The sequence below is a fragment of the Kribbella sp. NPDC003505 genome, from assembly GCF_040610875.1.
Taxonomy (GTDB): Bacteria; Actinomycetota; Actinomycetes; order Propionibacteriales; family Kribbellaceae; genus Kribbella.
In genome coordinates, this window is the sequence record NZ_JBEXNA010000003.1 from 640,604 (window position 1) to 866,222 (window position 225,619).

A 225,619-nucleotide genomic window follows, 5' to 3' on the forward strand; every position below is an offset into this window, starting at 1 on the left:
CAGTGTCGGGAACCGACGCCGCCAGGTACACCAGCGCCTTGACGTCGGGATCGCCGGCCGCCGCGTTGCTGATCACCGCACGTACGAGCGGCCCACCAACACGATGGGGCCATCGATGCTGTTCAGCCCGTCCTTGGTAGCAGCGTTATCGGTAGGCAGGCCCCGCAACGGGTTCGCCACTGCGCGCACCGGATAGCCGTCTCGGATCAGCTCGGTGATCACGTCGTTGAAGCCAGACGAATCGGCAAAGGCGCCGTGCACCAGCACGACTGTCGGCTTGGACGGCTTGGTGGCGGTCTCGGACACCGGGGTCTGCGCCGCGTATTGGATCGCAGTTCTGTGCCGAACAGGTCAAGGCAGAACGTTCTACCCTATAGTGATCATTCCCTCACACTCGTTGGATGGGACGTGGTACGTCGGACCCGGCCAGGCGAAACGCCGTACTCGCGGCTGGTCCGCGGAGACGTAGGCGGCGAGGGGGTCGACGAGAGGCCGCGTCGTCGGGTGGCGGTCGTAGTCCGGCGACACCAAGACGCCACGCGACGTGGAGATCCTGGCCGAGCTGCCCAGGACCTCCACGAGAAGGGTGCGCAAGCACGAGCTGCGCGAATACCTACGGGAAGGTGGCGCCGAGTAGGACGTGACCTCCTCACCATGGGTGCGCTGCACCCACGCGTCCGGCGCCGGCCCGCATTAGTGTCGTGAACGTGGACAGTGAGAACAAGCTCGGTGACTACCTGCGGGCCCGGCGGGCTCTGGTCCGGGTGCAGGACGTCGGTCTGCCCGACGTCGGCCCGCGGCGGGTCCCGGGGCTTCGTCGCGATGAAGTGGCGCTGCTCGCCGGGGTGAGTACGGATTACTACATGCGGCTGGAGCAGGGCCGGGAACGGCATCCGTCCGATCAGGTGCTGCGGTCGATCGCCAGTGCACTGCGGCTGGACGACGCCGAGGCGGCGCACCTGTTCCGGATCGGCCTGCCGGTGTTCGGGGCGGTTGCGGCAGCGCCGCTGATCGTTGCTCCCGAGCTGGTGCGGCTGCTGGACAGCATGCCGGACGTGCCTGCCTTCCTGGTCGGTGCGGCGCAGGACATCCTGGGGGCGAACGCGCTGGCCCGGGAGCTCTACCGCGGGTTCGCCCGATACGACAACCTGCTGCGGATGATCTTCCTGGACCCACACGCCAGGTCGTTCTACGGTGACTGGGACGCCGCGTCGCGGCTCGCGGTCAGCAACCTGCGGGCCTCGTCCTCGCAGTTCCCAGCTGACGAGCACATCGAGCGGGTCGTCGGTGAGCTGAGCTTGCGCAGTCCGGCCTTCGCAAACCTGTGGGCCCGCTACGAGGTGCGTCCACGCACACGCGAGCTGAAGCACTTCGTGCACCCGAAGGTGGGGGAGCTGCGGCTGCACTTCGAGACGCTGGCTGTCGCCAGCGCCCCCGGGCAGCACCTGTCCGTCTACAGTGCCGAGCCCGGCAGTGCCAGCCACGACGGCCTGGTCCTCCTGCGCCGGCTGGCCGAGCAGTCGGTCGCCGAATCCGAGAACCACGGCCAGGAGTCTGCTCTGGAGAAGGGCGACACCTGATCATGAACTCGCCCCTGGCCGACGACGCGGGTACGTACCAGATCGCCGGAAAGAAGATCGCCCGCCGCGGCTTCGGCGCCATCCGTCTCACCGGGCTCGGGGTCTGTGGCGAGCCCGAGAACCGCGCCGAGTGCATGCGCGTCGTACGGCGCGCCGTCGAGCTCGGCGTACAGCTCATCGACACGGCCGACTCCTACGGCCCGCACACCGAAGCTCCGCCGACGTACTGGACCACTGCACCCGGCACGGCATCGGCTTCATCCGTGGGCGCCGGTGACCGCGGGGGAGCTGGCTCGCCCCCGGGGGACTGGCCGACAACCTAGCGGCGGCGCACGACTCAACTCCGTCGGCTGTCGCGCCTTCGTGGCTGCTGCACCGCTCCGAGGTCGTCCTGCCCATTCCCGGTACGTCGAAGACTGCCTACCCAGAAGAGAACTTGAGCGCGGCCCGACTTCGCCTCAGCGAAGTGGAGCTGGCGGAGCTCGACGCGGCGGCGTAGTCGGCCTCCGCTCAACGACAAAGGAAGATCGACAACAATGACATCGGCCCGGACCTGGTTGGGCGTGGGCACCCTGCTCGGCGGCACACTGCTGCCGCCGCTGGATTTCTTCATCGTCAACCTCGCCATCCCAGCTATCCAGGACGACCTCGGTGGAGGTGACATCCTCGGCCAGCAGGTGGTGGCCAGTTACGCTGCCACCTACGCGGTGATGCTCACCCTCGGAGGACGGCTCGGCGATCTGTACGGACGACGGCGGGCTTTCGTCGTCGGACTCGTCGGATTCGCCCTGGCCTCACTGCTGTGCGGGGCAGCCGGCGAACCCTGGCTGCTCCTCATCGGGCGCGTGCTGCAGGGCTTCAGTGCCGCGCTGCTGGCACCACAGTCGCTGGCCCTCATCCGCGCAGGTCTCGACGGCCGCGACCAGACGATCGCGCTCGGCTTGCACGGTGCGACCTTCGGGCTGGCCGCGGTCATCGGCCAATCGCTGGGCGGGCTCCTCGTCACCGCCGACCTCTGGGGCTTGGGCTGGCGGGCGATCTTCCTCATCAACCTGCCCGTCGCCGCGCTGGCCCTACTGGGCAGCCTGTTCCTGCCCGACCCTCGAACCCGGGGCGAGGCGAAACTCGACTGGCGCGGCGCGATCCTGCTCTTCGCCGGCCTCGCCGGGGTCGTCGTACCGCTGGTCGAGGGGCGCGCGCTGGGTTGGCCCTGGTGGTGTTTCGCCGTCCTGGTTGCCGCGGCAGGTTTGCTGCACGGGTTCTGGCGCTATGAGACGGCGCTCGACGGCCACCGGCGCCGCGGCCGCGTGATGCCCCTGGTACCACCCGGCGCGCTCACCGCGCCTGGAGTTCGGATCGCGCTCGCGGCGGTTGCCCTGTTCTACTCGATCGCCTCGTTCTTCCTCGTCTTCTCCGAACACGAGCAGGCCGCCGGGCGTACGCCGCTGCAGGCCAGTATGGACATCCTGCCGCTGGGCATCGGGTTCCTGATCGGCCCGCTGACCGTGCCGCACCTCGTACGGATACTGCCGCGCCGGATCGCCGCGATCGGCTTGGGGCTGGAAACCCTCGGCTTCCTGGTTTTCGCTGGACTCGTCGCCGGGTTCGGCCAAACGCCCTGGAGCGCCGCACCGCTGGCCCTCATCGGTTTCGGCCAAGGCCTCGCACTGCCTTCGCTGATCCGCATCACGGTCATCCACATCCCGCGGGCGTTCGCCGGCCTGGCCAGCGGTCTGGTCAACGCGACTCTGCAGATCAGCGCCGCGTTGTCGGTCGCGGTCATCGGTGGCGTCTACTACACCGCCACCGGCGCGTTCGGTTCGGCTCATGCCATCACCGCGGTGTCGGTCTTTATCGCCACACTGCTGCTCGGCTCCGCTGTGCTGTCCCTACGAGCCGAACGCGTCCCGCAGTTGGAGATGGACGGCACACCTGAACTTCGAATGCAGGCAAGCCATTCCTTGCGGTGAGTCGGACATCGGCGGGCGGGTCGGACCCCGCCTCGGCGGCAGGTCGCTACTTTGCAGGCTGCAAGGACGTGGTTGTCGACGACGAGGAATCTCGTGGTGGCGATGAATTCCGCCAGGTTTGGGCGGCCCTGGCGGACTCAGCGCAGCGCTTTGGCGGTTCCACATTCCGGTGCCGGTCGTGGACACCGATGGGTGGCCGAGCAGTGTCTCCACCACCTCGGCCTTCACCTCGCCGCGGAGCATCGCTTTACGGCGCTGCGGATTCGAAGGTGGACGAGGCCTGGCAGGTGCTGCTGTGCACCGCCTACGGGCCCTGACGCCACGACGGACAGGGCGGCCTATCCGCCGAGACGATGCGTGCGTTGGCCGGTGTCCCGGTCGATGCTGCCGACGTAGAGGAGGTACCCGAGGTCGCAGCTGTGCTAAGCCTGCTGGGCAACGCGATGCCCGAATGGCCGTTGCCCTATGCAAGCACCGACTCGGTGATCGTAGCTGTGCCGAGTTTGGATGCGAACCAGGCCGGCCTCAACGCCCCGCGGGTTGCGGCATGTCCGGATGGCGCTCTCGTTCCGGCGCTGGGCCTTGCTCGACGCCGCTGTGAGCCGGGAGGTCGCGGACTCTGTCGCGCGTACGGCGTACGCACGATTGCGGCCGCCGCTAGAGCGCACGAGGTCGATGCCCTACGAGGCAGCCATTCGACTGCTTCTTGATTTGATCGACGCTCAGGATGCTTTGCTCGCGACGAACGAAAGTTCCTGCTCGGCAAATGGCTTGCAGAGGCCCAGACCTGGGGACGTGGCGAGGGGGAGGAGGGCTCGGCGAGGTGCGCGCCACCCTCGTTGGCGGTACGACGAAGCCCTTCGCTGGTACGTCCATGCTGACCGCCGGAGCCGGGCGCGCGTGACGGACGCAGACAAGCCGAGCGGTGACCCTCGCGCGGCGGCCACTGTCCTTGAGCTGGCCGAGCGAGTCTCACAGTGACGTCGCCCGGCCAGTGACCCGCGGATGCTAGAAGCGCAGCCGGCACCCTGCAGTTCGCCGAACAACTGCACCAGCAGTTGCTCCCGCCTCCTGGCGAGCCGCGAGTATGAAGCAGGGATGTCCTACGCCTGCTCGATGTCCGAGAACAGACCCTTGAACGGGACCTCCGTGCCGATGAGCGTGCCGAACAGATCGGCGGCGGCGGGTGTCGTGACCGCGGCGGAGGCGTCGGCATAGTTGTCGAAGTAGAGGTCGAGCGTGCGGTACGCCGGGGTGGCGGTGCCGTCTTCCTTCGGCCACACCTTGGCGGACTCCAGCCGCTGGAGCTTCGGGAGCTTCTCAGCGGCCTGCTTGAGGTCAGCGTAGGCGCGCTCGAACTCGTCGGGGTTCGCGGGGTTGTCGATGACCAGCGTGATCTTGGTTGGCATGAGGTTCTCCTTGCCGGGTGGACGTCCGAGCCACCATGGTGGAACGAACGTTCTGTCACATCGACAGTAAGGGAGATGGCTGGCCGCGGTCAAGACCGATCGTTCTATCTCTTTGTGTGGTGTTGCGCGGTGCTAGAGGGTTGACTCGTTCGACCGGCGCTCCGCATTGATGCGCAGGAGTCCTTCGATGCCACGGAGAAAGGTGTCGGCCACCAGGTCGGGGTCGAACAGGCAGCCGGCTGCCATCGCGCCGTCGCGCAGCATCACGAAGTGGCGCGCGGCCGAGTCTGCCGTTTCCTGGTGAACCTTGGCCATCATCGTGGTCAGTGTGTCCAGGAACCACTGCCGGTGGGCAATGATCTCCTGGTGGACGGGGTCATCGGTGGCGGGATACTCCGCCGCAGCGTTCAGGAACGCGCAGCCGCGGAACCCGGGGGATTGGATGCCTTGGGCGATCGAGCCTGCGATGGCCAGGAGCGCGTCGACGGGTGACGCGTTGTCAGCGATCGCTGCATCGACCGTGGTGCGCTCCATCGCGTGGACCTGGCGCAGGTAGCTGAGGACGAGGTCCTCCTTGCCCGGGAAGTGCCGGTAGAAGGTGGCCCGGGTCACCTGCGCCTCGGCGATGAGTCGATCGACGCCGACTGAATGGATGCCCTCGGTGTAGAAGATCTTGGTCGCCGCGGCGAGCAGTCGCTGCCTCGCCTCGGAGGGCCGGGTTCCCTTTTCGGCTGTGGTCATACCCGCCATCCTAGCGATAGAACGTTCGGTCTTCTAGAGCAGCGATCAGCAGCGCCTGCGAAGGTAGAACGTTCTGTCTTGACAGGCTATGGAGCTCGCGACATGCTGTGTGTACGGAACGTTCGGTCTACTTCGTCCGATGGTTCCGTCCCACATCACTCGAGAGGATCATCGTGAGCACCGTTGAATCACCTGCCGTCGGAGGCGTCGCAGCGGCACTGCGCCGGCTGTACTTCGTCAGGTTCGCCTTCGCTGTCGTCTGGGCGATCCTGCTGTTCACCACCAAGTCGGACCTGGGGCCGCTCGGCGTCGTTCTGGTCGTCCTGTACCCGCTGTTCGACGTCGCCGCCGCGGTCGTCGACGCCCGGTCGTCCCAGGGCGCTCGCTCGGTCCGCGGCCTGTACGTGAACATCGCGATCAGCCTGATCGCCACCATCGGCCTGGCGATCGCCAGCGGCTCCGGTGTGCCGGCGGTCCTGCGGGTCTGGGGCGCCTGGGCGATCGCCGCCGGGCTGGTCCAGTTGATCGTGGCCCTCGGCCGTCGCTCGATGGGCGGGCAGTGGCCGATGATCCTGAGCGGTGGCTTGTCCGTGCTCGCCGGCGCGTCGTTTGTCGCCGGTGCCTCCGCGGAGGACCCGAAGCTGACCAACATCGCCGGCTACGCGACTCTCGGCGGCATCTTCTTCCTCGTCTCGGCGATCCGGCTCGGCCGCGCCGCGAAGGGGAACTGACATGACCACCACCTACGACGTCGTCATCATCGGCGCGGGACCCGTCGGGGAGAATGTCGCCGACCGTCTCGTGCAGGGCGGCCTGACCGCCGCCATCGTGGAGCGAGAACTGGTCGGAGGCGAGTGCTCCTACTGGGCCTGCATGCCCACCAAGGCGTTGTTGCGCAGCGCGGCGGCGCTCCGGGCGGCCCGGCAGGTGCCCGGCGCGCGGGAAGCCGTGACTGGTGACCTGGACGTGGCCGCGGTGCTCGGCCGTCGCGACTCCTTCGCGTCGAACTGGCAGGACGACGGACAGGCGTCGTGGCTGGAGTCGGTGGGTGTTCCGCTGTACCGCGGTCACGGCCGGATCAGCTCCGGCCGCGTCGTCGAGGTGACGGCGGGCGACGGTTCGACGACGACGCTGACCGCGCGGCACGCCGTGGTCGTCTCGACCGGGAGCAGTGCGCTGGTCCCGGACATCGAAGGGCTCCGCGCGGCGGCGCCGTGGACCAGCCGGGAAGCGGTTGCGGCCAAGGAGGTTCCGGGCCGGCTCGCCATCATCGGTGGCGGGGTGGTGGCCTCGGAGATGGCAACCGCCTTCGGTGATCTGGGGTCGTCGGTGACGATGCTGGCGCGTGACGGCGTACTGCACCTCGCTGAGCCGTTCGTGGGGGAGCGGGTGGCGGGTTCGCTGCGGGACAAGGGTGTCTCGGTGCGGATCGGGGCCGAGGCCGGTTCGGTGAAACGCAACGACGACGGCACGGTCTCCATCACGCTGGTCGACGGCGAGCAGATCGACGCCGACGAATTGCTGGTCGCGATCGGCCGCACCCCGAACACCCAGGACCTCGGCTTGGAGACCGTCGGCCTGACCCCGGGTTCGTGGCTGACTGTCGACGACACGATGCGGGTCGTCGGGCCGGACGCCGCACCGCTTGGCGACGGATGGCTGTACGCCGCCGGTGACGTCAACCGCCGGGTCCTGCTCACGCACCAAGGCAAGTACCAGGCCCGCGCCGTAGGCGATGTCATCGTGGCGCGCGTGAAGGGCGAGCCGGTCGAAGACGAGCGGTGGGGCCGGCACGCGGCGACCGCCGACGAGCGCGCGGTGCCGCAGGTGGTGTTCACCGATCCGGAGGTCGCCTCGGTCGGACTGACCGTGGCTGCCGCCGAGGCGGCGGGGCTTCGGATCCGGGCCGTCGACTACGACCTGGGCGCCACCGCCGGATCCTCGCTGCACGCCGAGGGGTACCAGGGCCACGCCCGGATGGTCGTCGACGAGGACCGCAAGGTGATCGTCGGCTTCACGCTGGTCGGGCCGGACGTCGGGGAAATGGTGCATGCGGCAACGATCGCCATCGTCGGCGAGGTCCCGCTGGACCGGCTCTGGCACGCGGTCCCGGCGTTCCCCACCGTCAGCGAGGTCTGGCTGCGGCTGCTGGAAGCCTACGGCCGCTGACCCGTCCCCACTGGAGTCCGTCCCGCGCGAATCGCACGCGGGACGGGACACCGGGCAACTCTCTTCTTCTTCCTCGAAAGGGTTTGATCGTCATGCGTTCTCGCTTCTCCCGTCTCGCGGGGGTGGCTGTTACCGCACTCGCACTGCTCGCCGCCGCAGTGCCGTCCCTGGCATGGGCGGCCGGCACGTCGGACAGGTCTTCTAAGCCGACCATCGTGCTCGTCCACGGAGCGTGGGCGGACTCCTCGAGCTGGATGCCCGTCATCGACCGGCTGCGCCGCGACGGCTATCCCGTCCGCGCCATCGCCAATCCGCTGCAGGGACTGACCTCCGACACCGCCTACGTCACCAGCTACCTGTCCACCATCGCCGGTCCGAAGGTCCTGGTCGGTCACTCGTACGGCGGCGCCGTCATCACCAACGCGGCCACCGCCGTCCCCGACGTCAAGTCGCTCGTCTACATCGCCGGATTCATCCCGGCCGCGGGCGAGACCGTCGGCGAACTCGCGGCGAGATCGACCCCGCCGCTGCCGCTGATCTCGACCCAGGTCCCCGATGGTACGGAAGTCAGCCTCGACCCGGCGCAGTTCCGTTCGGCGTTCGCCGCCGACCTCGACGCGACCGTCGCGGCCGACCTCGCCGTCATTCAGCGGCCCGCCAACACCAAGGCGGTGACCGACGCCAGTGTCACCGAGGGCTTCCGAACGATTCCCAGCTGGGATCTGGTGACACGTCAGGACCACGCCATTTCCCCTGACCTGCAACGCTTCATGGCCACCCGCGCGCACGCCCGCGTCACCGAGGTGGACGCGTCCCACGCGGTCATGCTCAGCCGCCCGGGCGACGTTACGAAGATCATCGAGCAAGCCGCGCGGTGAGCTGGTCTCCGAACTGGGCATGCTGATCGCGGCGCGGACCGTGCAGGGTCCGCGCCCGCGGTCTGCTCGCGCTGATCGAGGTGATCACCGCGACGATGTAATCACTGACGGATCAATCGGTGGATTGGCTCGCTGTTCGATCCTCTCCACCGTGACGCGACGATCGCCAGGCTGCCGATGAGCTGTTGGACGGCACCGGTCTCGGCCAGCGACAGGCGCGACCACGAGCGTTGCGAGGCCACGCTCCGCGAGCCGATCCCCGCCGCTCTCTTCTTGCCCGCTGCGTGAGAAGGCGGGGACGTCACGGACCGACTCGACTTGGTTTGCCGCTGAGGAGGTGGGCGATCAGGGCTGCGGTGATGGGCTGGCCGGAGGAGCGTTCGACGTAGAGGAACTGGCCCGCTGGGTTGACCTCGAAGAACACGTACTGGCCGCCTGGAGTGAGTCGTAGGTCGATGGCGCCGTACTCCAGGCCGAGCGCCCGCATGAGGCGGAAGATCGCGATGACCACCTCGTCGGGCAGTGTGTGCGGCTGATAGCCGATTCCTGGGTTGAAGCGGATGTCGACGGCGTACCCCGCCTCGTCCAGCACAGCGGCTGCCGCGAACAGTTCATCGCCGATCACCGTGACGCGCAGGTCGGCGACGCCTTCGATCAACTCCTGGAAGAGGACCGGGGCCAGGTGGACGGCCTCAATGCCCGAGACGTCCTCGGGCAGGAGCATCCGGGTTTCGCGCCAGGCGGTACGAGTCTGGCGGAACGGCTTGTAGACGACGTTTCCCGAGTGGGCGTCCCAGAACGAGCGAGCCTCTTCGGGGTCGTTCGTGATCAAGGTGTCGGGGATGGTGAGTCCCGCGGATCGCGCGGTGGCCAGCTGCCAGGGTTTGTGAGCGGCCGCGGCGTCGTTGACCGGATGGTTGACCCACAGGCAGGTGGTCGCCTGCCAGATGCCGGCCGCCGCGGTCGCGGTTTCACTCGCGGCGAAGTGGCGCATGGCGGCGTCGGTGATCTCGGCAGCGATCCGGTACGGCTGCGGACGTCGCCACCAGACGGCGCGGACCTCTGCGAGATCGACGATCGCGCCGTCCGGAAACCGCAGCTCGAACCGAGGATTGCGGTTCCGGGGATAGCGGGCGGTCAGCGCGAGGTGCTGCGGAAACGACGACAGGTCGAGAAGGCGGCACGGAGCGCCCTGCTCGGCCAGCTTGGCCAGGACCTCTTCGGCATGGCCGTCGCCGGGCGCCGAGCTGACGAGGATCATCGAACCGCCGCGGCCGGCCCGCAGTTCGGCTCAGAACGGGAGCGTCTGGTCGATCGGCGCGTCGAAAAACGCATCCGTGTCCCCGTCTCCCCACACGTCCTTGATGAACGCCGTCTCCACGTCGAGGATCGCGGCGCTCAGCTCGGCCTTCCGGAGTTGGGCCCGGATCGAAGCCGCCGACGCGCGGTGCGGAGTCGCCATCACGAAGGGCACCGCGCCGGACGTACGCGCCCGGCGTGCGGCGGCGTCGCGCAGCCGCGTGGCGTCCAGGGTGATCCGGGTCAGGCCGCCGTCCAGCGGCTCGAACTCGAGGACTGCTTCGACGTCCAACTCGGCGGTCCCGGACTCCGGGGACCTGAAGACGAACTTGCTGTCGTCCGTCGATCGCCGTACTTCGCCGGTCAGGACGATCTTCGCCGACGCATCCTGTGCCGGCGGCGCGTCCTTGAGGTAGTCGGCGAACGACTGACCGGAACTGTCCGTGCTCATCGCTCCATCCCCTCCCGCCAGAGCCATGACCTCGACTTGACTACAGCGTGCACCGGCGTACGGCGCTTGTCCACGGGTGGGGCTACGCGTCGGTGTCCTTGGAGCAGAGGACCGGCGAGGTTGCTCCAGTTGACGAAGATTTGATGTCAAGGACTGGGTCCTGGTCATCGCGGGGAACATTTTCATCGCCATCCCCGTGCTGCGCGCCATCGGTCACTACTTCAAGCGCGGGTGGGGCGAACTGTGCGGCGATATCGCGGCCGGGGTGCTGGTCGGTGGGCTGATCTACGCCAACAACCAGACGATCACGTGCCGCCGTTCGTCATCACCCGCGTTCGGCTGGCGGTATTTCCACACGCCGTCACTGGCCTTTGCGCCCTGTGGCGCGCGATCCGGGAAAACACCACCCCATTCCGACGCCGCACCTCACGAGGCCGGTCGCGGGTCGAGCTTGAGGGTGGAGCGGAACGTGTTGGAGTTGCGGGCGCTCATGCCGGACGCGACCGAGACGGACAGGTTCTGTCGAGGACGTGTGGTCGCCGCAGGAGCGGCAGCACGGCGTTCTGCTCGATGCGGTCGAGGCGGGTATGGGGATGGCGCCGGCGTCTACCGATTTGGCGGGGGTAAGTGCGAGGACCCGGCTGGTCGGGGTTCTGTCGCATATGCCTGGCATGCTCGACGTCATCCGGTTGCTGTACTACCTGACCGGTGCGGCGACCGCGAGGTCGGCGGTGGTCGCGTACTCGCGGCTGCTGGATGGCCTGCGTGCCATGGGGGAGCACGCGATCGCGGATACGGTGATCGCGCCGATCCAGCGGCAGGATCCGAGCCACTTCGCGTTCAATCGCATGTCCGCGGAGGCGCTGGTGGGAGAGGAGCAGCTCAGAGACTGGCAGCTCCGGCTTGCGCGGATTCTGCGCCGCCGGTCGTTCGAGCTGGTCGGAGTGAGCACTCGGCGGCAGCGAATGGAGGTTCCCGCCTACATCCTCGCGGCGCTGGAGGATGCGATCGCGCTGAGCTTGGCTCGCGAAGGCCGGTCGCGACTGAGCGACGGCAAGGGGTTTCTCGTCGCGCGCGCAACGATCCGACGAGTACGTCAATGACGACATCTGTCACGCTCGGCGGGCGTTCTCGGTCCTAGAGTCGGAGGACCAGAAGATTCTGTCCCTGTTGGTGGCTGGAAGGGAACGAGCAATGGTTGATTCGATCGCACCGCATGGGCTCCACCACGTCACTGCGATTGCGGAGGACCCGCAGCGCAATGTCGACTTCTACACCACGGTACTGGGGCTGCGCTTGGTCAAACGGACGGTCAATTTCGACGCCCCGGACACCTACCATCTGTACTACGGCGACTCGTCGGGCCGGCCGTCCACCCTGTTGACGTTCTTCCCGTGGCCGGGGGCGCCGAAGGGCCGGCAGGGCACCGGCCTCACGACGGCCACGGCGTTCAGCGTGCCGCCGGAGTCCCTCGGCTGGTGGCAACAGCGCCTGCAAACCCTCGGCGTCGACGCGGACGCGCCGGTGGCCCACTCCGACCACGAGGTGCTGAGGTTGCGGGATCCCGACGGCCTTGTGATCGAGCTGATCGCGTCGGAGGGCGACAGCCGGTCGGGCTGGGACGGCGTTGCCGCCATATCGTCCGACGACGCGATCCGCGGCCTGTTCTCGGTGACTATGACCGAGCAGGCACTCGACCCGACGGCTGAAATGCTCGCCGGCATGTTAGGGATGCAGCACGGGCAGGACACGACCGACGGGACACGCTTCGTGATGTCCGGCGGTGCCGACGGTACGGCTGTCGACGTCCGTCCGAGCACGGCGTCACGCGGACTCCAGGCGGCGGGAACGGTTCACCACATCGCTTTCCGCGCACCTGACGGCGAGACCCAGGCGAAGTGGCGACTCGAGCTGATCGATGCCGGAGTACAGGTCACCGAGATCATCGATCGCCAGTACTTCACGTCGATCTACTTCCGCGAACCCGGCGGGGTCCTGCTGGAGATCGCGACAGATCAGCCGGGCTTCACCGTCGACGAACCGTTGCTGGAACTCGGCCAGCATCTGAAACTTCCGCCCTGGCTCGAACCGAACCGGGAGCAGATCCAGGCCTCCCTGCCGGCTCTGCGCGTACCACCGCCCCCGGAGTCGGCAGCATGAGCGCGGATCTGCTCGCGCGACCGCACGTATGGCAGCCGGGTTCCGGCAGTCCGCCGCTCCTCTTCCTGCACGGCACCGGCGGCGACGAGCACGACCTCCTGGTACTGCGGCAGCACCTTGCCCCCGACGCACCGGCGCTGTCGCCTCGCGGGACTGTGTCGGAGCACGGCATGGCTCGGTTCTTCCGCAGGCTCCAGGAGGGCGTCTTCGACGAGGAGGACCTCCGGCTGCGGACCGACGAGCTCGCCGCATTCCTTGCGGCCGCCGAGCAGGAGTACCACGTTCTCCCTGGCTCCTGGCTGGCGGTCGGTTTTTCCAATGGCGCCAACATGGCATCCGCGTTGCTGCTACGCCATCCAGAGTCGCTGGCAGGCGCCGTACTGCTCGCCGCGATGGTGCCCTTCGCCGCCGACGAGCCCACGGACAACACTCTGGCCGGGAAGCGGGTGCTGATCGTGAACGGCAAACAGGATCCGATGGCCACGCCCGCGCAAACCACCAGACTGACCGAGCAACTCCGCCGCCGCGGCGCCGACGTGGCACTCCTGCCGTTCCCCGGCGGCCACACCATCGACCCTGACCAGCTGCCCCACATCAAGCGGTTCGTCGACGCCGCGCGCCGGAGTTGACGGCCGGGGCCCAGTTGCGAGCCCGTTGCGGAAGCGTTGGATCCCGGCTGGGGTCCTGTGGAGTTGCGCGAACAGTACAACGCGCCTGTGCCCGATAGCGGCTGGCCGAGTCGGCGCTCGCTGAGCTGTACGCATCGCTCGGGCTGTCGCAGACGCGCCACATAGCGAGCAGATCGTCGATATAGAGGTCGACCCGAGAGGGGACCGTGTGGATAAGTTGCGTGTCCGAGGGGGGACTTGAACCCCCACGCCCTAAAACGGGCACTAGCACCTCAAGCTAGCGCGTCTGCCTATTCCGCCACCCGGACGAGTGGTCGTACCGCCTGGGCGGTGCCGACCGGAGAACAGTAGCAAACTCCAGGGGTGGAATTCACATCGGGGCTCCGGGGTGGTGACGGTGGCGTGTCGGGGGCGTAGTTTGAAATTCAAACAGTGGCCTCTGGGGTGGAGGTGAGGGCGTCGTGGACGAGTGGAACGGCATGGCGTACGCGGGTAAGGAGACGATGCTCCGGGTCGTGCGGCAGGAGGCGGAGCTGTTCTTCGGGATGGTGGAGCGGGACGGGATCTGGGAGGCACCGACCGGGGCGGGGCACTGGGAGGTGCGGGACGTGGTGGCGCATCTCACGGACACGACCGAGTCGTACTTCGTGGCGTTCGACGCGGCCCGGTCGCACGCCGAGGTGCCGGCGGCGTACGGGATGCCGGGGATGGCCGAGCGGGTCGACAGGCAGGCGCTCGCGCTGCGCAGTGTGCCGCAGGACGAACTGGTGGAGCGGTTGCGGACCGACTTCGACAAGATGATGGGGATGTTCGACGCGCTCGGGCCGGACGACTGGGGCGGGTTCACGGTGCCGCACTTCTACATGGGTCCGCTGCCGGCGTTCTTCTACCCGGCGTTCCAGTTGATGGACTACGGCGTCCACTCCTGGGACATCCGGCAGGGCACCGGCCGCGCGCACGGACTGTCCGGCGAGGCCGCCGATCTGCTGGTGCCGTTCATGTTCGTGCTGTGGAAGTACACCACCGGGGCGAAGGATCCGTGCCAGCTCGGCGTCCGGATCACCAGCGGCCCGAACGCGGGCGACACGCGCGTGACGGTCGGCCCGGACGGTATGGACTACGCGGCCGGCGACGTCGGTGATCTGCCGGCGGTGATCGAGTTCGATCCGGGCAGTTTCGTCCTGACCGCGTTCGGTCGCAGCAACGCCGGTACGATCCGGGGCGACCGGGCCGTCGCCGACCGGTACCTGAACGTGTTCTTCCGGATCTGAGGGGGAGTGGATGACCGAGATCGACCTGTCCACGATCGAGGCCGAGCGGGACCGGATCAGGTCGGCGTACCTGAAGCCAGGGGGCACGTCCACGGCGCGCGGCCTGCATCACACGGCACTGCTGAGTTCGGACGTCGAGCGGACGGTGCGGTTCTACCAGGACGTGCTCGGGTTTCCGCTGACCGAGATGGTCGGCAACCGGGACTACGAGGGGTCGACGCACTTCTTCTTCGACATCGGGAACGGCAACCTGCTCGCGTTCTTCGACTTCCCCGGGCTGGACCTCGGGCCGTACGCCGAAGTGCTCGGCGGACTGCACCACCTGGCGATCTCGGTCGAGCCGACGCAGTGGGAGCGGCTGAAGCAGAACCTGGACGAGGCGGGCGTGGAGTACCTGGAGGAGAGCGGTACGTCGATCTACTTCCGCGACCCCGACGGCGCCCGGATCGAACTGATCTCGGACCCGCTCGGCGAGATGTACGGCCTCAAGGTCCTCTGAGCAACCGAGCCGCCTGCCGGGCGTGCCGCAGCGGTTCGGGCGTCCGACGGCCGGCGTTGCACAGGTTGACGACCCGTACGGCGGTGGCGAGGTCGGTCCGCCAGCCCGTATGGACGACAAGCGGACGAGCGCCCCGCTTCGTCCGGAGCCAGGTGGCGACCTGCTCGCCGTCGATCGCGAGCGCCGAGGTCGCGCCGGGCTCGTCGGCCGGCCATGGTCCGGTCGCGGTCAACGGCCGGTGGGTGACGCCGATGGTGGGCAGATCCAGTACGGCGCCCAGGTGCGTGGCGAAACCGGCCCGGCGCGGGTGATCCGCCCCGGTGGCGTCCAGCAGCAGGACATCGGGTGCGGGCACGAGGCGGCGCACGACGTACTCGCACAGCGGCCCGAGACGCAGCGCCAGCAGCCCCGGCAGATACGGGCCCGACGCACGGCCGCGGCGCAACTCCTGCCCGACAACCTGGTGCCTGCGACGCAAGTCCTGGCCGACAACCTCGTCGCCGTCCTGAACCACCGCGGCCACCCAAGCGCGATCGCCCGCAGCTCCAGAACCCGTCAGGCCGCGCGGGAAGCAGATCCAGACGGCGCCGATCAGCAAGTGCTCCGGCGGATTCCACAGCGCTGGTCGGAGCGCGGCCAACTCGAGTTGCCGCGCGATCAGCTCGTCCTGTTCGGTCGGCCAGGTCATCCGCGCAGGTGGGTCTGGAACCAGTCGCGGGCCAGGTCTGCCACTCGTTCGAGGGTGCCTGGTTCGGTGAAGAGGTGGGTGGCGTTGGGAACGACCTCCAGCTGGTTCGGGCAGTGGAGTTGTTGCTGGGCGTCGCGGTTGTGGCGTAGCACGTCGAAGTCGAGTTCGCCGACGATCAGTAGCGTCGGGGCCGTGACGTCGGCCAGGTGCGCGGCGGCGAGGTCCACGCGTCCGCCGCGGGAGACGACGGCGTGTACGTCGGAGGCGCTGCCCGCCGACCAGAGAGCCGCAGCACCGCCCGTGCTTGCGCCGAAGTAGCCGACCGCGAGGTCGAGCCGCCGCCCGGCCCATTCGTGCGCCGCCCGCAACCGATCGGCCAGCGCGGGAATGTCGAACACGTTGCGCCGGTCCTGAGCCTCCGTCGGCGTCAGAAGGTCGAACAGCAGCGTGGCGACACGAGCCCGGTTGAGGACGTGCGCGACGTACTTGTTCCGCGGGCTGTGGCGACTGCTGTCGCTGCCGTGCGCGAAGATCACCAGACCGGCGGCCGGTGCCGGCACCGCCAGCTCACCAGGCAGCTGTACGCCGCGGGCATCGACGACGACCTGTTCAACGTTCATCACGCGATCCGTCGGGCGAGGGGTCGCCGGCAGGGTGCTCCACGAGGGCGATCACGCGGGCGGAGAGGAAGCGCGCCGTGCGGATCGGCGTGCCCGAGCGGGTCACCTCGGCCACCTCGGTGACGCTGCGGTTGGTGCTGATCTCGACGCGGCGGCCGGCCTTGGTGGCGGTGATCTCGTACGACGAGGTGCCGTTGCCGGTGTCGACGACGATCTCGACCCGATCGCCCTTCATGAATCCAACGTACTCGTCCCAGCCGTTGACCGGGCTGCCGCACGGGCGGGATCCTCGTGTCGGGGGCGACATGGGGCAGCGAAGTCCACTGGTGACACTGGCGGCGACCGCCGCGGGGCTGGTCGTCCTGCTCGTCGTGAACAGCACCCAGACGAGCACCCCGACGAGCGCTCGAACCGAAGCCATCAGCCCAACGAGTACGAGCCCCACGAGCACGAGCCCACCGCAGACGACCGCCCCGCCGACCACAAAGGCACCGGCAACCACAAAACCATCCGCCGCACGCACAGTCGTGTACGCCGGACGCACCCCGACCCGAGAAGCCGTAGCCCTGGCCGTCAAAGGCACCCGCGCCGTCAGCTACGTCTGCGACGGCCGCACCCTGGAAGCCTGGCTGACCGGAACCGTCGCGAACGACCGAGCCGTCCTCCGTTCGCGCACCGGCGACCAGCTCACTGCCACCCTGAGCCCAACAGAGGCGACCGGAACGCTCAGTCTGAACGGCCGCACGCTCCGCCTCACGATCCCCGCGGCCGGCCCGCCGGCCGGGCTGTACCGAGCCCGCAACAGCACGAGAACGATCGGCTGGATCGTCCTCCCCGACGGCCGGCAGGTCGGCGTCGACGACGACGGTACGCCGGCACCCGCCCCGCCACTCGATCCAGCCGACCGCACAGCGACGGTCGACGGCGTGTCCGTCACAGCCCTGACGATCACCGGCGACGAGACGTTCTGATATGACCACAGCCACGGGCCCCAAGGCGAGCACAGTCGTCGTACCGTTCGCGGCCGGCGCCGCGGCCGCCGTCGCGCTGGGCGTCTACGGCCGCCTGCACAACCCGACCGGTGTCGCGATCGACATCGCCGGCTTCTCGAGCTTCCAGTCGGTGAAGTCCTGGCTGGCAACAGCCGCAGCCGTACTCGGCATCGTCCAGCTCCTGTCGGCGATCGCCCTGTACCGCGGCCGACCCGGCCTTGCACCCCTGCACCGCTGGTCCGGCCGGGCCGCTGTCGCCGTCACCCTGCCGGTCGTCGCCCATTGCCTTTATGCGTTGGGCTTCCAGTACGGCGAGCCGCGGGTCCTGATCCACTCGCTGCTCGGCTGCTTCTTCTACGGCGCCTTCGTCGTGAAGATGCTGTCGCTCACCCGCACCGACGCACCGCGCTGGTTGCTGCCCGTCGCCGGCGGCGCGGTCTTCACGGGACTCGTCGGCCTGTGGCTGACGTCCTCGCTGTGGTTCTTCACCACGTTCGGCATCATCCGCTGAAGGGAGCAGTCGTGGACGCACCAAGCCGCCGTACGATCCTGGCCGGAGCCGCCGCGGGACTCGCGGGCCTCACCGGGTGCCAGAAGTACGGCGAACCGAAGGCGACCCCAGCGCCCGCGCCGGCCAACACCGTGCTCGGCAAGATCGCCGACATCCCGGTCGGCGGCGGCAAGATCTTCGCGCCGAACCAGGTCGTGGTGACGCAGCCGGTCAAGGGCACGTTCAAGGCGTTCAGCTCGATCTGCACCCACCAGAGCTGCCCCGTCGCGAGCGTCTCCGGCGGCACCATCAACTGCGACTGCCACGGCAGCAAGTACGCCGTCGCGACCGGCGCCGTCGTCGCCGGACCGGCGCCACGCCCGCTGCCGACGAAACAGATCACGATCACCGGCGACACGATCACGCTGACCTGACGCCCGACCTCACTCTGCGCACGAACCAGGCGTGGGGGAGGATGGAGCGCATGACGACCTCCAGTGACCGTACGTCGTACGCCGCCGACGCCGAGGTGGTGGAGCTCTGCAGCGAGCTGATCCGGATCGACACCACGAACTACGGCAACGGCAAGAGCAACGGCGAGCGGGTGGCCGCGGAGTACGTCGCGGCCAAGCTGGACGAGGTCGGGATCGAGTCGACGATCTACGAGTCGGAGCCGGGCCGCGCGACGCTGGTCGCGCACTGGGACGGTGAGGACGAGAGTGCGGACCCGCTGCTCGTGCACGGGCACCTCGACGTCGTGCCGGCGGACCCGAAGGACTGGAAGGTGGACCCGTTCGCCGGGGAGATCTTCGACGGGTGCGTGTGGGGCCGCGGCGCGGTCGACATGAAGGACTTCGACGCGATGGTGCTGTCCGTCGTGCGGGCGCGCCAGCGGGCCGGGGTGAAGCCGCGGCGGCCGGTCCGGCTCGTGTTCACGGCCGACGAAGAGGCCGGCGGCGTGTACGGCGCGCAGTGGCTGATCAACAACCACCCGGACACGATCGCCGACTGCACCGAGGGTATCGGCGAGGTCGGCGGCTTCTCGATCACGGTCAAGGACGACCTGCGGCTGTACCTGATCGAGACCGCCGAGAAGGGCATGAACTGGATGCGGCTCAAGGCCCGCGGCACGGCCGGCCACGGGTCGATGGTGAACACCGACAACGCCGTCACCAACCTGGTCGAGGCGGTCACCCGGATCGGCTCCCACGAGTGGCCGCTGCGCGTGACGCCGACCGTCCGCGAGTTCCTGAAGACGCTCGAGGACGTGCTCCAGGTCGAGCTCGACGCCGACGACATGACCGCGACGCTGGCCAAGCTCGGCAGCTTCAGCCGGATGTTCGGCGCCACGATCCGCAACACCGCGAACCCGACGATGCTGAACGCGGGCTACAAGGTGAACGTGATCCCGGGCGACGCCGAGGCGCACATCGACGGGCGGTTCCTGCCCGGGTACGAGGACGAGTTCTACGCCACCATCGACGAGCTGCTCGGCGACAAGGTGCAGCGCGAGACCGTCGTCACCGACATCGCGCTGGAGACCGAGTTCAGCGGCGGTCTGGTCGAGGCGATGCAGGCGTGCATCCAGGCCGAGGACGCGCAGAGCCGGTTCGCGCCGCTGCTGATGTCGGGCGGCACCGACGCCAAGTCGTGGAGCCGGCTGGGCGTGCGCTGCTTCGGGTTCGTGCCGCTGCAGCTGCCGCCGGACCTGGACTTCATGGGCATGTTCCACGGCATCGACGAGCGGGTGCCGACGTCTGCGCTGGAGTTCGGCTCGCGGGTCCTCGACCGCTTCCTCGATCAGGCCTGAGGCGTCACCCCTGCAGGTGACTCGGCCGATGGGTCACCTGCTCGATGTTCTCGGCCGCCAGTACGACGAGCTGGTGCGAGAGTTCGGACAGCGCCCGCGCGGTCGCGAGCTCGTCGCCGATCTGCGGCACCTCCCGGTCCTGCGGGTGGCGGTACGCCGTACCTCGCGCCGAGAACTGCTCCTCGCGATGGGTTCGCAGCCGCGCCTCGGCCCGCGTCACCCGCTCCTCGTCCTGCTCGTCGATCTCGATGTCCACGACCCAGTGCCGCACCGCTGACATCTCACTCACCTTCGTTCGCTCTGGTCCTCCTTCGAGCGTCGTACGACCACCGGCTTGTTGAGAAGACCTGAGTTCAAGAAGTCCGCTGCGTGCTCGATGTGTTGCAGATCGAAGCGGCGGCCGAACTCGGCTGTCACGTCGGCGGCCGCCTGCAGAAGGTGCCGGTCCGCCGAGAGTGCGTTGGCTGCGGTGTTGTGTACGTCGATGCGCAGGTCGTTCGTGCCCGGGCGCGCGGCGGCGGTGAGGTCGACCTCGTACGGCGGGGCCCAGAGCGAACCGCAGTGGACCTCGTTGAGCCAGATCTCGGCGGCGACGCCGATGGGCGGGGTGATGAGGGCGCGGTACGAGTTGGCCGGCAGGTACGGCTCGCTGTCCGGAGCGACCGGCTCACCCGGCCCGAAGTCGAGGAGCAGGTGGTCGGTGGTGTCCGGGAGTTCGAGCTCGGTGCGATAGGTGGCCGAGCCTGAGTACGTCGCCAGCGCCGGGTCGTCCTCCCACCGGTGCGGGAGCGAAACCGGACGTGTCTCACCACCGAAGGCCACCGACCAGTCGCCCTGCACCGCGTTGTCGAGGCGCTCACGCCGCTCCGGCACGTCGTCCTCGAGCCCGCCCGGCGTCAGGAAGGCCGACTCGTACGGAGCGAGGGTGGTCGTGCGGGTGACGGTCACCTCGCCGGAGAGCGGGTTCCAGCGTTCCATTGACTGCGGGAAGGTGAGGGTGCGGCGCTGAGTGCCAGTGTTGGCCAGGAAGTAGAGGTCGCCGTCGGCCAGGCGGCGGTGGACGACGCCGATGTCCTGCTGCGGCTGGATCGGTGGCGGGGGAAGGTGACTGGCGAGCGTGCTGATGTCGGTGACCACCTGTCCGCCGGACGCCTCGACGGCGGCGAGCCACCGGCTGGTCTCCGGCGGGGTCGTGGTTCCTTCGGGTACGACGACCAGCGGCGCGTCGGACGGCTTCAGCACCGCCAGCGCGTCGTCGTCGATCAGGTCGAAGTCGAGCCCGGCCTCGCGGATGATCCGGGGAACGCTCTCGGGGATCAGCCGCCGCACGACGCGGTACAGGTTGAGCGGCTCGGCATGCCCGGCGCGTGCGGCGTACGCGTCGTACGTCGGGACGTAGATCTTCACCGGCCGGACCGGTTCGCCCTGCTGGAGCACCCAGGAGAGGCGGTGCAGGGAACCGAACAAGGCAGTTGCCGTCGGCCACCAAGGGTTCCGGTCGTCGAGCGCGCCCGCGGCGTAGAAGATCCAGCCCAGCCCCGGTCCGCCGGACGGCGAGTACGGCCATCCGTGGCCGATCAGCTGGTTGACGCCGGAGAGGAAATGCTCGTGGGCCTCGCCCTGCAGATCCAGCGGTGTGGCGCGGAACGACGGCGAGTGGACCCACGTCCAGACCTCGGCGGACACCACCGGCCGGCCGTGGATGTTCGCGGCCGACGACGCCCAGCGGGTCTCCGGAATGCCCGTCCACCCCCAGCCTTCGCCCTCGAACAGGTCCGCGTGGCGATAGCTGCTCATCGTCGCGGGCGGCTCGCCGTAGCTCTGGATCCGGAACGGCACGCCGTGCCCGGCCGCCCAGTGCTGGAAGACCTTCAGGAAGTTGTCCTCGTACAGCTCCGACAGCGTCCGCCCGAAATCGATGCGCAGTTGCTGCGAGCCCTCGGTGTCGACGAGCAGTTCGTACAGCCGCGGCCGCAGGTCGTACCCGCGCCGCTTCGCGAACTCGTCGAGCATCGCCGGCGTCCAGTCGCCGCCGTACACCTCGAGGCTGTCGCAGAACACCGACCCGAGCAGCTCCGGCGTCGCCGCCTGTACCAGCGGCTCCGCCACCCGCCGGATGTGCTCCTCGGCCGCGGCCGCCGAGTAGTGGTCGAGCGTCAGCCCCTCGGCGCCCGCGGCGGCTCGCTTCACGTTCTGGCCGGTCACGCGGGAGGTCGCGATCAGCACCTCGCGCGGCTGGCCGCCTGCCGGGACGCGGATGATCCCGTCCCGCACCGGCACCTCGACGTACGACGACGGCGCGCCCGCCGACCCGTCACCGACGTACGCGGCCACGAACTCGTCACCGGGCCAGGCATCCACGATCGGGACGTCGTACGCCGCGGCGCCGATCTCGCGCCGGTCCCAGTGCAGATGCCGCGCAGCCGACGAGGGGCCGACGTGCGGGCCGCCGTACGACCATCCGCTCCCGAGCGTCACGTCGAACCGCAGGCCGAGGCGGCGCGCCGTCCGGGCCGCGTGCCCGACGAGCTCGAGGAACTCCGGCGATCCGAACGGCGTGGTCACCGGCCCCATCGGGTAGACGAACGCGACCTCCGCGCCGCCGAGCCCCGCCGCGGCCATGGCCTCCAGCTCGCGGTCGATCTCGTCTCGCTCGACGGACGGACCGAACCACCACCAGCGCATCATCGGCCGCGCCTCGGGCGGCGGGTTCCGGAACTGTCGTCGGACGTCGTCGACGGTCGCCATGCTCTTCACCCCACCGCCGCGGGCGGCGCGGGGTCAACGACGCTGACCAGTACCGGTCAGATCGTCCTGCGCAGTGGTGAGTTCATGACAGGTTCAACGTGGCGCGGAGTCGGGGGAGGTGCGTCATCAGAGGTTTCGGGGGTGTGGGAGTGGTGACCACTGAGAGCGTGAGGCGGTAGTGGAACGGCGCGGGGGTGAGGTGCTCGCCGGCGCGGAGTTCGGTGGCGAGGGCGCTGCGGGGGACCAGGGCCAGGTGGGAGCTGCGACGGGCCATGGCGACGGTGGTGCTGAGGGTGACGCCGCGGCGCGGGATCGCGCCCAGCGCCGCGAGCCGGGAATGGATGTCCTCGGCTCCGCGGTCGTACGTCGAGAACGCGATCCGGCGATCGTTCAACGGTCGTCGGCCCCGGCCGGGTGGGCGGGCGCCGGGCGGGACGAACAGGACCAGTTCGTCGCGGCCCACGCGGCGGGACACAGTGCCGCGCGGCAGCGTCATCTGGTCGGCGATGGCGATGAACGCGGCGTCCATGGTGCCCTCGGCGACGCGCTCGACCAGGAAGTGACCGTGGTCGACCTGCTGCTGGATCTCCAGGTCGGGGAGGTCGGCGTCGAGGACCGGGAACAGGATCGGCGCGAGGCTGGCGAAGGTGCCGATCACGAGGCGCTCGGTGACCGCGGCCGCGCGCGTGGCGTCGTACACCTCCTCGAGGTGGCCGAGGATGTGGTCGGCGCGGCGGCTGAGCTCGGCCCCGGCCCGCGTGGGGCGGGCGCCGCGGGTGTCGCGCTCGAAGAGCTTGGTGCCGCAGAGCCGTTCGAGTCGGGCGAGGCGCTGGGAGGCGGACGGTTGGGAGATGCGCAGCTCGCGTGCGGCGGTCCCCACGGCGCCGGTGCGAGAGACGGCCTGGACCAGCCGGAGGTCCTCGACCGAGGGTAATGAGGCCATAGGCTGAGCCTATGGCAAGCGGGCAAGAGCCGCCGGGTACCTGGGCGTCGCCGGGACGCCAAGAATTCAAGGGTGAAGGCGCGATCCGAGGCATTGGTCCTGCTGGCCGGCAGTGGTACGGCGGACTTCGCGTTCCGGATTGCCCAGGTCGCGCTGCCGTTGGTGATCCTGCGTGAGACCGGGTCCGTCGCGGCGACCGGACTGGTCGCGGGCGCGGCCGGCGTACCCGTGCTGCTGTCGCCGTGGTGGGCAAGGAGGGCGCGGCAGTGGGTCGACTCGGGACCGCGGCTGGCGGTCGTGGCGCTCGTGTCCGCGATTGCGTTGGCGTCGGTTCCCGCGGCCGCCGGATCGGGTATCTTGTCGCCGGAGTGGCTGATCCTGAGCGGGCTGCTGCTCGGGTGCGGCGACGCCTTGTCGAACCCGGGCCGGTCGGCGCTGCTCGCCGACACCGGTGATCGGTGGGGCGACGGCCGGGCGGTCCAGTTGCTGACCTGGCAGGACGGACTACGGCGGTTCGGGATGCTGATCGGTCCGACCGTCGGAGCGCTCGCGATCTCCACCGGCTTGACGAACGGGTTGCTCTGGATCGAAGCCGCAAGCGTCGCCGGCGGCGGACTCCTGGCCTGCGCCGCCCGGTCCGACCGGGCTCCCGAAGGACTGGTGACGCCGTCGATCCGCGGGAGTCTGCGCGGGCGCACCGAGGTCGCCTACGGATGGGTGGTCCGCGGCACCGGATGCGTCACGTGGTTCGCGTTCACGCTCGGACTGTCGGTCGTCGGTGAGGAACGCGGGCAGCCCGGCGTCTACCTGGCCGCGGGCATGACCGGCTACGGCGTGGGGTCGCTCGTCGGGACCGCGGTGTCGCTGGCCGTGGTCCGACGCACCAGGCCGACAGTGGCCGCGTCGCTCGCGTGGGCCTGGAGCGGGTTGTGTTGGGTCGGGATGGGCGTGTGGACGACGCCGCCGGTGGTCGCCGTGATGGGCGCGTTGTCGGGAGTGACCGTGGTGATCGGAATCGCCGCGATCTCCGTCCTCATCACGCGGACGTCCGCCGGCGCCGAACGGCGCGCGTTGCTGTCCGGGCAGAGCGTCGTCGTGAGCGCCGGCAGCGCGGCCGGGATGCTCGTCGGCGGGCCGATCATCGGCGCGGTCGGCGCCGAGCTCGCGCTGATCGGGTCCGGTCTCGTCACCGCGGCCGTCGCCCTGCTAATTCTGGTTCGGTGCCGGACCGCGACGCATGCCCGAGACCACCACGTTGGCCGAGCGGGCTGAGTACCTGAAGCGGAGGTACGAACCCAACGTCTGGGTCCGGCACGACCGTCAGCGCGCGAGCCTTCCGAGCAGCGCCGCGGCCGCGCAGATGCCCGCGACGGCCGCGGCGATGAGGACGGTGAAGTCGAGCAGGTAGTTGGTGGGCTGGCCGATCAGGAGGCCGCGGAGGGCGCTGACCTCGTACGTGAGCGGATTGGCGTGCGAGAGCGCGCGGAGCCAGCCCGGCATGATGGCGACCGGGTAGAGGGCGTTGGACGCGAAGAAGAGCGGCATCGTGATCGCCTGGCCGATGCCCATCAGCCGGTCGCGGCGCAGCACCAGGCCGGCGATCGTCATCGACAGGCACGAGAAGAAGGCGGCCCCGAGCACCACGACCGCGAGCACCGCGAGCAGCTTCAGCGGGTTCCAGGTGAGGCTGACACCGAGCAGCGCCGCGACGACGAGGACGACGATCGCCTGGGAGATCGTCCGGACTCCGGCCGCGAACGCCTTCCCGGCGACCAGCGCCGAGCGCGGCGACGGCGTGACCAGGAGCTTCGTGAGGATCCCGGCGTCGCGCTCCCAGATGATCTGGATCCCGTAGAAGATCGCGACGAACAGCGCCGACTGCGCGATGATGCCGGGCGCCAGGTAGTCGAGGTACGGGACGTCGCCGGTCGGGATCGCCCGGATCCGGCTGAACGTCTGGCCGAAGATGACCAGCCAGAGGACCGGCTGGATCGCGCGGGTGATCAGCTCGGTCCGGTCGTGCCGCAGCTTCTGCAGCTCGACCAGGCAGAACGTCCCGATCCGGGAGAACAGCCGGAGCGCCGCGCGCGGGCGCGAATCAGCCGAGGCGCTGGGCGGTGCGGCGGGTGCCACGGACATCGCGCAGACCTCCCTTCCCGGCGCCGTCGGCACCCTCCAAGCTTTCCCCGGTGTGATGCCGGAACACATCCTCGAGGCTCGCGCCGGGACCGAGCGCCGCCTTCAGCTCTTCCGGCGTACCGACCGCGCGGAGCCGGCCGAGGTGCAGCAGGGCGACCCGGTCGCAGAGGATGTCCGCCTCCTCCATGTAGTGCGTGGTCAGCAGCACGGTCATCCCGTACCGCTCCTGCATCTCCTGCACCCGCGCCCACACCGAGTCCCTGGCCACCGGGTCCAGCCCGACCGTCGGCTCGTCCAGCACGAGCAGCGCGGGCCGGTTCACCAGGGCCTGCGCGAGTTCGAGCCGGCGCACCATCCCGCCGGAGTACGTCGACGCGAGCCGGTCGGCCGGATCGGCGAGATCGACGATCTCCAGGACCTCGGCCACCCGCGCGGCCCGCTCCCGCCGCGGTACGTCGAACAGGCGCGCGAACCAGGAGACGTTCTCGCGGCCGGTGAGCGCGCCCTCGATGGACAGCTGCTGCGGGACGTACCCGAGCATCCGGCGGACCCGCATCGCGTCGGTGCGGACGTCGAGGCCGAAGACCCGGACCGTTCCGGTCTGCGGCGGGTAGAGCGTGTTCAGCACGCGCAGCGTCGTCGTCTTGCCGGCGCCGTTGGGACCGAGCAGGCCGAAGCATTCGCCGGGTGAGACGGTCAGGTCGAGGTCGTCGACGGCGAGCTGGTCGCCGAACCGGTGGCTCAGACCCGCCACCGACACCGCGAGTTCCGCACTCATACGCGCTCCTTCCTGAGCTGCTCCTCGGGATGCAGGCGCTCCGCGAGCCCGGTCAGCACCGGCAGCACGGCGACCAGCGCGTCGCGCTCGTCCGGCGTCAGGTCGTCGAGCACGCCGGACACCAGCGCCGTACGGCGGTCGCGCCAGGCCTCGACCTGTTCCCGGGCCGGCTCGGTGAGCGTCAACCGGGCGACGCGCCGATCGGACGCGTCGGGCGTGCGCTGCAGCAGGCCGCGCTCGGTGAGCTGCCCGACGAGGGTCGACACCGTGTTCGCGACCAGGCCGAGGTCGGCGGCGGCCTCGGCGACCGAGATGCCGGGGTTGCGGCGCACGGTGCGGACCAGCTCGGCCTGCGAATCGGTGAGCGCGGACAACGGGAACGGGCGTCCCGCGGAGCGACGCAGCCGCCGCCGGACGAGCCCGATCGCGGCGATCAGTTCCTCGGCCAGGAGTTCGGTCACGCTGTCCAGAATAGCTCTGGGGCAGAGATATTGCGCCGCGAGAACGGCCCGGACATTCCGGGCCGGTCAGAGGGTCCGCATCACGCGGATGATGCGGCGGCGCAGCCAGACGCGCCGCGATCCGTCCGGGTAGCGCCGGAGCCTGGCCAGCTCCCACCCGCCGTACTCCGCGTGCTCGGTGAGCAGCTTGCGCACCGCACCGCGGGACTCCGTCCTGGACACCTCGAACTGCTGCAGTTCGTATTCGGCCATCCGCACCTCCAGTACTACGCCCTCAGGAAACATCCTCCAGTGCCGCGACGATGGCGGGCGGCAATGTGAGCTCCTCCACACCCAGAACCGACTTCAGTTGCAGTGCCGTCCGGGCCCCGACGATCGCCGCCGACACCCCCGGCCGGTCCCGCACCCAGGTGAGTGCCACCTCGAGCGGGGTCCAGCCGAGCCCGTCGGCGGCTCGTGCGACCGCTTCCACGATGCCCGAAGCCCGGGCGTCGAGATAGGGGTCGACGAATCTGGACAGATGTTGAGACGCCGCGCGGGAGTCCGCCGGGATGCCCGTCCGGTACTTCCCGGTCAGCACACCGCGGCCGAGCGGAGACCAGGCGAGGACCCCGATCCCGAGCCCGGCGGCGGCGCGCAGGGCGTCCACCTCGGCGTCCCGGGCGAGCAACGAGTACTCGACCTGGTTGCTGACCGGCACCGCGCGCCCCGGCCAAGCCTGCTGCCAGGTGACTGCGCGGGCCGACTTCCAGCCGGCGTAGTTCGAGACGCCGACATACCGCACCTTGCCGGAGCTGACGGCGTGGTCGAGCGCCGACAGCGTCTCCTCCAGCGGCACGTCGTCGGACCAGGTGTGCAACTGCCAGAGGTCGATGTGGTCGACCTTCATCCGCCGCAGCGAGCCCTCGAGATCGCGCAGCAGCGCGCCCCGGGAGGTGTCGGTGATCCGCTCGCCCCGGCGGACGCTGAACCCGGCCTTGGTCGCGATCACCAGGTCGTCGCGGTCCACCACGTCGCCGAGCAGCGACCCGATCAGCAGCTCGCTGTCGCCGTCGCCGTACGCCGCCGCGGTGTCGATCAGCGTGCCGCCCGCGGACACGAACGCGGCGAGCTGCTCGCGCGCCTCGTGCTCGTCGGTGTCCCGGCCCCACGACATGGTGCCCAGGCCGAGCCTGCTCACCGCCAGGCCACTGTGACCGAGATAGCGCTGCTGCATGCACCGAGCCTATTGCGAGCCACCGACAACGGCTCGCTAGGCTCGCCAGTCATGCGACTCGGACTGAACATCGGCTTCGTCTACGGCGGCGACGACCATCTGGACCACCTGAGGCTGGTGAAGGAGGCCGAGGCACTCGGATTCTCGGTCACCTGGGCCGCGGAGGCGTACGGCTCGGACGCCGCCACGCTGCTCAGCTGGATCGCCGCCCAGACCACCACGATCGACGTCGGCGCGGCCGTGTTCCAGATCCCGGCCCGGACGCCGGCGATGACCGCGATGACCGCGGCCACCCTCGACCGGCTGTCGAACGGCCGGTTCCGGCTCGGCCTCGGCGTGTCCGGGCCGCAGGTGTCGGAGGGCTGGCACGGCGTCCGGTTTTCTCAGCCTCTGCTCAGGACCCGTGAGTACGTTGACATCGTGAACGCGGCCCTGCGGCGCGAGACGGTCGCGTACGAGGGGAAGTACTTCACCTTGCCGCTGCCCGACGGGCCGGGCAAGGCGCTGAAACTGACCGTGCGGCCGATCCGTGACCACGTGCCGGTGTACCTGGCCGCGGTCGGCCCGAAGAACCTCGAGCTGGCCGGCGAGATCGCCGACGGCTGGCTCGGGATCCTCAACGACCCAGGCTTCCTTGGAGAGCAGTTGGCGCACATCAGGACGGGCCGTGCCGCCCGTCAGAATCGTCAGGACGACCTCGACGGGTTCGACGTCGTGGTCACCACCCCGCTGATGACCGGGGACGACATCCAGGCCGCGGCCGACCCGGTCCGCGGGTACGCCGCGCTGTACGTCGGCGGCATGGGCAGCCGGGAGAAGAACTTCTACAACGCGCTCGCGGTGCGGATGGGGTTCGCCGACGAGGCGAAGGAGATCCAGGACCTGTACCTGGCCAAGAAGCACCGCGAGGCGATGGCCGCCGTACCGTTCGGCTTCCTCGACGCGATCTCACTGCTCGGCGGCAAGGAGCGGATCGCCGAGAAGCTCACGGCGTACGCCGAGGCGGGCGCGACGACCGTCTCGCTGACGCCGTTCGCGCCGACCGTCGAGCAGCGGATCGCCGACCTGCGGACCGCCGCGGAGGCGCTGGAACTGTCCGGAGCCGGCCACTGATGACGATCTGGGACTCCATCATCCTCGGCATCGTCGAGGGGCTGACCGAATTCCTGCCGGTCTCCAGCACCGGGCACCTGACCATCGTCGCGAAGATGCTCGGGCTGAAGATCGACGACCCGTCGATCACCGGGTTCACCGCGGTCATCCAGATCGGCGCGATCGCAGCCGTGGTGCTGTACTTCTGGAAGGACATCCGGCGGATCGCCGTCGCCTGGGTCCGCGGCCTGGTCAAGCCCGAACACCGCGGCGAGTTCGATCACCGGATGGGCTGGTACGTGATCGTCGGCTCCGTGCCGATCGTGATCGTCGGCTTCCTCGCCCGGGACCTCATCTCCGGGCCGCTGCGCAGCCTGTGGTGGGTCGCCGCGGCGCTGATCGGCTGGTCGTTCGTGATCGTCGCGGCGGAGCGCCTGGGCAGCAAGTCCCGGCCGCTGACCCGGATCACGTTCGTCGACGCGCTGGTGATGGGGCTGGTCCAGTGCCTCGCGCTGATCCCGGGCATCTCGCGGTCGGGCGCGACGATCACGGCCGGTCTGTTCCGCGGCCTCGATCGGGTCGCCGCCACCAGGATCTCGTTCCTGCTCGGGATCCCGGCCCTGGTCGGCGCGGGGATCTACGAGCTGAAGGACGCCCTCACCGGCGACGTCGGCGCCGTCCCGCTGCTCGTCGGAACCGTGGTGAGCTTCGTCGTCGCCTACATCTCCATCGCCTGGCTGCTGCGGTTCGTCGCCAAGCACACCATGGAGGTCTTCGCCTTCTACCGCGTCCTGCTCGGCATCGTCCTGATCATCCTCCTGGCCACCAGCACGATCACCGCGACCTAGAACCGATTTCGCTTACGTCCGAACAACGGGAGCGACGTCTCTCCAGTTGTTCGGACGTAACGGGGTGATCGGGGTCAGAGCCAGCCGACCTTGCGGAAGAAGCGGTACATGGTGAAGCAGACGAGGGCCATCAGGAGGAGGACGGCGTAGTAGCCGAAGTGCCAGCGGAGTTCGGGCATGTTGTCGAAGTTCATGCCGTAGATGCCGGCCAGCATCGTCGGTACGGCGGCGATCGCGACCCAGGCGGAGATCTTGCGCATGTCGTCGTTCTGCTGGACCGAGACGCGGGCGAGGTGCGCGTTGAGGGCGGACGTGAGCAGGGTGTCGATCGCCTCGGCCTGGTCGGAGACCCGGCTGAGGTGGTCGGCGACGTCGCGGAAGAACGGGCCGGCCTTCGGGCCGAGTCCGCCGCCGCCGTGCGCGAACTGCTCCATCGGCTCCCGCAGCGGGTCGATCGCGCGGCGCATCTCGAGCACCTCGCGCTTCAGCCGGTAGATCCGCTCCGCGTCGCTGGTGCGCTCGGGGGAGAACACCGAGCTCTCGATCTCGTCGACGTCGATCTCGACCTGCTCGGCGACCCGCTCGTAGTCGTCGACGATCGCGTCCGAGACCGCCCAGAGCACCGCGGCCGGGCCGTGCCCGAGCATCGAAGCCCGCTCCTCGAGCGCGTGCCGGGTGGTGGCCAGTTCCCCGCCTTCCCCGTGCCGCACGGTCACGACGTACCGCGGCCCGACGAAGGCGGTCACCTGGCCGGTCTCGACCGCGTCGCCCTCGTCGACGTACCAGAGGGTCCGCAGGACGACGAGAAGCGTGTCGCCGAACCGCTCGACCTTCGGGCGCTGGTGCAGCTGCAGCGCGTCCTCGACCGCGAGATCGTGCAGGCCGAACAGCCGCTGGACCCGCTCCATCTCGGCGTCCGACGGCTCGTGCAGACCGATCCAGCCGAAGCTGCCGGCGCGGCCGTCGGTGTCCTTGATGGCATCGGCAACGGTCTCGGGGTCCTTGGGCAGGTCCTGCCGTTCCCCCTCGGCGTACACCCCGCAGTCCACGATCACGTGACCATCATGGCACCGCGACTTGTGCGGACGGGATAACGTGCAGTCCATGCCCACCGTGATCCTGGTTCGCCACGGTCGTAGCTCCGCGAACACCTCCGGCACGCTGGCTGGCCGAACGCCCGGCGTGAAGCTGGACGACACCGGCGTCCAGCAGGCCGCGGCGGTCGCGCAGCGGCTCGCCGAGCTGCCGCTGGCCGCGATCGTCACCTCCCCGCTCGAGCGCTGCAAGCAGACCGCGGCCGCGATCGCCAAGCAGCACGACGGGTTGCGTCCGGCAACGGATCGCCGGCTGACCGAGTGCGGGTACGGCGACTGGACCGGACAGAAGATCGCGACGCTGGCGAAGGACCCGCTGTGGGCGGTCGTGCAGCAGCACCCGTCGGCGGTCACGTTCCCGGGCGGCGAGTCGATGCGGGCGATGCAGCAGCGCGCGGTCGACGCTGTCCGCGGGCACGACGCGGAGCTGGCGCAAAGCCACGGTGACAACGCGATCTGGGTCGCGGTCTCGCACGGCGACGTGATCAAGGCGATCGTCGCGGACGCGCTCGGTCAGCACCTGGACACGTTCCAGCGGATCGTCGTGGACACCGCGTCGACGACGATCATCACCTACACCAAGACCCGCCCGTTCCTGGTCCGGCTGAACGACTCCGGCAGCGAACTGGCCTCGCTGGTCCCTAAGCCGTCAGCGAAAGGCAAGCCCAAGAAGCAGTCCTCGGACGCCGTGGTCGGTGGACGGTAATAGGGTCTGGGTATGGCGCGAGTTGTGCACTCCTACGACGACCCCGAGCGGTTCGTCGCCGGCACCGTGGGCGAACCCGGTGCGAGGACGTTCTTCCTGCAGGCCCGGGCCGGGCACCGGCTCACCTCGGTGGCGTGCGAGAAGGAACAGGTGATGGCCCTCGCCGAGCGGCTGGACGTGATGCTGGACGAGGTCGCGCGGCGGTTCGACCGCGACCCGGTCACGCAGACCGCGGTCGACGACACCGCGCCGCTCGAGCAGCCGATCGAGGAGGAGTTCCGGGCCGGCACCATGACGCTGGCCTGGGAGGCCGACGCCGAGCGGGTCGTGATCGAGGTCTTCGCGGTGGTCACCGGCGACCAGGCGGACCTGGAGGAGACGGACCCGGTGGCCGCGGCGATGGAGTCCGAGGACGCCGAGGTGTTCATCGTCCGGATCACCGAGGAGCAGGCCCGGGCGTTCGCCCGCCGGGCCGTCGCGCTGGTCGCGTCCGGGCGGCCGAGCTGCCCGTTCTGCGGGCGGCCGATCGACGCCGACGGGCACATCTGCCCGCGGGCCAACGGCTACCGCAGGCACCTGCCGGAATGACGCCACGATGACCGCCGCTCCGGAGCTGCTCGCCCTCGGCGAGCTGTCGTTGCACGGCCGCCTGGTCGCGGCCTCGAACGGCACCTACCAGGGCTCGGTCAGCCTGGCCGGCGACACCGCCACGGTGGTCTACAAGCCGGTCGAGGGGGAGCGGCCGCTGTGGGACTTCCCGGACGGCACGCTCGCCCAGCGCGAGTTCGCGGCGTACGTCGTGTCCGAGGCGCTCGGCTGGTCGATCGTGCCGCCGACGCTGCTGCGCGACGGGCCGCTCGGCGAAGGCATGGTCCAGCTGTGGATCGACGAGGCCGAGCTCGGTGCGGGCGAGACCGAGCTGGTGGACATCGTGCCGCAGGGCCGCGTTCCCGACGGCTGGGTGGGTGTCCTGGACGCGCTCGACGGCCGCCACAACCCGGTCACGCTCGTGCACGCCGACACCGACGCGCTGCGGCGGATGGCGGTGTTCGATGCCGTGGTCAACAATGCCGACCGCAAGGGCGGTCACGTGCTGAACCCGGGCGACGGGCGCGTGTTCGGCGTGGACCACGGCGTCACGTTCAACGCCGACGACAAGCTCCGTACGGTTCTGTGGGGCTGGGCCGGCGAGCCGATCCCGGCGGACCTGCTGGACGACGTCCGGCGGCTCGCGGATCAGCTGGCCGGCGGGCTCGGGCAGCAACTGTGCGAGCTCGTCACCGCCGTCGAGCTGACCGCGACCCGGGAACGCTGCTCGGCCCTGCTCAAGACCGGAACCTTCCCGTACCCGAGCGAGGACTGGCCCGCGATCCCCTGGCCGGCCTTCTAGGACCTAGGCCCTAGGTCTGGGGCCGCGGCTGCACGCTGATGTTGCCGATCCGGCCGAGGTCGTCGAACTCGACCACGACCGGCCCGCCGTCCGGCGCCGTACCGCGGATCGCGTCGGCGCTCTCGTCGTACCGCAGGCCGAAGTGCTGCAGGTAGCCGCGGACGACCTGGCGGTGGTCGGCGGGGAAGATGCTGGCCGCGGTCATCAGCAGCCGCGGCGTGGCGATCGCGTCGAAGCCGGCCAGCGGCAGCTGCTCGTCGGCGACGTGCAGGTACACGTGCCCGCGACCCTCGTTGATCGCCGTCGACCAGACGCCGCGGCCGCCGAGCACCGATCCGGCGGCGATCGCCAGCGTGATCGCCGCCTGTGCGGGCTGCTCGAATCCGCCGAGGTCCGGGTTGTCGGTGGTGAACTCGGCGATCCCGTGCCGCTCGCCGAACTCGCGGATCGCGAGCGTCGGCGCGACCGCGGACGCGTCCGGGCCGAACCCCGGGTTCGCCCAGCCCCACAGCCAGGTCCGGTCGAGCTCCGAGAAGCTCCCGAGCAGGGAGATCCCGCCCAGTACGCCGCGCTCGCTGCTGAGCGTGCGTGCGTCCAGGTCGGCCTCCAGCGAGTCCGGTCCGACCACGTCGTTGAACAGGTCCTGCTGCTGGATCGCGGCGGCGGCGATCCAGCCGCCGTACGCCTGGAGTTCGGGACTGAAGTCTGCACTCATCGTTCGGCGAGATTAGCGGCCGCCGGGGTGCACGTCGCCGTCCGGACCACGGAATGGAACCGTGTCGCGTCATTGAAAATCGGACTGGCATAAGCTCCGACACATGCAGGCGTGGACGAAACCAGACATCCCGGTCGTACCGGGCCCGGCCCGGCGGCTACGCCTCTACGACACCGCGTCGCGCGGCCTGGTCGAGGTCCCGCCGGGCGACGGCGGGACGGCCCGGATGTACGTGTGCGGCATCACGCCGTACGACGCGACGCACATGGGCCACGCGGCGACGTACGTCACCTTCGACCTGATCAACCGCCTGTGGCGCGACGCCGGGTACGACGTGTCGTACACGCAGAACATCACCGACGTCGACGACCCGCTGCTGGAGCGCGCGACCGCGACCGGCGTCGAGTGGACCGACCTCGCCGCGCAGGAGATCCAGCTGTTCCGCGACGACATGACCGCGCTGCGGGTGATCCCGCCGCAGCACTACATCGGCGTTGTCGAGTCGATCGACCTGGTCGCGAGCGCGGTCGAGGACCTGCGCCGCGCGGACGCGGTCTACTCCGTCGACGGCGACCTGTACTTCGCGGTGAAGGCGGATCCGGCGTTCGGCGCTGTGTCGAACTACGACCGCGAGACGATGCGCGAGCTGTTCGCGGAGCGCGGCGGCGACCCGGACCGCGAGGGCAAGCAGGACCCGCTCGACAGCCTGCTGTGGCGGCACGAGCGGCCGGGGGAGCCGGCGTGGGACTCCGCCCTCGGTCGCGGCCGGCCGGGGTGGCACGTCGAGTGCTCGGCGATCGCGCTGAAGTACCTCGGCATGACGTTCGACGTCCAGGGCGGTGGGTCGGACCTGATCTTCCCGCACCACGAGATGTCCGCGAGCGGGGCGCAGGTCGCGACGCGGGAGTACCCGTTCGCGCGGGCCTACGTGCACCAGGCGATGGTCGGGCTGGACGGCGAGAAGATGTCGAAGTCCAAGGGCAATCTGGTGCTGGTGTCGAAGGAGCGGCTCGCGGGGGCGGACCCGATGGCGATCCGGCTCGCGCTGCTGACGCATCACTACCGCACGGACTGGTTCTGGACGGCGTCGGACCTGACCGATGCGCAGGCACGGCTCGACGTGTGGCGTGGGGCTGTCGGGCGCGGTTCCGGCCCGGACGGCGCGGCTGCGGTCGACGCCGTACGGGCGGCGCTGACCAACGACTTGGACACCGCCGGTGCGTTGGCAGCTGTCGACGCATGGGCCGAGAGCGAGGGCGAGGACCATGAGGCCCCCGCCCTCATCGCTCAGGCCTGTGACGCCTTGCTGGGCGTGAAGCTCTAGCCAGGGGCTTCGGTCAGCCGGTGACCGGGTGGTGGGTCTTGACCGGGGTCGGGACGGGCGCCGCCGGCGGCGTGTCGACCTGGGCGGGGGCCTCGACCGGCGGGCTCGGCTTCGGCGTGGGCTTGGGCTTCGCGGCGGGCTTGGCGCAGGTGGCCGAGGCGAGCGTGATGACCTCGGTCCCGCCGCCGAGGTCGATGCTCAGGCCCGTCACCGTGAACGCGCCGTCGGAGTGCTTGCCCTGACTGTTGACCTTGATGGTCGCCAGCGGGTTCGACGGCAGCGACGCGCCCTGCTTGGTGCTCGGCGCCTTGATCGTCCGGCCGAGCAGCGTCAGCGAGCCGATGTCGACGCCGCCGGTGTCACCCGAGCACCAGACGTTCAGCGAGTCGATGCCGAGCAGCGACTTCGGCGGGTTCAGCAGCAGGTTGCACAGGTCCGGCAGGTTCTTGACCGGCAGGTCCTTGGTGCTCAGCTGCGGCAGCGGCAGGCCGAGGTCGGGCAGCGCGATGTCCGGGATCGGCAGGTTGTCGGCGCCGGTCGTCGGTAGCGAAGTGCACTGGTTCTTCAGCTCCGCCGGGATCGTCACCTGGCTGAGGATGTCCGGGCCGACGACGATGTCGAACAGCTCGACCGAGGCCGAGTCGTTGCCCGCGGTCGCCGTGCCGGCCCGGACCGAGAGCAGCGGGTTCTTCGGGAGCTCGAGCGCGGACGTCGTGTGCCGCTTGCCGTCGAGCGACTCGGCGTACGGCGTCTTCGGGATCGGCACCTGGCCTTCGGCGCTCACGGCGTACGCCGAGGACGGGCGGGCCGCGGCGTTGCCGACGGGGGCGCTCGCGACCAGGCTGAACGTCACGACGCCCGCCACGGCCGCGGCCGTCAGCACGGTCGGCGTCAGACGCCTCCTCGATGGTCGTCGCATCGGATCTCCTCTATTTGCTGTCGATCAGGACGAGCGTCCCGAGCGGAACCTTCTGCAGGTGGGCGAGCGCGGTCCGCGGCACCCGGACGCAGCCGGCGCTGATCGCCGCTCCGAACACGTGCGGATTCGGCCAGCCGTGGATCGCGACCGTACCAGGCCCGCCACCGAACGTGTCCAAGGTGGGACTGTGCGCACCCAGCGGCAGCACGATCGGCGAAGCGGAGCGTTTGTGGTCGATGATCGAGCCGAGCAGGAACGTCCGGCCGGGCGGGGTCGGCGTCTTCTGCGCGCCGACCCCGGCCTTCCAGCTGCCGAGGCTCTTGGTGTTCAGGAACAGCTCCAGCGTCCGCGAGCTGGTGTGCACGCGGATCAGGTACGGCGAGGTGGCGCGGTCGAGGTCCTCGTCCCGGAGCCAGCCGGTGGACCGGTTCGGCTTGGAGGGGAGCAGGACGCGGACCCAGCCGTCGGTCTGCTCCACCACGGGCAGCCAGGTCGGCCCGAACTGGGTCGGGCCGATCTTGCCGAACGCGTCGGGGGCGTCGGGGTCCGGGGCGCTGTAGAGCGCGGCCTCGGTCCGCGGGTGCACGACCAGACCGCTGGTGACGGCATACGGCTCGCCGTCCAGGGGTGCGGTGGTGATGGTCGTGGCGGTCGTCGAGGCGGTCAGCGCGGTGAGGTCGACCGTCTCGTGCTTCTTGTTGCCGAGGATGCCGACCGTGGCGACCACGCCGAGGAGCACGAGCACGGCCAGCGCCGGGACCGAGCTACCGCCCCGCTCGTCGCGCCTGCGCATGTCGTTGCTCCCCGTGCTTGCGGTGACGGCGGACCGTCACCCCCCAGTTGTCCGGTCGAGAATAAACCCGTTGGTAACAACGGTCCACACCCCGCGGTGGTTACGCCGCCGCGTAGTGCGCGGCGATGTCCTCGCTGGTGGTCATCCAGACGTCCGGCTGCGCGGCGATGTACCGGAGCGCGAGGTCCAGGTACTTCGCCCGGAACGGCTGCCCGATGACGAACGGGTGCAGCGCGAGCGCCATCACCCGCCCGCTGTCCGCGGACTCGTCGCGCAGGACGTCGTACTGGTCCTTCACCATCTGCAGGAAGTCCGGGCCGCTGAGGCCGCGGAGGAACAGGCCGAGGTCGTTGAGCTCCACGGTGTACGGGACGCTGAGCATGCCGGGGACGGTGAGCCGGTACGGCTGGTCGTCGTTGGTCCAGTCGAGGACGTACTGGTAGCCCAACTCGGACAGCAGTTGCGGCGTGTTGTGCGTCTCGGTCAGGGCGGGTCCCATCCAGCCTTTGGGGCGTTTGCCGGTCGCGGTCTCGATGGTGTCGGTGATCTGGGTGAGGACGCGCCGCTCCTCGTCGGGCTCGTACCCGGTGTGCAGGACCGAGTTGGTGCGGCCGTGGGCGAGCCAGGCCCAGTCGCGTTCGACGCCGGCCTTGACGATCTGCGGATTGTGCTCCGCGACGTCGGAGTTGAGCAGGGCGCTCGCGCGGACGCCGTACCGGTCGAGGATGTCGATGGTGCGCCAGATCCCGACCCGGGCGCCGTACTCCCGCCAGCCGTGGTTGAGCGGATCGGGATCGAGGTCGAGCGGCCAGATGCTCGTGGACGGCTTACCGGGGAGGAAGTGCTCGATGTTGAGGCCGACGTAGAACGCGACGCGCTTGCCGTCGGGCCAGGTCAGGCGGGGCCGGGAGGGGAGCGGGCTGTAGTCGTAAAGGGAGTCGTAGAGCGTCATACCGGGACGGTAGAGTCTGACATCAGTGTCAGGTTCAAGTCCCGGAGGTGGCCGTGCGGATCGGGGAGCTGGCCGATCGGACCGGGGTGAGCGTGCGGTCGCTGCGGTACTACGAGGCGCAGGGGCTGCTGGTCTCGGAGCGGACGGCGGGCGGACAGCGTGAGTACGCCGAGCGCGCCGTCGACCGGGTGATCCTGATCCAGGAGCTGTTCGCGGCCGGGCTGCACAGCAAGAAGATCGCGCAGCTGCTGCCGTGCATGCGCGACCCCGACGGCGGCCCGAACGAGCGGGCCACGCCGGAGCTGGTCGTCGAGCTGACCGCCGAGCGGGATCGCATCGACCGGATGATCGCCGACCTGGCCACGTCCAGGGCCGTGCTCGACGACGTGATCGCCACCGCGGCCCGGGAACTCTAGGTCTACTCGCCCGGCCGGTTCTTGTTGCGGCGCTTCAGGTAGCGCTCGAACTCGGCGGCGATGGCTTCGCCGGTCGCCTCCGGGAGGTCGGCGGTGTCGCGCTGCTCCTCGAGCGAGTGGACGTACTCCGCGACCTCGGGGTCCTCCTCGCTGAGCTCGTCCGCGCCGCGCTGCCAAGCCCGCGCGAGCTCGGGCAGCTCACCTTCGGGGATGGCCAGGTCGAGGAGCTCCTCGATCTTGCTAAGCAGCGCCAGCGACGCCTTCGGGCACGGCGTCCCCGCGATGTAGTGCGGGATCGCGGACCAGATCGACACCGCCGGGACGCCGAGCGTCGTACACAGGTCGGCGAACACGCCGGTGATCCCGGTCGGGCCTTCGTACGTCGACGGCTCCAGGCTCCAGGCCGCGTTCAGCTCCTCGTCGGACGAGGTCGCCGAGACCGGGATCGGCCGGGTGTGCGGGGAGTCGGCGAGCAGGGCGCCGAGCACGACGACGAGCTGCGCGTTCGAGTCGTCGACGATCTCCAGCAGCTCCCGGGAGAACGCCCGCCAGCGCATGTTCGGCTCGACGCCGCGAATCAGCAGCACGTCGCGGCCGGTGTCCTCCGGACGGGCCAGGTAGATCCGGGTGGTCGGCCAGGTGAGCTGCCGGCTGCCGTCCTCGTCGATGCTGACCCGGGGCCGGTTCACCTGGTAGTCGTAGTAGTCCTCGGGGTCGATCGCCGTGACCAGCTCCGCGTCCCACTCGTCGATCAGGTGGTCGACCGCTCCGGTGGCCGCCTCGGCCGCGTCGTTCCAGCCCTCGAACGCGGCGATCACGACCGGGTCCCTCAGGTTCGCGAGGTCAACCACTCGCAGGCCCCCTGTCGTCTCTGTAGCCAATCGGACTGCCAGCCTACGTGCTCGGCCGCTCCGGTGTGCCCGGTTTCACCCCAGGCGGAACGTGTCGTGCCCGACCAGGGAGAATGGAGGAGACCTGATCGTGGAGACGACGTAGAGGAGCGGTAGTTGCCGGCCCTGCAAGCGGTGCTGTGGGACATGGACGGGACGTTGGTCGACTCCGAGAAGGTCTGGGCGGAGGTGCAGCTCGAGCTGCTGGCCGGGCTCGGCGCGACCTGGACGATCGAGGACTGCATGACCTTGATCGGCAGCGACCTGCGGGACGCCGTGCAGGTGTGGATGGCGCGGATCCCGGAAGGGGTGATCACCGCCGGGGAGCTGGCCGACCGGATGTTCTCGGAGGTGGTCGAGGCGCTCCGCCGGGAGGTCAGCTTCCAGCCGGGGGCCCTGGAGTTGCTGCAGGCGCTGCGCAAGGAAGAGGTGCCGTGCGCGCTCGTTTCGGCGTCGTACCGGAGCATGATCGACGCGGTCCTCGGCCACCTGCCGCCGGACCCGTTCGACGTGATCGTCGCGGGTGACGAGGTGACGCTGGGCAAGCCGCACCCGGAGCCGTACCTGACCGGCGCCGCCAGGCTCGGCGTGGACCCGGCGAACTGCGTGGTCATCGAGGACTCGATGACCGGCACGCAGGCCGGGACGGCGGCCGGCATGTACGTGGTCGCCGTACCGCAGTGGGTGACGATTCCGGACGCGCCGCGCCGGCTGGTGGTCAAGTCGCTGGAGCCGCTGACTCCGGAATCCTTGCGAGCGCTGCTCCGTTGACCAGCTAACGTCACTTGAGCCCATCGGGGGCGTTGTTTCGGGTAACGGGCTGGGGAAAGGTGAGACGGTGAGCGAGTGGGTGCGCCGAGTGTCGGCGGCCGTGGCAGTGGGTGCCCTCGGGGTGTCCCTTGCTGCCTGCGGTGAGCCGGACGACAACGCCCCGCACCCGGGGGAGCCGACCCCGAAGCTGATGCTGCTCCGGCTCGCGACCACCGACACGATCGCGTCCCTGGACCCGGCGGGCCGGTACGACGTCGGCTCGCGAACGGTCCAGGCGAACCTGTACCAGACACTGCTGACCATCCTGCCGGACAAGCCGACCCCGGTCCCGGACGCCGCCGACTGCCAGTTCGACTCGCCGACGACGTACACGTGCAGCCTGAAGGAGCACCTGACCTTCCCGAACGGCCACGAGCTGACGTCGTCGGACGTGAAGTTCAGCTTCGACCGGCTGGTCCGGCTGAGGACGCCCGGGGGAGCGGCCGCGCTGTTCTCCTCGGTGAAGTCGGTGAGTACGCCGGACGAGCTGACCGCGGTCTTCAACCTGACGTCCCCGGACGCCCGCCTGCCGTACCTGCTGACCACCACCGCCGCGTCGATCGTGGACGAGGAGACCTACCCGGCGAACAAGCTGCTCGACACCAAGGCGATGGGCAGCGGACCGTACCAGCTGTCGAAGTACGCGCCGGGCACCGAGGTCACGCTGACGAAGTTCGCCGGCTACCGCGGACCGCGGGCGGCGCAGAACGACGGCGTCACGATCAGCCTGCTGAAGGACTCGAACGCGCTGTACCAGGCGGTGACCACCGGGAAGACGGACCTCGCGTTCCACGGTTTCGGCCCCGGCCTGCTGGACAAGCTGCGCAAGTCCGACCAGGTGCAGATCGCGGACAAGGGCTCGGCGGAGATCCGGCTGTACGCGTTCCAGATGAAGTCGCTGGTGGCCCGCAAGCCGGCGGTCCGGCGGGCGGTCGCGCAGCTGGTCGACCGCCAGGCGATCGCGAAGAAGGTGTACGGCGATCACGTGTCGCCGCTGTACTCGGTGGTGCCGCCGGGTTACGGCGGGCAGGCCGACGCGTTCAGGACGCAGTACAAGCAGCCGAACAAGGCGGCCGCCGCGACGATCCTCAGAGAGGCGAACATCGCGGCGCCGGTGCCGCTGACCGTCGGCTGGACGCCGTCGCAGTACGGCGTCGGCGCGAAGGCGGAGGTGCTCGAGCTGAAGCGGCAGCTCGAGGCGTCGGGGCTGTTCCGGGTGACGTTGCGCGGTGCAGAGTGGCCGCAGTACCAGCAGGCGACGAAGGCCGGGGCGTACGACCTGTACCAGACCGGGTGGACCCCGGCCTACCCGGACGCGGACGACTACCTGGCGCCGTTCGTCACCGACGTTCCGTTGCAGAACGGCTACCGTTCGGCGGCGGCCACGAAGCTGCTGCAGCAGGAACGCACCGAACAGAACGGACTGAAGCGCGACGATCTGATCGGGCAGCTACAAGGAGTGATCGCGCAGGACGCGCCGGTGATCCCGAGCTGGCAGGGGCGCGTCACGGTGGTCGCCGGCAAGGGCGTGGAGAACCTCACAAAGGCTGTCGATCCGTTGTCGTTCCTGTATCTCTCCGGTCTCCGGAAGTGACACAAAAATGCCATGGCAGTAACGGTTCGCGAGGTCCTGGCGACCGTGGGTGCGACGCCGTGGTTTACTGCGGAAAGTCCACGATACGGGACGATTTCCTGACGATCACGATCGGGCAACGCAGCACTTTCCGCGTTTGACTCCGGGCTGTAATGGCGGCAGGTTAAGGCGGCAGCCATTCCGGATTTCGTTCCGGTTCATCCGAGCCAGGCAGGGGAACTCATCGCGTGAGCACGCCACTCGAGGTCGAGCCGGGGTCGTCGGCCGCGCAGCCGGAGGCCGTACTCGAAGGTGTCGGCAAGATCGAGGGCCGGTCGCTGTGGCAGATCTCGTGGATGCGACTGAAGCGCGACAAGGTCGCGCTGGCCGGTGGCGCCTTCGTGCTGTTGCTCGTCCTGGTCGGCATCTTCGCCCCGCTGATCTGCAAGCTGGTCGGCGTCACGCCGAACGACTTCCACCAGGACCTCGTGGACCCGTCGCTCCAGACGCCGATCGGCAAGCTCGGCGGCGTCAGCTGGGACCACCCGTTCGGCATCGAGCCGGTGAACGGCCGCGACATTTTCGCGCGGATCGTGTACGGCGCCCGTATCTCGTTGCTGATCGCGTTCCTGGCGACCCTGGTGTCGGTCGTGATCGGCGTCGTGATGGGCGTCGTCGCGGGGTACTTCGGCGGCTGGGTGGACACGGTGATCAGCCGGCTGATGGACATCTTCCTGGCCTTCCCGCTGGTGCTGTTCGCGCTGGCGCTGGTCGGCGCCATCCCGGACCAGATGTTCGGGCTGAAGGGTGACACCCTGCGGGTCGCGCTGATCGTGTTCATCATCGGCTTCTTCAGCTGGCCGTACATCGGCCGGATCATCCGCGGCCAGACCCTGTCGCTGCGGGAGCGGGAGTTCGTCGACGCCGCCCGCAGCCTCGGTGCGCGGCGTCCGTACATTCTGTTCACCGAGCTGCTGCCGAACCTGATCGCGCCGATCCTGGTCTACGCGACGCTGCTGATCCCGACCAACGTGCTGTTCGAGGCCGCGCTGTCCTACCTGGGCGTCGGCGTCCGCCCGCCGACGGCGAGCTGGGGCGACATGCTCTCCGGTGCGGCGAACTGGTACCAGGTCGATCCGATGTACATGATCCCGCCCGGTTTGGCGATCTTCGTCACCGTACTGGCGTTCAACCTGTTCGGCGACGGATTGCGAGACGCGCTCGACCCGCGGTCCCGGTAGGCGTTTCGCATCAACCAGGGAGCCTGGCTCTCGACAAATTAAGGGGTGCAACAAGAGATGAGATGGAATCGCATCACGACGGTCACCGCCGTCAGTGCGGCCGTCGCCTTGAGCCTGGTGGCCTGTGGGGGACCCAAGGCCTCCTCCGGAGGGTCGGGCGGCGGCAACAGCGCGGCGGCGCCCGAGTTCGACGCGGCCAACGGCAAGATCTTCAATCCGAGCGACAAAAAGGGCGGCACGCTCCGGATGGCGATCACCGAGCGGTGGGACTCCACCGACCCCGGTGACACCTACTACGGCCTGTCCTGGAACCTTGTCCGCAACTACGTCCGGCCGCTGATGGTCTTCAAGTCGGCCCCGGGCAAGGAGGGCGGCAAGGTCGTTCCGGACCTCGCCGAAGGACCGGGCGTGCCGAGCGACGACGCGAAGACCTGGACCTACAAGCTCCGCAAGGGCGTCAAGTACGAGGACGGCACCGAGGTCAAGGCGCAGGACGTCAAGTACGCGGTCGCGCGCTCGCTGGACAAGACGACGCTGCCGAACGGCCCGACGTACTTCAACGACTTCCTGCTGGACATCCCCAAGGACTACAGCGTCTACAAGGACAAGACGATGTCCCAGATCTCGAAGGCTATCGAGACTCCGGACGACTACACCATCGTCTTCCACCTGAACAAGACGTTCGCCGGCTTCGACTACTTCGCGCAGCTGCCGTCGACGGCGCCGGTGCCGCAGGCCAAGGACACCGGTTCGAAGTACCAACTGCACCCGATCTCGACCGGCCCCTACAAGTTCGAGAGCAACGACGCGAACAAGGGCTTCACGCTGGTCCGCAACGACCAGTACGACGCGTCGACCGACCCGAACTCGGGCCGTAAGGCGCTGCCGGACAAGATCAACGTCGCCTACAACGTCAACGGCGCCGACATCGACAACCGGCTGATCGCCAACGACCTCGACGTCGACATCGCCGGTACCGGCGTCCAGGCCGAGACCCAGGCCAAGGTGCTGGCCGACCCGAAGCTGAAGGCGCACACCGACAGCGTGCTGTCCACCCGCCTGAACTTCACGGTCTTCAACAGCGAGGTCAAGCCGTTCGACAACGTCAACTGCCGCAAGGCGGTCCTGTACGCGGCTGACCACGAGGGCTACCAGCGCGCGTACGGCGGTCCGTTCGGTGGCGACATCGCGACGAACCTGATGCCGCCGTCGGTCGCCGGCGCGGAGAAGTTCGACGACTACGGCTTCGAGCAGGACAAGAACGGCAACCCCACCAAGGCAAAGGAAGCGCTGACGGCGTGCGGCATGCCGAACGGCTTCAGCACCAACATCGCCTACCGTGCGGACCGGCCGAAGGAGAAGGCGGTCGCCGAGTCGCTGCAGCAGTCGCTGGCCAAGGTCGGCATCAAGCTGACCCCGAAGGGCTTCCCGACCGGTGACTACACCAAGCTGTACGCCGGCAAGCCGGACTACGCGAAGGCCAACGGCCTGGGCATGATCGTCTACAGCTGGGGTGCGGACTGGCCGGACGGCTTCGGCTTCCTCAGCCAGATCGTGGACAGCCGGGTGATCCGGGCCGCCGGTGGTAACACCAACCTGGGTATCCGGATCCCGGAGGTCGACCAGCTGATCGACAAGGCGCTGTCCACCACCGACGACGCCGCGCGCAACAAGATCTGGGTGGATGTCGACAAGAAGGTCATGGAACAGGCCGGCGTGCTGCCGGGTATCTGGGCCAAGGGCCTGCTGTACCGCCCGGACACGCTCGCGAACGTGTTCAGCAACGACGGTCAGAACATGTACGACTACGCCAGCATCGGACTCGCCCAGAAGTAAGCCGGCAGTTCGTTGCCCTGACCAACAATCACCAGTAGAGGTAGGTGAAGGCTGAGGGTGGTCGGTGATCGTCGATGATCACCGGCCACCACGCCGCGTACGGTGTTCGCATATCTAGTCCGCCGGGTGATCGGAGCAGTGATCCTGCTCTTCATCGTCACGGCCGTCACGTTCGCGATCTTCTTCCTGGTCCCGAGGCTCGGCGGCGCCGACGCCGACGATCTGGCGTCCCGCTACGTCGGGAAGAGCGCCGGGCAGGAGCAGATCCACAACACGGCGGTCCGGCTCGGCTTCACCGACCCTCTCTACGAGCAGTACGGCCGGTTCGTCAAAGGCCTGGTCGTCGGCTCGGAGTACAACTACGGCGCCGGGGTCGAGCGCTGCCCGGCGCCCTGCTTCGGGTATTCGTTCCTGACCCAGCAACCGGTCTGGCCGGATCTGGTTGCGCGAATACCGGTGACGGCTTCGCTCGCGTTCGGCGCGGCCTTCATCTGGCTCGTCACCGGCGTCGGCACCGGCATCATCTCCGCCCTCAAACGGGGGTCGGTGCTGGACCGATCATTGATGTCGGTGGCGCTGGCCGGTGTGTCGCTGCCGATCTTCTTCACCGGTCTCCTGTCGCTGTCGATCTTCAGCTACGGCCTGGGCTGGACCCAGCAGGGCGGTGTCAATCCACTCGACGAGACAAACCCGTTGTGGTGGGCGTACGACCTGATCCTCCCGTGGGTGACACTGGCGTTCCTGTACGCCGCGGCGTACGCGCGACTCACCCGGGCCGGCATGCTCGAGACGATGAACGAGGACTTCGTCCGGACCGCCCGGGCCAAGGGTCTGACCGAACGCGACGTGGTGATGAAGCACGGCCTGCGGTCCGCGCTGACGCCGATCCTGACGATCTTCGGTCTGGACCTCGGACTGTTGATGGGTGGTGCGATCCTCACCGAGACCACCTTCTCGCTACCCGGTATCGGTCAGTACGCCGTCATCGCACTGCGCGCCAACGACCTGCCGAAGGTGCTCGGCGTGACGCTGGTCGCCGCGTTCTTCATCGTGCTGGCGAACCTGGTCGTTGACCTCCTGTACGCCGTCGTCGACCCGAGGGTGCGGATCTCGTGACCGAGCCGATCGAAGAAGTTCAAGAGACCAGCCAGCGGGTGGAGCGCGGCGAGGCGTTCCTGGACGTCCGGGACCTGAAGGTGCACTTCCCGACCGACGACGGTGTGGTGAAGTCCGTGGACGGGATCTCGTTCAAGCTGGAGCGCGGCAAGACGCTCGGCATCGTCGGCGAGTCCGGCTCCGGCAAGAGCGTCACCAGCCTGTCGATCATGGGCCTGCACAAGCCCGGCGTGGCCAAGATCAGCGGGGAGATCTTCCTCGACGGCCAGGACCTGGTGTCGTCGAGTCGCGAAGAGGTCCGGTTGCTGCGCGGCAAGCGGATGGCGATGATCTTCCAAGACCCGCTGTCGGCGATGCACCCGTTCTACACGGTCGGCCACCAGATCGTGGAGGCCTACCAGGTACACAACAAGGTCAGCAAGCAGGTCGCGCGCAAGCACGCGATCGAGATGCTCGACCGAGTCGGTATCCCGCAGCCCGACCGGCGCGTGGACGCGTACCCGCACCAGTTCTCCGGGGGCATGCGGCAGCGCGCGATGATCGCGATGGCGCTGTCCTGCGACCCGGACCTGCTGATCGCCGACGAGCCGACGACGGCGCTCGACGTCACCGTGCAGGCGCAGATCCTGGACCTGATCCGGGACCTGCAGCGCGAGTTCAACTCCGCCGTCATCATCATCACCCACGACCTCGGCGTGGTCGCCGAGCTCGCCGACGACATCCAGGTGATGTACGCCGGCCGCGCGATCGAGTACGGCACCGCGGAGGACATCTTCGACCGGCCGCAGCATCCGTACACCTGGGGGCTGCTCGGCTCGATGCCGCGCATCGACCGGGAGCGCACCGAGCGGCTGATCCCGATCAAGGGCACGCCGCCGAGCCTGATCAACGTGCCGAAGGGCTGCCCGTTCAACCCGCGGTGCAACTACGCGCACCTGAACGGTGGCCTCAGCGAGACCGAGCGCCCGGAGCTGCTCGACATCGGCGACGGCCACATGGTCGCCTGCCACCTCTCCCCGCAGAACCGCCAGAAGGCGTGGGAGACCGACATCAAGCCGAAGCTGTGAACGGGACGACTGTGACTACTTCTGACACCGAATCGACTCCTGCCGTCCCCAAGATGGGCGAGGAGCTGCTGTCGGTCGACGGCCTCGTCAAGCACTTCCCGATCCGCAAGGGGATCCTGCAGCGCCAGGTCGGCGCCGTGCAGGCGGTCGACGGCCTGAGCTTCACCGTGACCCGCGGCGAGACGCTGTCGCTGGTGGGGGAGTCCGGCTGCGGCAAGACCACGACCGGTCGGCTGCTCACCCGGCTGGAGACGCCGACCTCGGGCAAGATCGTGTTCGAGGGGCGGGACATCAGCAACCTCGGCGAGGGGCGGATGCGTCCGCTGCGTCGCGACGTCCAGATGATCTTCCAGGACCCGTACGGTTCGCTGAACCCGCGGCACACGGTCGGCAAGATCGTCGGCGCGCCGTTCCGGCTGCAGCACGTGAAGACCGAGCACGGCGTGAAGAAGGCCGTGCAGGAGCTGCTCGAGCTGGTCGGTCTGAGCCCGGAGCACTACAACCGGTACCCGCACGAGTTCTCCGGCGGCCAGCGGCAGCGCATCGGGATCGCGCGCACGCTGGCGCTGCGGCCGAAGCTGATCGTCGCCGACGAGCCGGTGTCCGCGCTCGACGTGTCGATCCAGGCGCAGGTGGTGAACCTGCTGGAGGACCTGCAGGACGAGTTCGACCTGACGTACGTGATGATCGCGCACGACCTGTCCGTCGTCCGGCACGTGTCGGACCGGGTCGCGGTCATGTACCTCGGCAAGATCGTCGAGCTGGCCGACCGGGTCAGCCTGTACGAGAAGCCGATGCACCCGTACACGGTCGCGCTGCTGTCCGCCGTGCCGGTGCCGGACACCAAGCGGAAGGGCAAGCAGGAGCGGATCCGGCTGCAGGGCGACGTGCCGAGCCCGATCAACCCGCCGCCGGCGTGCCGCTTCCACACCCGCTGCTGGAAGGCCCAGGAGATCTGCAAGACCATCGAGCCGCCGCTGATCCAGCTCGGCCCGGGCCACCAGACCGCCTGCCACTTCCCGGAGAACGCCACCCCGGAGCAGGAGAAGACAGCCCAGGACGCCGCGAAGAGCTGACCATCGAAGCACCCGGCGACGTGGCGGTCAGCTGGGCTGCTGGGCACTCTTCAGCAGTTGCTCGGCGCGCTCCGCCTGGCCGGGATGGTGCTCACGGTAGAAGTCGAGCGCGAACTGCAGGTTCGGGAGCGCGTCGTCGTACTCGCGGATGTCAGTGAGCAGTTCGCCAAGGGTCAGTCGGCCTTGGGCCTCGCGACGGCTGTCCCCGACCGTCTTCGCGATCTCCAGCGCGGACTCGACCTGCTCGATGGCGCGATCGTAGTCGTGCAGTTCCTTGTAGGTCAGGGCGAGAACCTGGTAGGCGTCGCTGACGCCCTTGTGCTGCCCGAGTGCTTCCAGCTCGGCCAGCGACAGCTGGATGTCCTCTACCGCTAGCTCCGGCCGGCCCGACCGCGTTCGAGCCCAGGCGCTCTCGATCCTGGCGTTGGCGACCCCGTCCGCGTCGCCGGTGGCCAGGTATCGCTGCATCGCGGCGGTCGCGTCCGCCTCTGCGGCCCAAGGGTCGCCGAGCTCGAGCTGGATCTCGAAGCGGGTCAGGTACGCGGCCGCGACTCCGCGGACGTCGCCGAGTTGCTGGTTGACCGCGAGCGCGGACTCGACGAGCGGCAACGCCTCCCGGTGCCGGTGCATCCTGATCAGCAGGCGGGCCTTGTTGTTCGCCGCGAGTGCCATGCCCCGCAGGCTGCCCGCAGCCTCGAAGCTTCGGTGAGCGACGCCGAACCGTTCCGCGGATTCGTCGTAACGGGCAAGCTCGGCCAGTGCGATGGCGGCATCGGCCTGCAGTTGCCCGCGCGTCCAGTCCGTGATGTCGCCGCCGACCACCCGTTCGATCGACGGCAACCAGTCCACCAGGTTGCCGCGTTTGACGAAGTAGTCGAAGAGCCCGATCACCAGCCCACCGACGTGCTCGTCGCGGCCGCTGAGCGCGGCGAACTGCTCGATCAGGGCGAGGTAGTTGTGCAGTTCGCTGTCGATCCAACCCAGCGCGACGTCGGTGGCCGTGAAGTCGAGGCCTGCCGGAACTGGTGGCCGGTGGGGCCACGCCAGGCGCGCTGCGGTCGGGCCGTTCAGGAAGACCGTACGCCACGCGACGCCCGAGTAGACGGCCAGCAGGCGGTCGAGGGCCGCGTCCCGAACGACAGGCGGGAGCCCCTCGGCCAACTCGCGGACGTACGCACGGACGAGATCATGGACGTGGTAGCGGCCAGGGACCTGCGGTATGACGAGGTGCAGATCGGCCAGTCGCTCGAGGAGCCGCCCCGCCTCGGCCGGCGTCCCGCAGATCAGCGGCGCGGACGTTTCCGCGGTGAAGTCCTCGGCGTCGCTCAGGCCGAGGAGGACGAAGGCGTCGGCCGCCGCCGGATCGACGTCGCGAAGCTGGTCCACGGACGACGACAGACTTGCCCGAACGCCCCGGTCGCCGGCATGCAAGAGGTCGAGCCGCCGCGACTCGTCGGTGAGCCGATGGACGAGTTCGGCCTCCGAGATGTCGGGGTGGGCCGAGGTCCAGGCAGCCGCGATGGACAGTGCGAGCGGGAGGTGGCCGCACAGCTCGGCGATTTGGGCAGTTGCGCCGGCCAGCCGGTCCGGTCCGGCGATGCGCGCCAACAGGTCGGCAGAGTCGCTCGCGGGCAGTGGGTCGACCTGTAGGTGCAGATCCGCCGGCAGCAGCGTGAGGGTGTTGCGGCTGGTGATCAGTACGGCTGCGGCGGCGGACGCCGGAATCAGGTTCGTCACCTGCTCGACGTCGCGGGCGTTGTCGAGGATCACCAGTACGCGACGGCCGCTCAGCCGCGAGCGAAGTGTCGCGACGGCCTCGGTCAATTCGCCGGGTACCGCGTCGGGTGGTGTGCCCGTGGCCCGAAGGAGCTGGCCGACGGCCTGCAACTGGCTCAGCGGGGTGCCGAACCCGCGCAGATTGACGAACAGGGTGCCGTCCGGGAACCGGTCGGCACATGCCTGCGCTGCTTCGATCGCGAGCGCCGTCTTACCGACACCCGCCATCCCGCGCACGGTGACAGTTGTCGGCGATCCGGCGCGTTCCGGCGATTTCGTCAGGACGTCGATCAAGTGGTCGAGTTCGCGCCGTCGGCCGGCGAAGATCTGCCGGCCCGCGGGTACCTGCCGAGCCACGGTCCAGGACGGGCCCTGTGCCGGTGCCGGTGTGATCGGGCCGCTGACCGCGCCACGTGCGGCCAGTCGGCGGAAGTGTTCCCGCTCCTCCTCGGAGAGGTTGAGCGCACGATGGAGCTTGTCGAGGGTAGTGAGCTGCGGAAAGCGCCGTACACCCCGTTCCAGCAGGCCGATGGCCTGAGCGCTGAGGCCGGCACGCTCCGCGAGTCCTTCCTGCGTCAGCCCTCGGCCGACTCGAGCCGCGCGCAACGCCGCGGCGAATGACTGCTCCACGGCGGTCAGCGTAGATGACTCGCTTGATGCGGTCAGTTCGCGAGGTCGATGATCGGTCGTCCGGTCGGCAGCGCGAACTCGGCTGTGCGCGGTGGGGTCGTTCGGAAGCCCTGCTCGGCGAAGCGGGGGGCCACGACCTGCGTCGCGCCGGTTCGTGCGTTGACGACGAGCAGGTCCACTGTGCCCATCCGCTCGCTGTGTTCGGCTGCGACGGTGCAGGTTTCGTTGTCGATCCATTGGCCGAAGTAGTAGCTGAAGTAGTTCGTGCTCGGCAGCTTGACCGGCTTGCCGGACGTGGTGTCGACCAGGTTGAGGCCGGCCCACAAGGGCTGGATGCCTGGTCGTGCGTCATCCGGCTGGGTGGCCAGGTACGCCGCTGTGGGCGACAGGTACGCCTGCTGCCCGGTGAATCGGGCCGGTGCCTCGGCTGACACTGTCTCGGCGATCGCGAGGTTCACGGCGGGTGGCCGCTGGTCGATCGGTTGCTGGAACACGATCTGCCCAGCGACCACGTCGCGGACGACGTTCGTCGGCACGGTCGCGAGCAGCTCGCCTCGGTTCGCGCGGACGTCCCAGCGGTACGGGCCGTCGACCGTGTCGAAGTACGCCGTGGTGCCGTCGATCGCGATGACGCGCGAGCGGTGGACAAGGCTGGCCAACGCGGGGATCTTGTTGCCGATCGGCGTGCGGACGAGTTCGCGGCCCGCGGCGACGTCGTACACGACCGTCTCGTTGTGGTCGTTGAAGCCCTCGACCCAGCCGACCAGGCCGCCCTGGAAGTCCGCGGTGAGCTCCCAGCTGCTCTTGCCCAGACTCCGCACGCCGGCCCTGTCAGCCACATGGATCGCGTTGGACGCGTTCAGGAAGACGAAACCGGCGTCGGTCTGCACGAACGCGGTGACCTTGTGCGGTGCCACCAAGATGGTCTCGTCGCCGTAGTGGATGCTGTCGCCCAGAGCGTACGTCGCCCGCCGCTGGGTGAACGGCGCGGGCTTGGCCGGTTGGGGTCGGGGGTCGCGAGGACGGACGACGGTCGCGGTGCCGATCGTGACGGCGGCCGCGGCGACCGCGCCGCCAAGGACGCCGAGTGCGCGCCGGCGGGTGATCCGATGGTTGCCGGCCGCCACGATGCCGTCCAGATCGAGCGGCGGCGGCTGACTGGCGTCGGCCCGTTCGTGGAGGGTGTCCCTGAGGAGGTCGTTCATTCCGTCATCCCTGCCTTCAGCACGACGTCGGAGCCCAGGCGGGTCCGGAGTTTCTTGAGCGCGTCGGAGACCTGGCTCTTCACGGTCCCGACACTGCAGCCGAGGATCTCGGCGGTCTGTGGTTCGGTGAGGTCCTCGTAGTACCGCAGGACCAGGGCGGCTCGTTGCCGTGGCGGGAGTTTCAGCAGCTCCTGCCACAACCAGATCCGGGCGGTCACGTCGTCGCCGGCCGCGGGGCGATCGGGTACGTCGTCGTTCGGCCGTTCCGCGCGCCAGGACTTCCGGCGCCACCAGCCGATCGCGGTGGTGGTGATCGCGCGGCGGGTGTAGGCCTCGGCGTTGTTCGGGTCGCGCAGGCGGCGCCAGCCGACGTACGTCTTGACCAGCGCTTCCTGGACGAGATCCTCGGCCAGACCGCGGTCGCCGGTCAGCAGGTACGCATACCGGAACAGCGCGCCATGCCTACTGGTCGCGAACTCGGCGAACGCGTCGGCCATCTGGATTCCCCCTCGGTCTCTCTAACCTCCCTGACGTGGGGACGCGGGCAAAGGGTTGGGCGTTGCGGCCAGCAGAACCCGCGCGATCAGCGCATGACCGGCCGCGTTCGGATGATCGCCGTCGGAGGCGAGCAGCGCGGTCACGTCGGGGTTGTCCTCGAAGGGCGTGTAGATGTCGGCGTACGTCGCGTCGCCGGCGCGGGCCGCGGCGGCGATCGCGGAGTTCGTCCGAACGGTGAGCTGGTCGCTGGCGACCCGGCCGCCCGGGGTGTACTGCCGTTCGGCCACCTCGCCGTCCTTGAAGACGTTCCAGTAGCCGGTCATCACAACGGTCGTCGGCCGGCCGCCCCGCAGCGCGTGCACCCGGCTCAGGATCCGGCCGAGGTCGGCGGTCAGCTGCTCGAACTCGTCCGCGACGCAGTCGCCCGCGCACTCTCCGCTGGTGACGTCGTCGTGGTGGTCGCCGAAGTCGTTCGCGCCGATCGTGAGGAGAACGACGTTCGCCGCGGCGACGGCCTGCGCGACGCCGCGCTGACCCAGTTGCTGCAGCAGCCCGGTGGAGTCGAGGCCGCCGACGCCGAGGTTGTCGACGGTCACCGCCGCGCCGGAGCGGTCCTCGAGCAGGTCGCCGTACAGCTGGGGGAACGGCGTGCAGTCGCAGTTGGAGCCGGACGTGACCGAGTCACCGAGGGCAACCACCCGGACGTCGCCGTCGGTTCGCATCTCGCCGACCGTGTCCGCGCCGGAGATCACGCTGAGGAGCGCGACCACCAGCAGGCCGGCGGCGAGCCGTCGCAGATTCTCGATCACGCCGGCCTCGGGTGGCTCCCTGAGTGCTGGGGGAGGGCGAGCTGGTTGACCAGCCACGGGTAGGCCGACGCGAAGGCGGGCGCGGCGAACTGCCACACGTGCGTGCCGGGGGAGATCTCGACCCGCGACCAGATGCCGGCCTTGCCCGCGGCCGTGGACAGTTCCTCGGCCTCGTGCTGGTGGCGCAGCTCCTGGGTGCTGGTCAGGAACAGGCCGTCGACGTTCGTGTACTTGCCGTGGGCGCGCATCACGAGCAGCGGTTCGTTGGCCTTCTCGAGGGCCACGTTGCCGCCGTACAGGTCGTGCAGGCTGGCGGCCGGCGTGCTCGTGTACGGCGCGAGGTCGCCGGAGATGTCGACGAAGTGGTCGAAGACGTCCGGGTGCTCGACGACCAGGTCGATGGCGCAGGTGCCGCCCATCGAGAACCCGGCGACCGCCCACTGCCGCGGATCCCGGGACGCGCCGAACGTCTTCTCGACGTACCGCGGGATGTCCTGGTCGAGGTGGTCGGCGGAGTTCCCGCGCGGGCCGTCCACGCATTCGGTGTCGTTGTCGAACCGCTCGGTCGCGTCGGCGAACACCAGGATCGGCGCGTACCCGTGGTGGCGGTGCGCGTACGCGTCGGACACCTGGACGGCGTCGCCGAGCCGGACCCAGTCACCCGGGCCGCCCCGCTCGCCCCCGATCAGCTCGACGACCGGCAGCGCGGGCCGGTGCGCGCCGTGGAACCAGATCGGCGGCAGGTAGACGAGCTCCTGGCGGTGCTTGAAATGGCTGTACGTCGCCGGAATGTCCACCGCGACCAGCCGCCCCGCCGGCGGCAGCTTCGTCGTACCTGCGTCCCGCGCGATGCCGGACATCGACACCTGACCCGGCAGCGGCGTGTTCGTCCAGTCGTTCACGGCGGAGTCGATCGTCGGGTAGTAGCCCACGAACTGGTTGATCCCGTTCGCACACACCACCCCCGCCAGGACCGCCGCCACCACCGCGGCCCCCCGCCGCCACCACCGCGCCGACCGCCACCCGGCCCCCAGCACAATCAAGGCCCCGACCGCGACCCCGAACCACAACCACACGACGAACGGCAACGGATCCGTGAGCCCCACCAGCTTCGCCCCCGGATAGGCCGCCACCAACGTCACCAGCACCGCCCCCACCGCCACCAACGGCACCACCCGCCGCCACTGCGAATCCCGCCACCCCACCGCAGCCAGCACGGCACCGCCGGCCACGACCTCCAGCACCACGGGAAACCATCCCCCGAGCAGCGACACACTCATCCGACCCTCCAACCGAGCAGACCCATCCCCCAGACGCCCGACCCAGGCGAATGGTTGGCACGCCCACCGCCCGCTCCCTCAGCGATTGCGTCGTACGGTCGTCTTATGCCGGGGCACTGCTCGGTGGCACCTGTCGGTGTCATTGAGTAGTCACAAGATCACCGAGTGTCGCAGCGGGACGGCTCGGGATCGGCGTTCGACAATGTCGAACGGCGGGCGTTGTACGGAGGGGGGTTGGCTCTTACATTCCAGCCAGCCGTGGTCGTCACGGCTCGAAGGGAGGCCAAGCATGGCTACGACCGAAGCGGTCAAACAAAGAACCCTTCTGGGGGAGTGCTCGGCGGAATTCGCCGGAACGTTCATCCTGATCCTGTTCGGCGTCGGGGTGGTCGCCCAGGTGGTGGCGGGCGGCATCGGGGATCACGACTCGATCGCGTGGGCCTGGGGTATCGGCGTGACGATGGGTGTGTACGTGTCCGCCCGGATCAGCGGAGCCCACATCAATCCCGCGGTGACGATCGCGCTGGCGGCCTTCCGCGGATTCGCGTGGCGGAAGGTGCTGCCCTACATCGGGGCACAGTTCCTGGGCGCGTTCGCGGCGGCGCTGGTGGTCCGCTGGAACTACTCCAAGGTGCTGCACCACTTCGACCCCGGACTGACGATCAAGAGCCAGGGCGTGTTCTCCACCCTGCCGGGCAACGGCAGCACGGAGCTCGGAGCCGGCATGTGGAGCGGCTTCCTGGACCAGATCATCGGCACGGCGATTCTGATGATGGTCATCCTGGCCATCGTCGACCTGCGCAACACCGCGCCCGCGGCGAACCTGGGACCGTTCATCATCGGCCTGCTCGTCGTCGGCATCGGGATGGCGTGGGGGACCCTGGCCGGCTACGCGATCAACCCGGCGCGTGACTTCGGTCCGCGGCTGGCCTCCTACCTGACCGGGTACGGAGGAGCGTTCAAGGACCAGTTCGGGGATCCCTATTTCTGGGTCCCGATCGTGGGACCGATCATCGGTGCGCTCATCGGCGGCCTGCTCTACGACCTGCTGGTCGGCCGGCACCTGCCGGTCTCCGACGTGGACGAGGAACCCGGCCGGGTTCCCGAACCGGAGGAGTCGGTATGACGTACCGCATCACTGCGCACTGTGAGGAGAGGACTTTCCATGGCTGACTTCGTCGGCGCCGTCGACCAGGGCACCACGAGCACCCGGTTCATGATCTTCGACCATTCGGGCAACGAGGTGGGCATCCACCAGTTGGAGCACGAGCAGATCCTGCCGCAGGCGGGCTGGGTCGAGCACAACCCGGTGGAGATCTGGGAGCGCACCAGCTCGGTGATCCGGACCGCGATGAACGCACAAGGCCTGCAGTCGAGCGACCTGGCCGCGCTCGGCATCACCAACCAGCGCGAGACCGCGGTGGTCTGGAACCGCCGGACCGGACGGCCGTACTACAACGCGATCGTCTGGCAGGACACCCGGACCGACCGGATCGCGTCCGCCCTCGAGCGCGAGGGCAAGGGCGACGTGATCCGCCAGAAGGCCGGTCTGCCGCCGGCGACGTACTTCTCGGCCGGCAAGGTGCAGTGGATCCTGGAGAACGTCGACGGGGTCCGGGAAGCGGCCGAGGCCGGGGACGCGGTGTTCGGCAACACCGACACCTGGCTGCTGTGGAACCTGACCGGCGGGACGGACGGCGGCGTGCACGTCACCGACGTCACGAACGCCAGCCGCACGATGCTGATGAATCTCGAGACCCTCGACTGGGACGACGAGCTGATCAGCTTCTTCAACATCCCGCGGCAGATGCTGCCGGAGATCCGTCCGTCGTCGGACCCGAACAAGTACGGCGAGACGCTCGCCAACGGTCCGCTCGGCGGCGTCGTACCGCTCACCGGCGACCTCGGTGACCAGCAGGCCGCGACCGTCGGCCAGGTCTGCTTCAACCCGGGCGAGGCGAAGAACACCTACGGCACCGGCAACTTCATGCTGCTGAACACCGGCACCGAGCTGGTTCGCTCGAAGGCGGGCCTGCTCAGCACGATGTGCTACAAGTTCGGCGACGAGGCCCCGGTGTACGCGCTCGAGGGCTCGATCGCGGTCACCGGCTCGGCGGTGCAGTGGCTGCGCGACCAGCTCGGCATCATCTCCGGCGCGAGCGAGACCGAGACGCTGGCCCGTCAGGTCGAGGACAACGGCGGGGTGTACTTCGTCCCGGCGTTCTCCGGCCTGTTCGCGCCGTACTGGCGCTCGGACGCCCGCGGCGCGATCGTCGGCCTGTCGCGCTTCAACACCAACGCACATCTGGCGCGCGCAACACTGGAAGCGATCTGCTACCAGAGCAAGGACGTCGCGGACGCGATGGAGAAGGACTCCGGCGTGAAGCTCGACGTGCTGAAGGTGGACGGCGGCGTCACGGCGAACGAGCTCTGCATGCAGATGCAGGCCGACATCCTCGGCGTACCGGTGAGCAAGCCGGTCGTCGCGGAGACCACCGCGCTCGGCGCGGCGTACGCGGCCGGGCTCGCCGTGGGCTTCTGGAAGTCCAAGGACGAGCTGGTGCAGAACTGGAACGAGGCCAAGCGGTGGGAGCCGCAGTGGAACGACGAGCAGCGCACTCAGGGGTACGCCGGCTGGCAGAAGGCCGTCCAGCGCACCCTCGACTGGGTCGACGTCGACTGATTGAGCACGACCAACGAAATCGGAAGGACGAACACAGTGGCTGTAGTGGCTCTGTCACCGCAAGCAAGGGCCGACGCGATCGACGCGCTGGCCGACGGACGGGAACTGGACGTCCTGGTGATCGGTGGCGGGGTGGTCGGCACCGGCTCGGCGCTCGACGCCGCCACCCGCGGCCTGACCACCGGACTGCTGGAGGCCCGCGACTTCGCGAGCGGCACCTCCAGCAGGTCCAGCAAGCTGATCCACGGCGGCCTGCGCTACCTGGAGATGCTCGACTTCCGGCTCGTGCACGAGGCGCTGCAGGAGCGCGGTCTGCTCCTGCAGCGCCTGGCGCCGCACCTGGTGAAGCCGGTTCCGTTCCTGTACCCGCTGCAGCACCGCTGGTGGGAGCGGTTCTACGCCGGCGCCGGCGTCGCGCTGTACGACGGGATGGCGGTCAGCTCCGGCCTCGGCGCCGGGCTGCCCATCCACCGGCACCTGACCCGGCGCGGCGCGATGCGGCTGGTCCCGTCGCTGAAGAAGTCCGCGCTGGTCGGCGCGTTGCAGTACTACGACGCGCAGGTCGACGACGCGCGACACACGATGGAACTCGCCCGGACCGCGGCGTCGTACGGCGCGCTGGTCGCGAACCGGGTGAAGGTGACCGGTTTCCTGCGGCAGGGCGAGCGGGTGACCGGCGTCCAGGCGAAGGACCTGGAGAGCGGCCGTGAGTTCGAGGTCCGGGCGAAGCAGGTCGTGAACGCGACCGGCGTCTGGACCGACGACACGCAGGCGCTGGTGGGGGAGCGCGGGCAGTACCACGTCCGCGCGTCGAAGGGCATCCACCTCGTCGTACCCAAGGACCGGATCCAGTCCAGCACCGGGATGATCCTGCGCACCGAGAAGTCCGTGCTGTTCATCATCCCGTGGGGCCGGCACTGGCTGATCGGCACCACGGACACCGACTGGCACCTGGACAAGGCGCACCCGGCCGCGACCAGCAAGGACATCGAGTACCTGCTGGACCACGTGAACGCCGTGCTCACCACGCCGTTGACCCGCGAGGACGTGGAGGGCGTGTACGCCGGTCTGCGGCCGCTGCTCGCGGGCGAGTCGGAGAGCACGTCGAAGCTGTCCCGCGAGCACGTCGTCGCGCACGCGGCGCCGGGCCTCGTGGTGGTTGCCGGCGGCAAGTACACGACGTACCGGGTGATGGCCAAGGACGCGATCGACGCGGCCGCGGACGCGCTCGACGGGCGGGTGCCGCGCAGTGTCACGAAGAACATCCCGCTGGTCGGCGCCGACGGTTACCAGGCGCTGTGGAACCAGCGGCAGCTGATCGCGCAGCGGTCCGGGTTGCACGTGGCCCGGATCGAGCACCTGCTGAACCGCTACGGCGCCCTGATCGACGAGGTGCTCGAACTCGTCGCCGAGGACCCGTCGCTCGGCGAGCAGCTGCCGGGCACGCAGGACTACCTGAAGGCCGAGATCGTGTACGGCGCCAAGGCCGAGGGGGCGCGTCATCTGGACGACATCCTGGCCCGGCGGACCCGGATCTCGATCGAGGCCTGGGACCGTGGGGTCGGCGCCGCCGAGGCCGCCGCCCGGCTGGTCGCGCCGATCCTCGGCTGGGACGAGGCGACGATCGACCGCGAGGTGTCGTTCTACCTCAAGCGCGTCCAGTCCGAGCGCGACTCCCAGGACCAGCCCGACGACGAGTCCGCCGACAAGGTCCGCCTCGAGGCCCCGGACATCGTCTCACCCGCCTGACGTCTGGACGCCGCCGTCCCTCCCGTGCCTTACTCGGACCGGGAGGGACGACACAGCAGCTACCTGTTCCGCGGCCGGAGTCAGCCCACCGTCACGGTGTAGTGGGCGCCGTCGTCGGTGAACTCGTAGTTGCCGGGGCCGGTGATCTGGCGCTGGCCCAGGTTGTCGTCGTCGTCCGGGAAGTCGCCCTCGCGCATCACCAGCACCTTGCCCTGCTCGACGGTCACGTTGGCGATGTCCTTGCTGTCGCCCTTGACGAACTGGATCGACTCCATCACGGTGCCGCCGTCCACCTGCAGGTAGATGTCGTCGGCTCCGGTGTTGTCCTCCTGCTCGTGGCAGGTGATGTGCGTGACGTGCAGCGTCTGCGCGTTCGCGGTGAGCGGTGCGACGGCGAGCGTCGACACCCCGAGGGCGGCCGCGGCGAAGATCCGGCGAGCTGTGGACATGAGACTTTCTCCTCCCGAGTTCGGTACTGCTTCCGACACCAGGAAGGTAGGCGCGGGGTATATCAAGCGTTTGACAGCGACATCACGGCTGCCGCTCTTCGGCCGTGCCCGAAAGGCTTGCTACAGCTCGTGTTCCTCGGTGCGGATCCAGTTGAAGGTGCGCTGGACGGCGGCCTGCCAGTTCGCGTACTCCGTCGCGCGGCGGGCCGGATCCATGTGCGGCACCCACTGGCCGGCGCGGTGCCAGTTGCTGCGCAGCCCCTCCAGATCGGGCCAGTACCCGACCGCGAGCCCGGCGGCGTACGCAGCACCGAGCGACACCGTCTCGGTCACCATCGGCCGGACCACACGGACGTCGAGCAGGTCGGCCAGGAACTGCATCAGCAGGTTGTTGGCCGTCATCCCGCCGTCGACCTTCAACGCGGTCAGCGCGATCCCGGAATCCGCGTTCATCGCGTCGACCACCTCGAGCGTCTGGAACCCGGTCGCCTCGAGGACCGCCCGGGCCAGATGACCCTTGGTGATGTAGCCGGTCAGCCCGGCGATCACCCCGCGCGCCTCGCTGCGCCAGTGCGGTGCGAACAGCCCGGAGAACGCGGGCACGATGTACGCGCCGCCGTTGTCCTCGACCGTCCGCGCCAGCGTCTCGATCTCGGCCGCGGTATGGATCATGCCGAGCCCGTCGCGGAACCACTGCACGAGCGACCCGGTGACCGCCATCGAGCCTTCGAGCGCGTACGACGCGGGCTGGTCGCCGATCCGGTACGCCACGGTCGTCAGCATCCCGTGCTTGGACCGGACGATCTCCGGCCCGGTGTTCATCAGCAGGAAGGACCCCGTGCCGTACGTGCACTTCGCCTCGCCGGCGCTGAAGCAGGTCTGGCCGAACAGCGCCGCCTGCTGGTCGCCGAGCGCGGCGCCGATCCGGACCCCGGGCAGGACTTCGGTCGCGGTCGCGAGCACCCCGGACGACGGGCGGATCTCGGGCAGGATCGCCCGCGGTACGTCGAACGCCTCGAGCAGTTGGTCGTCCCAGTCGAGGGCCTCGATGTTCATCAGCATCGTCCGGCTGGCGTTGGTGACGTCGGTGACGTGCTGGGCGTCCCCGCCCGGACCGCCGGTGAAGTTCCAGATCAGCCAGGTCTCCATGGTGCCGAACAGGATCTCGCCGCGCTCGGCCCGCTGCCGCAGCCCGGGAGTGTGGTCGAGCATCCACCGGATCCGCGGCGCGGAGAAGTACGTCGTCAACGGCAGGCCGCACAGATCCGCGAACCGGTCCGGGCCCTCCTCGCCCGCCAGTTCGGTGACGAGCCGGTCGGTCCGGGTGTCCTGCCAGACCACGGCGTGACCGATCGGCCGCCCGGTCCGGCGGTCCCACAGCAGGCTGGTCTCGCGCTGGTTGGTGATGCCGATGGCAACGACCTGGGACGGCGCCGCGCCGATCTGCCGGATCGCCGCCGGCACCACGCGGGTCACGTTCCGCCAGATCTCCTCGGCGTCGTGCTCGACCCATCCCGGCCGCGGGAACAGCTGCCGATGCTCCCGCTGCGCCACCGACACCAACCGCCCGCGCCGGTCGAACAGGATGCACCGGCTCGAGTTCGTCCCCTGGTCCACTGCCGCCACGTACTGCTCAGCCATCCCCCCACCCCTCATTCACCCGGCCGCCCCCGGTCATGTGTCGTCGCGGAGATCGCGGGCGATCGCGTCGGCGGTGGCGCGGACCATGCTGATCAGGTCGCCGCGGTGCCGCAGCCGGCTGTCGCAGATCCGTTCCACCCGGCCGGCCAGGCCGACCGCTCCGACGACCAGCCCGCCGAGACCCCGGATCGGCGCCGCGATACTCGCCAGCTCGACGGTGTGCTCCTCGAACTCGGTCGCCCAGCCACGCGCCCGGACCGCCGCGAGCTCCTCGGCCAGCCGCGCCGGGTCGGTGATCGTCCGGGTGGTGAACGCCTCGAGTTTCCGCGGCCGTGCCGCGCCGCTCGCGTCGAACGCGAGCACCGCCTTGCCGAGCGCGGTCGCGTGCGGCGGCAGCGTCGTACCGACGTCGAGGTCCTGGTCGCTGTCATCGGGGCGGAACACATGGTGCACGACCTCGACCTTGCCCTCGACGAGGCGGCCCACCCGGACCACCTCACCGCTGCGCGACGCCAGCGAATCGGCCCAGTTGATCGCGCGGCTGCGCAGCTCGTTCGGGTCCAGGTAGCTCTCACCGAGACGCCCGAAGGCGTCGCTCAGGTGGTAGTGCGCGCCGCTGTGGTCCTGGTCGACGAAGCCGACCTGGTGCAGCGTGCGGAGGATCCCGTGCACGGTCGGCTTCGCGAGCCCGAGCGCGTTGCCCAGATCGGCGACCCCCAGCCCGTCAGGCGCGGCGGCGAGCAGTCGCAGCACCGCCGCGGCCCGCTCGATCGACTGTACGGTCCCCGGCACACCGGCAGGCTACCTGTGAATCACTGGTCTGGCTCCACCTCGAGCGTCACGCCACGTGTCATCCCGCGGTCATTCCGACGCGATGGCCCGCAGCACGTCGAGGCGCGCAGCACGGCGTGACGGCCAGACAGCGGCGAGTACGCCGAACACCATCGCGACCGCGGCCGCGAGCACGAGCTGCAGCACCGGGATGTCGCGGACGGCGAGCCCGTCGTCGACCATCGCCGCCTGCACCGAGGCCGCGAACGTCACGCCGATCGCCAGCCCGAGCAGCGCCCCGAACAGCGTGATCGCGATCGACTCGACCCGGAGCATCCGGCCGAGCTGCGGCCGGTCCATCCCGATCGCGCGCAGCAGCCCGATCTCCCGGGTCCGCTCGACGACGCCGAGCGCGAGCGTGTTCACGATGCCGAGCAGCGCGATCAGGATCGCCATCGCGAGCAGGAACCCGACCGCGGCCAGGACGCCGTTCACGGGCTCCCGTGCGACCGCGGCGTACGCCTGCTGGTCGCGGACCTGGAGCGCCGGGTAGTCCGTCCGCAGCTGGTCGAGGATCGCGGTCCGGACCTGCGCCACCTGGTTGCCGTCGGCAACCCCGACGTACAGCAGGTTGTCGCTCGGCGACCCGCCGAGCGTCTCGTACGTGGACAGTGACACGACGACCGCGTTCAGTTGCCGGTTCGGCGCCAGGATCCCGCCGACGGTCAGGGTGCGGGTGCCGCTCGTGGTCTTCAGGGCGAAGGTCTTGCCCACCGTGAGCTGGAGGGTCTTGGCGAGGTTGCGGGGGAGGAGCACCTGGCCGGCGTCGAGCGCCGCGGCCGAGCCGGCGTCGAAGTGCGTGGTGACGGGCCCGGCCAGCGTGCCGTCGCTGACCCCGCTGATCCGGACACTCGTCTTGCCGACCTCGCCCGTCTGCTGGCGGACCCGGTGTACGGAGCTGACTCCCGGGACCTTCGCGGCCCGGTCGCCGACCTCCGTGCTGAAGCTGGGCGCGCCGTCGTTGCTGATCAGGATGTCGGCGGTGCCGAGCGCCTCGACGATGCTCCGGTCGATCGAGGCCTTCACCGAGGCTCCGATCACCAGCAGGCCGGAGATCAGCGAGACCGAGATCATCAGCGCCGCCGCGGTCGCCGACGTACGGCGCGGGTTCCGCTCGGCATTGCGGCGCCCGAGCGTGATCGGCGCCTGACGGCCGAACGGGTACATCAGCGCGCGGACGACGTACCGGCTGACCAGCGGGCTGAGCATCACGATCGCGAGCACCGCGGTGCCGGTGCCGAGCGTGATCAGGACGGCGCCGGGGAGCCCGCCGGCGTTCACGCCGATGGCGTAGAACATGACGGCCATCAGGAGCATGAACGCGCCGATCAGGACCCGGACGAGCAGCGAGCGCTCCGGGATCCGGACGTCGTCGCGCATCGCCGCGACCGGAGGCAGCTTGCCCGCCCGGCGCGCGGCCGGAGCGGCGGCGGCCATCGTGACGCCGATGCCGATCACGTAACAGGCGATGATCGTGGTCGGGGTCACCTGCAGCGCCGCCGTCGGGATCCGCAGCTCGAGCCGCTCGTAGAAGAACCGGATCCCGACCGCCACGCCGATGCCGATCAGCAGTCCGAGCGTGGCGCCGACGAAGCCGATCACGGCGCTCTCGGCCAGGATCGTGCCGGTGATCTGGCCGCGGGACGCGCCGATCGCGCGCAGCATCGCGAGCTCCCGGGAGCGCTGCGCGACCACCATCGCGAACGTGTTGACGATCAGGAACGTGCCGACGAACAGCGCGAGGAACGCGAACAGCAGCAGCACCGTGCCGAACCCGCCGAAGGTGTTGTCGAGGTCGTGCTCGCCGTCGGCGGTGACCTGCTTCGCCGTCCGGACCTGCACCGAGTCGCCGACGGCCTTGGCGATCGCCTGGCTGACCGTGCCGGGGTCGGCCCCGGGCTGGACCGAGGCGGTGATCGACGTCCAGCCTGGTCTCCCGAGCAGCAAGAGCTGGGCCGTCGCGCCGTCGAAGCTGACCAGCGGAGCACCGGCCGCCGCGCCGGCCTGGGCGGGTGTGGTGGTCGCGGTGAGCGTCGCGGTGACGGCCCGGGTCGGCGTGACGATCCGGACCTGGTCGCCGAGTGAGTAGCCGGCGCGGTCCGCGGTGGACTCGTCGAGTGCGAGCTGGTCGCTGCCGGACGGCGGCACGCCGGTGAGCACCTTGAACGGCGCGTTCTGCGGGTCACGTGGCCAGTTCGCGCCGAAGGACGAGAGGCCGTAGTTCTGCAGCAGCTTGCCGTCCGGGCCGAGGATCTGGACGTTGCTGATCATCAACTGCGGGGCGGCGTCCCGGACCCCGGGAACGGCACGGACGCGATCGACGACGTCGGACTGGAAGATCGCCGGGCGGTCCGTGCCGGTCTCGATCGGCGACGCGGGCGTCACGGTGATGTCCGCCGTACTGACCTGGAAGTTCTTCTTCAGCGCGGTCGAGAGGGTGTCGGTGAACACCATCGCGCCACCCGCGAACGCGACGCCGAGCGTGACGGCGAGCGTGCACAGCACGAAGCGGACCCGGTGCGCGAGGACCGAGCGGATGCCGAGCTTGAACATCAGCCGGCCAGCTCGCCCGCGGCGCTGCCGGTCCTGTCGGTCGTGTCGCCGTGTTCCTGCTCGAGGTCGAGTTCCTTCATGGTGTCGAGCACCGACTCCGCGGTCGGGTCGACCAGCTCGGACCGCAACCGGCCGTCGGCCAGGAACAGCACGCGATCGGCGTACGACGCCGCGCTCGGGTCGTGGGTGACCATCACGACGGTCTGCTGGAAGTCCCGCACGGAGCGGTGCAGGAAACCGAGGACGTCACCGGACGCCCGCGAGTCGAGGTTGCCGGTCGGCTCGTCGGCGAACACGACGTCCGGCCGGGAGACGAGCGCGCGGGCGCAGGCGACCCGCTGCTGCTGACCCCCGGACAGCTCCGACGGCTTGTGCCGGAGGCGGTCCATCAGACCGACCGTGTCGACGACCGTGGTCAGCCAGTCCTGGTCGGGTTTGCGACCGGCGAGATCGAGGGGGAGCGTGATGTTCTCCAGCGCGGACAGCGTCGGGACCAGGTTGAACGCCTGGAACACGAACCCGATCCGGTCGCGGCGCAGATGGGTGAGCTGCTTGTCCGGCAGCGTGGTCAGGTCGACGTCACCGAGGAACACCTTCCCGTCGGTGGGCTTGTCGAGGCCGGCCAGACAGTGCAGCAGGGTCGACTTGCCGGAGCCGGACGGGCCCATGATCGCGGTGAACCGGCCCTTCCCGAAGTCCGCGCTCACACCGGCCAGTGCGTCCACCTGCGTCAGGCCACCGCCGTACCGCTTCCAGACGTCGGCCGCCCGCACCGCCACATCACCCACACTCATGCGACGAACCGTATCGACCCAGGGTTCCTCTGCCGGGGTGCAGGTGCTGCCTAGGCCCTGTCTGGTAATCCACCGCCTACTGCGGGGCACTCGGCACGGCACCTCGCCGCACTGGAGCAAAGACCACGATGGATCCGCATGGAGACCTTCGCTCCAGCACGCCGAGGCACCGCACCGAGCACCTCCTCGCGACGGCGCTGGATCACCAGACAGGACCTAGCCGTCGACTGTGATCAGGTCTATGCCTGCCGACTCGGCCGCGACCTCTTCGACGGAGCGGGTCGGCAGCGGCGGCGGTGTGCCGCCCCACGCCGGACACAGCGGCTTGTGGTCGCACCAGTCACACAGGGGGCCGGGGCTGGGTCGCCAGTCGCCGGAGTCGAGGGCGCGGGTGATGGCGACCCACAGCGCGGAGACCTTGCGCTCGCAGGCCCGCAGATCGGCCTCGTCCGGGACGTAGCGGACGATCTCGCCGTTGCCCAGGTAGACCAGCTGCAGCATCGCCGGCACCACACCGCGCAGCTTCCACAGCACCAGTGCGTAAAACTTCATCTGGAACAGCGCCTTCGCCTCGAAGAACTCCGACGGCGAGCGACCGGTCTTGTAGTCGACCACCCGGATCTCGCCGGTCGGAGCCACGTCGAGGCGGTCCACATACCCCCGCAGCACCAGCCCGGAGTCCAGCGCGGTCTCGACATACAGCTCGCGCTCGGCGGGCTCCAGCGCATTCGGATCCTCGAGCGTGAAGTACTTCCCGAGGAGCTCGTGCGCCTCGGCCAGCCACTTGGCCAGCTCCTCGCCGCCGGCATCCTCGGCGAACAGCTCCGCGACCTCCGGCTCGGCCTCCAGCAGGCGCTGCCACTGTGGCTCGAGCATCTGCGCCGCCTGCTCCAGCGTCCGCTCGCCGCGCGGCAGGTCGAACAGCCGCTCCAGCACCGCGTGCACGACCGTCCCGCGGACCGCGGCCGGCGACGGCTTCTCCGGCAGCCGGTCGACGACCCGGAACCGGTACTTCAGCGGGCAGCTCATGAAGTCCGCGGCTCGAGAGGGCGACAAGGCGCCCCGCGGGTGCTCATGCGGATCGACAGCAGCTGCAACGCTCATGACCCAAACCCTAGGCACAACCACGGACAGTTCGCCCGCACCCCACTCCGTGCCTGTGGAAAACCGCCTCCCAGCGAACTCCCAGCGAACTCACGGTCCGCCTGCGGCGGGCGTTGCCATGCTCGGAACATGACGCCACCGACGCAGCCTCCTCCGAACCACGACCGCGGTCTCGAGTACGACCTGGCGACCCTGCACCGCCGCCGTTTCCTCGGCCTGTTCACCGCGGCCGGCCTCGCCGCCGTCGCCGGCTGCTCGGCCGACCAGCCGACGGCCGGCACACAGAGCAGCACATCGACCAGCACATCGGCCAGCACCTCCCCGTCCGCCACGTCCGGTTCGACGACGAGCGCCGCCACGGACGTCGACGAGATCCCGCAGGAGACCGGCGGACCGTACCCGGGCGACGGCTCCAACGGCCCGAACGTCCTCACCCAGTCCGGCATCGTACGCAGCGACATCACCAAGTCCTTCGGCTCCGCGTCCGGCGTGGCCACCGGCGTACCGCTGTCCGTCGAACTCACCGTCGTCGATGCCGACCAGGACAAGGCCCTCGAAGGTGCGGCCGTCTACCTGTGGCACTGCGACGCCCAGGGGCGGTACTCGCTCTACTCCGACGGCGTGACCGAGGAGAACTACCTCCGCGGCGTCCAGTCGGCCGACGCATCAGGCAAGGTCACCTTCACCACGATCTTCCCGGCCGCGTACACGGGCCGCTGGCCACACATCCACTTCGAGGTCTACGCGAGCGCCGACGAGGCGACCAAGGCCGGCCAGATCACCCGCACCTCACAGCTCGCACTCCCGAAGGACGTCTGCAGCACGGTCTACGCCACCGACGGGTACGACGGGAGCGCGCAGAACCTCGGCCGGACCTCGCTGGACAACGACAACGTGTTCGGCGACGACGACGGCGTACATCAGCTCGCGACGGTCACCGGAGACGTCTCCAGCGGGTATGCCGCCGCGCTGACGGTGGGTGTGTAGCGCAGCGTTGACACCGGCCAAGTAGCGTTGGGGTGATGCCAGACTCGCGCGAATCCCAGAACCCCGCCCAGCCGGCCGGTCCGCCACCGCCCGGAACGTGGGTACTGGGTCGCGTCCGCGGCATCCGGCTGACCATGCGCTTCACCTGGCTGCCGGTGGCGATGCTGCTCGCGATCGGCTTCGCCGCGATCATCGGCCAGCAGTTCCCGGAGCTCGGCGGCTGGCGGTACGTGGCCGCGTTCGCGTTCGTCGTCGCGTTCACGGTCTCGATCCTGGTCCACGAGCTGGCGCACGCGCTGATGGCGATGAAGTTCGGCATCCCGGTGTCCGAGATCAACCTCGGCTTTTTCGCGGCCGGCACGCACATCGAGGGCGAGCGGAAGTCGCCGCTGGAGGAGTTCGCCGTCTCGGTCGTCGGGCCGATCGCGTCGCTGATCGTCGGCGGGCTGGCCTACCTCGGCTCCCGCGCCGTCGACGAGGGCGTCGGGTACGTCGCGCTGTGGGAGCTCGGCATCGCGAACCTGATCGTCGGCGTCACGAACCTGCTCCCCGGCCTGCCGCTGGACGGCGGCTGGGTGCTGCGGGCGATCGTCTGGAAGCTCACCGGCAACATGCACACCGGCACCATCGCGGCCGCCTGGGCGGGCCGGCTGCTCGCGATGGGCGTGCTCGTGCTCCCGGTCCTGCTGGAGGAGATCTGGGACCGGCAACCGTCGATGATCGACTTCGTCATCGCGCTGCTCGTCGGGTTCTTCCTCTGGTCCGGATCGACCGCCTCCCTGATGCAGGCCCGGCTGCGGCGCAAACTGCCCGCGCTCCAGGTCCGTACGATGGCCCGGCGCGCGATCGCCGTCCACTCCGGCACGCCGGTGTCCGAGGCCGTCCGGCTGGCGTCCGAGGCGCACGCCGGAGCGGTCGTGGTGATCGACGGCGACGGCAAGCCGCACGCGCTGGTGTCGGAGACCGCGGTTGCCGCGGTGGCCCCGAACCAGCGTCCGTGGACCACGGTCAGCGAGGTCTCCAGCCGGATCGCCGCGGGCCACATCATCGGCGTCAACGACACCGGCGAGGAGATCCTCGCCACACTGCGTGAGCACCCCGCGTCGGAGTACCTGGTGCTCGACGCCGACGGCGGCGTGTACGGCGTCCTCGCGACCTCGGACGTGGAACGCGCCTTCCGCGGCCGCTGATCACACGCTGATTACGCTGATTACTCGGTCGGGGTGACCGAAAGTTAAGGTGAGCGCCTTATGGCTGACTTGCGTGACTTTCCCGACCAGGCGTTCTCCGGCGTCCACCACGGACCGCTGCAGGAGGGCGAGTGGATCACCCTGCAGGACTCCAAGGGCCGCCGGCACTCGGTCAAGCTGGAGCGCGGGAAGATCTTCCACACCACCAAGGGCGGGATCGCGCACGACGACCTGATCGACGGTCCGGACGCGGTCACGATCCGCTCCAAGGGCAACGTCGAGTACCTGGCGCTGCGACCGCTGATGGCCGACTACTCGGTCTCGATGCCGCGCGGCGCCGCGGTGATCTACCCGAAGGACACCGCGCAGATCGTCACGATGGCCGACATCTTCCCGGGCGCGAAGGTGGTCGAGGCGGGCGCCGGTTCCGGCGCGCTCACCACCGCGCTGCTGCGCGCGGTCGGGATCCACGGCCAGGTGATCTCGTTCGAGCGCCGCGAGGACTTCGCCGAGGTCGCGCGGAAGAACGTGACCGGTTTCTTCGGCGGCGAGCACCCGGCCTGGCGGCTGGAGGTGGGCGACCTGGTCGAGAAGCTGAACGAGACCGACGTCGACCGCGTCGTCCTCGACATGCTCGCGCCCTGGGAGTGCGTGGACGCGGTCGCTGAGGCCCTTTCGCCCGGCGGGGTGTTCTGTGCCTACGTGGCCACCACGACGCAGCTGAGCCGCGTTGTGGAGACGCTGAGGGCACACGGGGAGTTCACCGAGCCGCGCGCATGGGAGTCGCTCGTGCGAGACTGGCATGTAGAGGGTCTCGCCGTCCGTCCGGGCCACCGGATGCAAGGACACACGGCCTTCCTGGTCACCGCCCGGAGGATGGCGCACGGGGTGCAGGCACCCCGCAAGAAGCGCCGTCCGGCACCGGGCGCGTACGGCGACGACTACGCCGGCCCGCGCCGCCCCGAGCCGTCGTCCGAAACTTCTGACGACATGCCGTAGGCAACCGACTCATCCGCAACCGACACGTGATGGGATTCAGCTTGCCCGGCGAGGTTTTCTGGGTAAGGTCCATAGGGTCGAGCCCCACATGGTGAGGTGATGATCGTGGCTGGAGACGAGAGTCCTACCGCGGCAGAACTGCGTAACCAGGTCCGGTACCTGGAAGCCGAGGTCGCGGCGTTGCGACGTCGGCTGCTCGAGCACCCGGCTGACAGCCGGTCGCTCGAGAGCAGGCTGTCCGAAACCCAGGCCTCCTTGGCGAGTGTCACCGCTCAGAACGAGCGGCTGGCGGACACGCTGCGGGAGGCGCGAGAGAAGATCATCGCCCTGAAGGAGGAGGTCGACCGGCTGGCGCAACCGCCGTCCGGATTCGGCACCTTCCTCGGACGGAACGAAGACGACACGCTCGACGTGTTCACCGGCGGCCGGAAACTCCGGGTCGCGGCGAGCCCGTCGGTGGACCTGGACGGGCTCAAGCTCGGCCAGGAACTGATGCTGAACGAGGCACTCAACGTCGTCGAGGCCTGCGACTTCGAGGTCGTCGGCGACGTGGTGATGCTGAAGGAGCTGCTCGCCGACGGCGAGCGGGCGCTGGTGATCGCGCAGGCCGACGAGGAGCGCGTGGTGCGGCTCGCGTCGCCGCTGCTCGACACTGCGTTGCGGTCGGGCGACTCGCTGCTGCTGGAGCCCCGCTCCGGCTACGTCTACGAGAAGATCCCGAAGTCCGAGGTCGAGGAGCTGGTGCTCGAAGAGGTCCCGGACATCGACTACACCCAGATCGGTGGCCTGTCCGGCCAGATCGAGCAGATCCGGGACGCCGTCGAGCTGCCGTACCTGCACAAGGACCTGTTCCTGGAGCACGAGCTCAAGCCGCCGAAGGGCGTGCTGCTCTACGGCCCGCCGGGCTGCGGCAAGACGCTGATCGCGAAGGCGGTCGCGAACTCGCTGGCCAAGAAGGTCGCCGAGCGCACCGGGATCGCCGAGCAGAAGTCGTTCTTCCTGAACATCAAGGGTCCGGAGCTGCTGAACAAGTACGTCGGCGAGACCGAGCGGCACATCCGCCTGGTCTTCCAGCGGGCCCGGGAGAAGGCGTCCGAGGGGATGCCGGTGATCGTGTTCTTCGACGAGATGGACTCGCTGTTCCGCACCCGCGGCTCCGGTGTCTCCTCCGACGTCGAGAACACCATCGTCCCGCAGTTGCTGAGCGAGATCGACGGTGTCGAGGGCCTCGAGAACGTCCTCGTGATCGGTGCCTCGAACCGTGAGGACATGATCGACCCGGCGATCCTGCGGCCCGGCCGGCTGGACGTGAAGATCAAGATCGAGCGCCCGGACGCGGAAGCTGCCCGGGACATCTTCTCGAAGTACCTGACCGCCGGGCTCCCGCTGCACGCCGACGACCTGAACGAGTTCGGCGGCGACCGGCAGGGCTGCGTGGACGGGATGATCCAGCGCACCGTCGAGCGGATGTACACCGAGGCCGAGGAGAACCGGTTCCTCGAGGTCACCTACGCGAACGGCGACAAGGAGGTCCTGTACTTCAAGGACTTCAACTCGGGCGCGATGATCCAGAACATCGTCGACCGGGCGAAGAAAATGGCGATCAAGGCCTTCCTCGACGAGAACCAGAAGGGTCTGCGGGTGCAGCACCTGCTGCAGGCGTGCGTGGACGAGTTCAAGGAGAACGAGGACCTCCCGAACACCACGAACCCGGACGACTGGGCCCGGATCTCCGGAAAGAAGGGCGAGCGGATCGTCTACATCCGTACCCTCATCTCCGGCAAGCAGGGCACCGAGCCGGGTCGCTCGATCGACACCGCGACCAACACGGGTCAGTACCTGTAGGACCACACCCGAAACGCCCGGCCGCCTCCGGCAGCCGGGCGTTTCGGCGTCCCGGCCGGTCCCGCGGCATCCTGCGGCGCCGGGTTGCCGTCGAGTCGTGGCGATTGGTTCGCGTCGGGTTCGGCGAGTCGTGGATCGTGGTCGTTCGGCCGAGCCAAATGCCACGACTCGGCGAACGGCCGGCGGAGCTGTGTCGGGAGCGGGGTAGGTCTAACACCCGGTGGGATCGGGGGGTTTCCCTGATTGGTGGGGGTGGTGGGCGGAGCTAATTTGCTCGTATGGCGACGGATGAGGTGCGGAAGGATCTGCGGGCCGCGGTCGCGGCGCGGCAGGAGCTGGGGCCGGAGTACGAGGCCGAGATCATCGACAGCTTCCTCGAGAAGCTCGACCGGCGCGACGTCCAGCGCCGCGCCGGGTCGTACGGGTCCTATGACCAGCCCGGGCTGCCGGAGCCGGCGCGACCCGGCCGGCCGAGCCGCGAGCCGGATCCGGGCGGTCTGGCGCTTGCGATCGTGTCGGTGGTGGCCGCGATCCCGATCACCGCGATCATGGCCGGCATGATCGGCCCGTTCGGGGTGGTGATCGGCTGGCTGGGCCTGCTCGGTATCAACTTCGCCCGGACGATGGCGCGCCGCCGCTAGCCGACCGGGATCTGCTTGCCCTGGGCGTCGAAGGCGCGGACCTCGGTCTTGAGACGCTGGCCGACCGTGAACTTCCCGTTGGCTTGGACCTCCGTGTAGGCGAAGCCGCCTTCGACGACGCCCTTGGTCCACGGGCCGCGCCGTCCGTCCAGCACGTAGCGGACTTCGACCGTGGCGACGCTCGGCAGCGCCCGGTAGACGGCCCACGCCTGCAAGGTCGTGCGTGCGTACGTCAAGTTGGCGTCCTCACTGCCGAGGGTCACCAGAGCGCGCTGGTCCGTTGGCTGAGTCTGCCAGTTCTTGTCGGGGACCCGTCCGACCGATGCGACCGATCCGAGCTTCGCGCTCGCCGGTGTGCGTGTCAGGCAGTACCGGTACCCGAGTTTGGCGTCGGAGGGCGCGCCTCCCGTTCCCGGCTTGCGACCGCCGCGGGTCACAGTGGTCTTCGGGGTCGGAGCATTCTTCGTGTTCAGCGCCACTGCCACCAGCGAGGTGCTGTCCCTGGTGATGCCGCGGACGTGGCGGCTCCAGATGATCTGGGCGGGACCGCCCTCTCCCGGGAACTGGCATTCGGTGACGACCTTGGCCAGGTCGCGCTGCGGCACCGCGCCGAGATCGACTCGGACCTTCGCCCCGGCTGAGGCCTGCGGAGTCGACGTGCCGGCCACGCCGGCGTCGTCGGGTGAACCGTTGGTGACGACCAGCGTGCCGGCGACGACGGCCGCGACCGCTCCGACGCCGACCATGGGGGCGGCCCAAGGCCGGGCCGAGCGACGCATGGCGGGCTGCGTCTTGTCCATCAACTGGTTGCGCAGGCGGGCGTGCTCGGCGGCGGTCAGCGGCGGAACGCGCGGCGGTTCGAGATCGGTGTTCATGACAGCTCCTCGGTGAGGTCGACCCGGGTCAGCAGGTCGGGGAAGCGACGACGGGTGCGGTGCAGCCGGGCCTTGACGGTTCCGACCGGTACGCCGAGCGCGTCCGCGGCTTCGGCGGTGGTGAGTCCGGACCAGACGACGAGCTCGAGGGTCTCGCGTTCGTGCCGGGGGAGTTTGGCCACGGCGCGACGGATCACGGACATCCGGCGCTCGTCGTCGAGGCGGCGCGCGACGTCGGCAGCGTGGTCGTCGTCAGGGGGCGGCTCGGGCAGGCGATCGACGAGCTTGCGCAGCCGGTTCGCCGTACGGAACAGGGAGTTGCACTCGTGCCCGGCCACTCGCAGCAGCCAGCCGCGGGCGCTCGGCGCGGTGAGCGGTCCCGGGGGGTTGCGCTGGAAGCGTCGCCAGGTGTTCAGGAACGTCGCCTGGACCACGTCGTCGGCGGCACTCCAGGAGGCGGTCCGCCGGAAGGCGAAGGCACGGACGTCGTCGGCGTACCGGTCGAACAGCTCGCCGAGCGCGAAGTGGTCGCCGACGCGCAGCCGCTGCCACAGCTCCTCGTCCGGTCCTGGATCGAGGCCTCCGGGGCCGGTGGCCATGGACGGCTCCGTATCGTCAGTCAGGGTGATCTTCACACCGGCTAATGACCGGTCGCCGTCCAAATGGTTGCATCACAGCAGCGAGACGATGCCGCGCAGGCCGTTCACCACGTCGTCGGGCAGGTTCAGGCGCAGGCCGCGGTGGACGCCGTACCAGGGCGACAGCCGGGCCCAGTCCTTGGCGCGTTCGACCAGCTCAGGGCCTGGTTGGTAGACCTCGGCCGCGCCGGCGGCGACAGCCTTCGGGGCGCCGTTGAGGACCCAGCACAGGTCCAGCGCAGGGTCGCCGATGACTGCGTCCGTCCAGTCGATGATCCCGGTGACCCTGCCGTCGGTGATCAGGATGTGGTCCGGCCCGAAGTCGGAGTGGATCAAGCAGTTGCGGACGGCGGCGACGCGATCGAGCAGCTCGTGGGCGGCGGCCCGGGCTTCCGTGGGCAGCAACGGCACGATCTGTGTCCGGAACTCGTGCAGCTCGACAGCCTTCGTCGCCGACGCGGTCTCGGCGTCCAGAGCGCCGTACGCGACGGCTTCTGCCGGGTCAACAGCGTGCAACGCCTTCAGGAAGGACCCCAGCTCGCGCCCGAGGGCCTCGTCGCCGCCTGTGAGCGGTGAGCCGGGGAGCAGCAGGTGACGTACGCCGTCCGCGGTCCGCTCGGGGACAGGCACCGGCAGCGGCAGCTGAGGGGCGAGCCAGGGGAGGAGCGTGACCTCGGCGAGCAACCGGGGCCGGACCTCCGGGCGGCGCGGGGATCGATGGATCCACGGGCCGTCGATCCAGGCGTGGCTGTCCCAGCCCTCGAGGATCGTCACACCAGGTCCCGGACGTAGGAACCGAGCAGCCCGACGGTGTCCGGCATGAACGGCCACTCGTCGAACTTCGCGACCAGCTCCGCGGGGGACATCCAGTCGCCCCACTCGACCTCTTCCGGCTGGTGCCGCACCGGGCCGTCCCAGACACACGTGTACAGGTACGCGTGGTACCGCGTGTTCTCGTCGGCGTAGTCGCCCTCCGGCAGCCGCGTCAGCTCCACGCCGGAGATCCCGAGCTCCTCCTCCAGCTCCCGGACGACGGCGTGGAACGGGTCCTCACCCGCCGCGACGACACCACCCGCGGCGAAGTCGTACCGGCCCGGGTAGACGTCCTTCGTGGTGGTCCGCCGGTGCACGTAGATGTCGCCGGCCGGATTCCGGACGACCACGCCGGTCGCGGAGTGTCGCAGGTTGTCGCGGCGCATCACCGATCGTGGCGCCGATCCGGTGACTTGGTTGTCGTCGTCAAGAATCGCCACCAATTCGTCCATGGGCGCAGTCTCACAGGTTATCCCTGTGGACACGGCAACCCATTTCGTCGCCGGTACCGCGTAGGCTCGACTCCATGAGTGTTCGGCGGATCATGGGAACCGAGACCGAGTTCGGGATCTCGGTTCCGGGTCAGCCCGGGGCCAACCCGATGCTGACCTCGAGCCAGGTGGTGAACGGCTACGCCCAGACGCAGCCGCTCGCGCGCAAGACCCGGTGGGACTTCGACGAGGAGCACCCGCTGCGGGACGCGCGCGGCTTCGACCTGAGCCGGGAGGTGGCCGACTCCAGCCAGCTCACCGACGAAGAGACCGGCCTGGCGAACGTGATCCTCACCAACGGCGCCCGGTTGTACGTCGACCACGCCCACCCGGAGTACTCCGCGCCCGAGACCACGAACCCGCGCGACGCGGTGGTGTGGGACAAGGCCGGGGAGCTGGTGATCATGGAGGGCGCGCGGCAGGCCCGCCTGATCCCCGGAGCGCCGCAGCTGAACCTCTACAAGAACAACACCGACAACAAGGGCGCGTCGTACGGCTCGCACGAGAACTACCTGATGCGCCGCTCGACGCCGTTCGCGTCGATCGTGCGGCACCTGACGCCGTTCTTCGTGAGCCGTCAGGTGGTCACCGGCGCCGGGCGGGTCGGGATCGGCCAGGACGGCGCCGCGCACGGGTTTCAGATCAGCCAGCGGGCGGACTACTTCGAGGTCGAGGTCGGCCTGGAGACGACGCTGAAACGGCCGATCATCAACACCCGCGACGAGCCGCACGCGAATCCGGACCGTTACCGCCGCCTGCATGTCATCATCGGCGACGCGAACCTGTCCGAGATCTCGACGTACCTGAAGGTCGGCACGACGTCGCTGGTGCTGGCGATGATCGAGGACGGCTGGCTGACCGACGACCTGGGCGTCGACCGCCCGGTGACCGCGCTGCACGAGGTCAGCCACGACCCGACCTGCACACATCTGCTGACGATGAAGGACGGCCGCAAGCTCACCGCCGTGCAGCTCCAGACGGAATACCTGGAGCAGGCCCGCAAGTACGTCGAGGACAAGTACGGCGACGACGCGGACCGGCAGACCAAGGACGTGCTGCACCGCTGGGAGCAAGTGCTCGACCAGCTCGCGACCGACCCGATGAAGCTGTCCGACCAGCTCGACTGGGTCGCGAAGTACAAACTGCTCCAGTCCTATAGGGACCGCGACGGCCTGGAGTGGGACGACCCGAAGCTGCACCTGGTCGACCTGCAGTACGCCGACCTCCGCCCGGACAAGGGCCTGTATTACAAGTTGGTGAAGTCCGGGCGGATGCAGCGCCTCGTCACCGACGAGGAGATCCGGATGGCCGTCGCGCACCCGCCGACCGACACCCGGGCGTATTTCCGCGGCCGCTGCATGCAGCAGTACGCGCCGCAGGTCGCGGCCGCCTCCTGGGACTCGGTGATCTTCGACCTGCCGGGCAAGGAGTCGCTGCAGCGGATCCCGACGCTGGACCCGCTGCGGGGCACGAAAGCGCATGTCGGGGCACTTCTTGACCAATGCGACACCGCAAGTGACCTGGTTCGCACCATTACTGGGGGTGCCGCCGGGTAGGGTCGCTCTTGAGGGTCGGTTGGGCGGCCCTCCCAGCGGTTCTAGGAGGTGTGCCATGGCGAAGGACGGCGGTCAGCAGCACAAGCAGCCGAAGCGTTCGTCGACCGAGGAAGAGGTCGAGCAGGTCGAGGCGTCGGAGGACGTCCAGGAGCGCAAAGAGCGACTCGACGAGGACGTCGACTCGATCCTGGACGAGATCGACGAGGTGCTCGAGGAGAACGCCGAGGAGTTCGTCCGCGGTTTCGTGCAAAAGGGTGGGGAGTGAACCGCTCGATGACATCTGATGCCTCCGGCCGGCTGCCGGAAGCCTTCCTGACCCCAGGCGGCTCGTCGTTCATGGACTTCCTGGCCGGGCACGCGCCCGACCTGTTGCCCGGACGACGGTCCCTGGGCCAGGGTGACCTGTCCAGCGAAGTCCCGCACGGCACGACGATCGTGGCGGCCACCTTCCCCGGTGGCGTGATCATGGCCGGCGACCGGCGGGCCACGATGGGCAACATCATCGCCCAGCGTGACATCGAGAAGGTCTTCCCCGCCGACGAGTACTCGGCGGTCGCGTTCGCCGGCTCGGCCGGCTTCGGGATCGAGATGGTCCGGTTGTTCCAGGTCGAGCTGGAGCACTACGAGAAGCTCGAGGGCGCCACCCTCAGCCTCGACGGCAAGGCCAACCGGCTGAGCGCGCTGATCCGCGGCAATCTGCCGATGGCCATGCAGGGCCTCACCGTGGTGCCGCTGTTCGCGGGCTACGACGAGGACATCAAGGGCGGCCGGATCTTCTCCTACGACCCGACCGGCGGCCGGTACGAGGAGACCCACTTCTACAGCGTCGGCTCGGGCTCGCTGTTCGCCCGCGGCGCGCTGAAGAAGCTGTACCGCGAGGACCTGTCCGAGACGGACTGTGCGACGGTGGCGATCCAGTCGCTGATCGACGCGGCCGACGACGACTCCGCGACCGGCGGCCCGGACATGCTCCGGCGGATCTTCCCGGTGGTCGGCGTGGTCACCGCGGACGGGTACCGGCGGCTGCCGGAGGACGAGGTCGCGACGCTCGTCGACGCGGCCTGGGGCCAGCGGCACCAGCGTCCCGACGGCCCGGCCTCGGCGTCCCTGACCTGACCAAGATCTCGATCGACTGACGAGGACGACACCTTCGATGAGCGTTCCCTTCTACGTCTCGCCCGAGCAGCTGATGCGGGACCGGGCGGACTTCGCCCGCAAAGGCATCGCCAAGGGCCGCAGCGCGATCGCGCTGCAATATGCCGACGGCATCCTGTTCGTCGCGGAGAACCGCTCGCCCGCACTGCACAAGGTCGCGGAGATCTACGACCGGATGGCGTTCGCCGCCGTCGGGCGGTACAACGAGTTCGAGAACCTGCGGATCGCCGGCGTCCGGCTCGCCGACATGCGCGGGTACTCCTACGACCGCCGCGACGTCACCGGCCGGGCGCTGGCCAACGCCTACGCGCAGACCCTCGGCGCGATCTTCTCCTCCGGCGGCGAGAAGCCGCTCGAGGTCGAGATCCTGGTCGCCGAGATCGGCGCGAGCCCGGCCGAGGACCAGATCTACCGGCTGACCTACGACGGCTCGATCGCCGACGTCCGGGGGTATGCCGTGATGGGCGGCCCGGCCGAGCAGGTCGCGGACTACGTCGGCGAGCACTACAGCGAGGGCATCTCGCTGGCCGGCGCGCTCCGGCTCGCCGTGGACGCGCTCGGCCACGACGGCACCGAGGTCCGGGAGCTGACGCCGGACCAGCTCGAGGTCGCGGTCCTGGACCGCACCCGGTCGCAGGTGCGCAAGTTCAAGCGGATGTCCGAGGAGACGCTCGCCGGCATCCTGAGCGAGTCCCGCCCGGCCGAGGCCCCCACGGAGCCGGCCGAGGGGGAGTCCGAGGCGTCGGGCGAGTCGTCAGGCGGGTCGCCGGCCGACGAGGCCGAGGTGGCCCCGCCGGAGGACGACGCGCCGGTCGCGCCGCCGGAGGACCCCGACACCGACCGTCCGCTGTGACGGACCAGCACGAGAGCTCAGCCGCTACCGACGAGGTGGCGGCTGAGCAGTTCCCGGGCCAGTTGGATGTCGCTCGGGTCGGGGATCCGGAGCCGTGGGAGCTGCTGGGGGAGGAGCCCGGCTTCCACCGGTTCCTGACGGTGAACCTGCGCCGCTACCGGATGCCGGACGGCCGCGAGGTCGACTGGGACGTGTTCGGCCCGAAGTCCGCGGCCGGGATCACGTCCGGCGTGACGGTGCTGCCGTTGACCCCCGAGGGCCGGATCGTGACGGTGCGGATGTTCCGGGCCGGTCCGGACCGGGTCGTCACCAACCTGCCGGGCGGCTACGTCGAGCCGGGCGAGGACCCCGCGCTCGCCGGCGCCCGGGAGCTCGAGGAGGAGACCGGCTACGTCTGCGAGTCCCTCGACATCGTCGGCTGGCAGTGGTCGTCGGCGTCCTCGACGTACCGCAAGTACGTCGGGATCGCGCGCGGCTGCCGCCCGGACGGGAAGCAGCAGCTGGACGAGACCGAAGACTGTGTCCCGGTCGAGCTGACCGTGGATGCGTTCCGCGCCGAGCTGCGCACTCCCGGTGCGATGACCGGAATCGACGCGGCCTATCTGGCGTTGGACCACGCAGGATTGCTTTAGCACACTGCGGAGGACCGATATGAGCGACTGGAACGCGAACATCATCGAGGAGTTCCGGGCGAACGAAGGCAAGGTCGGAGGCCAGTTCGAGGGTGCACCGATGGTGTTGCTGCATCACTACGGCCGCAAGAGCGGGCAGGAGTACGTCGCTCCGACGATGTACCTCGCCGACGAGACCGACCCGGACGTGATCTACGTCTTCGCCAGCAAGGGCGGCGCGCCCACCAACCCGGAGTGGTACCGCAACCTCGTCGCCGCCGGTAAGGGCACCGTCGAGATCGGCACCGAGGAGTACCAGGTCACCGTCACCGACGTGACCGGCGCCGACCGCGACCGCATCTACGCCGAGCAGGCGCGCCGCTACCCGGGCTTCGCCGACTACGAACGCCGGACGGCCGGTGTCCGGACCATCCCCGTCCTCGCGCTGAAGCGCGCGTAACGGGCCGGTATCCTGGCGGCGGACCGCGACTGGCGCTGAGGTGGACGACCACCGGGGAACGGTCTGCCACCCGGCTTCGCCGCGCGCCTGGGCACCCTCTGCGACACAGGAGTGCTCCAGATGACCGCTGATCTGATGATCGGGACCGATCTCGCCGCCGCGATGGTCGCCAAGGCTGCCGATCGCGCCCGCGCCCTGCAGGAGCAGTACGGCGTGCAGCCGTGCCTGGCGACCGTTCTGGTCGGTGACGACCCGGCGTCGGCGACGTACGTGCGGATGAAGCAGAACCGGTCGAAGAAGGCCGGGATCGCGTCGCGCAGCGTCGTACTGCCGGCGACGACGACCACCGCCGAGCTCGTCGCGGAGATCACGAAGCTGTCCGGCGACCCGGCGGTGCACGGGATCCTGCTGCAGCACCCGGTGCCGGCGCAGATCGACGAGCGGGCCGCGTTCGAGGCGATCGACCCGGCGAAGGACGTCGACGGCGTGACCATGCGCTCGTTCGCGGCGATGGCCTTCAACGACACCAAGGACCCGGGATTCCGATCCGCGACGCCGGGCGGGATCATGCGACTGCTCGCGGCGTACGACGTACCGCTCGAAGGGGCGCACGCGGTGGTGATCGGCCGCAGCCCGATCCTCGGCAAGCCGGCCGGCATGTTGCTGCTGGCATCGAATGCGACCGTCACGTACGCGCACTCCCGGACGCGCGAGCTGCCGGAGCTGGTCCGGACCGCGGACGTCGTGATCGCCGCCGTCGGCAAGGCGAACTTCGTCCGCGGCGACTGGCTGAAGCCCGGCGCCGTGGTGGTCGACGCCGGATACAACGAGGGCAACGTCGGTGACGTGCACTTCGCCGAAGCGGCCGAGGTCGCCCGGCTGATCACGCCGGTCCCGGGCGGCGTCGGGCCGATGACGATCGCCCTCCTCCTGGAGCAAACCGTCGACGCCGCCGAGGCCCAGTTGAGCTAGCGGTCGCAGCCGCCGTCCTTGTCCGGGCGGGAGTGCGGCCGGGCGATGTCGTCGAGGCCTTTGTAGGCGTACGGGTCGGTGCCCGCGACCATGACGATGTCGCGGTAGTCGTGCTTGGCGACGTGAACGCCGTCCGGCACGGAGTGCCAGGGGAGCAGCGACTCGGCACTCATGTAGTGGTTGGCGAGCGCGCGGCGCAGTCCTCGCCGGCCGGTGTTCGGCAGTGATCGGTGCAAGAGGTATCCGTTGAAGATCACCGCCGAGCCGGCCGGCACCTCGACCGGTACGGCGTCGTCGTCGGAGTACGGGAAGTCGAACGCCTCCACCGTGCAGTCGAACCGCAGATCGTCCTGCTCCCGATCGGGATAGATGACCCCACGGCGATGCGAGCCCGGCAGGACCCACAGGCAGCCGTTCTCCACGGTGGCGTCGTCGAGCGCGATCCAGGCCGCGGTCAGCGAGCGGTCCCTGGTCGGGATGAAGAACTCGTCCTGGTGCCACGCCTGTCCCGGCCTGCCCTCAGCCTTGATGAACAGCATGGACTGCATCGCCTTGACGTTGGGCCCGATCACCGCGGTCAACGTCTCGACCACGCGCGGCGCGTGGAGGGCAGCGAGCGCGACGTCGGACGCCTTGTGCGGGTGGTGGATGCAGAGGAACTGCCGGAGGACGTCGTCGGTGGATTCGTTGTCCGGAGCGCCCTCGACGGTCCCGAGGTCGCCGCGGCACAGCTGCTCGGCCGCGGTGTGCAGCGCGGTGACCTGCTCGGGTGGGAGGGCCTGATCGAGGACGACGAAGCCGTCCCGCCGGTAGGACCCGACCAGCTCGTCGGTGATCTCGGTGAAGTGCATTCAGCCACTGTCGCGGAGCACGCGGAGCCGGCCAATGTCGCAGACGAGCGCTCTACTATCTGTTCATGATCTTGCGGTCGCCGGTGATCAGCGTGAACTCGCCGATCCAGATCGCGGACTACGCGCCCGGAGCGACGTACGGGCCGCGCCGCCTGCCGAACTTCGAACTGCTCTGGATCCTGCACGGTTCCGCACTCTGGCGGACCGAGGTGTACGACGACGCGGGACTCCGGCAGGCGACGGTCGAGCGCGAGCTCCGGCCGGGATCGCTCGCGCTCGCGAAGCGCGGGAACCGGGACGCCTATCTCTGGGACTGTGATCGCGGATCGCGGCACGCCTACGTGCATTTCCAGATCGAGGACTTCGGCGATCTCGGCGATCCGGCTGATTGGCCCTGGGTGCGGTCGATGTCCGATCCGGGTCTGCTCGAGGAGCTGTGCAGCTACTTGCTCGATGTTCCGACGCCGGCCCGGGGGCACAGCGATCGGCTGGTCGCGACGATGCTCGAGGTCTTCGTCAGCGCTCCGGCCGGCCCGCCACCTGTCGACCTCCCAGCCGCCGTCCAGCGCCTGGTCGATCACGTGGCAACCGTGTGGGCCACGGGTGGTCCCCGGATCGTCAGCGTCGCGGAGTTGGCGGGCGCGGCGAACCCGTCCGCGGGGCATCTGCACCGGGTGTTCCGGCAGGAGTACGGGTGCGGACCGGCGTACGCGCTGGATCTGATCCGGCTGGCCCGGGCGGCGACCGCGCTCCTGCGCACCAATGCCACGATCGCGGAGATCGCGGCCGACTGCGGCTACAGCAATCCGTACCACTTCTCGCGCCGGTTCTCGCTGGCGTACGGCGACCCGCCGGGAACGTTCCGTCGCCGCCGGCAGCTGTCCGATCCACTCGCTCCGGTGCGCGAGGCCGGACTGCTGCCGATGGCCCGCCGGCTCCTCGACGCCGCCCGGAACGGCTGACCCGCGTGCACGATCCGAGACGGCTGTCCAGTCCTTGGCTACCGTGGCCTAGGGTTGGGTGAGACGAAAAGAAGGAGGCGGCACGTGGCGGTACGGGCGATCCGGGGTGCCACCCAGCTGGACGTGGACGAGCGCGAGCACCTGCTCGAGCGGTCCGCGGAGCTGGTGAAGGCGGTCCTGGAGGCGAACGATCTGGAGAACGAGGATCTGATCAGCATCCTGTTCACCGTCACGTCGGACCTGCGCTCGGAATTCCCCGCCGTCGCGGGGCGGCAGATCGGGCTCACCGACGTACCGCTGATGTGCATGCAGGAGGTCCCGGTGCCGCACGCGCTGCCGCGGGTCGTCCGGCTGATGGTGCACACCGAGACGCCCCGGTCCCGGGACAAGATCCAGCACGTCTACCTGCACGGCGCGGTCGCGCTCCGTCCGGACCTGACCGGCGCCCAATGACCGAGCTCCGCGGCCCGGTCCGCATCGTCGGCACCGGGCTGATCGGCACGTCGATCGGCCTCGCCCTGGCGCGGCTGGGCGTGGTCGTCGAGCTCGTCGACGGGAACCCGGACAACGCGCTGATGGCCGAGCGGATCGGCGCCGGCGCGCGGACGGTCGACATCGAGCCGCAGCTGGTCGTGGTCGCCGTACCGCCGGATCATGTCGGCGCCGTCGTCGCCGAGCAGCTGCAGCAGACCCGGGCGATCGTCACGGACGCGGCCAGTGTGAAGTCGAAGCCGCTGACCGACGCGCGCGGCCTGACCGACGACGTCAGCCGGTACGTCGGCAGCCACCCGATGGCGGGCTCCGAGCGCAACGGCCCACTCGCGGCCCGCGCGGACCTGTTCGACGGCGCCACCTGGGCGATCACCCCGCACGCGACGAGCGCCCCGGAGGCGGTCGATCTGGTCCGGCGGCTCGCCGAGGCCTGCGGCGCGCGAACGGTCGAGCTGTCCGTCGAGGACCACGACCTGGGCGTCGCCCGGGTCTCGCACCTTCCGCATCTGATGTCGGCGCTTGCCGCGGGCACCCTCGCGGACGCGCCGTCCTCGCACCTCGAACTGTCCGGTCAGGGCGTCCGCGACGTGACCCGGATCGCGGCCGGCGACCCGCGGCTGTGGACCCAGATCGTCTCCGCGAACTCGACCGCGCTGACCGGCCTGCTGGAGCAGATCCGCGGCGAGCTCGACCGGCTGCTCGTTGCCCTCGGCAAGGAGGAGGCGGTCGACGAGCTGACCGCGATTCTCGGCCAGGGCGTGTCCGGGGCCGTGCGGGTGCCGGGCAAGCACGGGACGCCGCATATCGACCTGGTCACGGTGCTCGTCACGATCCCGGACCGCCCGGGTCAGCTGGCCCGGCTGTTCGCCGACGCCGCCGAGTCCGGCGCGAACGTCGAGGACCTGCGCATCGACCACAGCCCGGGCCGCCCGGCCGGTGAGGTCGAGCTCGCCGTCAAGCCCGGCTCGGTCGACCAGCTGGTCGACGTCCTGACCGAGCGCGGGTGGGTGGTCCACCGCTAGTTTGTCCCCGGCCGAAGGTAATCTTCGGGGCATGATCATCGCTGTGGACGGGCCGAGCGGCTCCGGTAAGTCGAGCACCGCGCGCGGAGTGGCCACCCGGCTCGGACTGCGCTACCTGGACACCGGGGCGACGTACCGCGCGGTGACCTGGTCGGCCGTCGAGCGTGGTCTGGACCTGGACGACACGGCGGCGGTCGCGCAGCGCGCGCGGGAGCTGGAGCTGGAGGTCAGCACCGACCCGGGCCACCAGTTCGTGATCGCCGACGGGACCGACATCACCGCCGCGATCCGGGAGCCCCGGATCAGCGCGGTGGTGTCGAAGATCGCCACCAACCTGGACGTCCGCCACGAGCTGGTCCGGCGGCAGCGAGCCGTCATCGACGCCGCGCAGGACGGCGGCGGAATCGTGGTCGAGGGCCGTGACATCGCCACCGTGGTCGCCCCGGACGCCGAGCTGAAGGTCCACCTGACCGCCGACCAGGACGCCCGGCTGTCCCGGCGCGGCGCCGAGCTGGGTTCCGGTGCGGTCACCGCGGAGCAGCTGCGGGACCAGATCGTCCGCCGCGACGCCGACGACGCGACGGTCTCGCAGTTCCTGGTCGCCTCCGACGGAGCCGTCACCGTCGATTCCACCCATCTGACCCTCGAGGAGGTCATCGACGTGATCAGCCGGCTCGCCAAGGAGACCGTTCCTCGAGGCCGGGAGCTATGACTGCTGAAGTCACCGGGCACAAGGATCTGCCTCGGACCGACGACCTGCCCGCGCTGCCGTACCGGTTCGCGCTCCCGCTGCGGAAGGTCGCCGCGCCGTACTTCCGCCGCAAGTACAACCTGACCATCCACCACGAGGACCGGTTCCCGCTGACCGGGCCGCTGCTGATGGCCCCGAACCATCTGAGCCTGCTGGACGCGCCGCTGCTCGGCGCGCTCGCGCCGCGGATGCTGCACCAGCTCGGCAAGATCGAGGTGTTCGGCGGGCTGCAGGGCAGGTTCCTGCACCTGATCGGGCAGATCCCGGTCGACCGCTCGTCGTACGACACGCTCGCGGTCCGCAAGTCGATCCAGGTGCTGCGCGACGGGCGGGTGCTGAACATCTACCCGGAGGGCACCCGCGGGCCCGGCGACTTCAGCCGGATCAAGGTCGGCCTGGCGTACCTGGCGATGGTCACCGGCGCGCCGATCCTGCCGGTCGCGCTGATGGGGACGCGGCTGCCGGGCGGCGACGTGGAGGGCTATCCGCCGGCCGGAAGCCGGATCGACGTGGTGTACGGCGAGCCTTTCGCCGTCGAGCGCGTACCCTTTCCCAGGAGACATTCCGACGTACAGGCGGTCACCGGTCACATCGGGGACGTGCTGCGCGCCCATGTGAAGGCGGCCGTCGAAGAAACCGGCCACCCGCTCCCGGGCTGGCGAGACCCGAAGGACCCTGATGACTGACCTGCCCACCGAAGTACCGACGCACGACCGGGAGGACACCGGGCCGCTGCCCGTCCTTGCGATCGTCGGGCGGCCGAACGTGGGCAAGTCCACGCTGGTCAACCGCATCATCGGCCGCCGCGAGGCGGTCGTCGAGGACACGCCCGGCGTCACCCGGGACCGCGTGTCGTACGACGCCAACTGGGCCGGCCGCGAATTCACGGTCGTCGATACCGGCGGCTGGGACCCGGACGCGGTCGGCATGGCCGCCCTGGTCGCGGCCCAGGCCGAGGTCGCGATCAACGCCGCCGACGCGGTGCTGTTCGTGGTCGACGCCGTCGTCGGCATCACCGACGCGGACGAGGCGGTGGTCCGGGTGCTGCGCAAGTCCGGCAAGCCGGTGGTCCTGGCCGCGAACAAGGTCGACGACCAGCGGATCGAGTCCGAGGCGATGAACCTGTGGAGCCTCGGCATCGGCGAGCCGTTCGCGGTGTCCGCGATGCACGGCCGCGGCACCGGCGACCTGCTGGACGCCGTCCTCGAGGCGCTGCCGGAGGCCCCGGCCGAGCGCGACGACGAGGTCGGCGGCCCGCGCCGGGTCGCGATCGTCGGCAAACCGAACGTGGGCAAGTCGTCACTGCTCAACAAGGTCGCCAAGGAGGACCGGGTCGTCGTCAGCGACGTCGCCGGTACGACGGTCGACCCGGTCGACGAGCTGATCACGCTCGGCGGCCAGGAGTGGCGGTTCATCGACACCGCCGGCATCCGCCGCAAGGTGAAGAACGCCCAGGGCCACGAGTACTACGCCTCGCTGCGGACCAACGCGGCGATCGAGCGTGCCGAGGTCGTCGTGGTCGTGATCGACGCCTCGGAGTCGATCTCCGAGCAGGACCTGCGGATCATGAACGCGGTCGAGGAGGCCGGCAAGGCGCTCGTGATCGCGTACAACAAGTGGGACCTGGTCGACGAGGAGCGCCGCTACTACCTGGAGCGCGAGATCGACCGCGACCTGGTCCAGTTCCGCTGGGCGCCGCGGGTGAACATCAGCGCGCTCACCGGCCGGCACATGGAGAAGCTGGTGCCTGCGATCGAGGCGGCGCTGGAGGGCTGGCAGACCCGCGTCCCGACCGGCCAGCTGAACGCCTTCCTCGGCCGCCTGGTCGCCGCGCACCCGCACCCGGTCCGCTCCGGCAAGCAGCCGAAGATCCTGTTCGGCACCCAGGCCACCACGATGCCCCCGACCTTCGCGATCTTCACCTCCGGCCAGATCGAACCCTCCTACCAGCGCTTCATCGAACGCCGCCTCCGCGAGGACTTCGGCTTCGTCGGCAGCCCCGTCCACGTCCAGATCCGAGCCCGCCAGAAGAACAAGAAACGCTGACCGGACCCGTTAAGTGCTGCCCCAGTTGATGGGGTATGGTTTACCCCGGTTCGCCCTTCGGGGCGGTTCGGCGGGCTGTGGCGTAGTTTGGTAACGCGTTCGGCTGGGGGCCGAAAGATCGCAGGTTCAAATCCTGTCAGCCCGACCCCTCGAGGGGCACCGATTCTGTCGGTGCCCCTCGTTACGTTGGCCCCATGACGACCTGGGGCGACAGACGAACCTGGAACGACGACGACCTCCGCCAGGCTGCAGCCGAGAACCATTCATGGCGTGGCGTCGCCCGCGCACTGGGACTGAAAGGCACATCTGCAGGCACTGTGCGCTCGCTGAAGAAGCACGCCGAGCGGCTCGCGCTCGACACGGCGCACTTCACCGGCCAGCGGCAGTGGTCCGACCGGAAGTTGCGTGAGGTGATGCGCGACGCGACCTGCTGGGCCGACGTGATCGCCGGACTGGGCGTCAGTGACGGTGCCGAGTCCCGCGTCCGCATCAAGGGGCACGCGGTCCGGCTGGGCCTGGACTGTTCGAAGCTCCGGCCGTCCCCGTCTTCCCAGCCCACCACCGAGCCGCTCCAGTTGCCGCTCCGTCCAGAGATGCTGCGCGCGGCGGCACCGGCGCTTGCCATGGCTTGGTTCACGTTGCATGGCTGTGCCGTGGCGCTGCCGATGGAGCCGGAGGTCTACGACCTGCTGGTGACTACTACGGATGGCATCCAGCGCGTGCAGGTGAAGTCGTGTGCCTCACGGAACGGGCGGGGGTACTGGGATGTCGGGATCGGAAGACGGCCGTATGTGCTCGACAAGACGGCCGGCAAGATGCCTTACGATCCCGACACGATCGACCTGTTCTTCATCGTGCTCGGTGACGGCAGCATCTACGTCATCCCGAGTTCCGTGCTGGCGGGGCGGGTAAGCATCTCGGCTCAGAGCTACACGCCCTATCGCGTGGGTGATGCGTCGAGCCTGCTGCGTGGTGGAGCGGCCGACACGGACGCCCCACCACGCGGGTCAGCGTACGTCCGCGAGTTCCTTGGGCTCCGGAGCTTCGACCCGCAGGCTTTCGCCTTCGATGTCTACGCGGGGGGTGAGGCGGTCTAGCCAGCGGGGGAACCACCAGGCGCGGTCGCCGAGGAGGCTGAGGATGGCGGGGACGAGGGTCATGCGGACGACGAAGGCGTCGATCAGGACGCCGATGGTCAGGCCGAAGCCGATGGCCTTGATGATCGGGTCCTCGACCAGGATGAAGCCGGCGAAGACCGACGCCATGATCAGGGCGGCGGCGGTGACGACCCGGGCGCCGTGGCCGAGGCCCTGGACGGTGGCGTCGTTCGCGTGCCGGCCGTGCACGAACTCCTCGCGCACCCGGGACACGATGAACACCTCGTAGTCCATCGCCAGGCCGAACAGGATGCCCATCATGATGATCGGCAGGAAGCTCACCAGCGGACCGGGGGAGTCGACCCCGACCCAGCTCGCCAGGTGCCCTTCCTGGAACACCGCGACCGTGATCCCGAAGGTCGCCCCGATCGTCAGCACGAACCCGAGCGTCGCCTTCAACGGCACCAGCACCGACCGGAACGCGAGCAGCAACAGCAGGAACGAAAGCCCGATCACCACGAACAGGTACGTCGGCAACGCATCGGACAGCTTGTTCGACACGTCGACCCCGACCGCCGTGTTTCCGGTCACCGAGATACTGGCGTCACCCGTGGCAAGCGGCTTCACCGCGGACCGCAGGTTCTTCACCAGGTCGGCGGTCTCCTCGCTCGCCGGCCCGCTCCGAGGAACCACCTGCAGCAGCCGCGTCGTACCGTCCTGACTCGCCGCCGCGGGCTGTGCCGCCACGACCCCAGGGAGCCCCTGCGTCTTGCCGAGCACCTGCAGTACGAGCGCGTTCGACGTCGCTGCGTCGTTGCTCTTCACCACAACCACCAGCGGCCCGTTGGCGCCCGGCCCGAAGGCGGCGGCGGTCAGGTCGTACGCAACCCGCTGATTGCTCCCGGCTGCCGCCGAGGCGCCGTCGGGCAGTGCGAGCTGCATGTCCTTCGCCGGGATCGTCAGCAATCCCAGGCCGATGATGCCGACAGCAACGATCGGCACCCGCAACCGCGTCACCAGCCGCCCCCACCGGAAACCGAAGCCCTCGACCGGAGCCGCCGCGGCCGGCGCCTTCCGGAGCTTGCGCGGCAGCACCCGGTTCCCCACGAAGCCGAGCAGTGCCGGCAGCAACGTCAACGCGACCAGTACGGCGGTGAGCACGGTCGCCGCGGCGGCCAGGCCCATCGCGGTCAGGAACGGTACGCCGACGACCGACAGCCCAGCGAGCGCGATGACCACGGTTGCGCCTGCGAACAGCACCGCCGACCCGGCCGTCGCGGTCGCCCGCGCCACCGACTCCTCCGGATCCATGCCTTCGCCGAGCTGCGACCGGTGCCGCGAGCTGATGAACAACGCATAGTCGATACCCACCGCGAGGCCGAGCATCAGCGCCAGGATCGGCGCCGTCGAGGACACATCGGTGAACGCGGTCACGATGAACAACCCCGCCATTCCGGCCAGCACGCCGAGCAACGCCGTCACCAGCGTCATCCCGGCCGCGACCAGCGACCCGAACGTCACGACCAGTACGACGGCCGCGACCGCCACGCCGATCACCTCGGTCGCGCCGATCTCCGGCACCCCGGCCTTGATCTGCCCGCCGGGCACGACCTGGAGATCACCCGAGCTCAACGCGCTCAGCCCGTCGTACCCGTCGCTGCTCTCGTGCGACAGCTCGTCGGCCGGCTTGTCGAACTGGACGCTGATCAGCCCCGTCGTACCGTCCGGGCTGATCGCCTTGCTCGTGAACGGGTCGATCGCCGCGATCACCTCGGGCACTTTCGCGACGTTGGCGACGGTGGCGCCGACGGCTGCCTTCACGGTCGGGTCGGCGAGCGTCTTGCCGTCGGGCGCCTTCACCACGACCGTCGCGGACGCGCCGCTGGCGGCCGGCAGCTCCTGCTTCAGCGCGTCGAGCGCGCGCTGCGACTCGGTGCCCGGGATCGAGAAGGTGTTCGCGGTCTTGCCGCCGAGCGTGAGCGCGCCCACGCCCAGCAGAACGAGGAACAGCGCCCAGACGGCGGCGACGAGGCGGCGACGCTGGTACGAGAACCGGCCGAGCCGGTACAGGAAGTTGGCCATCGGGTTCCGTTTCCGTGTCGTTCAGGGCAGGGTCGACCACCCGCGCGGCGGCGGGTCGTCCAGGTGGCGCGGTCAGGCGCGGCGGAGGAGTCTTCGCAGCGCGATGTCGCAGAGTCGTCGGAGGTCGTCGTCGGTGCGCTCGTCGGAGTGCCGGCACTCGCCGAGCAGGCCGTTGATCGCGAACTTGGCCAGGTCCTGCTCGAGCGGGTCGTCGGATCCGGCCATGTACTGCGTCATGCGCAGGCCGTCGGCCACCAGCGGAGCGACCTCGGGCATCTGCTCGATCACCGGGATGACGTCCTGGAGCACGTCCACAACGCCGCGGTGCTCGACGGCGAGGTTGATGAAGCGCTGGATCGTGAGGTCCTGCGCCTCCGCGCGGGGCAGCTCGGCCGCGGCGGCGACCAGCTCGGCCAGGTCCGCGGCGGCCGGTTCGAGGACAGCGGCGAGCACGGCCGGCTTGCCGCTGAAGTGGTATAGCACGGTCGCTTTCGAGCAGCCCGCTGCGGTCGCGATGTCCTGCAGCGACGTCGCGTTGTAGCCGCCGGCCTGGAACAGCGCCATCGCCTGGCGCACGATCTCGCGCCTGGTCCGCTCCCGGGCGGGGGTGATGACTGCCATGTCACGCATCCTGACTGACCGATCGGCCAGTTTTCAACCGATCGGTCAGTTGTGTGGTCCGGTTCACGTCCTTGCTTTCGGTGTAATGATGTAATTCAGGAGGTGAGGGCGATGGCTGACGAGATGGCCGGGGACGACGTCCTGGATGCCTACTCCCGAGTGGTCTCGGGCGTGGCGGCCCACCTGATCCCGCGGGTCGCGAGCCTGCGGATCCACAGCCGGCGCGGCGACTCGTCAGGCTCGGCCGTCGTGCTGACCGGCGACGGGCACCTGCTCACGAACGCGCACGTGGTCGGCGACGGGGCCGAGGCGTCAGCCGAGTTCGCGGACGGTACGACGGCGCAGGCGCGCGTGGTCGGCGTCGACCAGCTGTCCGATCTCGCCGTGCTGCGGGCCGATCGGGAGATCCCGGATCCGCCCGAGTACGGCGACGCGGACCTGGTGAAAGTCGGCAACCTGGTGGTTGCCGTCGGCAATCCGCTCGGGCTGGCCGGCAGTGTGACCGCCGGCGTGGTGAGCGCCCTCGGCCGGTCGCTGCCCGTTCGCAGCGGTTCGGCGCACCGGATCATCGAGGACGTGATCCAGACGGACGCGGCGCTGAACCCGGGCAACTCCGGCGGGGCGCTTGCCGACGGCAACGGGCGGGTGATCGGCATCAACACCGCGGTCGCCGGGATCGGACTGGGACTCGCGGTCCCGGTCAATCCGACCACACGGCGGATCATCTACGCACTGCTCCACGACGGCCGCGTACGGCGTGCGTACCTCGGCCTCGTGACGACGCCCGCTCCGCTGCACCCGGCACTCGCGGAGCGCTTCGATCAGCGGGCGGCGCTCCGGGTCGTCGAGGTCATCCCCGCCAGCCCGGCGGCCGCCGCCGGGCTGCGCCAAGGGGATCTCGTGCTGGCAGTGAACGGCGTACCGCTCCGTGACGCGCAGTCGCTGCAACGGCAGCTGTTCGAGGACGCGATCGCGCGCCGGACCGAGATCACCGCGATCCGCAACAACGCGCTCGTCGACGTGATCGCCTACCCGGCCGAACTCACCGACCGCTAGCCGGGCGGCGGCAGGAACTCCGCCGGATCGACGGCCTGCCCGCGCTTCGGTCCGCCGCGGATCGTGTAGGAGTCGAGGAGCAGTTCGGCGGTCTCGCGCAGCTCGATCCGGTCGAGATAGCCCCAGCAGGTAACCCGGTACTGAAAGGTGTGGACGACCGGGAACACGTCCCGGCGCTCGGCCAGCGCGGCCTGGGTGGTCATGTCGCCGGTCCACACCTGCAGCAGTTCGCGACCGGCGTCGTCCCAGCGGAGCCGGGCGAACTGGTGGCGGCCGGCGTACCACGCCGGCGACCCCTCGTGCGCCTCGCCCAGCCGCGCGTCAGGCAGCCGCTCGGCCAGCGCACAAACGTCCTGCCAGGTCGTCATGAACGCGATGCTAACCCTGGAGCTCAGCTCGAAGCAGTACGCCGGTTCCGGGCTTCAGGGGATCGCCCGGAAAGGTGAAGTCGCGGGTAACCTCCGTGAAGGTCAAGCTCTGGTGGAGGTCTAGGGTCGCGCCGTTGCCGAGGTTCGCGAAGTAGTAGATCTCGTCGGCGCGCGCCGCGACCCAGCGCATGCGGTCGCGGGTCAGCAACTCGCCGATGCCGTGCCGCCGCCATTGGTGGTCGACGATCAGACCGACCAAGTAGTACCCGGTAGGCGCCATGTTCGGCGGGTCGGCGGGGGAGACCTCGTGCCGGATCACGCCGCCGTACCCGATGACGTCGCCGCCGACGACTGCCACCACGGAGTACCGGTCGAGGTCGTCGAGGTCCGCCTGCAGACGGTTGCGACGCTCGTCGGCGGAGCCGCCTGTTCGCGACACGATCAGGTCGGCGCAGGCCGCGAGATCGGTGACCTCGGCCGGTCGTACGACGACATCTGCATGGTGCCGCGTGGCGCCGGGCCGGTATTCGGCGAAACCGGTCATGTGTTTCATGTGTTCACCGTATGCTCCGGCGGGTGGACGAGCTGATGCGACAGGTCGACGGACTGTACGAGCGGGCGATCTTCGGCGGTGAGTACGACGACCTGCCCGAGGCGGATCGCGCGCTCGACATGGTGGAGGCGGCGCTGCTCCTGCAGCGGGGCCGGATCCTGCACTGCCGCTTCCTGGAGTCGCGCGTCGAGCCGCCGGAGGAGCTCGGGTACTTCGAACGCGCGACCGAGCTGTACCGCGGCGCCGGCGACGAGCGGGGCGAGGCCCTGGCACGTTTCTGGATCGGCTGCTTCCACCAGGTCGTCCGCGACGACAACGCGGCCGCCGTACCGTTCCTGACGGCGTCCGTCGAACTGGCCCGCAAGACCGGGGACGACCTCACCCTCTCCTACGCCCTCCGCCACCTGGGTATCGCCGCCCAGATGGCTGGCGACCACGCAGAAGCCCGCGTGCTGCTCGAGGAGTCCACGGCCCTGCGCCGCGCCCTCGGCTTCACCGCAGGCGTCGCCGCGAACCTGGTCGGCCTCGTCTACCTCGCGATCGCCCAGGACCGGACCGCGGACGCCCGAGCGCTCGCCGACGAGGCGGCATCCCTGGCATCCTCGGCCGGCGCTCTGAAGGTCACCGAACAGATCGAAGCGGCGCGCGCACGGATCTGACGCCGTACGACGGGTCCTGTCACGCGTCAGCACCCCAGGATCGGTGGGTGGAGACAAGCAACGGTGGATGGGGACCTGCTATTGCATGTTCTCGGTCACCATTGCCTGTCTCAGGTGCTGGCCGGCGTCCGGAGAGTTCCGGGCCGCGGCTGAGCCGTGGCTTACCAGCCGCGTGCGCGCCATTCGGCGACGTGGGGGCGTTCGGCGCCGAGGGTGGTGTCGGACCCGTGGCCGGGGTAGACCCAGGTTTCGCCGGGGAGCTCGTTGAACAGCTTGGTCTCGACGTCGTTGATGAGCGACGTGAAGCGCTCGGCGTCGCCCTGGGTGTTGCCGACGCCGCCGGGGAACAGCGAGTCGCCGGTGAACAGGTGCGGCGCGCCGTCCGGGTCGTCGTACAGCAGCGCGATCGAGCCGGGGGTGTGGCCGACCAGGTGGATGACGCGCAAGCTGCAGCTGCCGACCGCGATGTGGTCGCCGTCGTCCACGAGCTGGTCGGTCGGGACCGGGATGCCCTCGGCGTCGTGGCGGCCGGCGACCGTGGTGGCGCCGGTCCGGGCGACGACCTCGGCGAGCGCCTCCCAGTGGTCCTGGTGGCGGTGCGTGGTGATCACCCGCGCCAGGCCGCCGTCGCCGATCAGGCGGAGCAGCGTGTCCGCCTCGTTCGCGGCGTCGATCAGCACCTGCTCGTCGGTCTGCCGGCAGCGCAGCAGGTAGGCGTTGTTGTCCATCGGCCCGACCGCGACCTTGGTGATCATCAGCTTGGCCAGCTCGTGGGTCTGCGCCGGCCCGCCGACCTTCACGTTCCCGTGGTACTCCGGCATCTCTCGCCTCTCCCTGCTCTCGGTGACATCCAGATGTCACCGCCGATCCTTGCACCTCCGGCCCGGTTGGATCGAGCACGGTCCGCGATCGAATATACTTTCGAAACGGTCGCCTGATCCGGCGGCGGAAGTTTTTGTCGGTGGGCCTCGTTAGCATGACCGGGCAAGTCGGAGAACCACCTGGAACCCCTCGAGAACGGCTGAGAGTGAGCTTGTGTCTGACCGTCTGATCGTGCGCGGAGCGCGTGAGCACAACCTGAAGGACGTCTCGGTCGACCTGCCGCGGGACGCCATGATCGTCTTCACCGGCCTGTCCGGGTCCGGGAAGTCCAGCCTGGCCTTCGACACGATCTTCGCCGAGGGTCAGCGGCGCTACGTCGAGTCCCTCTCGGCGTATGCCCGGCAGTTCCTCGGCCAGATGGACAAGCCGGACGTCGACTTCATCGAGGGGCTGTCGCCGGCCGTCTCGATCGACCAGAAGTCCACGTCGCGGAACCCGCGCTCCACGGTCGGCACGATCACCGAGGTGTATGACTACCTCCGGCTGCTGTTCGCGCGCGCCGGGCGGCCGCACTGTCCGGAGTGCGGCGAGCCGATCGCGCGGCAGACGCCGCAGCAGATCGTCGACCGGGTGCTCGAGCTGGAGGAGGGCACTCGGTTCCAGGTGCTCGCGCCGGTCGTCCGCAGCCGCAAGGGGGAGTATGTCGACCTCTTCCGGCAGCTGACCGGTCAGGGGTTCTCGCGGGCCCGGGTCGACGGCGAGACCATCCAGCTCACCGACCCGCCGAAGCTGGAGAAGCAGAAGAAGCACAGCATCGACGTGGTCGTCGACCGGCTCGCGGTCAAGGAGTCGGCCAAGCAGCGGCTGACCGACTCGGTCGAGACCGCGCTCGGCCTGGCCAGCGGCCTGGTGGTGCTCGACTTCGTCGACCTCCCGGACGACGACCCGCACCGCGAGCGCCGGTTCTCCGAGAAGCTCGCCTGCCCGAACGATCATCCGCTCGCGATCGACGAGCTCGAGCCGCGCTCGTTCTCGTTCAACTCGCCGTACGGCGCGTGCCCGGTCTGCACCGGTCTGGGGACCCGGATGGAGGTCGACCCGGAGCTGCTGGTGCCGGATCCGTCCAAGTCGCTCGACGAGGGCGCGATCCAGCCGTGGGCAGGGCAGAACGTCTCGCAGTACTTCGAGCGGCTGCTGGACGCGCTGGCGAAGGATCTGAAGTTCAAGACCAGCACGCCGTTCGGCGAGCTGCCGGCGAAGGCCAAGAAGGCGCTGCTCACCGGCCACGACAAGCAGGTCCACGTCTCGTACCAGAACCGCTACGGCCGCGAGCGGTCGTACTACACGAGCTTCGAGGGCGTGATCCCGTACGTCGAGCGCCGGCACGCGGAGGCGTCCAGCGACACCGGGCGGGAGCGCTTCGAGGAGTACATGCGCGAGGTGCCGTGCCTGGCCTGCAACGGCGCGCGGCTGAAGCCGATCTCGCTCGCGGTCACGCTCGGCGGGAAGAACATCGCCGAGATCAGCGCGATGTCGATCGACGAGGTGCACGGCTTCCTGTCGCAGATGGAGTTGTCGCCGCGGGAGAAGCAGATCGCCGAGCGGGTGGTCAAGGAGATCGGCGAGCGGCTGCGGTTCCTGCTCGACGTCGGCCTGGACTACCTCGCGCTGAGCCGGCCGGCGGGTTCGCTGTCCGGCGGTGAGGCGCAGCGGATCCGGCTGGCGACCCAGATCGGCTCCGGCCTGGTCGGCGTGCTGTATGTGCTGGACGAGCCGTCGATCGGCCTGCACCAGCGGGACAACCGGCGGCTGATCGACACGCTGGTCCGGCTCAAGGAGCTCGGCAACACGCTGATCGTCGTCGAGCACGACGAGGACACCATCGACCATGCGGACTGGGTCGTCGACATCGGGCCGGGCGCCGGCGAGCACGGCGGACAGGTGGTCGTGTCCGGCACGGTCGAGGACCTGCGCAACCACCCGGACTCGATCACCGGTGCGTATGTCTCCGGGCGTCGGGAGATCCCGGTCCCGGAGGTCCGGCGGCCGCTGACCGAGGGCCGCGAGCTGACCGTCTACGGCGCCCGGCAGAACAACCTGAAGGACCTCGACGTGACCATCCCGCTCGGGGTGTTCGTCGCGGTCACCGGCGTGTCCGGCTCGGGCAAGTCGACGCTGGTCAACGACATTCTCTACACGTCGCTCGCCCGGCAGATCTACGGCGCCCGCGCGGTGCCGGGCCGGCACACGAAGATCTCCGGGATGGAGCTGGTCGACAAGGTGATCCACGTCGACCAGTCGCCGATCGGCCGGACGCCGCGGTCCAACCCGGCGACGTACACCGGGGTCTGGGACCACGTCCGCAAGCTGTTCGCGGAGACGCCGGAGGCGAAGGTCCGCGGGTACCAGCAGGGCCGGTTCTCGTTCAACGTCAAGGGCGGTCGCTGCGAGGCATGCTCGGGTGACGGCACCCTGAAGATCGAGATGAACTTCCTGCCGGACGTGTATGTCCCGTGCGAGGTGTGCCACGGCGCGCGGTACAACCGCGAGACCCTCGAGGTGCACTACAAGGGCAAGACGGTCGCCGACGTGCTGGACATGCCGATCGAGGAGGCATCGGAGTTCTTCGCGGCGATCCCGGCGATCTCACGGCACCTGAAGACGCTCGTCGAGGTCGGCCTGGGGTATGTGCGACTCGGTCAGCCGGCGCCGACGCTGTCCGGCGGTGAGGCGCAGCGGGTCAAGCTGGCCTCCGAGCTGCAGCGGCGGTCGACGGGCCGGACGGTGTATGTGCTCGACGAGCCGACCACGGGTCTGCACTTCGAGGACATCCGCAAGCTGCTCGGCGTCCTCAGCGGCCTGGTCGACAAGGGCAACTCGGTGCTGGTCATCGAGCACAACCTCGATGTCATCAAGACCGCCGACTGGCTCATCGACCTCGGCCCCGACGGCGGCCGCCGCGGCGGCACGCTGGTCGCGGAGGGCACACCGGAGCAGGTCGCGGCCAACCCGGCGTCGTACACCGGGCAGTTCCTCGCCGAGATCCTCGAAGGCCGGGCGGCCAAGCCGAGCGCCAAGAAGGCCGCGGCGAAGTCGGTGCCGGCGAAGAAGGCGGTCGCGAAGAAGGCCGCCCCGGCGAAGAAGGCGGCTGCCAAGAAGACGGCAGCCAAGAAGGCCCCGGCGAAGAAGACCGCGACGACCCGGAAGCGCGTGGCCGGCTGATCAGCGGCGGAAGAGCTGCTGCCAGAGGTGTCGGAGCCAGGTGCGCCGTGGGGACGGGAGTAATGCCGCCGGCAGCATGACTGTCGGCGGTGTTGCCAGGGTCACCGGGACCTGGACCATGCGGTCGCCCTGGAGCCAGTACACGTCGGGACTGCACTGATCCGCTGCGTCGCGGTAGGTGTCGGCGACGTACTGCGCCAGCCGGTCGGCGGCCTCCTGCCCGGCGTCGGCGGCGCAGAACGCGACGGTGCTCAACCGCGGTACGCCGACGAGCACGCCGAGCCCGATCGCGGCCGCGGGCAGCAGGTTCTCACGGTCGACGATCGCCATCGACACCAGCGGGTCGTCGTCGCGGGTGAGCACCGAGAAGCCGTCGTGCTCGACCGGCCGCAGATCCGCGATGTGTTCGAGCGTCAGCTGCACCGGCGACGGGACGTCCGGGGCGCCGAGGCCGAGCATCGACCGCCGGACGACGGTCAACCTCCGGTAATCCGCGCCGGTGCCGATGAACACCACGACCTCGAAGTGGTCACCGAACGGGATCAGCGCGTCCGCCACCGGACCGGACGTCCGCGCGGACCAGCCGCGCTGCAGCAGCATCGCGCGCTGCCGTACCGCGACGTCGCCGAAGCGGTGTTCCTCGGTGGCCAGTTCGCCCTCCGCGACGACCGCCCGCAGCCACGCCTCGATCTGCTCCGCCCAGAGCTGCTGCGGCAGCTGACGGCACCGGTCGATGATCTCGCCGAGCCCGACGACCGCCGACATCTGCAGCGCGCCGCGTCCCCACCCGACCTCGACGGTCCGGTCCGCGGTGTCGACGACACACCCCGGCAGCCACAGCGGCGCGAGGTCCGCGATCGCCTTCAGCACCGTCGAGTCGTTCGTCGTCCCAGTCATCTCCAGGCCTCTCCCACCACTAAAGTGTGCCGGGCAGCAATCGAGCGCGCGCCAAGCGCCCCCGCGTTCCGCGTAGGCCGGAGTGACCCGAGTGACCGAATCTGACTGGCAGGCGAACCTGCTGCGCCGGATGGCGCCGGACGAGAACTCACCCGAGGAACCTCAGCAGCCCCACCACTCCCCACGCAACCCCGACCCCACTCCCACCCGGGCCGAGCCGAAGCCGCCCGGGCAGGAGCCGCCAGCTGGTCAGAGCCAGGTGCAGCCGACTGGGCAGCAGTCGCCGGGCGGTCAGTATCAGCCGCAGCCTGCGCAGCAGGCCTCGGGGTACGAGCGGCAGCCTGGGGCAGGTTCGGCGTACGAGCGCCCGGCTGGGGCAGGTTCGGCGTATAGGCGGCAGCTCCCGCCGCATGAGCGGTCGGCTGGACCAGGTTCGGCGTACCGGCGGGTGGGGGAGGGGGTGTTTGAGCGGTTTCGGCGGGCGGCTTCTGTGGTGGGTGGGGTGGGGCGGCTGCAGGAGGAGGTGGAGTTGATTGCGGCGGCTCGCCGGCCGATTGCGATCACGCGGTGGGTCGGGGTGACCAGTCCGGTGACGAACGGCGGTACGTCGACCGTCGCCGCGCTGCTGTCGACGATGCTCGCGAGCCTGCGGGCCGACCGGGTGGTCGCGGTGGACGTCGACCCGAGCGGCGCCGAGTTGTCGCGGCGGCTTGAGCTGGCGATCGGCGCGGGAGCGATCGAGGGGGTCAGCCTGGTCCGCAGCGACCCGACAGTCGAAGCGCTCCGGTCGACGCTCGCCGCGGTGCAGAGCCAGGGTGCGCGCGACGTCGGGCTCACGGTCGTGGACTGCCCGGGCAGCATGTTCGACGAGATCGCGACCGAGGTGGCGAACACCGGACACTGCACGGTGCTCGTCGTACCGGCCATCGAGCAGGTCGCGAGCTACTGCCTGCAACAGCTCGACCAGCTGCCCCCGGCCGGACAGGAGCTGCTGCTCAGCCGCGGCGTCGTCGTGATCACGCAGGTCGGGGACGAGGACACGTCCAGCCGGCTCCGGGACGCGTTCCGTGAACGCGGGTTGGACCCGGTGATTCTGCCGTACGACGCGCACATCGCCGGCGCCTGGCCGCTGCACTCGAGCGAGCTGGACGCCGACACCCGCCGCGCCGTCCTGGACCTCGCGGCCCGTGTCGTCGGCACCGCGACCGCAGCTGCCGGCTGAGTCACAGGAAACCCTCAAACTGCGGTTCAAGCCCGCACCGGATTGAACCGATCGGGTGATCCGGTCGTTTGAGTCGGTATATAGCGTTCAACCACTTCGACCAGCAGGCTCCTGGAGGTCCAGATCTATGAGCGACGACACGATGGCACCGGCGACATCCGCGGACGGCGAACTGCGTGACCGCAGGACGGTGCTGCGGTGCGCGGCGATGGCCGCGTTGGTGGGTGCCGGTGCGCCGATCCTCGCGGCCTGCGGTGGCAGCGACGACGCCTCCGGCGGCGGTACGACGCCGTCCACGAGCGGCTCGGGCTCCGCGCCGAACACCAGTGCCTCGCCGAGCGGCAGCGCGTCCTCCAGCGCGCCGGCCAGTGGCGGTGCGGTGCTCGGCCCGGCGTCCGACGTACCGGTCGGCGGCGGCGCGGTGTTCAAGGACGCCAAGGTCGTGGTGACGCAGCCGACCGCGGGGCAGTACAAGGGGTTCTCCGCGGTGTGCACGCACCAGGGCAACCCGATCGGCTCGGTGGAGAACGGCCAGATCGTCTGCCCGTTCCACAACAGCCACTTCAGCATCACCGACGGCAGCCCGGTCAGCGGCCCGGCCCAGACGGCGCTCCCGGCCGTGAACGTGAAGGTCGAAGGCAGCAACATCGTCCAGGCCTGATCGACGACGTGCGAAGGCCCGGCCACCGTGGTGAGGAATCCGGTGGCCGGGCCTTCGGTCAGGTGATCAGGACTGGTCAGCAGCCCCGACGTACAGCAGCTTGTTCGGCGAGCCCTCGCCCGGGTCGCCGACCTTGTCGGCCGTCGAGCCGTCGACGAGCGCCTTGGCGACGTCGGCCGGCGTGGCGTCCGGGTGGTCGGCCAGGTAGAGCGCGACCCCGCCCGCGACGTGCGGCGTGGCCATCGACGTACCGCTCATCTTCGCGGTCGAGTCCGGGTCGGTGATGCCGACCGAGGTGATGTCGACACCCGGCGCGAACAGGTCGACGCACGTGCCGAAGTTCGAGAACTCCGCGCGCTTGTCCTGGTCGTCGGTGGCGCCGACGGTGATCGCCGAAGGCTCGCGGGCCGGCGAGCCCTGGCAGGCGTCCGCGCTCTCGTTGCCGGCAGCAACGGCGTAGGTGACGCCGGAGTCAACCGAGGCCTTGACCGCTGCGTCGAGCGCGTCGTCGGTGCCGCCGCCGAGGCTCATGTTCGCGACCGCCGGCTTCTTGGCGTTCTTGGTCACCCAGTCGATCCCGGCCACCACGGACTCGGTCGAGCCGGAGCCCTGGCAGTCGAGCACCCGGACGCCGACCACCTTCGCGCCCTTGGCCAGGCCGTACGTCGTCCCCGCGATGGTGCCGGCCACATGGCTGCCGTGGCCCATGCAGTCGACGCCGTTCTGGCCGTCGCCGACGGTGTCGGTGCCGACCGAGGCACGGTCGCCGAAGTCCTTGTGGGCGGCGTAGATGCCGGTGTCGATCACGTAGACGTTCACGTTGTCGGCGGTGGTGGACGCCTCGTACTTCTTGTCCAGCGGCAGGTCACGCTGGTCGGCGCGGTCCAGGCCCCACGGCGGGTCGTCCTGGCTGACGGTGATCTTCTGGTTCTGCTGGACGAACGCGACGCGCTGGTCGCCGGCGAGCTTCTTCGCCTGCTCCTCGGTCATGCCGGCGGAGAAGCCCTTGAGCGACGAGTCGAATTGCTTGTGCACCTTGACGTCGTAACTCGCGGCGAGGCTCTGCGTCGCGGCCCGGGTCTGGGCGCGTGAATTCTGGCCGGCCAGGACGACGATGTAGCTACCGGGGATGGCGTTCGCGCTGCCGGCGCCGCGGATGCTCACCGGAGTGGTTTGCGACGCGTCACTACCGGCTGCTGTGGCGGCGATCCCGGTGACGGCGAGCGCGGATGCGGCGACGGCACCGAGTAGGGCGCGCGGCCTCCGAAGACGGTGTCCATTCTTGGGGGACATGGGCGGTACTCCCTCGAGTCAGCGCAAGGCCTTGTTGCCTCACGCAAAGGACCTGCGCATCTACCCTGGTTCACAGGGTAGGGAGCGCGCCCATCCCAGCCGGGGGTCAACTCAGGCTTATGAGCCAACCCGCAATACGACCGCAATCTTCAGCCGGTTTGCCGGGCCTGGTGGTTGGAATACTTGCGGGCCGCGAACCGGTACGCCTCGTCGATCAACCCGAGCAGCTGGTCCAGACCGGTCGGGTCGACGATCGCGACCCAGTGCTGACCGGCATAGAACGGATGCGGCATCAGGACGTCGCGGGCGGCGTAGTCGTGGCCGGAGTCGAGCACCCAGTCCGCGTCGCGCTCGGTCGGGACGGGGCCGAACAGTGCGGTGTACGTCGTCTTCGTGAGGCCGAGGTTGAGTCGCCACGATCCCGGCCGGTCGAGCTGGGACACCGTCTCGTAGTGGTCGCCCGTCACCACGGTGGCGAACGGCTGCTGCCGCTCCGGGGGCAGGTCGCCGGCGGGATCGTAGAGGTAGAACAGGTCGTCCTGGGCCTCGAGCACCCGGACGCCATCGTACGCGCGAATCGTCCGATCGAGTTCGTCGAGCATCATGCCTTCAAGTCTGTCATTGAACCTGCATTAGAAACTTTGCGCGGATTCCGGATTTGTCGGGCGGGCGAACTAGGGTGGTTGGGTGGCTGATCCGTCCTCCTACCGTCCCGCTCCGGGATCGATCCCCGACTCGCCCGGCGTCTACCGCTTCAGCGACTCCGCCGGGCGGGTGATCTACGTCGGCAAGGCGAAGAACCTGCGGGCCCGGTTGTCGTCGTACTTCCAGGATCTGGTGAACCTGCATCCGCGCACCCAGGCGATGGTGACGACGGCCTCGAAGGTCGAGTGGACGGTGGTCGCCAGCGAGGTCGAGTCGCTGCAGCTGGAGTACTCGTGGATCAAGGAGTACGACCCGCGCTTCAACGTGAAGTACCGCGACGACAAGTCGTACCCGTGGCTTGCGATCACCCTCAACGAGGAGTATCCGCGGGTGATGGTCGGCCGCGGCCAGAAGAAGAAGGGCGTGCGGTACTTCGGTCCGTACAGTCACGCGTGGGCGATCCGGGAGACCGTCGACCTGCTGCTCCGGGTGTTCCCGATGCGCTCGTGCAGCAAGGGTGTGTTCAACCGGCACCGCCAGATCGGCCGGCCCTGCCTGCTCGGGTACATCGGCAAGTGCGCCGCCCCCTGCACCGGTCAGGTGACCCAGGAGGAGCACCGGCAGATCGTCGACGACTTCGCCGCGTTCCTGTCCGGCCAGACCGCGACGTACGTGCGCCGGCTGCAGAAGGAGATGCAGGCCGCGGCCGCCGAGCTGGAGTACGAGCGGGCCGCGAAGATCCGCGACGACCTGGCCGCGCTGGAGAAGGCCCTGGCGAAGAACGCGGTGGTCCTCGGCGACGGCACCGACACCGACGTGATCGCGCTGAGCGAGGACCCGCTCGAGGTCGCGGTGCAGATCTTCTACGTCCGCGGCGGGCGGATCCGCGGTGAGCGCGGCTGGATCGCCGACAAGGCGGACGGTACGGCGACCACCGCCGACCTGGTCTCGCAGTTCATCCAGCAGACGTACGCCGGTGACTCGGGCGACACGATCCCGCGGGAGATCCTGGTCCCGACGATGCCCGACGACGCGGACGCGCTGACCGCCTGGCTGGAGGAGCTGCGCGGCGCGCGGGTGTCGATCCGGGTCCCGCAGCGCGGCGACAAGAAGGCGCTGATGGAGACCGTCGAGCGCAACGCGCTGCAGACGCTGACGATGCACAAGACCAAGCGCGCCAGCGACCTGACCACGCGCAACCAGGCGCTGGAGGAGATCCAGGCCGCGCTCGACCTGCCCGAGGCGCCGCTGCGGCTGGAGTGCTACGACGTCTCGAACCTGCAGGGCACCGAGGTGGTCGCCTCGATGGTGGTGTTCGAGGACGGCCTGCCGCGCAAGAGCGAGTACCGGCGGTTCGTGATCAAGGGCGTCGAGGGGCAGAACGACGTGGCCTCGATCGCCGAGGTCCTGACCCGTCGCTTCAAGCGCCTCCTGGACGAGCGCGCGACCATGACCGAGGACGAGGACCCGAACGCGGCGCTCATCGACCCGGAGACCGGGCGGGCCAAGAAGTTCGCCTACGCACCGGGCCTGGTGGTCGTCGACGGCGGTCCGCCGCAGGTGGCGGCGGCCCGGCAGGCGATGGACGAGATCGGCGTCGGCGACATCCCGGTCGTCGGCCTGGCCAAGCGCCTGGAGGAGGTGTGGGTGCCCGACGAGGAGGACCCGGTCATCTTCTCCCGGACGTCGGAGGGCCTGTACCTGCTGCAACGCCTCCGCGACGAGGCGCACCGGTTCGCGATCACGCACCACCGCAACCGGCGGTCGAAGTCGATGGTCGAGAGCACCCTCGACGAGGTCCCGGGACTGGGCGAGGTGCGACGGAAGACGCTGCTGCGGCACTTCGGGTCGCTCAAGAAGCTGCGCGCCGCCACCGTCGACGAGGTCGCCGACCTGCCCGGTTTCGGGCCGCGGCTGGCCGAGTCCGTCGTACTGGCGGTTAACGCTGCTGCAACGAAGGCGGAAACCGGCCGGGCCCCGTCGGTCAACACCGCGACAGGCGAGATACTGGGCGACGACGTCCCGGCGCCGGCCGGGGCGCCCGACGGGGATCCAGGGAGAACTGAGAACTGATGGACGACACGGGCGGCAACCTGATCATCGTGTCCGGGATGTCGGGCGCGGGACGGAGTTCGGTCGCCGACGTACTGGAGGACCTCGGCTGGTTCGTGGTGGACAACCTGCCGCCGATGTTCCTGACCACCATCGTCGAGCAGGTCGTCGGGACCGGCGCGGCACCGCGGCTCGCGGTCGTCGTCGACGTCCGGACCGGCCTGTTCTTCGAGGAGCTGAGTTCGGCGATCCACGACCTGCGGCTCAAGGGGTACCGGCCGCTGACGCTGTTCCTGGAGGCGTCCGACGACGTGATCGTGCGCCGGCAGGAGAGCGTCCGCCGGCCGCACCCGCTGCAGGGCGAGGGCCGGCTGCTGGACGGCATCCAGCGCGAGCGGGAACTGCTCGGCGACATCCGGGCCGGCGCCGACCTGGTGATCGACACCTCGAGCCTGAACATCCACCAGCTCGCCGCGAAGATCGTGAACGCGTTCGGCGACGAGGAGAACGCCGAGCTCCGGGCGACCGTGGTGTCGTTCGGGTTCAAGTACGGCATCCCGGTGGACGCCGACGTGGTCGCCGACATGCGCTTCATCCCGAACCCGTACTGGCAGCCCGACCTGCGCCCGATGACCGGGCAGGACCAGCCTGTGTCAGACTTCGTGCTCGGCCATCCGCTGGCCCAGCAGTTCCTGCAGAACTATGTGGACGTGCTGGACACCCTGCGGACCGGCTACCTGAACGAGGGCAAGCGCTTCGTCACCGTCGCGATCGGCTGCACCGGGGGTAAGCACCGCAGCGTCGCGATGGCCGAGGAGATCGCCCGAAGGCTGCGCGAGAGAGGGTCACCGACGTTGGTCGTGCACCGGGATCTGGGGCGTGAGTGACGCGAGCTCCTAAGGTTGTCGCGCTCGGCGGGGGACATGGCTTGGCCGCCTCCCTGTCCGCGCTGCGACATGTCACCGACCAGCTGACGGCGGTCGTCACCGTCGCGGACAACGGCGGGTCGTCGGGCCGGTTGCGCCAGGAGCTGGGGGTGCTGCCGCCGGGTGACCTGCGGATGGCCCTGGCCGCGCTGTGCCGCGACGACGAGTGGGGCCGCACCTGGGCCGACGTGCTGCAGCATCGCTTCCGCAGCAACGGTGAGCTGCACGACCACGCGGTCGGCAACCTGCTGATCGTCGCGCTGTGGGAGCTGCTCGGCGAAGCGGTCGACGGACTCGACTGGGTCGCCCGGCTGCTCGGTGCGCAGGGCCGGGTGCTGCCGATGTCCGCCGTACCGCTGGACATCACGGCCCGCGTGCTCGGGCTGGACCCGGCGCACCCGGAGGGGATCACGGAGATCCGCGGTCAGGCCGAGGTGGCCTCGACCGAGGGACACGTGGTCGATGTCGCCCTCGACCCGGCCGATCCGCCGGCGTGCCCGGAGGCCCTGGTCGCGGTCGCGGAAGCGGACTGGGTCGTGGTCGGGCCGGGGTCGTGGTTCACCTCCGTCATCCCGAACCTGCTGGTCCCCGAGCTGTGCCGGGGTCTCGAGCAGACCAGCGCCCGCCGGCTCCTGACGCTGAACCTGGGGGAGCAGAAGGGGGAGACGGACGGGTTCTCGCCGGAGACGCATCTCGAGGTGCTGGCCGGGCACGCGCCGGATCTGCGGATCGACGTCGTGCTTGCCGACACCGGTCACGTGCCCGATCCCGAGTCGCTGCGCCGTACGGCGGAGTCCCTCGGGGCCGAGCTGGTGATCGCGGACATCGCCGACGAGGACCGCGACCTGCACCACGCGCCGGACAAACTCGCGAAGGTGTACCGGGAGATCTTCGGCTAGGCCGGACCGTCGGGAGCTGCTCCTCGCGGACGGAGCTCGCCGCGAAGTACGGCGACCGCATCGCCAAGCGCGACGTCTACGCGCGCATGAGGAGGAGGACCTCTGAGGGCAGGCTGGGATCGTCGAGACGGGCGTCGAGGCAGGTGAGGCTGCTGTGCAGTCCGCGAAGGCTTTGTGCGATGGCGGCGTCGGTGAATCTGTCCGCGACGCAGGCCGCGGCGAGCAAGCCGAGCCGAATCGCCGGGCTGCTGGTGTACGGCGCCTCGGGGTGGTGGACCGTCGTCGCGATCATGGGCGCGGACACGACCACGATCCGCCGGGCCAGGATCCGCCAGCATCGCTCGTCGCGGCCCGTGTCGGCTCCCGCGAAAGTCGACCCGCTGCTCCAGGTTGCCTTGAGCAACAACGGCTCGAGCCGGCGCAGGACACCTTCGACCTCATCGGGAATGGCCGGCGGCACGTCGCTCGACGCCGCGACCAGGTCGACAAGGAACCGCTCGAACTGCACCCACCCCTGGCTGTGGCGGTATTTCGTCTTGTGCGGCTCCCAGAGCGACAGCAGCACGCTGAGCGCCACCACCGTGAGCTCGAACTGGTCGCGACGAATGCGCGCAGGGGCCCATTGCACCACGGTTCGCCCCGCCGGCGCGGTGGCGGGCAGCGTCGCCGGGTCCTGCAGCTCCTGGACAAGCATCGACACGTCGTCGGAGATCAACGAGTGCGTCAAGATGATGTCGAGCGCCTGACTGATCGCTTCGTCGACGGCGCGCCCCCGACGGAGGGTACGCCGGAAGTCGCGCACCAGCACGGGCGGGACGGGGAAGTCCGTGACCGCCGCCAAACCACCCGCCAGATCCCGGAGGCGCTCGACCCGCCGGTGCAGGTCGCGATCCTGCGACAAGTCTCCGCCGCGACTGCGCGCCAGCGCCCGATCCACGTGGATCGCGTCCTTGACCAGCGCCGGCGTCATGCTGTGGTTCAACAGATCGAGCCGGTCGAGTGTCGCCGTGAAATCTCGGGTCCGTGCCCGCTCCAGATCCCGCTCGAGAGCGAGGCTCAGTACATAAGGAAGCGCACCGACGACGGAGCGCAGATCGCGCCGGATGGTCTCCGCGAGCAGGCCGGCGCTCGCGACGTACGGATGCGAGACCCCTGGTGGCACGAACAGTCGTGGCCCGGCGTATCGCTTCCGGGCGCGCACCGCGGGCAGCGGATCCGCTCCTGCCGGGGTAACCGCGAGCGGGTCTTCGGCGTACCACACGGTCCGGCGGGTCAGGTCGACGATGACGCCGGTGATCGGATCGGCGAGCTCGCGGCGTACCGGTAGCCGGTAGGCGGTGCCGTCGTCGAACAGACCGTTGACCCACATGACGACCTTCTCGACCTCGGCGGCCGAGACCCCGACCGCCTCCGCAGTGTCGTCCTTCGCGGGCTCGCGAATCGAACCGCCCGGATCGCTCGCCATGTCGACGTACAGGCGATACAGCGACCGGGGGAAAGGCTGAGCGCACGCCACGGCGCCATTGCCGAGGGTCACGGTGTGGCGAAGGCTTCGCGACGCGCGAACCGCGGCCATCAGCCGGCGATGCGCGTCGCGTGCCAGGATGTCGGTTGCCGGCGGATCCGAGTACAGCATCGCGTCCAGGCGTTCGACGAGATCCACGTCGACCTCGCGGGCTTCGTCGGCACAGTCGAAGGCCAGCGCCAGTGCGCCGACCGTGCCTGACGTCAGGCACGCCTCGATGACGGGCGACGCGTCCGCGTTCGCCGCCCACAGGAGGATCGTCTCGCGCCACCAGGCGTTGTCGACCTTCGTCGCCAGAGCGTTCACCTCGGGATGATCACGGATCTCCGCGGCCCCGAGGTACTCCTGCAGGGTCTGATGCGCGAACGCGTACATACCGACCTCGCGCTCGACGAACAGACCACTCGTGGTGAGCTCGGCCAGAAACACATCGGCCGTCGCGGCCCGCGGGATCCTCGCCAGCGTCGGCCCCACGATGTCACTCGCGGACTCCCGCGTCACGTCACGAACCTCGCGGGTCATCATCGCCAGCGCCAACTCGCGCACCACCTTGGCCCGCTGTTCGGCCTTCAGACCTGATCCCGCGGACAGGTGCTTGGCCTCCTGCCGCCGGTGCAGCAGCAGATCGCACATCTCTCCGTACAACGCCGACCGGCTGCCGGGCAGTGCGCCGCGATACTTGTGGACATTGGCGATCATCGTCAGCAGCATCGGGTTGGCCGCCAGGTCGTACAGAGCCGGCTGCAGGCGCATCCGGCGGAGGAGATCGGCGGCATGATCCTTCGCGATCGCCCGGGTTCGCTCGCCGGTCTCGCCGGTGCTGCGGCACTCGATGGCGTAGTACCACCTGTGCACGAACCTGACGATCTGGTCGCTGGTGAACCGCCGAACCTGCAGTACGTCGGCGCCCCGGACCGGATTCGATTGATAGCCGTGCGGCCGCGACGTCAGGATGAAATGGTTCGCCGGATAGCGCGCCACCTGGTCCTGCACCCACGTGGATGTCAATTGCCGCTGTGCCTCGACCGCGACCTCGTCCAAACCGTCCAGCATGACGACACAGCGGCCTTTCGTCAGGCCGCGCTCGAACCAGTCCGCCGTGACCGTACCTTTCAACCAGGTAACGCTCGCGATCAGTTCGGGAATCGACACCCCGGGATCGCGGATGATCTGCTGGACATGGTCGCGCAGGAAAAGGATCACCGGCAGCCCGCGTTTGTGCCCGCGTCGCTCTCCCAGTGTGATCGCCGTCCGGCGCAGGAGGGTCGTCTTACCCGAACCCGGGCCACCGATCACCGCGAAGACCCGCGGCTCACGGCTGTCCAGGAACGAGTCCAGCGACCGGCGCTCACCGGCCGGCGTTTCGGCTCCGACGAACGGCGCGTGCGTCGTCGTCTGCAACGGCGACGGCGCGAGGCTGACGTCGACATAAACATGCCGGAGTTGGAGCGAGAACTCTCCCTGGGTGGCCATGCCGAGCAATTCGACATCACGCACGCTCGCGAGCAGCTGGTTCAGATAGCGTGCGCGGTAACTCTTCAGGAACGCACTCACCCTCCGGTCGACGGCCGCGGCGGTCCGGGGAATCCACAAATCCCCGACCTCACTGCTCACCCGGAAGACGAATCGTACGACCGCGACCAGGAACCAATAGCCCAGCAGAACGACGACGCTGACCACCGGATTCTGCTGAACCTTCGACCACAACCAGCCGCTGACAGCCACCGGCGGCCCGAAAGCGACCAGGATCGGAACGATCCTCGCCACGATCCCGGCGTCCGCGAAGTCCCCCGGCCGCTCGGCATTGTTCACCATTCGGCGCCCCCAACACCAACTCCCCACCCTTGCAATTGCAGACGGTACTGCATAAAACCGCTTAAGTGACACCTTTTGCCTCTGAGGAAACTTCCCAGCCATTACTGAACACCAGAGACTCGATATTGGCAGAACACTGCGCATCGCCAGGTTTTGCTGGTTCCGAGCAGCGCGCCCGGTCGCCTTCTGCGAGCACCAGCGAATGCCGGCCGACGACCTCTTTCAGAGAATTCGCCCCGAGAATGACGTTGCCCGCAGCAATTGACCTGCCCGCCGCGGTACGGGCAGTCCACGCCTTCAGGGCTCAATGACATCTCTCTGCAGGACCAGTAAGTACGCGCATTCTTGCCGCCATGGCAGGGATTTCCGCACTACTCGGGCTGATTGCCGGCCGTCCACCGGTCCTCGATCGCCACTTGCCGGTGGCAAGCGATCCTCTGGACCAACGGCTGTCTGCCGAAGAGCCTGATCGACGACGAGTTCTAGTCGAAGTCGGCGTCGACGTCCTTCTTGGTGTCGTAGATCTGCTTGCCGCGCGCGTCGTACCCGCGGACCCGGACGCTCTGGATGTCCGAGTTCCCGCCGGTGAGACCCCAGATGTAGAAGCCGTTCGAGATCAGCGCGCGGGTCGGGCCCTGCTTCGGCAGGTCGACGACGAGTTGCGCGACGCCGTCCGGCACCATCCCGAAGTCGAACGTGTCCGCGAACTTCCCGTCGGCTTGTACGGCGCCGCGGTTGTAGTCGTACGCGCCCTTGGCTGTCGCTCCCAGCATGTGGCACCACGCATAAACGCGCTTGTCCGGCGAGACGAGGACTGCGGTGAGCTTGTTGCCTGTCCCGGTCTTGAGCGCGACCTGCCAGTCCTTCGTGACCGGACCGGCGGCCTTGATGCGAGGGTCTGCCGGGCTGCGGCTGCCGCTGAAGTAGATGTCGTCGACTCCGCGGCACCGGGTGGTGATCTGCTCGTCGGTCAACGGACTGACCGGCGGCGGGGGCGCAAGCGCCTTCCCTGTCAGGGGATCCTTGATGAGGACGACCTCCGGCGTGACCGGCTCGGCAGTCTTCACGGTGACGCTCGACGGGACCGACGGCGGTGCCGGCCGCGCGGGGGCCTTGTAGTCGAACTGCCAGATCTTCTTGCCGTCGGCGTCGTACGCGCGGACTCGTTTGATGCCGCGCACGCCGCGTGGCGATCCGTCGTAGCCGAGCGTGTAGAACCCGTCGGAGCCGACCAGCGCCTGCCGGGGGAGCACGTCGTCGTTCGTCTCGACGAGCACGCGTGCGGCGCCGGCGACCGGGACCAGGGCACCGGACTCGACCGCCTGCGGTACGCCGTTGGCGCTGCGCGGTTGCACCTCGGTGGTGCTGAGACGTCCGTTGGTGAACGGTTTCTGCGGCGCGTCCATCGTGCAGGTGGAGACGATCGACCTGTCGGGCGACAGGAATCCGGCGGAGAGGAACGACTGGTCGCCGCTCTTGAACACGACCTTCCACTGCGGCGTGATCGGTCCGGCTTTGTCCCAGACGTTGGCCTTGTGCTCCTGCAGGAACGTCACGTTCTCGCGGTCGTACTGCGCGCAGCGCCGGTACACCTCGGCATCGGACAGCGGGCTCACCGGCGGTGGCGGCCCGATCTGCCGCCCGGTCTCGTGGTCGACGACTGCGCCGGTGGTGGCGTCGATCGTGATCGTCTGGTTCTTCGGCGTGCCCGCCAGGCCGTCGTCGTCCGAGCGGTTCGCGGACCAGGTGGCGATGCCGGCGATGATCACACCGGTGGTGAGGACCGCGGTCGACACCGTGACGAGCCGGCCTCGACGGACCGAGCGCCGGGCCTTGGTCAGCAGTTGGTCGACGTCGGTGGTGAGTGGCTGGTCGGCGTCGTCGGCGGCAGCAGCCAGCAGACGCTCGATATCGGTGCTCATGAGGCGCTCCTTTCGGTCTGGTCGAGGAGTTCGCGGAGTCTGGTCAGGCCGCGGGAGGTCTGGCTCTTCACGCCGCCGGTGCCGATGCCGAGGACGTCGGCGGTCTGTTCGAGGCTGAGGTCGGCGTAGTGCCGCAGGACGACACACGCGCGTTGGCTCGGCGGCAGCGCCCCGAGTGCCTGGACGACCAGCATCCGGTCGTCGACGGCCCCGATCGCATCGGGCAGCGGTCCGGCCTGGTCGTCGCTGTCGACGAGCCGCTCCCGCCGCCACGGCTTCCGCGACTGGTCGAACACCGCCGTCACCAGGCATTGGTGCGCGTACCCGTTCAGCCCCTGCGTCCGATCGATCCGGTGCCACCGCCGGTACACCTTCACCAGCGCGTCCTGCGCCGCGTCCTCGGCCCGATGCCAGTCCCCGCACATCAGGTACGCCGTCCTGCGCAGCCGGCGGACCGAGTTCGCCGCGAACTCGGTGAACTCGGCTTCATCCGGAGCCTTCATGCCCCTCCTCTCGGACTGTCGGCGAGGTAACGCACCGACCGGACCGGAAGGTTGCAGCGGCCGTAACCGGGGCACCCGCCGCCCGTTGGTGATCCGAGGGTCTTTGACATGGGTGGGAGGATGCTTTCTATGGCGATGACAGCACAGGTGAAGTCCGAGCTGACCAGTATTCAGGTGACCAAGCCGTGTTGCCGCAAGGCCGAGGTTTCGTCGATCCTGCGGTTCGCCGGCGGGCTGCACCTGGTGTCCGGACGGATCGTCGTGGAGGCCGAGCTGGACAGCGGCGCCGCGGCGCGGCGGCTGCGCAAGGACATCGCCGAGATCTTCGGTCACCCGTCCGACGTGGTGGTGATCTCCCCGTCCGGCATCCGCAAGCAGACGAAGTACGTCGTCCGCGTGGTCCGGGACGGCGACGCGCTCGCGCGCCAGACCGGTCTGGTCGACAACCGCGGCCGCCCGGTCCGCGGTCTCCCGCCGGCCGTGGTGTCCGGCGCATCCTGTGACGCGGTGGCGGCCTGGCGGGGTGCGTTCCTGGCGCACGGTTCGCTGACCGAGCCCGGCCGGTCGTCCTCGCTCGAGGTGACCTGCCCGGGGCCGGAGGCGGCCCTCGCGCTGGTCGGTGCGGCGCGGCGGCTCGGCATCGGGTCGAAGGCCCGCGAGGTGCGCAACGTCGATCGCGTGGTGATCCGCGACGGCGACGCGATCGGCGCCCTGCTGACCCGGCTCGGCGCGCACGAGTCGGTGCTGGCCTGGGAGGAGCGCCGGATGCGCCGCGAGGTCCGCGCGACCGCGAACCGGCTGGCCAACTTCGACGACGCGAACCTGCGCCGTTCGGCCCGCGCGGCGGTGGCGGCGGGTGCTCGCGTCGAGCGGGCCCTGGAGATCCTCGGCGACGACGTGCCTGACCATCTGCAGGTGGCGGGCAAGCTGCGGCTGGAGCACAAGCAGGCCAGCCTCGAGGAGCTCGGCCAGCTGCACGAGCCGGCCCTCACCAAGGACGCCGTGGCCGGCCGCATCCGCCGGTTGCTCGCGATGGCCGACAAGCGCGCCGGCGACCTCGGCATCCCGAACACCGAGGCCAACCTGACCCCGGAGATGCTCGACCCGGCCTGATCGGCAGCGACCTCCCGCACGAACCAGCGGCCCCGGAACTCGTTTCCGGGGCCGCTGCCGTCGGCGCGGGTGACCGGCCCGGCGTCGAAGGATTACCCGGGACTTCGGGGATTTCGACGTCGATCGGTTCCTTTTGGCGGACGGGTCGCACAGGGTGTCCGTGCCCATTCGCGCACGACCTTGTCCCGGTGCGTGCGCGTCTTCCGCCCAAGGGAGTTCCCATGAAGCGCATCCATCGCGCCGGTCTCGCCGCGACGGCGATCGCCGGCCTGGCCGTCGCCTCCATCACCGCCACCGTCCAGGCCGCCCAGCCCGGCAGCGGCCCGGCCTCGCCGGTCGCGGCCGCCCGCGCCAACGCCGCGCAGCTCGGCCTCGGCGACGGCAGCGACCTGGTCGTCCGCGATGTCGTCACGGACGCGGACGGCAGCAGCCATGTCCGGTTCGACCGCACTTACCAGGGTCTACCCGTCGTCGGCGGCGATGTCGTCGTCCACCAGGACAAGGCGGGCAAGGCCCGTTCGTCCACCGGTGGCATCGGCAAGCTCAGCCTGTCGACGAAGCCGGCCGTGTCCGCCGCGACAGCGCTCGCAGCCGCCAAGACGAAGAGCAGCAAGCAGCAGCTCGTCGTGTTCGTGACGAACGCCGGCCAGTCCAAGCTCGCCTACAAGGTCGTCAGCGAGGGCCGCAAGGCCAACGGTGAGCCGACCGGCACCGAGACGTACGTCGACGCGCAGACCGGCAAGGTCCTCGACAGCTGGACGACCGTCAACGACGACCTCGGCAGCGGCACCGGCCTGTACGTCGGCACCGTCGGGCTCGACACCACCAAGTCCGGCACCAGTTGGACGATGGTCGACCCGGTCCGCGGCGGCAACTCGACGTACAACGCCGGCACGCTCTACTCCGACGCGGACAACGTGTGGGGGACCGGCAGCAACTCCAACGCCCAGACCGCCGGCGTCGACGCGCACTACGGCATCGCGGAGACCTGGGACTACTACAAGAACGTGCACGGCCGCAACGGCATCGCCAACGACGGTCAGGGCGCGAAGTCGTACGTCCACGACGGCGCGTACGTGAACGCATCCTGGAGCGACTCGTGCTTCTGCATGCGGTACGGCGACGGCGACGCGAGCCAGGGCATCGGCCCGCTGGTCGAGCTGGACATCGCCGGCCACGAGATGAGCCACGGTGTCACCAGCCGCTCGGCCGGCCTGCGCTACAGCGGCGAGTCCGGCGGTCTGAACGAATCCACCTCGGACATCTTCGGTACGGCGGTCGAGTGGTACGCCGCCAACAGCCAGGACACCCCGGACTACGTGATGGGTGAGGAGATCTTCACCGACTACGACCCTGCGGTGAACTACATCCGGCGGATGGACAAGCCGTCGATGGACGGGGCCAGCGCGGACGCGTGGTCGAAGAGCGTCGGCCGGCTGAACGTGCACTACTCGTCCGGTGTCGGCAACCACTTCTTCTACCTGCTGTCCGAGGGCAGCGGCGCGAAGACGATCAACGGCGTCGCGTACAACAGCCCGACCGCGGGCGGCGTCACGGTCACCGGGATCGGCATCACCAAGGCCGAGAAGATCTGGTACCGTGCGCTGACGACGTACATGACGTCGCGGACCGACTACCACGGCGCCCGGACGGCGACGCTGAACGCCGCCACGGACCTGTACGGCGCGAGCAGCGCGGAGCGGGCCGCGGTCGACACGGCCTGGGCCGCGGTGAACGTTCTGCCGTAACGGGATGAACATCTGATCGAGCGGCGGTTTCCGGAGAGACTTTCCGGAAATCGCCGTTCGTCGTACCAGCCAGTGGTCTGGTCTGAAGCAGTGAAAAACTACCGGTGGTCTCATCTGGACGCTACCAGTTGATCGAGTGGGCTGTTGGGCTAGTGTTCGGGCTGTAGCGGCAGTGCCAAAGCTAGTTCTGAGGAGACGCAGACCCGTGACCGTACGCGTAGGTATCAACGGCTTCGGCCGCATCGGCCGTAACTTCTTCCGCGCCGTGCAGGCGTCCGGTGCCGACATCGAGGTCGTCGCCGTCAACGACCTGACCGACAACCAGACCCTCGCTCACCTGCTGAAGTACGACTCGATCCTGGGCCGCTTCCCGGGTGAGGTCTCCGCCACCGACGACGACATCACCGTCGGCGGCAAGAGCTTCAAGGCGTTCGCCGAGCGCGACCCGGCCAACCTGAAGTGGTCGGACGTCGGCGCCGACGTGGTGATCGAGTCCACCGGCTTCTTCACCGACGCCACCAAGGCCAAGACGCACGCCGACAACGGCGCCAAGAAGGTCATCATCTCCGCCCCGGCGAAGAACGAGGACCTCACCGTGGTGATGGGCGTGAACCACGACCTGTACGACGCCGAGAAGCACACCGTGATCTCGAACGCGTCCTGCACCACGAACTGCATCGCCCCGCTGGCGAAGGTACTGAACGACGCGTTCACGATCGAGAAGGGTCTGATGACCACGATCCACGCGTACACCCAGGACCAGAACCTGCAGGACGGTCCGCACAAGGACCTGCGTCGCGCCCGCGCCGCCGCGCTGAACATCGTCCCGACCTCGACCGGCGCCGCGAAGGCGATCGGCCTGGTGCTGCCGGAGCTCAAGGGCAAGCTGGACGGCTACGCGCTGCGGGTGCCGGTCCCGACCGGCTCGGCCACCGACCTGACCGTCGAGGTCGGCCGCGAGGTCACCGTCGAAGAGGTCAAGGAGGCCTACAAGGCCGCTGCGTCCGAGGGCTCGCTGAAGGGCTACCTGACCTACACCGAAGACGACATCGTCTCGAGCGACATCGTCACCGACCCGGCGTCCTGCATCTTCGACGCGGGCCTGACCAAGGTGATCGGCAACCAGGTCAAGGTCGTCGGCTGGTACGACAACGAGTGGGGCTACTCGAACCGCCTGGTCGACCTGGTCAACCACGTCGGCGCCTCGCTCTGACGTTCCGTTCCGGTGCTTGCGTCCGAAGGTGACCCTGGTGTCCTCCTTCGGGCGCAAGCCTGTTTCTCCTGAGGATCTGACACTGTGAAGACCATCGAAGATCTCGGCGACCTGGCCGGTCAGCGGGTGCTGGTCCGCTCCGACCTGAACGTGCCGATCAAGGGCGAGGTGATCGGCGACGACGGCCGGATCCGCGCCTCGCTGCCGACGCTGATCACGCTGGCGAAGGCCGGCGCGAAGGTGATCGTCACCGCGCACCTGGGCCGTCCGAAGGGCGAGCCGAAGCCGGAGTTCACGCTGGCCCCGGTCGCGAAGCGGCTCGGCGAGCTGCTCCGGCCCGAGGGCATCATCGTGCGGTTCGCCGGCGACGTCACCGGCGACGCGGCGCAGGCCGCCGTACAGGACCTGGACGAGGGCGAGGTGCTGCTGCTCGAGAACGTCCGCTACGACCCGCGCGAGGAGAGCAAGGACGAGGCGCAGCGCGAGGCGCTGGCCGAGGAACTCGCCGCGCTCGCGGACGTGTTCGTCAGCGACGGCTTCGGTGTCGTGCACCGCAAGCAGGCCAGCGTGTACGACGTGGCCCGCAAGCTGCCGCACGCGGCCGGCGGGCTGGTGCTCGCCGAGGTCGACGTCCTGAAGAAGCTCACCGAGGATCCGGCCCGGCCGTACGTCGTGGTGCTCGGCGGCGCCAAGGTGTCGGACAAGCTCGCGGTGATCGACAACCTGCTCGCCAAGGCCGACAAGCTGCTGATCGGCGGCGGCATGGTCTTCACGTTCCTCAAGGCACAGGGCCACGAGGTCGGCAAGAGCCTGCTCGAAGAGGACCAGCTGGACGTCGTCCGGGGGTACCTGAAGGAGGCCGGCGAGAAGATCGTGCTGCCGACCGACATCGTGGTCGCGCCCGAGTTCAAGGCCGACTCGCCGGCCACCGTGGTGGCCGCCGACGCGATCCCCGCCGACCAGCTCGGCCTGGACATCGGCCCGGAGTCCGGCACGGCCTTCGCCGCCGAGATCGCCGGTGCGCACACCGTGTTCTGGAACGGCCCGATGGGCGTCTTCGAGATGGCGCCGTTCGCCGGCGGAACCAAGGCCGTCGCGCAGGCGTTGACCGAGGTGGACGGCCTGAGCGTCGTCGGCGGCGGTGACTCCGCGGCCGCCGTCCGGCAGCTAGGCTTCGCCGACGAGGCGTTCGGCCACATCTCCACCGGTGGCGGTGCGTCGCTCGAATACCTGGAGGGCAAGGAGCTCCCGGGTCTCGCGGTACTGGAAGAGGACTGAAACCGATGGCCGACAGCGCCCGTACGCCGTTGATGGCGGGCAACTGGAAGATGAACCTCAACCACGTCGAGGCCGTGCACCTGCTGCAGAAGCTGAGCTGGACGCTGCAGGACAAGAAGCACGACTTCGACCGGGTCGAGGTGGCGGTGCTGCCGCCGTTCACCGACATCCGCAGCGTGCAGACGCTGGTCGACGGTGACCGGATGAAGATCAGGTACGGCGCCCAGGACGTGTCCACGCACGACTCCGGGGCGTACACCGGCGAGATCTCGGCGGGCATGCTCACCAAGCTCGGCTGCACGTACGTGCTGACCGGGCACTCCGAGCGCCGGCAGTACCACAACGAGACCGACGAGCTGGTCAACGCCAAGACCACGAAGGCGCTCGAGGCGGGGCTGACCCCGATCATGTGCGTCGGCGAGGGCCTGGAGATCCGGAAGGCCGACGGTCACGTCGCGCACTGCCTCGGTCAGGTCGACGCCGGTCTGGCCGGGCTGAAGCAGGACGACGTCCGCAAGGTCGTGATCGCGTACGAGCCGGTCTGGGCGATCGGCACCGGCGAGGTCGCGACGCCGGAGGACGCGCAGGAGGTGATCGCCGCGATCCGGGGCCGGATCGAGGAGACGATCTCACCCTCGGTCGCCGACTCGGTACGGATTCTTTACGGCGGATCGGTGAAGATGGCCAGTGCAGGTGGCATCATGGCCCAACCGGATGTCGACGGCTGCCTGGTCGGAGGTGCGAGCCTCCAGGTGGACGAGTTCGCCGGCATCTGCCGTTACCTGGACCTTCAGTTAGGCTACTCCTCGTGATTCTCGCTTTCTCGATCGTCGTGATCGTCTGCAGCCTGTTCCTGACGCTGCTGGTGCTGCTGCACAAAGGCCGCGGTGGCGGCCTCTCGGATCTGTTCGGTGGCGGTGTGTCGTCCAGCCTGGGCGGCTCGTCGGTCGCCGAGCGGAACCTGGACCGGATCACCATCGGTGTCGGTCTGATCTGGTTCGCCGCCATCGTCGCGCTCGGCCTGCTCTACAAGCTCGGCTGAGGGGGAGTAGGTTCCCGTGGCTGGTGGTGGCAGTGCGATTCGTGGCAGCCGGGTCGGCGCCGGACCGATGGGCGAGGCGGAGCGCGGCGACACCGCGCCCCGGCAGCGCATCGTGTTCTTCTGTGCGAACGGCCACGAGACCGCGACCTGGTTCGCGGTCGAGGCGGCCATCCCGGAGGAATGGGATTGTCCGCGGTGCGGTCTGCCGACCAGCACCGATGTGAACAACCCGCCTCCGCCGCCGAAGATCGAGCCCTACAAGACGCACCTGGCCTATGTGAAGGAGCGCCGCTCCGAGCAGGAGGCCCAGGAGATCCTCGACGAGGCGCTGGAGAAGCTCCGCGCCCGCCGCGCCCGCGGCGAAGTCATCTTCTGACCAGTACGGCGAGCAGCCCGGACCGATCGAGTATCGGTCCGGGCTGTACCGTTTGTGGTCGGCCGACCGCGAAGCGCTAAGGTCTGCGCATGACGTCGTCGATCGCGCCCGTCCGCTGGACCCCGCCGCCCGCGCCGCCGGCCCGCACGCCGACCGGGATCGAGGTGGCGGTCGTCGGGTTGCCGGGCGCCGGCCCCGAGGACACGCTCATCGACGCGGACGGCAGCGTCCTCACCGGGCTGTACGACGGCCGCATCCTGCGCGTCAGCGCCGACGGAAAGACGATCAGCACGCTCGCCGACACCGGCGGCCGGCCGCTCGGGCTGGAGTGGCTGCCGGACGGCAAGGTGCTGATCTGCGACGCGAACCGCGGCCTGCTGACGCTGGACAAGGACAACCGGGTCGCGACGTTGCTCGCGGAGATCGACGGCCGGCCGATGCGGTTCTGCAACAACGCCGACGTCACCGAGGACGGCACGATCTACTTCACCGACTCCTCGACCCGGTTCGGTATCGACGAGTGGATGGCCGACCTCCTCGAACACTCCACCACCGGCAGCGTGTACCGCCGGACGCCGGACGGGGAGGTCACCCGGCTGGCGACCGGCCGCGGCTTCCCGAACGGCGTGGCGCTCAGCAGCGACCACCGCTCGCTCTTCTGGGCCGAGACCGCGACGTACGGCCTCTACAAGCTCGACCTCACGGCCGACGGCGCCGAGCCCGTGCAGATCGCCGACATCCCGGGGCTGCCGGACAACATCGCCCGCGGTTCCGACGGCCTGATCTGGGTCGCGGTCGGGTCGCCGCGCAACGCTGTCCTCGACCTGTTGCTGCCCAAGCATCCGGCGCTCCGCAAGGTCGTCTGGGCGCTGCCGGACGCGCTGAAGCCGAAGGCCGCGGACATCATCGAGATCCAGGCGTACGACGAGACCGGAGCGCTGGTCCACGACCTGCGCGCCAAGCACCCGGACTTCCACATGCCCACCGGCGTCCGCGAACGCGACGGGAAGGTGTGGCTGGGAAGCATCGGCACCAGCTCCCTGGCGACGTTCCCGACACCGCCGCGCTGATCGAGGACCTCGCAGACGCCAGTCGCATCGCCACGGCACTTGATCGGATGAAGGAGTCGCGCGCCGGCGGTCCGGTGCGCTGGACGCTCGACGGGCGCCTCGATGCCCGGCAGTACGACGCCGGGTCGCTCGTGGTCCGGATGGATTTCGAGGACCGCAAGCGGTTGCTGGGGGCGTACCCGGACCTGTTCTTCGTGCCGCCGCGCTTCGACGCGCACCAGAAGGTCGTACTCCGCTTCCCGGACGACGACGAGGCCGTCGTCGAACGGGCCCGGCGCGCGGCCTGGGACCTCCCGCGGGACGCCGACTGAAGAGCAGGTCGCACCGGTCTGGCGGTCAGCGAGGCTCGAGGAGTTCTGCCGGATCGAAGGAGAACGCGAACGGTTCGGATGCCTGGAAGATCTGTCCGGAGCGTGCCTGCGCCTGCAGAACGTACTCGCCGCCGTGCAGGTGGAGGAGCTCGATCAGCACGTCGTTGGGACGAATCTCGACGTGCAGGTAGTACGGCATGCCCTGGCCGGCGCAGATCGCCGGCTTGTCGATGCGGTCTCGATGGAACGACGACGGTGAAATGATCTCGATCGGGCACAGCACCTGCTCGGCCTCGATCCACGTCTGCTGCCGAACGCTCTCGCGCAGGACGACCAGGTCGGGCTCGATCCACCCGGTCCGCAGTGATGCCCACCGCCGCCGACTCGGCCGGCGGCGGTGGGACGTTGTTCGAGGCTCAGCGTCTGGGCGGTGGCACCGCGTCGTCGGCCTGCGGTGACAGCGGATCCTCGGTTCCGTTGGTCTGGCCGTTGCCGTTGCAGACGACCAGGGCGAAGTCGTCGCCGTGCCGGCCGACGCCCTCGATGACCGCCGCCTCGACCGCCTCCGAGCCGATCTCGCGGCGCAACATCAGGGGATCCGTGCGCAGGTCCTTGGCCAGCGCGACCGCCAGCCCGACCATCACGACCGCGAACGGCAGGGCCGCGACGATCGTCAGGTTCTGCAGGCCTTGCAGGGCATCGGAGCCGCCTCCGCCGGCGAGCAGCATCACGGCGGCGACCGCACCGGTGAGCACGCCCCAGAAGATCACCAGCGGCTTCTTCGGCTCGATCGCGCCGCGCTCGGACAGCGTGCCCATCACGATCGACGCCGCGTCCGCACCGGACACGAAGAAGATCGCGACCAGGACGACGACGATGATCGTGGTGACCGCACTGAGCGGGATGTGGTCGAGCATGCCGAACAGCTGGCCCTCGGCCGTCGACGCGCCGGCGATGTCGGTGCCGCCGCGCTGGATGTCGATCGCGGTCCCGCCGAAGATGCAGAACCACAGCAGGCTGACCAGCGACGGCACCAGCAGCACGCCGGTGACGAACTGCCGGATCGTGCGGCCGCGGCTGATCCGGGCGATGAACATGCCGACGAACGGCGTCCACGAGATCCACCACGCCCAGTAGAAGACGGTCCAGCCGGACAGCCATTTCGCCATCGCGTCGCCGCCGCTGGCCTCGGTCCGGGCGGCCATGTCGGCCAGGTCGCGGAAGTAGTCGCCGATCGCGGTCGGGACCAGGTTCAGGATCAGCACCGTCGGGCCGACCACGAACACGAAGACCGCGAGCACGACGGCCAGCACCATGTTGATGTTCGAGAGCCACTGGATGCCCTTGGCAACGCCGGACACGGCGGACGCGACGAACGCCGCGGTCAGTACGGCGATGACGCCGACCATGACGGCGTTGCCGGTCTTGTCCAGCCAGCCGAGGATCCGGACGCCGGACCCGATCTGCAGCGCGCCGAGCCCGAGCGACGCGGCCGATCCGAACAGGGTCGCGAAGATCGCCAGCCCGTCGATGACCTTGCCGATCGGTCCTTCGGTACGGCGGCCCAGCAGCGGGGCGAACGCCGCGCTGATCAGCTGCGAGCGGCCGCGCCGGAAGGTGCCGTACGCGATCGCGATGCCGACGACTGCGTAGATCGCCCACGGGTGCAGCGTCCAGTGGAACAGCGTCGTCGCCATCGCGGTCTCCAGCGCCTGCGACGTACCGCCCTCGACGGTGCCGGGCGGGGGAGCGGCGAAGTGCGACAGCGGCTCGCTGACGCCGAAGAACATCAGGCCGATGCCCATGCCGGCGCTGAACATCATCGCGACCCAGGACACGGTCTTGAACTCGGGTTCCTCGTCGTCGCGGCCGAGTGGGATCCGCCCGTAGCGTCCGGCCGCCAGCCAGATCACGTAGACGACGAAGCCGGAGGCCAGCAGGACGAACAGCCAGCCGGTGTTCTGTTCGACCCAGCCGAGGGCCGAGGTGGACGCCGTACCGAGACCGGTGGCGTCGACGATGCCCCAGGCGACGAACGCCAGGGCGATGACCGCGGTGACACCGAAGGTGACGCGATCGAGGCCGGAGCCGCGACTTCGGCTGCCGGGCGGTGGTGGTGCGGCGATGGCGGGATGTGCTGCGTGGTCGGGAGTCTCTGTCTGGCTGTCGATGTCGATGGCCACAGGTAAGTCACGCCTCGCTTCGGCGCGCCTCCGTTCTGTTGTGTCGGGGGTAGGGCCTTACGACCGTGTCGGAGATCGTGGCAAAACGCAACAATCGTGGTCTCGGCCACACTCGGTAGGGTGCGGTCCATGCGTTTCGGAATCGCGATCCTGCCGGAGTACCGGTGGCGGGACGCCGCGCCGCGGTGGCGGCGGGCTGAGGAGTACGGGTTCGACCATGCGTGGACGTACGACCACCTGACCTGGAGCGGTCTCCAGGACTCGCCGTGGTACGGGACCACGCCGACGCTGACGGCGGCCGCGCTGGCCACGTCGACGATCAGGCTCGGCACGTTCGTCACGTCGCCGAACTTCCGGCACCCGCTGGCGCTGACCCGCGACATCCTCGCGATCGACGACGTCTCCGACGGCCGGTTCGTGTGCGGGATCGGCGCCGGCGGCAGTCTGGACGCGACGATCCAGGGCGGGCCGGACCGGACGCCGCGGCAGCGGCAGGACCGCTTCGAGGAGTTCGTGAATCTGCTCGACACGCTGCTCACCACGGACGGCGTGGACTTCAAGGGCGAGTACTTCGAGACGCGCAACGCCCGGACGCTGCCGGGCTGCGTGCAGCAACCGCGCGTCCCGTTCATCCTGGCCGGCAACGGTCCACGGTCGGTCAGGTTCGCCGCCGAACACGGCGACGGCTGGATGACGACCGGGGGAGCGGCCGACGACCTGGACAGCTGGTTCACGTCCGTCGCCGCTCTGAGCCACCGCCTCGACGACCTACTCGAGGGCCGCCACTTGGACCGCTACCTGTCCCTCGACTCCAAGGCCTACGCCCTGGCCGGCCCATCCGCCTTCGAGGACGCCGTCGGCCGCGCAGCCGCCCTCGGCTTCACCGACGTCATCACCCACTGGCCGCGCTCCGAAGGCGTGTACGCCGGCTCGGAGGCGGTGCTGGAGACGATCGCGACCGAGGTCATTCCTCGTCTCCGCTAGTGCGCCGGATGTAGGCCGGGACGCCGTACCAGAAGATCATGAACCAGATCAGGATGCAGGCGACGGCGAAGACGGCCATCCCTCGGGGGAGGACGACGTCGAGGGCGAGCAGCAGGCCCCCGGCGACGGCCACGATCAGGAAGATCAGTCCGGCGATCGCCATCCGGCTGGCGATCGGGAGCATCCGGTGCCGGAGTTGGCGGCGGTAGATGAGCCGGTGGAAGGACACCGGCGCCACGAACAGGCCGACCGACAGGGCGGACGCGATCAGCGTGGCGGCGTACACGGTGTGGACGAAGCTGCCCGCGTCCTGGAAGCGGGCCTGGAAGGCGATCCCGAGCAGGAACGCGAACAGGATCTGCGTGCCGGTCTGGGCCAGCCGCAGCTCCTGGAGGAGCTCGATCCAGTGGCGGTCGAGGCGCTCGCCGGGATCCTCGTCCGGCCGGCTGTACCGCGGGTCGTCGGTCACGCTTCCATTAGGCCCTGGAAACGGCGGAGGGGCCACACACCGATTGCGGTGTGCGGCCCCTCCGTAGGTTCTAGAAGGGTGATCCGACGAATCAGATCGCGCGGATGTTCTCCGCCTGCAGGCCCTTCTGGCCCTGGGTGATCTCGAACTCGACGCGCTGGTTCTCGTCCAGCGAGCGGAAGCCCGACATCTGGATGGCCGAGTAGTGCGCGAACACGTCCGCGCCACCGTCATCCGGGGTGATGAAGCCGAAGCCCTTGTCAGCGTTGAACCACTTGACAGTACCGACAGCCATTGTCTATCTCCTCGATGGCTATTAACAATCCGCGACCCACACCTCATGAGCCGCGCGTCGCCGAAAGGCCCCAGACGACAGACCGGCCATGCAGCACAGCAAAAGTCAGGGAGTCCAAACTTGCAACGCCATAACTGTAGCCGTTCTGCGGGCTGATGGTAGGGGTGACCACAAACACGTGTCGCTGATTGTCGCCGGTCGTTACGCTCCGTGCCCAGCTGATCCCGGTCGTGACGGTCGCGGTCCGGCACCGCAAATCACGCGCCGACCTGCTGTTTCGCAGGCGGCGGCGGCCGCCGGGCATTGGCAACGAAGGACAATTCACCGGTACGCCGGGTGATGGACGCAGAATTCTGATCGGATTCCCCGGCGTGTCGCGCGGCTGTGGACAGGTGCGGGGCAGGTGCGCTGGAGTTGCAGGGCACGCAACCGCGAGGAGGCAGCAGTGATCGTCAGCGTGACCCGCAGCGGCGGTTTCGCCGGGCTGATCCAGCAGGGCGAACTGGACACAACTGGCCAACCGGACGCGGACCGGCTGGAGGCCGCGGTCCGCGCGCTGGGCGCCAAGGACCTCGGCTCCGGCCGGCCGCAGCCGGACCGGTACGTGTACCGGCTGGAAGTGCAGGACGCCGACACCACGATCCACACCGTCGCAGAGCAGGACCTGGACGAGACCACTGCGTGGCTGCTCGACCGGGTCCTCGGCTGAGTCGGGTCAGCGCCAGTCGATCTCCGGCGCCCGATAGAAGTTGACGCCGAGCACCTCCCAGCGCGATCCCTGCTCGGCCAGCCGCTCGCGGTACGTCGTCCAGTCGAGCGCGGACTCCGGCGACCACCCGAGCTCGGCGATCCCGGGGAGCCGCGGGAACGTCATGAACTCGACCTTGTCCAGGTCGTCGAGCGTCTCCGTCCACAGCGGCGCCTCGACGCCGTCGATGGCGCCGGCCGGCACGTTCGGGATCAGCGTCGCCGGGTTCCAGCTGTAGGACTGCTCGACGCTGACCAGGCCGGCCCACTGCAGGCCGAGCGGCGTCTCCGCGTGGTATTTCATGTCCAGGTACGCCCGGTTCGCGGGTGAGAGGACGAGCGTCGCGCCCTGCTCGACCGCCTTCAGCGCCAGCGCCTGCGCCTTCTCGTCCTCGGTGCCCCAGTACTGCACGACCGTGCCGGCCGGCAGCGGCGCGTCGGCGATCTCGTGCCAGCCCATCACCGTCTTGCCCTGTTTGGCGACGAGCTCGGCGGCCTTCGGCACGAAGGTCAGGTAGTCGGAGTGCGGCGTCGAGTGCGCCTCGTCGCCGCCGAGGTGGAGCAGGTCACCCGGCGTCTGCTCGGCCACCTCGCGGAACACGTCGTCGAGGAACTCGTACGTCCGTTCCTTGTCGACGGTCAGCGTGCTGAACCCGACCTCGGTGTCGGTGTACAGCTTCGGCGCGACCTCGTCCGGGGTGAGCTCCGGGTACGACGCGAGCGCGGCGTTCGTGTGCCCGGGGGTGTCGATCTCCGGTACGACGATCAGGTAGTGCTCCGCGGCGTACCGGACGATCTCGGCGAAGTCGGCCTTCGTGTACGCGCCGCCCGCGCCGCCGCCGACCTGGAGGCTGCCGCCGTACTCCGTGAGGCGCGGCCAGGAGTCCACCTGGATCCGCCAGCCCTGGTCGTCGGACAGGTGCAGGTGCAGCCGGTTGATCTTGTAGAGCGACACCAGGTCGATGAACTTCTTCACCTGGTCGACGGTGAAGAAGTGCCGGGTGACGTCGAGCATCACGCCGCGGTAGCCGTACCGCGGGGTGTCCGTGATCGTCGTACCGGCGATCTCCCACGGGCCTTCCTGGGCGCTGCCGGCCTCGGCCTTGGCCGGGAGCAGTTGGCGGAGCGTCGTGACGCCGCGGAACAGGCCCTCGGCACCGGCCGCCGAGATCGTGACGCCGGACGCGTCCGCGCGCAGTTCGTAGCCCTCACCACCCAAGGACTCGGCGCCGCCGGTCGACAGCGTGATGGTGCCGGCGCCGTCCCGCACCGGCAGCGCGAAGCCGGTCGACCGCCGCAGCCGCGCGGCGAACCGCTCGGCGATCGGCTGGACAGCGGGGTCGTCGACGCCGATGGTGGCGTCCGCCTGGAGGGTGAAGGTCTCGTCGGGGAGCGGCTGCTGCGCTGTGGGCTGCGGAATCATGATCGAGAGTGTTCGCGGGCGGCGGCTTTACGTCAAGAGGCTTCAATACCGCCGCGCGAGCTCGAGGGCCTGCGCCACGTAGCTGCCGCCGAAGAGCACGACGTGCACCAACAGCGGATGCAGTTGGTGCAGCCCGATCCGGTCCCGCCAGCCGTCCGCGAGCGGGTGGGCCTCGTCGTACGCGTGCAGGACGCGATCGAGCCGCGGCAGCCCGAAGAGCGCGAGCATTGCCAGGTCCGTCTCCCGATGGCCGCCGTGCGCGGCCGGGTCGATCAGGTGGACGCCGTCGGGCGTCCACAGCACGTTGCCGGACCACAGGTCGCCGTGGATGCGGCACGGCTCGTCGGAAGGATCGTCGTACGCACCTGCCTCCAGCCGGGTGCAGACCCGCTCGACGTCGTCCAGGTTGATGCCCTCGTCGCGAGCGGCCCGCAGATACGGCCGCAGGCGCAGGTTGGCGTAGAACTCGCCCCATGACGTCATGGGCTCCGAGGCGTGGGGCAGTGGGATCGTGCCGATGTAGCCGTCGTCGCACCACCCGTCCGGCGGTACGCCGAAGTAGCGCGCGCCGGCGTCGTGTGTGACCGCCAGCCGCCGGCCGAAGTCCTCGGCGTCGGACTCGGTCGGCGGAGCGTCCTGCAACCGGGTTGTTGTCAGTTGGGTGGGAGAAACGTCGAGCGGCTCAGCCACCGGAACGCCGCCAGGGACGGCCAGCCAGCGCAGGCCCGCGGCCTCGACCTCGAAGAAGCCCGCAGGTGCGTCAGGCCGGCTCTTCACAAAGGTCATGGGCGCACTCTGGCACGCTGGACCGGCGCCGGACCAGCAGCGGCTCGCTCAGCATCACCAGGGCTCCGGCGGCGGCCAGGAGGCCGCCGACGAGCGCGACCGCGCGCACGGTCGTGGTGTCGATCAGGGCACCGCCCACGAACGCGCCGGCGGCGATGCCCACGTTGAACGCCGAACTCGTCCCGGCAGACGCCATGTCGGTGCTGCCCGGGGCAACCTGAAGGGTCCGGCTCTGGGCGGCGACGGCGAATCCGCTGAAGGCCAGACCGATCAGTGCGATCAGAGCGACCGTCACGGCCTGCACCTGTCCCAGCGCGTACAACCCGAACAGGCCGAGCGCGATCACCCCGAGCGGAGCCACGGTCGTGCCCCACGGGTACCGGTCGAGCACGCGGCCGACGATCAGCGTGCCGGCCAGGCCGCCGGCGCCGCTGGCCAGCAGCATCGGACCGAGCACGTCGGACGAGAACCCGGAGATGTCCAGCAGGAACGGCGTGACGTAGGTGTTGAACGTGAGGAACCCGGTGACACCGACGGCGCAGGTGACGAGCAGGACGCCATACCGCCTCAGGTCGGGGGAGGTGCCCCGGCGGGACGGGCTGTCCTGCACCTCGGCGCGTGGCAGCAGGGCGGCGATCCCGGCGCAGGCGGCCGCGCCGAGCACAGTCATCACCACGAACGGCACCCGCCAGCCCGCCTGCTCGCCGAGCCAGGTGCCGAGCGGGATGCCGAGGATCGGCGCCAGCGCCGTCCCGATCGCGAGCCGCGCAACCACCCGGCCGCGAAGCTCCGGCGGGAACAGGCTGGTCGCGATCGGCGGTGCGATCGCCCAGAACAGCGCCTGCGCGAGGGCGATCACGAGACGCGCGGCGAAGAGCAACTCGTACGACGGGGCGGCCGCGGAGAGCGCGGTGGCGACGGTGAGGACCCCGAGGGTGCCGGCGAGCACCAGCCGGCGGGGGAGGTGGTGGGTCAGCCGGGCGAGGGGGATGGACGCGAGCACGACGACAGCGGCGTACCCGGTGACGAGGAGGCCGACCTGCGAACGCGACCGCCCGAGGTCGTCCGCGATCACGGTCAGCAGACCGATCGGGAGGACCTCGATGGTCACGAACGAGAAGGTCGAGACGCCGAGGAACGCCAGCGCGGCGCCGGCTCGGCGGGACGAGAGAGTCATGGGTCACCTGATCCCGGTAAAATGTCGGACAGTGGTAGCGTCTCATCCATGACCGACAGTTTTCGCGGGGAATATCGCATCGTGGGCGGCCACCCGGCCCTCGACCTCGTGAACACGGTCAGCCCGCGCACCCGGGGCGGTGCGGCCGAGCTCGACCACCTCACGACGCCCGCCGAGCTGCTCGCCTGGAGCCGCCGGAGCGGGCTGATCGATCTGCGCGACTTCAGCGCCGTCGAGGGCACCTGGCGCTCGGCGCCGGAGCTGGCCGTGAAGGCGCTGAACGCGACGCTCGAGATCCGCGAGGCGACGTACGACGTACTGGCGCCGCGGGCCGCGCGGTCGGTGATCGCGCCCGACGGGGTCAAGCAGAGCGAGGGTTCCGCCTTCGAGCGGCTGATGCTGCGCTGGTCGGCGGCGGCCGCGCGGTCGATGCTGATCCCGGACCCGGCCCGCGATCGCGGCATCGCCGAGCTGGTGGTCGGGACGTCGCCGGCGCAGCTGATCCCCGATCGGCTGGTGGTCGCGGCGGTCGAGCTGATCCGGACCGTCGAGCTGCGCCAGTTGCGGTCCTGCCCGGTCGACGACGGCGGCTGCGGCTGGCTGTTCCTGGACCGCAGCCGCAACGGTTCCCGGCGCTGGTGCTCGATGGAGGACTGCGGGACGCGGGCCAAGATCCGCAAGCTCGGCGAGCGCCGGCGTGCTACCGGTGTCTAGCGGTTTCGGTGGTAGAGAAGTCGTCTCTTCACTGTCAGCGATCGGCTCAGTCGGCGAGAACGCGTGTCGAAAGATGCGAACTGTCCCCGCGACCTGTCATCGTAGGCGGCCGGGCCTTCCGACCAGAGGGCCCTGCCCGCACCTGCCCCGGGACCAGGGGCAGGCTGACGTACCAGAAAGTGGAGGACAGATGACGCAGGTGGCAGAGCAGCCGGGCAGTACTGCCGGGCGGCTCGGCTCGGTGGTTCTGGACTGCCCGGACCCACTCGAGCTCGCCCAGTTCTACTCGGCGCTGCTGGGGCTGGAGATCGACGAGAACGGTGACGAGGACTGGCGGAGCCTGACCGGCCCGGGGTCCTCGCTGGGGTTCTCGACGCTGGCCTTCCGGCGTTCGGAGGAGTACGTGCCGGCCACGTGGCCCGGCACCGACGCGCAGGATCTCCATCTCGACCTGATCGTCGAGGACCTTTCGAGCGGTCACGCCACCGTGGTCGCTCTCGGGGCCGAGCCGCTCGACCCGCTCGACCCACCGCCCGCCGACAACGCGCGCGGCTGGCGCATCTACGCCGACCCGGCGGGACACCCGTTCCGGATCTGCCTCGAGTAAGTCGTCGGAAGGGCCTGTCCTCTCGGGGGCGGGCCCTTTCGCCTGTCCGGGCTCAGGCGCCGTTGAACGGGAAGTGCCGGCCCTCGACGTACGCGGGCCGCGGCTGGTAGCTGTTCACCCCCGGCTCTCCGCGCAGGTGGAAGGCGCTCGGGTACGGCGTCTCCGGGTCGGTGATCCTGGTCGACGTCGGGATGTAGCGGATGGTCAGCCCGCAGCGCCGGTAGGGCGACGCGTTGGCGTTGCTGCCGTGCACGATGTTCGGGTGGTGCACCTCGACGTCGCCCGGGGCCAGCACCATGTCGACGGCCTGGGTCTCGTCGACCTCGACCGCGATCTCCTTGCCGAGCACGCTCTCCACCTCGGTGTTGTCGCGCATCCCGGCCACCTCGGAGCGATGGCTTCCCGGAATCACCCGGACGCAGCCGTTCTCCGGGGTCGAGTGGTCGACGGCGAGCCAGAGCGTCACCACCTCCATTGGGTCGAGCGGCCAGAACGCCGCGTCCTGGTGCCACAGCACCGGCTGGCCGGAGTACGGCGGTTTGGAGATGTAGTGCGACGCGAACAGGGCGATGTCCGGTCCGATGAACTTCTCGGCGATGTCGACGAGCCGGTCGTCGCCGACCAGCCGAACCCAGAACGGGTCGTCGCGCAGGTAGACGTGTCCGAGCTGCTCGGGCCGGACCTCGGGGTGCCGGGCCTGCAGCCACTCGACATGATCGTTCACTTCCTTGATCAGGTCTTGGTCGATGACGTCGCGGAAGATGACGTAGCCGTCTGTTTCGAACATGCCTTCAGCGTGCCGGTCCGGCGGACCGGGGGACTAGCAGCGGTGCGACAGGAATTTGTACTGTCTTGATGTGGAGCAGATCCTGCGGTTCGAGGCGCACGCGTTCGGCCGGCCGTACCACGCGGCCCGCGTGCGGATCCCGGCCCGGGCCCGGGACACCGAGTTGCACACCCATGCCGACTTCCACGAGTTCATGGGCATCGTGTCCGGCAGCGGCGAGCACCTGCTGACCACCGGCGTGGAGCAGTTGCGTCCCGGCGAGGTGCTCCTGATCAGGCCGAGCGACCGGCACGCCGTCCGCGGCTCGGCGCCGGACGGCCTGGAGTTCGTGAACGTCGCGTTCCCGAGCTCGGCCTGGCAGGGGTTCCTGGACCTGACCCGGACCGACCCGACGGCAAGCTGGGCGTCGGCGCGCCGGCCGGTGGCCTTCCGCGGGACGGGGGCGATCGCGGTCTTCGAGCACGCGCTGGAGCGGTTCCAGGACGCGCCCGGCCCCTACGACCTGCTGCGGTTCTGGATCGACCTGCTCCAGCTGGTCTCACCCGACGACGAGACAGCAGGCCCCGGCGTACCCGACTGGCTGGCGAAGGCGTGTACGGCGATGCGCGCCGAGGACAACCTCCGTGGCGGCGTACCGCGGCTGCTGAAGCTCGCCGGCGTCAGCCCCGCCCACCTGTCCCGCTCGCTGCGCGTGGCGTACGGAGTCACCCCGACCGCGTTCGTCACCGACCTCCGCCTCGAACACGCCGCATCCTTGCTGGCAGCAACAAACGCCACGGTCGCGAGCATCGCCGCCCGCTGCGGCTTCGGCAGCCAGTCGTACTTCACCCGCTGCTTCACCACGGCCCACGCCCTCTCGCCCCGGGCCTTCCGGCACCGCTCCCAACGAGCCTTCGTCCCCTGACGAACTCGTCGCCGGTCGACGGCGAAGGCACGCGACGCCCATTTCATCCCCGTGCCCGCACTCGCGGACAGAGGCGACGGACCTCTGTGGCCGAGCCGAGCGGCCTGTCGGCGAGCTGGTGAAAGGTGCCGTTCGGCCCTGCCTCGAAGCGATCCCGGAGACCAGCATGCGTTGAGTAGGGCGACGCCCCTGAGACACAGGTGCGGAGGTGACGACCATGGGTCAGCAAGTCACGACGACGACCGAGAAGATCGACGTCAAGGGCGGACACCTCGTGGAGAAGGTCAGGGAACTGGTCCACGAAGGCAACGTGCGCCGGATCATCATCAAGAACTCCGACGGCAAGCCCGTGATCGAGGTACCGGTGACGGTCGGCGTGGTCGGATTCCTCGTCGCTCCGACGGTGGCCGCGATCGGTGCCGTCGCCGCGTACGCAGCGGACTACTCGATCGAAGTCGAACGGGAGTCCAAGAACTCGACAGGACGAGAGGCAGCCACAGGAAACTACAGAGAGCTCCTCGAGCAGTACATCGAGAGGTACAACAAGGGCGATCTCGACGGCGTGATGGAGTTGTACGCCGAGGACGCCGTCCAGCTGATGCCCGACGGCTTCTTCGAAGGGCGCAGCGCCATCCGCGAGCGCCTGGCCAAGGAACTCGGCTCGTTCTCGGACCTCGCCCACCGCTACACCAGTTACGTCGAGGACGGCGACGCGTTCGCGGACGAGTTCGTGTTCGTCGGGACACACACCGGTCCGGTCACGCTGCCCGACGGCACCGAGCTGCCGCCGACCGGCAAGCGCATCGAGGTACAAGGCATGGAACTGGTACGAGTCCGCGACGGCAAGGTCGTGCTCGACAACCTGTACTACGACAACGCGGCCGTCGCGGCGCAACTCGGTCTGTCGCCGCTCGGGGTTTCCGGTACGGCATGACGGGAGGACGACAAATGCCGACAATGCAGCAAGCAGCATCCGCGTTCCTGGCGAACAAGCGGATCGCGGTGACAGGTGTATCGCGCAAGCCGAAGGACCACGGCTCGAACGTCGTGTACAAGCGTCTGCGGGACCGGGGCTACCAGGTGTACGCCGTCAACCCGAACGCCGACTCGGTCGAGGGCGACCGCTGCTACCACGACCTGAAGAGCATCCCGGGAGGGGTCGACGCCGTCGTCATCGCCACGGCGCCGTCAAGGGCCGAGGAGACGGTGCGCGAGTGCGCCGAGCTCGGGATCACCCAGGTGTGGATGCACCGCGGTCCCGGTGAGGGCAGCGTCTCGACGGCCGCCACCGAGTACGGGCGGCAGCACGGCATCACGGTGATCGACGGAGGATGCCCGCTGATGTTCGACCCGACGTCCGACTTCGGCCACAAGGTCATGCGGCTGATGTTCCGGAGCCACGTACCGAAGAACGTCTGAGGAGGAGGTCATGGCGAACCTGGAAGTCATCGCTCACCTCAAGGTTCGCCCAGGTCAGCTCGAGGGGATCAAGGCCCAGGCGGCCGAGATCCTCCGGCTGACCCGGGAGCAGGACACGCACACCCTCCGCTGCGACTGGTTCGTCAACGAGGACGGCAGCGAGTGCGAGGTCCACGAGCTGTTCACGGACGAACACGGACTGGCCGAGCACAACACGCACATCATGGCGGCGCGGACGATCCTCTTCCGCGACTACGCCTACGACCATCGATCGGCTCTGTACGGCGAGGTTTCGCAAGACTGCGTTGACTTGGTCGAGGCGCGCACGGGAGCGGCGCCGGCCGTCTTCTCGTTCCTGAACGGAATCCAGTCGCCGGCAACGGCTGCGACCGGGTTCGCAAGGAGGAAGGACGCAGACACGGCTCATCTGGAAGTGCACGCTCGGCTGAAGATCCGTCCCGGCGAGGCGGACGGATTCAAGACGCAGGCGGGCGAGCTCCTGCGGCTGACACGGGAGCTGGACACGCACACCGTCCGTTACGACTGGTTCGTGAACGCAGAAGGAACCGAGTGCGAGGTCCACGAGGCCTACCAGAGCGGCGAAGGGCTGATCGAGCACAACCTGCATGTCATGGCGGCGCGGGCTGTTCTCTTCGAGAAGTACGCCTACGACCACCGCATGACGGCCTTCGGTCAGGTCTCGGACGAGCTCAGGCAGCTGGGGACGAAGCACGCCGGAGGTCTCGCGGTGTACTCGTTCGTCCAGGGACTCGAAGCGGCCCTGGCCGTGTAGACGACAAGAAGAGGGGGCGTTGCGACATGGCCCGCACACGTCACCTTGAACGGATCAGAGCGTCGGACCTGTTCCTGCTGCTGTGGGACGACTACGGCTGGTCCACCGACATCGGCGGACTCGCCGTCGTCGACGGCGCCAGCCTGCTCGACGAGCAGGGCCGCGTCCGTGTCGACACGGTCCGCCGGCACCTGGAGCCGCGACTGCAGCTCGTTCCTCGATTCCGGCAGGTGCTGTACCGGCCGCGGCTGGGGTTGGGCTGGCCGCTGTGGGTCGACGCCCCCTCCTTCGACCTCGCAGACCACGTCAAGGTCCGCGCGGTTGCCGACGAATCCCAACTACTGCCGGCGTGTGAGGAACTGGCCAGGCCCAAATTGGATCCAGACCGGCCGCTGTGGGAGCTTTGGCTGCTCCCCGGCCTGCCGGAGCAGCGCATGGGCGCGTTCTTGAAGGTTCACCACGTCCTCGCGGACGGGCCCGCAGCGATGGCTGCCTTCGCGGCGCTGCTCGACCTGAGCGCCGATGCGTCCACGCCCGTAGCACCGCCGTGGACGCCGAGGCCGATCCCGTCGGCCGGCCAGCTGCTGCGCGACAACCTGTACCGCCGCGGGCAGGAGCTGGCTCGCGGGGTTTCCGGCGTCGTCCATCCGCGGCGGACGGTGCAGCAGGTACGACGCACCCTGCCGGCGTGGCGTGAGGTCCTCACCGAGCAGCCTGCTCCACAGACCAGCCTCAACCAACCGGTCGGTGCCGAGCGCCGGTTGTCCGTCGTACGCGGCCGACTCGACCTTGCTCAGCAGATCGCCCACGTCCAGCACGCTAAGGTCAACGACGTGATCCTGGCGGCCGTCGCAGGCGGGCTGCGCCGACTGCTGGCAAGCCGCGGTGAGGACGTCGACGGCCTGGTACAGCGCGCCATGGTGACGATCTCCCAGCGCCAGGAGGGTCCTGCCCAGACCAAGGGCAACAAGCCTGGCTGGATGATGGTTCCGCTACCGGTCGGCGAGTCCGACCCGGTCCGGCGGCTCGAGTTGATCGCTGCCGAGACCGCCGCGCGCAAGCACGAGGCACGTCCTGAGGCCGGTAGTGGAATCTTCCGGTTCGTCGCGGGGCAACGCGCCTGGTACCGGATGTTCCCGCGGCAGCGGTCGGTGAATCTGGTGGTCAGCAACGTCCCTGGCCCGCCGGTGCCGCTCTATCTCGCCGGCGCACGATTGCTGGAGACGTTCCCCCTGATGCCGCCGATGGGCAATCTGACGCTGGTTGTCGCCGCGCTGTCGTACGCCGGCCAACTGAACGTCACCGCCGCCGCCGACCGGGACAGCTGTCCGGACCTGGAGATCTTCACCCAAGGCGTCCACGACACCCTCGACGCCCTCGCCCGGTCGCTCGCGACCGCGATCCCGCCGCGCGAGTTCAGGTATCGCTCTCGGAGCGCGTTCGTGCCGTGAGGTACTGGGCTGCCTCTGACTGCTTGAACCAGGTGGCCCAGCCGAGGACGTCGGCGTTGAAGCGGGGGTCGGTCAGGGACAGGTCCGCGCCGTGGTCGACGAGGAAGCGGAGGGTGCCGAGGGATCCGGTGCCCGCGGCGAGGTGGGCCGCGGTGACGCCGTTCGGTGTGCGTTCGTTGACGCCGAAGCCCAGCTCGGCGAGTCGCGGGATGACGTCCCAGCGCTGGGCGGCGGCGGCCTCGGCGAGCAGAGCGGGCCGGTCGGCGGGCGTGACGTCGCCGGCCAGGGCGGGGGCGAAGGGGTCCTCGGCGCGCACGCCCCGGTAGAAGTCGCGGACGGTCCCGACTTCGGCGCCGTGATGGATCAGCTCGTCGAGGATGTGCAGCACGAACGCCGTACCGTCGTGGTCCGCCCACGGGCCCGCAATCTCACCCAGGGGGCGATCCAGGTCGTCCTGACTGAACGCCGCGAGCCGTCGGCGCCATACGTCGTACGCGTGCTGGAGTGCGGTGACGGCCTCCGCCGCCGACGCCGGTACCGGGGGTTGGCCGTCGTCGTCCGCGGGCTGGTGCCCGAGCCAGGTGGCGGTGCGGTCCTCCTGCAGGATGTCGACGATGTGGGTGATCCGCCACGCCAGGGTGGTGAACGGCGCAGGCTCGGGTGGGATCCAGGCCCAGTCGGCCGCGAAGCCCGAGTCGGTCTTCCGCACCGTCCAGCAACCCTCGAAGGGCTCCCAGAAGTACTCCTCGTCGGTCAGCCCGGCCACCCGGTCGCGCAGTCGCTGCCAGGCGAAGTCGGACAGGTCGAGCAAGTTCTCCAGTGTCGTGGTCATGACCTCACCGTAGGACGACCTGCGGACAGGATCGGTCCGCAGGTCGAGGCAGAATGAACAGATCATGGACACCGCGGCCCGCCTGCTCCGACTGCTCTCACTGCTCCAGTCCCGCCCGCAGTGGGACGGCGCCGACCTGGCGGCCCGGCTCGACGTCACGCCCCGGACCGTCCGGCGCGACGTCACTCGGCTGCGGTCACTCGGGTACCCCGTCGACGCCGAGGCCGGGATTGGTGGCGGCTACCGGCTTGGACCCGGTGGGCGGTTGCCGCCGCTGCTGCTCGAGGACGAGGAAGCGGTCGCGATCGCGGTCGGGCTGCGCGTCGCGACCACCACGACCGTGTCGGGCGTCGAGGAGGCGGCCATCTCGGCGCTGGCGAAACTTCATCAGGTGCTGCCGGCGCGGCTGCGTGAGCAGGTCGCGGCGATCGGCGCGCACACCAGTCAGTTGCCGCAGGGGGAGTTGCCGACGGTCGACGGCGAGGTCCTGGTCACCCTGGCGGCCGGTTGCCGTGACGTCGAGGGGATCCGATTCCGGTACCGCACCCACGCCGGCGACGAGTCGGAGCGCAGCGTCGAGCCGCTTCAGATCGTTCACACCGGCCGCCGCTGGTACCTGGTCGCCCGCGACCGCGACCGGCAGGCCTGGCGAACCTTCCGCGTCGACCGGATCGCTGACCCGGTGCTGACCGGCGCGCGCTACCGGTTCGAGAACCCGCCCGACCCGATCGCCCTGGTGGCCGAGGGGACCGGGGTGGCGCCGTGGGACATCGTCGCCCGGATCCGCGTCCAGGCGGATGCGGACACGGTGCGCAAGGTCTTCCCGGCCCGCGAAGGCGTCGTCGACCCGATCGACGCGACCACCTGCGAACTCCGCTTCGCGGCCAACGACCTCGGGCCGCTGATCGCCCAGACTCTGCGCATCCGCTGGCCGTTCGAGATCCTCGACCCGCCGGAACTCCGCACGGCCGTACACGAGCACGGCCGGCGGCTACTGAACTCCTAGCTCCCGACCGGCCCGATCGGTGCTCCTGGTGAGGCCGGCGAGGAAGTGGTCGGCGCGTTGCACGAACAGGTACGCCTCCTGCCGCCTCGCCACGGCGCGGGCCCGCTCGGCCAGGCGTACGGCGGCATCCGGGCCGGCGATCTCCTTCGCCAGCTCGGCCCGGACGAGAAGGAGCAGGCCGTCCGCGGACCGCTGGCCATAGCGGTCCCGGAAGTTGTCGGCCTGGTCGAGCGCAACCGCGGCGGCGCCGGGGGAGCCGGCCGCCAGGCGCATCTGCGCCAGCAGCGCGTACCAAGTGGAGACGCAGGATCGGACGGGGTTCGTCAGGTTGGCCACCACCAGCCGCTCCGCTTCGTCCGCGGCTGCACCAGGATCGTGACCGCTCATCGCCAGGGCCCACCATCGCGCCAGGCGGAGATAGGTGCCGAGGAAGCCGAACGAGAAGTGTGGATCCGCCGCGATCCCACGGTCCGCGGCGCGCAAGGCCCACTCGGGGTCGCCGACGACGCAGGCGGCCCGGGCAGCGATGCTCGTCGCGACGGTGGTCGCGTACGCATCGTCGCCTGCGGCCGCGACGAGTGCGTCCAGGAGTTTTCGTGCCTCGGAAGACTTCCCGTGGTACGCGGAGATCTCGGCAAGTATCGCCGTGGTCAGCAGCCGGAGTCCGTCGCGCACCTGGTCGGGGGTGTGATCGTCGGACGGCGCGTGCGACGCGGTAGCCGTCAGATGGCGGAACGACGCTCCGATGCGTCCGAGGTGCCACTGCTGGATTCCCCAGGCGGAGTCTCCGTAGCCGCGGACCACCGGATCCCGGGACGTCGATCCCTGCTTCAGCAGGCGATCGGCGAGCACACAGCTGCGTTCGAGGTCCAGGCCCTGGACGTGAGCCGTCCACCGGGAGAACAGGAAGCTCGCGGCCTCGCGCTCGCGGCCGAGGGTCTTCGCCACCGCCTCCGCCCGCTCCAGCAGGTGAACGGAGGAAGCGCCGTACATGGAGCGCATCCCGGCCACCGCGATCAACCGGGTCAGCGCCTCGAGTTCGAGCTCGGGCAGGGCCGCGCCGCGGGCGCGCTCGACGGCCCGGACAAGGTGACGTTCGGCGTCGCGGAGCGCGGTCTTCGTCGTTGCCCGGGCTCCGGCGCGGAGCAGGGCGGAGATGGCTCGCGCCGGTTCGATGAGCGGACCAGCCTCCCAGAGATGGTGCGCCGTCCGTTCGGCGAACGACTCGTCACTCGGGCCCACCGCCTCGATCGCGTCGGCGATTGCCCGGTGCACCGACGCGGCACGTCCGGGTGGGATGGCCTCGCAGACCGCCTCGCGGACGAGGTCATGGGTGAAGCAGTAGGTGAAGGGGTCTCCCGGCGCGGGACCGACGAGGCCGAGCTCGCGGACGGGTTCCAGCCGCTCGAGACAGGTCGCCACGTCTGCGCCGGCGATCCGGGTGAGCAGCACCAGTTCGACACTGCGCCCTGCGAGCGCGGCCGTCTGGAGAAGCTCCTGAGCGCCGGGGTCCAGCGCGGCCATGCGGTCGCGCACCACGTCGCGGACGGTCAGCGGCACACCGCTGCGCACCACGGATTCCTCGGTGACGGTGCTGTCGTCGCTGAGCAGCCGCGCCACCTCCTGGACGAAGAACGGGTTGCCGGCCGTACGGGCATGGACGGCGCGGGAGACTTCCACCGCGGGCACGTGGCCCGTCTCGCGTCGCATCAGCTCGGCGACGTCCGGTTCGGCGAGCGGCCCGACGAGGACCCGGCGATGACCTGGGATCCGGCTGGCGGCGGCAAGCACCCGGGCCAACTCGAGGCTGAGTGACGGATCCCGGTTACGCAGGGCCGCGACCACGGCCGTGCCGGCGGGAAGCCGGGCGACGACATGCTCGAGCAGCTGCAACGAGGCAAGGTCCGCCCACTGAAGGTCGTCGAGGACGATCAGTGCGGGATGCTCGGACGCTGATTCGGAGATCACCCCGACGACCTGCTCGAACAGCCGGAACTGGGCGCGGTCGTCCGGGACCGGTGGCGCCGCCCCTGCGGCGTCCCGGGATCCGAGGAGATGACCGAGATCGCCGGCGAGCCACTCCGCGCGACGGGCCGCCGGTCTGGTGTCGAGGAGGCCCCCGACGATCTCGACCCACGGCCACAGGGCGGGAACGCCGCCGCCCTGGAGGCCGTGCCCCCACACCACGTGCGCTGCTCGATGCCGGGCGTGGCGGGCAACCTCGTGGAGGAGACTCGTCTTCCCGATGCCGGGCTCACCTTCGAGGAGGACGACGGCCGTCCCAGTCTCCAGGGCCGGCTCGACAGCACCCCGGATCAGGTCGAACTCCTCCGCTCGGCCAACCAGTTGACGATCGAGGTCCGCGGCGGCCGGCACGGTCCGCAGGGAGGGCGGCGCGGGTCGCGGACCGGTCTCCGGGCGCTGCTCGAACACGTGCCGTTGGGCCGACCGCAACGCCGCACCGGGGTCGATTCCGAGGTCGTCCGCAAGCCGGCGACGGATCAGGTCGTACGCCGTGAGCGCCTCCGCCTGCCGGCCGGCAGCGCACAGCGAGCGGACGAGGCCGGCGTGCACCGGTTCGTGCAACGGAGCCATGGTCGAGGCTAGGTGGAGTGCCGGCAGCACCCGGTCGGGCCGGTCCTGGGAGTTCGCGAGTTCCGACGCCTCGACGCAGGCAGCGAAGAACTCGTCGTCGAGCCCGGCGAAGATCGGGATCGCGGCAGGGCCGTGCTGCGCCGCGCTCCCTCCGGCCGGGCCGTTCCACAGCTCCAGCGCGGCGACGTAATGATCGAGCGCGGCTGCTTCGCGGTTCTGCCCGCGGGTCACGCGAGCCGTGCTGAGGAGTTGCCGGAAGCGCGCGAGGTCCAGAACCTCCGGACCGGCGGTGCACAGGTAGCCGTCGGCGCTCCGCACGAGGTAGGCGCTCGGTTCCCGCGGTCGCAGGGTGGGCTCGAGCAGGCGGCGCAGCAAGCCTACGTATTTGTGGAGCACATTGAGTGCGCTGGCGGGCTCCTTGTCGCCCCAGATCAGCTCGATGAGCTCGCCGGCGCCGATCGGCCTCCCGGCGCGAGCCAGTAACAGCGCGAGCAGGTAGGCCTGCTGGCGTGGACCGGGGGCGACCTCGACGCTTTCGTGCCAGACCCGCAACGGTCCGAGGACCTGCAGCCTCAGCGAGGCGAAGTGCCCCGAAGGTTCTCCATCGGCGCTTCGAGGCAGGAGCGTCTCCGTCATGCCCGGCCTCCTTTACGGGCTTCGGTCAAGTCGAACTCTAGAGGCTGGAGTCACGCTCCAGCCAGCGATCCACTGCAAATCCACTGACCGTCAACTGCGGATCCCTACCGTCGGATGTGGCGTGCGCGCTCCCGCCCCGGGGTGACTGCACGCGGACCAGGTCGAGCGAGAAGGCGAGAACACCCATGGCAACGATCACGACCCCCGACGGGGTGGAACTGTTCTACAAGGACTGGGGATCCGGGCGACCGATCGTGTTCAGCCACGGCTGGCCGCTGTCGGCCGACGACTGGGACAACCAGATGCTGTTCTTCCTCGGCCAGGGCTTCCGCGTCATCGCGCATGACCGCCGGGGACACGGAAGGTCGGCCCAGGTCTCCGAGGGCCACGACATGAACCACTACGCCGACGACCTCGCCGCGCTGGTCGCCCACCTCGATCTCCGCGACGCCGTGCACGTCGGTCACTCGGCCGGCGGGGGTGAAGTGGTGCGCTACCTCGGGCGGCACGGCGAGGGCCGCGTGGGCAAGGTCGTGCTGATCAGTTCCGTCGTACCGTCGCAGCAGCTCACCGACGCGAACCCTGACGGCCAGCCGCCGGAGGCCTTCGCGGGTCTCAAGCAGGGAATCGCGGCGAACCGGTCGGAGTTCTTCCGCGAGGTGGCCGCCGGGCCGTTCTACGGGTACAACCGGCCGGGTGCCGAACCGTCCGAGGCAGTGATCCAGAACTGGTGGCGCCAGGGCATGATGGGCTCGGCGAAGGCTCAGTACGACTGCGTCGACGCGTTCGCCCAGGAGGACTACACCGACGACCTGAAGAAGATCAGCGTGCCGGTCCTGGTCATGCAGGGCGACGACGACCAGATCGTTCCGTACCGCAGTACCGCGCCGCGGGCCGTCGAGATCCTCGCGAACGCCACGCTCAAGACCTACCCCGGCTGGCCGCACGGCATTCCGACCACGAACGCCGACGTCATCAACGCGGATCTGCTGGAGTTCATCACGTCCTGAGGGGTGGAAGGCGCCGCCGGGCGCGCTCCGATAGATTCGCTGCGGAGCCGCCCGCCCCGGTGCGGTCGTCGCAGATCGAAGGTGGGTGTCGGGTGCCAGACCAGGAACAGTCCCGGAGCCGGCGCCACATCTACGCGGAGATGACCCGTCACGAGGTGGTGCGCTCGGCACGGAAGTTGTTCGGCCGGTACGGGTACGCGCAGACCACCGTCGAAAGCATCGCCCGTGATGCCCGGGTCTCACCGGCGACGGTGTATGCGCAGTGCGGCGGCAAGGAGGGGCTGCTCCAGGCGCTGATGGACAAGTGGACCACCAGCAGCCTGGTGCAGAGCATCATCGCCGAGTGCGCCGCCGCCGAGTCGGCCCGCGCCAAGCTGGATGCGCTGGCCAAGGGGTACGTCGCGATCTATGCGGAGTCGGGCGACATCATCCAGATCGTGACCCGGGCCGCGGCCTGTGCGCCCGCGGCGGAGGCGTTTCTGAAGGTCGCCGACGAGCGTCAGCAGAATGCTCTCCGGGAGATCGTCACGGGTATGCGGGACGTCGGCGGCCTGGCCGACGGAATCACGGTGGAGGAGGGCGTGCAGATCATCTTCTTCCACTTCCGGTACGCGCAGTTCGCGCTCGCCGCGGACGAGTTCGGCTGGGGTGCCGAACGCACGACCCGCTGGCTCACCGAACGGGTCGCGTCCGCGATCCTGAGGAGCTAACTCTCGGAGAGTGCCTTCCGGATGCGCTTCTCGGAGACCGGATACGGCGTGCCGAGCGTCTGGGCGAACAGGCTGATGCGGAGTTCCTCGAGCATCCACCGGACCTCGAGGAGTCCCGGGCTGGGATACTTGCCCGTCGGCACCGCTCGAAGCTTCTTGCGGTACTCGTCGGTGAGCATGTCGACGACCGCCATACCGGAACGGTCGCGCGCCGCGTTGGCGCCGAGCTTGTCCAGCCGCTGCTCCATGCCGCGCAGATACCGGACCAGGTCCGGCAGCCGCTGCGCGCCGGTCTCCGTGATGAAGCCGGGGTGGACGAGACCTTCGAGCTGACCCCGTACGTCGGACAGCGCGGCCAGCAACGCCGGACTGGACGCCCGCGAGATCTGCTTGTCCACGGTCCGGGCGTGGGCGAGCACCTGCTCGACCTGCTGCAGGATCGTCAGCACGGTGTCCGCGAGCTCGGACCGGACCGCGTCCCGCAGGATCGAGAACGCGGTCAGGTTCCACGCCGGACCGCCCGCCGCGGCCATCAACTGATCCACCGCGGCGGCGATCGCGTCGTCGAGCAACTCGCCCACGTTGCGATGCGGGCCGGCCATCAACGTCATCTTCTGCTGGTTGCTCAGCTGACGCTGTACGACGTCGATCACCGACGGCATGGTCAGCAGCAGGAGCCGGCGCGTCCCCGCCCACATCGCGGCGGCCTGGTCGCGCTCGGTTTCCTGCAGCCGGATCGCGACGCTCTTTCCCTCGTCGACGAGTGCCGGATACCCCGCCACGGTCAGCCCGTTGCGGTGCTCGGAGAAGCTCCGGGGGAGATCGCCGAACGTCCAGTCGGTCAGCCCCGACTTCTCCAGCCCGCTGACCGCCTTCGACGCGACCTGCGAGATCGCGGCCTTCGTCTTCGGCTTCAGCTTCTCCTTCAGCTTCGCGAGGTCCTTGCCCTCGGCCACCGTCTTGCGCTGGTCGTCCTCGACCCGGAACGTCATCCGCAGATGCTCGGGCACCCGGCTCCAGTCCCAGTCCTCGGGCTCGATCACCACGCCGCGCAGGTCCCGCAGCGCGCGGGCCATCGCGTCGGTCAGGGGCCCGGACGCCGGGTCGAGCTCGGGGAGGATCTGCCGGGCGTGATCCGGCGCCGGCACGATGTTGCGCCGGACCGCTTTCGGGAGCGACTTGATCAGCGTGGTCACGAGTTCCTCGCGGAACCCGGGCACGCTCCACTCGAAGCCGTCCGCGGTCACCTGGTTCAGGACCAGCAGCGGGATGTGCACGGTGACGCCGTCCGCGTCCGTGCCCGGCTCGAACGCGTACGTCAGGTCGAAGGTCATCCCGTGCTGGGTCCAGTGCAGCGGGAACTCCTCCTCGCGCACCTCCGCGCCCTCGCGGACGACCAGGGAACGCTCGAAGTCGAGCAGGTCGTGGTCACGCTGTCGAGCGGTCTTCCACCAGGTGTCGAAATGCCGCCCGGTGACCACCTCGGCGCCGATCCGCTCGTCGTAGAACGCGAACAGCGTCTCGTCGTCGACCAGCAGGTCGCGCCGCCGGGTGCGCTCCTCGAGCTCCTCGACCTCCTCGATCAGCTTGCGGTTCTCGTGGAAGAACTTGTGGTGGGTGTCCCAGTCGCCCTCGACCAGCGCGTGCCGGATGAACAGCTCCCGCGACACCTCCGGGTCGACCTTGCCGTAGTTCACCTTGCGCCGGGCGACGATCGGCACGCCGTACAGCGTGACCTTCTCGTAGGCCATGACGGCGCCGGCCTTGCGTTCCCAGTGCGGCTCGGAGTACGACCGCTTGATCAGGTGCGGGGCGAGGTCCTCGGCCCACTCGGGCTCGATCTTCGCGTTCACCCGTGCCCACAGCTTCGACGTCTCGACCAGCTCGGCGGCCATCACGAACTGCGGCGGCTTCTTGAACAGCCCGGAGCCGGGGAAGATCGCGAACTTCGTGCCGCGCGCGCCCAGGTACTGGTGCTGGTTCGCCGGATCCTTCATGCCGAGGTGGCTGAGCAGGCCGGACATCAGCGCGATGTGCACGCTCTGCGGGTCGGCCGGCTCGCCGCTGTTCAGCTGGACGCCGATCTGGGAGGCGACCTGGCGGAGCTGCGCGAAGATGTCCTGCCATTCGCGGACCCGCAGATAGTTCAGGTACTCGCTGCGGCACATCCGGCGGAACTGGTTGCCGGACAACTCCTTCTGCTGCTTCTTCAGGTAGCTCCAGAGGTTCAGATACCCGAGGAAGTCGCTGTTCGGGTCGCGGAACCGGGCGTGCGCCTGCTGCGCCTGCGCCGCTGAGCTTGCAGGGTCCGTCGGGCGCTCCCGCGGGTCCTGGATCGACAGCGCGGCGGCGATCACCATCACCTCGCGGGCACAGGCGTGCTTGTCGGCCTCGACGATCATCCGGGCCAGCCGCGGGTCCAGCGGGATCTGCGCGAGCTGCCGCCCGATCGGGGTCAGCCGGCCGCCCTTCGGCGTGTCGATCGCGCCGAGCTCGGTGAGCAGTTGCAGGCCGTCGGTGATGCTGCGCTTGTCGGGCTCGTCGATGAACGGGAACGCGGCGATGTCGCCGAGCCCGATCGCGGTCATCTGCAGGATGACGCTCGCCAGGTTCGTGCGGAGGATCTCCGGATCGGTGAACTCCGGGCGGTTCTCGAAGTCCTCCTCGGAGTACAACCGGATGCAGATGCCGTCGCTGGTCCGGCCGCTGCGGCCCTTGCGCTGGTTGGCGCTCGCCTGCGAGACCGGCTCGATGGGCAGGTGCTGGACCTTGGTGCGGTGGCTGTAGCGCGAGATCCGCGCCGTACCCGGGTCGATCACGTACTTGATGCCGGGGACGGTCAGCGACGTCTCGGCGACGTTCGTGGCGAGCACGATCCGGCGGTTGGCGTGCGGCTGGAAGACGCGGTGCTGCTCGGCGTTCGAGAGCCGGGCGTAGAGCGGGAGGACCTCGGTCGTCCGGCGGTCGCCGCGGAACTTGTCGCTCAGCGCGTCGGCGGTGTCGCGGATCTCGCGCTCGCCGGACAGGAACACCAGGATGTCGCCGTCCGCCTCGGACCCGAGCTCGTCGACGGCGTCCAGGATCGCCTGCGTCTGGTCGCGGTCGATCGTGCTCGGGTCCTCGGGGTCGTTGACCGGGCGGTACCGCACCTCGACCGGGTAGGTCCGGCCGGACACCTCGACGATCGGCGCCGGGGTGCCGTCGGCGGCCGCGAAGTGCTCGGCGAACCGCTCCGGGTCGATGGTCGCCGAGGTGATGATCACCTTCAGGTCCGGGCGGCGGGGGAGCAGCCGTTTGAGGTAGCCGAGGATGAAGTCGATGTTCAGGCTGCGCTCGTGCGCCTCGTCGATGATCAGCGTGTCGTACCGGGTGAGATCGCGGTCGCGCTGCAGCTCGTTGAGCAGGATGCCGTCGGTCATCAGCTTCACCAGCGAGCGCTCGCTGACCTTGTCGGTGAAGCGGACGGCGAACCCGATCGTCTCACCGAGCTCGGTGCCGAGCTCCTCCGCGATCCGCTCGGCGACCGTGCGGGCCGCGAGCCGGCGGGGCTGGGTGTGCCCGATCATTCCGTGCACGCCGCGGCCGAGCTCGAGACAGATCTTCGGGATCTGGGTCGTCTTCCCGGAGCCGGTCTCACCCGCGACGACGACCACCTGGTGGTCCCGGATCGCGGTCGCGATCTCGTCCTTCAGCTGGCTGACCGGCAGCTCTTCGGGGTAGGTGATCTCGGGTACGGCGTTGCGCCGCACCTCGACCCGCCGCTCGGCCTGCTCGACCGCGCCGACCACACCCCGCAACTCCGCGGCCCGCTTCTTCGGGTCCGACGTCCGCCGAACCCGCTCCAACCGCCGCCCGAGCTGATCCCGGTCGTACGCCGTGAGCTCCTCGAGCCGTGCCGCCACCTCACCGAGGTTGAGCGCTCCGTCGACGGATGCGGGATCGGGTACTGGTTCGGTGGCGGCTGGGCGCCTACCCTTCCCGCCGCGGCGGCGGCGCCGGCGCGGGTCCTGGGAGGGTGCTGGGGATGGACTCGGGGACTCGGTCCGGGCATCAGGCATAACCCGTCCAGTTTAGGCGGCCCACCCCAGCGCCTCACCCGGATTACCGCAGGCGCCGGGCCAGGGTCGTCAGGACGGCGATCTGCTCGGTGATCGGGGTGCCGACGAGGTTCAGGTCCAATCCACCCGGCCGATGCCCTCGTCGGCGGAGCGACGGAGGTCGTCGAGGATGGTCTCTGGCGTGAAACCGGGCGGGCCTTCGAGCATCGGGTGCGGCCGCATCGGTCCGGCGCGGAGGACGATCGGCCCGCCGCCACCGGCCTCGTGGTACCAGCCGACAGCGGCCCGGGTGGAGTCCCAGTCGCGGTGCGCGAGCGTCAGCCCGTCCGCGAGCCGCGCCGCGCGTTCGACCGCCTGCCGCGTGACGCCGCCGCCGTACAAGGTGAGCGGCCCGACGGGCTTCGGCCCGACGATCGCCATCGGCACCGTGTAGCGCGCTCCCGTGTGTTCGACCGGATCGGGTCCCCAGCACGCGCGGAGCACGGCGATCGACTCCTCGAACGCCGCCACCCGGCCGCGCGCTGGTACGCCGGTCGCGACGAACTCCTCCGGTAACCACCCGAGCGCGATCCCCAGATCCATCCGGCCGCCGGACAGTTGGTCGATCGTCGCCACGCGGCGGGCCAGCACCACCGGCTGCTGGAAGAGCGGTACGAGGATCGCCGTGTGCAGCCGGACCTGCCTGGTGTGCGCCGCGACGTACGCCAGCGTGTCGAGTGCGTCGTACGCGGCCTCTCCCGGCAGCCCGGCGTGGTTGACCCAATCGGGCGCGGCCGGGACGAGCAGGCGCTCGAACACCGAGACCGCCGCGAAACCCAGGTCGTCCGCTGCCTTTGCGATCGCCGCTACCGCGTCGGGCCCACGCAACCCGACCACCGGGAGACCGACGCCAACCTCGGGATACACCATCGACAGTTCCTTCCGCTTCGGAGATCTACCCCGTAGTCGGAACCGACGGTGGGTTCTTGCGGTCAGTCGTGCGGGGACGGGACCTTGACGGCGAGGACCGGGACGGGAGACTCCAGGAGGACGCGCTGGGCGGTGCTGCCGAGGATGAGTTTGCCGACGGGGCTGCGGCGGCGCAGGCCGAGGACGATCAGGGCGACGTCCTCGGCGGCGGCCGCCTTCAGCAGCGCGCCGGCGACGTCGCCCTCGGAGACCGCCTGCTGGATGGTGACCTCGACGCCGTGTTCGCGCAGCTTGGCCTCGGCGGCCGCCAACTCGTCGGCGTTGGCGTAGCGGGCGTCGATGTAGGCGTCGCCGCGGCTGGTGTTCAGCAGCAGGATCGAGGCCCCGCGCAGCTCGGCCTCGTGGGCCGCCGCGGCGAGCGCAGCCTCACCCTCGGGCGTTGGTACGTATCCGACGAGAATCTTCACGGCCCCACTCTCCCACGGGCGGACCTGCACCACTGACCAACCGAGCAGACTCCGCGCAGTTCACGCTCGGCCCGGCCGCGAAACCGTCCGCAGCCCTGGTTGATGAGTGCTGGGCGTCCGCCGCTCCTTTGACCGGTTAGGGTCGAGCGCATGGTCGAGTTGCAGGTTGTCCTCCCGGACGAGTCGGCGACGATGCCGCCGGACCGACTGGTCGAGCTGGCGATCGCGGCGGAGGACCTCGGCTTCGGTACGGCGTGGTTGCCCGATCACCTGCTTCCACCGGGTGAGTTCGGTTCGACGTACGGCGGTGTGTACGAGCCGCTCGTCACGATCGGGTACCTGGCGGCACGCACGACCCGGATCCGCTTCGGCACCTCGGTGCTCGTGCTGCCGTTGCGCAGCCCTTACGTGGTCGCGAAGCAGGCCGCGACGCTGCACCGGCTGTCCGGCGAACGCCTTGTTCTGGGGCTCGGCGCCGGGTGGGCCAAGGAGGAGTTCGCGGCGGTCGGTGCGGTCTTCGAGGAGCGTGGACGGCGGACGAACGAGTCGCTCGGGATCTTGCGTGACCTGTTCGAGGGCCGCGATCGGGGCGGGGTGTTCGAGCCTCGGCTCCGGGCGCCGCTGCCGCTGATGATCGGCGGTACGACGGAGCCGGCGCTGCGCCGGGCGGCGCGGTACGGCGACGAATGGCAGGGCCTCGGCCTGGACGGCGCCGGGTTCGCGGCGGCGGTCGCGCGGCTGCGGTCGTACGGCGACCGGCCGATCAAGGTCGGCACCCGGCTCGACTGGTCCGCCGGCGATCCGGGGCCGGTCGTCGCGGCGGCGCAGGAGCTCGTAGATGCGGGCGCCGAGACGCTGGCGGTGTCCTTCGGCGACGAGCGGACCGCGCTCGAACGGATGACGCGGTTCCGCGACCTGTTCACGGCGGGGTGAGCTTGTTGCGCAGGACCTTGCCGGTCGCGTTCCGCGGGAACTCGTCGAGGACGACGATCTGGCGTGGAGCCTTGTAGCGCGCGAGATTCGCCTTCACGTGGGTCAGCAGGTCGTCCTCGGTGGCCGGTTCGCGCAGGACGACGTACGCGACCAGGCGCTGGCCGAACTCGTCGTCGGGGACGCCGGTGACGACCGCCTCGGCGACCGCGGGATGCGCGGCGAGGCTTTGCTCGACCTCGACCGGGTACACGTTCTCGCCGCCGGAGACGATCATGTCGTCCTCGCGGCCGTCGACGAACAGCCGTCCGGCCTCGTCCAGGTGACCGAGGTCGCCGGTGCTCATCCGGCCGTCGACGACAGTCTTGGAGGAGCCGTCGGAGTACCCGCCGAACACCAGGCCGCCGCCCGCGAAGATCCGTCCGGTCGTCCCGGCCGGCACCGGGCGGTCCTGGTCGTCGAGGATCCGGAGCGTGCTCCCGAGGCAAGGGCGCCCGACAGTGCCGGGAGCGGCGAGCAGATCGGCGGAGGTCGCGATGGTGGCGATGCCGACCTCACTCGACCCGTACGCGTCGCAGAGCACCGGTCCGAAGCGTTCGATGAACCGCTCGGCCAGTGGCGCGCCGAGCTGGGACGCGCCGGAGATCACGGCCCGCAGCGAGCGCAGGTCGTACTCCGCGATCGCGGCCGGCCCGAGCTCGAGCAGCCGGCGCAGCATCACCGGCACCGCCGCCACCGAACCCGCCCGCGTCGCCTCCACATCCGCCAGCAAGGTCGCTGCGTCGAACCGCGGTCGGAGTACGAGCGGTGACCCCAGGAAGAGAGCGAGCATCGAGGTCAGCAGCCCGAGCCCGTGGAACAGCGGCGGACACACCACCATCGGCTCGCCCGCCCGCAACCCGAACCGGCTCAACGCGCTACCGGTCAATCCCGCCAGCCCCATCGCGGTCGGCACCCGCGGCGCCGCCTTCGGCGTCCCGGTCGTCCCCGAGGTGAGGATCGTGATGTGCCCGGCGCTCGCCGGCGCTGGCGCCGCCGGCGCCGCGCTCTCGGCCAGCTCGTCCAGTCCAGGAACACCGCCGCCGTGGCCGGAGAGGATCGCCGGGAGGTGCGGGGGTGGGCTGAACTCCTCGTCGTGGACGAGCAGGTCCGGGCGATGGCGTTCGAGGACTGCCGCCAACTGGGGTGGGGCGAACTCGGTGTTGACGAACAGGACGTCCGCGCCCAGCCGTGACGCGGCGAGGGTCGCTTCGAGGAAGCCTCGGTGGTTGCGGCACAGGACCGCGACCTTGCCGCCGGCGCCGATCCCGTACTGCGCGTGCATCCCGGCCGCGATCCGCTCGCAGCGCCGGTCCAGTTCGGCGTAGGTGATCTCGTCGTCGCCGGTGATCACCGCCGCGCGGTCCGGGTAGCGGATCGCGGCGATCACGCCGAGCGCCGCCATCGACTGACCCCAGGTCCGCAGCGCACGCTCGATCCGCACGAGCTGCGCGGGCCCGGCCGAGCGCCAGACCCCGGATCTGACCAGAGCGACCGACAACTCGCCGACCTCGGCCGCACCTTGCATCAGCCAGCCCGGCGGCCGCAGCGGCGGGATCGGGCGGATCGTCCTCATCGCTTCTTCCCGCCTCCCGTCCGCCGGAAGTACTGCTCGAGCAGCCGGTCCGTCGGCACGCGCAGCAGGTTGCCGAGGGCATCGGCCGGGCGGACGAACGGCGGCGTGATGTTGTGCGGCCGCTCCGCCACCGCCGTACACACCTGATCGGCGGCCTGCTCGGGCGTCAGCCCCGGCAACTTGTTGAGCAGCGGCGTCGGCTCGCTCATCCGCGTGTGCACCAACCCCATGTACACGGTCGACGTCGTCACACCGTCGCCGCGGACCTCCTGCGCCACGCACCGCAGCCAGACGTCGAACGCGCTCTTCGACGCCAGGTACGCCGACCAGCGCGCCATCGGCGGCGTCCGGACGCCGGCCGTCGACACGTTCACGATGTGACCCGACCGGTGCTTCCGCATCGACGGCAGCAGCTCGAGCACGAGCTTCGCCGGACCGAGGTAGTTGACCGCGTTCGTCCGCTCGATGTCGTGGAACCGCTGGTACGTGTCCGCGATCGAGCGCCGGATGGACTTGCCGGCGTTGTTCACGAGGACGTCGACCCGCCCGTGCTCGGCGAGCATGGTCCGGACGAGTTCCTCGACCGCGGCCGGGTCAGCGAGGTTGGCCGGGTAGACGTACGCCGTGCCGCCGCGCGACCGGATGTCGTCGGCCACGATCTGCAACTGGTCCGCCGTTCGGGCCACGAGCAGCACCGTTGCGCCGGCCGCAGCCAGCCGGCGCGCGGTCGCCTCGCCGATCCCGTACGACGAGCCGGTCACCAGAACGATCTTGTCCCGGACCGCCGCGACGAGCCGTTCGTCGGAGACCTTGGTCCGCCCGTTGGTCAGCGCAACGAGCAACGGCCAGCCGATCGGACGCTTCCCAGTCACCATGCCCCCGACATTACCCGCTGGTAGCCTCCAATGGCAGAGGGTGATTCTGCCTCAGACCAGCTGAATGCGCTGGAGCCATTCGCTGACCAAGGCTCCGAACAGTGCGGGCTGCTCGATCTGGAGGTTGTGACCGGCGACGTCGAGCACGGCATACGTGGCGCGCGGGTAGTGGGGGAGCAGGGCCCACAGGTCCTCGTAGCCGGTCACGGCGTCCTGCCGGCCGCACATCACGAGGGACGGTCCGTCGTACGGCGGGCCGCTCTCGGGGGCCGTGGTCAGCGCCCAGTTCTTCTGGATCCGCTCGAGCGCGGCCGTGTCGGCGACCGCGAGCCCGGGCGCGACGTCCGAACGGTACGCCGCCAGGGCGGCCGCCGACTGCACGACGGCCAGATCGGTGAAGTCCTCGCCCTCGATGAGCGATTCGAGCACGCCGGGCTCGGTCCGTAGCACGGCGTGCTCGGGCAGCACGCGATCCTTGTGCCAGAGCGTGCCGACCGGGCAGATCAGGCCGAGGCCGAGGATCTGCCCGGGCCGCTCGGCGACCAGGCCGCGGGCGAGATAGCCGCCGTACGACTCGCCGATCAGCAGGAACGGCTCGTCGCCGATCTGCTCGTCGACGAACGCGCGGACGGCCGCCATGATGCCGTCCGAGCTGTCGATGTCACCGGCGGGGGACTGCCCCATGCCGGGCAGGTCCGGGTAGAGCCGGCGGTAGCCGGTGAGCTGGGAGAAGATCGGCTCCAGGCAGCCGGTCATCAGACGGTGGTCCGGAGTCCAGCCGTGCAGGGCGAGGACGGGGACGCCGTCGCCGACGGAGACATGGTGCAGGGTCATGGGGGAAGTTGTAGCAACCCGCGCCGACAGTTCTAGAGTCACACCATGGCCCGTCGCTCAGCACTCCCTTACGTCCCGGATGCCGATGTCCTCCGTGCCCGCCTGGACCGCGCCCGCGAGGCCGCGGCCGGCGCCGGTCTGGTGATCGCGCCGGGCTCGGACCTGCGCTACCTGATCGGTCAGCCCGGCGGCTCGTTCGAGCGCCTGACCGCCCTGGTGATCCCGGCCGACGGCGCCCCGGCACTCGTCGTACCGAAGCTCGAGGCCCCGGCGTTCGAGGGGATCGCGGACCTCGGGGTCGACATCGTCACGTGGGTGGACGGCGTCGACCCGTACGGCCTGGCCGCGGAGCGCCTGAGCGGTGCCGACCGGGTCGCGATCAGCGACTTCACGCCGGCGCTGCACGTGCTCGGGATCCGCGATGCGCTGCCGAAGGCCGACCAGATGCTCGCCGGGCCGATCGTCCGTGAGCTGCGGATGCGCAAGGACGCCGCCGAGATCGACGCGCTGCGGAAGGCCGGCGCGGCGATCGACCGCGTGCACGCGCGGGTCGGCGAGTGGCTGCGTCCCGGCCGGACCGAGGCCGAGGTCGGCGCCGACATCGCGGCCGCGATCGTCGCGGAGGGCCACACCGAAGCCGACTTCGTGATCGTCGGCAGCGGCCCGAACGGCGCGAGCCCGCACCACGCGCTGTCCGACCGGGTGATCGAGGCGGGCGACGTGGTGGTCGTCGACATCGGCGGCCCGGTTGCCGAGGGCTACAACTCCGACTCCACCCGCACATACGCCGTCGGCACGCCGCGGGACGCCGACGTCGCCGCGACGTACGCCGTCCTGCGGGAGGCGCAGCAGGCGGCGGTGGACGCGGTTCGGCCGGGCGTGACCGCGGAGTCCGTGGACGCGGCCGCGCGGGACGTCATCGCGGCCGCGGGGTTCGGTGACCACTTCATCCACCGGACCGGCCACGGCATCGGCCTGGACGTGCACGAGGAGCCGTACATCGTCGCCGGCAACGACCTGCCGCTGGAGGAAGGCATGGCCTTCAGTGTCGAGCCGGGCATCTACCAGGAGGGTCGCTGGGGCGCGCGGATCGAGGACATCGTCGTGGTGACCGCGGACGGCGCCGAGTCGATGAACAACCAGCCGCACGACCTGGTGGTTCTGACCTAACCGGCCCGGAACGTCTTGCGGTAGGCGAGCGGGGAGACGCCCAGCTCGGAGCGCAGGTGGTGTCGCAGGGAGGCCGCCGTACCGAGGCCGGCCTCCTCGGCGATGCGGTCGACCGACAGGTCCGTGGTCTCCAGCAGCTGGCACGCGTGCCGCACGCGCTGCTGCAGCAGCCACGTGCCCGGCGACTGCCCGGTTTCGGCCTTGAAGCGACGGCTGAAGGTGCGCACGCTCATCCGTGCGTGCTCCGCCATCGCCGCGAGGCTGATGTCCTCACCGAGCCGCCCGAGCGCCCAGGCGCGCGTCGGCGACGTACCTTCACTGCCTTCCTCGGGGACGGCCCGTTCGATGAACTGCGACTGCCCGCCGTCACGCCACGGCGGTACGACGCAGTGCCGGGCGGCCCGGTTGGCGACCTCGCTGCCGAAGTCACGGCGGATCAGGTGCAGACACAGGTCGACGCCCGCGGCCAGGCCGGCCGAGGTGAGGACGTCGCCGTCGTCGATGAACAGCCTGTCCTCGTCGAGCTGCACCTGCGGGTAGATGCTGCGGAACAGCTCGGCCCGCCGCCAGTGCGTCGTCGCGGGACGTCCGTCGAGGTAGCCGGCCGCGCCGAGGACGAACGCGCCGGTGCAGATCGAGGCGATCCGCGTCCCCGGCCGGATGGTTGCGAGCGCGGCGGCAAGGTCGTCGGGCAGCGTGCCCTCGTACCGCGGCTGCGCGATGTAGGTTCCGGGCACGATCACGGTGTCGGCGGCTGCGAGTGCCTCGGGTCCGTGGTCCGGCACCAGGCTGAACCCGGCGCCCGCGCGGACAGGTCCGCCGAGTCCGCAGATGCGCACGTCGTACAGCTGGGTGCCGTCGGCCTTGGTGGCGGCGCCGAGGACGGTCGGCGGGATGGTCAGGTCGAACCCGACCACGGGCTCGAGCGCGAGCACTGCGACCACGTGCGGCCCGACGGCGGCCAGGTGACGACTCATGGCCATATCTTGACACATGTTGTCTGTCTGGCCACTAGTTCGATGACGGTCGAACCGGCACAGTTGTCCGGTGACGCAAATTCTGGAGACGCGAAGGACGCCCCGGGTGCACCTGGCCTGGGCGGTCGCTGTGGTCGGGTTCGTGACGCTGATCGGTGCGGCCGGGTTCCGGTCGGTGCCGAGTGTGCTGCTGGACCCGCTCCACGAGGAGTTCGGGTGGTCGCACGCGACGATCTCCGCGGCGGTGTCGATCAACCTGCTGCTGTTCGGTGGGATCTCACCGTTCGCGGCGGCGCTGATGGACCGGCTCGGGCTGCGGAAGGTGGTCAGCGGCGCACTGGTGCTGATCGCCCTGGGCAGTGGCTTGACGGTCTTCATGACCGAGTCGTGGCAGCTGCTGCTCTGCTGGGGCCTGCTGGTCGGTGTCGGCACCGGGTCGATGTCGATGACCTTCGTCGCGACGATCACCGGGCGCTGGTTCGTACGGCGTCGCGGCCTGGTGACCGGGATCCTGACCGCGGCCGGCGCGACCGGTCAGCTGATCTTCCTGCCCCTCATCGCCTCGCTGGCATCGAACTACGGCTGGCGGGTGCCCGCACTCGTCGCAGCCGGAGCGGCGCTGGCCGTCGTACCGCTGGTGCTGTTGTTCCTGCGGGACTACCCGAGCGACGTCGGACTGCGTGCGTACGGCGCTCCGGAGGGTAGTGCTGCTGGGCAGCGTGTGGAAACGACCGGCAGCAGCGCGGTCCGGGCGCTCAACGCACTCCGGACGGCTGCGCGGCGGCCGGCGTTCTGGATGCTGGCCGGCGGCTTCGCGATCTGCGGTGCCTCGACGAACGGTCTGGTCGGGACCCATTTCGTCACGGCAGCACACGACCACGGGATGCCCGCGACGACGGCCGCGTCCCTGTTGGCGCTCGTCGGTGTCTTCGACGTGGGCGGGACGATCTTCTCCGGGTACCTGACCGATCGATGGGACCCCCGGTACCTGCTGATCGCGTACTACTCGCTGCGTGGCCTGTCGCTGCTGGTGCTGCCGTCGCTGCTCGGACCGACCGCCGCGCCGAGTACCTGGGTGTTCATCATCTTCTACGGACTGGACTGGGTCGCGACCGTGCCGCCGACCGTGGCGTTGTGCCGCGAGTGGTTCGGCGAGGACGGGCCGATCGTGTTCGGCTGGGTGTTCGCGTCGCACCAGGTCGGTGCCGCGCTGGCCGCGACCGGCGCCGGTGCGATCCGGGACGCGCAGGGCAGTTACAACCTCGCGTGGTACTTGGCCGGCGGTCTCTGCGCGGCGGCCGCATTGATGTCGGCGAGCATCGGACGCCGCCTCGTCGCTGCCTGATCCGTTCCGCTAGCCTCGATCTAAGTTGAGGTCGGAGGGACGGCGATGGACATCGAGCCGGGTGAGTTGACGGTCGGGCAGCTGTCGCGGCGCAGCGGCGTCGCGATCTCGGCCCTGCACTTCTACGAGCGCCAGGGGCTGATCGTCAGCCGCCGTACGTCGGGGAACCAGCGCCGCTACAAGCGCGACACGTTGCGCCGCGTGGCGCTGGTCCGGATCGCCCAGCGGGTCGGCGTACCGCTGGCCGAGGTCGCCGCGATCCTCAAGCTGCTGCCGGAGAACCGGACGCCGAACCGGGCCGACTGGGAACGCATCTCGGAGTGCTGGCAGGCCGAGCTCGACCGGCGCATCGTGCACCTCGAACAACTCCGCGACGACTTCAAGGACTGCGTCGGCTGCGGCTGCCTCTCCCTGGACCGCTGCGCCCTGGCCAACCCGCACGACAACCTCGCGTCCGCGGGCCCGGGGCCTCGCCGCCTGATGAGCCCGGCCGGCGAACCCTGCCATCCGGGCAGGTGCGCCTGACCCGGCGCGGTTTTCCACAGGCCGCGGCCCGCGGGCGAGCGAACTGGGGGTGCGGGCGTCTAGGGTCGTCGGCATGGGTGAGACCGACTCGATGCTGACGCTGACCGACGACCGCGCCAAGGTCGCGGGCGACCTGATCCGCGCGATCGCGGGGGAGGACGCGCGGCTCCGGCCGGATCAGGAGACCGCCGTGGCGGCGCTGTGCGAAGCGGCGGCGCGGGTGCTCGTGGTCCAGGCCACCGGCTGGGGGAAGTCCGCTGTGTACTGGGCTGCCACGGCGATCCGCCGGGCCGAGGGGTTCGGGCCGACGCTGGTGGTCTCACCGTTGCTGTCGCTGATGCGTGACCAGGTGGCCGCGGCGAGTCGCGCCGGGCTGCGCGCCGCGACGCTGAACTCGAACAACATCGACGAGTGGTCCACCATCGAGCACGACCTGCGCTCCGGCGCGGTCGACGTGCTGCTCGTGTCGCCCGAGCGGCTGGCCAACCCGGGCTTCGGCAGGCGCGTGCTGGACAGCCTGGCCGGGGAGATCGGCCTGCTGGTGATCGACGAGGCACACGCCGTGTCGGACTGGGGCCACGACTTCCGGCCGGACTATCGCCGGGTGTCCGAGGTGCTGCAGCAGCTGAACCCGAAGACCCCGGTGCTGGCTACGACCGCGACCGCCAACTCGCGCGTGACGGAGGACGTCGCGAAGCAGCTCGGTGAGTCGACGCTGGTGCTGCGCGGTCCGCTGGCCCGCTCGAGTCTGCAGCTCGCGGTGGTGGACGCGCTGTCGCCGCTGGACCGGTTCGCCTGGGTCGTCGACGTGCTGCCGAAGCTTCCGGGCTCGGGCATCGTCTATGCGTTGACGGTCGCGGACGCGCAGCGACTCGCCGCGGTGATCCAGGAGGTGCACGGGCGGGATGTCCCGGTGGCGGCCTACACCGGCCAGTTGGAGGCGGGGGAGCGGGAGAGTCTCGAGGACGCGCTGCGGGACAACCGGTTGAAGGCGTTGATCGCGACATCGGCGCTGGGGATGGGCTACGACAAGCCCGACCTCGGATTCGTGGTGCATGTCGGTTCGCCGCCGTCGCCGGTGTCGTACTACCAGCAGGTGGGCCGGGCCGGCCGCGGGATCGACCACGCCGTGGTGGCCTTGCTGCCGTCCGCTGCGGATTCCGGTGTGTGGGACTACTTCGCGACGGCGACGATCCCGGTCCCGGAGCACGTGCAGCGGCTGCTGCGCGCGCTGGAGGGCTACGGCCCGGACCAGCCGGCATCGGCGCCGGCGCTGGAGGCCGAGACCGGGCTGCGGCGGACCCGCGTCGAGCTGATGTTGAAGCAGCTCGCGGTCGACGGGGTCGTCGAGCGGGTCGAGCGGGGCTGGATCCGGACCGGCGCCGAGTGGACGTTCGACGCGGCGCACTACGACGGGATCGTGTCCGTCCGGCGGCGCGAGGCCGACATCATGCGGGCCTACACCCGCGGTGATCGTTGTCTGATGCAACTTCTCCAGGAGTCGCTGGACGATCCGTCGGCGGAGCCGTGCGGGCGGTGCTCGGTGTGTCTGGGGCAGCTTCCGGAGCCCCTGGTGCCGCGCCCCGACCCGGAGACGGTCGCGACGATCACCCGGTCGCTGCGCGGCGAGGTGCACGTCCTGGAGCCACGGAAGATGTGGCCGGGAGGCGCGTTCGGCGCGCGCGGGAAGATCCCGCCCGGCCTGTCCGCCGAGCCGGGCCGCATCGTCGTGTACGCCGACGCGCCCGAGTGGCGCGAGGTGTTGCAGGGCGCCTTCAACGGCTCGCCGGTTCCGGAGGCCGTCGAGGCGCTCCAGGCCGGTGCCGTTGCGGCGCTCTCGCGGTGGCGTGGTTCGTGGTCGGCGCGTCCCGACGTCGTCGTACCACTCGCCGCTGGTGGCTACGCCGATCTCACGTCCGCAATCGCCGATCACGTCGCGGGGGTCGGCCGGCTGGAGCGGGCGGAGTTGACGATCGACCGCACCGGCTACACCGACGACCTGTCATCGGCCGAGGAGGCGAAGGTCTGGCGCGACGGCATCACCGTGGACGGCGCCACCGCCCAGGCCGTCACGGCACGCACAGTCCTTCTGCTGGTCGACTCCACGTCGTCGCAATGGCCGGTCACGGTGGCCACGGCGAAACTCCGTGAAGCGGGTGCCGCTGCGGTCCTTCCACTCGTGATCCACAAGCGCCCCTGAACGTCGCGCGCTAGGTCGTGCGTGAGCGCCAACTGTCGAGGGTCGCGGTCCAGGCCCGGTTCGCTACGACCAGGCCCGCGAGGATCTCGGGGTGCTGCGTCGACAGGTCCCTGGATTCTGTGGGGTCTTCGGTGAGGTTGTAGAGGTAGGTGCCGGGCGTTTGCGGGCTGCCCAGGTGTTCGGCGGGGTCGATGACGAGTTTCCACGGGCCGCGGCGGACGGCCTGCTGGCCGGCGTACTCCCAGGTGAGGGTTCGCTCGGGCGCATCGCCGGTGAAGAGCTGGATGCCGTCGAGGTCGGCAGGCGCTGGGACGCCGGCGGCGGCCAGCACGGTGGGTGTCACGTCCATCATCATCGCGGGCTCGGCCGACGTGACTCCCGCAGGTAGCGTCGACGGCCAGGACCAGATCCCGGGCACCCGGATTCCGCCTTCGAACAGCGATCCCTTGTGGCCGCGCAGCCCGCCGGTCGAGCCCCCGGCGTACGCGATCTCCTCGCCGCCGAGCCAGTTGCGTTCCTCCGCCGACGGGCCGTTGTCGGACGAGAAGAAGATGATCGTGTCCTCGAGCCGCCCGCTCCGCTCGAGCACGTCGACGATTCGGCCGACGCCGTCGTCCACCCGGCTGATCATCGCGGCCATCACCTGCTTGTCCCACGGCAGGTGCGCGTACTGCGCCATCGCATCGGCGGGCGCGTGCATCGGGTAGTGCGGCGCGTTGTAGGCGACGTAACACAGGAACGGATCCTCGACCGAGGAGATGAACTCCACCGCGCGATCCGTGATCAGATCGGTCAGGTAGTCACCGTTGTGCCAGACCTCGTCATCGTCCGACCACAGATCGTGCAACGGGTTCCGCACACCCCAGTACATGATGTGCGAGTAGTAGTCGACGCATCCGGCCCGGAACCCGAAGTGGTGGTCGAACCCGAAACGCAGCGGCGCCGACCCCGGCTCGACGCCCAGATGCCACTTCCCGAACACCGCCGTGCGCCACCCCGCCGCCGACAACGCCGACGCCAGCGTGGACTGCGGCGGCAGGCCAGGCGTGTCCCGCCGGGCGCCGAGGATCGACTCGACCCCCGCGTGCGCCGGGTGCCGGCCGGTCAGCAGCGCGGCCCGGGACGGCGAGCAGACGGGGGAGTTCGAGTACCACTCCGTCATCCGCACACCGCGCGCGGCGAGCGCGTCGAGGTGCGGCGTCCGGATGTCCGGGCTGCCGTAGCAGCCGAGATCGCCCCAGCCCAGATCGTCGGTGTAGATGATCACGATGTTCGGACGGGGCACGCGCAACTCCTACCGGTCGACCTACCGCTGGACTGGGACGGACGCCTCCAGCAAGGATTTCAGATCCGCGAGCAGGGCCGGCCAGCCGTCCTGGATCATGGTCCGGATCGTGCTGCCGGGCTCGAAGCCGCTGTGGATCACGGTCAGCTTCACCTGACCGTCGACCGGCTCCAGCTCGAAGGTTGCCGTCGACAACGGCTCACGGCTGATCTGCTCGTACGTCGCCTGGTCGATCTCGTACTTCGCGGCGAATTCGGGCGTCATGTGGTGCCAGGTGTAGGACAGCCGCGTGTACGGCGAGTGCTCGACCACCACCTGCCCCGGTCCGGAGATCGTGACGTCGCCCTGGTGCCACACCATCGCGGAGCCGGGCTGCCAGTCGGTCTCGTGATGCAGCTGCCAGTACTGCTCGGTGAACGCCGGGTCGGTCAGCGCCTGCCACAGCCGCTCGGGCGTGGTCCGGATGTAGGTCGTGTACACGAAGTCGTTCATCTCGTCCTCCAAGGCCGTCTTGAGATCGGCGAACAGCTGCACCCGCCGACGGTCGTACTGATGGATCCAGCGATCGGCGATCGCGTTGATCGGCTCCGCGTTGAGGTGGTGCAACTTCTCGCGGCCACGCCACACGGTGGTGACGAGGTTCGCGCTCTCGAGCACGGCGAGGTGCTTGCTGACGGACTGCCGCGCCATGTCCAGCTCGGCGCACAGCTCCCGCAGGGTCTGCCCGTTGCGCGCGTTCAGCAGGTCGAGCAGGCGGCGCCGGCTCGGGTCGGCCAGCGCCCGGAACACCTCGTCGTCCATCGCACTCCGATCGCTTCATGCAGCCGTCCGGCTGCCTTTCCAACATAGGCAGCCGGATGGCTGCATGTCAACCAAACCCGATTGACGCGCGGGCGAGGATGGTCGCGTGGAGATCGAGAGCCTGGGATTCCGGACGGATCTGTTGCTGCTGGGCATGGGCGGCAGCGAGGTGCACGACACCGGCGAGTACGTCGTGGCACGGACGCCGGCCAATCCGGGCTACTGGTGGGGAAACTTCCTGCTCTACCGCACGCCGTTCGCGCCCGGCGACGCCAAGCTCCGGATCGACGCCTTCCGCCGCGAGTTCCCGCAGGCGGAGCATGTGGCCCTGGGCGTCGACAGCACGGACGGCGAGGTCGGCGCCGAGGACGAGCTGACCGCGGCCGGTCTGGCTGTCGAGCGCAGCGTGGTCCTGACCGCCCAGCAAGTCGTCCCGCCGCAGCGGCCGAACGAGCAGTCGACGTACCGCTTCCTGAGCAGCGACGACGACTGGGAGCAGATGTACCACCACAGCCTGGCGTGCGCGGAGATGGAGGTGGACGCGGCGTACGAGGAATTCACCCGGCGCAAGCTCGTGACGAATCGCGCGCGGGTCGACGCGGGCCACGGGAAGTGGTTCGGGGCGTTCGACGGGGACCGGCTGCAGAGTTCGCTCGGGCTGATCTTCGACGGCAACGGCCTGGCCCGGTTCCAGAGTGTGTTGACGTCGCCGGAGGATCGCGGCCGGGGTCTCGCCGGCACTCTCGTCCACCACGCGTCGAGGTACGGCCTGACCCGGGCCGAGACCCTCGTGATCGTCGCGGATCCCGACTACCTCGCGATCCGGATCTACCGCGCCGTAGGATTCACCGACTCGGAGACCCAGCTCCAGTTCATCCTGCCGCCCGCATGACAAAGTAGGGCGTATGAGTGAGGGACGGCGTGGGGTTGTGCTGGTCACCGGTGGCAGTCGCGGGATCGGCGCCGCGGCGTCGCTCGCGCTGGCGGCGGACGGATGGGACGTCGGGGTCAACTACCGGACCCAGGCCGACGAAGCCGCCCGGGTCGTGAAGGCCTGCGAGGAACGCGGCGGGCGCGCGATCGCGGTGCAGGCCGACGTGGTGGAGGCCGCGCAGATCGAGCGGCTCTTCGACACCGTCACGGCGGAGCTCGGCCCGATCGGTGCCGTGATCAACAACGCGGGCGTCGTCTCGCCGTCCGGCCGGGTCGCGGAGTACGACGCGGAGCGCCTCGACCGGGTGTTCCGGATCAACGCGATCAGCGCGTTCCTGGTCGCCGGCGCCGCGGTCCGCCGGATGTCCACGGCGTACGGCGGGAGCGGCGGCGTCATCGTGAACATCTCCTCGCGCGCCGCGGTCCTCGGATCGGCGGGTGAGTACGTCGACTACGCGGCGAGCAAGGCGGCTGTCGACGCGCTCACGACAGGGCTGGCGAACGAGGTCGCGAAGGAGGGCGTCCGCGTGCTCGGCGTCCGGCCCGGACTCATCCAGACCGACATCCACGAGCCCGGCCGCCTGGACCGCCTCGGTGCGACGCCGCCCCTGGCCCGCCCCGGCACCGCGGAGGAGGTCGCCGAGGTCATCGCCTTCCTGGCCTCACCCCGCTCGTCCTACATGACAGGCACCACGGTCGACGTCTCCGGCGGCCGCTGACCCGGCAATGGGCCACTTTGTGCACCAGATCCGCGCCATCGGGCCCCTCCGGTACGGATCGGGTGCACAAAGTCGAGGGAGGAGGTAAGGCGTGGGGTTGCGGCCGGTGGATCTGGCGCGGCGGGCGGGGGTGTCGACGCAGCTCGTGCGCAACTACGAGGCGGCCGGGATCCTGCCGCCGGCGCCGCGCTCGGACACCGGGTACCGGCAGTACGGGCCGGAACATCTGCAGGCGCTGCTGACCTACCGCGCGCTCTACCCCGGTTTCGGTGCCGAGACCGCGACGGAGATCATGCGTGCCGTCCACAACGGCGACGAAGCACTCGCGTACAGGCTGGTGGACGCGGCCCACGCCGCGCTGCACGAACAGCGACTCGCGACCGACGCCGCCGACGAGGCGCTGGCCGCGCTGGCCGCGGAGTACGTCGACGAGCAACCCGTGACCGGCCCGTCCCTTCTCGTCGGAGAGCTCGCGCACCGCCTGGGCATCCGTACGTCGGCCCTCCGGGTCTGGGAAGCCGCGGGCCTGCTCGCGCCGACGCGGGAGCCCGGCACGAAGTACCGGCGCTACGGCCCGGAGCAGGTGCGGGACGCGCGGATCATCCACATGCTCCGCCAAGGCCGGTACTACTTCGAGCAGATCAAGCCCGTCCTCGACGGCCTGCGCCGTACCGGCAGCACCGACGCCCTGCGCGCCGCAATCGCCGAGCGCCGCGCCGCCCACGACCGCCAGACCAAGGCGATGTTGCGCGGCGCCGCGCTGCTCCACCAACTCATCGACGACCTTGTGCTCGCACCAACCGTTCCAGCGCCGCTCTGATGGTTGGTGGGCGCTCAAGGTCGGTGCGGTACGGCGAGGTGGGTCGGCGTTGATCGGCCCCGGACGGTGACCTCGTCGCCGGGGCGCCAGTTCGCGGCCTCGGCGGGGGCCGACTCGGCGACCGCGCTCATCGACGCGACCAGCCTGCCGGGCGCCGTCTTGGCCAGCTCGCTCAGCCGGGCCGCCTCGTTCACCGGGTCCCCGATCACGGTGTATTCGTGTCGCCGTACGTCGCCCACCGTGCCGGCCACCACGACCCCGGCCGTGACGCCGATGCCCGCCGTTGCTTCCGGCAACTCGTCGGCGAGCCGCCGGGCCAGTTCACGTCCCGCGGCGAGCGCGCTGCCCGCCGGGTCCGCGAGTTCGGCCGGGGCGCCGAAGATCGCCAGCGCCGCGTCGCCGGCGAACTTGTTCACGAACCCGCCCTGGCGGTCCACCTCGGAGACCACGATCGCGAAGAACCGGTTGAGCAGCTGTACCACCTCGGCCGGCGGCCGCTGCGCCGCCAGCTCCGTCGAGCCGACCAGGTCCACGAACAGCACCGCGGCGTACCGCTCCTCGCCGCCGAGGCTGTCGCTGCTCAGCGCCTCCTGCACGACGCCCGGCCCGACATACCTGCCGAAGACGTCGCGGATCCGCTCCCGCTCGCGCAGCCCCTCGGTCATCCGGTTGAAGCCGGCCTGCAGCGATCCCAGCTCGGTGCCGTCGAACACCGGGATGCTCACGTCCAGGCGGCCCTCGCCGATCAGGTTGAGCGCGTCCCGCACCGAGCGCACCGGGGCCACCACCGACTTCGCCGACAGCCAGGTCAGCAGGCATCCGTTGCCGAGCGCCACGATGCCGAGGGCAAGGATGACGACCGAGAGCCGGGTCGACGTGACGTCGCCCTCGATCAGCGCCAGGACGGCGGCCAGCATCAGCCCGGCCACCGGGACGCCGGAGCCGACCGCCCAGAAGAACACCATGCGCGCCTTCAGCCCGGCCGCCAGCAGCCGGCGCGGCGGCGGGGAGTCGACGAGCGCCCGCGCCGCAACCGGCCGCAGCGCGAACTCGGTCAGCAGATACGAGACCGAGCAGGTGATGATCGTGCCGTCGACGACCGTGAGCGCGACGCGCAGCGCGTTCTCCGGCTGCAGGATCAGCGTCATCACGGTGAAGAACACGGCGGCGAGCAGCCAGAGCAGCACCTCGATCAGCGTCAGCCGGAGCGGGAGTTGCAGCGTGGCGATCTGCTCGCGACGACTGGCCGGCCGTCCCAGGTCGATCCAGCGCGTCACGCGGCGGGTCAGCCGGGTGCTCCAGACGCAGCCGACGGCCACCGCGACCACGAAGTACGCCGGGATCACGATCGCGTCGACGAGCTGGAGCTGATCGACCAGCGACGGGCCGGGCAGCACGAAGACCGCGAGCACGAACACGACGAGCGCGCCGATCAGGTTGGTCCCGATCGAGAACGTGGTCAGCAGGATCTGCAGCCGGAAGCGCAGCCGCCGCGGGCTCTGGTCGGCCGGTCCGAGCAGCCAGGAACCGAACGGCCGCCGTTTCAGCACCAGCTCGGGACTCTGCTGCGACATCATGGGACCCAGTCTGCCGTGTCAGGACCGAACGAGGGTTTTGGCACGGTGGTGCGGCTGGCCCAGATTGGCCGTCCGAACCGGCCGGGACGTGGGTAATGTTCCCCGGACGCCTCACCTGCGGAGCTTCCCTTGACGTACGATCGCCACTCCTTTGCCGAGCCGAACGTGGTTCGGACCACCCACCTCGAGCTCGACCTCGCGCTCGACTTCGCCGCGAAAGTGCTGGCCGGCAGCGCCACGCACACGCTCGCCTGGACCGGTGCGACCGACCGGCTCGTCCTGGACACCCGCGACCTCACGGTGCTGGGTGTCGAGGGGGAGACGGCCGACGGCTGGGAGCCGCTGGAATACAGCCTCGCGGTGCCGGACCCGGAGCTGGGCTCCGCGCTGACGATCCGCACCGCGGGTCATCCGCGGGTCAAGGTCAGCTACCGGACGGCGCCGACCGCGACCGGTCTGCAGTGGCTGGAACCGGCGATGACCGCGGGTGGCGTGATGCCGTTCATGTTCAGCCAGTCCCAGGCGATCCACGCGCGCAGCTGGGTCCCGGTGCAGGACACGCCCGGCGTCCGGTTCAGCTACGCCGCCCACGTGACCGCGCCGCCGGAGCTGATGGTGCTGATGAGCGCCGACAACGGCACGACGTCGCGCCGCGCCGGGTCGTACGACGTGGTGATGCCCGAGCCGATCCCGTCGTACCTGCTGGCGATCGCCGCGGGCGACCTGGTGTTCGAGCCGCTCGGCGAGCGGTCGGGCGTGTGGGCCGAGCCCGCGACGGTGCGCCGGGCGGCGACCGAGTTCTCCGACACCGAGGAGATGATGCGGGTCACCGAGGAGCTCTTCGGCCCGTACCGCTGGGGCCGCTACGACCTGCTCGTGCTGCCGCCCTCGTTCCCGTACGGCGGGATGGAGAACCCGCGGATGACGTTCGCGACCCCGACCGTGGTGATCGGCGACAAGTCGCTGGTCAGCGTGATCGCGCACGAGCTCGCGCACAGCTGGTCCGGCAACCTGGTCACGCAGGACAGCTGGGACGACATCTGGCTCAACGAGGGCTTCACGTCGTACGTGGAGAACCGGATCGTCGAGGCCGTCTACGGGACCGAGTTCGCGGTGATGGAGACCGCGATCAAGCAGCACGCGACCGTGGTGAAGCTCGACCCGCTGACGCCGGCGGAGCTCGCGGTCGAGCTGCCCGGCCTGCACCACCGGTCCGAGTACCACGGGAAGACGTCGACCGGCCCGCTCAAGGGGTCGTGGTTCCTGGCCTGGCTGGAGCAGCGGTTCTCGCGCGAGGTGTTCGACCCGTTCCTGCGCGGGTACTTCGACCGGTTCGCGTTCCGCAGCATCAACACCGACGACTTCGTCGAGCACCTGCGGGAGCACCTGGTCGCGGCGCATCCGGGTGTCGTGACGGAGGCCGAGCTGGCCGCATGGCTGTACGAACCGGGCATCCCCGCGTTCGCGGAGCGGGCGGTGTCGGCGCGGTTCCAGGTCGTCGACGAGGCGCGCGGCCTGTGGCTGTCGACCGGCGAGCTGCCGCACGGCGCGGAGCGGTGGACGACGCAGGAGTGGCTGCGGTTCCTCGACGCGGCTCCCGACGTCCTGAGCCCGGTGCTGCTGCAGCAGCTCGACCGCGCGTTCGGCCTGACCGGCACGGCGAACGGCGAGATCGCGCGGCGCTGGTACCAGATCGTTGCCGCCAGCAGCTACGAGGCGTCGTACGCCGAGATGGCCGAGTTCCTCACCCGGGTCGGCCGGATGAAGCTCGTCCTCCCGGTCTACCAGGCCCTGGCCGGCACCGACCGCGCCTTCGCCGCCGAGGTCTTCGCCAAGGCCCGCCCCGGCTACCACCCGATCACCACAGCGGCCGTCCAGAAGATCCTCGGCCAGTAGACCGGACAGTAGACTGGGCGGCATGACTCACATTCCTGACGGGAGGATCGATCCCGCTGCTCGATGAGCGGGATCCGGGTGCGGAGCCGCAAGGACCTCAAGCACCAACGCCGCCGCAAGTCCCACTCGTGCTGGGACCATCTACTGATCGCGCCGCTGTGGCCGATGCACGACGTGAACCTCGGGACCCTGCTCCGGACCTGTGACGCGGTCGGGGCGTGTCTCGCGGTGCCGAAGCTGCCCTGGGTGCCGGACGCACTTGCCAAGGGCAACACGCTGCGGCGCCGGACCTGTGTGCACTGGACCGGGCACGACCCGATCCGCTGGCTGATCGACCAGCGGATCAGACCGGACACGACGGTGATCGGGGTCGAGCTCGCCGACGAGGCGATCCGGCTGGCCGACCTGCCGCCGGCGCGGAACCGGACGATCGCCGTCCTCGGGCACGAGCGCACCGGCATCCCGCCCGAGGCCGTCGACCAACTGGACGTCGTCGTCGAGATCCCGATGATCGGGACCGGCGCCAGCCTGAACGTCGCAGTCGCCGGCTCACTGGTGCTGTACCGGCTGGCCGGGCTGCTGTAGGTCCAGCTTGCGCCGGTGCGTCCGGTACTGCGGGCGGTAGCCGAGCCGGTCGTTGGTCCGGCGCATCGCGGTGTTGGTGTCGACCGTGTCGGTGCGCAGCCCGGCGAGATCGGGGAACCGGCAACGGGTGGCGTGGATCTGCGCGGCCTTCATCCACAGCGCGAGCCCGCGGCCGCGGTGCTCGGGGAGGACGGCGGTGCCATAGTGCTGCCCGTCGCCCTTCCCGTCACCCGGTACGACGACCTCGGTGAAGCCGGCGATGCGGCCGGTGCCGTCCACGGCCGCGACGACGGACAGGAGCTCGCCGCGTTGCTCGATCAGCTGCGCGGCATACCTGGTCCGCTCGACGTCCCAGACGTCCGCCGGGGTTTCGATCGTGCCGGACGGCGCATCGTGCATCCCGGCGCGCGCGGCGGTGAAGGTCTGCACCAGTTCGTCCGGCGGCGCTCCGTCCCACGACACCAGCCGGTACCCGGCGACCGCCGGTACGTCGGGCGTGGTCGTGGACAGGTCGAGCCGCGCGTAGATGAGCGTCAGGCCGATGCTGAACCCGCGCCGCTGGAGGAAGCGATCGCCGACCGAGTCGACCTCGACGTCCGTGACGATCGTCCGTACGTCGTGCTCGCGCGCGCCGTTGACGACCGCGCCGAGGAGCAGGGTCCCGATCCCGCGGCCGCGCTCGGCGGGGTGCACGGTGAGCTCTGCCTCACCGAGGTGCGCGTACGCCTTGCGGCTGTTCAGCCTGAGGAACGCGGAACCGACCGGCGTGCCGTCGGCCTCCGCGGCCAGCCACGCGATCCGGCGGCTGAACGGCTTGACGTCGGGATCTGTCAGCGGAATCACTCTGATGCTCAAGCCGTCAACATAACGCGGTTGCGGGATCAGGTGCCGCGCGGAGGCCGATCGGCTAGCGTGGCCCGCAGGCCGGAACGGGGAGAGGAGCCCAGGGGTGGAGCAACTGGACGACGATGCGCGCGTCGTACGCACGATCGGTGCCGACCATGTGGCGCTCCGCGAGCAAGTCCTGGCGGAGCTGCGCCGGCGGATCGTGGACGGTGAGTACCGGGAGGGGGAGCGGCTGACGGAGACCCGGCTCGCGGACGACTTCGGTGTCTCCCGCAACCCGGTCCGGGAGGCGCTGCGCGTCGTCGAGGCCGAGGGCTTCGTACAGATCCTGCCGCGACGCGGCGCAGTGGTCGCGACCCTCGACGAGACCGCGGTGCGCGACCTGTTCGCCGTACGGCAGCAGCTGGAGACCCTCGCCGCCGGGCACGCGGCGGAGCGGGCGACGCCTGAGGGCATCGCAATGCTGCGCCGCCTGGTCAAGGACGCGAACGCCGCCACGAAGGCCGGGGACTTCGACCGGGTCGCGGAACTGAACAGCGCCTTCCACCGCGCCGTGATCGAGGTCAGCGGGAACCGGTGGCTGCTCTCGATTTCGGCCGCGATGTATCACCACGTGCACTGGGTGTTCCGCGTCGGCGCCGCCCAGCGCGCACCGCACTCGTCCGAGGAGCACGTCCGCCTGGTCGACGCGATCGAAGCCGGGGACGCGGAGGCCGCCACCGAAGCAGCTCGCCTCCACGTCGAAGCCGCCGCGAAGGCGGCCCTCAATCCTCAGCGCTCGACTCAGCGCCCGATTGAGCGCCCGATTCAGCGCCCGACTGCGTAGCCCTGCATGCCGCGCGGGTTGGCAGCGGCTGCGAGCACGCCGTCGGCTTCCTTCCGTACGGCGCACAAGCGGCCGAGGCTCCACGGGTCTGACTCGGTGACGACATGCCCGCGTCGTGCCAGCTCGTCGACGACGGCGCGCCCGACGCGGCTTTCGACCACGAGCCCGCCCGGCTCCGACGTTCGCGGGTAGAACGACGACGGGAAGCCGGTCGTGTGCCAGGCCGGGGCGTCGATCGCCTCCTGCAGATCCAGCCCCGCGCCCAAGTGCCGCAGCAGGAACAGCAGCTGCCACTGATCCTGCTGGTCGCCACCCGGCGAACCACACGCCATCACCGGCTCACCGTCCCGGAGCACAAGCGTCGGCGTCAGGGTCGTCCGCGGCCGCTTGCCAGGTGCGAGCGAAGCCGGCAGCCCTTCCTCGAGCCAGAACATCTGCGCGCGGCTGCCGAGGCAGAACCCGAGCTCGGGGATCGTCGGCGACGACTGCAGCCAGCCGCCGCTCGGCGTCGCCGAGATCATGTTGCCCCAGCGGTCGACCACGTCGACATGGCACGTGTCGCCGCGCGTCTCCCCGACGGGCGAGACGGTCGGCTCGCCGGTCGTCGCGTCGCCCGTCTCGTTGCCGGCGGCAATCGACGGCAGCTTCGGCGTCCGTCCGGCGGGGCTGCCCGGGCGCAGCTCCAGCGAGGCGTCCGCGCCGATCAGCTTCGCCCGCTCGGCGGCGTACGCGGGGGACAGGAGCGTGTCGAGCGGTACGTCGGCGCCGTCGCCGTACCAGGCCTCACGGTCGGCGTACGACAGCTTCATCACCTCGACAGTGGTGTGCACGCCCTCGGCGGCGTCCAGGTCGACGTCCCCGAGCTCCGCGAGTACGGCGAGGGACTGCAGCAGGCCCGGGCCCTGTCCCCACGGGCCGGTCTTGGCGACGGTGTGCCCGTTCCAGTCGTACGTCGGGGCGTCCTCCCAGGTCGCTTCGAACGCGGCCAGGTCGTCGCCCGTGATCAGGCCGGCGTGGTCCGCGCCGCTGGAGTCCCGGTGCGGGATCCGCGAGAAGTTGTCGATCGCCTCCGCGACAAAGCCCTCCCGCCAGGTCTTCCGCGCCTGCTCGAGCTGCGTCTCGCGATCCGGTCCGACTGCCGCGGCCACGAGCTTCTCGAGCGTCGCGGCGTACGCCTCGTTGCGGAACCGGCCCGTGACCGGGCGGCCGCCGTCGAGCCAGAGCGCGGCGGACGTCGGCCAGTGCTCCTCGAAGAGCTGCTGCACGGTGGCGATGGTGTCCGCGATCCGCGGCACGAGCGGGTGCCCGTTACGCGCGTACTCGATGGCGGGCTCCAGTACGACGCTCAGTGGCAAAGTGCCATGGTCGCGCAGCAGGAGCAGCCAGGCATCGACCGCGCCGGGGACCGTGGCCGCGAGCGGACCCGAGCCGGGCACCAGCGTGAGTCCGAGCGAGCGGTAATGCTCGATGGTCGCGCCGGCCGGGGCGACCCCTTGACCGCACAGCACCCGCGGCGTCGGGTCGGCGGCGGTCGCGATGATCGCCGGCACCTCCCCGCCGGGCCCGTTGAGGTGCGGTTCGACGACGTGCAGCACGAACCCGGCCGCGGCGCCGGCATCGAACGCGTTGCCGCCCAGCTCGAGGATCCGCATCGCCGACTGCGACGCCAGCCAGTGCGTGGACGAAACCATCCCGAACGTGCCGCGCAGCGTCGGCCGGGTGGTGAAACTCATCGAGCAACTCCTTCTGTTGAGCGTACGTCGGGGCCGGTGCCGTCGTCCTCGACCAGGTGGCAGGCGACCTGGTGTCCACCTTCGCCGATCGTGCGCGGTTGCGGGACGATCGTCCGGCAGGTGTCCACCGCGACCGGGCAGCGGGTGTGGAACCGGCAGCCGGGCGGCGGGTCGATCGCCGACGGGAGGTCGTCGCCGAGCAGGACCGGCCGGCGGGCGCATCGTCAGGCCCTGGTACCCGAGCGACTGCGACTGCAGCACGCTGACGGTGTCGTCCTTCTGTAGCGTGGGCGCGTCCTGCGACGAGAGCGAGTCCGCCACCTGTGCGTCACCGGACTTGAGGTTCGCCGAGCGGATGCTGGAGTCGGTGATGATCCGGTACTCGATCGCGTCGAGATGCACCTTCGCCGCGTCGTAGTACAGCGGGTCCTTGACGACCTTGATCGAGTTCTGCGCGACCCGACTGGCGAACTTGAACGGGCCCACGCAGACCGGCGCGTTCGAGAAGTTCGCGCCGAGCTTCGCGACGGCGGCGGGGCTGAGCACCATCCCGGCGCGGTCGGCGAGCGCCGCGGTCAGCGGGGCGAACGGCTTCGAGAGCTTGATGACCACGGTTTTCGCGTCCGGTGTCTCGATCGACGTGATCGGGCCTAGCTCGCTCTTGCGGGCCGATCCGGCCAGCGTGAGGTGCCGGTTCAGGGAGGTCTTCACCGCGTTCGCGTCGAACGTGCCGCCGTCGGCGAACTTCACGCCCTCCTTCAGCGGGATGGTGAGGCTGAGCCCGTCGGACGAGATCGTCGGCAAAGCGGTCGCGAGCTGCGGCACCACCTTGGCGTCGGAGCCGAGGTCGTACAGCTTCTCGCACATGGTGTGGAAGACGTAGCGCGAGTACAGGCTGCGCGACAGCGTGGGATCGAGCTTGTCCGGGTCGGCCGACAGCGCGACCGTCAGCGTCCCGCCCTGCTTCACCTGCGCCGGGTCGGCGGCGTCGCCGAACACGTCCTGCCCGGCGGCGGTCGACTGGCCGCCGCCGGACTGGTTGTCACTGCCGGCCGGCTCCACCGGCGAGCAGGCGGTCCCGACGAGGGCCAGCGCGGCGACCGCCGCGCCGGCCCCGATGAAACGGTTCAGTGACAGTCGACGAATCATCACGTGCTCCTAGTAGGCGGGGTACTGTCGACTGTTTCATGTATACAACCGGGGTGCGCAAGTGATTCGGCGAGTTTGACTGAACCTTTTACGACACCTTTGACGACCGCCGCGCGGTCTGTCAGCCGGTGACCGGGTAGGTCAGAGTTCCGGCCGGCACGGCGTGGTTGCCGAGCGCAAGCGCCATCAGGTTGGGGCCGTCGTACTGCGGATGGTGGATGCCGAACTCGGTCGCCTGCCGGAAGCCGAACCGCGGGTAGTACTCAGCGTGGCCGAGGACGAGCGCGGCAGGCTCCTCGCGGTCACGCGCCGTCGCCAGCGCGGCCCGCACCACCGCGCCGCCGGCGCCTTGACGCTGGTACGCCGGGAGCACGGCCACCGGCCCGAGCGACAGGACCGGTACGTCGTCGACGTGACAGTGGGTGAGGAGCGCGTAGGCGATCGGCGTGTCGTCGGAGGTGGTCGCGAGGAACGAGAGGCCCGGGATCCAGGCGACGGGATCGGCGCGGAGCGCGTCGAGGAAGTCGACCTCGTACTGCCGGCCGAACGCGTCGCGGGTGAGGTCGCGGAGCGGCTCGATGTCGGACGGCGTCTCGACACGGGTGTTCCAGATGATGGACAACGTGGTCCCTTTCGGAGGGTTCAGCGGATGAGTTGACTGACCGAAATCGCTGCCGGACGTGCAGCAGCGCGGGCTCGCGCGGTCATCAACTCACCTCCTCCTCCTCCGAAGTCGTGACCAACTTTAACGGAGGGTGAGGCGTCCATCATTCGAATTAGCAAGCAAGGCCGAGCGAGGGGAACGTCAGTGGACGTCGTCGTTTCGAGGGAGCGTAAGGGGCCGGCCAGATGGAGAAGGCATGCGCTGGGAACCGGGGTGGTCGCCGTGCTCCTGACGACCGCCGCGTGCGGGTCGGGCAACACGGCGGACGGAAGCAAGCCCTCCGACCAGCAGAGCGCCACGACCTCGGCAAGCGCGACCACCTCGACGACTCCACCGGCTTCGACGACTGAACCCGTCTCGTCGAGTTCGGCCAAGCCCACCAAGGCGACACCCCGCGACGACGGCAGCGTCGAGCTGTGCACCATGGCGGACCTGAGCTTCACTGTCACGAATTACGACGCGGCAGGTGAGGACGTTCGCCATCTGATGCTCGTGGCAACCAACTCGAGCGCCAAGAAGTGCGACGTGGCGAACTACCCAGAGGTCACCCTCGGTGCGGCCAAGCGCCCCGCCGCGGTGAAGGAGTCGACCCGCGACGACGAGGCCGTCACGCTCGCTCCCGGCGAGCAGGCGTACGCCGGGGTACTCGCCACCGGCGGCCACCTGGACACCTACTCCGTGAAGTCGATGACGGTCGGCCTCGGTAGCCCCGGCGGTGAGAGCGAGCCGGAGGCACCGGTCAAGGTGAAGATGCCCGTCGCCTCCTTCGAGGCCGACGACGGCCAGCGCGTCACCTACTGGGCGGGCACCGAGGGCCTCGCTATGCGCCCGGTCACGCAGTCCTGATGGACTACCACTCGACCACCAGCGGGTCCTTGGACGGCGGACCGGCCGGGACCCAGGTGTCGTCGACGAGCCGGTACGGGTGCCAACGCCCGTTACGGTCCAGCCTGAGTTGGGTGTCGGCGCCGAGTGTCAACCGGTTCGCCGAGGTGCTGATGGTCAGGTCGTCGTCCGCGGCGAGCAGCTCGGTCCGCGCCCGGTTGAGCTCGGCCGGCTCGGGTGTCCAGGTGTGCTCGAGGACGTCGAGGCCCGGCGCGCCGCCGCACCGCCAGGCTTGGATGCCTGGGGCAACGTCCCGGTCGGAGGACTCGGTCAGCGCCGCGACGAGCTCCGGGTAGTCGGTCGCCAGGCGCACGGTGTCCTGCCACTCGTCGAGCGCTTGCGGCTCCGCGGTGCCGTGCAGGAGCGCGTTCAGGATCGAGCGTGCGCGGCGGGCGGCATCCAGCACGAGCAGGTGCAGGACGTGCGGGCCGAGACCTTCGGGTGGTTCGATGCCGGCGACGGCCAGAGCGTCGGCGCTCACCTTCGCCGGGAGATCGGGTGGCTCCGGCAGGTCGCCGGACGAGGCCGCGAGTACGTCGGCGACGGTGACGCCCGGTGTGGTGGGTCGGGACGACGATGCTTGGAGCTCGTCGAGGAGGTCTTCGCGGCTGCGGCCGCGCAGGAGGAGCAGGACGAACGGGTCCGCGTCGAGGAGCCACGCGACTTGGTAGCAGAGCGCCGCGGCGTGCTGGCAGGGCAGCTCCCAGGCGTCGCACGTGCAGCTGGAGTCGAGGTCGCCGACGCCGGGCAGCAGCGTGACGCCGGCATCGGCCGCGGCCTCCACCAGGTTGTGCGGCATCTCGCCGTCGAGCAACGCCGCGATGTGCCCGGCCCGCGCGGCGAGCTGCTCGCCGAAGCGGTGCCAGTCGTCGTCGGCCAGCTCGTCGACGTGCACCACGGACTCGTAGGTGTCCTCGGGCGCGTCCACGGTCGCGGCGATCCGTCCGGGGCTGACCGTGATCGTGCCGACCTGGCCGGAGTTCGCGAAGCGGCGGCCCTTGCGGAGCTGGCCGGCGTCCAGCGACGTGTCCTCCATCGCCTGCACCCAGGCCTGCGCCCACCACGACCTGCCCCGCGTGCTGCGGTGCTGCGCGGCGAACGCCGGGAAACCTCGTGCGGCACTCATCGGGCACCTCCGCGCAGCTCGACGAGATCGGCCAGCTCGGCGTCGGAGAGCTCGGTCAGCCCGGCCTCACCGCCGGACAGCACTGCCTCGGCGAGCTCGCGCTTGGCGGCGAGCATGCCGGCGATCCGGTCCTCGATGGTGCCTTCGGCAATCAAGCGGTGGACCTGCACCGGCCTGGTCTGACCGATCCGGTACGCCCGGTCGGTCGCCTGGTCCTCGACCGCCGGATTCCACCAGCGGTCGTAGTGCACGACGTGATCCGCGCGGGTCAGGTTGAGCCCGGTCCCGGCCGCCTTCAGCGACAGCAGGAAGACCCGCACCTCGCCGGCCTGGAACCGATCGACCATGTCCTCGCGCTGCGCGACCGGAGTCCCGCCGTGCAGCAGTTGGGTAGGGATGCCACGCCCGGCGAGATGTCGCTCGAGGAGGCGGGCCATCGCGACGTACTGCGTGAAGACGAGCACGGCGCCGTCCTCCGCGACGATGGTCTCGAGCAGCTCGTCGAGCAGCTCGAGTTTGCCCGAGCGACCGGTCAGCCGGGCGTCGGCGGGCTCCTTCAGGTACTGCGCGGGGTGGTTGCAGATCTGCTTCAGCCCGGTCAGCAGCTTCACGATCAGCCCGCGGCGCGCCATCCGGTCGCTGGCCTGGACCTCCGCCATCAGCTCGCGAACCGTTGCCTCGTACAACACGACCTGCTCGCGGGTCAGTGACACCGGCTGGTCGGTCTCGGTCTTCGGCGGCAGCTCCGGGGCGATGCCCGGATCGGATTTGCGCCGCCGGAGCAGGAACGGCGTGACGAGCTTCGCGAGCCGCGCCGCGACCTCCTCGTCCTTGTCCGCCTCGATCGGCGTCGCCCACCGGCTGCGGAACGCGCCGAGCCGGCCGAGCAGCCCCGGCGTCGTCCAGTCGAGGATCGCCCACAACTCGGAGAGGTTGTTCTCCACGGGCGTGCCGGTCAGCGCCACCCGGGCCTTGGCAGGCACGGTCCGCAGCGCCTTCGCCGTACCGGACGAGGGGTTCTTCACGTGCTGCGCCTCGTCGGCGACCACGAGCGCCCACGGGTGCTCACCCAGCCGTGCAGCGTCGCGCCGCAGCGTCCCGTACGTCGTAAGCACGAAACCCTCCTGCGCGTCGTCGAGCGAACGGGACGTGCCGTGGAACCGCCGCACCGGAGTGCCGGGGGCGAAGCGCTGCACCTCGCGCTCCCAGTTGCCGAGCAGCGACGCCGGGCAGACCACGAGTGTCGGGCCCGCGGTGTCCGCGGACTGCTGGCGGTGGAGATGCAACGAGATGAGCGTGATCGTCTTGCCGAGGCCCATGTCGTCGGCGAGGCAGCCGCCGAGGCCGAGCGACGTCATCCGGGCGAGCCAGCGCAGACCGCGCAACTGGTAGTCGCGCAGGGTGGCCTGCAGACCGGGTGGAGCTTCGGGCGGGTCGTCGGCGCGGTCGGGATCGGCGATCCGGGCACGCAGGTCGTCGAGCCACTGGGCTGGGGTGACGGTGACCTGCCGGCCGTCGATCTCGGTCGTGCCGGTCAGGGCGACGCCGAGCGCGTCGATCGCGGTGACGGGTTTGAGGATGCGGTCGCGGGCCTTGCGGGCGAGCTCGGGGTCGATCAGCATCCACTGGTCACGGAGCCGGACGACCGGCCGGGTGGCTTCCGCGAGCCGGTCGAGCTCGGCCTCGGTCAGTGGGTCGTCCCCGAGCGCGACCTGCCAGCTGAAGTCTAGGGTCTTCTCGCCCTGGAAGAAGCCGGGAAGGTCGCTCGGCGGCCCGTCGGGCGAGGTGATCGCGGCGCGTGCGGTGAGCTCTCGCCCGAGACTGCGCGGCCAGTGCAGGTCGACGCCTGCCGCCGAGAGTCGTTGCGCCGATCCGGCCAGCAGGTCGGCGACATCGTCGTCGGCCAGGTCCATCCGGTCCGGTACGGCGGAGTCGAGCAGGCGGGCGAGCGGCGGCCAGACGCGAGCGGCGCGGCGGATCGCGAGGGTCGCGTCGATCCGTGCGCGCGGGCCGAACCCGGGGACGTCGTCGGACCAGACATCGTCCGCATCCCTGACCAGGGTCGGGTCCTTCAGGCTGTGCAGCTGGACGACGGCGCTGAACGCGAGCGAGTCGGCGAGCTCGACACGCAGCGAGATCCGTACGCCGGTGTCCAGGCCCACCGACACCTCGTCCGCCCAGGTCCGCAACCGCTCCGCCCGTTGGGGTGCGGCCGCGGTGAACAGATCCGTCCGGTGTGCCTTCGCGGCCGCGGGCGACCTCGGCATACCGTCGGCCACCGCGTCCAGGAACTGCCGCAACAACTCCTCCGCCACCGGCAACCGCACCTGGCCGGGGGAGTCGGTGAGGGGGAGTGCGCGCGCCGAGGCGGGCATGGCTTCGGCGAGGGTGAGCAGGCGGGTGACGTCGGCGGGCTCGAGCGGGCCGACCCGCCAGGCGTCGTGGCCGTCCGGCGTCACGCCGGGAAGCAACTTGCCCCGGGCAACCAGCTGCAACCCGACCAGTGCGGCCCCGCCCCAGAACGCGGCCGAAGGATGTGCCCCGGCCGCCCGCCGCATCCGCCCGAGCACCGGCACCGCCTCGGCGACCGGCAACTCGACGGCCCGGACGTCCTGCAGTTGCCCGCCGACCGTCAGGGTGAGGTCGACCTGGTCGCCGACGCCGAGGGGGAGTGGGTCGCCGGAGGGATCCCAGAACGCTACCCGGCTGCTGCGTGGTGGATCAGCCGGCCGGAAGACCACCGCGTATCCGGCCAGCTGTTGCCCCGTACCCACCAAACCGACGACCTCCTGCACGCTCGCGAATGACCGATGAATTTCAGACCGGAACCGCTTCGGCGCCTGCCGCGCCGGGCTGCTCGAACTGGGTGCGGTACAGCTCCTCGTAACGGCCACCGGCCGCCAGGAGTTCCGCGTGCCGGCCGCGCTCGACGATGCGGCCGGACTCGATCACGAGGATCTGGTCGGCAGCCCGGATCGTCGACAGCCGGTGTGCGATGACGACGGCTGTCCGCCCGGCGAGGGCCTCGGTCAGCGCTGCCTGCACGGCGGCCTCGTTCGTCGAGTCCAGCGCGGCGGTCGCCTCGTCGAGGATCACCACCCGCGGCTGCGCGAGCAGCAACCGGGCGATCGTCAGCCGCTGCCGCTCACCACCGGACAGCCGGTACCCGCGCTCTCCGACCACGGTGTCCAGCTGGTCCGGCAACGACCGGATCAGGTCGCCCAGCCGGGCCCGCTCCAGCGCGTCCCACAGGTCGTCCTCGGTGGCCTCGGGGCGTGCGAGCAGCAGGTTCTCCCGGATCGAGTCGTGGAACAGATGCCCGTCCTGCGTGACCATGCCGAGCGTGTCCCGCAACGACTCCGCGGACACGTCGCGGACGTCGACTCCGGCGAGCTTCACCGCGCCCGAGTCCACGTCGTACAGCCGCGGGATCAGCTGCGCGATCGTGGACTTGCCGGCGCCCGACGATCCGACGAGGGCGACCATCTGCCCCGGCTCGGCGCGGAACGAGACGTCGTGCAGCACCTCGACCCCGCCGCGGGTGTCCAGCTTCGCGACTTCCTCGAGCGACGCCAGCGACACCTTGTCCGCCGACGGGTACGCGAAGCTGACGCCCTCGAACTCCACCGCCACCGGTCCCTCGGGCACCCGGCCCGCGTCCGGCTTGTCCTTGATCAGCGGCTCCAGGTCCAGCACCTCGAAGACCCGCTCGAAGCTCACCAGCGCCGTCATCACCTCGAGCCGCGCACTCGCGAGCGCGGTCAGCGGCGAATACAGCCGGGTCAGCAGCAGCGCCATCGCGACCACCGCGCCGGCGTCGAGCTGGTCGCGCAACGCGTAGAACCCGCCGAGGCCGTAGACGACCGCCAGCGCGAGCGCGGACACGAGCGTGAGCGACGTGACGAAGATCCACTGCACCATGGCGGTGCGGACGCCGATGTCGCGCACCCGCCGCGCCCGGACAGCGAACTCGTGCGACTCGCGGGCCGGCCGCCCGAACAGCTTCACCAGTGTCGCGCCCGGCGCGGAGAACCGCTCGGTCATCTGTGTGCTCATCGTGGCGTTGTAGTTCGCTGCCTCGCGTTGCAGACCCGCCAGCCTGGTCCCGATCCGGCGCGCCGGGACGACGAAGACCGGGAGCAGGATCAGTGCGAGCAGAGTGATCTGCCACGACACCCGCAACATCACCACGAGGGTCAGCACGAGCATCACCAGGTTGCTGACCACACCGGACAGCGTGTCGCTGAACGCGCGCTGCGCACCGATGACGTCGTTGTTCAGCCGGGACACCAGCGCGCCGGTGCGCGTCCGGGTGAAGAAGGCGATCGGCATCCGCTGGATGTGGTCGAACACGGCGGTCCGCAGGTCCAGGATCAGGCCCTCGCCGATGCTCGCGGACAGCCAACGGGTCAGCAGGCTGAACCCGGCCTCGGCGACCGCGATGACGGCGATCAGCAGGGACAGTTGCAGGACGACGCCGACCGCCTTGCCGCCCACGATCGCGTCGACCACCCGCCCGGCCAGCACCGGCGTGGCGACCGCCAGCACCGCCGCGCCGATGCTGAGCACGAGGAAGGCGATCAGGTACCGCCGGTGGGGCCGGGCGAAGGCGAGGATCCGGCGCAGGGTGGCGCGCGAGAAGGGCCGCTTCTCGTCCTGGGCGTGCATCGCGTGGTAGAGCGAGTTCCACGCGGTCATTTCCATACTCACGGCTGGACTCCGGTGATTCGATCGATCGGGGACGTCGATGATTCCGTAGACCACCGACAAAACCCGACGCTAGAACCTCGACGAAACTTGAGGTCAACTGCGTACGCTGTACGAAGAATAGCTGCTGCGAGAGAATCGCGCACATGAACCAGGAGTACAGCGGGAGTGGGGACCCGGCGAAGAGTCTCGAGCTGCTGTGGCGCAGACGGCCGGTGCCGACGCGTGGTCCGAAGCCGGCATTGACCGTGGACGGGATCGTCGCGGCCGCTGTGCGAGTCGCGGATGCCGAGGGGCTGGCCGCGATGTCGATGCGCCGCGTCGCCGACGAGCTCGGCGCCGGGGCGATGACGCTGTACCGGTACTTCCCCGGCAAGGGGGAGCTGCTCGACGTCATGCTCGACACGGTGTACGGCGAGCTGCCGCGGCGCGTCGTACCAGGGGACTGGCGAGCTGCCCTGGACGAGGTCGCGCGCGAGAACCGGGAGCTGTACCTGCGCCACCCGTGGCTGCTCCAGGTCGCGATCAGCCGGCCGCCGCTCGGACCCAACGTGATGGCGAAGTACGAATGGGAGCTGAGTGCGGTCGAGGGCATCGGACTCACCGACGTCGAGATGGACGCGACCGTCGCGCTCGTCAACGGCTACGTCCACGGCGCCGTCCGTACGGCGGTGGAGGCGCGCCAGGTGATCCAGCGGTCCGGGATGACCGACAAGGAGTGGTGGCTGGCGCACGTCCCGCACCTCGACCAGATCGGCGACCTGGAGAAGTTCCCGATCTCGGCGCGCGTCGGCACCGCGGTCGGGAATGAGTTCGACGCGCCCTACAACTCCGAACATGCGTTCGAGTACGGTCTGGAGCGGCTGCTCGACGGCGTCTCCGCGCTGGTCGTGAACCGGTCTGCGCCGCAAGGCTAATTGCAGTTGTGAGTGAGTACTCACTCAGTTACCGTGGATCTCGTGAGTCCACGAGCCACCCCACTGCCTCCCGAGGAACGGCGCGCCGCCATCGTCGCGGCCGCGCTGCCGTTGCTCGAAGAGTTCGGGCCCGAGGTCAGTACGAAGCAGATCGCCGAGGCGGCCGGGATCGCCGAGGGGACGATCTTCCGCGCGTTCGGCAGCAAGGACGCGTTGATCGAGGCGGCGATGGCGACCGTGTTCGACACCTCCGACCTGGTCAAGGCGCTGGCGGAGATCGACCGTTCACTGCCGTTGCGAGAGCGCGTGGTGGCGGCGGTCGGGATCGGCCAGCGGCGGCTCGGCAAGGTGTTCAAGCTGCTGTTCGCCCTGCGCATCCAGCGCCCGCCGGACTTCCGGAAGGCGACCGCCCTGGACAAGGCGCGCCAGCAACGGCAGTCCGACCTGGCCAACGCGGCGTTCGCCGAGCTGCTCCGGCCCGACGAGGAGCAGCTCCGGCTCCCGGCCGAGGAGGTGGTCCGGCGGATCAACCTGCTGACCTTCTCGGCGACCCACCCACTGATTTCCGGCGGCCACGTGCTGACCGCCGAGGAGATCGTCGACTTCGCCTTCGACGGTCTCCTCAAGCACGACAAGCACCGCACCGGTCAGCCGCCGGCCTCCGAGGACATCGCCGAATTCGCGCTCGGCGGTGCCCGCCATCACGACTCTGGGGATGATTGATGTTACTTCGCGTCTTGCGTACGCACCTGCGTCCGTACGCAGGAAACCTGTCCCTGGTGGTCGTCCTGCAACTGATCGGGACGATCGCCTCCCTCTACCTTCCCAGCCTGAACGCCGACATCATCGACAACGGTGTGGCCAAGGGCGACACCGGCTACATCATGAGCACCGGCGGCTGGATGCTCGCCGTCAGTCTGCTGCAGATCGTCTGCACGATCACCGCGGTGTACTTCGGCGCGAAGACGGCCGCCCTGTTCGGCCGTGACGTCCGGGCCGCGGTGTTCCACCGGGTCGGGGAGTTCTCCGCCCGGGAGGTCAACCAGTTCGGCGCGCCGACGCTGATCTCCCGGAGTACGAACGACGTACAGCAGATCCAGATGCTGGTGGTCACCACCTGCACGATGCTGGTCGCGGCCCCGATCACCATGGTCGGCGGCGTGATCATGGCGGTCCGCGAGGACGTCGGGCTGTCCTGGCTGGTCGCCGTCGCGGTGCCGCTGCTGGCGGTCACGATCGGCTTCATCGCGAGCCGGATGGTGCCGCAGTTCCGGAAGATGCAGAAGAACATCGACGGCGTGAACCGGGTGCTGCGCGAGCAGATCACCGGGATCCGGGTGGTCCGGGCGTTCGTCCGCGAGCCGCACGAGGTCGAGCGGTTCGGCGAGGCGAACCAGAACCTCACCGACACCGCGATCCGGGCCGGCCGGCTGATGGCGCTGGTGTTCCCGACCGTGATGCTGATCCTGAACATGTCCAGCATCGCCGTGCTGTGGTTCGGCGCGTCCCGGGTCGAGAACGGGACCATGGAGGTCGGGGCGCTGACCGCGTTCCTGAGCTACCTGATCCAGATCCTGTTCTCGGTGATGATGGGCGTGTTCGTGATGATCATGGTGCCGCGGGCCTCGGTCTGCGCGGACCGGATCTCCGAGGTGCTGGACACCGACTCCTCGGTCCGGCCGCCGGTCACGCCGATCACGAACTTCACCGGGCGCGGCCGGCTCGTGTTCGAGCGCGCCTCGTTCAAGTACCCGGGGGCCGCCGAGCCGGTCCTGCGGGACATCAGCTTCGTGGCCTCGCCGGGGCAGACGACCGCGATCATCGGCAGCACCGGCGCCGGTAAGACGACGCTGCTGTCGCTGGTGCCGCGGTTGTTCGACGCCACCGAGGGGCGCGTGCTCGTCGACGGCGTCGACGTACGGGAGATCGAGCCCGAGGCACTCTGGGAGCGGATCGGCCTGGTGCCGCAACGGCCGTACCTGTTCTCCGGGACGGTGGCCAGCAACCTGCGGTACGGCAACCCGGACGCGACCGACGAGGAGCTCTGGCACGCGCTCGAGATCGCCCAGGGCCGGGACTTCGTCGAGGCGATGCCCGAGGGGCTGGACGCGCCGATCGCCCAGGGCGGCACGAACGTGTCCGGCGGTCAGCGGCAGCGGCTCGCGATCGCGCGGGCGCTGGTCCGCAAACCCGAGATCTACCTGTTCGACGACTCGTTCTCGGCGCTCGACCTGTCGACCGACGCCCGGCTGCGGGCGGCGTTGCGGCCGGTCACGCGGGAGGCCTGCGTGGTCGTCGTCGCACAGCGTGTTTCGACGATCATCGACGCCGACCAGATCGTGGTGATCGAGGACGGCGCGATCGTCGGCACGGGCACCCACCAGGAGTTGCTCGACACGTGTCCGACGTACGTCGAGATCGTCGAGTCCCAGCGTTCCGCGGAGGAGGCTGCATGAGCGAGCAGAAGCCGTCGCCGAACGGGCAGGAGCCGGGCGCGGCGAAGACCGTCAAGGCGACCGAGCGGCCGACCACCGGGCGGGCGTTCGGTCCTCCCGGCGGCATTCCGGGGGACAAGTCGATCGACTTCCTGCCCTCGGCGAAGCGGCTGCTGAAGCGGCTCCGGCCGCACCGGATGCAGGTGTCGGGCGTCGTGCTGCTGGCGGTCTTCAGCGTCGGGCTGTCGGTGCTCGGCCCGAAGATCCTCGGCCGCGCGACCGACATCATCTTCGCCGGCGCGATCGGCAAGCGGCTGCCGAGCGGTATGACCAAGGAGCAGGTCATCGAGCAGACCCGCGCGTCCGGCAACGGGCGGCTCGCGGACCTGCTGCAGGGGATCGACCTGATCCCCGGCGTCGGCATCGACTTCGATGCCCTGCGCAACGTCCTGCTGCTGGTCCTGGCACTGTACGCCGGGGCGTTCTTCCTGTCCTGGGCGCAGGGCTACATCCTGAACGGCGTCGTCCAGCGGACCATTCTCGACCTGCGCTCCGACGTCGAGGAGAAGCTGAACAAGCTGCCGCTGAGCTACTTCGACGGCGCGCCGCGCGGTGAGCTGCTCAGCCGGGTGACCAACGACATCGACAACATCTCGACCAGCTTGCAGCAGACCCTGAGCCAGTTGCTCACCTCACTGCTGACGGTGGTCGGCGTGGTCACGATGATGTTCGTGATCTCCCCGCTGCTGGCGCTGATCGCGCTCGTCACGATCCCGATCTCGATGGTGCTGACCGCGGCGATCGCGAAGCGGTCACAGGTCCGGTTCGTGGCGCAGTGGCGGCACACCGGCGCGCTGAACGGCGAGATCGAGGAAGCGTTCACCGGGCACGAGCTGGTGAAGGTCTTCGGCCGGCAGAAGGAGATCGAGGCGAGCTTCGCGGAGAAGAACGAGGAGCTCTACAAGGCCGCGTTCGGCGCGCAGTTCATCTCGGGTCTGATCATGCCGCTGATGATGTTCATCGGGAACGTGAACTACGTGGTGATCGCGGTCGTCGGCGGTCTGCGGGTCGCCTCCGGCACCATGTCGCTGGGCGACGTACAGGCGTTCATCCAGTACTCGCGCCAGTTCACCCAGCCGCTCACCCAGGTGGCCTCGATGGCGAACCTGCTGCAGTCCGGCGTGGCGTCGGCCGAGCGCGTGTTCGAGGTCCTGGACGCCGAGGAGCAGGTGCCGGACGATGCGACACCGCAGAAGGTGACCGACGCGCGGGGCCGGGTCGAGTTCGAGCACGTGTCGTTCTCGTACGACCCCGACAAGCCGCTGATCACCGACCTGAGCCTGGTCGCCGAGCCAGGGCAGACGGTCGCGATCGTCGGCCCGACCGGCGCCGGCAAGACCACGCTGGTCAACCTGATCATGCGGTTCTACGAGCTGAACGGCGGCCGGATCACGCTCGACGGCGTGGACATCACCGAGCTCACCCGGCACGACCTGCGCTCGCGGATCGGCATGGTGCTGCAGGACACCTGGCTGTTCGGCGGGACGATCCGGGACAACCTCCTCTACGGCAACCTGAACGCCACCGAGGAGGACATGCTGGCGGCCGCGAAGGCAACGTACGTCGACCGCTTCGTACACAGCCTGCCGGACGGCTACGACACGGTCATCGACGAGGAAGGCAGCAACGTGAGCGCCGGTGAGAAGCAGCTCCTCACCATCGCCCGCGCATTCCTCGCCGACCCGCAGTTGCTGATCCTCGACGAGGCAACCAGCTCGGTCGACACCCGCACGGAGGTCCTGGTCCAGCGCGCCATGGCCGCCCTGCGCTCCGACCGCACCAGCTTCGTCATCGCCCACCGCCTGTCCACCATCCGCGACGCGGACCTGATCCTCGTCATGGAGAACGGCGCGATCGTCGAACAGGGCAACCACAACGAACTCCTCACCCTGGACGGCGCCTACGCCCGCCTCTACAACGCCCAGTTCAGCGGCGCGGTAGTAGACATCGACGAGGAAGCAGCAGCCCTGACCGCCGCACCCACCCCAGCCGGCCGCCCGATGGCCCGCTGACCTCGCTGGGCGGGGACGCCCCTGGCGCGTCCCCGCCCACCGCAGCCTGTGGATAACTTCCGCGCCGGTATCGCGTTCTGTGCGGTACTTGACGGGTGCCTACGAACTTCGTCCGCGACCGCGGCATCCGGACAGCGCACCGGGTCGCGGCGCGACTGAGCATCGACGACCCCGCGGATGTCAGGACGCTGCGGGACGCCTACCTCGTCACCTACGAGTTTCCGGCTCCGCTGATGGTCCGCGTGGCCGACGACATGCTCGCCGATCTCCGGCAGGATGTTGCTGCCCGCAACGTCGATCGGGTCGTCGCGCTCGGCCGGGACGGCCACCATCTCGCGCTGGCGATGATCCGGCTCGACGGGCAGTTTTTCCATCGGCACGGCTCGAACGTCGTGCTGTCACGCCTCCTGGTGGAGAACGCACTGCAGGACCTCGAGCGTCATCAAGGCCTGGCATTCCCGCAGGTGCGCGGGTTCCGGGGCGCGGCGGCCCGGGCAAATCCCGCCAACGCGGTCGGGGGGTACCAGGTCCTCACGAACTACCTCCGCGGCGAGCGGGTGCCGGTCGGGGAGCCGGGGAGCCGGGTGGCACTCGTCGACACGAGCTTCAAGGGCAGCGCCCAGGAGTTGCTGGCCGCGGTCTACCCGGAGACCGAGTTCGTCGGGCGGTACGCGTTCCACGGCGAGTCCCCGGACGACCCGCACCCCGGAAGCAAGAAGGGGTACGAGGTGCACCTGCCCGCGGCGGAGACGCGGTTGGGACAGGCCCTCGAAGCGCTGCCGACCGACGAGTCGAAGACGTTCGCGCATCGGATCGCTCTGCACAGCGTCGAGAAGCTGCTGAACGGGCCGATGTCGAGTCCGGAGCGGATCGACGCCCGGGGACCCGTGCAGTCCGGTCAGCGTCACGACCCGGACCCGCTGAAGGGCCTGAGCAGAGCGCGGTTGTCGCCTCGTCTGCGTGACCCGCGGGTGCGGGAGGGCGTGAAGGTGATGAATCTGACGGCGGTCGCCGATCTGGCGCGGGATGTCGCGGTCCTGCGTGATGCCGGAGGCAACTACCGGAGCGGGCTGGAGGACGGAGCCGGCCGGTTCCGCGGTGAGATCCGGGCGTGGATCGAGGGCCGGGCGACCGATCCGCGGCTCGCGGAGTTCCTCGACTCGTTCGTGTACCGGGCCGACAACCGGCAGGTGGAGACGCTGCAGCGGACGTTGGATCGGGCGCAGGTGCCGGAGACTGACAGGCAAGCGATCTGGGCCGCGTACGAGCGGAGCGGGAGTGACGGCGACAAGCGGGTGTTCGTCGAGAATGTGTTCAGCGCGATGCGGAAGGGTGGCGGTGGCGATGGGCGAGGATCGCGAAGAGGATCCCGTGGCGGAGTGGATGGCGCTCGCGGGATGGGCCGCGATCTTTGACGAGTCCGACGATCTCGGCTGGATCGCCGGCGGGCCGCCACCGTCGCCCGGCCCGCCGGCGATCGCCACGGCGCCGATGATCATCGATACGGATGCCGGTGGGGACCCGGACGATGCCGTGGCTCTGGTGGCGGCGGCGCGGTTGGTGCCTGAGCTGGCCCTGGTGGTTACCACTGACGAGTACGGCGGTGAGCGGGCCCGGTTCGTGCGGTGGCTGCTGGATCTGGTGGGGCGGCCGGACGTCCGCGTGGTGGCGGGTTCCGATCTGGGGAACCGGAGGGGCTGGGTCGTCGGTGGGATGTGTCCGGCCGACGTGCCGCAGCAGGAGTCGGACGTCGTCGGGGCGGTGAGCGAGGTCTGTGCCGCGACGGAAGGGCGGCTGCGGTGGGTGGGCATCGGACCGCTGTCGAATCTGGCGACCCTGCAGCGGGAGCAACCCGAACTGGTGGCCCGGATGGCTGTCACGCAGATGGGTGGGGCGATCAACTATCGGCACCCGGACCGGGCCGAGCACAACTTCCGGGCCGACCCGGACGCGGCCATCGCGCTGCTGCCGACCTTGGAGCGTTGGGGACCGGCGAGGTTCGTGATGTCGGACGTGACGTTCCATCCGGCCATGGAGGTCACCACGGAGTCGCCGCTCTACAAGCGGTGGGCCGCGCCGGACGCGAGCCCGTGGGAGCGGGCACTGCGGGAGCACTTCGATCGCTGGACGGCGAAGTATCCGGCGATGCAGCACGACTCGCTGACGCTGGCGGCGGCGATGTTGTGGCCGGGGGTGCGGTTCGTGCGGGAGCGGGTGGTGCTTGACGAGATCGCTCGGATGAGTTCGGCGGAGGACGGGGTGGAGATCGCGATGTCGATTTCGGCGGACTACGCGGCTTTCATGGCGTGGCTCGAGAGGGCGTTGGGTTAGGGCATGTCTGATAATCCAGCGCCTACTGCGGGGCACTCGGCACGGCATCTCGCCGCACGTGAGCAAAGGCCACGATGCGCCGCATCGAGACCTTCGCTCCCGCACGCCGAGCTACCGCACCGAGCACCTCCTCGCGACGGCGCTGGATTATCAGACATGCCCTAGGTCGCGGTGCGGCGGGCGTAGGCGCGGGCGGCTCGGACTCGGTCGCCGCAGCGGGTGGAGCACCAGTGGCGGCGGCCGTGGCGGATCAGGTAGCGGTTGCACGGGGTGGCGGCGCAGGCGGTGAGGGCTTCGGCCTCGGGGCCGGTGAGGAGGTCGGCGGCGCCGGCGGCGATGGTGGCCAGGGCGTGCTCGAGGATCTCGTTGGTGGGACAGGGCGCGGCTCGGTACGGGCCGGTCTTGTCGTCCCAGTGCAGAAGCTCGGCGGTCGGGACGCGGGTGAGGGCGTCGTTCACGGCATCCAGGGCCGCGGGCAGGGCCGGCGCGCCGGTGACTCGCGCGGCGAACAGTGCGCGGACGTGTTCGCGGAGGGCGCGGAGCTGGGTCGCGCACATCTCCTGTACGTCGGCGTCGTCGGGCGCGAGGTTGTGGGCTGTGAGCCACTCGTTCACCGAGGCCGGGCTGCCGAGCAGGTCGACGTACTGCCCGCCGGGGAGTGCGATCGCCGTGTTGGCGAAGTCGAGCGCGAGATGAGTGTCGGCGCCGGGTGCGGGCGGCAGCGGTGACTCCATGACTCTCATGGTACAGGTTGCGATTATCCGTGAGGACGATCTACCGTTCTCACGGATCAGTCGCTACGTATCCATGAGGGAGACATGAAGCTGACGGCGTTGCTGGTGTGTGTGTTCGGCGTGACCACCGGGGAGTTCGTGGTGGCGGGAATCCTGCCGGCCGTGGCGGGGGACCTGGGGGTCTCGATACCGGCGGCGGGCCTGCTCGTCACGGCGTATGCGCTGGGGATGATCGTCGGCGGTCCGTTGCTGACGGCAATCACGGCCGGCCGGTCCCGCAGGCCGCTGGTCATCGCACTGCTGGCGGTCGCGGTGGTCGGAAACCTGCTGTCGACGCTCGCCCCCGGGTACGGCGTGCTGTTCGCGGCCCGGGTGGTGACGGCGCTGGTCACCTCGACGTTCTTCGCCAACGCGATCGTGATCGCCACCGCCTCGGTGCCGCCGGACAAGAAGGCGTCGACCGTCGCGAAACTTGCCTTCGGCATGAACCTGGCGATGATCCTCGGCGCTCCGCTCGGCACCTGGATCGGTGAAGCGTTCGGCTGGCGGACGACCTTCGCGGCGATCACGGCCTGCTGCGCGACCGGCCTGGTCCTCGTCGCGCGCTTCGTGCCCGACGACCAGCCCGGCGTCCGCACCCGGGCATTGCGGGAGTTCGCCGTGTTCCGCAGCCGCGCACTGCTCCTCGCCATCGCGATCACCGCCGTCGCCAACATCGGCGTACTGATGGTGTTCACCTACCTCGCACCGCTGCTGACGGGCCCCGCATCGTTCCCGGCGGCGGCCGTCGCGCCGATGCTGCTGGTGTACGGCGTCGGCGCGACGATCGGCAACCTGGTCGGCGGCCGTCTGGCGGATCGGGCCCTGCTGCCGTCTCAGCTCGGCGCTCTCGCACTCCTCGTCGGACTGCTCGTTGCCCTGGGACTGAGCTCGAGCCCGACAGTGACCGGCGTGCTCGTGTTCGCCCTCGGCGCGGTCGGCTTCTCCGTGATCCCCGGCATGCAGGCCAGAGTCCTGACCACCGCGGCCACAGCCCCGACGCTGGCGATCGCGGTCAACGCCTCGGCGTACCAGGTCGCGGCGGCCTTCGCCGGGTGGCTGGGCGGTCGCGTCGTCGCCGGTCCCGGCCTCCCCGCGATCTACGTCGTCGCCGCGGGCACCACCGTCCTCGGCGCCCTACTCACCGCCGTGGCGTTGCGGAATCAGGCCAGTACGCGGCTCACGAACTCCCGGAAGCCGTCCGGCGCCGAGAACATCGGCATGTGATCAGCCTCCGGCAGTACCGTCAGGTCGGCGTACGGCGCCTGCGCGGCCAGCCGGCGTCCCCAGAGCTGAGTGCCGTCGAAGTCGCGGCCACCGATCAGAACGGAGATCGGCGTGGTGAACTCGGTGAAGCGGTGTTTGACGGGCGGGTCGAGCTCGACGCCGTGGTGAACAGGCATCGTCATGACCCGCGAGTTCGCGATCTCCAGGCCGACGAGCAGCCGGCGGTCGTCGCCGCGGACGGCCGGGCACCAGCCTTGGACGTCGTGCTCGGCAGCAGCCGGTATGCCGTCGGACTCGAGCACCTCGGCCTGCCGCGCGAAGTGAGCGCGCATCACGACCCGGGCGGCCTCTTCGGCCGGTGTCGGGTGCGGGAACTCGCCGAACGACCCGCCGACGACGCACAGGTGCACGACCCGATCAGGATGCCGATGCGCGAACCCGAGCGCGCGCCGCCCACCGTCGGACACCCCCACCAGCACGGCACGCTCGATCCCGGCGGCGTCGAGGACGGCGGCCAGATCGGCGATCTCGTCGTACGCGCGGTCGGCCGGCGCCGACAGGCCGGTGTCGCGGTAGTCCCAGGTCGTGACGCGGTGAGTCTCCGCGAGCCAGGGCACGGTCGACGACCACATGCGGACATCAGCCAGGCCGCCGTTGAGCAGGACGACGTCCGGGCCCGCACCGTGCTGCTCGAAGTACAGGTAACCGTCGGGAACGTTCACGAAGGGCATGCGGGCAGTCTGCTGCAGCGCGGACCGCCCGCCTATCGGGAATTCTCCCTAGCCGGCCCGGTTCAGACGGCGGACGGCGAGCTCGGCCAGCAGCGCCGCGCCGTCCGGCAGGACCGAGTCGTCGAAGTTCGCCAAGGGGGAGTGGTTGTCGGGTGCCGCGTCCGGATCGGCCGAGGCGCACGCGCTGAGGTTGAGATAGACGCCCGGGATCTCCTGCAGGACATAGGAGAAGTCCTCCGCGCCGCAGCGCGGGTTGGGACGCTCGCGGAACCGGTCGGCGCCGAACACGTCCACGATCGTCTCGCGGGCGAACTCGAACTCGGCCGCGTCGTTGACCGTCACCGGGTAGCCGACCTGATACTCGGCCTCGACCTGCACGCCGTGTGCGGCCGCGAGCCCCTCGACCAGCTGGATCGATGCCGTCTGCACCTTCGCCCGGGCCGCCTCGGAGAACGTCCGCACGGTCGCGTCGAAGAACGCGTCGTCCGGGATGATGTTCTCCTTCGTGCCGCCCGCGATCCGGCCGACCGTGAGCACGACCGGGTCGAACACGTCGAACTGACGCGTGACCAGGGTCTGCAACGCGGTCACGATCTCGCAAAGCACCGGGATCGGGTCCTTGCCGCGGTACGGCGTCGAGCCGTGCGTGCCCGCGCCGACGACGCGCACGTGCAGCTGATCGGCCGCCGCCATGAACGAGCCGGGCCTGCTGCTCCACATCCCCAGCGGCTGCGAGGACGACCCGACGTGCAGCCCGTACGCCGCGTCGACCCGCCGGCCCGCCGCGTCGAGCACGCCCTCGCGGATCATGATCGGCGCGCCGCCGGACGTCTCCTCGCCCGGCTGGAACATGAACACGACGTCACCCGGCAGCTCGTCGCGCAGCGCCGACAGCACCTTCGCGGCGCCGACGAGGCCCGCGATGTGCAGGTCGTGGCCGCAGGCGTGCATCATCCCGGGATGCTGGGAGGCGAACGGCACGTCGGTCCGCTCGGTGACCGGCAGGGCGTCCATGTCGCCGCGCAGCAGCACCACCGGGCGCGCGGATGACAACTGCCCGGCGCCGCCCCGCAGTACGGCGGTCACCGACGACAGCTCCTTGCCGAGCGTGATCTCCAGCGGCAACCCGGCGAGCGCGTCCAGGATCAGCTGCTGCGTCTTGGGCAGGTCCAGGTCGTACTCCGGGACCTGGTGCAGCGCCCGGCGCAGCATGACGATCTCCTCGCGGAACTGCTCCGCCAGCTCGCGCGTCCTCATGCTTTCGGGCCCAGGTCGAGCGCGGCCATCACGCGTTGCGCGCTGCTGCCGAGCTCGAGCAGCTCGACGAGGTCGAGCCAGCGCTCCGGGTCCTTGATCTCGCGCGGCATCGTCGCGTCGTACGGCCCGACCGGGGCGTCCTTCGCGACCGCGACCACCTTCGGCGCGACGTCCAAGTAGTCGCTGTCCGCCAGGATCTTCTTCTTCACCCCGGGCGCCATCGGCGTCGCCGGGTCGGCGGCCGCGGCGCGGATCGCGTCCAGGTCGCCGTACGACGTGACCAGCGCGGCCGCGGTCTTCTCGCCGATACCCTTCACGCCGGGCAGGCCGTCGGACGCGTCGCCGCGGAGCGTGGCGAAGTCGGCGTACCGCTGGGCGGGGATCTCGTACTTCGCGAGCAGCGCCTTCTCGTCGTACACCTCGGCGCGGCCGACGCCGCGGGCGGCCGTGTAGACGACCCGGACGCCGCGGCTGTCGTCGATCAGCTGGAACAGGTCGCGGTCGCCGGTGACCACGTCGACCGGCATCGTCGCCTGGTGCGACAACGTGCCGATCACGTCGTCGGCCTCGTGGTCCGGCGCGCCGACGACGGCGATCCCGATCGCCTCCAGGCAGGCGCGGATGTACGGCACCTGGACCTCGAGGCGGTCGGGGACGTCCTCGACCTGCTCGCCCTTCGGCGTCACGAACTCGACCCGCTGTGCCTTGTACGACGGGATCAGCGCGACCCGCCAGGACGGCCGCCAGTTGTCGTCCCAGCAGGCGACCAGGTGGGTGGGCCGGTGGTTCTCGGTCAGCCGCGCGATGAAGTCGAGCAACCCGCGGATCGCGTTGGTCGGCGTACCGTCGGCGGCCTTCATCGTGTCGGGCACGCCGAAGAACGCACGGAAGTACAACGACGCGGTGTCGAGCAGCATCAGGCGCTGTCCTGTCGCTGAATCTGGTACTGGCATAGGGGGATGCTTTCACAGCCCGCCGACAGCTCGCGACGCACAAGCCCTTGCCACCGGCGCGTGGTAGACCAAGGATCAGTACCGACCCTGGGGAGGGGATGCAAATGCTTCGGTCGTGGTTCTGCAGGCTCGTGGTGGTTCTTGGAGTGCTCGCGGTGCCGCTGTACGCGGTGCCGGCGTCGGCGAACGTGGACAAGCCCGTGACGGTGATGACGCGCAACCTGTACCTCGGCGCGGACATCCAGCGGCCGATCGAGGCCACCGCCGGACTGACCGGCGCGGCGGCGTTCGTCGCGCTGGGCAACGCGAACCACGTGACGCGGGCGATCGTGGACAGGACGAACTTCCCGCGCCGCAGTCAGCTGCTCGCCGAGGAGATCTCTGCGGCGAAGCCGGATCTGGTCGGGCTGCAGGAGGTCGCACTCTGGCGGCAAGGGCCGCTGGAGCTGCCGGGGTCGGCGACTCCGGGCGCGCTGAACGCGACGACCGTCGACTACGACTACCTGGCGATCCTGCTCCAGGACCTGCGCCGTACGGGCGTTCCGTACAAGGCTGTCGTCGTCCAGCAGGAGTCCGACGTGGAGGCGCCGTCCTTCGTCGGGAACCCGTTCACGGGGACGGCGACCGACGGGCGGGACGTGCGGCTGACGATCCGTGACGTGATTCTGCTCCGGGCGTCGAGCAACCTGCGGGTGCTGGACTCGGGCAGCGGTCAGTACAACGCCCGGCTTGTGCTGTCGGTCGCCGGTCTCCCGGCGACGTTCGTGCGCGGGTACAACTGGGTGGACGTCGCGCACGGCTCCGGGCGCCCGTTCCGCTTCGTCAACACGCATCTGGAGGCGTTCAGCTCCGACCTGGCGCTGGCCCAGGCGACCGAGTTGCTCGCGGGGCCCGCGGGCGACCGTGGCCGGACGACGATCATCGGCTGCGACTGCAACTCCGATCCGCTGAACAGCTCGGTCAAGCCGCACGACCATGTTCCGCACAAGGCGCCGTACGACTTCATCACCGGGCCCGGTGGATTCACCGACCTCTGGCTGACCTGGAGACCCGCGAACCAGGGCTGGACGTCCGGGCTGAACGAGACCGTCGACGAGCCGGCGCCGCCGTCGTTCGACCACCGCATCGACATGATCTTCGCGCGCCCGGCGCCCGGCGAGCAGGTCCGGGTGATCGCGGGCGCGGTGACCGGGGCGGACAGTTCGGCCAAGGATCCGGTCACCGGCCTGTGGCCGTCGGACCACGCCGGGGTCGTGCTCACCGTCGCGAGATGACGAGCGGGCGGAGGGTCTCCTCAAGTAGTGTCTCCAGGATGGAGGACCTGGACCGCAAGATCGTCGGCCTGCTCGCGTCCGACGGCAGGATGAGCTTCACCGACCTGGGCAAGGCGACCGGCCTGTCCACGTCCGCCGTGCACCAGCGGGTGAAGCGGCTCGAGCAGCGCGGCATCATCCAGGGGTACGCCGCGACCGTCGACCACACCGCGCTCGACCTGCCGTTGACCGCGCTGATCGCGATCCGGCCGATCGACCCGTCCCAGGCCGACGATTCCCCGGAGCGGCTGCGCGACGTCCGGGAGATCGAGTCCTGCTACTCGGTGGCCGGCGACTCCAGCTACATCCTGGTGGTTCGAGTCGCCTCGCCGGCCGCGCTGGAGAACCTGCTGGCCGTGATCCGGGCCCGCGCGAACGTGTCCACAACCACGACAATCGTGCTGAGCACGCCGTACGAGCGCCGCCCACCGGCCCTGTGACGGTCCTGTGAAGGTCCTGCTCAGCGACCTGTTCAGCACGCTGGTCTTCGGCGGCGACGCCGACCGGGACGCGGTCAACGCGCGGATGGGCGCCGTCCTGGGGGTCGACGGCGAGGCGTTCCAGCGGGCGTTCGACGCGTGTTCGTACGAGCGGTTCATCGGCGCGTACGGCGACCTGCCGAGCACGCTGCGGGTCATCGCCGAACGCTGCGGAGGCGCACCCACCAACCAACAGGTGGAAGAGGCAACGAGCCTGCGACGCGCCCTGGCGCAACAGTTGCTCACCAGGGTGCCGACGGCGACCTTGGACACCCTGGCCGCCTTCAAGTCCGCAGGCTGGCGCATCGGTCTGGTCAGCAACATCACCGCCGAGACTCAGCTCCAGTGGCCGGCGAGCCCACTGGCCCAGTACTTCGACGCCACGGCATTCTCAGCCGAACTCGGAACCGCAAAGCCAGAACCAGCCATCTACAAGGCCGCCTGCGCCGCCCTGGGCGCCGACCCCCACGACTGCCTCTACGTAGGCGACGGCAACGACAACGAGCTCCCTGCCGCCACCGCCCTTGGCATGCACGCCATTCGCACCCTGGAACACGCCAACAGCGACCCAACCTGGCAAGGCCCAACCATCCAGGCCTTCGCGGAGTTGCGCGGGCAGCTCGGTCAGTAGCCGCCGGCGTCGATGAGTTGGGACTCCAGGGCCACGACCTGGATCTTGCCCTTGCCTTTCGGTGGGATCAGCAGAACCGCGTCGTGCAGCGTCGTCGAAGTCAGTGCGCTCCGGTACTTCACCGTCGCCGGGCTGAAGGCGGTCATCGGAAGCTTCGACCACCAGAAGTTGTAGTCCTTCCCGATCAGCAGGGTGTGCTCGCGGGTGAGCGAGACGAACACCATCGCCGTGCCGGCCTTGGTCACGTAGGCGGGGGACTGCTTCGCGGGCGTGAAGACGTCGGTGATGCTGCGGACGGACTGGGGCGGATCGGCCTGCGCCGCCCGCGTCTTCGCGAGGTTCGTGATCAGCTTCGTGACGTCGGCGTTCGGCTGGAAGGCCGCGGCGCGGGGTGACTTGGCGCCGACGCTCAGGTACGTCGCCAGCGCGGTGGCGGCGGCTTGTGGCGCGGCGGCGAGCCGGGTGTCGTCTCGCTTCGTCGCCGGTCGGAGGCCGGTGAGGTCGGGGACCTTGACAGTGGTCTTCACGCCCGCGGCGAAGGTGAGGATCCAGGGACTGCCGGCGGACTGGCGCTCCCACACGCCGAGATGGCGGTAGTTCTTGTCGTTGGAGATCCCGGAGGCGCTGACGAAGCTCATCGGGTAGCTGCCGTACTGCGGTGCGCCGATCACCGGCTTCGTGTACGTGAACGCCGGCACCGGCTTGGCTTTGCCGGCTCGGTCGATCTCGTACCCTGCCTGGCTCTGACGGACCAGGTTGCCGCCTTCGACTGTCGCGATGAGCTTGCTGTCGCGGGTGCGATTCGCCTTGTTGTTGACCGCGTTGTAGTGCGCGATGACTGCGGCCGCCGCGGAGTCGCTGACCGCCGGGCGGGTCAGCGCGGTCACGCTGTCCGCCGGAGGAACCGCTGCACAGCCGGTCACCGTTCCGAGCGCGAGGCCCACCGCGACAACCCGCCGAACCGTGCCGCCACCGGACGGCCACTGCTGCGGCGCTCCCTGCACGGGCGGGTGCTGGGCGGGCTGGTACGGTCCCGGCACAGGCTGGGCCGGCGGGTAGCCGGCGGGCGGGTACGGTCCCGGTGCAGGCTGAGCCGGCGGGTACTGCTGGTGCTGGTGCTGGTGCTGGTGCTGGTGCTGGTGATGGCCGCCTGTGGCCGGTGAACCAGTGGCCGGCCGGGAGTTGGCAGGGCGGCGACGGAAGAGCACCAGCAAGATGCCGAGAGCAAGCAAGAGGATGCCCGCGGCGAAGATCCCGAGCGCGGTCGTGAACGCGCCCGGGATCTCCAGACCGAGGTCGACGCGCATGTCGGGCGCCGTCTTCCCATCGGCGTTCATGACGACGACCTCGTACGGGCCGTCCTCGATCGTCCAGGCGATCGACTGCGTGCCGGCGCCGCCCGCCTGGGCGACCCACCAGTCGAGAGTGCCCGGCGCGACGAGCGGCCCCGCCGTACCCTTCACGTCCTGCGTGGTCAGCGCGATCGGATACTCGAGCTGGACCAGCTTCGAGTGCGCGGTACCTTTCAGATAACTGTCGACGTCGAAGTCCCGGGCGACACCGACGAACACCGGCGCAGCTTTCGTCGACCGCACGTCGACGTGCAGCACGGGCCCGTGCCGGTCGAGCATCTCCGGTGTACTGGCGATCGCCAGCCCCTTGCTGCTCAGCGGCTGCTCGCCGGTACGGACGGTGTTGTCGGGCCCGATCAACCAGAACGCCGCGGCCCCGCCGAGCACCGCGACGATCAGGCCTACGAGGGCGAGCAGAACACCAAAGATCCGGCGGATCACCCGCACACGAACTCCCGAGATCGCGGCATGCCCCAGACACACCGCCCGACAAGCGACCCGTGATGTTAGCGCTTGCCCAGCGTGCCCGCGTGACGAGGCCCAGCTCCTGCACCCAAGTTGTTACCTCAGCACCAGTGCGTTGACTCTGCACGAAGTAGCCACGAAGTAGCAGAGTCTTCGGTGCCGCCCCCTGCGGTGGCACCGAAGACTGATCAGGGGGTCAGTTGATGTCCAGGAGCTTCTGGGATTCGGCGGCCGCGCGGGAGGCGGCGGCTCGTTGCTCGGCTTCGGCGAGGTGGTTGCCGGCGTGCTGGGTCCACCAGTCCTGGCCCTCGCGGGGGAGGGTGTCGATCGGGTCGTAGTACTCGTAGGTGCGGTTGAGCGCCTCGGGATCCTGCTGCTCGATGCCGGTGCGGTAGTTCTTCTTCCAGTACGAGATGCCCCGCACCTCGTCGTACTCCGACAGCTGGTGCACCCAGCGCTTGCCGACGTACGGCACGTCGCAGACGATCCGCGGCGTCGCGAAGCCGGGCAGGTATCCGAGGATGCCGTGCTGCAGGTGCTGCGCCTCGCGCACCGAGACCCGCCAGTGCTCCGAGAACGGGATCATGTCGCACATGTAGAAGTAGTACGGCGTGATGTTCGCGCCGTCGAGCAACGCGAAGCACAGGTCGAGCAGCTGCGGGATCGAGTCGTTCACGCCGCGCATCAAGACGCCCTGGTTGCGCACGTCGCGCAGACCCGCCTCGAGCATCGCCTTCGACGCCTCGGCGACCAGCGGCGTCACGGACTGCGCCGCGTTCACGTGCGTGTGCATCGCGAGCATCACACCGCGGCTGCGCGCCACCGACGCGACGCGCTCCACACCGGACAGCACGTCGGACGACAGCCAGTGCTGCGGCATCCCCATCAGCGCCTTGGTGGCCAGCCGGATGTCGCGGATGTTCTCGATCTCCAGCAGGCTGGTCAGGAACGCCTCGAGTCGCGGCCAGGGCATGTTCGCCACGTCGCCGCCGGAGACGACGACGTCCCGGACCCCCGGCGTACGGCGCAGGTAGTCGAGCATGTCGTCGAGCCGGGTCTGCGGCTTGGCGACGAACTTCAGCTTGTCGATCACCGGCGTCGAGTTCCCGACCAGGTCCATCCGCGTGCAGTGACCGCAGTACTGCGGGCACGTCGGCAGGATCTCCGCGAGGACCTTGGTCGGGTAGCGGTGGGTCAACCCCTCCGTGGCCCACATCTCGTGCTCGTGCAGCGAGTCCCGGGTCGCGTGCGGGTGCGACGGCCAGTCGGTCCGCCGGTCGCTGAACACGGGCAGCATGTAGCGGCGGACCGGGTCCGCGTAGAACGCCTCGGTGTAGTCGGCGGCGCCGGCCGGGACGATCGTGTTCAGCATCTGCGGCGGCAGCAGCATCGACATCGTCGCGCGCTCGGCCTGGTCGCGGGTCAGGTCCTCGTAGAACCGCTCCTCGAGCAGGTCGCCCATCACGTCACGCAGCTGCTTGACGTTCTTGACGCAGTGCGACCGCTGCCATTGCACCGAGCGCCACTCCTCGGCCGTGACGTCCTTCCAGCCCGGCAGCCGCGTCCAGTCCGGTTCGACCAGCTCGGTGCGCCGGTAGCGATAGGGCTGACCGTCGCCAGGCTGCTCCGAGGGCGCCAGCTCCGGGGTGATCAGGTCGGTCACAGGTCCTCCGCGGGGACGTGGGGGAATGCGGTCTGATGTGAGGATAGCGATAGAACTTCCCTCAGATCCAACAGTACGCCGTAAGAATTCCCGTCGTGGCGCGCTGTGAGTAGTATTTTGCCCGACCGCACAGAGGAGGATCAGTGTCATCGAGCCCGGTAGGACTGCACCGCGTACTCGCGCCGTCCGGCGTGTTGCCGCAGGCGGCGGAGAAACTCGACGCCCGTCCCGGCATCTGGCCCGACGAGGTCCGCATCGCGGTCGAGCGCCTGAACCTGGACGCCGCGTCGTACCGCCAGCTGGCCGAGGCGCACGGCGGTGACGGTGCGGCGATCCGCCGGGCGGTCCTCGACATCGTCGAGACCCGCGGCAAGATGCAGAACCCGGTCACCGGCTCCGGCGGGATGCTCGTCGGCGTGGTCGACGAGGCCGGTCCGGACTCGCCTCTCGGGCTCCACAAGGGCGACCGGGTCGCGACCCTGGTGTCGCTGACGTTGACGCCGCTGCAGATCACCGACGGCCTGCAGGACTGGGACGGCAAGAGCGAGCAGGTGCCGGCGCAAGGGCACGCGATCCTGTTCGCCCGGTCGATCGTCGCGAAGCTGCCGGACGACCTGAAGCCGGAGCTCTCGCTGGCAGTCATGGACGTGTGCGGCGCGCCGGCGCTGACCGCGCGTGTGGTCGGCTCGTATGTCGACAAAGGCATAAAGCCTGTCGTGTCAGTAATTGGTGGCGCAGGTAAGTCCGGGTCGCTGTCGCTGGCCGCGGCGCGGGCGGCGGGTGCGGCGCGCACGATCGGGGTCGTGCCGTTCCAGGCCGAGCACGACCGGCTGACCGAGGCCGGTCTGGCCGATGTCGTCGCGCTGGCCGACGCCCGCGATCCGGTGGCCCTGGCGCAGGCCGTCGAAGCCGCCGGGGGACCAGCGGACATCACCGTCGTGTGCGTCGATGTACCGGGGTGTGAGCACGGCGCGGTCCTGTCGACCGCGGCCGGCGGCACCGTGATCTTCTTCTCGATGGCGACCTCGTTCTCCGCGGCCGCGCTCGGCGCCGAAGGCCTGGCGGCGGACGTCACGATGCTGGTCGGGAACGGGTACGTCCCGGGTCACGCGGACTATGCGATGGAGCTGTTGCGGACCGAGCCGGGTGTCCGTGGTCTGTTCGAGAGCAGGCTGGCGGAGGATTAGGCCGTGCGCACACTTCTGACGAACGGCTCCGTCTACTCGCCCGCCGACCCTCACGCCACCGCGATCGCCTTCGACGACGGGGTGGTGACGTGGCTCGGTGACGACACCGGCGCGGGCTCGTACGCCGACGGCGCCGACGAGGTCGTCGACCTGGACGGCAAGCTGGTCACGCCGGCCTTCGTCGACGCCCACGTCCACGCCGCGCAGGCCGGTGCGCTGCTGACCGGTCTCGACCTCGCCGGTACGACGTCACTCGCCGACGCGCTCGACCGCCTGGCGGCCTTCGCGGCGAAGTTGCCCGCGGACGCGGTGATCGAGGGCGCCGGGTGGGACGAGACGAAGTGGCCGGAGGGCCGCGTGCCGACGGCGCAGGAGCTGGATGCCTCCGGTGGTGGGCGGCGCGTGTACCTGTCCCGGGTGGACGGGCATTCCGGCGTGATCTCCTCCGCCCTGATCCCGACCGCCCACGGAGCTGGGCTGGACAGGACCGGCCGCTTGGAGCGGGACGCGCACCATGCCGTCCGGGACGCGCTGAGCGAGCTGATCGGCCCGGAGCAGCGGCGGATGCACATCACCGCCGCGCTGCAGGCGATGGCCGCGAAGGGGATCGGTGCCTTCCACGAGATGGCGGCGCCGCACATCGGGCCGTTGTGGGAGTTGCCGATCGTCCGCGAGGTGGCCGAGGAGCTCGGCCTGTCGGCGACGCTGTACTGGGGCGAGCCGGGCGCGTTCGAGCACATCGGCACCTACGGGCTCGCAGGCCTGGCCGGCGATCTGAATGCCGACGGCGCACTGGGTTCGCGGACGGCGGCACTGCGGGAGCCGTACGCCGATCGCGCCGAGCACCGCGGGCACGCGTACCTGACGCCGGAGCAGATCGCCGAGCACGTGATCGCCTGCACCGAGCGCAACGTCCAGGCCGGGTTCCACTGCATCGGGGACGAGGCGCTCGACAACATCGCTTGCGGGTTCGAGCTCGCCGCCGAGAAGGTCGGCGTCCAGGCGCTGGTCGCGGCCCGGCACCGGCTCGAGCACGTCGAAATGGTCGACGAGGCAACGATCGCCGTTCTGGCCCGGTGCGGCGTGGTCGCGAGCGTGCAGCCGATGTTCGACGGGCTGTGGGGCGGTCCGGACGGCATGTACGCCGCCCGCGTCGGCGACCGCTGGCGGGGGATGAACCCGTTCGGTTCGCTGGCCCGCGCGGGCGTCGTCCTCGCCTTCGGGTCGGACTCCCCGGTGACCGAGCTCGGCGGCTGGGAAGCCGTCCGCGCGGCCGCGTTCCACCACGAGCGCTCCGAGCGGATCACCGTCCGCGCGGCGTTCCAGGCGCACACCCGCGGCGGCTGGCGAGCCGTGGGGATCGACGACGCCGGTGTGCTCGCGCCCGGCGCTGCCGCGACGTACGCGATCTGGGAGAGCGACGCGGACCTCGTCGTGCAGACGCCGGACGAGCGCGTCGCCGCCTGGTCGACGGATCCGCGGGCCGGCGTACCGGTGCTGCCGGACCTGAGCCAGGGAACACCCACCTGCGTGCGCACGGTCGTGGGTGGCCGTGTCGTCCATCAAGCCGAGGGATTGTGATGCCGAAGAAGCTCGACCTCGATCCGGTCACCGTCCGGAAGGCGCGCAGCCTCGCGCGCAAGGCCGGCAAGCCGATCGTCGACCTCGCCCGTCAGCACACCACGGTGTCGGTCGAGCGAGCGGTACTACGGCTCGCCGGGCTGACCGGCGCCGACACCGAAGGCATCCCGTGGGTGAACCGGCTGGCCGACACCGTGCGGGCCGACGTCGGCCTCGAACACGGGCTCGCGCTGCCGGTCTGGGACGCGCTGGTCCGCGGCGAGGCCGAGGACCTGAGCGTGCTCGCGCAGAAGGCGGCGTCCGGCTCCGTCACGTTCCGGATGCCGGAGGGCCGCGACGCCGCCCGGGCCCGGTCCGCGGCGCGGAAGGTCGCGGCCGCCGGCCTGAAGCGGATCGACGGCCGACGGCGGGAGCGCGACCGGCTCGTCAAGCGGCACGGCGACCCGGAGCAGCGGCCGTGGATCTACCTGATCGTCGCCACCGGCGACATCTACGAGGACATCCCGCAGGCGCAGGCGGCCGCTCGTGAGGGCGCCGACATCATCGCGGTGATCCGGTCGACCGGGCAGTCGCTGCTCGACTACGTGCCCGAGGGCGCGACCCGCGAGGGCTTCGCCGGGACGTACGCGACGCAGGAGAACTTCCGGCTGATGCGGGCCGCCCTGGACGAGTCGTCGAAGGAGCTGGGCCGCTACGTCCGGCTGACCAACTACGCCTCCGGTCTGTGCATGCCGGAGATCGCGACGCTGGCCGGGCTCGAACGGCTCGACATGATGCTGAACGACTCGATGTACGGGATCCTCTTCCGCGACATCAACCCGATCCGGACGTTCGTCGACCAGCGCTTCAGCCGGCAGATCCACGCCCGCGCCGGGATCATCATCAACACCGGCGAGGACAACTACCTGACCACGGCCGACGCGGTCGAGGCCGCGCACACCGTGACGGTCTCGCAGCTGCTCAACGAGTACTTCGCCAAGGAGGCCGGGCTCGAGGACTGGCAGCTCGGGCTCGGGCACGCGTTCGAGATCAACCCGGACCTGCCGGACTCGTTCCGGCTCGAGCTCGCGCACGCGATGCTCGCCCGGCAGCTGTTCCCGAAGGCGCCGCTGAAGTGGATGCCGCCGACCCGGCACATGACCGGCGACGTGTTCCGCGGCTACCTGCTGGACGGGTTCTTCAACCTGGTCGGCGCGATGACCGGGCAGGGCATCCTGCTGGTCGGCATGATGACCGAGGCGGTCGTGACGCCGTGGATCTCGGACCGGGACCTGGCACTGCAGAACGTGCGTTACGTCTTAGGTGCTGCCGGCAACCTTCACGAGGACTTCCGGCCGGAGCCGAACGGGTTCATCGCGACCCGAGCGCGGCAGGTGCTGGCCGAGTCCGTGGAGCTGCTGGAGGAGATCGTCGACGACGGGCTGCTGAACGCGATCGGCGACGGCACGTTCGGGCTGATGAAGCGGCCGCAGGACGCCGGCCGCGGCCTCGACGGCGTCGCGCGGAAGTCCGCGGAGTACTACAACCCGGCGATCGAGCTGTTGGAGGAGGGCAAGTGAGCATCATCCGGCCGTACGGCGACACGACTGGCGACGGGATGGTGCAGCTGTCGTTCACGTTGCCGGTCCCGCACGACAAGCGGGCCGAGGGCGCGGCGGTCCAGCTGGCCAACAAGATGGGCATGGACCCCGCCCTGGTTGTGCACTCGAAGGCGATCGGCCCGGACTTCACGTTCTTCGTGGTCTACGGCCCGGTGCACCATCTCGTCGACACGTCGAAGGTGGAGGTGGTCGAGCGCGACTACCCGCTGCTGTCGCCGAAGGAGGTCAACCTCGCGATCCGCAAGGGCCTGCGCCGCCGCCTCACCGTGGTCGGCGCCTGCATCGGCACCGACGCGCACACGGTCGGCATCGACGCGATCCTGAACATCAAGGGCTTCGCGGGGGAGAAGGGCCTGGAGTACTACCGCGAGGTGAAGGTGGTGAACCTCGGCGCGCAGGTGGCCGTACCGGAGCTGGTCCGGCGGGCCAAGGCGGACAAGGCCGACGCGATCCTCGTGTCCCAGGTGGTGACGCAGCGCGAGGCGCACGTGCTGAACACCAAGGAGATGTCGGCGGCTTTCCGGGAGGCGTACGCCGACGACGCGCGGCCGGTACTCGTTGCCGGCGGCCCCCGTTTCACCGAGCAGATGGCCGGCGAGCTCGGGGTCGACCGGGTGTTCGGCCGCGGGACCACGCCCGGTGAAGTGGCCAGCTATCTCGTCGACGCACTGGTGACCAAGCGGCACGCCTACAGAAAGAGCGCATAAAGGTGTCAAAGGCAACTGTTGGGCTGACGGTGACGCATCGTCGGTATGTTCCGTACAGCCACGCGCACTACGCCGGCAACCTGGTCGACGGGGCGTACGTGCTGGCCCTGTTCGGGGACGTCGCGACCGAGGTGTGTATCCAGTCGGACGGCGACGAGGGCCTGTTCGCGTCGTACTCCGACGTGCAGTTCTTGCAGCCGCTCCGGGCCGGTGACGTCGTCGAGGTGAAGGCGACGATCAGCCGGGTCGGCAACCGCAGCCGGGACCTCGATTTCAGCGCGTACGTCGTCTGCCGCGGACGTCCGGACCGGTCCGAGTCGGCGGCCGAGGTGCTGGCCGAGCCGCTGGAGATCACCCGGGCCAAGGGAACCGTCGTCGTACCGGTTGCGTGACGATTGGTTGCCCTCGGTAACGATCACGTGGAGTGCCGACACGGCTCTGTAACGTGACTTCGGTGAGGGATCCTCGTTTTCCTTTGCAGGGCAGGCGATCGTGTTACAACGGGCTCAAAGAGCCGGGGAGAGGTTGACACCGTCGCCGTCAGCGAGCATCGTTTTGGGAGTCGTCAACATCCCGTTTGTTCAACGGTCACATGAAGTTCGGCCGCCGGATGATCCCGCGACGCTGACCAGGCCAAAGCCAGGCTTGAGTCGACGGGGGCTGAGATCGCCGGCGGTGAGCCCCCCGCGGGGCAGAGGTGGAAGAGGCTCGGCGGCCAGTAGACAACAGCCGCGCGGTGCGCAGCCAGTGCATCGCCGGTTGGTCCGAAGGCACGCCGAGCCTCCTTCCTCTCTTCCGGGCTGAATTGCAGCGGTGTGACTAGTCGACCCGGGTGATCCTCCCCGGCGTCGGTACCTTCAGCGCAGTCTGCGCACGTAGCCGCCCTGTGCGTCGGCTCGATCGAGTGACACCTGATAGCCGCCGGGCGGATACATTGGCGTGTCCCGGACGTTGTACGGTCGGGCGACCGGCATGCGCCGGTGACGTGAGGACAAGGGGTTGACCGCGTGGACCGGTTCAAGGCGCTGGGACGGCTGCTGCCGCGAGTGGCGGCGGCCGTGGCCGCCGGGGTGCTGCTCGGCTTCGCGTTCGAACCGCACGACCTCCCGTGGCTGACCATCGTCGCCGTTCCGCTGCTCCTGGCCGCGCTGAACGGGATCTCGATGAAGGCCGGCTTCGTGGTCGGCGCCGGGTTCGGGATCGCGTACTACGCCGTGCTGGTGCCGTGGCTGAGCGTCATCGGCGGCGACGCCGCGATCGCCCTGGCGATCCTCGAAGGTCTGTTCTACGCCGTGTTCGGGATGGTCGCGACGCAGGTGCTGAAGCTGCGGCTGTGGCCGCTCTGGATCGCTTGTCTGTGGGTGGCGACCGAGTTCGCGACCGCGTCGGTGCCGTTCGGCGGGTTCCCGTGGGGCCGGCTCGCGTGGGCGTTCTCCGACGAGCCGCTGGGCAAACTGGCGGCCTTCGTCGGTATCCCGGGTCTGAGCTTCGTCGTCGCGCTCGTCGGTGTCCTGGTGTACGCCGTACTGCGCCGGGGGACCGCGCTGCGGTGGCGGGCCGTCGGGCTCGTCGCCGGGCTGGCGATCGTGTTCGGCAGCGCGCTGGTCCCGTTGTCGACCGAGGGCGACGGGAAGACCGTGCGGGCCGCGATGGTGCAGGGCAACGTGCCGGGCAAGGGGCTGGAGTTCCTGGGCCGGGCGCGCACCGTGACGCGCAACCACCTGCAGGCCACGCTCGACCTCCAGAAGCGGGTCGAGGCCGGGACCGAGATGAAGCCGGACGTGGTGATCTGGCCGGAGAACTCGACCGACATCGACCCGTACAAGGACGCCGAGACCCGTGCCGACATCGAGGAGGCGGTGAAGGCGGTCGGCGTACCGATCCTGGTCGGCGCCGTCACCGAGGGGCCGGGGGAGAACGAGCGGCAGACCACCGGCATCGTCTGGGATCCGGCGACCGGTCCGGGGCAGCGGTACGCGAAGCGGCACCCGGTGCCGTTCGGTGAGTACATCCCGTTCCGCGACCAGTTGCTGCCGTACATCAAGCGGCTCGAGATGGTCGGCGCCCAGACCGTGCCGGGCGTGGGTCCGGGCGTGATGCCGATCCGCGGCGTCACGTACGGCGATGTGATCTGCTTCGAACTCGCCTACGACAACGTCATCCAGGACGTGGTCAAGGGCGGCGCCCAGGTGCTGATCGTGCAGACCAACAACGCGACCTACGGCGGGACCGGGCAGCCGGAGCAGCAGTTCGCGATCACCCGGATGCGCGCGATCGAGACCGGGCGCACGGTGCTGATCGCGTCGACGAGCGGCATCTCCGGTGTCATCCGGCCGGACGGGACGGTCGAGCACAAGTCCGCCCAGTTCGTGCCGGACGTGTACGTCGCGACGGTCCCGGTGCGTGACGGTCACACCCTGGCCACGATCCTCGGCGGATGGCCGCAGTGGATCCTCACCGGCCTCGGTCTGCTGGGGCTCGCCCTGGCGCTGATCGAGCGGCGGCGCGGGCGCGCGGACACGACACCGCCGCCGGCTTCGGGGTCGGCCAAGCCGCGGGAGAAGGTTCCGGCCTGAGCCGTCCGGCGGACCTGTAACACTGGAGGGAATCGCCGGAAGGGGCAGGGACATGGCTTGGTTGATCGGGCTGGCGTTGCTGGTCGTGCCGATCGTGGAGATCTTCGTGATCATCCAGGTCGGTCAGGTGATCGGCGGCTGGCCGACGGTCGCCCTGCTGATCGTCGAGAGCGCACTCGGCGCGTGGCTGGTCAAGCGTGAGGGCCGCCGCGCCTGGAACGCCCTGCAGACCTCGCTCCAGACCGGCAAGCTCCCCGGCCGCGAGCTGACCGACGGCGCCCTGGTCCTGATCGGCGGCACCCTGCTGCTCACCCCCGGCTTCGTCACCGACATCTTCGGCTTCTTCTTCGTCCTCCCCTTCACCCGCCCGTTCGCCCGCCGCCTCGTCACCCGCTTCGTCAGCCGCCGCGCGACCACCCTGGCTCCACCCGCCTTCACCCCCTTCATGCCCGGCAACCCGACCCAGCCCCGCCCGCCGTCGGGCGACGTCGTCCAGGGCGAGGTCATCGACCCGGACAGGAAGTAGACCGTCAGGGGCGGTAGGTGGATCTGGCGGTCTGAGCGAAGGACTGGATCAGCGGCGTGGTCACGCTCCACGCGACGACCAGAGGACTGGGTGGGAAGTCGTCGATGGGGATGGTGACGAGCTCTTTGCCGGGGTTGTGGTGGGTGAGCGGTGCGAGGCCCACGGTGCCGTTCCAGAGGACCGACTGGAGGCATTCCTGGACGGCTCGGACGATGGGGCCTTGGCGGGGTTCGCCGCCGTTCCAGTAGGACTGCCAGTGCGGGTCGGTGCCGGCGGGGAACTGGAACCAGCGGCGGTCGGCGAGGTCGGCGAGCTTCAGGCGGTCGTGGCCGGCGAGCGGGTCGTCGGCGCGCAGTACGGCGCCGACCGGGTCGGAGCGCAGGACCTGGACGCGGAGGCCCGCTTCGTCGAACGGACCGCGGGTGAGGGCGACGTCGACGAGGCCCGCGCGCAGGCCGCAGGTCGGGTCGGTGAGGTCGGCTTCGCGGATCCGTACGTCGACGTTCGGGTGCCGCCGCCGGTACGCCGCGGCCAGTCGGGAGACGTCCGGGTCGGTGCTGTCGCCGAGGATGCCGACGGTCAGCGTGGCGGCGCCGGCCGCGGCGGCGACTCGGGCGCGGAGCTGCTCGGCCTGCTGCAGCAGCATCCGGGCTTCGGAGAGCAGTGAGGACCCGGCGGGAGTGAGGCTGACGCCGCTCGGCGACCGGTGGAACAGGGGAGTGCCGAGGTCGGCCTCGAGTTGCCGGATCGCGCGACTCAGCGGCGGCTGGCTCATGTGCAGACGGGCGGCGGCCCGACCGAAGTGGAGCTCTTCGGCGACCGCCACGAAGTACCGCAAGGTCCGCAGTTCCATCACCTGCGACGATACCCGCCGGGTATCGCCGATGCGGGACCGGTCTTGGACGCGCGGCGCCGCCCGGTGCTGAGCTGAAGCCATGACCGAATACCCGTACGCCGACCCGGTCGTCGACCTGACCCACGTCCAGGAGCTCGGCCGCGACGTCGTCGTGATCCCGAATCGGAACGTCGACCTCGTCCCCAACATCGGCCTGGTCGGCGGCAGCCACTCGGTCCTCGTCATCGACACCGGCCTCGGCCCGCGGAACGCGGAGCAGGTGCTGCGCTTCGCCACGTCGTATGCGAACGGCCGCCGACTCTATCTGACCACGACGCACTTCCATCCTGAGCACGCGTTCGGTGCGCAGGTCTTCGCCGGCGAGGCGACGTACCTCGTCAACACGGCTCAGGCCGACGACCTGACGACCAAGGGCGACGGCTACCTGCGCATGTTCCGCGAGCTCGGCGAACCGGTCGCGCGCGAACTCGAGGACGTCCGCATCCCCGCGCCGGACGTCACGTACGACGACACCTACGCGCTCGACCTTGGCGGTCGCAGTGTCCACCTCAGCGCGACCGGGCGCGCGCACAGCAAGGGCGACCAGGTCGTCACCGTCCCCGGCGAAGGGATCATCTTCACCGGCGACCTGGCCGAGGCGGACCAGTTCGCGATCTTCCCGTGGTTCCCGCCGTACGACGTCGACGTGTCCGGCGTGCGCTGGATCGAGGTCATGGACCGCCTGGCCGCGGAGCGCCACCGGATCGTTGTCCCGGGCCACGGGGAGGTCGGCGACGCGGGGCTGCTGGCCCAGGTGCGCGACTACCTCACCGAGCTGCGGGACGAGACCTGGCGGCGGCGGGATTCGGGGGTGTCCGAGGAGACGACCGCGGCCGAGATCCGGGCGCTGATGATTCGGCGTCACCCCGACTGGCGGCTCCCGGAATGGATCGACCGCGGCGTGGGCTGCCTCTGCTCGGAGTACCCGCGTGACCGGACCGGGCCGGGTGGAGGAGACTGACGCCATCGGGCTCGGCGAGAGGCGGGATGCGGGTGGTGATGCTCGGTCGGCGCCTCGTCGCCTGGCTGCGGGCGCGGGATCCAGGGCTGGGAGCGACGCGGCGGGCGGCGCGCACGGCGATCGTGATGCCGGCGCTGTTCGCGTTCTGTGCCAAGGTTCTGCACGCGCCGACGGTGGCGACGTTCGCCGCGTTCGGGGCGTTCGCGATGCTGTTGCTGGTCGACTTCCCGGGCTCCAAGGTACAACGGCTCCGCGCACAGGTGCAGCTCGCGATGGCGTGGCTGGTGCTGGTCTCGCTGGGGACGTTGGCGGGCCGCTCCGTCTGGACCGCGGTCGTGACCACCGCTGTCGTGGGCTTCGTCGTCCTGTTCTCCGGGGTGGTCAGCTCGGTCCTGGCCGGCGCCGGTACGTCGTTGCTGCTCGCCTTCATTCTCTCGGTGGCCACGCCCGGTCCGCTCGCGATGTTGCCGGACCGGCTCGCCGGCGTCGCGATCGCCGCGGCCGGCGCGGTCCTTGCGGTCAGGTTCCTGTGGCCGAGGCCATGGGTCGATCCGCTCGCGGCACCAGCCGCCCGGGTCTGCCGAGCGGCGGCGGCGCAGTTGCGTTCCGAGGCGCGGGACACGCTCGAGGTCTGCGCCGTACGGACCGAGCGCACCGCGGCTCTCATCGACGAGCTGCGGCGGACCTTCACCGCGACGCCGTACCGGCCGACCGGCCTGTCGACCGGGTCCAGAGCATTGGTGCGGCTCGTCGACGAACTGACGTGGCTGAGCGCGATCCTCGGCGACTCGCGTCCCGCGGTGCTTCCCGGCAGCGACACGGAGTCGGCCGCGGTTCACCTCGCGGCCGCTGACGTCCTGGAACGCAGCGCGGAGCTGCTCGAGGATCCACAGCTCGCCGTCGACGGGCTGGCCGAGGCGACGCGTGTACTACGTGACGCGGTGACGGGGCTGGAGGAAGGCGCGGTCGCCCGGCTGCCGTCGGCGTACGGCTCACCGGCCGCGTTGATGGGCAGCCTGAACGTGTCGTTCCGCGCACAGGAGATCGGCTTCGCGGTCATGCTGATCGCGCAGAACGTGGAGTCCGCCCGCATCGCCGATCAGCGAAGCTGGACCGATCGCCTGCTCGGGCGAGAGCCACGGTCGCTGACGGGACCGGTCACCAGCGCAGCCGAACGTGCTGCCGCGCATCTGGAACGGCATTCGGTGTGGCTGCACAACAGCATCCGCGGCGCGGCCGGGCTCGCGGCGGCGGTGGCGCTGGCGAACCTCACCGGCGTCCAGCACGGCTTCTGGGTCATCCTCGGCACGCTGTCGGTGCTTCGCTCGAACGCGCTCAACACCGGCCAGAACGCGTACCGCGCCGTCGGGGGCACCGTCGTCGGCTCGCTCATCGGCGCCGGCCTCCTGTTCTTCATCGGCGACACCAGCGTGGTGCTCTGGATCCTGCTCCCCGTCGCGGTCCTGATCGCGGGCATCGTGCCGGCGGCGATCTCGTTCGCGACCGGTCAGGCGGCGTTCACGGTCACGCTGGTGATCCTCTTCAACATCGCGCAGCCCGAGGGCTGGTCGCTGATCCTGTTCCGGATCGAGGACATCGCGCTCGGCTGCGCGGTGAGCTTGCTCGTCGGCCTGTTGTTCTGGCCGCGCGGAGCCTCGACCGCGGTCGGGAAGGCGCTCGCGGAGGCGTACGTCGACAGCGCGCAGTACCTCGTCAGCGTCGTCGGGTACGCCGTGTCCTGCTGCGGGCCCGGACCGTCGGCACCGCAGGACGGTCGCCGGGCAGCGGCCGCGGCGCGCCGGCTGGACGACACGTTCCGCACGTACCTCACCGAGCGCGGAGCGAAGCCGGTGCCGTTGAGCGAGATGACGGCGCTCGTCACCGGAGTGGTCGGGATCCGCCTGGCCGCGGACGCCGTACTCGAGCTCTGGGAACGGTACGCCGACGGCCGCCCACCCTCGGACGACCGCGCCGCCGCACAGTCCGCACTACTCGCGGCGGCCGACCGGCTGCTGCAGTGGTACGCGACACTCGCCCGCAGCGTCGACGGCCGAGGCCCCGTTCCCGACGCGCTGGAACACGATCACGAGACGAAGACCCGCCTGATCGACGCCGTACGACGCGACCTGTACGACCGCGACGGCCAGGCGACACCCACCGCGATCAGGATCCTCTGGACACACAGCCACCTCGAAGCCATCAGGCGGCTTCAGCCGGCCCTTGCGTCGGCGGCGAAGCGAACGACTGATCACGGCATGCTTCTGGGTACCGGGCCGTCGTACGACTATCGGGCCGGGGACGGTGAGCATGCGGCGAGCAGCGGCGATCGTGCTGCTGACGATCCTGATTCTGAGCGGTTGCGGTAGCCCGGACCAGAAGCTCCGGTCGGCTGCCGCCCAGTCGGCGCGCTCCGCCGCCTCCGAGGTGAGCACGACGCGGCTGGCCGTCGAGCAGTTGCGGGCGCAGCACCTGTGGACCCGGTCCGCCGGACAGATCGTCAAGGACGCCGAGAAAGGCGTCGAGACGGCGGCGAGTTCGTTCTCCGCGCAGCAACCGTCGACGCCGACGTCGACGCGGCTCTACGAGCAGGTCACCAAGACCCTCGACGACGCGCAGACCGCGGTGACCGCGGTCCGGATCGCGCTCGGCAACGACGACCTGGCCGCGGCCGAACAGCAACTGCCCGCGCTCCGGCAGTCGGCGACGGACCTGGGCCGGATCGGGGAGCTCGCGCAGTGAAGAAGGTGCTCGGTGTCACCCTCGGGATCCTGACCGCCATCGGCGGCTTCGTGGACATCGGCGACCTGGTCACGAACGCGCTCGTCGGCGCCCGGTTCGGCCTGCACATGGCGTGGGTGGTGATCGTCGGCGTGATCGGGATCTGCCTGTACGCCGAGATGTGCGGCCGGGTCGTGGCGATGTCCGGGCGGCCCGTGTTCGATCTGATCCGTGAGCGGCTCGGTCCGCGAACCGGACTGCTGACGCTGGTGGCGTCGTTCCTGGTCACGCTGCTGACGCTGATCGCCGAGATCGGCGGGGTGGCGCTCGCGTTCGAACTCGCGAGCGGCGTGAATTACCTGCTCTGGATGCCGCTGGCCGCGTTCGCGGTGTGGCTGGTGATCTGGCGGGTCAAGTTCTCCCGGCTGGAGCAGGTCTTCGGGCTGATGGGGCTGCTGCTGGTGGTGTTCGCGGTCGCCTTGTTCAAGCTCGGACCGGACTGGGGCGAGTTGTTGCACCAGGCAACCCGGCCGCATCCGATCGGCCACGAGGACTGGTCGACGTACGCGTACTTCGCGATCGCGCTGTTCGGTGCGGCGATGACGCCGTACGAGGTGTTCTTCTTCTCCTCCGGAGGGGTCGAGGAGAAGTGGACGCGGCGGGACCTGGTGACCGCGCGGTCCAACGTGTTCGTCGGGTTCCCGCTCGGCGGGCTCCTGTCGCTGGCGATCATGGGCTGCACCGCGGTGCTGTTCCTGCCGGCGGGTATCCAGGTCGGGACCTTGGGGCAGGTGACGCTGCCGGTGGCGGTTGCCCTCGGCAAGATCGGCCTGGCGATCGTGCTGATCGGCGTGTTCGCGGCGACCTTCGGCGCGGCGCTGGAGACCGCGCTGTCGTGCGGTTACACGATCGCGCAGTACCGCGGCTGGCAGTGGGGCAAGCTGGTGCGGCCGCGCGAGGCGTCGCGGTTCCATGTGGTGATGATCGTGTGCCTCGTGCTGGCGATGCTGACGCTGCTCACCTCGGTCGATCCGGTGCTGGTGACGGAGTACTCGGTGGTGTTCGCGGCGATGGCGCTGCCGCTCACGTACCTGCCGATCCTGATCGTCGCCAATGATCCCGACTACGTCGGCGAGGAGACCAACGGTCCGGTGCGTAACGCGTTCGGCCTGGTCTACCTGGCCCTGCTCGTCGTTGCCTCGCTGGCGGCCATACCGCTGATGATCATCACGAAGGGAGGGCAGTGACCATGCCTCGGACGCCTGACGCATCGGGCCGGGTGCTGCACGCCCAGCTGCATCTGCTCGACCGGCAGCTGATCGACCAGGCCGACGGTCACCTGGCCGGGAAGATCGACGACGTCGAGCTCGACCTGGACGCCGATCCGCCGGTCGTGGCCGCGCTGATCACCGGCCGCGAGCGGATCACGGCCCGCCGGATCGCCGCCATCGAGACCGCGGTGACGGTCGTCGTCGAGGACCTCGATCTCGACTACTACGACGACTGGGTCGAGAACCACGTGATCGCCAAGATCCCAGGAGCCGGCGATGCGGCTGAATGACCTGCTCGGGCGCCGCGTCCTGGACACCAACGGCGACGTGATCGGCGGCGTCGCGGATGTCCGCCTGGTCCAGGACGGACCGATGCTGGTCTCGATGCAGCGCGCGCTGCGGGTCGACGGCCTGATCGTCGTGGAGAACCGCGCCACGCGACTGTTCGGCTACGAGCGGCACGTCGGTCCCCAACTGCTTCGCCGGCTCGTGCACTGGCGTCTGGGCGAGGTCTGGTACCTGCCCTGGGACGACGTCGACGACATCACCGACGACGCCGTCACCACCACCCGCGGCCGCGCCGACCTCCACCGCCTGGAGGACTTCGCCCGCTACTGACCGGCCTGACCGGTCTGACCGGCCCGCTGGGCGACATTTCTTGCCGAGTGGCGCGCTCGTCACCGGGCGAACGGACCCTTGGGGCCGAAGGCGTGACGGCTGAAGCGGGTGGCCAGTAATTCGTGGGTGGCGGCGTCGGGGTGAAGGTCGTCGAGGAGTGGGTGGGCGAGGTTGTCCGCTTCGCCGTACAGCTCGCGGCCGTCGAGGTAATGCAGGTTCGGGTCGGTGAGGGCTCGCTGGGTGACGATGCGGGCGAGCTCGGCGCGGATGACCGACAGCGTGAGTTTGCCGGCGGGGACCTCGTCCGGGTTGCCGGTCGCAGTGAAGCGGAGCTGACCGGCGGCGAGTGCGGCGAGGTCCCAGCCGGTCGGGCCGGGGGTGTCCTCGTGGATCGGGCAGAGGATGGGGGAGACGACCAGGAGCGGCGTGTCCGGGTGACCGTCGCGGATGGTGTCCAGGAAGCCGTGGACGCCCGGGGTGAACGACCGGAGCCGGAGGCTGTCGGAGTTCACGATGTTGATGCCGAGCTTCAGGCTGATCAGGTCGGCGGGCGTATCGCGGATCGTGCGCGCGATGAACGGCTGCAGGTACGCGCTGCCGCCGAAGCCGAGGTTGACCAGCTCCACGCCGGACTGTGCGGCGACGAGCGCGGGCCAGGTGCCGGTCGGGTGTGTCGCGTTGGAGCCGTGGCTGATCGAGCTGCCGTGATGGAGCCAGGTGCGACGACTCGCCGGGACCGGCTCGACCGCTGCGTCGGTGCGCAGGGCAACGAGCTCGGTGGTCTCGTCGTGCGGCAGCCAGATCTCGACAGTCTTCGGCGCGGCGCCCAGCCCGGTCACTCGCAGCGTCTGGGGCCGGCCTTCGCGGGTCTCGGTGGCGCCGGTCGCCAGGTCGATCGTGATGACGTCGCCGCCCGCTGCCGTCAGCTGGGTGTGGAGCCGGCCGTCGACGAGGACGTCGTACACGCCGTCCGGGCGCGGGGGAGCGCCGGTGTAGTCGCGCTTCGTCGGCAGGGTGTCGAGCTCGATCGCGGTCGCGCTGGTGCGGAAGACGAGGCGTACGCCGGCGGGCTGCGAGTCGACCATCGCCATCTGGCTGTCGTCGTACTGCGCTCGCGCCCAGGCCGGGAGGCGGTGCGGAAGGACGCCGCGGGCGGTCTGCTCGAGGTCCAGGGCGCCGCGGAGCAGGTCGAGGGTGAGGGGGGTGGTGATCACGAAGGTTGCCTCTCGGGCCAGGTGCGGAGGAGGGTGTCGATGGCGTGCAGGATGCGGGGCCAGCTGGCGGCGCTCGGTGGGCCGCTGTAGCTGAAAGAGCCGGAGAGCTCGAGCGTGACGTAACCGTGGAAGAAGCTGCCCAGCAGTCGTACGGCGTCTGTCTGTGCGGGCTCGTCCAGGTCGTAGCCGCGCAGAACGGCCCGCATCAGCTCTGAATGCCGCTTCCCGGCGACCACGAAGTCTGTGGTGGTCGCCTGAGCGTCGGGTGGGGTGTAGCGGGAGGCTGCGTAGCGGCCAGGGTGGGACTGGGCGTAGGTGCGGTAGACGTCTGCCAGGGCGGTGAGAGCGTCCTGTCCGGCCCGGCCCGCTACCGCCGCGGCGGCTTGGTCGGCCAGCTCGGTGAGGGCGACGGTGGCGATGCGGGTCTTCAGGTCGTCGGAGTTGCGGACGTGCGAGTACAGGCTCGCCACCTGGACGCCGAACCGCCGCGCCAGCGCCGACACCGTGACCTGCTCGAACCCGACCTCGTCGGCCAGCTCCGCCCCGGCCCGTGCCAGCCGCTCGCCGCTCAACCCCGCTCTTGCCATAACTCATTATGTAATTGCCTAAAGGTTTTAGGCAAATGAGATCAAGAAGAAACCCCCACCGCGCCGTTGCGATGAGGGTTCCCGGGTGGTTCAGGCGGTGCGCTTGGTCCGGTGCAGGTGCGCCGGGCCGATCTCGCCCTTGCGGAGCAGCTCGACCCGCTCGGCCAGCAGCTCCTCCAGCTCCGAGATGCTCCGGCGCTCGCGCAGCATGTCCCAGTGCGTACGGGCCGGCTTCTCCTGCTTCGGCTCCGGCTTCTCGCCGGTGGACCGGGCGGCCTCGCTGCCGCAGTGCGGGCACTCCCAGACCGCGGGCACCTCGGCGTCGTGCGCCATGGTCACCTCGACCACGTGGCCGCGGGGGCAGTCATACGTGATCATCTGACGCGGCGCGAACTCGACACCACGGTCATCCTCGAAGCTGACCCCACCCAGCCCCGAACCACGCAGTACGCGATTAGACATGTCAAACCTCCGAGATCGTCATCCGTGCCAACGGTCGGCCGGCCCGGATCATTCCCATTTTGGCATGTCCGAGCCATATGTTCGCACCTGACAGCCCTTGATAACACCGTCGTGACCTGCTGTCATCGACTGTTCACAGATCCCGTACAGGTCCCGCGCAGATCTCATACCGTGCCGTCCGTCGCGAACCGCCCGACGTACGACGCAGCGAATCGCTCCCTGGTTCACAGCCTGTTGCCAGGAATCGAGGATCTCATCCTCAGTAATCGTCCCTAGCCTCTGCGTCCATGGTGCTACCCCGCCACAAGCTCCGTGGCCTCAGTTTCGTGAACGTGGCCCTGGTGGCCATCGTGCTCGCCATCGCCGTCACCGCCTACTTCCTGTTCTTCAAGAAGGATCCACCGGCCGCGAGCGCGACCCGGCCGACGGCGGCCGTGCAGCGCGGTGAGGTGACGGCGAGCGTCAGCTCGAGCGGGACCCTGCAGAGCTCGCAGACCGCCTCGCCGCAGTTCGAGACCTCCGGCACGGTCACCCAGATCCTGGTGAAGGTCGGTCAGGTGGTGGCCAAGGGCGCCGCGATCGCGAAGGTCGATCCGTCCGCCGCCGAGCGGCAGTTGCGGATCGCCCAGCAGAACCAGATCGCGTCCGCGAACTCGGTCACCGCGGCCGGGGAGACGCTGAGCGACGCGCAGGACGCGCGGGAGGCGGCCGAGGAGGCATCGGCCTCGCCGACCCCGACCGCCGGCCAGCAGCAAGCCCAGCAGTCTCAAGGTCAAGGACAGAGTCAGAGTCCGGAAGTTGCCGTCAGCAACGCCGAGGCGAGCCTGGCGAAGGCGAAGGCGGACAAGGAGCAGGCCGACCAGAACGTCGAGGCCGCCGAGGCCGCGGTCGACGCGACCACACTGAAGGCGCCGATCGCCGGCACCATCACGGCGGTCAACGGCGCGGTCGGCTCGGTGGCCGGCGGTTCGAGCTCCGGCTCCGCTTCCGGCTCGGGGAGCGGCGGGCAGGGCTCGACCTCAGGTCAAGGTTCAACGTCAACCTCCACCACCACCTCGGGCACCGGGTTCGTCGACATCGCCGACCTGAAGTCGCTCCAGGTGGTGGCCGCCTTCGCCGAGGCGGACGCGATCAAGATCAAGGCCGGCCAGACCGCGACGGTCACCCTCAACGCCGAGCCCGGTACGACGCTGACCGCCTCCCTGGCGACGGTCTCGCCGACCCCGACCACCACCAACGGCGTGGTGTCGTACTCGGCCACCTTCAGCCTCGCCAAGCTCCCGGCCAACGCCCGGATCGGCCAGACCGCGAACGTCACGGTCCAGACCGCGAAGGCCGCCGACGCCCTCTACGTGCCGAGCACCGCGATCGCCGCCAGCGGCACGACGTACACGGTCACGATGGCCGACGGCAGCGGAACGCGTGAGGTCCAGGTCGGCGTCCGTGGCGACAGCTACACCCAGATCACGTCGGGCCTGAACGAAGGCGATCAGATCGAGCTGCTGCAGGGCGCGATCGGCGGGACCCAGAACGGCCAGAACCGGCAGGGCCAGCAGCCGGGCGGCGGGCAGTTCCCGGCCGGCGGCCTCGGCCAGGGGAACGGCGCCGGAGGCTTCCGTGGCCGCTGAGTCCCTGATCGAGATCCGGAACGTCACCAAGACGTACGGCCAGGGCGAGACCGCGGTCCATGCTCTCCGGGGCGTGTCGCTGCGGGTCGAGGCGGGCGAGTACGTCGCGGTGATGGGCTCGTCGGGATCCGGCAAGTCGACGTTGATGAACATCCTCGGCTGCCTCGACGTGCCGTCCCGCGGGGAGTACTGGCTGGACGGCAGCGACGTGGCCCGGCTGAGCGAGGACCAGCAGGCCCTGGTCCGCGGCCGGAAGATCGGGTTCATCTTCCAGTCGTTCAACCTGATCCCGCGGACCACCGCGCTCGCGAACGTCGAACTGCCGCTCACCTACGCCCACCTGCGCCGGGCCGAACGCCGCCGGCGGGCCAACCGCGCCCTCGAGCTGGTCGGCCTGGCCGACCGCACCGGCCATCGGCCCAACCAGCTGTCCGGCGGCCAGCAGCAGCGGGTCGCGATCGCCCGGGCGCTCGCGACCGGCCCGCGGATCCTGCTCGCCGACGAGCCGACCGGCAACCTCGACGCACACTCGACCGACGAGGTGCTGGGCATGTTCGACGACCTGCACGCGAGCGGCCGCACGATCATCGTGATCACCCACGAGCACGAGGTCGCCGCCCGGGCCCGGCGACTCGTCCGCGTCTCGGACGGCCGGATCGTCTCCGACGAGGTGACCGGCTGATGTCACCACGCGACCTGATGGGCGCCGCGCTCCGCGGCCTCACCGCCAACAAGCTGCGCTCGCTGCTGACCGTCCTCGGGGTGTCGATCGGCGTCGGCGCCGTGATCGTGCTGGTTGCGGTCGGCAACGGCTCCGGCAAGGCGGTGCAGGACCGCCTCGAGGCGATGGGCACGAACCTACTGACGGTCTCCACCACCGGCGGTGGCGGCGGCTTCGTCCGCGGGCAGGCCGGGCCGGCCAACCAGCAGTACAGCCTGACGCTCGACGACGCCGCGGCGCTCACCGACAAGAACCTGGCGCCGGACGTGTCCTCGGTGGCGCCGGTGATGACCAGCTCCGCTACGGCGACCAACGGTGACACGAGCTACACGGTCAATCAGGTGATCGGCACGACGCCGGCGTACTTGCTGGCCACGAACACCCCGGTCCAGATCGGCAGCTCGTTCACGCAGGCGGACGTGGACGGCTCGCGCCGCGTCATCCTGCTCGGGCAGACGGCGGCGACCGAGCTGTTCACCCGGCCTGCGAGCGCGGTCGGCCGGACGATCAAGCTCGGGGCGGTCGACTTCACCGTGCTCGGCGTCCTGGCCGGCAAGGACAGCACCGGCTTCACCGACCCGAACGCGACCGCGATCGTCCCGATCACCACCCTCCGGGCGACCCAGGCCGGGTACGGCGCCCTCAGCCAGATCGTCGTCCAGGCGGCGGCCCAGGACCGGGTCGACGCCGCGCAGGCCGAGGTCACGCAGCTGCTGACCGCCCGGCATCAGGTTCCGGCGACCGAGACGTCGCCGTTCCGGATCACGAACTCGGCGCAGATCCTGCAGACCAGCCAGGACACCGCGGCGACGTTCACCGCCCTGCTCGCCACGGTGGCCGCGATCAGCCTGGTCGTCGGCGGGATCGGGGTCACCAACATCATGCTGGTCACGGTCACCGAACGGACCCGGGAGATCGGGATCCGCAAGGCGCTCGGCGCGCGCCGCCGGACCGTCCTCGGCCAGTTCCTGATCGAGGCGACGCTGCTCAGCCTGATCGGCGGTGCGGTCGGTGTCGGAGCCGCGCTGATCGTCACTCGTTTCCAGCTGGCCGGCGTCCGGCCCGTGCTGGTGCCGTCGTCGATCGGACTCGCGCTCGGCGTGTCCGCGGCGGTCGGCCTGTTCTTCGGCAGCATGCCGGCGCACCGAGCCGCCGGCCTCCGTCCCATCGATGCGCTACGTCATGAGTGAGAGGCCTTTGCAGATGAGTAACCAGACGCCCGAGGAGTTCGCCCAGATGGGGTCCGACGAGGAGGTCGACGCGGCGCTGAAGCCGAAGAAGACCCTGAGCCTGCCGCTCGCGACGGCGATCCTGACCGGCATCGTCGTGCTCGCGATCGGGCTCGGCGTCGGCGCCGGGCTGCACGCGGCCTTCGCCTCCGACAGCTCGTCGAACCAGCCGCAGGCCGGCGGGCGCGGCGCCGGCGGGTACGGCGGGTACGGCGGGTTCCGTGGCCAGAACGCGCCGGGCCAGTACCCGGGCGGTGGGCCGGGCGGAGGCCAGGGCGGTGGCACGATCGGTACGGTCGTGTCGGCGAGCGGCTCCGAGCTGGTCGTGAAGACGCAGTCCGGCAACGTCGTGGTCAAGCTCACCGGCGACACGACGTACGAGATCACCTCGAAGGGCACCGCGGCGGATCTGAAGGCCGGTGAGCAGGTCGTCGTCAGCGGCCAGAACTCCAACGGCACCATCACCGCGAACACAGTCCGCCAGGGCTCTTTCGGCGGCGGTTTCCGCAACAACCCGAGCGCGTCCCCGTCGTCGCGCTGACCCGATCACGTGCGCCCGGCCAGCACCCCGGCCGGGCGCACGTGGCCAGACCTCCGCGGCTGGCAGAGATCGGATGAGTCATTGACGCCGTGGTTTGGAAAGCGCTATCTTGCGACGAAATGAGGCTCAAAAAGTACAAATTGAGCCTCTCGAGTCGGAAGTTGGGCAGGACTGTGTCGGTGATCAGGTCGTTCAGATACATGGCTGCGGGGGTGGGGCTTGCCCTGACGGTGACCGCCTGCGGTGGGGGTGGGGCCGGGAAGGCCGAGCAGGATCCGCCGGCGCCGCTGGAGCTGTGGGCGCGCACCACGCCGGGCGGCGACGGCGAGAAGGGGATGAAGAAGCTGGCGGCGGCCTTCGAGGCGGCCACGGGGCAGAAGGTCGAGGTCACGGCGATCTTCGACGACTTCGAGACCAAGCTGTCCCAGCGGGCGGCGCAGAAGGACCTGCCGGACATCGTGATGAACGATTCGTCCCAGCTGGGCACGATGGTGAGCCAGGGGATCGTCCGCGAGGTCGACCTGTCCGCGATCAAGGGCAGCGACCAGCTGCTCGAGCCGGCGCTGGCCGCGGCACGCGCCACCGACGGCAAGACGTACGGCGTCCCGTATTCCGCGCAGGCCGCCGCGCTGCTGATCCGCAAGGACTGGCTGAAGAAGGTCAACCTGTCCGCACCGGCGAACTGGGACCAGATGGCCGCCCTGGCGAAGGCCTTCACCACCCAGGACCCGGACGGCAACGGAAAGGCCGACACGTACGGCCTGGCAGTACCGGGCTCGACCAAGCGCGGCTACGCGTCGTGGTACTTCTCGAACTTCCTCTGGGCCGCCGGCGGTGACTTCATCGCCAAGCAGAGCGACGGCAAGTACAAGCCCGCCATGTCGACCCCGGAGTCGGTGGCCGCGACCAAGTGGTTCCGCGACCTCGCCTGCACGTCGAAGGTGGTCCAGCCGGGCGCGGCGACGATGGACACGCCGCCAACCAACGAGACGTTCGAGGCCGGCAAGACCGGGATGTACGTCGTCGGCCCGTACCTGATGCCGCGCTTCGATTCCTCGCTCGGCAAGGACAAGTACGAGGTCGTGCCGATGCCTAAGGGTCCGAAGGACTCGACTGTGCTCGCCGAGGGCGGCAGCGTCTACTTGATGGCAGGCTCGAAGAACGAGGCCGCGCAGAACGCGTTCGCGGGTTACGCGATCTCCGTCGAGGGCCAGAAGATCGGCATGGAGGGCGAGAATGCCTTCATCGTGCAGTTGCCGGTCAACAAGAGCGTCGACATCACCACGGTCCGCCCCGACCCGCGGTGGAAGCTGTACGCCGACGTGTACCGCGAGCATGGCCGCTACGCCCCGTCCATCCCGAACTGGACGCCGGTCCGCCAAAGCGCCGCCGACACGGTGAACGCCCTGATCGCGGACTGCGGCTTGGACGTCGACGCGGAGCTGAAGAAGCTCGACCAGAAGCTGACCGACACGCTCAGCCAGCAGGGCGTCAACGCGTCATGAGTGTGCGTGAGGCAACCCGGTTGACGGCCCCGGCGCGACCTGCGCCGGCGGCCGCCGACCGGCCCCGCCAGAAGCGCCGCGACGGCCAGTGGTGGGTGCCGTGGCTGTTCCTCGCCCCGGCCCTGGTGCTGTTCGTGTACTTCAAATTCATCCCGATGGCGCAGGCGATCGGGATGTCGGTGCAGGAAGTCCGACCGTACCTGGGCAACACCTGGGTCGGCGGCGCGAACTACGCCGAGGTCCTGGGGTCGGACGGCTTCCGGTCCGCCGCGTGGAACACGATCGTGCTCGCGGTCGGGCAGACGTTCGGATCGATGCTGCTCGGCTTCTGCCTGGCGCTGCTGGTGGAAGGGCAGACCCGCAAGCTGACCTTCATCCGGTCGGCGGCGTTCCTTCCGGTGGTCGTGCCGCTCGCCGTGGTCGCCGAGCTGTGGCGGATCATGTACCACCCGACGGGGGACGGCCTGATCAACCAGGTGATCGGTCTGGTCGGGCTCGGGCCGTCCGGGTTCATCAACGACCCGCACACGTCGCTCGCCTCGATCGCGGTGACCGGCATCTGGCGCGGGGCGCCGTACGACATGATGATCTTCCTCGCCGGGCTGGCGGGGATCGACCGCGGGCTGTACGAGGCGGCGACGGTCGACGGCGCGTCGACGCGGCAGCGGATCCTGCACGTGACGCTGCCCGGGCTGCGGCCGGTGTTCGCGATCCTGTTCGTGCTGGCCGCCGTCCGCGGGTTCCGGACGTTCACCGAGGTGTTCCTGCTGACCAACGGCGGGCCGAACGGCTCGACCGAGGTCGTGATGACGCTGATCTACAAGCTGGGCCTGGAGCAGAGCCGTCTCGGCGTCGGGTCGGCCGGCGCGGTGCTGCTGTTCGCGGCCACGCTCGTGCTGACCGTGTGCGTCCAGCTGCTGCGACGAAGGAGGGCCGCATGAGCGCCGCCACCGAGACCGCGCTGGGGCTCACCGAAAGCAAGGGGATCGGCGCCCGGCTCGCGAAGTTCGTGATCTACGCCGGGCTGTTCACGGTCTTCGCGGGCCCGTTGCTCGCGTTGCTGGTCGGCTCGTTCAACCACGTCTCGGATCCGACCCAGCTGAGCGTCGTACCGAGGACGCCGACGCTCGACAACTTCCGGATCGCCTTCGACCACGGCGTCCTGCGGTACCTGCTGAACTCGTTCTTCGTGGTCGGGTTCGGGCTGCTGCTCCAGGTGGCGGTGTCGGTGCTGGCCGGCTACGCGCTGGCGCGGAAGAAGTTCCCGCTGATGACGCTGGTGATGGTCGCGATCCTGGCCACGATGATGCTGCCCGAGGAGATCCTCGCGCTGCCGCTGACCCTGGTGCTCGCCGACCTGCCGCTGGTCCATCTGAACCTGATGGGCACGCTGGCCGGCATGATCGTCCCGCTCGGCGCCTGGGCGTTCTCGATCCTGGTGATGACCGAGTTCATGAAGGACGTGCCGCGCGAGCTCGAGGAGGCGGCCCGGATCGACGGCGCGGGGGAGCTGCGGATCTTCGGGCAGATCATCCTGCCGCTGTGCAAGCCGGCGCTCGGCGTGATCGGCGTGTTCGGCTTCACGATGATCTGGGACCAGTACCTGCTGCCGCTGCTGGTCGCGCAGAACTCCTCGGCGTACACACTGCCGCTCGCGCTGCGGACCCTGCGGATCGATCCGGCCGTGACACCCGGCGTCGTCCTCGCCGCGTCCTTGCTGGCGCTGCTCCCGTCCGTGCTGGTGTTCCTCTTCTTCCAACGTTCGTTCGCCCGAGGGCTGACCTCCGGCGCACTCAAGGGGTGAGACATGGATCGTCGTACCTTCCTGGCAACCACCGGGGTCGCGGGGGTGACCGGCCTGGTGGCAGCCGCCGGGACGCTGCCCGCGGCAGCCGCTGCGCGGGGCCGGCTCGTTCGCTCGCCGGACGAATTGCAGACGGCGATCGGGCACGCCGTGCCGGGCAGCGTCATCACGGTGGCCGACGGCACCTATGAGCTGACCGCGCCGATCGCGGTCACCGGAAAGCGCGGTACCTGCGACGAGCCGATCGTCGTCCGGGCGGAGTCCGTCGGCGGGGTCGTCCTGACGGGTGCGCAGAGCTTCGTGCTGAGCGCGTCGTCGGACGTCACGATCAGCGGGTTCGCGTTCTGCGGTCAGACCTCGACCTTCGACGTGCCGCCCGACTGCAAGCGGATCCGGCTGACCCGCAACGACTTCCAGCTGGCCGACGTCGAAGGTCTGCACTGGGTGATGATCCGGGGCGACCAGACCGAGTTCGACCACAACGAGATTCACGGCAAGTCCACGCTCGGCATCTACCTGGGCGTCGAAGGCGCCGGCGCCGACCAGATGGCGGCCGGGGTGCGCATCCACCACAACTACTTCCGCGACCACTCGTTCCCGGGGGACAACGGCGGTGAGCCGATCCGGCTCGGGGTCAGTCCGCGGGCGCTGTCGACCGCCGGCGCGGTGGTCGAGCTCAACCTGTTCGAGCGCGCGAACGGCGACCCCGAGGCGATCTCGGTCAAGTCGTCGGGCAACACGATCCGGCACAACACGATCCGCGACAGCCTCGGCGGGATCGTGCTGCGGCACGGCAACGGCACCCGGGTCGAGGGCAACTACCTGTTGTCCGGGCAGAACGGGATCCGGATCTACGGCAACGACCACCTGGTCGTGAACAACTACCTCGAGCGGATCAGCGGCTCCGGCGTCGTCCTGGGCAGCGGCAACGTCCGGGACCACTACCCGGGCGAGCCGCCGAAGTCCCGCACCGGCAACGACGCACCGGACCGGGTGCGGATCGCGCTGAACACGGTTCTCGACTGCGGCTCCGCGGTGACCGGTGAGAGTCACCGGACCCTCCCGCCCCTGGAGTGCGCGGTGACGGACAATCTGTTGGTGGCAGACAACGGGCAGTTGGTGAACATGCCGTTGCAGGACGGCATCACCTGGTCAGGCAACATCCACTGGGGACAGGGCGCGGACGGCAACGCTCCGGCGGCCGGTTTCACCCGCGCCGACCCGCTACTCGCGGCCGGGCCCGACGGCGTACGGCGGCTCACGGCCGGCAGCCCCGCGATCGACGCCGCGTCCCGGTCGTACCCGGAGGTGGCCACCGATCTGGACGGGGACCACCGGACAGGACGGGCAGCAGACATCGGCGCGGACGAGTACTCGCCGCGGCACGCGAAGTACCGTCCGCTGACCTCGACCGACGTGGGACCGCACGCCCGATGACCACCAAGACAGCGGTAGGAGAGCAGGAGATCATCCGGACGTATCTCGACCGGTTGCGGCTGGACCTGGTCGTCGCTGCCCGGATCACCAAGGTGCACCGCGAGTGGTCCCGGCCGCTGCAGCCCGATCCGTTCTCGCGGCTGTACCTGATCCTGGAAGGTGAAGGGCGCCTCGTCGTCGGTGACGAGGAGCTGTACCCGCGGCCGGGGGAGCTGGTCTACCTGCCGGCCGAAGTGCCGGTGTCGTACGAGACGATCAGCGACAACGTGTTCCGCAAGCACTGGCTGCACTTCAACGCGCTGATCGGCGACCGCGACATCGGCGAGATGCTGACGCTGCCGTACATCGTGCCGAGCAAGGCACCCGACGAGGCCGCGGCGCTGTTCGAACAGGTCGGCGCGGCCGACCGGGACCCGCCCGGACTCGCGACCCCGCTCCGGCTGCGCTCGGCGCTCACGGCGCTGTTCGCGCATTACCTGGACAGTGCGCCGCCTGGCTCGGTCAGGCTGTCGGAGCGGCAGACGAGCGAGTCCGGGATCGTGCAGTACATCCAGGAGAACCTCGCCACGCTGCCGAGCGTCGAGGAGCTCGCGGCCCACTTCGGTTACGACCTGCCGGCGTTCATGCGGCACTTCCGGACCGAGTTCGGCCTGTCGCCGAAGCAGTACATCAAGCGGGCCCGGATCGAGTGGGCCCAGCGCGAGCTGGTGGCGACCGCACGCCCGATGGAGGAGATCGCGGCCGCCGTCGGCATGGATCAGTCCTATTTCTCGAAGGTCTTCCGACAGGTGAGTTCGGTGACCCCGAGCGAGTACCGAAAGTTGTACCGCCCCAACAGCTAGGAGACTCGTCATGGACCGTCGTACCTTCTTGGCGGGCAGTGGCGTCGTCGCCCTCTCCCTGGTCAGCGCCCGTCCGGCGCTGGCCCGGGAGCAGGCGACCGTGACGTCGCTCGCCGAGTTGCAGCAGGCCATCAACAGCGCCACCGCCGGCACCACGATCACGCTGGCCAACGGCTCGTACGCCGTACCGTCGGGATCGCCGATCACGATCACCAACCGGCACGGCAGCAGCGGCTCGCCGATCACGATCGTGGCGCAGAGCCGCGGCGGTGTGACGCTGACCGGCGCGCAGAGCTTCGTGTTCTCGGGATCGTCGGACATCACGATCAGCGGGTTCGCGTTCCGGCAGAGCACGACGCTGGAGATCCCGGCGGACTGCCCGCGGATCCGGCTGACCCGCAACGACTTCGGCCTCGCCGCCGCCGCCGAGCACTGGGTCGTCGTCCGCGGCGACGACGCGAAGATCGACCGCAACGTCTTCCACGACAAGTCCACGCTCGGCGTCTACCTGGTGATCGACGGCCCGGGCTCGGAGGCGATGGCGCAGCGCACCTACATCCTGCGCAACTACTTCCGCGACCACACGTTCAGCGGGTCCAACGGCGGGGAGCCGATCCGGCTCGGGGTGAGCGGCCGCGCGCTCAGCACCGCCGACGCCACCGTCGAGTACAACCTGTTCGAGCGCTGCAACGGCGACCCCGAGGCGATCTCGGTCAAGTCGTCCGGCAACACGATCCGGTACAACACGATCCGCTCGTCGGCCGGCGGGCTGGTGCTGCGGCACGGCAACGACAACCGGGTCGAGAGCAACTACCTGCTGTCCGGGTCGAACGGCATCCGGATCTACGGCAACGACCACCTGATCGTGAACAACTACGTCAGCGGCATCTCGGGCGCCGGCGTGGTGCTCGGCAGCGGCACGGAGCGGGACCACTACGAGGGCGAGCCGTCCGACTCGCGGCGCGGCAACGATGCGCCGGACCGGGTCACGATCACGCTGAACACGCTGCGGAACAACGGGCAGGCTCTGGTCGGCGAGAGCCAGCGCACCGTCCCGCCGCTGGGGTGCGTGGTCTCCGACAACCTGATGGTCGGCGACAGCGGCGACCTGGTCGACATGCCGTACCTCGGCGGCCTGACCTGGTCGGGGAACATCCTCTGGGGTCAGGCGGCCAACGGGAACATCCCGTCGTCCGGGTTCACCCGGGCCGATCCGAAGCTGACCGCGGGCTCCGACGGCGTGTACCGGCTCGGTGCGGGCAGTGCCGCCGTGAACGCCGCCGGCGTCGACCACTCGAATCAGGTCACCGACGACGTCGACGGGCAGGCCCGCACAGCGCCGTACGACGTGGGCGCCGACGAGTACTCGACTGCCACACCGGTACGTCGTCCGCTGAACGCGGCCGACGTCGGGCCGAACGCGGCCTAGCCCCCAGGACGCCGTTCGGTTAGGGGCGGCGGGGTGTTGTCAAGCTGCTGTGGGATGAGACAAGTCGTGGTGGGTGGGGACCTGATGTGGTGGTGGTCTGACAAGTCGCGGTGTGTGGGGACAAGGTATTACCTGTCTCCAGTCACCGTTGCTTGTCTCAGGTCCGGTCCACGGCTTCCCGCCGCGCCGCGCGACGCCACCTCGACCCCACCTGTAGCGGCCCGGTAGCAGTCGGGTAGTAGCTCGGTAGCTGCCCGGCGTTTGATGGGTGAGCCAGCCAGATGCGGGGTTCTACACCCCCATTTGGGTCATGAACCCCCGATCTGGCTGGCCTACCCAACAATCGTGGGCCTGCCCAGCACCATGGGCTGTCCGGCGACGATACCTGGAGATCTTCTGGCCGGATCCGGGGTTGCCCCCTAAGCTTGCGGGTTGGCCCCCCGGAATGCGAGGGTCCAACCCGCCAACTGAGGGGTCAACCCCCAAGCTGCTCAGTCGGGGGACGACCTCTTGCGAGGGAAGAACCCCGTTCCGAAAGGGAGTCGAGCCAAGGTCCGGACTCGGCGTCGGGCACCCCGCCGCCCACCCATCGCCGGCCGTCTGTCCGGTGGAAGGTGATCCAGCGGCCGGTCGGCCACGTCCACGATTGACAGGACCCCGCACCGCCCAACTGGACGGCATTGGGTCCAGCCCAGGACGCGGAGGCGCCCGTTCACCAGGACGGGCGCCTCCGCTTACACGACTGCCGGCTGGCTGTTGCCCGCCTCGTCGATGCCGCGGCGCATGTCGACGCGGGTCAGCAGCGCGAGACCGATGACGAAGAACAGCCCGAGCGCGACGATCGCGGGACGGTACGAGCCGGTGAGCTGGTGGACCAGCCCGAACACCAGCGTGCCCAGCCACGACGTACCGCGTTCGCCGGCCTGGTAGAGCGAGAAGTACTCCGCCTCGCGGCCCTTCGGGATCAGCTGGCTGAACGCCGACCGGGACAGCGCCTGCGTGCCGCCGAGCACGATCCCGATCGCGACGCCCATGGTCAGGAACGGCGCGATCTGGTGCGCGGGCAGCAGGAACCCGGCGATCACGATCAGGATCCAGACCACCAGGCCGCCGGCGATCGTGCGGTGCGCGCCGTACCGCTGGGCGAACCGGCCGAAGGCGAGCGCGCCGAAGAACGCGACGAACTGGACCAGCAGGATGGTCGCGATCAGCACCTGGGTCTCGAACCCGAGCTGCTTCTCGCCGTACGTCGACGACACCGAGATGACCGTCTGGATCCCGTCGTTGAAGAACAGGTACGCGATCAGGAACAGCATCGTCATCTTGTAGGAGCGCAGGTGCTTCAGCGTCGCCGCGAGCTGCCCGAAGCTCTGGCGGACGAGGCTGGTGCTGCGGACCGGGACGACGCTCACGGGCGGGCGGTCGCGCAGGCGGACGAACGGGAAGAAGGTGAACAGACCCCACCACAGCCCGGCACTGAGAAGGCTGAGCCGCACAGCCGTTCCCTGGGACAGCCCGAGTGCGTCGTGTGCCGTCACCACGGCGAGGTTGACCAGCAGCAGGAGGAAGCCGCCGGCGTACCCGAAGGCCCAGGCCCGGGAGGAGACCGCGTCGCGCTGATCGGGTGGCGCGATGTCGATCAGGATCGAGTCGTAGACCACCAGCGACGAGCCGAGACACAGGTTGCCGATGAACAGCAGCAGCGCCCCCAGCGCCCACCGGCCGCCGCCGACGAACACCATGCTGCCGGCCGCCAGCGCGCCGGTCCACGCGAAGCCGCACATCAGGAGCTTCTTGCGGGTCATCCGGTCCGCGATCGCGCCGACCACCGGCAGGAACAGCGCCGACACCAGCGTGGCCACCGTCACGACGTAGAACGCGAGCGAGCCGGGGGAGATCCCGAGGCCGAGCACGTCGAGGTTGGTGTGGCACGGCTTGTCCGTGGTCCCGACGTACCCGCAGGCGGCGGTCTCGGCGACCGAGGTCAGGTACG

214 protein-coding genes, 2 tRNA genes, 1 pseudogene and 1 riboswitch (1 of these 218 only partly in view) are annotated in these 225,619 nt (G+C 69.8%); of the genes and pseudogenes, 128 read left to right on the forward strand and 89 right to left on the reverse strand.

Annotated features, from left to right (window positions below):
* Positions 1-72 precede the first annotated feature (72 nt).
* Positions 73-306 carry a hypothetical protein gene (locus ABZX12_RS12005; RefSeq protein ID WP_355692341.1) on the reverse strand — a complete coding sequence of 78 codons (234 nt, stop codon included), beginning with the start codon at positions 304-306 and terminating at the stop codon, positions 73-75.
* Between the two features lie 401 nt (positions 307-707).
* On the opposite strand from ABZX12_RS12005, the gene ABZX12_RS12010 reads away from it, so the two are divergent.
* From ABZX12_RS12010 to ABZX12_RS12025, 4 genes are read left to right on the forward strand one after another with little or no spacing between them, the layout of a single operon-like run.
* On the forward strand, positions 708-1,580 hold the full coding sequence (locus ABZX12_RS12010; RefSeq protein ID WP_355692342.1) for a helix-turn-helix transcriptional regulator: 873 nt from the start codon (positions 708-710) through the stop codon (positions 1,578-1,580).
* A 2-nt stretch (positions 1,581-1,582) separates the two neighbouring features.
* Positions 1,583-1,903, forward strand: a complete 321-nt coding sequence (locus tag ABZX12_RS12015; RefSeq protein ID WP_355692344.1) for an aldo/keto reductase — start codon at positions 1,583-1,585, stop codon at positions 1,901-1,903.
* A gap of 47 nt (positions 1,904-1,950) precedes the next feature.
* Positions 1,951-2,079, forward strand: coding sequence for a hypothetical protein (locus tag ABZX12_RS12020; protein ID WP_355692850.1), 129 nt, complete (start codon positions 1,951-1,953; stop codon positions 2,077-2,079).
* A gap of 37 nt (positions 2,080-2,116) precedes the next feature.
* Positions 2,117-3,550, forward strand: coding sequence for an MFS transporter (locus ABZX12_RS12025; RefSeq protein WP_355692345.1), 1,434 nt, complete (start codon positions 2,117-2,119; stop codon positions 3,548-3,550).
* Between the two features lie 1,103 nt (positions 3,551-4,653).
* Here ABZX12_RS12025 and ABZX12_RS12030 read toward each other — a convergent pair.
* Entirely contained in the window at positions 4,654-4,959 is a 306-nt protein-coding gene (locus tag ABZX12_RS12030) for a hypothetical protein (protein ID WP_355692347.1), read from the reverse strand.
* A 132-nt stretch (positions 4,960-5,091) separates the two neighbouring features.
* Positions 5,092-5,700 carry a TetR/AcrR family transcriptional regulator gene (locus tag ABZX12_RS12035; RefSeq protein ID WP_355692348.1) on the reverse strand — a complete coding sequence of 203 codons (609 nt, stop codon included), beginning with the start codon at positions 5,698-5,700 and terminating at the stop codon, positions 5,092-5,094.
* A 173-nt stretch (positions 5,701-5,873) separates the two neighbouring features.
* On the opposite strand from ABZX12_RS12035, the gene ABZX12_RS12040 reads away from it, so the two are divergent.
* The 3 genes from ABZX12_RS12040 to ABZX12_RS12050 all read left to right on the forward strand — a co-directional run bounded on the left by ABZX12_RS12040 (position 5,874) and on the right by ABZX12_RS12050 (position 8,747).
* Positions 5,874-6,431 carry a hypothetical protein gene (locus ABZX12_RS12040; RefSeq protein ID WP_355692350.1) on the forward strand — a complete coding sequence of 186 codons (558 nt, stop codon included), beginning with the start codon at positions 5,874-5,876 and terminating at the stop codon, positions 6,429-6,431.
* 1 nt (position 6,432) lies between these two features.
* Complete coding sequence (locus tag ABZX12_RS12045) at positions 6,433-7,869, forward strand: NAD(P)/FAD-dependent oxidoreductase (RefSeq protein ID WP_355692352.1); 1,437 nt, start codon at positions 6,433-6,435, stop codon at positions 7,867-7,869.
* Between the two features lie 92 nt (positions 7,870-7,961).
* Positions 7,962-8,747 (forward strand): alpha/beta hydrolase, encoded by a 786-nt coding sequence (locus tag ABZX12_RS12050; RefSeq protein WP_355692353.1) that lies wholly within the window; start codon positions 7,962-7,964, stop codon positions 8,745-8,747.
* A gap of 301 nt (positions 8,748-9,048) precedes the next feature.
* Here the strand turns inward: ABZX12_RS12050 and ABZX12_RS12055 are convergent, their stop codons facing one another.
* Both ABZX12_RS12055 and ABZX12_RS12060 read right to left on the reverse strand, forming a co-directional pair.
* Complete coding sequence (locus ABZX12_RS12055; protein WP_355692354.1) at positions 9,049-10,008, reverse strand: MvdC/MvdD family ATP grasp protein; 960 nt, start codon at positions 10,006-10,008, stop codon at positions 9,049-9,051.
* A gap of 30 nt (positions 10,009-10,038) precedes the next feature.
* On the reverse strand, positions 10,039-10,497 hold the full coding sequence (locus ABZX12_RS12060) for a hypothetical protein (protein WP_355692356.1): 459 nt from the start codon (positions 10,495-10,497) through the stop codon (positions 10,039-10,041).
* 530 nt (positions 10,498-11,027) lie between these two features.
* Here ABZX12_RS12060 and ABZX12_RS12065 point away from each other — a divergent pair.
* The 3 genes from ABZX12_RS12065 (at position 11,028) to ABZX12_RS12075 (ending at position 13,286) form a co-directional block, all read left to right on the forward strand.
* Positions 11,028-11,600, forward strand: coding sequence for a hypothetical protein (locus tag ABZX12_RS12065; RefSeq protein WP_355692357.1), 573 nt, complete (start codon positions 11,028-11,030; stop codon positions 11,598-11,600).
* Positions 11,601-11,691: 91 nt separating this feature from the next.
* Positions 11,692-12,657, forward strand: coding sequence for a ring-cleaving dioxygenase (locus tag ABZX12_RS12070; RefSeq protein ID WP_355692359.1), 966 nt, complete (start codon positions 11,692-11,694; stop codon positions 12,655-12,657).
* Entirely contained in the window at positions 12,654-13,286 is a 633-nt protein-coding gene (locus ABZX12_RS12075; RefSeq protein WP_355692361.1) for an alpha/beta hydrolase, read from the forward strand. Before ABZX12_RS12070 ends, ABZX12_RS12075 begins: the two co-directional genes overlap by 4 nt.
* Positions 13,287-13,508: 222 nt before the next feature.
* On the opposite strand, the gene ABZX12_RS12080 is transcribed toward ABZX12_RS12075, so the two are convergent.
* Positions 13,509-13,594, reverse strand: a tRNA-Leu gene (locus ABZX12_RS12080).
* A gap of 153 nt (positions 13,595-13,747) precedes the next feature.
* On the opposite strand from ABZX12_RS12080, the gene ABZX12_RS12085 reads away from it, so the two are divergent.
* Both ABZX12_RS12085 and ABZX12_RS12090 read left to right on the forward strand, forming a co-directional pair.
* Positions 13,748-14,557 (forward strand): maleylpyruvate isomerase family mycothiol-dependent enzyme, encoded by an 810-nt coding sequence (locus tag ABZX12_RS12085; protein ID WP_355692363.1) that lies wholly within the window; start codon positions 13,748-13,750, stop codon positions 14,555-14,557.
* Positions 14,558-14,567: 10 nt separating this feature from the next.
* Positions 14,568-15,056, forward strand: coding sequence for a VOC family protein (locus ABZX12_RS12090; protein WP_355692365.1), 489 nt, complete (start codon positions 14,568-14,570; stop codon positions 15,054-15,056).
* Here the strand turns inward: ABZX12_RS12090 and ABZX12_RS12095 are convergent.
* Genes ABZX12_RS12095 through ABZX12_RS12105 form a run of 3 tightly spaced genes read right to left on the reverse strand, consistent with a single transcriptional unit; the run spans position 15,043 to position 16,599 of the window.
* A complete protein-coding gene (locus ABZX12_RS12095) occupies positions 15,043-15,744 on the reverse strand; it encodes an endonuclease V (RefSeq protein ID WP_355692367.1) in 702 nt (233 codons plus the stop codon). The two genes, ABZX12_RS12090 and ABZX12_RS12095, sit on opposite strands and share 14 nt — an antisense overlap.
* Positions 15,741-16,364, reverse strand: coding sequence for a dienelactone hydrolase family protein (locus ABZX12_RS12100; RefSeq protein WP_355692369.1), 624 nt, complete (start codon positions 16,362-16,364; stop codon positions 15,741-15,743). Before ABZX12_RS12100 ends, ABZX12_RS12095 begins: the two co-directional genes overlap by 4 nt.
* Positions 16,354-16,599, reverse strand: a complete 246-nt coding sequence (locus ABZX12_RS12105; RefSeq protein WP_355692371.1) for a hypothetical protein — start codon at positions 16,597-16,599, stop codon at positions 16,354-16,356. The genes ABZX12_RS12100 and ABZX12_RS12105 overlap by 11 nt, the downstream gene beginning before the upstream one ends.
* A 91-nt stretch (positions 16,600-16,690) precedes the next feature.
* Between ABZX12_RS12105 and ABZX12_RS12110 the strand changes: the two genes are divergently transcribed.
* Genes ABZX12_RS12110 through ABZX12_RS12125 form a run of 4 tightly spaced genes read left to right on the forward strand, consistent with a single transcriptional unit; the run spans position 16,691 to position 19,656 of the window.
* Positions 16,691-17,335 carry a hypothetical protein gene (locus ABZX12_RS12110; RefSeq protein WP_355692373.1) on the forward strand — a complete coding sequence of 215 codons (645 nt, stop codon included), beginning with the start codon at positions 16,691-16,693 and terminating at the stop codon, positions 17,333-17,335.
* A gap of 1 nt (position 17,336) precedes the next feature.
* Positions 17,337-17,867, forward strand: coding sequence for a DUF6529 family protein (locus ABZX12_RS12115; RefSeq protein WP_355692374.1), 531 nt, complete (start codon positions 17,337-17,339; stop codon positions 17,865-17,867).
* A gap of 11 nt (positions 17,868-17,878) precedes the next feature.
* Complete coding sequence (locus tag ABZX12_RS12120; protein ID WP_355692376.1) at positions 17,879-18,280, forward strand: Rieske (2Fe-2S) protein; 402 nt, start codon at positions 17,879-17,881, stop codon at positions 18,278-18,280.
* Positions 18,281-18,330: 50 nt separating this feature from the next.
* On the forward strand, positions 18,331-19,656 hold the full coding sequence (locus tag ABZX12_RS12125) for a M20/M25/M40 family metallo-hydrolase (protein ID WP_355692378.1): 1,326 nt from the start codon (positions 18,331-18,333) through the stop codon (positions 19,654-19,656).
* A 4-nt stretch (positions 19,657-19,660) separates the two neighbouring features.
* Here the strand turns inward: ABZX12_RS12125 and ABZX12_RS12130 are convergent, their stop codons facing one another.
* The 3 genes from ABZX12_RS12130 to ABZX12_RS12140 form a co-directional block, all read right to left on the reverse strand.
* A complete protein-coding gene (locus ABZX12_RS12130) occupies positions 19,661-19,936 on the reverse strand; it encodes a DUF1876 domain-containing protein (RefSeq protein ID WP_355692380.1) in 276 nt (91 codons plus the stop codon).
* A 5-nt stretch (positions 19,937-19,941) separates the two neighbouring features.
* Positions 19,942-22,404, reverse strand: coding sequence for a glycosyl hydrolase (locus tag ABZX12_RS12135; protein ID WP_355692382.1), 2,463 nt, complete (start codon positions 22,402-22,404; stop codon positions 19,942-19,944).
* 82 nt (positions 22,405-22,486) lie between these two features.
* The gene (locus ABZX12_RS12140; RefSeq protein WP_355692384.1) at positions 22,487-23,347 is read right to left on the reverse strand and encodes a LysR family transcriptional regulator; all 861 of its coding nucleotides are present in this window, start codon (positions 23,345-23,347) and stop codon (positions 22,487-22,489) included.
* A 72-nt stretch (positions 23,348-23,419) separates the two neighbouring features.
* Here ABZX12_RS12140 and ABZX12_RS12145 point away from each other — a divergent pair, with 72 nt between their 5' ends.
* Positions 23,420-24,619 carry an MFS transporter gene (locus ABZX12_RS12145; RefSeq protein ID WP_355692385.1) on the forward strand — a complete coding sequence of 400 codons (1,200 nt, stop codon included), beginning with the start codon at positions 23,420-23,422 and terminating at the stop codon, positions 24,617-24,619.
* Between the two features lie 48 nt (positions 24,620-24,667).
* Here the strand turns inward: ABZX12_RS12145 and ABZX12_RS12150 are convergent, their stop codons facing one another.
* From ABZX12_RS12150 to ABZX12_RS12170, 5 genes are all read right to left on the reverse strand, one after another.
* The gene (locus tag ABZX12_RS12150) at positions 24,668-25,486 is read right to left on the reverse strand and encodes an ABC transporter permease (protein WP_355692387.1); all 819 of its coding nucleotides are present in this window, start codon (positions 25,484-25,486) and stop codon (positions 24,668-24,670) included.
* Positions 25,446-26,264 (reverse strand): ATP-binding cassette domain-containing protein, encoded by an 819-nt coding sequence (locus ABZX12_RS12155; protein ID WP_355692389.1) that lies wholly within the window; start codon positions 26,262-26,264, stop codon positions 25,446-25,448. Before ABZX12_RS12155 ends, ABZX12_RS12150 begins: the two co-directional genes overlap by 41 nt.
* A complete protein-coding gene (locus ABZX12_RS12160) occupies positions 26,261-26,725 on the reverse strand; it encodes a MarR family transcriptional regulator (RefSeq protein ID WP_355692391.1) in 465 nt (154 codons plus the stop codon). Before ABZX12_RS12160 ends, ABZX12_RS12155 begins: the two co-directional genes overlap by 4 nt.
* Before the next feature lie 66 nt (positions 26,726-26,791).
* Entirely contained in the window at positions 26,792-26,977 is a 186-nt protein-coding gene (locus ABZX12_RS12165; protein ID WP_130385444.1) for a DUF5703 family protein, read from the reverse strand.
* A gap of 22 nt (positions 26,978-26,999) precedes the next feature.
* Complete coding sequence (locus tag ABZX12_RS12170) at positions 27,000-27,941, reverse strand: aldo/keto reductase (protein ID WP_355480620.1); 942 nt, start codon at positions 27,939-27,941, stop codon at positions 27,000-27,002.
* Positions 27,942-27,992: 51 nt separating this feature from the next.
* Between ABZX12_RS12170 and ABZX12_RS12175 the strand changes: the two genes are divergently transcribed.
* Both ABZX12_RS12175 and ABZX12_RS12180 read left to right on the forward strand, forming a co-directional pair.
* Entirely contained in the window at positions 27,993-29,054 is a 1,062-nt protein-coding gene (locus tag ABZX12_RS12175) for an LLM class F420-dependent oxidoreductase (RefSeq protein ID WP_355692393.1), read from the forward strand.
* Entirely contained in the window at positions 29,054-29,881 is an 828-nt protein-coding gene (locus tag ABZX12_RS12180; RefSeq protein WP_355692394.1) for an undecaprenyl-diphosphate phosphatase, read from the forward strand. The genes ABZX12_RS12175 and ABZX12_RS12180 overlap by 1 nt, the downstream gene beginning before the upstream one ends.
* 74 nt (positions 29,882-29,955) lie before the next feature.
* Here the strand turns inward: ABZX12_RS12180 and ABZX12_RS12185 are convergent, their stop codons facing one another.
* Positions 29,956-30,936: a magnesium and cobalt transport protein CorA gene (locus tag ABZX12_RS12185; RefSeq protein WP_355692395.1), complete on the reverse strand. Its 981-nt coding sequence runs from the start codon at positions 30,934-30,936 to the stop codon at positions 29,956-29,958.
* Positions 30,937-30,985: 49 nt separating this feature from the next.
* Here ABZX12_RS12185 and ABZX12_RS12190 point away from each other — a divergent pair, with 49 nt between their 5' ends.
* Genes ABZX12_RS12190 through ABZX12_RS12200 form a run of 3 tightly spaced genes read left to right on the forward strand, consistent with a single transcriptional unit; the run spans position 30,986 to position 33,071 of the window.
* Complete coding sequence (locus ABZX12_RS12190) at positions 30,986-31,681, forward strand: histidine phosphatase family protein (protein WP_355692397.1); 696 nt, start codon at positions 30,986-30,988, stop codon at positions 31,679-31,681.
* Positions 31,682-31,693: 12 nt separating this feature from the next.
* Positions 31,694-32,269 (forward strand): DUF3090 domain-containing protein, encoded by a 576-nt coding sequence (locus ABZX12_RS12195; protein WP_355692398.1) that lies wholly within the window; start codon positions 31,694-31,696, stop codon positions 32,267-32,269.
* A gap of 7 nt (positions 32,270-32,276) precedes the next feature.
* A complete protein-coding gene (locus ABZX12_RS12200; protein ID WP_355692400.1) occupies positions 32,277-33,071 on the forward strand; it encodes an SCO1664 family protein in 795 nt (264 codons plus the stop codon).
* 10 nt (positions 33,072-33,081) lie between these two features.
* On the opposite strand, the gene ABZX12_RS12205 is transcribed toward ABZX12_RS12200, so the two are convergent.
* On the reverse strand, positions 33,082-33,786 hold the full coding sequence (locus tag ABZX12_RS12205; RefSeq protein WP_355692402.1) for a DUF6882 domain-containing protein: 705 nt from the start codon (positions 33,784-33,786) through the stop codon (positions 33,082-33,084).
* A gap of 103 nt (positions 33,787-33,889) precedes the next feature.
* On the opposite strand from ABZX12_RS12205, the gene mshC reads away from it, so the two are divergent.
* Positions 33,890-35,110 carry a cysteine--1-D-myo-inosityl 2-amino-2-deoxy-alpha-D-glucopyranoside ligase gene (mshC, locus tag ABZX12_RS12210; protein ID WP_355692404.1) on the forward strand — a complete coding sequence of 407 codons (1,221 nt, stop codon included), beginning with the start codon at positions 33,890-33,892 and terminating at the stop codon, positions 35,108-35,110.
* A gap of 13 nt (positions 35,111-35,123) precedes the next feature.
* On the opposite strand, the gene ABZX12_RS12215 is transcribed toward mshC, so the two are convergent.
* The 3 genes from ABZX12_RS12215 to ABZX12_RS12225 all read right to left on the reverse strand — a co-directional run bounded on the left by ABZX12_RS12215 (position 35,124) and on the right by ABZX12_RS12225 (position 37,774).
* Positions 35,124-36,029, reverse strand: a complete 906-nt coding sequence (locus ABZX12_RS12215) for a hypothetical protein (RefSeq protein WP_355692406.1) — start codon at positions 36,027-36,029, stop codon at positions 35,124-35,126.
* Between the two features lie 10 nt (positions 36,030-36,039).
* The gene (locus tag ABZX12_RS12220; protein WP_355692408.1) at positions 36,040-36,822 is read right to left on the reverse strand and encodes a L,D-transpeptidase; all 783 of its coding nucleotides are present in this window, start codon (positions 36,820-36,822) and stop codon (positions 36,040-36,042) included.
* Positions 36,823-36,922: 100 nt separating this feature from the next.
* On the reverse strand, positions 36,923-37,774 hold the full coding sequence (locus ABZX12_RS12225) for a polysaccharide deacetylase family protein (RefSeq protein WP_355692410.1): 852 nt from the start codon (positions 37,772-37,774) through the stop codon (positions 36,923-36,925).
* A 53-nt stretch (positions 37,775-37,827) separates the two neighbouring features.
* Between ABZX12_RS12225 and ABZX12_RS12230 the strand changes: the two genes are divergently transcribed.
* Positions 37,828-38,190 (forward strand): MerR family transcriptional regulator, encoded by a 363-nt coding sequence (locus ABZX12_RS12230; protein WP_355692412.1) that lies wholly within the window; start codon positions 37,828-37,830, stop codon positions 38,188-38,190.
* 2 nt (positions 38,191-38,192) lie between these two features.
* On the opposite strand, the gene ABZX12_RS12235 is transcribed toward ABZX12_RS12230, so the two are convergent.
* Positions 38,193-39,041: a PAC2 family protein gene (locus tag ABZX12_RS12235; RefSeq protein ID WP_355692414.1), complete on the reverse strand. Its 849-nt coding sequence runs from the start codon at positions 39,039-39,041 to the stop codon at positions 38,193-38,195.
* 156 nt (positions 39,042-39,197) lie between these two features.
* Between ABZX12_RS12235 and ABZX12_RS12240 the strand changes: the two genes are divergently transcribed.
* From ABZX12_RS12240 to ABZX12_RS12270, 7 genes are all read left to right on the forward strand, one after another.
* The gene (locus tag ABZX12_RS12240; RefSeq protein WP_355692415.1) at positions 39,198-39,851 is read left to right on the forward strand and encodes an HAD family phosphatase; all 654 of its coding nucleotides are present in this window, start codon (positions 39,198-39,200) and stop codon (positions 39,849-39,851) included.
* 67 nt (positions 39,852-39,918) lie between these two features.
* A complete protein-coding gene (locus ABZX12_RS12245) occupies positions 39,919-41,484 on the forward strand; it encodes an ABC transporter substrate-binding protein (RefSeq protein ID WP_355692417.1) in 1,566 nt (521 codons plus the stop codon).
* Between the two features lie 227 nt (positions 41,485-41,711).
* Positions 41,712-42,704: an ABC transporter permease gene (locus ABZX12_RS12250; protein ID WP_355692419.1), complete on the forward strand. Its 993-nt coding sequence runs from the start codon at positions 41,712-41,714 to the stop codon at positions 42,702-42,704.
* Positions 42,705-42,761: 57 nt separating this feature from the next.
* Positions 42,762-44,540, forward strand: a complete 1,779-nt coding sequence (locus ABZX12_RS12255) for an ABC transporter substrate-binding protein (RefSeq protein WP_355692421.1) — start codon at positions 42,762-42,764, stop codon at positions 44,538-44,540.
* A gap of 102 nt (positions 44,541-44,642) precedes the next feature.
* Entirely contained in the window at positions 44,643-45,656 is a 1,014-nt protein-coding gene (locus ABZX12_RS12260; RefSeq protein WP_355692423.1) for an ABC transporter permease, read from the forward strand.
* The gene (locus ABZX12_RS12265; RefSeq protein WP_355692425.1) at positions 45,653-46,723 is read left to right on the forward strand and encodes an ABC transporter ATP-binding protein; all 1,071 of its coding nucleotides are present in this window, start codon (positions 45,653-45,655) and stop codon (positions 46,721-46,723) included. Before ABZX12_RS12260 ends, ABZX12_RS12265 begins: the two co-directional genes overlap by 4 nt.
* A 53-nt stretch (positions 46,724-46,776) precedes the next feature.
* Positions 46,777-47,799: a dipeptide ABC transporter ATP-binding protein gene (locus tag ABZX12_RS12270; RefSeq protein WP_355692852.1), complete on the forward strand. Its 1,023-nt coding sequence runs from the start codon at positions 46,777-46,779 to the stop codon at positions 47,797-47,799.
* A 27-nt stretch (positions 47,800-47,826) separates the two neighbouring features.
* On the opposite strand, the gene ABZX12_RS12275 is transcribed toward ABZX12_RS12270, so the two are convergent.
* The 5 genes from ABZX12_RS12275 to ABZX12_RS12295 are packed head-to-tail and all read right to left on the reverse strand — an operon-like array spanning position 47,827 to position 53,997.
* A complete protein-coding gene (locus tag ABZX12_RS12275) occupies positions 47,827-50,205 on the reverse strand; it encodes a tetratricopeptide repeat protein (RefSeq protein WP_355692426.1) in 2,379 nt (792 codons plus the stop codon).
* A gap of 32 nt (positions 50,206-50,237) precedes the next feature.
* Positions 50,238-51,410, reverse strand: coding sequence for a hypothetical protein (locus tag ABZX12_RS12280; RefSeq protein WP_355692427.1), 1,173 nt, complete (start codon positions 51,408-51,410; stop codon positions 50,238-50,240).
* Complete coding sequence (locus ABZX12_RS12285) at positions 51,407-51,907, reverse strand: SigE family RNA polymerase sigma factor (protein ID WP_355692429.1); 501 nt, start codon at positions 51,905-51,907, stop codon at positions 51,407-51,409. The genes ABZX12_RS12280 and ABZX12_RS12285 overlap by 4 nt, the downstream gene beginning before the upstream one ends.
* Before the next feature lie 21 nt (positions 51,908-51,928).
* The gene (locus ABZX12_RS12290; protein ID WP_355692431.1) at positions 51,929-52,717 is read right to left on the reverse strand and encodes an SGNH/GDSL hydrolase family protein; all 789 of its coding nucleotides are present in this window, start codon (positions 52,715-52,717) and stop codon (positions 51,929-51,931) included.
* On the reverse strand, positions 52,714-53,997 hold the full coding sequence (locus ABZX12_RS12295) for an alpha/beta hydrolase-fold protein (protein WP_355692433.1): 1,284 nt from the start codon (positions 53,995-53,997) through the stop codon (positions 52,714-52,716). Before ABZX12_RS12295 ends, ABZX12_RS12290 begins: the two co-directional genes overlap by 4 nt.
* Before the next feature lie 289 nt (positions 53,998-54,286).
* On the opposite strand from ABZX12_RS12295, the gene ABZX12_RS12300 reads away from it, so the two are divergent.
* Genes ABZX12_RS12300 through ABZX12_RS12310 form a run of 3 tightly spaced genes read left to right on the forward strand, consistent with a single transcriptional unit; the run spans position 54,287 to position 58,429 of the window.
* Positions 54,287-55,123 (forward strand): MIP/aquaporin family protein, encoded by an 837-nt coding sequence (locus tag ABZX12_RS12300; RefSeq protein WP_355692434.1) that lies wholly within the window; start codon positions 54,287-54,289, stop codon positions 55,121-55,123.
* Between the two features lie 39 nt (positions 55,124-55,162).
* Positions 55,163-56,680 (forward strand): glycerol kinase GlpK, encoded by a 1,518-nt coding sequence (glpK, locus tag ABZX12_RS12305; protein ID WP_355692436.1) that lies wholly within the window; start codon positions 55,163-55,165, stop codon positions 56,678-56,680.
* A 36-nt stretch (positions 56,681-56,716) separates the two neighbouring features.
* Positions 56,717-58,429 carry a glycerol-3-phosphate dehydrogenase/oxidase gene (locus ABZX12_RS12310; protein ID WP_355692438.1) on the forward strand — a complete coding sequence of 571 codons (1,713 nt, stop codon included), beginning with the start codon at positions 56,717-56,719 and terminating at the stop codon, positions 58,427-58,429.
* 80 nt (positions 58,430-58,509) lie between these two features.
* On the opposite strand, the gene ABZX12_RS12315 is transcribed toward ABZX12_RS12310, so the two are convergent.
* The 6 genes from ABZX12_RS12315 to ABZX12_RS12340 form a co-directional block, all read right to left on the reverse strand.
* Positions 58,510-58,878, reverse strand: coding sequence for a hypothetical protein (locus tag ABZX12_RS12315; protein WP_355692439.1), 369 nt, complete (start codon positions 58,876-58,878; stop codon positions 58,510-58,512).
* 120 nt (positions 58,879-58,998) lie between these two features.
* Positions 58,999-60,519 carry a glycerol kinase GlpK gene (gene glpK / locus ABZX12_RS12320; RefSeq protein WP_355692441.1) on the reverse strand — a complete coding sequence of 507 codons (1,521 nt, stop codon included), beginning with the start codon at positions 60,517-60,519 and terminating at the stop codon, positions 58,999-59,001.
* A gap of 33 nt (positions 60,520-60,552) precedes the next feature.
* Complete coding sequence (locus ABZX12_RS12325) at positions 60,553-61,311, reverse strand: IclR family transcriptional regulator (RefSeq protein WP_355692443.1); 759 nt, start codon at positions 61,309-61,311, stop codon at positions 60,553-60,555.
* Positions 61,312-61,380: 69 nt separating this feature from the next.
* On the reverse strand, positions 61,381-63,903 hold the full coding sequence (locus tag ABZX12_RS12330) for an FtsX-like permease family protein (protein ID WP_355692445.1): 2,523 nt from the start codon (positions 63,901-63,903) through the stop codon (positions 61,381-61,383).
* On the reverse strand, positions 63,903-64,697 hold the full coding sequence (locus tag ABZX12_RS12335) for an ABC transporter ATP-binding protein (RefSeq protein ID WP_355692447.1): 795 nt from the start codon (positions 64,695-64,697) through the stop codon (positions 63,903-63,905). The genes ABZX12_RS12330 and ABZX12_RS12335 overlap by 1 nt, the downstream gene beginning before the upstream one ends.
* A gap of 216 nt (positions 64,698-64,913) precedes the next feature.
* Complete coding sequence (locus ABZX12_RS12340; RefSeq protein ID WP_355692448.1) at positions 64,914-65,801, reverse strand: PD-(D/E)XK nuclease family protein; 888 nt, start codon at positions 65,799-65,801, stop codon at positions 64,914-64,916.
* A gap of 129 nt (positions 65,802-65,930) precedes the next feature.
* Between ABZX12_RS12340 and ABZX12_RS12345 the strand changes: the two genes are divergently transcribed.
* The 5 genes from ABZX12_RS12345 (at position 65,931) to ABZX12_RS12365 (ending at position 71,463) form a co-directional block, all read left to right on the forward strand.
* Positions 65,931-66,788, forward strand: a complete 858-nt coding sequence (locus ABZX12_RS12345) for an intradiol ring-cleavage dioxygenase (RefSeq protein WP_355692450.1) — start codon at positions 65,931-65,933, stop codon at positions 66,786-66,788.
* A 35-nt stretch (positions 66,789-66,823) separates the two neighbouring features.
* Positions 66,824-67,978, forward strand: coding sequence for a M50 family metallopeptidase (locus ABZX12_RS12350; protein ID WP_355692452.1), 1,155 nt, complete (start codon positions 66,824-66,826; stop codon positions 67,976-67,978).
* Between the two features lie 60 nt (positions 67,979-68,038).
* A complete protein-coding gene (locus ABZX12_RS12355; RefSeq protein WP_355692454.1) occupies positions 68,039-68,977 on the forward strand; it encodes a tRNA (adenine-N1)-methyltransferase in 939 nt (312 codons plus the stop codon).
* A 99-nt stretch (positions 68,978-69,076) separates the two neighbouring features.
* On the forward strand, positions 69,077-70,822 hold the full coding sequence (gene arc, locus ABZX12_RS12360; RefSeq protein WP_355692455.1) for a proteasome ATPase: 1,746 nt from the start codon (positions 69,077-69,079) through the stop codon (positions 70,820-70,822).
* Positions 70,823-71,100: 278 nt separating this feature from the next.
* Positions 71,101-71,463 carry a hypothetical protein gene (locus ABZX12_RS12365; RefSeq protein WP_355692457.1) on the forward strand — a complete coding sequence of 121 codons (363 nt, stop codon included), beginning with the start codon at positions 71,101-71,103 and terminating at the stop codon, positions 71,461-71,463.
* On the opposite strand, the gene ABZX12_RS12370 is transcribed toward ABZX12_RS12365, so the two are convergent.
* The 4 genes from ABZX12_RS12370 to ABZX12_RS12385 form a co-directional block, all read right to left on the reverse strand.
* Entirely contained in the window at positions 71,460-72,338 is an 879-nt protein-coding gene (locus tag ABZX12_RS12370; RefSeq protein WP_355692459.1) for a hypothetical protein, read from the reverse strand. The genes ABZX12_RS12365 and ABZX12_RS12370 overlap by 4 nt on opposite strands.
* A complete protein-coding gene (locus ABZX12_RS12375) occupies positions 72,335-72,937 on the reverse strand; it encodes an RNA polymerase sigma factor (protein WP_355692460.1) in 603 nt (200 codons plus the stop codon). The genes ABZX12_RS12370 and ABZX12_RS12375 overlap by 4 nt, the downstream gene beginning before the upstream one ends.
* Before the next feature lie 72 nt (positions 72,938-73,009).
* Positions 73,010-73,750, reverse strand: a complete 741-nt coding sequence (locus ABZX12_RS12380; RefSeq protein WP_355692462.1) for a phosphotransferase — start codon at positions 73,748-73,750, stop codon at positions 73,010-73,012.
* Positions 73,747-74,241, reverse strand: coding sequence for an NUDIX domain-containing protein (locus ABZX12_RS12385; RefSeq protein WP_355692463.1), 495 nt, complete (start codon positions 74,239-74,241; stop codon positions 73,747-73,749). The genes ABZX12_RS12380 and ABZX12_RS12385 overlap by 4 nt, the downstream gene beginning before the upstream one ends.
* Before the next feature lie 74 nt (positions 74,242-74,315).
* Between ABZX12_RS12385 and dop the strand changes: the two genes are divergently transcribed.
* From dop to ABZX12_RS12420, 7 genes are all read left to right on the forward strand, one after another.
* Positions 74,316-75,836 carry a depupylase/deamidase Dop gene (gene dop / locus ABZX12_RS12390; RefSeq protein ID WP_355692465.1) on the forward strand — a complete coding sequence of 507 codons (1,521 nt, stop codon included), beginning with the start codon at positions 74,316-74,318 and terminating at the stop codon, positions 75,834-75,836.
* A 55-nt stretch (positions 75,837-75,891) separates the two neighbouring features.
* A complete protein-coding gene (locus tag ABZX12_RS12395; protein WP_130448384.1) occupies positions 75,892-76,101 on the forward strand; it encodes a ubiquitin-like protein Pup in 210 nt (69 codons plus the stop codon).
* Positions 76,102-76,109: 8 nt separating this feature from the next.
* On the forward strand, positions 76,110-76,952 hold the full coding sequence (gene prcB, locus ABZX12_RS12400) for a proteasome subunit beta (protein ID WP_355692466.1): 843 nt from the start codon (positions 76,110-76,112) through the stop codon (positions 76,950-76,952).
* A gap of 37 nt (positions 76,953-76,989) precedes the next feature.
* The gene (prcA, locus tag ABZX12_RS12405; RefSeq protein ID WP_355692468.1) at positions 76,990-77,844 is read left to right on the forward strand and encodes a proteasome subunit alpha; all 855 of its coding nucleotides are present in this window, start codon (positions 76,990-76,992) and stop codon (positions 77,842-77,844) included.
* Positions 77,841-78,476, forward strand: coding sequence for an NUDIX hydrolase (locus tag ABZX12_RS12410; protein WP_355692470.1), 636 nt, complete (start codon positions 77,841-77,843; stop codon positions 78,474-78,476). The genes prcA and ABZX12_RS12410 overlap by 4 nt, the downstream gene beginning before the upstream one ends.
* A 19-nt stretch (positions 78,477-78,495) precedes the next feature.
* Entirely contained in the window at positions 78,496-78,915 is a 420-nt protein-coding gene (locus ABZX12_RS12415) for a nitroreductase family deazaflavin-dependent oxidoreductase (RefSeq protein WP_355692472.1), read from the forward strand.
* A 15-nt stretch (positions 78,916-78,930) separates the two neighbouring features.
* Positions 78,931-79,015, forward strand: a riboswitch (ZMP/ZTP riboswitch).
* A gap of 20 nt (positions 79,016-79,035) precedes the next feature.
* Positions 79,036-79,887, forward strand: a complete 852-nt coding sequence (locus ABZX12_RS12420) for a tetrahydrofolate dehydrogenase/cyclohydrolase catalytic domain-containing protein (protein WP_355692473.1) — start codon at positions 79,036-79,038, stop codon at positions 79,885-79,887.
* Here the strand turns inward: ABZX12_RS12420 and ABZX12_RS12425 are convergent.
* Positions 79,884-80,738, reverse strand: coding sequence for a phytanoyl-CoA dioxygenase family protein (locus ABZX12_RS12425; protein WP_355692474.1), 855 nt, complete (start codon positions 80,736-80,738; stop codon positions 79,884-79,886). The two genes, ABZX12_RS12420 and ABZX12_RS12425, sit on opposite strands and share 4 nt — an antisense overlap.
* Before the next feature lie 65 nt (positions 80,739-80,803).
* Here ABZX12_RS12425 and ABZX12_RS12430 point away from each other — a divergent pair, with 65 nt between their 5' ends.
* From ABZX12_RS12430 to ABZX12_RS12465, 8 genes are all read left to right on the forward strand, one after another.
* Positions 80,804-81,700: a helix-turn-helix domain-containing protein gene (locus tag ABZX12_RS12430; RefSeq protein WP_355692476.1), complete on the forward strand. Its 897-nt coding sequence runs from the start codon at positions 80,804-80,806 to the stop codon at positions 81,698-81,700.
* Between the two features lie 84 nt (positions 81,701-81,784).
* The gene (gene aroH, locus ABZX12_RS12435; RefSeq protein ID WP_355692477.1) at positions 81,785-82,153 is read left to right on the forward strand and encodes a chorismate mutase; all 369 of its coding nucleotides are present in this window, start codon (positions 81,785-81,787) and stop codon (positions 82,151-82,153) included.
* A complete protein-coding gene (locus tag ABZX12_RS12440) occupies positions 82,150-83,214 on the forward strand; it encodes a prephenate dehydrogenase (protein WP_355692479.1) in 1,065 nt (354 codons plus the stop codon). The genes aroH and ABZX12_RS12440 overlap by 4 nt, the downstream gene beginning before the upstream one ends.
* 31 nt (positions 83,215-83,245) lie before the next feature.
* Entirely contained in the window at positions 83,246-83,926 is a 681-nt protein-coding gene (gene cmk / locus ABZX12_RS12445) for a (d)CMP kinase (protein ID WP_355692481.1), read from the forward strand.
* The gene (locus ABZX12_RS12450; protein WP_355692483.1) at positions 83,923-84,651 is read left to right on the forward strand and encodes a lysophospholipid acyltransferase family protein; all 729 of its coding nucleotides are present in this window, start codon (positions 83,923-83,925) and stop codon (positions 84,649-84,651) included. Before cmk ends, ABZX12_RS12450 begins: the two co-directional genes overlap by 4 nt.
* On the forward strand, positions 84,644-86,011 hold the full coding sequence (gene der / locus ABZX12_RS12455) for a ribosome biogenesis GTPase Der (protein ID WP_355692485.1): 1,368 nt from the start codon (positions 84,644-84,646) through the stop codon (positions 86,009-86,011). The genes ABZX12_RS12450 and der overlap by 8 nt, the downstream gene beginning before the upstream one ends.
* A gap of 71 nt (positions 86,012-86,082) precedes the next feature.
* A tRNA-Pro gene (locus tag ABZX12_RS12460) sits at positions 86,083-86,156 on the forward strand.
* A 49-nt stretch (positions 86,157-86,205) separates the two neighbouring features.
* A complete protein-coding gene (locus tag ABZX12_RS12465) occupies positions 86,206-87,108 on the forward strand; it encodes a hypothetical protein (protein WP_355692487.1) in 903 nt (300 codons plus the stop codon).
* Here the strand turns inward: ABZX12_RS12465 and ABZX12_RS12470 are convergent.
* Positions 87,019-89,190, reverse strand: a complete 2,172-nt coding sequence (locus ABZX12_RS12470) for an MMPL family transporter (protein WP_355692489.1) — start codon at positions 89,188-89,190, stop codon at positions 87,019-87,021. The two genes, ABZX12_RS12465 and ABZX12_RS12470, sit on opposite strands and share 90 nt — an antisense overlap.
* 72 nt (positions 89,191-89,262) lie before the next feature.
* Complete coding sequence (locus ABZX12_RS12475) at positions 89,263-89,811, reverse strand: helix-turn-helix domain-containing protein (RefSeq protein WP_355692490.1); 549 nt, start codon at positions 89,809-89,811, stop codon at positions 89,263-89,265.
* A 111-nt stretch (positions 89,812-89,922) separates the two neighbouring features.
* On the opposite strand from ABZX12_RS12475, the gene ABZX12_RS12480 reads away from it, so the two are divergent.
* Entirely contained in the window at positions 89,923-90,867 is a 945-nt protein-coding gene (locus ABZX12_RS12480) for a trypsin-like peptidase domain-containing protein (protein ID WP_355692492.1), read from the forward strand.
* Here the strand turns inward: ABZX12_RS12480 and ABZX12_RS12485 are convergent.
* Both ABZX12_RS12485 and ABZX12_RS12490 read right to left on the reverse strand, forming a co-directional pair.
* On the reverse strand, positions 90,864-91,235 hold the full coding sequence (locus ABZX12_RS12485) for a hypothetical protein (protein ID WP_355692494.1): 372 nt from the start codon (positions 91,233-91,235) through the stop codon (positions 90,864-90,866). The genes ABZX12_RS12480 and ABZX12_RS12485 overlap by 4 nt on opposite strands.
* 10 nt (positions 91,236-91,245) lie before the next feature.
* Positions 91,246-91,788 (reverse strand): GNAT family N-acetyltransferase, encoded by a 543-nt coding sequence (locus tag ABZX12_RS12490; RefSeq protein ID WP_355692496.1) that lies wholly within the window; start codon positions 91,786-91,788, stop codon positions 91,246-91,248.
* 23 nt (positions 91,789-91,811) lie between these two features.
* Between ABZX12_RS12490 and ABZX12_RS12495 the strand changes: the two genes are divergently transcribed.
* Positions 91,812-92,447, forward strand: a complete 636-nt coding sequence (locus ABZX12_RS12495; protein ID WP_355692498.1) for a tetratricopeptide repeat protein — start codon at positions 91,812-91,814, stop codon at positions 92,445-92,447.
* A gap of 161 nt (positions 92,448-92,608) precedes the next feature.
* On the opposite strand, the gene ABZX12_RS12500 is transcribed toward ABZX12_RS12495, so the two are convergent.
* On the reverse strand, positions 92,609-93,202 hold the full coding sequence (locus ABZX12_RS12500; protein ID WP_355692853.1) for an MBL fold metallo-hydrolase: 594 nt from the start codon (positions 93,200-93,202) through the stop codon (positions 92,609-92,611).
* 280 nt (positions 93,203-93,482) lie between these two features.
* On the opposite strand from ABZX12_RS12500, the gene uvrA reads away from it, so the two are divergent.
* Complete coding sequence (gene uvrA / locus ABZX12_RS12505; RefSeq protein ID WP_355692499.1) at positions 93,483-96,491, forward strand: excinuclease ABC subunit UvrA; 3,009 nt, start codon at positions 93,483-93,485, stop codon at positions 96,489-96,491.
* Here the strand turns inward: uvrA and ABZX12_RS12510 are convergent, their stop codons facing one another.
* On the reverse strand, positions 96,492-97,388 hold the full coding sequence (locus tag ABZX12_RS12510; protein WP_355692501.1) for a hypothetical protein: 897 nt from the start codon (positions 97,386-97,388) through the stop codon (positions 96,492-96,494).
* Between the two features lie 502 nt (positions 97,389-97,890).
* On the opposite strand from ABZX12_RS12510, the gene ABZX12_RS12515 reads away from it, so the two are divergent.
* Both ABZX12_RS12515 and ABZX12_RS12520 read left to right on the forward strand, forming a co-directional pair.
* On the forward strand, positions 97,891-98,610 hold the full coding sequence (locus ABZX12_RS12515) for a hypothetical protein (protein ID WP_355692503.1): 720 nt from the start codon (positions 97,891-97,893) through the stop codon (positions 98,608-98,610).
* A 127-nt stretch (positions 98,611-98,737) separates the two neighbouring features.
* Entirely contained in the window at positions 98,738-99,271 is a 534-nt protein-coding gene (locus tag ABZX12_RS12520; protein ID WP_355692505.1) for a Rieske (2Fe-2S) protein, read from the forward strand.
* A gap of 66 nt (positions 99,272-99,337) precedes the next feature.
* On the opposite strand, the gene ABZX12_RS12525 is transcribed toward ABZX12_RS12520, so the two are convergent.
* Both ABZX12_RS12525 and ABZX12_RS12530 read right to left on the reverse strand, forming a co-directional pair.
* Positions 99,338-100,564 (reverse strand): S8 family peptidase, encoded by a 1,227-nt coding sequence (locus ABZX12_RS12525; RefSeq protein ID WP_355692507.1) that lies wholly within the window; start codon positions 100,562-100,564, stop codon positions 99,338-99,340.
* A gap of 149 nt (positions 100,565-100,713) precedes the next feature.
* Complete coding sequence (locus ABZX12_RS12530; protein WP_355692509.1) at positions 100,714-101,169, reverse strand: DUF6194 family protein; 456 nt, start codon at positions 101,167-101,169, stop codon at positions 100,714-100,716.
* 82 nt (positions 101,170-101,251) lie between these two features.
* On the opposite strand from ABZX12_RS12530, the gene uvrC reads away from it, so the two are divergent.
* The 3 genes from uvrC to yvcK are packed head-to-tail and all read left to right on the forward strand — an operon-like array spanning position 101,252 to position 105,086.
* Positions 101,252-103,282 (forward strand): excinuclease ABC subunit UvrC, encoded by a 2,031-nt coding sequence (uvrC, locus tag ABZX12_RS12535; RefSeq protein WP_355692511.1) that lies wholly within the window; start codon positions 101,252-101,254, stop codon positions 103,280-103,282.
* The gene (rapZ, locus tag ABZX12_RS12540) at positions 103,282-104,148 is read left to right on the forward strand and encodes an RNase adapter RapZ (RefSeq protein WP_355692513.1); all 867 of its coding nucleotides are present in this window, start codon (positions 103,282-103,284) and stop codon (positions 104,146-104,148) included. Before uvrC ends, rapZ begins: the two co-directional genes overlap by 1 nt.
* Positions 104,145-105,086 (forward strand): uridine diphosphate-N-acetylglucosamine-binding protein YvcK, encoded by a 942-nt coding sequence (gene yvcK / locus ABZX12_RS12545; protein WP_355692515.1) that lies wholly within the window; start codon positions 104,145-104,147, stop codon positions 105,084-105,086. The genes rapZ and yvcK overlap by 4 nt, the downstream gene beginning before the upstream one ends.
* Before the next feature lie 76 nt (positions 105,087-105,162).
* Here the strand turns inward: yvcK and ABZX12_RS12550 are convergent, their stop codons facing one another.
* The 3 genes from ABZX12_RS12550 to ABZX12_RS12560 all read right to left on the reverse strand — a co-directional run bounded on the left by ABZX12_RS12550 (position 105,163) and on the right by ABZX12_RS12560 (position 110,851).
* Entirely contained in the window at positions 105,163-108,426 is a 3,264-nt protein-coding gene (locus ABZX12_RS12550) for an NACHT domain-containing protein (RefSeq protein WP_355692517.1), read from the reverse strand.
* 482 nt (positions 108,427-108,908) lie between these two features.
* Positions 108,909-110,348: a hypothetical protein gene (locus ABZX12_RS12555; protein ID WP_355692519.1), complete on the reverse strand. Its 1,440-nt coding sequence runs from the start codon at positions 110,346-110,348 to the stop codon at positions 108,909-108,911.
* On the reverse strand, positions 110,345-110,851 hold the full coding sequence (locus ABZX12_RS12560; protein WP_355692520.1) for a SigE family RNA polymerase sigma factor: 507 nt from the start codon (positions 110,849-110,851) through the stop codon (positions 110,345-110,347). Before ABZX12_RS12560 ends, ABZX12_RS12555 begins: the two co-directional genes overlap by 4 nt.
* Before the next feature lie 129 nt (positions 110,852-110,980).
* Between ABZX12_RS12560 and whiA the strand changes: the two genes are divergently transcribed.
* The 9 genes from whiA (at position 110,981) to ABZX12_RS12605 (ending at position 119,002) form a co-directional block, all read left to right on the forward strand.
* Positions 110,981-111,964 (forward strand): DNA-binding protein WhiA, encoded by a 984-nt coding sequence (whiA, locus tag ABZX12_RS12565; RefSeq protein ID WP_355692522.1) that lies wholly within the window; start codon positions 110,981-110,983, stop codon positions 111,962-111,964.
* Between the two features lie 221 nt (positions 111,965-112,185).
* The gene (locus tag ABZX12_RS12570) at positions 112,186-113,712 is read left to right on the forward strand and encodes a M4 family metallopeptidase (protein WP_355692523.1); all 1,527 of its coding nucleotides are present in this window, start codon (positions 112,186-112,188) and stop codon (positions 113,710-113,712) included.
* Positions 113,713-113,917: 205 nt separating this feature from the next.
* Positions 113,918-114,925, forward strand: coding sequence for a type I glyceraldehyde-3-phosphate dehydrogenase (gene gap / locus ABZX12_RS12575; protein WP_131296890.1), 1,008 nt, complete (start codon positions 113,918-113,920; stop codon positions 114,923-114,925).
* Positions 114,926-115,009: 84 nt separating this feature from the next.
* Positions 115,010-116,203: a phosphoglycerate kinase gene (locus ABZX12_RS12580; protein WP_355692525.1), complete on the forward strand. Its 1,194-nt coding sequence runs from the start codon at positions 115,010-115,012 to the stop codon at positions 116,201-116,203.
* A 5-nt stretch (positions 116,204-116,208) separates the two neighbouring features.
* A complete protein-coding gene (tpiA, locus tag ABZX12_RS12585; protein WP_355692527.1) occupies positions 116,209-117,015 on the forward strand; it encodes a triose-phosphate isomerase in 807 nt (268 codons plus the stop codon).
* Positions 117,012-117,245, forward strand: a complete 234-nt coding sequence (gene secG, locus ABZX12_RS12590; RefSeq protein WP_130385521.1) for a preprotein translocase subunit SecG — start codon at positions 117,012-117,014, stop codon at positions 117,243-117,245. Before tpiA ends, secG begins: the two co-directional genes overlap by 4 nt.
* Positions 117,246-117,261: 16 nt before the next feature.
* A complete protein-coding gene (locus ABZX12_RS12595; protein WP_131296896.1) occupies positions 117,262-117,621 on the forward strand; it encodes an RNA polymerase-binding protein RbpA in 360 nt (119 codons plus the stop codon).
* 89 nt (positions 117,622-117,710) lie between these two features.
* Positions 117,711-118,691 (forward strand): SMP-30/gluconolactonase/LRE family protein, encoded by a 981-nt coding sequence (locus tag ABZX12_RS12600; RefSeq protein WP_355692529.1) that lies wholly within the window; start codon positions 117,711-117,713, stop codon positions 118,689-118,691.
* Positions 118,692-118,738: 47 nt separating this feature from the next.
* Positions 118,739-119,002: a hypothetical protein gene (locus tag ABZX12_RS12605; protein ID WP_355692531.1), complete on the forward strand. Its 264-nt coding sequence runs from the start codon at positions 118,739-118,741 to the stop codon at positions 119,000-119,002.
* Positions 119,003-119,027: 25 nt separating this feature from the next.
* On the opposite strand, the gene ABZX12_RS12610 is transcribed toward ABZX12_RS12605, so the two are convergent.
* Positions 119,028-119,468, reverse strand: coding sequence for a Uma2 family endonuclease (locus tag ABZX12_RS12610; RefSeq protein ID WP_355692855.1), 441 nt, complete (start codon positions 119,466-119,468; stop codon positions 119,028-119,030).
* Positions 119,419-121,185 (reverse strand): BCCT family transporter, encoded by a 1,767-nt coding sequence (locus ABZX12_RS12615; RefSeq protein WP_355692532.1) that lies wholly within the window; start codon positions 121,183-121,185, stop codon positions 119,419-119,421. The genes ABZX12_RS12610 and ABZX12_RS12615 overlap by 50 nt, the downstream gene beginning before the upstream one ends.
* Positions 121,186-121,314: 129 nt before the next feature.
* On the opposite strand from ABZX12_RS12615, the gene ABZX12_RS12620 reads away from it, so the two are divergent.
* The gene (locus ABZX12_RS12620) at positions 121,315-122,169 is read left to right on the forward strand and encodes an LLM class flavin-dependent oxidoreductase (RefSeq protein WP_355692533.1); all 855 of its coding nucleotides are present in this window, start codon (positions 121,315-121,317) and stop codon (positions 122,167-122,169) included.
* Here ABZX12_RS12620 and ABZX12_RS12625 read toward each other — a convergent pair.
* Together ABZX12_RS12625 and ABZX12_RS12630 are read right to left on the reverse strand one after the other, a co-directional pair.
* Positions 122,150-122,638 (reverse strand): DUF6328 family protein, encoded by a 489-nt coding sequence (locus ABZX12_RS12625; protein ID WP_355692535.1) that lies wholly within the window; start codon positions 122,636-122,638, stop codon positions 122,150-122,152. The genes ABZX12_RS12620 and ABZX12_RS12625 overlap by 20 nt on opposite strands.
* 91 nt (positions 122,639-122,729) lie before the next feature.
* Positions 122,730-122,933 carry a cold-shock protein gene (locus ABZX12_RS12630; protein WP_134100749.1) on the reverse strand — a complete coding sequence of 68 codons (204 nt, stop codon included), beginning with the start codon at positions 122,931-122,933 and terminating at the stop codon, positions 122,730-122,732.
* A 445-nt stretch (positions 122,934-123,378) separates the two neighbouring features.
* On the opposite strand from ABZX12_RS12630, the gene ABZX12_RS12635 reads away from it, so the two are divergent.
* Positions 123,379-123,642 carry a protealysin inhibitor emfourin gene (locus ABZX12_RS12635; RefSeq protein WP_355692536.1) on the forward strand — a complete coding sequence of 88 codons (264 nt, stop codon included), beginning with the start codon at positions 123,379-123,381 and terminating at the stop codon, positions 123,640-123,642.
* Positions 123,643-123,648: 6 nt separating this feature from the next.
* On the opposite strand, the gene ABZX12_RS12640 is transcribed toward ABZX12_RS12635, so the two are convergent.
* From ABZX12_RS12640 to ABZX12_RS12650, 3 genes are read right to left on the reverse strand one after another with little or no spacing between them, the layout of a single operon-like run.
* On the reverse strand, positions 123,649-125,103 hold the full coding sequence (locus ABZX12_RS12640; RefSeq protein WP_355692538.1) for a beta-N-acetylhexosaminidase: 1,455 nt from the start codon (positions 125,101-125,103) through the stop codon (positions 123,649-123,651).
* 42 nt (positions 125,104-125,145) lie between these two features.
* Positions 125,146-125,889, reverse strand: a complete 744-nt coding sequence (locus tag ABZX12_RS12645) for a fructosamine kinase family protein (RefSeq protein ID WP_355692539.1) — start codon at positions 125,887-125,889, stop codon at positions 125,146-125,148.
* Positions 125,864-127,066 (reverse strand): MFS transporter, encoded by a 1,203-nt coding sequence (locus ABZX12_RS12650; RefSeq protein WP_355692541.1) that lies wholly within the window; start codon positions 127,064-127,066, stop codon positions 125,864-125,866. The genes ABZX12_RS12645 and ABZX12_RS12650 overlap by 26 nt, the downstream gene beginning before the upstream one ends.
* Before the next feature lie 48 nt (positions 127,067-127,114).
* On the opposite strand from ABZX12_RS12650, the gene ABZX12_RS12655 reads away from it, so the two are divergent.
* Positions 127,115-127,780 carry a CGNR zinc finger domain-containing protein gene (locus ABZX12_RS12655; protein WP_355692543.1) on the forward strand — a complete coding sequence of 222 codons (666 nt, stop codon included), beginning with the start codon at positions 127,115-127,117 and terminating at the stop codon, positions 127,778-127,780.
* A 190-nt stretch (positions 127,781-127,970) separates the two neighbouring features.
* Positions 127,971-128,387 (forward strand): VOC family protein, encoded by a 417-nt coding sequence (locus tag ABZX12_RS12660; protein ID WP_355692545.1) that lies wholly within the window; start codon positions 127,971-127,973, stop codon positions 128,385-128,387.
* A 52-nt stretch (positions 128,388-128,439) separates the two neighbouring features.
* Here ABZX12_RS12660 and ABZX12_RS12665 read toward each other — a convergent pair whose 3' ends face one another.
* Complete coding sequence (locus ABZX12_RS12665) at positions 128,440-129,174, reverse strand: phytanoyl-CoA dioxygenase family protein (protein WP_355692547.1); 735 nt, start codon at positions 129,172-129,174, stop codon at positions 128,440-128,442.
* 70 nt (positions 129,175-129,244) lie between these two features.
* Here ABZX12_RS12665 and ABZX12_RS12670 point away from each other — a divergent pair, with 70 nt between their 5' ends.
* The 5 genes from ABZX12_RS12670 (at position 129,245) to ABZX12_RS12690 (ending at position 133,741) form a co-directional block, all read left to right on the forward strand.
* On the forward strand, positions 129,245-130,078 hold the full coding sequence (locus tag ABZX12_RS12670) for an AraC family transcriptional regulator (RefSeq protein ID WP_355692548.1): 834 nt from the start codon (positions 129,245-129,247) through the stop codon (positions 130,076-130,078).
* 217 nt (positions 130,079-130,295) lie between these two features.
* A complete protein-coding gene (locus ABZX12_RS12675; protein WP_355692550.1) occupies positions 130,296-131,012 on the forward strand; it encodes a DUF4342 domain-containing protein in 717 nt (238 codons plus the stop codon).
* 14 nt (positions 131,013-131,026) lie between these two features.
* Positions 131,027-131,497, forward strand: a complete 471-nt coding sequence (locus ABZX12_RS12680; protein ID WP_355692552.1) for a CoA-binding protein — start codon at positions 131,027-131,029, stop codon at positions 131,495-131,497.
* 10 nt (positions 131,498-131,507) lie between these two features.
* The gene (locus ABZX12_RS12685) at positions 131,508-132,290 is read left to right on the forward strand and encodes a hypothetical protein (protein WP_355692553.1); all 783 of its coding nucleotides are present in this window, start codon (positions 131,508-131,510) and stop codon (positions 132,288-132,290) included.
* 26 nt (positions 132,291-132,316) lie between these two features.
* Positions 132,317-133,741, forward strand: a complete 1,425-nt coding sequence (locus ABZX12_RS12690) for a wax ester/triacylglycerol synthase family O-acyltransferase (RefSeq protein ID WP_355692555.1) — start codon at positions 132,317-132,319, stop codon at positions 133,739-133,741.
* On the opposite strand, the gene ABZX12_RS12695 is transcribed toward ABZX12_RS12690, so the two are convergent.
* A complete protein-coding gene (locus ABZX12_RS12695; RefSeq protein ID WP_355692557.1) occupies positions 133,707-134,573 on the reverse strand; it encodes a DinB family protein in 867 nt (288 codons plus the stop codon). The genes ABZX12_RS12690 and ABZX12_RS12695 overlap by 35 nt on opposite strands.
* A gap of 64 nt (positions 134,574-134,637) precedes the next feature.
* On the opposite strand from ABZX12_RS12695, the gene ABZX12_RS12700 reads away from it, so the two are divergent.
* A complete protein-coding gene (locus ABZX12_RS12700) occupies positions 134,638-135,579 on the forward strand; it encodes a WYL domain-containing protein (protein WP_355692559.1) in 942 nt (313 codons plus the stop codon).
* Here ABZX12_RS12700 and ABZX12_RS12705 read toward each other — a convergent pair.
* Positions 135,565-138,810 (reverse strand): BTAD domain-containing putative transcriptional regulator, encoded by a 3,246-nt coding sequence (locus ABZX12_RS12705; protein ID WP_355692561.1) that lies wholly within the window; start codon positions 138,808-138,810, stop codon positions 135,565-135,567. The genes ABZX12_RS12700 and ABZX12_RS12705 overlap by 15 nt on opposite strands.
* A gap of 185 nt (positions 138,811-138,995) precedes the next feature.
* On the opposite strand from ABZX12_RS12705, the gene ABZX12_RS12710 reads away from it, so the two are divergent.
* Together ABZX12_RS12710 and ABZX12_RS12715 are read left to right on the forward strand one after the other, a co-directional pair.
* Positions 138,996-139,820, forward strand: coding sequence for an alpha/beta hydrolase (locus tag ABZX12_RS12710; protein WP_355692562.1), 825 nt, complete (start codon positions 138,996-138,998; stop codon positions 139,818-139,820).
* Positions 139,821-139,912: 92 nt separating this feature from the next.
* Positions 139,913-140,530, forward strand: a complete 618-nt coding sequence (locus ABZX12_RS12715) for a helix-turn-helix domain-containing protein (protein WP_355692564.1) — start codon at positions 139,913-139,915, stop codon at positions 140,528-140,530.
* On the opposite strand, the gene hrpA is transcribed toward ABZX12_RS12715, so the two are convergent.
* From hrpA to ABZX12_RS12730, 3 genes are all read right to left on the reverse strand, one after another.
* Positions 140,527-144,432: an ATP-dependent RNA helicase HrpA gene (gene hrpA, locus ABZX12_RS12720; RefSeq protein WP_355692566.1), complete on the reverse strand. Its 3,906-nt coding sequence runs from the start codon at positions 144,430-144,432 to the stop codon at positions 140,527-140,529. The two genes, ABZX12_RS12715 and hrpA, sit on opposite strands and share 4 nt — an antisense overlap.
* Before the next feature lie 267 nt (positions 144,433-144,699).
* Positions 144,700-145,497: a TIGR03619 family F420-dependent LLM class oxidoreductase gene (locus ABZX12_RS12725; RefSeq protein ID WP_355692568.1), complete on the reverse strand. Its 798-nt coding sequence runs from the start codon at positions 145,495-145,497 to the stop codon at positions 144,700-144,702.
* Between the two features lie 62 nt (positions 145,498-145,559).
* Entirely contained in the window at positions 145,560-145,964 is a 405-nt protein-coding gene (locus tag ABZX12_RS12730; RefSeq protein ID WP_355692570.1) for a universal stress protein, read from the reverse strand.
* 150 nt (positions 145,965-146,114) lie between these two features.
* On the opposite strand from ABZX12_RS12730, the gene ABZX12_RS12735 reads away from it, so the two are divergent.
* Positions 146,115-146,897, forward strand: a complete 783-nt coding sequence (locus tag ABZX12_RS12735) for an LLM class flavin-dependent oxidoreductase (protein WP_355692572.1) — start codon at positions 146,115-146,117, stop codon at positions 146,895-146,897.
* Here the strand turns inward: ABZX12_RS12735 and ABZX12_RS12740 are convergent.
* Genes ABZX12_RS12740 through ABZX12_RS12750 form a run of 3 tightly spaced genes read right to left on the reverse strand, consistent with a single transcriptional unit; the run spans position 146,884 to position 150,218 of the window.
* Positions 146,884-148,509 (reverse strand): AMP-binding protein, encoded by a 1,626-nt coding sequence (locus ABZX12_RS12740; protein ID WP_355692574.1) that lies wholly within the window; start codon positions 148,507-148,509, stop codon positions 146,884-146,886. The genes ABZX12_RS12735 and ABZX12_RS12740 overlap by 14 nt on opposite strands.
* Positions 148,506-149,384, reverse strand: a complete 879-nt coding sequence (locus ABZX12_RS12745; RefSeq protein ID WP_355692576.1) for an SDR family NAD(P)-dependent oxidoreductase — start codon at positions 149,382-149,384, stop codon at positions 148,506-148,508. Before ABZX12_RS12745 ends, ABZX12_RS12740 begins: the two co-directional genes overlap by 4 nt.
* Before the next feature lie 51 nt (positions 149,385-149,435).
* A complete protein-coding gene (locus tag ABZX12_RS12750; RefSeq protein WP_355692578.1) occupies positions 149,436-150,218 on the reverse strand; it encodes an alpha/beta hydrolase in 783 nt (260 codons plus the stop codon).
* A 45-nt stretch (positions 150,219-150,263) separates the two neighbouring features.
* Here ABZX12_RS12750 and ABZX12_RS12755 point away from each other — a divergent pair, with 45 nt between their 5' ends.
* Entirely contained in the window at positions 150,264-151,388 is a 1,125-nt protein-coding gene (locus ABZX12_RS12755; protein WP_355692580.1) for a Xaa-Pro peptidase family protein, read from the forward strand.
* Here ABZX12_RS12755 and ABZX12_RS12760 read toward each other — a convergent pair.
* Positions 151,385-152,365, reverse strand: a complete 981-nt coding sequence (locus tag ABZX12_RS12760; RefSeq protein WP_355692581.1) for a helix-turn-helix domain-containing protein — start codon at positions 152,363-152,365, stop codon at positions 151,385-151,387. The genes ABZX12_RS12755 and ABZX12_RS12760 overlap by 4 nt on opposite strands.
* 70 nt (positions 152,366-152,435) lie before the next feature.
* Here ABZX12_RS12760 and ABZX12_RS12765 point away from each other — a divergent pair, with 70 nt between their 5' ends.
* The 3 genes from ABZX12_RS12765 (at position 152,436) to ABZX12_RS12775 (ending at position 156,435) form a co-directional block, all read left to right on the forward strand.
* On the forward strand, positions 152,436-153,710 hold the full coding sequence (locus ABZX12_RS12765; protein WP_355692583.1) for an MFS transporter: 1,275 nt from the start codon (positions 152,436-152,438) through the stop codon (positions 153,708-153,710).
* Between the two features lie 45 nt (positions 153,711-153,755).
* On the forward strand, positions 153,756-154,235 hold the full coding sequence (soxR, locus tag ABZX12_RS12770) for a redox-sensitive transcriptional activator SoxR (RefSeq protein ID WP_355692585.1): 480 nt from the start codon (positions 153,756-153,758) through the stop codon (positions 154,233-154,235).
* A 73-nt stretch (positions 154,236-154,308) separates the two neighbouring features.
* Positions 154,309-156,435, forward strand: coding sequence for a DEAD/DEAH box helicase (locus tag ABZX12_RS12775; protein ID WP_355692587.1), 2,127 nt, complete (start codon positions 154,309-154,311; stop codon positions 156,433-156,435).
* A gap of 10 nt (positions 156,436-156,445) precedes the next feature.
* Here the strand turns inward: ABZX12_RS12775 and ABZX12_RS12780 are convergent, their stop codons facing one another.
* The gene (locus ABZX12_RS12780; RefSeq protein WP_355692589.1) at positions 156,446-157,720 is read right to left on the reverse strand and encodes a sulfatase-like hydrolase/transferase; all 1,275 of its coding nucleotides are present in this window, start codon (positions 157,718-157,720) and stop codon (positions 156,446-156,448) included.
* Positions 157,721-157,741: 21 nt separating this feature from the next.
* Positions 157,742-158,521: a metalloregulator ArsR/SmtB family transcription factor gene (locus ABZX12_RS12785; RefSeq protein WP_355692591.1), complete on the reverse strand. Its 780-nt coding sequence runs from the start codon at positions 158,519-158,521 to the stop codon at positions 157,742-157,744.
* A gap of 106 nt (positions 158,522-158,627) precedes the next feature.
* On the opposite strand from ABZX12_RS12785, the gene ABZX12_RS12790 reads away from it, so the two are divergent.
* The 3 genes from ABZX12_RS12790 (at position 158,628) to ABZX12_RS12800 (ending at position 160,993) form a co-directional block, all read left to right on the forward strand.
* A complete protein-coding gene (locus ABZX12_RS12790) occupies positions 158,628-159,413 on the forward strand; it encodes a GNAT family N-acetyltransferase (protein ID WP_355692593.1) in 786 nt (261 codons plus the stop codon).
* 13 nt (positions 159,414-159,426) lie between these two features.
* Positions 159,427-160,173, forward strand: a complete 747-nt coding sequence (locus ABZX12_RS12795) for an SDR family oxidoreductase (RefSeq protein WP_355692595.1) — start codon at positions 159,427-159,429, stop codon at positions 160,171-160,173.
* A gap of 91 nt (positions 160,174-160,264) precedes the next feature.
* Positions 160,265-160,993, forward strand: a complete 729-nt coding sequence (locus tag ABZX12_RS12800) for a MerR family transcriptional regulator (RefSeq protein WP_355692596.1) — start codon at positions 160,265-160,267, stop codon at positions 160,991-160,993.
* A gap of 14 nt (positions 160,994-161,007) precedes the next feature.
* Here ABZX12_RS12800 and ABZX12_RS12805 read toward each other — a convergent pair whose 3' ends face one another.
* Positions 161,008-162,570, reverse strand: a complete 1,563-nt coding sequence (locus ABZX12_RS12805; RefSeq protein WP_355692598.1) for an adenylate/guanylate cyclase domain-containing protein — start codon at positions 162,568-162,570, stop codon at positions 161,008-161,010.
* Between the two features lie 129 nt (positions 162,571-162,699).
* On the opposite strand from ABZX12_RS12805, the gene ABZX12_RS12810 reads away from it, so the two are divergent.
* Positions 162,700-164,466, forward strand: a complete 1,767-nt coding sequence (locus tag ABZX12_RS12810) for a M1 family metallopeptidase (protein WP_355692600.1) — start codon at positions 162,700-162,702, stop codon at positions 164,464-164,466.
* 63 nt (positions 164,467-164,529) lie between these two features.
* Positions 164,530-165,051, forward strand: coding sequence for a TrmH family RNA methyltransferase (locus tag ABZX12_RS12815; RefSeq protein ID WP_355692602.1), 522 nt, complete (start codon positions 164,530-164,532; stop codon positions 165,049-165,051).
* On the opposite strand, the gene ABZX12_RS12820 is transcribed toward ABZX12_RS12815, so the two are convergent.
* Positions 165,016-165,906, reverse strand: a complete 891-nt coding sequence (locus ABZX12_RS12820) for a GNAT family N-acetyltransferase (RefSeq protein WP_355692603.1) — start codon at positions 165,904-165,906, stop codon at positions 165,016-165,018. The two genes, ABZX12_RS12815 and ABZX12_RS12820, sit on opposite strands and share 36 nt — an antisense overlap.
* Before the next feature lie 94 nt (positions 165,907-166,000).
* On the opposite strand from ABZX12_RS12820, the gene ABZX12_RS12825 reads away from it, so the two are divergent.
* Positions 166,001-166,723 carry a GntR family transcriptional regulator gene (locus ABZX12_RS12825; protein ID WP_355692605.1) on the forward strand — a complete coding sequence of 241 codons (723 nt, stop codon included), beginning with the start codon at positions 166,001-166,003 and terminating at the stop codon, positions 166,721-166,723.
* On the opposite strand, the gene ABZX12_RS12830 is transcribed toward ABZX12_RS12825, so the two are convergent.
* The 4 genes and pseudogenes from ABZX12_RS12830 to ABZX12_RS12845 form a co-directional block, all read right to left on the reverse strand.
* On the reverse strand, positions 166,705-168,456 hold the full coding sequence (locus ABZX12_RS12830; protein WP_355692856.1) for a gamma-glutamyltransferase: 1,752 nt from the start codon (positions 168,454-168,456) through the stop codon (positions 166,705-166,707). The genes ABZX12_RS12825 and ABZX12_RS12830 overlap by 19 nt on opposite strands.
* Entirely contained in the window at positions 168,453-168,659 is a 207-nt protein-coding gene (locus ABZX12_RS12835; RefSeq protein ID WP_355692858.1) for an oligopeptide/dipeptide ABC transporter ATP-binding protein, read from the reverse strand. Before ABZX12_RS12835 ends, ABZX12_RS12830 begins: the two co-directional genes overlap by 4 nt.
* Positions 168,660-168,726: 67 nt before the next feature.
* Positions 168,727-169,605, reverse strand: a pseudogene (locus ABZX12_RS12840) (ABC transporter substrate-binding protein); the annotation flags it as partial.
* Positions 169,606-169,726: 121 nt separating this feature from the next.
* Positions 169,727-170,227, reverse strand: a complete 501-nt coding sequence (locus ABZX12_RS12845; protein ID WP_355692607.1) for an N-acetyltransferase — start codon at positions 170,225-170,227, stop codon at positions 169,727-169,729.
* Between the two features lie 264 nt (positions 170,228-170,491).
* On the opposite strand from ABZX12_RS12845, the gene ABZX12_RS12850 reads away from it, so the two are divergent.
* Positions 170,492-171,115, forward strand: coding sequence for a DUF4232 domain-containing protein (locus ABZX12_RS12850; protein ID WP_355692609.1), 624 nt, complete (start codon positions 170,492-170,494; stop codon positions 171,113-171,115).
* Positions 171,116-171,119: 4 nt separating this feature from the next.
* Here ABZX12_RS12850 and ABZX12_RS12855 read toward each other — a convergent pair whose 3' ends face one another.
* From ABZX12_RS12855 to ABZX12_RS12865, 3 genes are read right to left on the reverse strand one after another with little or no spacing between them, the layout of a single operon-like run.
* A complete protein-coding gene (locus tag ABZX12_RS12855; protein WP_355692611.1) occupies positions 171,120-172,280 on the reverse strand; it encodes an SWIM zinc finger family protein in 1,161 nt (386 codons plus the stop codon).
* The gene (locus tag ABZX12_RS12860) at positions 172,277-175,054 is read right to left on the reverse strand and encodes a DEAD/DEAH box helicase (protein ID WP_355692613.1); all 2,778 of its coding nucleotides are present in this window, start codon (positions 175,052-175,054) and stop codon (positions 172,277-172,279) included. The genes ABZX12_RS12855 and ABZX12_RS12860 overlap by 4 nt, the downstream gene beginning before the upstream one ends.
* A gap of 43 nt (positions 175,055-175,097) precedes the next feature.
* Entirely contained in the window at positions 175,098-176,978 is a 1,881-nt protein-coding gene (locus ABZX12_RS12865) for an ABC transporter ATP-binding protein (protein ID WP_355692859.1), read from the reverse strand.
* A 155-nt stretch (positions 176,979-177,133) separates the two neighbouring features.
* Between ABZX12_RS12865 and ABZX12_RS12870 the strand changes: the two genes are divergently transcribed.
* From ABZX12_RS12870 to ABZX12_RS12895, 6 genes are all read left to right on the forward strand, one after another.
* Positions 177,134-177,904: a TetR/AcrR family transcriptional regulator gene (locus ABZX12_RS12870; protein ID WP_355692615.1), complete on the forward strand. Its 771-nt coding sequence runs from the start codon at positions 177,134-177,136 to the stop codon at positions 177,902-177,904.
* A 42-nt stretch (positions 177,905-177,946) separates the two neighbouring features.
* On the forward strand, positions 177,947-178,627 hold the full coding sequence (locus ABZX12_RS12875; protein WP_355692617.1) for a TetR family transcriptional regulator: 681 nt from the start codon (positions 177,947-177,949) through the stop codon (positions 178,625-178,627).
* Positions 178,627-180,360, forward strand: coding sequence for an ABC transporter ATP-binding protein (locus ABZX12_RS12880; RefSeq protein WP_355692619.1), 1,734 nt, complete (start codon positions 178,627-178,629; stop codon positions 180,358-180,360). Before ABZX12_RS12875 ends, ABZX12_RS12880 begins: the two co-directional genes overlap by 1 nt.
* A complete protein-coding gene (locus tag ABZX12_RS12885) occupies positions 180,357-182,411 on the forward strand; it encodes an ABC transporter ATP-binding protein (RefSeq protein ID WP_355692620.1) in 2,055 nt (684 codons plus the stop codon). Before ABZX12_RS12880 ends, ABZX12_RS12885 begins: the two co-directional genes overlap by 4 nt.
* A 95-nt stretch (positions 182,412-182,506) precedes the next feature.
* Entirely contained in the window at positions 182,507-183,826 is a 1,320-nt protein-coding gene (locus ABZX12_RS12890; protein WP_355692622.1) for a hypothetical protein, read from the forward strand.
* Complete coding sequence (locus tag ABZX12_RS12895; protein ID WP_355692624.1) at positions 183,783-184,742, forward strand: nucleoside hydrolase; 960 nt, start codon at positions 183,783-183,785, stop codon at positions 184,740-184,742. The genes ABZX12_RS12890 and ABZX12_RS12895 overlap by 44 nt, the downstream gene beginning before the upstream one ends.
* Positions 184,743-184,903: 161 nt before the next feature.
* Here the strand turns inward: ABZX12_RS12895 and ABZX12_RS12900 are convergent, their stop codons facing one another.
* Positions 184,904-185,476 (reverse strand): ABATE domain-containing protein, encoded by a 573-nt coding sequence (locus ABZX12_RS12900; protein ID WP_355692626.1) that lies wholly within the window; start codon positions 185,474-185,476, stop codon positions 184,904-184,906.
* Positions 185,477-185,560: 84 nt separating this feature from the next.
* Here ABZX12_RS12900 and ABZX12_RS12905 point away from each other — a divergent pair, with 84 nt between their 5' ends.
* Complete coding sequence (locus ABZX12_RS12905) at positions 185,561-186,742, forward strand: MFS transporter (RefSeq protein WP_355692628.1); 1,182 nt, start codon at positions 185,561-185,563, stop codon at positions 186,740-186,742.
* Here ABZX12_RS12905 and ABZX12_RS12910 read toward each other — a convergent pair.
* The 3 genes from ABZX12_RS12910 to ABZX12_RS12920 are packed head-to-tail and all read right to left on the reverse strand — an operon-like array spanning position 186,679 to position 189,647.
* The gene (locus tag ABZX12_RS12910) at positions 186,679-187,473 is read right to left on the reverse strand and encodes an alpha/beta hydrolase (RefSeq protein ID WP_355692629.1); all 795 of its coding nucleotides are present in this window, start codon (positions 187,471-187,473) and stop codon (positions 186,679-186,681) included. The genes ABZX12_RS12905 and ABZX12_RS12910 overlap by 64 nt on opposite strands.
* A 48-nt stretch (positions 187,474-187,521) precedes the next feature.
* Entirely contained in the window at positions 187,522-188,730 is a 1,209-nt protein-coding gene (locus tag ABZX12_RS12915; protein WP_355692631.1) for a M20 family metallopeptidase, read from the reverse strand.
* The gene (locus ABZX12_RS12920; RefSeq protein ID WP_355692633.1) at positions 188,727-189,647 is read right to left on the reverse strand and encodes a 5'-3' exonuclease; all 921 of its coding nucleotides are present in this window, start codon (positions 189,645-189,647) and stop codon (positions 188,727-188,729) included. The genes ABZX12_RS12915 and ABZX12_RS12920 overlap by 4 nt, the downstream gene beginning before the upstream one ends.
* A 140-nt stretch (positions 189,648-189,787) precedes the next feature.
* On the opposite strand from ABZX12_RS12920, the gene ABZX12_RS12925 reads away from it, so the two are divergent.
* Genes ABZX12_RS12925 through ABZX12_RS12935 form a run of 3 tightly spaced genes read left to right on the forward strand, consistent with a single transcriptional unit; the run spans position 189,788 to position 192,106 of the window.
* Positions 189,788-190,957, forward strand: a complete 1,170-nt coding sequence (locus ABZX12_RS12925; RefSeq protein WP_355692635.1) for an endonuclease/exonuclease/phosphatase family protein — start codon at positions 189,788-189,790, stop codon at positions 190,955-190,957.
* Positions 190,958-190,995: 38 nt separating this feature from the next.
* Positions 190,996-191,436, forward strand: a complete 441-nt coding sequence (locus tag ABZX12_RS12930; RefSeq protein WP_355480903.1) for an AsnC family transcriptional regulator — start codon at positions 190,996-190,998, stop codon at positions 191,434-191,436.
* A 7-nt stretch (positions 191,437-191,443) separates the two neighbouring features.
* Positions 191,444-192,106, forward strand: coding sequence for an HAD family hydrolase (locus ABZX12_RS12935; RefSeq protein WP_355692637.1), 663 nt, complete (start codon positions 191,444-191,446; stop codon positions 192,104-192,106).
* On the opposite strand, the gene ABZX12_RS12940 is transcribed toward ABZX12_RS12935, so the two are convergent.
* Together ABZX12_RS12940 and ABZX12_RS12945 are read right to left on the reverse strand one after the other, a co-directional pair.
* The gene (locus ABZX12_RS12940; RefSeq protein ID WP_355692639.1) at positions 192,100-193,905 is read right to left on the reverse strand and encodes a hypothetical protein; all 1,806 of its coding nucleotides are present in this window, start codon (positions 193,903-193,905) and stop codon (positions 192,100-192,102) included. The two genes, ABZX12_RS12935 and ABZX12_RS12940, sit on opposite strands and share 7 nt — an antisense overlap.
* A 214-nt stretch (positions 193,906-194,119) precedes the next feature.
* Entirely contained in the window at positions 194,120-195,586 is a 1,467-nt protein-coding gene (locus ABZX12_RS12945; protein WP_355692641.1) for a lysine 2,3-aminomutase, read from the reverse strand.
* A 143-nt stretch (positions 195,587-195,729) separates the two neighbouring features.
* Between ABZX12_RS12945 and ABZX12_RS12950 the strand changes: the two genes are divergently transcribed.
* The 7 genes from ABZX12_RS12950 (at position 195,730) to ABZX12_RS12980 (ending at position 203,764) form a co-directional block, all read left to right on the forward strand.
* Complete coding sequence (locus tag ABZX12_RS12950; protein WP_355692643.1) at positions 195,730-196,773, forward strand: L-erythro-3,5-diaminohexanoate dehydrogenase; 1,044 nt, start codon at positions 195,730-195,732, stop codon at positions 196,771-196,773.
* Between the two features lie 3 nt (positions 196,774-196,776).
* Entirely contained in the window at positions 196,777-198,354 is a 1,578-nt protein-coding gene (locus tag ABZX12_RS12955) for an amidohydrolase family protein (RefSeq protein WP_355692645.1), read from the forward strand.
* A complete protein-coding gene (locus tag ABZX12_RS12960; protein WP_355692646.1) occupies positions 198,354-199,913 on the forward strand; it encodes a lysine 5,6-aminomutase subunit alpha in 1,560 nt (519 codons plus the stop codon). Before ABZX12_RS12955 ends, ABZX12_RS12960 begins: the two co-directional genes overlap by 1 nt.
* Positions 199,910-200,662 (forward strand): OAM dimerization domain-containing protein, encoded by a 753-nt coding sequence (locus ABZX12_RS12965; protein ID WP_355692647.1) that lies wholly within the window; start codon positions 199,910-199,912, stop codon positions 200,660-200,662. Before ABZX12_RS12960 ends, ABZX12_RS12965 begins: the two co-directional genes overlap by 4 nt.
* Before the next feature lie 29 nt (positions 200,663-200,691).
* Positions 200,692-201,054 (forward strand): hotdog domain-containing protein, encoded by a 363-nt coding sequence (locus ABZX12_RS12970; protein WP_355692649.1) that lies wholly within the window; start codon positions 200,692-200,694, stop codon positions 201,052-201,054.
* 615 nt (positions 201,055-201,669) lie between these two features.
* Positions 201,670-203,238, forward strand: coding sequence for an apolipoprotein N-acyltransferase (gene lnt / locus ABZX12_RS12975; RefSeq protein ID WP_355692651.1), 1,569 nt, complete (start codon positions 201,670-201,672; stop codon positions 203,236-203,238).
* A 52-nt stretch (positions 203,239-203,290) separates the two neighbouring features.
* Positions 203,291-203,764, forward strand: coding sequence for an FxsA family protein (locus ABZX12_RS12980; protein WP_355692652.1), 474 nt, complete (start codon positions 203,291-203,293; stop codon positions 203,762-203,764).
* Positions 203,765-203,768: 4 nt separating this feature from the next.
* On the opposite strand, the gene ABZX12_RS12985 is transcribed toward ABZX12_RS12980, so the two are convergent.
* On the reverse strand, positions 203,769-204,617 hold the full coding sequence (locus ABZX12_RS12985) for a LysR family transcriptional regulator (protein ID WP_355692654.1): 849 nt from the start codon (positions 204,615-204,617) through the stop codon (positions 203,769-203,771).
* A gap of 82 nt (positions 204,618-204,699) precedes the next feature.
* Here ABZX12_RS12985 and ABZX12_RS12990 point away from each other — a divergent pair, with 82 nt between their 5' ends.
* From ABZX12_RS12990 to ABZX12_RS13015, 6 genes are read left to right on the forward strand one after another with little or no spacing between them, the layout of a single operon-like run.
* The gene (locus ABZX12_RS12990; RefSeq protein ID WP_355692656.1) at positions 204,700-205,620 is read left to right on the forward strand and encodes an MBL fold metallo-hydrolase; all 921 of its coding nucleotides are present in this window, start codon (positions 204,700-204,702) and stop codon (positions 205,618-205,620) included.
* Between the two features lie 26 nt (positions 205,621-205,646).
* Complete coding sequence (locus tag ABZX12_RS12995; protein WP_355692658.1) at positions 205,647-207,986, forward strand: FUSC family protein; 2,340 nt, start codon at positions 205,647-205,649, stop codon at positions 207,984-207,986.
* Positions 207,928-208,359 (forward strand): hypothetical protein, encoded by a 432-nt coding sequence (locus ABZX12_RS13000; RefSeq protein WP_355692660.1) that lies wholly within the window; start codon positions 207,928-207,930, stop codon positions 208,357-208,359. The genes ABZX12_RS12995 and ABZX12_RS13000 overlap by 59 nt, the downstream gene beginning before the upstream one ends.
* On the forward strand, positions 208,356-209,585 hold the full coding sequence (locus ABZX12_RS13005; RefSeq protein ID WP_355692661.1) for a divalent metal cation transporter: 1,230 nt from the start codon (positions 208,356-208,358) through the stop codon (positions 209,583-209,585). The genes ABZX12_RS13000 and ABZX12_RS13005 overlap by 4 nt, the downstream gene beginning before the upstream one ends.
* A gap of 2 nt (positions 209,586-209,587) precedes the next feature.
* A complete protein-coding gene (locus ABZX12_RS13010) occupies positions 209,588-209,899 on the forward strand; it encodes a hypothetical protein (RefSeq protein WP_355692663.1) in 312 nt (103 codons plus the stop codon).
* Positions 209,886-210,227, forward strand: a complete 342-nt coding sequence (locus tag ABZX12_RS13015; RefSeq protein WP_355692665.1) for a hypothetical protein — start codon at positions 209,886-209,888, stop codon at positions 210,225-210,227. Before ABZX12_RS13010 ends, ABZX12_RS13015 begins: the two co-directional genes overlap by 14 nt.
* A 59-nt stretch (positions 210,228-210,286) precedes the next feature.
* Here ABZX12_RS13015 and ABZX12_RS13020 read toward each other — a convergent pair whose 3' ends face one another.
* From ABZX12_RS13020 to ABZX12_RS13030, 3 genes are all read right to left on the reverse strand, one after another.
* The gene (locus ABZX12_RS13020) at positions 210,287-211,441 is read right to left on the reverse strand and encodes a GDSL-type esterase/lipase family protein (RefSeq protein WP_355692667.1); all 1,155 of its coding nucleotides are present in this window, start codon (positions 211,439-211,441) and stop codon (positions 210,287-210,289) included.
* Entirely contained in the window at positions 211,438-212,028 is a 591-nt protein-coding gene (locus ABZX12_RS13025; RefSeq protein ID WP_355692668.1) for a TetR/AcrR family transcriptional regulator, read from the reverse strand. The genes ABZX12_RS13020 and ABZX12_RS13025 overlap by 4 nt, the downstream gene beginning before the upstream one ends.
* 90 nt (positions 212,029-212,118) lie before the next feature.
* Positions 212,119-212,490 carry an RNA polymerase-binding protein RbpA gene (locus ABZX12_RS13030; protein ID WP_130448290.1) on the reverse strand — a complete coding sequence of 124 codons (372 nt, stop codon included), beginning with the start codon at positions 212,488-212,490 and terminating at the stop codon, positions 212,119-212,121.
* Between the two features lie 287 nt (positions 212,491-212,777).
* Between ABZX12_RS13030 and ABZX12_RS13035 the strand changes: the two genes are divergently transcribed.
* The 10 genes from ABZX12_RS13035 to ABZX12_RS13080 all read left to right on the forward strand — a co-directional run bounded on the left by ABZX12_RS13035 (position 212,778) and on the right by ABZX12_RS13080 (position 223,626).
* On the forward strand, positions 212,778-214,118 hold the full coding sequence (locus ABZX12_RS13035; protein WP_355692669.1) for an HlyD family efflux transporter periplasmic adaptor subunit: 1,341 nt from the start codon (positions 212,778-212,780) through the stop codon (positions 214,116-214,118).
* Positions 214,108-214,800 carry an ABC transporter ATP-binding protein gene (locus ABZX12_RS13040; protein WP_355692671.1) on the forward strand — a complete coding sequence of 231 codons (693 nt, stop codon included), beginning with the start codon at positions 214,108-214,110 and terminating at the stop codon, positions 214,798-214,800. The genes ABZX12_RS13035 and ABZX12_RS13040 overlap by 11 nt, the downstream gene beginning before the upstream one ends.
* Positions 214,800-216,029, forward strand: coding sequence for an ABC transporter permease (locus tag ABZX12_RS13045; protein ID WP_355692672.1), 1,230 nt, complete (start codon positions 214,800-214,802; stop codon positions 216,027-216,029). Before ABZX12_RS13040 ends, ABZX12_RS13045 begins: the two co-directional genes overlap by 1 nt.
* Positions 216,030-216,042: 13 nt before the next feature.
* Positions 216,043-216,609 (forward strand): hypothetical protein, encoded by a 567-nt coding sequence (locus ABZX12_RS13050; protein WP_355692674.1) that lies wholly within the window; start codon positions 216,043-216,045, stop codon positions 216,607-216,609.
* A 200-nt stretch (positions 216,610-216,809) separates the two neighbouring features.
* The gene (locus ABZX12_RS13055) at positions 216,810-218,114 is read left to right on the forward strand and encodes a sugar ABC transporter substrate-binding protein (RefSeq protein WP_355692676.1); all 1,305 of its coding nucleotides are present in this window, start codon (positions 216,810-216,812) and stop codon (positions 218,112-218,114) included.
* Complete coding sequence (locus ABZX12_RS13060; protein WP_355692678.1) at positions 218,111-219,055, forward strand: sugar ABC transporter permease; 945 nt, start codon at positions 218,111-218,113, stop codon at positions 219,053-219,055. The genes ABZX12_RS13055 and ABZX12_RS13060 overlap by 4 nt, the downstream gene beginning before the upstream one ends.
* Complete coding sequence (locus ABZX12_RS13065) at positions 219,052-219,918, forward strand: carbohydrate ABC transporter permease (protein WP_355692679.1); 867 nt, start codon at positions 219,052-219,054, stop codon at positions 219,916-219,918. The genes ABZX12_RS13060 and ABZX12_RS13065 overlap by 4 nt, the downstream gene beginning before the upstream one ends.
* A 3-nt stretch (positions 219,919-219,921) precedes the next feature.
* Complete coding sequence (locus tag ABZX12_RS13070; RefSeq protein WP_355692680.1) at positions 219,922-221,355, forward strand: polysaccharide lyase 6 family protein; 1,434 nt, start codon at positions 219,922-219,924, stop codon at positions 221,353-221,355.
* Complete coding sequence (locus ABZX12_RS13075) at positions 221,352-222,197, forward strand: AraC family transcriptional regulator (RefSeq protein ID WP_355692682.1); 846 nt, start codon at positions 221,352-221,354, stop codon at positions 222,195-222,197. Before ABZX12_RS13070 ends, ABZX12_RS13075 begins: the two co-directional genes overlap by 4 nt.
* 10 nt (positions 222,198-222,207) lie before the next feature.
* Positions 222,208-223,626, forward strand: a complete 1,419-nt coding sequence (locus ABZX12_RS13080) for a polysaccharide lyase 6 family protein (protein WP_355692683.1) — start codon at positions 222,208-222,210, stop codon at positions 223,624-223,626.
* A 734-nt stretch (positions 223,627-224,360) separates the two neighbouring features.
* Here the strand turns inward: ABZX12_RS13080 and ABZX12_RS13085 are convergent.
* On the reverse strand, positions 224,361-225,619 hold the 3' portion of the coding sequence (locus ABZX12_RS13085; RefSeq protein WP_355692685.1) for an MFS transporter. Its footprint extends 115 nt past the window's final position; 1,259 of the gene's 1,374 nt are visible here — the last part of the coding sequence; its start codon lies off the right edge, out of view; the stop codon is at positions 224,361-224,363.

Excerpts from the sequence above, each read along its gene's own strand:
- ABZX12_RS13075 (WP_355692682.1), top strand. The coding sequence starts at position 221,352 with ATGACCACCAAGACAGCGGTAGGAGAGCAGGAGATCATCCGGACGTAT.
- ABZX12_RS12630 (WP_134100749.1), bottom strand. The coding sequence starts at position 122,933 with ATGGCTGTCGGTACTGTCAAGTGGTTCAACGCTGACAAGGGCTTCGGC.
- ABZX12_RS13000 (WP_355692660.1), top strand. The coding sequence starts at position 207,928 with ATGCGGCGAGCAGCGGCGATCGTGCTGCTGACGATCCTGATTCTGAGC.
- ABZX12_RS12500 (WP_355692853.1), bottom strand. The coding sequence starts at position 93,202 with ATGATCACCAAGGTCGCGGTCGGGCCGATGGACAACAACGCCTACCTG.
- ABZX12_RS13030 (WP_130448290.1), bottom strand. The coding sequence starts at position 212,490 with ATGTCTAATCGCGTACTGCGTGGTTCGGGGCTGGGTGGGGTCAGCTTC.
- ABZX12_RS12695 (WP_355692557.1), bottom strand. The coding sequence starts at position 134,573 with ATGACCACGACACTGGAGAACTTGCTCGACCTGTCCGACTTCGCCTGG.
- mshC (WP_355692404.1), top strand. The coding sequence starts at position 33,890 with ATGCAGGCGTGGACGAAACCAGACATCCCGGTCGTACCGGGCCCGGCC.
- ABZX12_RS12555 (WP_355692519.1), bottom strand. The coding sequence starts at position 110,348 with ATGAGCACCGATATCGAGCGTCTGCTGGCTGCTGCCGCCGACGACGCC.
- ABZX12_RS12395 (WP_130448384.1), top strand. The coding sequence starts at position 75,892 with ATGGCGAAGGACGGCGGTCAGCAGCACAAGCAGCCGAAGCGTTCGTCG.
- ABZX12_RS12600 (WP_355692529.1), top strand. The coding sequence starts at position 117,711 with ATGACGTCGTCGATCGCGCCCGTCCGCTGGACCCCGCCGCCCGCGCCG.
- ABZX12_RS12900 (WP_355692626.1), bottom strand. The coding sequence starts at position 185,476 with ATGGAGTCACCGCTGCCGCCCGCACCCGGCGCCGACACTCATCTCGCG.
- der (WP_355692485.1), top strand. The coding sequence starts at position 84,644 with ATGACTGACCTGCCCACCGAAGTACCGACGCACGACCGGGAGGACACC.
- ABZX12_RS12560 (WP_355692520.1), bottom strand. The coding sequence starts at position 110,851 with ATGAAGGCTCCGGATGAAGCCGAGTTCACCGAGTTCGCGGCGAACTCG.
- ABZX12_RS13045 (WP_355692672.1), top strand. The coding sequence starts at position 214,800 with ATGTCACCACGCGACCTGATGGGCGCCGCGCTCCGCGGCCTCACCGCC.
- ABZX12_RS13080 (WP_355692683.1), top strand. The coding sequence starts at position 222,208 with ATGGACCGTCGTACCTTCTTGGCGGGCAGTGGCGTCGTCGCCCTCTCC.
- ABZX12_RS12195 (WP_355692398.1), top strand. The coding sequence starts at position 31,694 with ATGGCGCGAGTTGTGCACTCCTACGACGACCCCGAGCGGTTCGTCGCC.
- ABZX12_RS12855 (WP_355692611.1), bottom strand. The coding sequence starts at position 172,280 with ATGAGTGCCGCACGAGGTTTCCCGGCGTTCGCCGCGCAGCACCGCAGC.
- ABZX12_RS12175 (WP_355692393.1), top strand. The coding sequence starts at position 27,993 with ATGCGACTCGGACTGAACATCGGCTTCGTCTACGGCGGCGACGACCAT.
- ABZX12_RS12340 (WP_355692448.1), bottom strand. The coding sequence starts at position 65,801 with ATGAGCGTTGCAGCTGCTGTCGATCCGCATGAGCACCCGCGGGGCGCC.
- ABZX12_RS12045 (WP_355692352.1), top strand. The coding sequence starts at position 6,433 with ATGACCACCACCTACGACGTCGTCATCATCGGCGCGGGACCCGTCGGG.
- ABZX12_RS12805 (WP_355692598.1), bottom strand. The coding sequence starts at position 162,570 with ATGATGTCGCAGCAGAGTCCCGAGCTGGTGCTGAAACGGCGGCCGTTC.
- ABZX12_RS12115 (WP_355692374.1), top strand. The coding sequence starts at position 17,337 with ATGACCACAGCCACGGGCCCCAAGGCGAGCACAGTCGTCGTACCGTTC.
- ABZX12_RS12570 (WP_355692523.1), top strand. The coding sequence starts at position 112,186 with ATGAAGCGCATCCATCGCGCCGGTCTCGCCGCGACGGCGATCGCCGGC.
- ABZX12_RS12370 (WP_355692459.1), bottom strand. The coding sequence starts at position 72,338 with ATGAACACCGATCTCGAACCGCCGCGCGTTCCGCCGCTGACCGCCGCC.
- ABZX12_RS13025 (WP_355692668.1), bottom strand. The coding sequence starts at position 212,028 with ATGGCAAGAGCGGGGTTGAGCGGCGAGCGGCTGGCACGGGCCGGGGCG.
- dop (WP_355692465.1), top strand. The coding sequence starts at position 74,316 with ATGAGTGTTCGGCGGATCATGGGAACCGAGACCGAGTTCGGGATCTCG.
- ABZX12_RS12880 (WP_355692619.1), top strand. The coding sequence starts at position 178,627 with ATGTTACTTCGCGTCTTGCGTACGCACCTGCGTCCGTACGCAGGAAAC.
- ABZX12_RS12355 (WP_355692454.1), top strand. The coding sequence starts at position 68,039 with ATGGCTGACTTGCGTGACTTTCCCGACCAGGCGTTCTCCGGCGTCCAC.
- ABZX12_RS12205 (WP_355692402.1), bottom strand. The coding sequence starts at position 33,786 with ATGAGTGCAGACTTCAGTCCCGAACTCCAGGCGTACGGCGGCTGGATC.
- ABZX12_RS13070 (WP_355692680.1), top strand. The coding sequence starts at position 219,922 with ATGGATCGTCGTACCTTCCTGGCAACCACCGGGGTCGCGGGGGTGACC.
- ABZX12_RS12090 (WP_355692365.1), top strand. The coding sequence starts at position 14,568 with ATGACCGAGATCGACCTGTCCACGATCGAGGCCGAGCGGGACCGGATC.
- ABZX12_RS12665 (WP_355692547.1), bottom strand. The coding sequence starts at position 129,174 with ATGTTCGAAACAGACGGCTACGTCATCTTCCGCGACGTCATCGACCAA.
- ABZX12_RS12255 (WP_355692421.1), top strand. The coding sequence starts at position 42,762 with ATGAGATGGAATCGCATCACGACGGTCACCGCCGTCAGTGCGGCCGTC.
- ABZX12_RS12530 (WP_355692509.1), bottom strand. The coding sequence starts at position 101,169 with ATGATGCTCGACGAACTCGATCGGACGATTCGCGCGTACGATGGCGTC.
- ABZX12_RS12415 (WP_355692472.1), top strand. The coding sequence starts at position 78,496 with ATGAGCGACTGGAACGCGAACATCATCGAGGAGTTCCGGGCGAACGAA.
- ABZX12_RS12345 (WP_355692450.1), top strand. The coding sequence starts at position 65,931 with ATGACGCCACCGACGCAGCCTCCTCCGAACCACGACCGCGGTCTCGAG.
- ABZX12_RS12200 (WP_355692400.1), top strand. The coding sequence starts at position 32,277 with ATGACCGCCGCTCCGGAGCTGCTCGCCCTCGGCGAGCTGTCGTTGCAC.
- ABZX12_RS12475 (WP_355692490.1), bottom strand. The coding sequence starts at position 89,811 with ATGGCAGTCATCACCCCCGCCCGGGAGCGGACCAGGCGCGAGATCGTG.
- ABZX12_RS12155 (WP_355692389.1), bottom strand. The coding sequence starts at position 26,264 with ATGAGTGCGGAACTCGCGGTGTCGGTGGCGGGTCTGAGCCACCGGTTC.
- soxR (WP_355692585.1), top strand. The coding sequence starts at position 153,756 with ATGGACATCGAGCCGGGTGAGTTGACGGTCGGGCAGCTGTCGCGGCGC.
- ABZX12_RS12930 (WP_355480903.1), top strand. The coding sequence starts at position 190,996 with ATGGAGGACCTGGACCGCAAGATCGTCGGCCTGCTCGCGTCCGACGGC.
- ABZX12_RS13060 (WP_355692678.1), top strand. The coding sequence starts at position 218,111 with ATGAGTGTGCGTGAGGCAACCCGGTTGACGGCCCCGGCGCGACCTGCG.
- ABZX12_RS12330 (WP_355692445.1), bottom strand. The coding sequence starts at position 63,903 with ATGTTCAAGCTCGGCATCCGCTCGGTCCTCGCGCACCGGGTCCGCTTC.
- ABZX12_RS12220 (WP_355692408.1), bottom strand. The coding sequence starts at position 36,822 with ATGCGCAGGCGCGACGAGCGGGGCGGTAGCTCGGTCCCGGCGCTGGCC.
- ABZX12_RS12465 (WP_355692487.1), top strand. The coding sequence starts at position 86,206 with ATGACGACCTGGGGCGACAGACGAACCTGGAACGACGACGACCTCCGC.
- ABZX12_RS12675 (WP_355692550.1), top strand. The coding sequence starts at position 130,296 with ATGGGTCAGCAAGTCACGACGACGACCGAGAAGATCGACGTCAAGGGC.
- ABZX12_RS12885 (WP_355692620.1), top strand. The coding sequence starts at position 180,357 with ATGAGCGAGCAGAAGCCGTCGCCGAACGGGCAGGAGCCGGGCGCGGCG.
- ABZX12_RS12170 (WP_355480620.1), bottom strand. The coding sequence starts at position 27,941 with ATGCAGCAGCGCTATCTCGGTCACAGTGGCCTGGCGGTGAGCAGGCTC.
- ABZX12_RS12735 (WP_355692572.1), top strand. The coding sequence starts at position 146,115 with ATGGTCGAGTTGCAGGTTGTCCTCCCGGACGAGTCGGCGACGATGCCG.
- ABZX12_RS13035 (WP_355692669.1), top strand. The coding sequence starts at position 212,778 with ATGGTGCTACCCCGCCACAAGCTCCGTGGCCTCAGTTTCGTGAACGTG.
- ABZX12_RS12035 (WP_355692348.1), bottom strand. The coding sequence starts at position 5,700 with ATGACCACAGCCGAAAAGGGAACCCGGCCCTCCGAGGCGAGGCAGCGA.
- ABZX12_RS12910 (WP_355692629.1), bottom strand. The coding sequence starts at position 187,473 with ATGCCCTTCGTGAACGTTCCCGACGGTTACCTGTACTTCGAGCAGCAC.
- ABZX12_RS13050 (WP_355692674.1), top strand. The coding sequence starts at position 216,043 with ATGAGTAACCAGACGCCCGAGGAGTTCGCCCAGATGGGGTCCGACGAG.
- arc (WP_355692455.1), top strand. The coding sequence starts at position 69,077 with ATGATCGTGGCTGGAGACGAGAGTCCTACCGCGGCAGAACTGCGTAAC.
- ABZX12_RS12985 (WP_355692654.1), bottom strand. The coding sequence starts at position 204,617 with ATGGAACTGCGGACCTTGCGGTACTTCGTGGCGGTCGCCGAAGAGCTC.
- ABZX12_RS12815 (WP_355692602.1), top strand. The coding sequence starts at position 164,530 with ATGAGCGGGATCCGGGTGCGGAGCCGCAAGGACCTCAAGCACCAACGC.
- ABZX12_RS12960 (WP_355692646.1), top strand. The coding sequence starts at position 198,354 with ATGCCGAAGAAGCTCGACCTCGATCCGGTCACCGTCCGGAAGGCGCGC.
- ABZX12_RS12165 (WP_130385444.1), bottom strand. The coding sequence starts at position 26,977 with ATGGCCGAATACGAACTGCAGCAGTTCGAGGTGTCCAGGACGGAGTCC.
- ABZX12_RS12795 (WP_355692595.1), top strand. The coding sequence starts at position 159,427 with ATGAGTGAGGGACGGCGTGGGGTTGTGCTGGTCACCGGTGGCAGTCGC.
- ABZX12_RS12285 (WP_355692429.1), bottom strand. The coding sequence starts at position 51,907 with ATGGCCGACGCGTTCGCCGAGTTCGCGACCAGTAGGCATGGCGCGCTG.
- ABZX12_RS12130 (WP_355692380.1), bottom strand. The coding sequence starts at position 19,936 with ATGTCAGCGGTGCGGCACTGGGTCGTGGACATCGAGATCGACGAGCAG.
- ABZX12_RS12925 (WP_355692635.1), top strand. The coding sequence starts at position 189,788 with ATGCTTCGGTCGTGGTTCTGCAGGCTCGTGGTGGTTCTTGGAGTGCTC.
- ABZX12_RS12335 (WP_355692447.1), bottom strand. The coding sequence starts at position 64,697 with ATGAGTGTGGGTGATGTGGCGGTGCGGGCGGCCGACGTCTGGAAGCGG.
- ABZX12_RS12725 (WP_355692568.1), bottom strand. The coding sequence starts at position 145,497 with ATGGTGTATCCCGAGGTTGGCGTCGGTCTCCCGGTGGTCGGGTTGCGT.
- ABZX12_RS12550 (WP_355692517.1), bottom strand. The coding sequence starts at position 108,426 with ATGGTGAACAATGCCGAGCGGCCGGGGGACTTCGCGGACGCCGGGATC.
- ABZX12_RS12030 (WP_355692347.1), bottom strand. The coding sequence starts at position 4,959 with ATGCCAACCAAGATCACGCTGGTCATCGACAACCCCGCGAACCCCGAC.
- ABZX12_RS12050 (WP_355692353.1), top strand. The coding sequence starts at position 7,962 with ATGCGTTCTCGCTTCTCCCGTCTCGCGGGGGTGGCTGTTACCGCACTC.
- ABZX12_RS12190 (WP_355692397.1), top strand. The coding sequence starts at position 30,986 with ATGCCCACCGTGATCCTGGTTCGCCACGGTCGTAGCTCCGCGAACACC.
- ABZX12_RS12905 (WP_355692628.1), top strand. The coding sequence starts at position 185,561 with ATGAAGCTGACGGCGTTGCTGGTGTGTGTGTTCGGCGTGACCACCGGG.
- ABZX12_RS12995 (WP_355692658.1), top strand. The coding sequence starts at position 205,647 with ATGCGGGTGGTGATGCTCGGTCGGCGCCTCGTCGCCTGGCTGCGGGCG.
- ABZX12_RS12710 (WP_355692562.1), top strand. The coding sequence starts at position 138,996 with ATGGCAACGATCACGACCCCCGACGGGGTGGAACTGTTCTACAAGGAC.
- ABZX12_RS12140 (WP_355692384.1), bottom strand. The coding sequence starts at position 23,347 with ATGGCCTCATTACCCTCGGTCGAGGACCTCCGGCTGGTCCAGGCCGTC.
- ABZX12_RS12105 (WP_355692371.1), bottom strand. The coding sequence starts at position 16,599 with ATGAAGGGCGATCGGGTCGAGATCGTCGTCGACACCGGCAACGGCACC.
- ABZX12_RS12295 (WP_355692433.1), bottom strand. The coding sequence starts at position 53,997 with ATGAGTGTGTCGCTGCTCGGGGGATGGTTTCCCGTGGTGCTGGAGGTC.
- ABZX12_RS12480 (WP_355692492.1), top strand. The coding sequence starts at position 89,923 with ATGGCTGACGAGATGGCCGGGGACGACGTCCTGGATGCCTACTCCCGA.
- tpiA (WP_355692527.1), top strand. The coding sequence starts at position 116,209 with ATGGCCGACAGCGCCCGTACGCCGTTGATGGCGGGCAACTGGAAGATG.
- prcA (WP_355692468.1), top strand. The coding sequence starts at position 76,990 with ATGAGCGTTCCCTTCTACGTCTCGCCCGAGCAGCTGATGCGGGACCGG.
- ABZX12_RS12350 (WP_355692452.1), top strand. The coding sequence starts at position 66,824 with ATGCCAGACTCGCGCGAATCCCAGAACCCCGCCCAGCCGGCCGGTCCG.
- ABZX12_RS12075 (WP_355692361.1), top strand. The coding sequence starts at position 12,654 with ATGAGCGCGGATCTGCTCGCGCGACCGCACGTATGGCAGCCGGGTTCC.
- ABZX12_RS12180 (WP_355692394.1), top strand. The coding sequence starts at position 29,054 with ATGACGATCTGGGACTCCATCATCCTCGGCATCGTCGAGGGGCTGACC.
- ABZX12_RS12685 (WP_355692553.1), top strand. The coding sequence starts at position 131,508 with ATGGCGAACCTGGAAGTCATCGCTCACCTCAAGGTTCGCCCAGGTCAG.
- ABZX12_RS12680 (WP_355692552.1), top strand. The coding sequence starts at position 131,027 with ATGCCGACAATGCAGCAAGCAGCATCCGCGTTCCTGGCGAACAAGCGG.
- ABZX12_RS12100 (WP_355692369.1), bottom strand. The coding sequence starts at position 16,364 with ATGAACGTTGAACAGGTCGTCGTCGATGCCCGCGGCGTACAGCTGCCT.
- ABZX12_RS12225 (WP_355692410.1), bottom strand. The coding sequence starts at position 37,774 with ATGACGCTCTACGACTCCCTTTACGACTACAGCCCGCTCCCCTCCCGG.
- ABZX12_RS12760 (WP_355692581.1), bottom strand. The coding sequence starts at position 152,365 with ATGAGTCGTCACCTGGCCGCCGTCGGGCCGCACGTGGTCGCAGTGCTC.
- ABZX12_RS12755 (WP_355692580.1), top strand. The coding sequence starts at position 150,264 with ATGGCCCGTCGCTCAGCACTCCCTTACGTCCCGGATGCCGATGTCCTC.
- ABZX12_RS12300 (WP_355692434.1), top strand. The coding sequence starts at position 54,287 with ATGGCTACGACCGAAGCGGTCAAACAAAGAACCCTTCTGGGGGAGTGC.
- prcB (WP_355692466.1), top strand. The coding sequence starts at position 76,110 with ATGACATCTGATGCCTCCGGCCGGCTGCCGGAAGCCTTCCTGACCCCA.
- ABZX12_RS12125 (WP_355692378.1), top strand. The coding sequence starts at position 18,331 with ATGACGACCTCCAGTGACCGTACGTCGTACGCCGCCGACGCCGAGGTG.
- ABZX12_RS12470 (WP_355692489.1), bottom strand. The coding sequence starts at position 89,190 with ATGGCCAACTTCCTGTACCGGCTCGGCCGGTTCTCGTACCAGCGTCGC.
- ABZX12_RS12365 (WP_355692457.1), top strand. The coding sequence starts at position 71,101 with ATGGCGACGGATGAGGTGCGGAAGGATCTGCGGGCCGCGGTCGCGGCG.
- ABZX12_RS12485 (WP_355692494.1), bottom strand. The coding sequence starts at position 91,235 with ATGACGACCTGGCAGGACGTTTGTGCGCTGGCCGAGCGGCTGCCTGAC.
- ABZX12_RS12135 (WP_355692382.1), bottom strand. The coding sequence starts at position 22,404 with ATGGCGACCGTCGACGACGTCCGACGACAGTTCCGGAACCCGCCGCCC.
- cmk (WP_355692481.1), top strand. The coding sequence starts at position 83,246 with ATGATCATCGCTGTGGACGGGCCGAGCGGCTCCGGTAAGTCGAGCACC.
- ABZX12_RS12015 (WP_355692344.1), top strand. The coding sequence starts at position 1,583 with ATGAACTCGCCCCTGGCCGACGACGCGGGTACGTACCAGATCGCCGGA.
- ABZX12_RS13055 (WP_355692676.1), top strand. The coding sequence starts at position 216,810 with ATGGCTGCGGGGGTGGGGCTTGCCCTGACGGTGACCGCCTGCGGTGGG.
- ABZX12_RS12620 (WP_355692533.1), top strand. The coding sequence starts at position 121,315 with ATGCGTTTCGGAATCGCGATCCTGCCGGAGTACCGGTGGCGGGACGCC.
- ABZX12_RS12645 (WP_355692539.1), bottom strand. The coding sequence starts at position 125,889 with ATGACCTTTGTGAAGAGCCGGCCTGACGCACCTGCGGGCTTCTTCGAG.
- ABZX12_RS12520 (WP_355692505.1), top strand. The coding sequence starts at position 98,738 with ATGAGCGACGACACGATGGCACCGGCGACATCCGCGGACGGCGAACTG.
- ABZX12_RS12870 (WP_355692615.1), top strand. The coding sequence starts at position 177,134 with ATGAACCAGGAGTACAGCGGGAGTGGGGACCCGGCGAAGAGTCTCGAG.
- ABZX12_RS12750 (WP_355692578.1), bottom strand. The coding sequence starts at position 150,218 with ATGACCCTGCACCATGTCTCCGTCGGCGACGGCGTCCCCGTCCTCGCC.
- ABZX12_RS12095 (WP_355692367.1), bottom strand. The coding sequence starts at position 15,744 with ATGACCTGGCCGACCGAACAGGACGAGCTGATCGCGCGGCAACTCGAG.
- ABZX12_RS12655 (WP_355692543.1), top strand. The coding sequence starts at position 127,115 with ATGACCGACAGTTTTCGCGGGGAATATCGCATCGTGGGCGGCCACCCG.
- ABZX12_RS12740 (WP_355692574.1), bottom strand. The coding sequence starts at position 148,509 with ATGAGGACGATCCGCCCGATCCCGCCGCTGCGGCCGCCGGGCTGGCTG.
- ABZX12_RS12745 (WP_355692576.1), bottom strand. The coding sequence starts at position 149,384 with ATGGTGACTGGGAAGCGTCCGATCGGCTGGCCGTTGCTCGTTGCGCTG.
- ABZX12_RS12490 (WP_355692496.1), bottom strand. The coding sequence starts at position 91,788 with ATGAAACACATGACCGGTTTCGCCGAATACCGGCCCGGCGCCACGCGG.
- ABZX12_RS12375 (WP_355692460.1), bottom strand. The coding sequence starts at position 72,937 with ATGGCCACCGGCCCCGGAGGCCTCGATCCAGGACCGGACGAGGAGCTG.
- ABZX12_RS12915 (WP_355692631.1), bottom strand. The coding sequence starts at position 188,730 with ATGAGGACGCGCGAGCTGGCGGAGCAGTTCCGCGAGGAGATCGTCATG.
- ABZX12_RS13010 (WP_355692663.1), top strand. The coding sequence starts at position 209,588 with ATGCCTCGGACGCCTGACGCATCGGGCCGGGTGCTGCACGCCCAGCTG.
- ABZX12_RS12070 (WP_355692359.1), top strand. The coding sequence starts at position 11,692 with ATGGTTGATTCGATCGCACCGCATGGGCTCCACCACGTCACTGCGATT.
- ABZX12_RS12215 (WP_355692406.1), bottom strand. The coding sequence starts at position 36,029 with ATGCGACGACCATCGAGGAGGCGTCTGACGCCGACCGTGCTGACGGCC.
- ABZX12_RS12700 (WP_355692559.1), top strand. The coding sequence starts at position 134,638 with ATGGACACCGCGGCCCGCCTGCTCCGACTGCTCTCACTGCTCCAGTCC.
- ABZX12_RS12385 (WP_355692463.1), bottom strand. The coding sequence starts at position 74,241 with ATGGACGAATTGGTGGCGATTCTTGACGACGACAACCAAGTCACCGGA.
- ABZX12_RS12650 (WP_355692541.1), bottom strand. The coding sequence starts at position 127,066 with ATGACTCTCTCGTCCCGCCGAGCCGGCGCCGCGCTGGCGTTCCTCGGC.
- ABZX12_RS12055 (WP_355692354.1), bottom strand. The coding sequence starts at position 10,008 with ATGATCCTCGTCAGCTCGGCGCCCGGCGACGGCCATGCCGAAGAGGTC.
- ABZX12_RS12640 (WP_355692538.1), bottom strand. The coding sequence starts at position 125,103 with ATGATTCCGCAGCCCACAGCGCAGCAGCCGCTCCCCGACGAGACCTTC.
- ABZX12_RS12425 (WP_355692474.1), bottom strand. The coding sequence starts at position 80,738 with ATGCACTTCACCGAGATCACCGACGAGCTGGTCGGGTCCTACCGGCGG.
- ABZX12_RS12775 (WP_355692587.1), top strand. The coding sequence starts at position 154,309 with ATGGGTGAGACCGACTCGATGCTGACGCTGACCGACGACCGCGCCAAG.
- ABZX12_RS12865 (WP_355692859.1), bottom strand. The coding sequence starts at position 176,978 with ATGACCGCGTGGAACTCGCTCTACCACGCGATGCACGCCCAGGACGAG.
- ABZX12_RS12605 (WP_355692531.1), top strand. The coding sequence starts at position 118,739 with ATGAAGGAGTCGCGCGCCGGCGGTCCGGTGCGCTGGACGCTCGACGGG.
- ABZX12_RS12510 (WP_355692501.1), bottom strand. The coding sequence starts at position 97,388 with ATGACTGGGACGACGAACGACTCGACGGTGCTGAAGGCGATCGCGGAC.
- ABZX12_RS12920 (WP_355692633.1), bottom strand. The coding sequence starts at position 189,647 with ATGCTGCTCGACACCGCGTCGTTGTACTTCCGTGCGTTCTTCGGCGTG.
- ABZX12_RS12450 (WP_355692483.1), top strand. The coding sequence starts at position 83,923 with ATGACTGCTGAAGTCACCGGGCACAAGGATCTGCCTCGGACCGACGAC.
- ABZX12_RS12705 (WP_355692561.1), bottom strand. The coding sequence starts at position 138,810 with ATGACGGAGACGCTCCTGCCTCGAAGCGCCGATGGAGAACCTTCGGGG.
- ABZX12_RS13015 (WP_355692665.1), top strand. The coding sequence starts at position 209,886 with ATGCGGCTGAATGACCTGCTCGGGCGCCGCGTCCTGGACACCAACGGC.
- ABZX12_RS12785 (WP_355692591.1), bottom strand. The coding sequence starts at position 158,521 with ATGGACGACGAGGTGTTCCGGGCGCTGGCCGACCCGAGCCGGCGCCGC.
- ABZX12_RS12990 (WP_355692656.1), top strand. The coding sequence starts at position 204,700 with ATGACCGAATACCCGTACGCCGACCCGGTCGTCGACCTGACCCACGTC.
- ABZX12_RS12690 (WP_355692555.1), top strand. The coding sequence starts at position 132,317 with ATGGCCCGCACACGTCACCTTGAACGGATCAGAGCGTCGGACCTGTTC.
- ABZX12_RS12315 (WP_355692439.1), bottom strand. The coding sequence starts at position 58,878 with ATGTCCACAGCTCGCCGGATCTTCGCCGCGGCCGCCCTCGGGGTGTCG.
- rapZ (WP_355692513.1), top strand. The coding sequence starts at position 103,282 with ATGGACGACACGGGCGGCAACCTGATCATCGTGTCCGGGATGTCGGGC.
- ABZX12_RS12525 (WP_355692507.1), bottom strand. The coding sequence starts at position 100,564 with ATGTCCCCCAAGAATGGACACCGTCTTCGGAGGCCGCGCGCCCTACTC.
- ABZX12_RS12440 (WP_355692479.1), top strand. The coding sequence starts at position 82,150 with ATGACCGAGCTCCGCGGCCCGGTCCGCATCGTCGGCACCGGGCTGATC.
- glpK (WP_355692436.1), top strand. The coding sequence starts at position 55,163 with ATGGCTGACTTCGTCGGCGCCGTCGACCAGGGCACCACGAGCACCCGG.
- ABZX12_RS12830 (WP_355692856.1), bottom strand. The coding sequence starts at position 168,456 with ATGAGTTTCACCACCCGGCCGACGCTGCGCGGCACGTTCGGGATGGTT.
- ABZX12_RS13065 (WP_355692679.1), top strand. The coding sequence starts at position 219,052 with ATGAGCGCCGCCACCGAGACCGCGCTGGGGCTCACCGAAAGCAAGGGG.
- glpK (WP_355692441.1), bottom strand. The coding sequence starts at position 60,519 with ATGGCTGAGCAGTACGTGGCGGCAGTGGACCAGGGGACGAACTCGAGC.
- ABZX12_RS12980 (WP_355692652.1), top strand. The coding sequence starts at position 203,291 with ATGGCTTGGTTGATCGGGCTGGCGTTGCTGGTCGTGCCGATCGTGGAG.
- ABZX12_RS12060 (WP_355692356.1), bottom strand. The coding sequence starts at position 10,497 with ATGAGCACGGACAGTTCCGGTCAGTCGTTCGCCGACTACCTCAAGGAC.
- ABZX12_RS12270 (WP_355692852.1), top strand. The coding sequence starts at position 46,777 with ATGGGCGAGGAGCTGCTGTCGGTCGACGGCCTCGTCAAGCACTTCCCG.
- ABZX12_RS12150 (WP_355692387.1), bottom strand. The coding sequence starts at position 25,486 with ATGTCCGTGGCACCCGCCGCACCGCCCAGCGCCTCGGCTGATTCGCGC.
- ABZX12_RS12280 (WP_355692427.1), bottom strand. The coding sequence starts at position 51,410 with ATGAACGACCTCCTCAGGGACACCCTCCACGAACGGGCCGACGCCAGT.
- ABZX12_RS12430 (WP_355692476.1), top strand. The coding sequence starts at position 80,804 with ATGATCTTGCGGTCGCCGGTGATCAGCGTGAACTCGCCGATCCAGATC.
- ABZX12_RS12660 (WP_355692545.1), top strand. The coding sequence starts at position 127,971 with ATGACGCAGGTGGCAGAGCAGCCGGGCAGTACTGCCGGGCGGCTCGGC.
- ABZX12_RS12025 (WP_355692345.1), top strand. The coding sequence starts at position 2,117 with ATGACATCGGCCCGGACCTGGTTGGGCGTGGGCACCCTGCTCGGCGGC.
- ABZX12_RS12420 (WP_355692473.1), top strand. The coding sequence starts at position 79,036 with ATGACCGCTGATCTGATGATCGGGACCGATCTCGCCGCCGCGATGGTC.
- whiA (WP_355692522.1), top strand. The coding sequence starts at position 110,981 with ATGGCGATGACAGCACAGGTGAAGTCCGAGCTGACCAGTATTCAGGTG.